Source organism: Streptomyces sp. ITFR-16 (assembly GCF_031844705.1).
In the GTDB taxonomy this organism is placed as follows: Bacteria; Actinomycetota; Actinomycetes; order Streptomycetales; family Streptomycetaceae; genus Streptomyces.
In genome coordinates this window covers 6509009-6733020 of record NZ_CP134609.1, presented here as the reverse complement: position 1 = coordinate 6733020, position 224012 = coordinate 6509009, and the positions used below count along the sequence as shown (strand labels likewise).

The window sequence follows — 224012 nt, the reverse complement described above, 5'->3', positions numbered from 1 at the left end:
CCGGGTTCCATCGCGCGTGGACGGTGCCGAGCGCCGCGTAGCAGTCCCGGACGGTGTCGACGAGGACGCGGATGCCCACCAGGTCGTAGATCTCGGCGAAGTCGCGGCCCCGCACGATCATCTTCTGGTAGACGCTGTAGTAGTGCTTCGGCCGGCCGGTGACGGTGGCCTTGATGCGGGCGGCGCGCAGGTCGGACTGGACCTCGTCGGTCACTATGGCGAGGTATTCGTCGCGCTTGGGGGCCCGCTCGGCGACGAGGCGGACGATCTCGTCGTACATCTTCGGGTAGAGGATCGCGAAGGCGAGGTCCTCCAGCTCCCACTTGATGGTGTTCATGCCCAGGCGGTGGGCGAGCGGGGCGTAGATCTCCAGCGTCTCGCGGGCCTTCTTCTCCTGCTTCTCCCGCTTGAGGTAGCGCATGGTGCGCATGTTGTGCAGCCGGTCGGCGAGCTTGATGACCAGGACGCGCGGGTCCTTGGCCATGGCGACGACCATCTTGCGCACGGTCTCGGCCTGGGCGGCCTCGCCGAACTTGACCTTGTCCAGCTTGGTGACGCCGTCGACGAGCAGCGCGACCTGGTCGCCGAAGTCGCGGCGCAGGGTGTCCAGGCCGTACTCGGTGTCCTCGACGGTGTCGTGCAGCAGACCCGCCATCAGAGTGGCCGGATCCATGCCCAGCTCGGCGAGGATCGTCGTCACGGCGAGCGGGTGCGTGATGTACGGGTCGCCGCTCTTGCGCTTCTGCCCCCGGTGCCAGCGCTCGGCGACCTGGTAGGCGCGCTCGATCTGGCGGAGCGTGGAGGTCTCGATCTTGGTGTCGTTGCTGCGGACGATCCGCAGCAGCGGTTCGAGCACGGGGTTGTACGGGCTGGAGCGCTGCACCCCGAGCCGGGCCAGCCTGGCCCGGACTCGGTTGGAAGAGCCGCCGCCCGTGCGGGCCGCCGGGCCTGCGGGCGCCGTCGCGCCCGTGGCGGGCTTCGCAGGCGGCTTCGGCGTGGTCGGGGCCGGGGCGGCGGGGGTGGCCGGCTGCGCGGGGGCGGCGGGCGCGGGGCCGTTCGCCTCGGCGGGCGCCGGGCCCGCGCCGGGCTCGGGGGCCGGGGGCTTCGGCTTCTCCGCGGGCTGCTGCTTCGCGGGCGTGGCGGGGGCCGCCGCGGGCTTGTCGGGCTGCGGGGCGGCGACTGGCTGGGCCTCGTCTGGCAAGAGCGCTCCTCGTGCGGATCCGGACACCCGGAAAGGCCATCGTATCGACCCGGCGGCCCGTCCTCCCCCGGGGACCGTGAGAGCCCTGACAACGCCGACGGGCACCCGGTTGTTCCCGGGTGCCCGCGACGGTGGTGCGACTGCTTCTCGGACCGTGGTCTCAGACCGTGATCAGGGCCTCCAGCGGAGCGCCCCGGAGGCTCTGCTCCAGCGCGGCCCGCCCGGCCAGGAAGCCGAGCTCCATCAGCACGGCGACCCCGGCGACCTCGGCGCCGGCCCGCCGGATGAGCTCCAGCGAGGCGCCGGCGGTGCCGCCGGTGGCCAGGACGTCGTCGATGACCATGATCCGGTCGTCGGCCGACAGGTCCTCCGCGTGGATCTCGATCTCCGCGGTGCCGTACTCCAGCTCGTACGCCTGGCTGAGCGTGGCTCCCGGCAGCTTCCCGGCCTTGCGGACGGGGACGAAGCCGAGGCCTGCCCGGACGGCGACCGGCGCGGCCAGGATGAAGCCGCGGGCCTCCAGTCCGACGATCTTCGTGGCGCCGTGCCGTACGCACAGCTCCGCGAGGGCGTCGGTCAGGGCCGTGAACGCCACCGGGTCCGCCAGCAGCGGGGTGATGTCCTTGAACATCACGCCCGGCTTCGGGTAGTCCGCGACATCGCGGATCCGGCTGAGCAGGAGGTCCCTGGTGTTCTCGGTGGTGCTGGTCATCGACGCTTCCCGGGGGTCCGTCCGTGGCCCCTGGGGGGCTGCTGGCGCTGGCCGACGACCGCACCGGCGGGTGCAGCGTCCCGGTCGCGCGGGCCGCGCTGCTCGGCCTCCTCGGCCTGCTCCGCCTCGTTGGCCTCGCCCCTGGCGGCGGCGGCCGCGCGCTTGGCGAGGACCCGCTTCTTCAGGGCCTTCATCTGCGGGTCGCGCTCCTTGAGGTCGGCGACCAGCGGGGTGGCGATGAAGATCGAGGAGTACGCACCGGCCGCGAGGCCGACGAACAGGGCCAGCGAGATGTCGTTCAGCATGCCGGCGCCGAGGACGCCGCCACCGATGAACAGCAGACCCGCGACCGGCAGCAGGGCGACGACCGTGGTGTTGATCGACCGGACCAGCGTGCCGTTGATGGAGCGGTTGGCGATCTCGCTGTACGTCCACCGGGTCTGCTTGGTGATCCCCTTCGTGCCCTCCTTGAGGCTGTCGAAGACGACGACCGTGTCGTAGAGGGAGTAACCGAGGATCGTCAGCAGACCGATCACGGTGCCCGGGGTGACCTCGAAGCCGACCAGGGCGTAGATGCCGACCGTGATGGTGATGTCGTGGATCAGCGCGACCAGGGCCGCGATCGCCATCCGCCACTCGAAGGCGATGGCCAGGTAGATGACCACCAGGACCATGAAGACGCCGAGGCCGGTCCAGGCCTTGTTGGCGATCTGCTCACCCCAGCTGGGGCCGACCAGGTCGGCGGCGATCTTCTCGGACGGGACGCTCAGGTCCTTGGAGAGCTGGGTCTTGATCTCGTCCGACTTCGCGGTGTCGACCTCGGTGATCTGGATGCGCAGACCGCCGTTGCCGAGCTTCTGGACGATGGCCTGGTGCCCGGAGGCCTCCGTGGCCACGTCCTCCGCGTCGGAGACGGACACGCTCGTCTTCGGGGTGGTGAAGACGGCGCCGCCCTTGAACTCGATGCCCATGTTCAGGCCGCTGACCGCCAGGCCGACGATGGCCGTGATGGTGATCAGGATCGAGATGCCGTACCAGATCTTGCGCTTGCCGATGAAGTCGTAGCCGACCTCGCCGCGGTAGAGACGGGCGCCGAGATTGCCGAGTCGCGACATCTCACGCCTCCTTCGGGTCGGTGGGGGCGTTGACACGGCGGGAGCGGCGCAGCGGCGGCTTGGCGCCGAGCCGCTTCGGGTCCAGTCCGGACCACGGGTGACCGCTCGCGAAGAACTTCGTACGGGCCATGATCGTCATGAGCGGCTTGGTGAACAGGAACACCACGACCACGTCGAGCAGGGTGGTGAGACCCAGCGTGAACGCGAAGCCCTGGACCTTGCCGACGGTGACCACGAAGAGCACGGCCGCGGCGAGGAAGGACACGAAGTCCGAGACCAGGATGGTGCGCCGGGCACGGGGCCAGGCCCGCTCGACGGCCGGACGGAGCGTGCGGCCCTCGCGGATCTCGTCCCGGATGCGTTCGAAGTACACGATGAACGAGTCCGCGGTGATACCGATCGCCACGATGGCGCCGCACACAGCGGGCAGGTTCAGCGCGAATCCGATGGCCGGGCCGAGCAGCGACATGATCGTGTAGGTCAGGATGCCGGAGACCAGGAGGCTGAGGAGCGCGATGAACGCCAGCCCGCGGTAGTAGGCGACCAGGTAGATGACGACCAGGGCGAGGCCGATGGCGCCGGCGATGAGGCCCGCGCGCAGCTGCTCGCCACCGAGTGCGGCGGTGACGGTGGTGACGCTCTGCTCCTTGAAGGAGAGCGGGAGCGCACCGTAGGAGAGCACGTTGGCCAGGTCCTCGGCGGACTGCTGGGTGAAGCTGCCGGAGATCTCCGCGCTGCCGCTGAGGGTCTCGTTGACGCGGGGGGCGGAGACGACCTCGCCGTCCAGCGCGATGGCGAACTGGTTCTGCGGCTCCTGCTGGGCGGAGAGCTTCTTGGTGATCGCCTGGAACTGCTTGGAGCCCTTGCCGGTGAACTCCATCTGGACGATCCACATGCCGCGCTGCTGGTCGAAGTTGGCCTTGGCCGAGTCGACCTCGGTGCCGGAGACCTCCGACGGGCCGAGCACGTACTTGGCGTCGCCCTCCTGGCTGCACGCGACCACGGTGTCACTGGGCTTGGCGCCCAGCGCGGCCTTGGAGCGGCCGGCCTTGGTGGAGCAGTCGAGCGCCTCGAACTGCTTCTGCAGCTTGGCGGCGGCCGCCTCGTCCTCCTTGGAGGCCGTGGGGCTGGTGCTCGCCTTGGGGGTGGGCGAGGAGTCCGCCTTCAGGGCGCCGGTGACCGCGCGGCCCTGGGTGGTGGCGCTCGCGCTGGGCGTCGACGACGGGCTGGAGGCCTTGTCGGACGACTTGGCGGAGGACGAGGCGGAGGCCTTCGGGGACGCCGACGGGCTGGCCTTGTCGGAGGACGAGGCGCTGGGCGTCGGCGTGGGCGCGCCCTGGGCGACGGTCAGCACCGGCCGGAAGTAGAGCTTGGCGGTCGTACCGACCTGCTCACGGGCCTGGGCCGAGTTCGTGCCCTTGGGGATGTTGACGATGATGTTGCTGTTGCCCTGGGTCTGGACCTCGGCCTCGGAGACGCCGAGACCGTTGACGCGGCGCTCCATGATCTGGACCGCCGTGTCCATGTTGGTCTTGTTGACCGCCTGCTCCTCGCCCGGCTCGGCCTTGGCCTCGAGCGTGATGGACGTACCGCCCGCCAGGTCGATGCCGAGTCGCGGCGTCGGCTGGTCGGCCAGGAACATCCCGCCGGTGAGGGCGACCATGGCGATGAGGATCAGAGCCAGGGCACGCCCCGGCCTGCCCTGACCGCCGGCCGGTCCTCGGCCCTTCTTCGGTGCTGCCACCTTCTCGTTTCTCCCTGTCCAACCGCCCCGCGCCGGGTACGCGCCCAAGCGGCCACGAAGTTTAGTGGGGGCCTGCCCCCGCAGAAGACCGCACGGACCGGGGACCGCCGGACGCCCTCGGGCTCACGGCATCCCCGGATCGTGTGCTACTTGGCGTCGGTCTCGCCGTCGGCCTTGCCCTCGGACTTCTTGTCGTCCTGGGCCGGCTCGTCGTCCGACTCGGTCTTCTTGACCAGGTCGGTCTTCGCGTCGTCGGCCTCGTCGGCGGCGTCGGTGTCGTCGAGCTCGGTCAGCGAGGAGGCGTCGTCCGGCACGACCGCGCCGTCGACGTCGAGCTCCTCGTCGTCACCGTGGACGATGCGGTTGTACTCCGCGTCGTCGAGGACGGCGCCGATGGCGTTCTTGGCGTAGATGGCGTGGACGCCGGGAGCGACCTCGAGGAGGACCGTGTCGTCGTGAAGCTCCTTGACGGTGGCGTACATGCCCCCGATCGTCCGGACGCCGGTGCCGGGCTGCATTTCATTGCGCATGTTCGCAGCCGCCGCCTGCTTCTTCTTGGCGGACCGCGTCATCAGGAACATGGCCCCGATGAGCACGATGAAGGGGAGGAGAGTCACGGGATTCACGGGACGAGTTTCCTTCGCACGACCGCGCTGGAAGGCGGCCTGGTCTACGGGGGTGGGTACACCGACCTTTAAGGGCGGCATCGGCGGAGTCTAAGCGAGTCCGCATCGATGGAACAACGCCCAGCATGGCACCGTGGTTCCTCTGCGGGTCAACCTGTGACGCATCACGCCCCGAACAGACCCTGTTGTCCCTTTCCGCCGTGCTGCGGCGGGACCAGCCCGAGGTGGGCCCAGGCCGCCGGGGTGGCGACCCGGCCGCGCGGCGTCCTGGCCAGCAGCCCTTCCCGTACGAGGAAGGGCTCGGCGACCTCCTCGACCGTCTCGCGCTCCTCCCCCACGGCGACCGCGAGCGTGGACAGCCCGACCGGGCCGCCGCCGAAGAGCTTCAGCAGGGCGCCGAGCACCGCCCGGTCCAGCCGGTCGAGTCCCCGGCCGTCGACCTCGTACACCCGCAGGGCCGCCGCCGCGATCTCCCGGTCGATCCTGCCCTCGGCCTTGACCTGGGCATAGTCCCGCACCCGGCGCAGCAGCCGGTTGGCGATACGGGGCGTGCCCCGGGAGCGTCCCGCGATCTCCGCGGCGCCGTCCACGTCGATCTCGACGTCGAGGAGGCGGGCCGAGCGGTGAATCACCCGTTCCAGTTCGGCCGGGGCGTAGAACTCCATGTGGCCGGTGAAGCCGAAGCGGTCGCGCAGCGGGGGCGGCAGCAGGCCCGCCCGGGTGGTGGCGCCGACCAGGGTGAAGGGCGGCAGCTCCAGCGGGATGGCGGTGGCCCCGGGCCCCTTGCCGACGATCACGTCGACCCGGAAGTCCTCCATGGCCATGTAGAGCATCTCCTCGGCGGGCCGGGACATGCGATGGATCTCGTCGAGGAAGAGGACCTCGCCCTCCTGGAGGGAGGACAGGATCGCCGCCAGGTCGCCCGCGTGCTGGATGGCGGGGCCCGAGGTGATGCGGATCGGCGCGTTCATCTCCGCGGCGATGATCATGGAGAGAGTCGTCTTGCCCAGTCCCGGGGCACCGGAGAGCAGCACGTGGTCGGCGGTGGCGCCGCGGGCGCGGGCCGCCTTGAGGACCAGGTCGAGCTGTTCGCGGACCTTCTCCTGGCCGACGAACTCGTCGAGGTCCTTGGGCCGCAGCGCCGCCTCGACCGCCGTGTCCTCGCCGTCCGCACCGGCGTCGACAAGCCGCTCGTCGAACGGATCGCCGAGGCGCTCGTCGGTGTCGGGTCCGGTCTCGTCCCAGTTCATCGTGTCAGTCCCGCCTCGGGTGTTTCGGTGCCCGCTCAGCGTGCGCGGTTCAGGGTCTGCAGGGCGGCGCGCAGGAGCTGCGGCACGGGCGCCTGGCCGCCCTGGGCAAGGGCCTCCTCCGCCTGCGGTGCCACGGCGGAGACCGCCTCGTCCGCCTCGCGGGTCGCGTAGCCGAGGCCGATCAGGGCGGCCTGGAGCTGGTCGCGCCAGGACGCGGAGACGGCGGCACCGATGCCCTGCTTGCCGATGTGGGCGCCGACGGGCTCGCCGAGCCGGTCCTTCAGTTCGAGCAGGAGCTTCTGCGCGCCCTTCTTGCCGATGCCCGAGACGGCGGTGAGTGCCTTCTCGTCCCCGGTGGCGACGGCGACGCGCAGGGCGTCGGGGCTGTGCGTGGCAAGCATCGCCTGGGCGAGCCGGGGGCCGACCCCGCTGGCCGTCTGCAGCAGCTCGAAGACCTGGCGCTCGTCGTCGTCGGCGAAGCCGTAGAGCGTCAGCGAGTCCTCCCGTACGACGAGGGAGGTGGCGAGCCTGGCCTCCTTGCCGATGCGCAGGCCGGCCAGGGTGGCGGGCGCGCACTGGACGGCCATGCCGATGCCGCCGACCTCGATCACGGCCGTGGTCGGGGCGAGTGCGGCGACGGGGCCGCTGACGAAGGCGATCATCGGGGGACCTTCCGGACGGGGGCTGCTGCGGTGCGCGGGACGCGCGGGGTGCGGGCCGCGGCTGCGGCGTGCGCCTGCTGGAGGCGGTTGACCGCGGGGGCGCGCCAGATGTGGCAGATGGCGAGGGCGAGGGCGTCGGCCGCGTCGGCGGGTTTCGGCGGGGCGTCCAGCCGCAGGAGCCGGGTGACCATGGCCCCGACCTGGGCCTTGTCGGCGCGCCCGCTGCCGGTGACGGCGGCCTTGACCTCGCTGGGCGTGTGCAGGGCGACGGGGATGCCGCGCCGGGACGCGCAGAGCATGGCGACGGCGCTGGCCTGGGCGGTGCCCATCACCGTACGGACGTTGTGCTGGGCGAACACCCGCTCCACGGCGACGTATTCGGGCCGGTGCTCGTCGAGCCACTCCTCGATGCCGCGCTCGATGGCCACCAGCCGGTGGCCGAGCTCCGCGTCGGCCGGGGTGCGCACGACTCCGACGCCGAGCATCGTCAGCGGCCGGCCCGCGACCCCCTCGACGACGCCGACGCCGCACCGGGTCAGCCCCGGGTCCACGCCCAGTACCCGCACGAGCCGCCCCCTCCCTGCCGATCGGTCAACTGTTCCCGCAGGCTATCGGCTCGCACCGACAATGCGACGGGCCGACGGGGTGTGTCCCCGTCGGCCCGTCCGCAGAAGCTGCGCCAAGGCGCGGCTCAGGCGTCGACCTTCTCCATGACCTCGTCGGAGACGTCGAAGTTGGCGAAGACGTTCTGCACGTCGTCGCTGTCCTCCAGCGCGTCGATCAGCTTGAAGATCTTGCGCGCGCCCTCCTCGTCGAGGTCGACCTGCATGGTGGGCAGGAAGTTGGCCTCGGCCGAGTCGTAGTCGATGCCCGCCTCCTGGAGCGCGGTGCGGACCGCGACCATGTCGGTGGCCTCGCTGACGACCTCGTAGCTCTCACCGAGGTCGTTGACCTCCTCGGCACCGGCGTCGAGCACCGCGCCCAGCACGTCGTCCTCGGACAGCTCGCCCTTGGGGACGATGACGACGCCCTTGCGGTTGAACAGGTACGAGACCGAGCCCGGGTCCGCCATCGAGCCGCCGTTGCGGGTCATGGCGACCCGTACGTCGGACGCGGCGCGGTTGCGGTTGTCGGTGAGGCACTCGATGAGCACCGCGACACCGTTCGGGCCGTAGCCCTCGTACATGATCGTCTGGTAGTCGACGCCGCCCGCTTCGAGACCGCCGCCGCGCTTGACCGCGGAGTCGATGTTCTTGTTCGGGACCGAGCTCTTCTTCGCCTTCTGGATCGCGTCCACAAGGGTCGGGTTGCCGTCGGGGTCCACACCGCCGGTGCGGGCCGCGACCTCGATGTTCTTGATCAGCTTCGCGAAGAGCTTGCCGCGCTTGGCGTCAATCACGGCCTTCTTGTGCTTCGTCGTAGCCCATTTAGAGTGGCCGGACATCTGCCTTCTCCTTCGCGTCACCAAATTCCGTACGAACCCGAGAGATCCTACCGGGATCGAGTCAGGTGACTGCGCGCACCATGTCCACGAAGTACGCGTGCAGCCGGTGGTCGCCGGTCAGTTCCGGGTGGAATGACGTGGCCAGGGCGTTTCCCTGCCGTACCGCCACGATATGGCCGCCGTGCTCGGCGATCACCTCGGCCCGCGCGCCCACGGACTCGACCCAGGGGGCCCGGATGAAGACGCCCTCGACGGGGCCGCCCTCGATCCCGGCGACCTCGACGGCCGCCTCGAACGACTCGTTCTGCCGCCCGAAAGCGTTACGGCGCACGATCATGTCGATGCCGCCGAGCGTCTCCTGGCCCGAGCGTGGGTCGAGGATCTTGTCGGCGAGCAGGATCATCCCGGCGCAGGTGCCGTAGACCGGCATGCCCGCCCGGACCCGCTCGCGCAGCGGCTCCAGCATGCCGAACAGCGCGGCCAGCTTGGACATGGTGGTGGACTCGCCGCCCGGGATCACCAGTCCCTCGACCTCGGCAAGCTCCTCGGGACGCCGGACCGGCCTGGCCTGGGCGTCCGCCGAGGCCAGGGCGATCAGGTGTTCCCGCACGTCGCCCTGGAGAGCCAGGACGCCGATCACAGGGGTGTCGCTCATCAGTGACTACCAGCCGCGGTTGGCGTAGCGCTCGGTCTCGGGCAGGGTGTCGCAGTTGATGCCGACCATGGCCTCGCCCAGGTTGCGGGAGGCGTCCGCGATGATCTTCGGGTCGTCGTAGAAGGTGGTGGCCTTCACGATGGCGGCGGCGCGCTTGGCCGGGTCGCCGGACTTGAAGATGCCGGAACCGACGAAGACGCCCTCGGCACCGAGCTGGCGCATCAGCGCGGCGTCGGCCGGGGTGGCGACGCCGCCCGCGGAGAAGAGGACGACGGGCAGCTTGCCCAGCTCGGCGACCTCCTTGACCAGCTCGTACGGGGCCCGCAGGTCCTTGGCGGCGGCGTACAGCTCGTTGTTGTCGTAGCCGCGCAGCCGGGCGATCTCGTTCTTGATCTGGCGCAGGTGGCGGACGGCCTCGACGACGTTGCCGGTGCCGGCCTCGCCCTTGGAGCGGATCATGGCCGCGCCCTCGGCGATGCGGCGCAGCGCCTCGCCCAGGTTGGTCGCGCCGCAGACGAACGGGGTGGTGAAGGCGAACTTGTCGCTGTGGTTGACCTCGTCGGCCGGGGTCAGGACCTCGGACTCGTCGATGTAGTCGACGCCGAGGGACTGCAGGACCTGTGCCTCGACGAAGTGCCCGATGCGGGACTTGGCCATCACCGGGATGGAGACCGACTCGATGATCTCCTCGATCATGGTCGGGTCGGACATCCGGGCCACGCCGCCGTCCTTGCGGATGTCGGCCGGCACCCGCTCCAGCGCCATGACGGCCACGGCGCCCGCGTCCTCGGCGATCTTCGCCTGCTCGGCGTTGACGACGTCCATGATCACGCCGCCCTTGAGCTGCTCGGCCATGCCGCGCTTGACTCGGGCGGTGCCGGTGGCGGGGCCGTCGGCGGACTGCGGGGTGGTGGGAAGCGTGGACACGGATCGACCTCACTGGGGGAAACGGATGCTGAACGCGCTGAGTGACGCACTGCAGAGCAAACGCCCCGGGACCAGTCCACAGCAAGGGCCAATGGAAGGGCGGTGGATCGTTTTGGACGGGGCGGGCCGGCGCGGGCCCGGGCCCGCCGCGTCCGCCCTCAGCTGACGGGGCGGTCCGCCAGGGCCACCGGCGGCTCGTCGTCCATCTCGAACGCCAGCGGGAACGGGGCGTGCCCCGCCAGCCGGAACCAGCGGACCGTACGGTGGCGGCGCAGCGCGCGGGCGGCCCGCACCGCGTCGTTGTGGAACCTGCGCGCCATCGGCACCCGCCGCACGGCCGCCGCCAGCTCGCCCGCGGCCTCCTCGCCGCCCGGGATCTCCTTCACCGCCTCGACCTGCGCGCTCTCGCCGAAGACGGCACGCAGGGCGGTGCTCAGTTCGCTCTCGGCGACCTCGCGGTGCTCCTCCTCGGACTGCCGGGCGGCGTGCGCGGCCTCGTACAGCACGATGGACGCGGCGGGGTCGAGGACGCCCGAGGTGGCGAGTTCCTGGGTGACCGAGGCGCGGCGCAGCAGTTGCGCGTCGAGCGCGGCCCGGGCCGCGTCGATGCGGGTGTGCAGCCGGTCGAGACGGCCCGCGGTCCAGCTGAGGTACAGGCCGATCGCCACGAGCACGACGAGGACGACGGCGGTCCAGATGAGGGTTTCGGTCACGGGCGGAAAGGCTACCGGTGAGCGGGCGCCGCCCGGCCCCGTCCGGCGGGAGCGGGCGCCGCCGGACGGACGGGTCTCAGTCCCGGGCCAGCCCGAACCGGGCCCGCAGCCCCGTGCGTTCGTCCGCCGCCACCGACGCGGCCCCGTCCGCCACCGTCTCGTACACCGCGAGGATGTCCGCCCCGACGGTGGACCAGTCGAAGCGCCGCACGTGTGCGCTGCCGCGCTCCCGCAGTTCCGCGCGCCGCTCCGGGTCGCCCAGCAGCCGCACGGCCGCCTCGGCGAGCGCGTCGGCGTTCTCGTTGGCGAACAGCTCGCCGGCCGCGCCCAGATCGAGGACCTGCGCGAAGGCGTCCAGATCGCTGGCGAGGACCGGTGCGCCCGCCGACATGGCCTCGACCAGGATGATCCCGAAGCTCTCGCCGCCGGTGTTGGGCGCCACGTACACATCGACGCTGCGCAGCAGGCGGGCCTTGTCCTCGTCGCTCACCATGCCGAGGAACTCGACGCGCGCACGCATCTGTTCGGGCAGCGAGGCGACGGCCTCCTCCTCGTCGCCCCGGCCGGCCACCAGCAGCCTGGTGTCCGGGCGCGCCTCAAGGATCGCGGGCAGGGCCCGCATCAGGACGGGCAGGCCCTTGCGGGGCTCGTCGATGCGGCCGATGAAGCCGATCGTGCCGCCCTGCCACTCGGGCCGGGGCTCGGCCTCCGCGAAGAACCCGACGTCCACCCCGTTCGGGATGACCACCGCGTCGCCGCCCAGGTGCTCGACCAGGGTCCGGCGGGCGTACTCGCTCACCGCGATCCGCGCACTGATCTTCTCCAGCGCGGGCTGCAGGATCGGGTACGCGGCGATCATCGCCCGGGAGCGCGGGTTGGACGTGTGGAACGTGGCGACGATCGGCCCCTGGGCCGCCCAGCACGTCAGCAGCCCCAGCGAGGGCGAGGTCGGCTCATGGATGTGGATCACGTCGAACGTGCCGTCGTGCAGCCAGCGCCGCACCCGTGCCGCGGACAGGAAGCCGAAGTTCAGCCGGGCGACGGAGCCGTTGTACGGGACGGGCACGGCCCGGCCCGCCGACACCACGTACGGCGGCAGCGGGGTCTCGTCGTCGGCCGGGGCCAGCACGGAGACCTGGTGGCCGAGACGGATCAGGTGCTCGGCCAGATCACGGATGTGGAACTGCACGCCGCCCGGTACGTCCCAGGAGTACGGGCAGACGATGCCGATCTTCACTGCTGGTCTCCGCGGGGTTCGAGGTCGGCGAGCCAGAGCCGTTGCAGCATGTGCCAGTCCTCCGGGTGCTCGGCGATGCCCACGGCGAACGCGTCGGCCAGGGCCTGTGTCATCACAGACGTCCTTTCCGCGCGGTCACCTGAGCCGGGTACCCCGACGGGCGGATGGATCCGCGCCTTCATCACCGGTGTGTCGTCGTACGACAGGGTGACCGGCAGCAGCAGCGCCCCGGTCTGCTGGGCCAGCAGCGCGGGTCCGGCGGGCATCCGGGCCGCGCCGCCGAAGAACGACACCTCGACGCCCGACGCCGACAGGTCGCGGTCGGCGACCAGGCAGACCAGACCGCCCGCCCGCAGCCGCCGGGCGAGCGTCCCGAACGCGGCCCCGCCGTTGTGCGGCAGGACCTCCATGCCCAGGCCCTCGCGGTACGCCACGAACCGGTCGTACAGCGACTCCGGCTTCAGCCGCTCGGCGACCGTGGTGAAGGGCACCTTCAGATCCGTGGTGACCCAGGCCCCGGCCAGATCCCAGTTGCCCAGGTGCGGCAGCGCGAGGATCACCCCGCGCCCCGCGTCGAGCCCCTCGGTCAGCCGGTGCGCGTCCGTCACGTCGATGGACGCCTTGATCCGCTCCGGGCTCCAGGTCGGCAGCCGGAACGACTCCATCCAGTAGCGCATGTACGAGCGCATCCCGGCCCGGGACAGCTCGGCGAGCCGGGCCGGGTCCGCGTCGGGCACGACCCGCGCCAGATTCGACTCCAGCCGCAGCACACTCTTGCCGCGCCGCTTCCACACCTGGTCGGCGAGGGTACGGAACAGGGCCCGCGCGGCCGGTTCGGGCAGCGTCTTCACCGCCGCCCAGCCCAGCCCGTACAGACCGTCGCTCAGCCGCTCCTTCGGGCCGGGCCTCGCGTCCTGCCTCGCCTCCTGCGGAGCGCCGCTCACTGCCCGGCCCCGCTCCCCCGGTCCGCCGCGGCCGACACCCCGGCGGCGGCGTCCGCCTCGGCGGACTCGCGGCGCACGGTCACGACGCGCTGGACCAGCGTCACCAGGCTGCCGGCGGCGACGATCCACAGCGCGATCGGCAGCAGGATCTGGATGCCCGGCACGCCGAACTTGTGCAGACCCGCCAGACCGGCGGCCACCAGCGAGATCACCAGGCGCTCGGCACGCTCCACGAGCCCGTTGACCGCCACCGGCAGGCCGATCGACTCACCGCGCGCCTTGGTGTACGAGACCACCTGGCCGCTGGCCAGGCAGAAGATGGCGACCGCGCACAGGATGTTGTCGTCGCCGCTGCCCGCGTACCAGAGCGCGAAGCCCGCGAAGATCGCCCCGTCGGCCACCCGGTCCAGGGTCGAGTCCAGGAACGCGCCCCACCGGCTGGAGATGCCGGCCTGGCGCGCCATGTTCCCGTCGACGAGGTCGGAGAACACGAAGATCGTGATGACGATGGTGCCCCAGAAGAACTCCCCCATCGGGAAGAAGACCAGCGCGCCTGCCATCACCCCGGCCGTGCCGATCAGGGTGACCGCGTCCGGGCTGACGCCGAGGCGGAGCAGCAGTGCGGCGAACGGCGTGAGGACACGCGTGAAAAAGGCACGCGCGTACTTGTTCAGCATGGCCTTCCCGAGGGGTCGGTGGGCCGCGTGGCCCCGTCGGCCACCGGCTGGAGGGTGCTGAAGGTCCTGGCCGGATCAGGGAGCGGTGTCCGGTGCGTGCGGCTGCGAGGCGCCGGAGCGTCTCCATGGCGGAACCATGAAGACGTTTCGGCAACGCCGCAGACGTGCGTACCGGGCGCCGCGAGCCCGGCCGGGGCCTTCAGCACCCTCCTGACCCATCGTAGTCACGCCGACCGCGTCCCACGGTCCGGGCACCCCGCCCCGTGCGGTCCTGACCGCCGTGCGCGAGATATGGACGCGGCCGGGAGGGAGTGGAAAGCTCGAAGTACCGCGGGCGTCGCCGTAGCCGCCGCGGCGGCTCCCCCGTGCCCGTGCAGCAGCTCCCCGCCCCGCGCCGGCGGCCTCCCGCCGCCCGCGCCACCACCCGGGAGGCACGAACATGGGCGACAAGGCACACGCACACACCGGGGCCGCCGGAAGGGCACCGACGGCCGGCCACCCCCGCTCCGTACGCAACGTGGTGCTGGTCGGCCACAGCGGCTCGGGCAAGACCACCCTCGTCGAGGCACTCGCACAGACGGCCGGTGCGCTCAACCGGGCCGGCCGGGTCGAGGACGGGGCGACGGTCTCCGACCACGACGCGATCGAACACCGCCAGAACCGGTCCGTACAGCTCTCCCTGGTCCCCGTCGAATGGGCCGGATTCAAGATCAACCTGCTGGACACCCCCGGATACGCCGACTTCGTCGGCGAACTCAGGGCCGGTCTGCGCGCGGCGGACGCGGCCCTCTTCATCGTCTCGGCCGCTCAGGAGGCCGAGGCCGTGGCCGGCACCACCCGGGCCGTCTGGGAGGAGTGCGCGGCCGTCGGCATGCCGCGCGCCATCGTCGTCACCCACCTCGACACCGCACGCACCCCGTTCGACGCGATGACCCGGGTCTGCGCCGAGCTCTTCGGCGCCGACGACCCCGACGCCGTACTGCCCCTGTACCTGCCCGTGCAGGGTCCCGAGGCCGCCGACGGACACGCCCCGCTCACCGGGCTCACCGGACTGCTCTCGCAACGGATCTTCGACTACTCCAGCGGCGAACGGGCGGAGCACCCGCCCGCCGACGCCCAGCAGGCGCCCCTGGCCGAGGCCCGCAACCGGCTCATCGAGGGGATCATCGCCGAGAGCGAGGACGAGACCCTGATGGACCGCTACCTCGGCGGCGAGACCATCGACATCAAGACACTCGTCGACGACCTCGAACGCGCCGTCGCACGCGGCACCTTCCACCCCGTCCTCGCCGCCGCCCCCGCCGCGGACGGCGCCCGCCAGGGCATCGGCACCGTCGAACTCCTCGACCTGATCACCGGCGGCTTCCCCACCCCGCTCGAACACCCGCTGCCCGCCGTCACCACCCTGCACGGTGACCCGCTCCCCGCCCTCACCTGCGACCCCCAGGGCCCCCTGGTCGCCGAGGTCGTCAAGACGGCCTCCGACCCCTACGCCGGCCGCCTCTCCCTCGTCCGCGTCTTCTCCGGCACCCTGCGCCCCGACGACACCGTGCACGTCTTCGGCCACGGGCTCACCGACACCGCCCACGGGGAACGGCCCTTCCACGAGGCCGAGAACCGCGTCGGCGCCCTCACCTCGCCCTTCGGCAAACAGCAGCGCCCCGTCACCGAGTGCGTCGCCGGCGACCTCGCCTGCGTCGCCCGGCTGGAGTCCGCCGAGACCGGCGACACCCTGTCCGCCCCGGACCGGCCCCTGCTGATGGAACCCTGGACGATGCCCGACCCCCTGCTGCCCCTCGCCGTCCGGGCCCACAGCAAGACCGACGAGGACAAGCTCTCCCACGGCCTCGCGCGCCTCGTCGCCGAGGACCCGACCATGCGCCTCGAACAGAACCCGGACACCCCTCAGCTGGTGCTGTGGTGCCTCGGCGAGGCCCATCTGGACGTCGCCCTGGACCGGCTGCGCAACCGCTACGGCGTCCAGGTCGACACGGTCCCCCACCGCGTCGCCCTCCGCGAGACGTTCGCCGGACCCGCCACCGGACGCGGCCGGCACGTCAAACAGTCCGGCGGCCACGGCCAGTACGCCGTCTGCGAGATCGACGTCGAGCCCCTGCCGCCCGGCTCCGGCATCGAGTTCGTCGACAAGGTCGTCGGCGGATCGGTGCCCCGCCAGTTCATCCCCTCCGTGGAGAAGGGCGTCCGCGCCCAGGCCGCCCGGGGCGTCGCCGCAGGCCACCCCCTCGTCGACGTACGCGTCGTCCTGCGCGACGGCAAGGCCCACTCCGTGGACTCCTCCGACGCCGCCTTCCAGACCGCGGGCGCCCTCGCCCTGCGCGAGGCCGCCGGCGAGGCCCGCGTCCAGCTGCTCGAACCCGTCGCCGAGATCCGCGTCCTCGTCCCCGACGAGTACGTCGGCCCCGTCATGAGCGACCTCTCGGGCCGCCGCGGCCGGGTCACCGGCACCGAGCAGTCCGGTTCCGGGCGCACCCTCGTACGGGCCGAGGTGCCGGAACTCGAGATCGGCAGGTACGCGGTCGACCTGCGCTCCCTCTCGCACGGAACCGGCCGCTTCGACCGCTCCTACGCCCGCCACGAGGCCATGCCCCCACAGCTCGCCGACCGCATCCGCCACCAGCAGGAGGACTCCGCACCGGACATCTGAGCCACCACCCGCCCCACGTTGTCCACAGGGCCGGACGGTGTACGGATCAGGACGATACGCTGGGACCCCAGCTCAGAAAGTGTGCCGGGCACGGCAGTTGGGAAACAGCCGCAGGAGCGGTTCCTCGGTGGCGAGTGGGGGCGACAGTGGCCAGCAACGGATTCGATTTCTCTCCCGGAGCGCAGATTCCGCTCCAGGGGTCGGCGGGAGCGGCGGTGGCGACCAACGCCCTCGCCTCCGCGGCGTACCGCGACAGCCCGGTGGAGGAGATCCTCAAAGCCAACAGCGAATGGCACAAGTCCGAGGTGAAGGCGGGCCGCTCCAAGTTCATCAAGTCCGACTACTTCAAGCCCAACCTCGGCGAGGCGTTCTCCCGCGCCGTCCAGGAACGCATGCTGGGCGGCGCCCGCAAGGCCCTCATCCAGTCCTTCGGCAGCGACCCCCAGACCGTCGTCGAGCACTGCCTCGCCGCGACCAGGCTCCGCAAGGCCCGGGACACCAAACTCACCGCCGTGACCGCCCTGTTCGGCTTCCTGTTCCTGCCCGGGATGCTGCTCTGGGTCATCGCCTTCCGGCTGCGCGACGGACTGGGCAACACCAAGGACAAGGGCCTCGCCGTCCTGGGCAACGCCCTGCTGCCCATCGTCGGCATCGCCGCCCTGTTCTTCCTGATCAAGATGCCCGTCACGGGCCTGCTCGCGCTCTATCTGCGGGCCATGATCGTCGCCCCGGTCATCGGCTGGATGATCGCCAAACGGATCGCCGAATCCTCCGCCCGGGACATGCGCGCCCGCTGGGAAGGGCTCCTGTCCGGCGGCGGTGTCGTCGCCCACATCCCCGAAGCCGTGCCGAAGAACCCCAACGAGACCGCCCGCGAGGCGCTCCGGCAGGGCCTGGAGAAGCTCTCGGCCGAGCAGCAGTCCAACTCCGTCTTCTACGCCGGCCCCAAGGGCATCCTCGGCATGGGCACCCGCTGGGGCAGCTGGCAGCTCGCCGAGGACCTCGTGGCCAAGGAGCCCGGCAAGGAGTTCCACCAGTTCCGCAGCTGGGACCTGATACGCGTCATCCACGACCAGCTCAAGATGCTGGAGCGCGGCCCGCTGAACACGGGCGGCTTCCCCACCCCCTCGGTCACCCACTGGATCGTGTCGCCCGTCGGGGAGAACGCCGACTCCGTCTCCCGTCCCGAGGGCGAGGACGTCGCCACCTTCCAGGTCAAGCCCCACGAGATACAGCGGATCTGCAACCACCAGCAGTTCGGCGGCGGCGACCGCCACTACCTCGGCGTCCAGTTCACCCTCTGGGACGGCCAGCTGGTCATCACCATGATGATCACCGTCACCGTGCTCTTCGAGACCCTGCGCATCGAGGTCACCGGACACGCACTCGGCCCGGTCCACTCCCTGTTCACCAGCAAACCCGCCGCCAAGACCAGGACGGTCAACAAGACCGTCAAGTTCTGGGAGACCCGCGACATAACGCTGGCCCTCGTCGAGTCCAAGGAAGTCGTCCGGCTCGCCCTGCGCGCCCCCTTCACCTGGTACCCGCCGCTCCTGGACTACCTCGGCGGAAAGATCACCCTGCCCGAACCCTTCGGGCTGCGGCACGCCTGGGCCGAGAAGCCGTGGCGCCACCGCTTCATGGCCGACGACGCGATGCGCGCCGCCACCCCCGTGCTGCGCGTCGTGCACAGCGCCGCCATGAAGGTCCTCGACGAGAACGGCGTCGACACCGAGCGCTTCGGCAACCGCTCCTCGATACTGAGCGGACTGGTCCAGGACCCGAGCCCCCGCAAGGCCGACCTGTACGACGCCTAGGAATCTTGTACGTATGCCGATGGGCGCCCCGGGACAACCGGAGCGCCCATCGCCGTACGTACGCGGCACACAAGCCGGATCAGGCCGCAGATCAGGCCGCGGGCCAGGCCTCCGCCAGCATCTGCCGCGTGTCCGCCAGCAACTGCGGCAGCACCCGGGTGTGCCCCACCACCGGCATGAAGTTGGCGTCACCGCCCCACCGGGGCACCAGGTGCTGATGCAGATGCGCGGCGATACCCGCACCCGCCACCGCACCCTGGTTCATCCCGATGTTGAACCCGTGCGCCCCCGACGCCGCACGCAGCGCGGCCATCGCGCGCTTGGTGAAATCGGCCAGCTCCAGCGTCTCGGGACCGTCCAGCTCCGTGTAGTCCGCGACATGCCGGTACGGCACCACCATCAGATGACCGCCGTTGTACGGATACAGATTCAGCACGGCGTAGACCTTCTCACCGCGCGCGACGACGAGCCCGTCCTCGTCCGACTTCGACGGAATCTCACAGAACGGACAGCCGTCGCCCGCCTCCGGACCGGTCGGCTTGTTCTCGCCCTGGATGTACGCCATCCGGTGGGGCGTCCACAGGCGCTGGAACGCGTCGGGCGTCCCCACTCCGATCTGCTGCTCCGGCTCACTCGTCATGCCGATCAGCATATTGCTTACCCCGCGCGGAGCGTGTCGCCGGGGCCGATCCCCTTCACGCACCGCGATGCTTGGCCGATGAGCGACCGCACCCCGGCCCGGCCCACCCCCGCTCTCACCCGCTGGGAGCAGCGCACCGAGGTACCGCTCTTCGCCGCCTCACTGGTGTTCCTGGCCGGCTACGCGTTCCGCGTCCTCGCGCCGCACGACGCCCAGCCGTGGCACGACATCTCCCTCGTCCTCGTGAACGCCACGTGGCTGCTCTTCCTCGTCGACTACGTCGTCCGGCTGCGCCTCAGCAAGCTGGGCCACCGCTTCGTCCGGGTCCACTGGCTCGACACGATCGTGCTCCTGCTGCCGCTGCTGCGGCCCCTCCGCATGGTCAAGGTCTACTGGGCCGTCCAGCAGCGGCGCGACCGGCCCCGGCTGGGCCTGTACGCGCGCGTGATCACGTACGCCGGCATGACTGCGGTGCTGCTGGGCTTCTCGGCCTCGCTCGCCGTCTACCACCTGGAGCACGGCGCCCCGGGCGCCTCGATCCGCACCTTCGGCGACGCGGTCTGGTGGGCGTGCGAGACGCTCACGACGGTGGGGTACGGGGACGCCACGCCGGTGACACCGGGCGGCCGGGTGGTGGCGGCGGGCCTGATGGCCTGCGGGCTGGGGCTGCTGGGCGCGGTGACGGGCTCGTTCTCGTCGTGGCTGATCCAGGTGTTCCGGCGGGAGGACGAGAAGGAGCCCCCGAGGAGCGGATAGCTCTCCCCGAGGGCTCTCGTCTGGCCGGACTCAGACCTGGACGCGGTCCTCGACGGCCTTGGCGATCTTGGCGATGGCGTCCTCGACCGGGATGCCGTTCTCCTGCGACCCGTCGCGGTAGCGGAAGGAGACGGCACCGTTGGCCATGTCCTCGTCACCAGCGATGATCATGAAGGGCACCTTGGCCTTCTGCTGGTTGCGGATCTTCTTCTGCATCCGGTCGGACGACGCGTCCACGTCCACCCGCAGCCCCTGCTTGCGCGCCTTGGCGGCGAACTCCTGGAGGTACGGGATGTGCGCGTCGCCGATCGGGATGCCGACCGCCTGGACCGGGGCCAGCCACACCGGGAACGCACCCGCGTAGTGCTCAAGGAGCACCGCGAAGAAGCGCTCGATGGAACCGAAGAGGGCACGGTGGATCATCACCGGGCGCTGCTTGGTGCCGTCGGGGCCGGTGTACTCCAGGTCGAACCGCTCCGGCAGGTTGAAGTCGAGCTGCACGGTCGACATCTGCCAGGTCCGGCCGATGGCGTCCTTGCACTGCACGGAGATCTTCGGACCGTAGAACGCGGCGCCGCCCGGATCCGGGACCAGGGGAAGCCCCTGCTTCTCGGCGACCAGACGCAGGGTCTCGGTGGCCTCTTCCCACACCTCGTCCGAGCCGACGAATTTCTCCGGGTCCTTGGTGGACAGCTCCAGGTAGAAGTCGGTCAGACCGTAGTCGCGGAGCAGGTTCAGGACGAAGGTGAGCGTCCGGTCCAGCTCCTCGGCCATCTGCTCCTTGGTGCAGTAGATGTGCGCGTCGTCCTGCGTGAAGCCGCGCGAGCGGGTCAGCCCGTGCACGACGCCCGACTTCTCGTACCGGTACACCGTGCCGAACTCGAAGAGGCGCAGCGGCAGTTCACGGTACGAGCGGCCGCGCGCGTCGAAGATCAGGTTGTGCATCGGGCAGTTCATCGGCTTGAGGTAGTAGTCCACCCCGTCGTCGAGCTGCATGGGCGGGTACATGCCGTCGGCGTACCAGTCCAGGTGGCCGGACTTCTCGAAGAGCTTGCCCTTGGTGGCGTGCGGCGAGTAGACGAACTCGTAGCCCTCCTCCTCGTGGCGGCGGCGCGAGTAGTCCTCCATGGCCCGGCGGATGACGCCGCCCTTGGGGTGGAAGACGGCGAGGCCGGGGCCGATCTCGTCGGGGAAGGAGAAAAGGTCCAATTCGGTACCCAGGCGACGGTGGTCGCGTTTGGCGGCCTCCTCCAGGAACTCCAGGTGCGCCTTCAGCTCGTCCTTGGTCGGCCAGGCGGTCCCGTAGATGCGCTGGAGCATCGGGTTCTTCTCGCTGCCGCGCCAGTACGCGGCGGCGTTGCGCATCAGCTTGAACGCCGGGATGAACCGGGTCGTCGGCAGGTGCGGGCCCCGGCAGAGATCCCGCCAGCACAGCTCGCCGGTCTTCGGGTCGAGGTTGTCGTAGATGGTCAGCTCGCCGCCGCCCACCTCGACGTCCGCGCCGTCGTCCGAGGAGGCGGAGCCCTTGATGCCGATGAGCTCCAGCTTGTACGGCTCGTCGGCCAGCTCCTCGCGGGCGGCCTCGTCGGAGACCACGCGGCGGGAGAACTTCTGGCCCCGCTTCTGGATCTCCTGCATCTTCTTCTCGATGGCCTTGAGGTCCTCGGGCGTGAACGGCTTCTCGACGTCGAAGTCGTAGTAGAAGCCGTCCTTGACCGGCGGGCCGATGCCGAGCTTGGCCTCGGGGTGCAGCTCCTGCACGGCCTGCGCCATCACATGCGCGGTGGAGTGCCGCAGGATGTCGAGACCGTCCTCGGAGGAGATCAGGACGGGCTCGACGGTCTCGCCGTCCTTGATCTCGTACGCGAGGTCCTTCAGCTCACCCGCGACACGGGCGGCGACGACGGTGCGCTCGCCGGGGAAGAGCTCGGCTGCCGTAGTGCCCGTCGTCACCACGCGCTCTTCCCGCTCGGAATCGCGTTGAATGATCACACGGACGTCTGACACCGGTCTCTCCTGACTCAGGGGGTGCGGCGCGTTCCACTGGCGCACGCAGGGTGAATCGTACCGAGCCGACGGCCCCCTTAGCGAAAGGGCCGCCTCCCAGCCTCTCCCGTACCGCTACTCCCCCGCGCACGCCTCCTCGAAATAGTCGACATTCTCCTGGAGCGACTTCATCAGCCGGTCCCGTTCCGCGTCGTCCACCTGCACCGGAACCACCTGCGAGGCCCCGGTGAGCCGGCGGAAGCCGCCCCGGCTCTCCAGCCGTCCCTCCACCCGCACGGGCAGCCCCACCAGATGGGCCTGGCCCGCGATCCGGTAGGCCTCCTCGTCCAGCTCCAGCCGTACGTGCGGCACCTCCGCGCCCGCCAGCACCCGCAGCCGTACGATTCCGGCCCCGCGCGGTCCGGAGCGGCGCAGCCGTACGACGGCGCCGGTGATCCGTACCGTCACCGCCGGTTCGTCCCGGAGGTAACGGGCACCGGCCCGGCGCAGGGCGGGCAGGTCGCCCGGGGAGAACTCCACGGGCTCCGGGTGCAGCGGGCAGCCGTCGGGGGTTCCGGCGGCGGGTGCCCACCGCACGGCGATACCGGCGCCCTCCGAGCCCCGGACGAGGGCGATGAGGGCCTCGGTCAGTTCGCGGCTGACCCCGGCCTCGACGGCGGTGTCGAAGGCCTCCATTCCGCCGGTGGCCCGCTGGTAGTCGACGGCTTCCCGGGCGGCGTGCAGGGCGTGGTAGAGCCGTACGGCGACGGATCGGCCCGTCTCGACGGGGACGAGGGCGGTGAGGGAACGGCCACCGGGTGCGGGCCCTATGAGGACGGGGCCGAGCGCGGCGAGGGCGCGGCGGCGGTGGCGGGCGCCGTGGTAGCCGGCCCGGCCCCGGACGGCGAGCGCGCCGGCCAGCAGTATCTGGCGGGCCGCTCCGTGCATCCGTTCCGCGCCGGTCCAGCTGGCGGCTCCGGCGGCGGGTTCGGGGACCTCGCGCCACCAGTGGATCTCGTCGCCGGGGACGGTGAGGGAGACCAGGACGTCGCGGGCGGAGGGCGCGGCGCTGCGGGCGAGGGCGGTCAGGGCCTCGGCCAGCAGGTCCTCGCTGTCGGGGAAGGCGGTGGTGTCGGGCACGAGCAGGCTGGTGGAGCCGCCCGGCGGGGCGGGCGGTCCGGGCGGGGTCCAGCGGCTGTAGCGTCCGGCGGCCCCGCCGCGCCGCTGCCAGCCGTGCCGCGCGAGCAGGGCGCCGAGCACCGCGGGATCGACGCGGGCCGGGTCGGGCAGGGCGCCGGCCTGCGCGGGTCCGGCGGGCCAGGTCCCGGGCAGTTCGGCCGGGTGGGGCCGGCTGGCCGTCGGGAACGTTTCGTTGACGGACTCGTCCATCGGCCGGTGCATCAGGGTCTCCCTCCCGCCCCGACACGGGTCATGATCTCGCAGAGTGCTCGGTCGTCGAAGATGCGCGAGGTCGGGATCCGTACGGTGGTCCGGTGCCGGCCGGTCACGGCGTGGCCGGCCAGGTTGGTCCAGTAACAGCAGTGCCGCAGGTCGAGGCTGTCGTGCCCGGCCCGCAGCCAGTCGTCCTGGCTGCGGGGCACGAGCATCACGACCAGGATCTTGTGCACCGACACGGGGGTCCTGGCGAGCTTCACGAGGTGCGCGTTGTCGAGCGTGAAGGCGAAGCTCGCGCCGGGCGGCCGGGCCGGTATCTGGTAGGTGCACTTCAGCTGGACCTTGATGGTCACCTCGTCGTCGACGACATGGCCGGGGGCTCCGTGGCTGACGTGCCAGTCGATGCCGTTGTCGGGGAAGGGCTGCGACAGGGAACAGCCCGCCGCGGCCGCGACCGCGTGCAAGTAGCCCACCTGGAGGGTCTCCATGCAGGCGGTGGTGGCGAGTGCGCCGCGCAGCGGTGCGGTCCGCTGGGGCAGCAGCCCACTCGGTTCGGGCTGCGCGAGCGCCATGGCTCCGTATGCCTTCCGGGCTGTGCCGATGGGGTTCGGGATGCCGGGTCGGTTCAACTTCCGGCTCCTTCACCTGTGTTGTCACCGCACAGCGCGGCCCGCAAACGGCGTATCAGGCAAAGGGTGCGGGTATCACCGAACCGGGCAGGGGAATCACGCCATCTGCCGCGCGGGCGCGAGGAGTTCGGGGATGAGTCATTGGTACGAAGGGCCGCTGGCCGCTTTTGACACCGAGACGACGGGAGTGGACGTCGAGGAGGACCGGATCGTTTCGGCCGCCCTCGTGGTCCAGGACAGTGCGGGCGGGCGGATGCGCGTCACCCGCTGGCTGGTGAATCCGGGGGTGCCGGTGCCCGCGGGGGCGACGGAGATCCACGGGCTGACGGACGACCACCTCCAGCGCAACGGGCGGTGGCCCGCGCCGGTGGTGGAGGAGGTGGCGCGGGCGCTGGCCGAGCAGTGCGCGGCCCGCCGGCCGCTGGTCGTGATGAACGCGCCGTTCGATCTGACGCTGCTGGACCGGGAGTTGAAGCGGCACCGGACGTCGTCGCTGGCGGCGTATCTGGAGCCGGCGTCGCTGCGCGTGCTGGATCCCCGGGTGCTCGACAAGCATCTGGACCGCTACCGCAAGGGGCGGCGCACGCTGACGGATCTGTGCGAGCTGTACGGCGTGGTGCTGGACGGGGCGCACGACGCGGCGGCCGACGCGGCGGCGTCGCTGGAGCTGGTCCGGGCGGTGGGGCGCAGGTTCGCCACCCGGCTCGAACGGCTCACACCGGCGGAGCTGCACACGCTCCAGGCGGTGTGGCACGCGGCTCAGGCGCGCGGCCTCCAGGCGTGGTTCGCCAGGAGCGGGACACCGGAGACAGTGGATCCGGCCTGGCCGCTGCGTCCGGAGCTGCGCGCCGCGGCGTGAGCGGGTGCCGGACACGCGAAGGCCGGTCCGTCGGTGGTGCTGACGGACCGGCCTTTCCCGGGGTGGGCGATACTGGGTTCGAACCAGTGACCTCTTCGGTGTGAACGAAGCGCTCTCCCACTGAGCTAATCGCCCGGGAACGGGTTGAACGATACAGGGCTCGGCGGGTGTGGTTCAAACCGCTTCCGGGCGCGCCGGGGGCGCGGTGTCCGGCGGGGTGTGCGCGGGTACTCAGCCCGCGATCTGAGTACCCGCACGCATGTCCCCCCGGCGTGGCGGGCGCCACACTCACGTCCATGGAACATCTGCCGCCACCCGCCGAGGAATTGGCGATCCTCGACCGTGAGCTCGCCCGGCTCGATCTGCGCCGGTCCCAGCTGCTGACCCGTCGCGCCTGGCTGGTGAGCGTGCTGCAGGCACCGGCTCCGCGGCCGGCCGCCCCGCCCGGGGTGCCGTTCTCCCCGCCGGGCCGGGTCTCGACGCCGCCCGCTCCCCCGTTCGCGCCGCAGGCTCCTGCGGCGCGCTCCCGCAGTGCGCAGAACGTGCTGCTCACCCTGGGCGGGCTGCTGCTGACGATCGCGGCGCTCGCGTTCACCCTGGTCAGCTGGGGTGAGATGGGGATCGGCGGGCGCAGCGCGGTGCTGGGGGCCGTGACGGCTGCGGTGCTGGCCGCGCCCGCGCTGCTGCTGCGCCGCGGGCTGTCCTCGACGGCCGAGGCGCTGGCGGGGCTGGCGTCGGTGCTGATGGTGCTCGATGCGTACGCGCTGCACCGGGTGGCGGTGCCGGATGCGGGCGGGCTCGGTTATGCCGCGGCCGCTTCGGCGGTGCTCGCCGTGCTGTGGGCGGCCTACGGGCTGCTTCTGAACCGGCTGCGGCTGCCGTTGCCGCTGGCGGTGCTCAGCGCGCAACTGCCTCTGGTGCTGTGGGCGTGGGCGGAGCGGGCGGACGCCCTGGTGTTCGCGGGTGCGCTGCTGGCGACGGCGGCGGTCGACTGTGCGATCGCGGTCCGGTGCAAGGATGCGGTGGTGCGGGCCGTGGCGTGTGCCGGTCTGGGGTGGACGGGTGCGGCCGGGCTGCTGGTGGCGCTGGTGGAGTCGGTGACGGCCGGGGAGCCGTCGGGTGCGGTGGCGCCGGGGGCGCTGCTGCTGGCCGGTGCGGCGATCGCCCTGGTGGGTGCCCGGTCGGCGGCCCCGGGGCCTGCGGGGGTCGGGGGCACGGTGGCCGGTCTGGCGGCCGTGGCCGCGGTGGGCGGAGTGCCGGCCGCGGGGGTGCCCGCCGGCTGGGTGGTGCCGGTATACCTGCTGTGCGGCGGGGCGCTGCTGCTGGGGGTACGGGCTCCGCTGGGGGGCCCGGTCCGGCAGGGGCTGATGTGGGCTTCGGGGCTGGTGACGGTGGCTTCGGTGCTGTTCTCGCTCGCCCCGGTCGCGGTGGTGTCGATGGGTGCGGTGACGCAGCTGGGCCAGGTGTGGTCGGGTGTGCCGCGTGACGGCGCGCGGGGTGCGGTGGGCGCGACGGGGCTGCCGTGGGCCGAGATGGTGGCGGCGCCGGTGGTGCTGTTGCTGGTGGCCGTGGTGCTCGGGGCGGCATACCGGTCGTGGGAGGGCGTGCTGCGGTGGGCCGAGCCTGTGACCGGTGCCGGTTCCGGCGGGCGGGGCACGGTGGGTGCGTCGGCCGTGGTGCTCGGATGGGCCGGCCTGACGGTGCTGCCGGCCGCGCTGGATCTGTCCTACGCGGCGGCGTTGGCGATGCAACTGGTCTTGGTGGCCGGGGCGTTCACCCTGGCGGTGGACGGTCTGCGCCGGGGTCCCTCGGGGGTCGCGTCGGCCGCCGCGGTGATCGGGTCGGCCGGTGCGGTGGAGGCGGCGCTGCTGTCGCTGGGCACGGAGCCCACCACGTACACGTCGTTCGGGGTGCTGCTGGTGGTGTTCACGACCGCATCGGTGGTGCTGGAGGCCCCCTCGGTCGCGTCGCCGTCGCGGGTGCTGGTGACGGTGCAGGCGTCCGCGGCGTCTGCGGCGGTGGTCTGTGCCGCGGTGATGGCCGCGGCGCTCGGTGCGTCCCTGGAGCTGTCGGTGCATCGGGCGGCTCCGCTGGTGCTGGCCGTGCCGGCCGTGACGGTGCTGCTGGGTGCGCGGCTGAAGGGGCGCGCGGTGGCCGTACCGGTCGAGGTGACGGGTGCCGTCACGGGTCTGGTGGCCGTGGTGATGGCGCTGGGCGATCTGCGGTTCCTGGCCCTGGTGCTGGCGCTGTGCGGGGTACTGGCGGCCGCGACGGCGCTGCGCCCGGAGCGGCGTCCGGTGGCCGGGTATCTGGCGACGGTGCTGTTCGTGCTGGCGGCGTGGGTCAGGCTGTCGGCGTCGGGGGTGTCCTCCCCGGAGGCGTACACCGTGCCGGTGACCGTGCCCGCGCTGGTGATCGGCGTGCTGCGCAGGCGCCGCGACCCGTCGGCGTCGTCGTGGACGGCGTACGGGGCGGGGCTGGCGGCGACGCTGGTGCCGTCGCTCTTCGCCGCGTGGACCGACGCGCACTGGCCGCGTCCGCTGCTGCTGGGTGCGGCGGCGCTGGTGATCACGCTGGTGGGGGCGCGGCTGCGGCTCCAGGCGCTGTTGGTGCTGGGCGGCACGGTGCTGGCGCTGGACGCGCTGCACGAGCTGGCGCCCTACGTGGTGCAGGTGGTGGGGGCGATGCCGCGCTGGGTGGCGCCGGCGCTGGCCGGGGCGCTGCTGCTGGCGGTGGGGGCGACGTACGAGAAGCGGCTGCGCGACGCCCGGCGGCTGCGGGACGCCCTGGGCCGGATGCGGTAGGTGGCGAGGGGCCGGCCCGGGGTGCCCGGGCCGGCCGCGCACCACAACGCCGAGGGCCCGGAAGCTTGGAGAAGCTTCCGGGCCGTCGGTCCGGGGTGGGCGATACTGGGTTCGAACCAGTGACCTCTTCGGTGTGAACGAAGCGCTCTCCCACTGAGCTAATCGCCCGGGCGCACGCCAAACATTACCCCATGTCAGCGGCGCGCCCCGACCATCCCCGGGTCACTCGCGGATCTTCCACGGCATGACGATTCCGAACTTCCACACGTAGATCCCCACCAGCACCGCGATGATCACGAGCCCGATGACCGTGAGCGCGATGTTGCGCCGCCGGACCTTGGGGTCGAGCGCCCGCTGGGCGGCCTCGGTGACCTTCCGCCGGGTCCAGCGCAGGACCAGCTGCGCCCAGACGAACTCGGTCGCCCAGATCGCCATGCCGCCGAAGATCACCAGCCACCCGGGGCCGGGCAGCGGCAGCATGATGATGCCGGCCACGACCACGGCGAGGCCGACCACGAAGACGCCGACCTGCCAGCTCAGGTGCAGTGCTCTGGACGCCTTGATGAACCCGGGCGCTCTGGAGCCGAGCTCCCGGTCCTCCTTCGTCACACCCTGTGTGACCTCTCCCGCCCCGCTGGGGGCGGTGTCCCCCGTCGCGGGCGCCGGCTCCGCCGGTGCGGCGACTCCGTCCCGCTCGTCACTCTCCGCATTCATGGGGGTCAACCTACCCGAACGCCTCTCGTCACTGGAATGGCCGCATGACTCAAAGTTACACACCGCTGTACGAGCTACCTGAAGGATCACAAAACGGTCAGAGGGGTTTACAACGCCACCGTAGGTGGCATGTCGATTTCGCCGACGTGCGAATCCCCGAGCGCACACTGAGCGAAAGGCCCTGGCGCTTATGAACACCACGGTCAGCTGCGAGCTGCACCTGCGCCTCGTTGTGTCGAGCGAGTCCTCACTGCCTGTACCCGCGGGCCTGCGGTATGACACGGCCGATCCGTATGCCGTGCACGCCACCTTCCACACCGGAGCGGAGGAGACGGTCGAGTGGGTTTTCGCCCGTGACCTCCTTGCCGAGGGGCTGCACCGGCCCACCGGCACCGGAGACGTCCGCGTCTGGCCATCCCGTAGTCACGGCCAGGGCGTCGTCTGTATCGCACTGAGCTCCCCAGAGGGCGAAGCCCTGCTCGAAGCCCCGGCACGGGCCCTGGAGTCGTTCCTGAAGAGGACCGACGCCGCGGTTCCGCCGGGCACCGAGCATCGTCACTTCGATCTCGACACGGAGTTGTCGCACATCCTGGCCGAGAGCTGAGCCAGGCCGAGACTGCACGGCGCCGTCCGACTCGGGGAGACGGTGCCGCGCGGACAACCTCATACGGCACACACCGGCGCCGTCATCACGGAATCCACCGTGGTGACGGCGCCGGTCGCGTGCACCGCTCCCCCGGCCGCCGCCAGGCGGCCGCACACGGGCCCTGGCGACGAAGGAGGCCCCACCGGCGCGTGTCCGGGGCCTCAGTAGCCCCAGGAGCCCCTTAGGCCCCCGGGACGCCGGGGGCGAGCAGTAGAGTCAGCCGGCATCGGCGGGCGCCCGCCCGCCGGAGGCCAGGGAGCGAAAGCGTGCTGATCCCCCACGACACCCGGATCGCCCTCGACACGGTGGTCGATCTGGTGAATACCGCGCCGGAGAGCGAGCCGCACGAGGACGGGCCCCCTGCCGACGGGCCCGACGGGCTCGCCGACCTCGCGGCGCTGTACGCGTTCGCCGCGCGCCACCGCGTGAGCGGCGTCAACGAGCTGGGCGAGAAGGACCTGCGCGCCGTGCACGACGTACGGGCCAGGTTCGCCGAGGTCTTCGCCGCGGACGACGCACAGATCGCAGCGTCGCTCGTGAACGCACTGGTGGCCGCCGCGGGCACCACCCCGCAGCTCAGCAACCACGACGGCTACGACTGGCACGTGCACTACTTCTCGCCGGACGCCTCGCTCGCCGACCACCTGGCGGCGGACTGCGGCATGGCCCTCGCCTTCATCATCGTGGCGGGCGAGACGGAGCGGCTGCGGCGCTGCGAGGCGCCGGACTGCCGGCGCGCGTTCGTCGACCTCTCGCGCAACCGCTCCCGCCGCTACTGCTCGAGCCGCACCTGCGGTAACCGCCTGCACGTCGCCGCGTACCGGGCGCGCCGCAGAGAAGCGGCCGGCTGACCGCTCACAGCACGAAGAGATCGTGCAACGCGGCCATCAGCAGCAGGCTGCCGACGACCGTGAGGAAGATCATCAGGGGCGGCTGGGACAGCGCGAAGAGGCAGCCGCGCGGCTCTTCGGCAGGGGGTGCGGGGGCATCGCCCCGGGAGGTGTCCACCATCTCGGGACGATCATGACGCAGCCGGACCCGTGCTCGCGACCAACACGCCTTTTCATGAGGGGAGTTCACCCCTCACGGGGTGGCCGGAAATCGCTCCGGCGTCCGATGGCCCGGCACATTTTCGGACCGCGTCCGCCCCCGCGCCGCCCGGCGGTTCAGCCCAGCTCGCGCAGCATGCGCAGCTGCACCGCGCGGTGGGCCGAGGCCCCGCCCTCGTGGCCGTTCCAGGGGTAGACCTCGATCTCCTTGGGCCCCGCCCAGTGGTTGTAGGCGGCGAAGACCGTGGAGGGCGGGCAGACGAGGTCCATGAGGGCCACCGAGTAGAGCGCCGGCACGGTCGCCCGCGCGGCGAAGCTGACGCCGTCGAAGTACGACAGGGTGCGGAACGCCCGGTCGGCGACGCCGTGCTGGGTGGCCAGGAAGTGGACGATCTCCTGGTAGGGGTCCTTGTCGGTGATCTCGACCGCCCGCCGGAAGTGCGTCAGGAACGGTACGTCGACGAGCGCGGCGGTCACATGCGGGCTGAGCCCGGCCACCGCCTGGGCGATGCCGCCGCCCTGGCTGGCACCGTGGACGACGATGCGCGCGGGGTCGACGGAAGGGTGGGCACGGGCGACCTCGACGGCACGCACCGCGTCGGTGAACACCCGGCGGTAGTAGTACGTGTCGGGGTCGAGGATGCCCTGCGTCATGAAGCCGGGCGACTGCGGGTTGCCCCCGCCGCAGGGGTCGGGGGTGGCGCCCGCCGAGTGGTGGTTGACGGCGCCCTGGCCCCGGGTGTCCACGAGCAGGGTGGCCCAGCCGGCGGCGGGCCACACCAGATGGTCGTGCGGCAGTCCGCGTCCGCCGCCGTAGCCGAGGTAGTGGACGACGGTGGGCAGGGGGCCCTCGGCGCCGGCGGGCACGTTCAGCCAGGCGCGTATGCGGTGTCCGCCCCAGCCGGCGAACGACACGTCGTAGGAGTCGACCGCGCTCAACGCGGCGTCGTACGGCAGGAATTCGGCATCGAGCGGGTGGGCGGAGGCCTCGTCGAGGGTGCGCCGCCAGAAGGCGTCGAAGTCCTCCGGCTCGGCGGGCTCGGGGCGGTAGGCGCGGAGTTGATCCAGGGGCAGGTCGAACAGGGACACGGCATCTCCGTTTCGGGCATGCGGAAGGCGACGGTACGGGGAGGAGAGGGACGGGGCAGGAAGCGAGGGGCGGGGCCTCAGCGGGGCGTGGAGCTGGAGGCGCGCACGACGAGTTCCGGCTGGAGCACCACACTGCGGTGCTCGTGGTGGCCGTCCTCGTCGTCGGCCTCCTCCAGCAGGAGTTCGGCGGCCATCCGGCCCATCACCACGGCGGGCTGGCGGACCGAGGTGAGCGGGACGGCGGCGGCAGCGGCGAACTCGATGTCGTCGTACCCGACGATGGCGATGTCGTGCGGCACGCGCACGCCTGCCGCGTACAGCGCCTGGAGGACCCCCAGGGCGAGCAGGTCGTTGGCGCAGAACACGGCCGTGGGGCGGGGGACGAGGCCGAGCAGCCGGGCCCCGGCGTCCCGGCCGGCCGCCACGTCCAGGCGGTCGGAGGGGATCTCCACGAGGGCGTCCGGGGCCAGTCCTGCCTCGGCGAGGGCCGACAGCGCACCCTCCCGGCGGTCCCTGATCTGGTGCAGGTCACCGGGTCCGCTGACGTAGGCCACCGAGCGGTGGCCGGCCGAGATCAGATGGCCGACGGCCAGGGCGCCGCCGCGCACGTCGTCGACGGAGACCGCGCAGGTGCCGGTGCCGGAGGCCACCCGGTCGACCAGGACGTAGGGGATGCGGTGGCGGCTGAAGGAGTCGAGGTTGCGGCCGGTGGCATCGGCGGGGGTGACCAGGACGCCGCACACGCGCTGCTCCGCGAAGAGGCCGAGGTATTCGGCCTCCTCCGCGGGGCTCTGGCCGCTGTTGCAGACCATGACGCCGAGGCCGGCCTGCCGGGCGGCGCGCTCGGCGCCCCGGGCCACGTCCACGAAGAAGGGGTTGCCCATGTCCAGGACGAGCAGGGCCATGATGCGGCTGCGGCCGGCCCTGAGCTGCCGGGCGGACTCGCTGCGGACGTAGCCGAGCTCCTCGATGGCCGCCAGCACCCGGGCGCGCGTCTCGGGCAGCACGGCCTCGGGCCGGTTGATCACATTGGAGACCGTGCCCACGGAGACGCCGGCCTGCCGCGCCACATCCTTGATGCCTGCCACACGCGCCACTTGTCCTGCCCCACTGGTGCCCTTGGCCGCACTCGTCAAGCGGCGTCACCCCACATCGTACGGACGGCGTGATCGCACGGGCGGGGGTGAATGAATTGTTTCAATGCGGTCGGGACGCTAGCCCCGGCCACCGAACACCGTCAAGGACCGTGGCTGAATCGATTCACAGCACCGGGAGTCCCCTGCCCGCCGTGGGCGGCGGGCAGGGTCTGCGGCCGTCAGATGCCGTGCTTCTTCAAGATGGCCTCGATGTCGCTGAAGTCGTCGCCGGACGACGCCGGCGCGCCCTGCTTCTTCGGCTTCCGGCGGGGCTGCGCGGCGGGAACGCCGGCTCCCAGCGACGGGGCGGACGCGGCGGGAGCCACGGCCTCGCCCTGCGCGGCGCGGGCGGCCGCCTTGCGCTCCTTGCGGGTCCCCCCGCCCCTGCGTTCGATCGCGCGGGTGGTCATGAACAGCAGCCAGGCCACCCCCAGCAGCCCGAAGCCCAGCCAGACGCTCGGCTTGAAGGCGATGTCCGACACCCACTTCACGACACCGGTCAGCACCAGGCCGACCGGGACCAATGAGTAGGCGGCGATCCGGGTCGCGGTGAGGAACCGCTTGCGGTACGCGGTGACGGCGGCGATGCCCAGGCCCGCCGCGGACACCGCGGAACAAATGGTCTCGGCCAGCATCGGTGCCTCCAGGCGCAGGGGAAACGTCCCTTCCATCCTGCACCGGTGACGGGGCGGGCGGCCATGCCCCGGGCCCGGATCAGGGACATTTCAGGGCCGGGGTCCTCCCCAGGTGCCGGGTGGGGCGTCGGACCGGTGCCGGTCGATGCCCTCCCGCGCGCCCTGCGAGACTGGTCCCATGAGCGATTCCACCTCCGCAGCGCCGGTCGTCCTCGACCTCTGGTGCGAGCTCCAGTGCCCCGACTGCCACCGGGCCCTCGACGACGTGCACGCCCTGCGGGCCCGGTACGGCGACCGGCTCGACATCCGGCTGCGGCACTTCCCGCTGGAGAAGCACAAGCACGCGTACGCGGCGGCGCAGGCGGCCGAGGAGGCGGCGGCGCAGGGCGGCGACTGGCCGTACATCGAAGCGGTCCTCGCCCGTACCGAGGAGCTGGCCCGCACCGGTGAGCCGCTGCTGATCGAGGCGGCCCGGGAACTGGGGCTGGACGCCGAGGAGTTCGACACCGCCCTGATCGACGGCCGGCACCTGCTGATCGTCGACGCCGACCAGGCCGAGGGCAAGGCGATCGGGGTCACGGGCACGCCGACGTATGTGATCGGCGGTGAGCTTCTCGACGGCGGGAAGAGCCAGGAGGGGCTGCGGGAGCGGATCGAGGAGATCGCCGACCGGCTGCTCGCGGCACAGGCCTGAGCCCCGGGCGGGGCGGGCCCGCTACAGCGGTTTGGCCAGGTTGTACCGGGTCGGCACATAGCCCAGCGACTCGTACAGCCGCAGCGCCGGAGTGTTGGCCGTGACGACGTGCAGGCCGATCCTCTCCTCGCCCGCGTCCAGGGCGATCCGCTCGGCCCGGAGCATCAGCGCCCGCCCGTACCCCCGGCCCCGGAACCGCTCGTGCACCTCGACGTCGAACACGTAGCCGACCGTCAGGCCGGGGTGCATCTCGAAGCGCGCCACCCAGACGTATCCGACCGTCTCGCCCTCGTGGAGCAGGTACTCCAGCCTCGCTCCCTCGGTGGCGAGACCGTCCGGGAGATGGCGGGAGTGGGAGGCGCGGGCGGCCCGCAGCGCCGACGCAGCCGGGGCGCCCCGGCTGACCAGGCTCTCCGCGTACGCGGAGATCGCCCCCTCCTCCCAGCGCGCGAACTCCTCGGGCGTCATCGGCCGCGCGGTGAGCCCGTCGGCCGGGGGCGGGGGCCCGCCGGGCAGGGTCTTGACCATGTTCCTGCTGCGCTCGGTGTAGCCGAGTGCGGCGGTCAGCCGCTGTCCCGCGACGTCGTCCGCGCCGACCTCCGCGCACACCTGGGTACAGCCCCAGCCGCGCAGGACCTCCTCGGCGGCCAGGGCGGCGATGGTGCCCCTGCCGCGCCTGCGGACGGGTTCGTCGATCCGCAGGGAGTGCAGCAGGCCCGTCGCGCCGCCCGCGCCCGGCTCGACGGCGAGCTCGATGGAGCCGACGGGCCGGCCGTTGTCGCACACGTCGTACGCGCGCCGCTGTGCGCCGTCGGCGCCTGACTGGATCGGCCCGGACGGCCGGAGTGTCGTGGTCATCAGAGGATTTCTATCCCCCGACCGGGAAGCCGTCATCCGTTTTTGCCGCGCCGGACCGGCCGGCGGGCGTCCCGGTCACGGGTCGAGGTCGTTCCCGGCCCGCTCGTCGAAGATCCGCATCGCCTTGGCGGTCACGGGTCCGGGGGCGCCGGGCAGCTCGCGGTCGTCGACCCGGTGGACGGCCTGGACGTCCCGGAGGGTGGAGGTCAGGAAGATCTCCTCGGCCAGGTCCAGCACGTCGAACGGCAGGTCCGCCTCCTGAGCCCCGGTCCACTCCACGGCCAGCGCCCGGGTGATCCCGGCCAGACAGCCGGAGGCGACCGGCGGGGTGAGGAGCTGTCCGTCGAGGACGACGAAGACATTGGAGCCGGTGCCCTCGCAGAGCCGGCCGACGGTGTTGGCGAAGAGCGCCTCGGAGGCGCCCTGCTCGTGGGCGCGGGCGAGCGCGACGACGTTCTCGGCGTACGAGGTGGTCTTGAGCCCGGTGAGCGCGCCGCGTTCGTTGCGCGTCCAGGGGACGGTGACGACCGCCGTGGTGTCCGGCCTGCGCGCCACCTCGCCGAGGGCGACGACCAGGCCGGGGCCTGCGTCGCCCCGGTCGGAGCCGAGCGGGGAGATGCCGCCGGTGTAGGTGATGCGGAGCCTGCCCAGGGCGGCCGGGTTGGCCTCGATGACGGCGGCGCAGGCGCGGCGGACCTCGTCGAGGTCGGGCGCGGGCAGGCCGAGGCCCCGGGCGGAGCGGGTCAGCCGGTCGAGGTGGCGGGTGAGCGCGAAGGGCCTGCCGTCGATGGTCCTGACCGTCTCGAAGATGCCGTCGCCGACGGTGAGCCCGTGGTCGAGCACGGACACCCGGGCGTCATCGGCACCGCGCAGTGCGCCGTTGACCCAGATCCTCATGGTGCGGTCCTTCCGGTTGCTTCGTATGCGCCCGACGCTACAGCGAGCAGCCTGGCCGCCTTCAGCTCGGTCTCGTCCCATTCGCGTTCCGGGTCGGAGCCCCAGGTGATGCCGGCCCCGGTGCCGAAGCGCAGGACCGGTGCGTCGCCGGTGCGGTCGGTCCAGAAGGTGCGGATGCCGACGGCGAGGGAGGCGGTGGCGCGGTCGGCGTCCACCCAGCCGATGCCTCCGCAGTACGGGCCGCGCGGGGCGGTCTCCAGCTCCTCGATGATCCGCAGCGCACTGGACTTGGGGGCGCCGGTGACCGAGCCGGGCGGGAAGGCGGCGGCAAGGAGTTCCGGCCAGCCGGCCACGTCGGCGAGCCGGCCCCGCACGGTGGAGACGAGGTGGACGAGGCCGGGGTGCTTCTCGACGGCGCAGAGGTCGGGCACGGTGACCGATCCGGTGGCGCAGACCCGGCCCAGGTCGTTGCGGACCAGGTCGACGATCATCACGTTCTCGGCGTGGTCCTTCTCCAGCAGATCGGCCTCGGTGCGGCCGGTCCCCTTGATCGGCCCGGACTCGACCGTACGGCCGTCCCTGCGCAGGAACAGCTCCGGCGACGCGGTCGCGATCTCCACGCCGTGCGCGGGGAGGCGGATCGTTCCTGCGTACGGGGCCGGGTTGCCCCGCGCCAGCAGCGCGGTGAGCGCGTCGACGTCGGCGGCGGCCGGGTCGGGCAGCGGAGCCGTCATCACCCGGCAGAGGTTGGCCTGATAGACCTCGCCGGTCGCGATGTACTCCCGGATGCGCCGGACGCCCGCCGTGTACGCGGCGCGGTCGAGCGAGGAGCTCCAGTCGCCCGCCGCGGGACCGCGCCAGGCACCCCGCACCGGGGCGGGCACGGCGGCGGTCCGTACGGTGGCGAAGCGGGCGCAGACGAGCCGGCCCTCGAAATCGGCTGATACCGCCCAGAAACCGGACGAGTCGAGAGCTGCGGGATCACTGGTCACATCCTGCAGATCGAAGGCGACGAGGCCGCCGAAGCGGGCCATTGGAGCGAGGTCGTGCACGTCCGTGAGTCTAGAGCGGTGCGCGGTGACCTGCGCCGGGGCGGGCGCACCGCAGCACGCTGCGCAAACGCGTTTTTGTACTGGCCCGGGAATCCGCTAGAGTTCAACCCGTCGCCGGGACGCGCAAGTGAACCGGAACCGACAAGCGGACGTAGCTCAGTTGGTAGAGCGCAACCTTGCCAAGGTTGAGGTCGCCAGTTCGAACCTGGTCGTCCGCTCGCAGAAGGTGGGGGATCTTCCCGAACTCCCACCCCTGGTGGAGTGGCCGAGAGGCGAGGCAACGGCCTGCAAAGCCGTCTACACGGGTTCAAATCCCGTCTCCACCTCCAAGGACGATTAGCTCAGCGGGAGAGCGCTTCCCTGACACGGAAGAGGTCACTGGTTCAATCCCAGTATCGTCCACCGGTCCGCAAGGACCCCCGCGCGATTAGCTCAGCGGGAGAGCGCTTCCCTGACACGGAAGAGGTCACTGGTTCAATCCCAGTATCGCGCACGCAGTACACGCAGGGTCACCCTGCGCGATTAGCTCAGCGGGAGAGCGCTTCCCTGACACGGAAGAGGTCACTGGTTCAATCCCAGTATCGCGCACCACCCGAAGCCCCGGTCGTTCCGACGACCGGGGCTTCGTCGTTGCCGTGGCTCAGGAGGAGAAGAGCATGCGGCCGAAGCTCTTCTGCCGGTAGTGGCCGTGGTGTCCGCCGTGGTGCTGCGGGGCGCCCCAGGCGGGCGCGGGGGCGGACGGGTAGGCCTGCGGGGCGGGCGGCGGGGGCGGGGCCTGCTGCGTCCACTGCGCCTCGATGCGGGTCAGGGACTCCAGCTCTCCGTAGTCCAGGAATATCCCCCGGCAGCCGCTGCACTGCTCGATCTGAATGCCGTTGCGGTTGTACGTGTGCATCTGTGCGTGGCACTTGGGACACTGCATGTTCGGGCTCACTCCTCACCGTCGGTTGGCCGTCGCCGGAATGCGCCCGGCGAGGGTCGGTTCACCTTACGACGAGTCCGCGCCGGTCAACTCGGGCGGGAGAGAGGCAATTCGGGCGCAGGTGTCGATCATCACCTGTTCCACCTCATCCGGAGCGCGGCCCTCCGTCGCGGCCTTCGCCAGCGCCAGGGCCGCCGTCTGTACGGTCATCGCGCGGGCGGGCACGTCCAGTTCGGGCCACGGGTCGCCCTCGGCCCGTACGGCGGGGCCCCGTTCGGCGCGGTAGGCGGCCAGGAAGCGGAGCCAGACGTCGGGGGGCAGCAGTCCGGCGGCGTACCAGGCGGCGGGGCGGGCGAGGTCCCAGGCGGGGTCGCCCAGCCCGGCGTCGTCGACGTCGATGAGCAGCCAGGGCCCCTGCGGCGCGGGGTGCCGGACGAGCTGGCCCAGGTGCAGGTCGCCGTGGCAGAGGTGGTGCGCCCGGTGCGCGGGAGCGCGGTCCTCGTCGCGAGCCCAGGGCGGCAGCCCGCGCCAGGCAGCGAGTACGGGTCCGGTGGCCGGGTCGCCGGGGAGGGCGGCCCGCATCCGGGCCACGGCGAGGGCGGCCTTCGCGGGGCCGCGCATGGCCGGCAGTCCGGGCAGCCGCCCCGCGTCGCGGCGGTGGAGACGCGCCAGCAGTACGGCCGCCTCCTCCCAGGGCGCGGCGTCCGGGTCCTCCGGGGCCACGGGCTCCCCGTGGGGCCACAGGCTGACCGGGCGGCCGTGCAGCTCGGTGAGGTACGGGGAGGCGGCGCCGGGCCCGGTGGCGGACCCGGGCTGCGGCAGGGGCGCGAGCAGGACTCCGGCCAGGGCCGGATCGGCGGCCAGCGCGATCCGTGAGGACAGGGCGTCGGTGTCCGTGCCGGGAGCGTGGGCCTTGGCGACGACGGAGCCGCAGCGGACGACGGTCCCGTCCGCCCGGTCGGCGAGGACGCCGGGGGACGGCGAGGGCCGGAGGCCGGTCCCGGCTGCCTGCCGGGCGAGGGCGCCCAGGGCGCGTACGACTGGGCTGGTCACGGACTCCCCCGGTGGTGCGGCTCTGCGGGCCGGCGGCGCCGTGCCCGGCGCCGAGCGTACGTGGAGGCGCCGGGCCGTGTCGTGGGCGGACGGCGGTCGCCGGAATCGGGCCCGGACAGCGCGATGTCCGGTCAGCTCCCCAGCTGACCGGACAAACGCTGCCGTCCGCCGCACCCCCGTCCCCACGGGGTTGTTGGCCGGATGTCCCGGTCCGGACCGCTCTTCCGGACCCGGGGCGCCGCTCAGCGCCCCAGCATCACGCCCACGGACGACGCCTGTGTGACCACCGCGTCCCAGCCGCCGAAGACGACTGCGAGCAGGGCCGCCAGAGGAAGAACCATGACCGTCGCCACCAGGGGGTGGCGCTTGCCGGACGACGGGCGGCTGCCGAACGAGGCGGATGCCCTGCGTCCCTGCGTGCGGATCATGGTCCGCGCTGCCGTGTCCGCCATGGTTCCTCTCCTGACCTGTTGTGGAGCGGCGGGCGTCTGACCTCGGGGGACGAGTGCAACGCCCGCCGCTTGACCTCAACATTAGGGATCCGGGAACGCGGCGGCGTCATGCCCGCGTACCGAATGCCGGGCCTCCCGGAGGATGAGCCGTGGGTACCCGGCGTACTCCCCTGGGTGGAGACAGGACTACCCGGCCTTGGGGTCATCCCCGAGGGGACGCTCGGAGCCGTCCTCCCTGGGCACCGGTTGTTCGACCAGGGCGAGGACCCTGGTCGCCATGAAGCGGGCGGTGCGCACCACTGATCCGTTCCGGGTGACTTCACTCACTTCGACCACACCGCGACGGACCGCTGTCTCCACCCTGCGGCCCGCCCTGGAGGCCACCACTTCGTAGGTCCGGGTCGTGTCCCCGGCGTCCACGACTATCTCGACTCGATCGCCCTTCACTGATCCAATCCCCCTTCTGCGACGGACCGTTGAGATCTCGCACGGGCCGGGGCGCCTGGATCCGCAGCGCCCTGACCACTCCTCAAGTTTCCCACCCGGCACTGACAATCGATTCCCCGGCGAGGGCGCGGCCTCTGAGCGCCCCGGGCGGCGGGTACGTAAGCTGTGCCTCGTCAGGCGTACCAGGCAGCGGGGATGGGCAGACATGGCGATGATGCGGCTCCGGCGCGAGGACCCGCGTGTCGTCGGCTCGTTCAGGCTGCACCGGCGGCTCGGGGCGGGCGGCATGGGTGTCGTCTACCTGGGTTCGGACCGGCGGGGCCAGCGGGTGGCGCTCAAGGTGATCCGCCCGGACCTGGCGGAGGATCAGGAGTTCCGTTCGCGGTTCGCGCGCGAGGTGTCCGCCGCCCGGCGGATCCGCGGCGGCTGTACGGCCCGGCTGGTGGCCGCGGACCTGGAGGCGGACCGCCCCTGGTTCGCCACGCAGTACGTGCCGGGGCCCTCGCTGCACGACAAGGTGGCCGAGGAGGGCCCGCTGTCGGCCGCCGAGGTGGCCTCGATCGGGGCGGCGCTCTCCGAGGGTCTGGTGGCGGTGCACGAGGCCGGAGTCGTCCACCGCGACCTGAAGCCGTCGAACATCCTGCTCTCCCCCAAGGGCCCGCGCATCATCGACTTCGGCATCGCCTGGGCGACCGGTGCCTCCACGCTCACGCACGTCGGTACGGCGGTGGGCTCGCCCGGCTTCCTCGCGCCGGAGCAGGTGCGGGGCGCGGCGGTGACGCCCGCGACGGACGTCTTCTCCCTCGGCGCCACGCTGGCGTACGCGGCGATGGCCGATTCACCCTTCGGGCACGGCAGTTCCGAGGTCATGCTCTACCGCGTGGTGCACGAGGAGCCCCAGCTGTTCGATGTGCACGACGCGCTCGCACCCCTGGTGAGCGCCTGTCTGGCCAAGGATCCGGAGGAGCGCCCGAGCACGCTCCAGCTCTCCATGCGGCTCAAGGAGATCGCGGCGCGGGAGGCGCAGGGGCTGCACGAGAGCCGGCCGCCCGCCCAGCGTTCGGCGCAGGAGGCGGACCGGCCGACCGGGCGGCTGGACGGCCCGTACACCGAGCAGCAGACCCGCAGGGCCGCCGGGCCCGCCCCGGTCGCGCGTCCGCAGGGCCGGCCGGCGGCGCCCCGTCCCTCCTCGCCGCGCACCGGGGGTTCGCGTCCGGCTCAGCAGCAGCCGGGGCGGTCGACGCGTCCGGGACGGCGGCCGCAGGGCACCAACGGGACGAACGGCAGGCCGGGGACGCGGCCGGGCACCCGGACGACCTCCACCGGCCGCCGCCCGGCCAACCCGAGGCTGCTCCGGCAGCGGCTCGTCGTCTTCGTGGTGGTGACGCTGCTGGTGGCCCTCGGTATCGCGGCGGCCCAGGGCTGCCAGGGTCCGCCGCGCGGCCTGGGCGCGGATCCGGGGCAGGTCGTCCGGGTCCAGGCCCCGGCGCCAGGCGAGCGGTAGCCTGCGGGCTCAGCTCTCCGGGCGGCCCGTGGCCACCGCGTAGAAGGCGACCGCCGCGGCGGCGCCGACGTTCAGCGAGTCGACGCCGTGGGCCATCGGGATGCGTACCCATTCGTCGGCGGCGACCAGCGCCTGCGTGGACAGCCCGTCGCCCTCGGCGCCGAGCATCAGGGCCACCTGGTCCATCCGGTGCGGGGCCGCCTCCTCGATGCTGCTGGCCTTCTCGTCGGGTGTCAGCGCGAGCAGCTTGAAGCCGGCCTCCCGTACCGTCTCCAGGGCCTTGGGCCAGGTGTCGAGGCGGGCGTACGGGACGGAGAAGACGGCGCCCATCGAGACCTTGACCGAGCGCCGGTACAGCGGGTCGGCGCAGTCCGGGGAGAGCAGGACCGCGTCCATGCCGAGCGCGGCGGCGCTGCGGAAGATCGCCCCGATGTTCGTGTGGTCGTTGACGGCTTCCATGACGACCACACGGCGGGTGGTGCGCAGCAGTTCCTCGGCGGCCGGCAGCGGCTTGCGCTGCATCGAGGCGAGGGCCCCCCGGTGCACGTGGTAGCCGGTGACCCGCTCGGCGAGCTCCGGGCTGACGGCGTACACGGGGGCCGGGACCTCGTCGATGACGTCGCGCATGAGGTCGACCCACTTCGCCGAGAGCAGCATGGAGCGCATCTCGTACCCGGCGTGCCTGGCGCGTCTGATCACCTTCTCGCCCTCGGCGATGAAGAGGCCCTCGGCGGGCTCTCGCCTGCGCCGCAGCTCGACGTCGGTCAGGCCGGTGTAGTCGCTCAGGCGGGGGTCGTCGGGGTCGTCGACGGTGATGAGATCAGCCACAGGTTGATACTGCCTTGTCCGGTGTGTGGTGCCAACGGTCGGGAGAAAGATCCGTTACCGCTGGTTACTTTTCGGTCGCTGCCGCGGCCTCGGGTCCGACGCCGACGACGTCACCGATGACGATGACGGCGGGCGGGCGGACGTCCTCGGCCACGGCCCGCTCGCCGACGGTCGCGAGCGTCGCGTCGACGCGGCGCTGGGCGGCGGTGGTCCCTTCCTGGACGAGGGCCACCGGGGTGTCGGGGGACTTCCCGTGGGCGATGAGCGTGCCAGCGATGGCACCGATCTTGTCGACGGCCATCAGGAGGACCAGGGTGCCGCGCAGCCGGGCGAGGGCCGCCCAGTCGACGAGCGAGCGCTCGTCGTCGGGGGCGACATGGCCGCTGACCACGGTGAACTCATGGGCGACGCCGCGGTGGGTGACGGGGATGCCGGCCGCGCCGGGCACCGAGATCGAGCTGGAGATGCCGGGGACGACGGTGCAGGCGATGCCCTCGGCGGCGAGCGCCCGGGCCTCCTCCATGCCGCGTCCGAAGACGAACGGGTCGCCGCCCTTGAGCCGCACGACGGCCTTGCCCGCCTTGGCGTGCTCGATCAGGGCGTTGTTGATGGCCTCCTGGGCCATGTACCGGCCGTACGGGATCTTCGCGGCGTCGATCACCTCGACGTGCGGCGGGAGTTCGTCCAGCAGGTCGCGCGGGCCGAGCCGGTCCGCGATGACGACGTCGGCCTCGGCGAGGAGGCGGCGGCCACGGACGGTGATCAGGTCCGGGTCGCCGGGGCCGCCGCCGACCAGGGCGACGCCGGGGGTCCGGGTGCGGTGGTGGGGGGCGGCGAGGGTGCCGTCGCGCAGGCCCTCGACGATCGCGTCGCGGACGGCGGCGGAGTGGCGGGGGTCGCGGCCGTGCGCGTCGGTGGTGAGCACGGCGACGGTCACGCCCTCGCTGCGGCCGGTGGCGGGCGTCCAGGCGGTGGCGGCGTCCGCGTTGTCACTGCGGACGCACCAGGTGCGGGTGCGCTCGGCCTCGGCGGATGCCGCGTCGTTGGCCTCGGTGTCGTCGGAGGCGATCAGGGCGTACCAGGTGTCGGCGAGGTCCCCGTCGGCATAGGGGCGGCGCTCCCAGCGGATCTCGCCGGCGTCGGCCATCGCCTCGACGGACGGGGTGGCGGCCGGCGACACGAGGACGATGTCGGCGCCGGCCGCGATGAGGGCGGGCAGACGGCGCTGGGCGACCTGGCCGCCGCCGACGACGACTACGCGGCGCCCGCTCAGGCGCAGTCCGACGGGGTAGGCGGGGCGATCGGCGTGCTCGGCCATGGCGGTGCGGGCTCCTCGTGCGATGCGGGGTGCGCGGCCGCTGCGGCGCTGGAGCGGCTGTGACGTGCGGGATTCACGATACGGGGTGGGGTGCGGGGGTGGTCGGGGGCGGCCGGTGGGGGCGCCCGCAGCGGGCCTGTTCCCCGCCCCGCCCCTTCCCGTGACCGGGGCTCCGCCCGGACCCCGCGCCTCGAACGCCGGCGAGGCTGAGTGGTTCCAAGCCTCTGCGGCGACTGAGGAGCGGGGTCCGGGCGCGCTACTTCTCCGTGACGCCTGCCGAGTCGAACGTCGCCACCTCGTGCATCGCCCGCGCGGCGCTCTGCACGATGGGCAGGGCCAGCAGCGCCCCGGTCCCCTCGCCCAGGCGGAGGTCGAGGTCGACCAGCGGGCGCAGGCCCAGCTTGTTGAGCGCCGCGACATGGCCGGGCTCCGCGCTGCGGTGGCCGGCGATGCAGGCCGCCAGCGCCTCCGGCGCGATGGCCCGGGCGACCAGGGCCGCCGCGCCCGCGCTCACCCCGTCGAGGACGACCGGCGTACGCAGCGAGGCGCCGCCGAGGAGGAACCCGGCCATCGCCGCGTGCTCCAGGCCGCCCACGGCCGCCAGGACGCCGATCGGGTCGGCCGGGTCCGGCTGGTGCAGGTCGAGCGCACGGCGTACGACATCGACCTTGCGGGCGTGCATCTCGTCGTTGATGCCGGTCCCCCGGCCGGTGACCTCGGCCGGGTCCATCCCCGTGTAGACGCAGATCAGGGCGGCCGACGCCGTGGTGTTGGCGATGCCCATCTCGCCGGTGAGCAGGCCCTTGTTGCCCGCCGCGACCAGATCGCGGGCGGTCTCGATGCCGACCTCGATCGCCGCGAGGACCTCCTCGCGGGTGAGCGCGGGACCGGTCGTGAAGTCCGCCGTGCCGGCGCGCACCTTGCGGGGCAGCAGGCCCGGCGTCGCGGGCAGCTCCGTGGCCACGCCGACGTCGACCACGCAGACCTCGGCGCCCACCTGGGCGGCGAAGGCGTTGCAGACCGCGCCGCCGCCGAGGAAGTTGGCCACCATCTGGGCCGTGACCTCCTGGGGCCAGGCGGTGACGCCCTGGGCGTGCACCCCGTGGTCGCCGGCGAAGATCGCGACGGCCGCGGGCTCGGGGATCGGCGGCGGGCACATCCGGGAGAGCCCGGACAGCTGGGCCGAGATGATCTCCAGCATGCCGAGCGCACCGGCCGGCTTGGTCATCCGCTTCTGGCGCTCCCAGGCCTCACCGAGCGCCTTGGCGTCCAGCGGCCGGATGTTGGAGATGGTCTCCTGGAGGAGGTCGTGCGGCTCCGCGCCGGGCAGGGCACGGCGGCCGTACGTCTCCTCGTGCACGACCCAGGACAGCGGACGGCGCTTGGACCAGCCCGCCTGCACCAGCTCGGGGTCCTCGGGGAACTCGTCGACGTAGCCCACACAGAGGTACGCGACCACTTCGAGGTGTTCGGGCAGGCCGAGCGCCCGGACCATCTCGCGCTCGTCGAAGAAGCTGACCCAGCCGACGCCGAGCCCTTCGGCGCGGGCTGCGAGCCACAGGTTCTCCACGGCGAGCGCCGAGGAGTACGGGGCCATCTGCGGCTGGGTGTGCCGGCCGAGGGTGTGCCGGCCGCCCCGCGTCGGGTCGGCGGTGACGACGATGTTGACCGGGGTGTCGAGGATGGCCTCGATCTTCAGTTCCTTGAACTGCTTGGCCCGGGCCTTCGGCAGCGACTGGGCGTACGCCTCGCGCTGCTGCTGGGCCAGCTCGTGCATGGACCGGCGGGTCTCCGCCGAGCGGATCACCACGAAGTCCCAGGGCTGGGAGTGGCCGACGCTGGGCGCGGTGTGGGCCGCCTCCAGCACGCGCAGCAGGACCTCGTGCGGGATGGGGTCGCTGCGGAAGCCGTTGCGGATGTCGCGGCGCTCGCGCATCACGCGCAGGACGGCGTCGCGCTCGGCGTCGTCGTAGCCGGGGGCCGGCGGCGCGGTGACGAGCGGCTGCTCCGGCTGCTCGGGCGCCTCGGTGGTCTCCGGCGTCCCGGCGGCCGGGGCGGGGGCTTCGGGCGCCTCCGCGACGGGCTCCGTGAGGTCCGGGGTCTCGATGACCTCGGGGCCCGACTCGGGCTCCGGCCGGGCCGGGAGTTCCTCGGCGGCGGGCTCGGCGCCCGCCTGCGCCTCCACGGCCTCGGGCCGGGGCCCGGGCACCGCCGCCACCGCGATGGGCCGCACCGGCTGTTCGGCCGCAGGGGCCGGGAGCGGGGCGACGGGAAGCGAGTCCGTCACCGGTGCGAACCCGGCCAGGGACGCGTGGTCCGGAACCGGTTCCGCCGGAGGCTCCGCCGCCACGGGCGCCTCGACGGGCGCGGCCTCGGGCGCGGCCACGTCGGCCACTGTCTCGGGTGCCTCGACGGCCACCGCTTCGGGCACGGGCACCTCGGCGGGCGCCGGCTCGACCGGCGCGGCATCGGCCTGCACCGCTTCGGCCGGGACGGGCGCCGCGTGGGCCGGTGCGGCCTGCACCGGGTCCGCCTCCGCAGGCACGGCTTCCGCGAGCACGGGCTCGGCGGCGACGGGCTCTGCCGGCACGTGCTCCGCAGGCGCGGCTTCGGCGGGTGCCTCCGCCGCCGGCGGCTCGGCCGTGGCCTCCATCGCGGGGGCCTCTGCCTGAGCCTCCGCCACCACGGGCTCGACCGGTTGCGCCACCGGCACGGGCTCGGCGGCCGGGGCCTCCGCCGCGGGCTCGGCCGCGGGCTCGGCCGCGGGCTCTGCGGCGGCCGGCTCCGCGATCGGTTCGGCGGCCGGGGCCTCGGCGACCGGCTCTGCCACGGCCGGTTCCGGAACAACTGATTCCGGAACGACCGTTTCTGCTGCGGGGGACTGCGCCGCCACCGGCTCGGGCTCGACGGCCGCCGGGGCCGGGGCCTCCTGCGGCTGGGCCACCCACTGGCTGACGCCCTGCGGCGGGATCTCGCCGAGCTGGGGGCCGGGGAGCGCGGCCGCCTCGTCGGGCGGCAGCTCGAAGTACTCGGGTTCGGCGGTGGCGGGTCCCGCGTGGCGCGGCGGGGCCGGTGCGGTCGCCTGGGCCTGGGGTGCGCCGGCCGGTCCCCGGTCGGCGAGCGAGCGGACCACGCCGCCGCCCGACGTACCGCCGTAGGACGGTCCGGAATCGGCCGAGGGGCCGCGGTGCAGCGGGCGGCGCACGGGAGCCTGCGTCTGGGCCACCGGCGGCTGGGCCTGTGCCGGGGCGGAGACGGGGGCCGCGAGGCGTACGGCACCGAGGTCGACGGAGCCGGAGTCGCGGCCGCCGGACTCATGGGTGTTGCGCCCGGTCTCCGGCAGCGGCTCGGCGGCGGCCTGCATGGCGTACGCCGGGGCCTGGACCTGCTCCTGGAGCTGCACGGGGCCCTGCGCCTGCGCCGGGTCGAAGCCCTGCGCCTGCGGGTAGCCGCCCTGCTCGGGCAGCGGGGCCGGTGCGGCGGCGCCGTCCGGGAAGTGGCCGGGTGCGGCGGCCGGCTGGGGCTCGCTCCAGGCGCCCTGGGGGCTCGGCATCAGCAGGAGGTCGTCGTCCTCGGACGCATGCTCGGAGGGATCGAGGAAGGTGTAGGCATCCGGGGCGGGGACGCCCGGCTGCTCCACCATGCCTGCGTTCTCCGGCAGTCCCTCGCCCGGGATCTGGCCGGTGTCACTCATGCGTACCCCTCGCCCATCGTCAGTGCTCCTTCGGCCCTTCGCCCGGGACGCCCGAACACGGCACGCCGGTGCTCGTCCAGTGGAACGAGCGGGCGCGCCGCGCGGCACGAATCGGTCGCGGACATCCTGCATTCTCGCGGTCGTTCGCCGCCGCGGCAGGTCATTTCGCCACGGCTCGCTGTGGACTGCGCCACGTTGCGCGTCCCAGGGTTCTGCCGTACCACAAGGAGGGCCAAAACGGTCCTCTTTTCCGGACATTGACGAACGAAGCGACGAACGTCCGGGAGCGGTGCGACGATCGGCCAGCCTACCCCGCACCGCATGGCGGCCGGGTCAGGGGGCAAGGTCCGAACGAAGTGCGGAAAGCAGGAAGACGACCGTGCGTTCGCGCTCCGACCACGCGGCCGTGTCGAGTTCGACGGACTGCAGCAGCGAGCAGGAGACCGTGTAGCCGTTCTCGGTGAGGGCCGCGCCCAGGCTCTCGGCCTCGTCGCGGGTGGAGGCGTGGGTGACGATCCGCTCGGGCCTGCGGTCGGCGACGGCGGTGACGACGGGGGCGCCGCCGCCCCCGATCCGTACGACATCGGGTTCGGGCAGCCGTTCCAGTACGTGCGGGGCGCGGCCCTCGACGACCTGGAGCTGGACCCCGAAGGCCCGGGCGGCGGCGGTGGTGCGGGCGCAGGCGTCCGGGTCCTCGTCCACGGCCAAGACCGCGGCGCCGAACCGGGCGGCCTCCACGGCGAGCGCCCCGCTGCCGGAACCGATGTCCCACACCAGGTCGCCGGTGCGGGGTCCCAGGTGGGCGAGCTGGGCGGCGCGCAGGCCTGGGGTCTCGCCCTCGCCGCTCTCCCGGGCGGGGCCGGTCCCTCGGTAGGCGTCGGCGGGCAGGGCCCAGCCGCGTACGCCCTGGGGGTAGGCGGGGTGGCGGCCGGCGATCCAGGCACCCTCGGCGCGCTGTTCGGGGCCGCCGCCGATGACGATGACGACGTTGGGGTCGCGCCAGACGTGGTCGGCGGCCGTGTCGGAGGTGACGACGGTGACCTGTTCGCAGTCGGTGCCGAGTTCCTCGCAGATGACGAAGGTGCGGTGGACGCCTTCGAGGAGCAGGGCGAGTTCGGCGGGGCCCGCGCCGGGCGAGGTGAGGACGGCGACCTTGTGGTGGGCGCGGCAGACGTTGACCGCGCGGCGCAGGGTGCGGGGGTGGGCGACGACCGTCTGGGCGTCCTCCCAGGGCATGCCGGCGCGGGCGAAGGCGGTGGCGACGGAGGAGACGGCGGGGACCACCTCGACCTCCAGGCCGTGTTCGGGGGCCCGCAGGGTGCGTACGACTCCGAAGAAGCCGGGGTCGCCGTCGGCGAGGACGACGGCGCTGCCCCGGTGGGCGGCGATGCGGCGGGCGGCGAGATCGACCGAGCCGAGGCGGATGCGTTCCGCTCCCCCGGGCACTTCGGGCAGGGCGAGGTGGTGGGCGGCGCCGGCGACCAGGGTGGCGGCGGAGAGTGCGGCGGTGGCCGCTCTGGTCAGCGGTGAGCCGTCCCAGCCGATCACTGTGACCCGGTCGGCCATCTGTTGTCCGTCTCCTGTGTCGCCCGATGTCGTCTGATGTCGTCGCAGGTGGGAGTTGTCGTCCCGGGCAGGGTGAGGTTACCCGGTCCGTCGCGGCGCGGTGCCGGGGGCTCCGGGGCGTCAGTTCCAGTCGTTGTAGGTGCCGTATCCACCGGCGTCGGCGAGCTGTTCTGCGACTCCTTCGAGGTCCTCGGGCAGCAGCCCCCAGACGATCAGGTCGGTCCGGATGTCGGTCCAGCCGCCGTCCTCGGTCTGTGAGCGCGCTATGCGGGCGTTGCGCAGGACTCCCTCGCTGATGCAGCCGAGCTTCTGGGCGACCTGCTGGGAGGCGGTGTTGTCGGCGGCGGTGCGCAGTTCGATGCGCTCGAATCCCTGGTCGCGGAAGAGCCACTGGGCCAGGGCGAGTACGGACTCGGTGGCGTAGCCCTCGCCGCGCGCCCAGGGGGCGGTGATGTAGGCGGCCTCGGTGGCGAGGGTGCGCCAGTCGGTGTTGCGCAGCCGTACCGAGCCGACGAGGCGCTGGGTGAGGAACTCGGTGACGGCCAGGACGATGCCGTCCCCCTTGGTGCGCTGTGCCGGAGCGATTCTGCGCACCCAGCGTTCGGCGTCGACCTGGGTGTAGGGGTGCGGGGCGTCGGTCCAGGCGGTGACGAGTTCGTCGTTCATCATCTCGATGTACGCGGGGACGTCGGCCATGTCGAACGGGCGCAGCACCAACCGGTCCGTGCTGATGGAGATGTCCGGAAAGGTGGAAGTCATGCGCAGCTCCATGCCGAAGACCGTGTAAAGGCACAGCATGCAGCATCGCGGGGACCTTGTGCATGGGCGGGTCCGTACGACGGAGCCCCGCACACCCGGGCGGGGTGTGCGGGGCTCGTCGGACAAGTGCCGTACGGGGGTCAGGACTTGGCGGCGTCACCGAAGGCCGGGACGACCGAGCCCTGGTAGGTGTCCTCGATGAACTTCTTGACCTCGTCGGAGTGGAGGAGCTTCACGAGCTTCTGGACGCGGGGGTCCTTCTCGTTGCCCTTCTTCACGGCGACGATGTTCGCGTACGGGTTGCCGTCGGCCTTCTCCAGCACGAGGGCGTCCTTGGCGGGCTTGAGCTTGGCCTGGATCGCGTAGTTGCCGTTGATGACGGCGGCGTCCACGTCGTTCAGGGCGCGGGGGACGGTCGCCGCCTCCAGCTCCTTGAACTCCAGGCCCTTCTTGTCGGTGATGTCGCTCAGCTTGGCGCTGGTGCCGACACCGGACTTGAGGGTGATCAGGCCGTTCTCGGCGAGCAGCTGGAGCGCGCGGCCCTCGTTGGTGGTGTCGTTGGGCACGGCGATGGTCTGGCCGGACTTGATGTCGCCGAGGCCCTTGATCTTCTTGGAGTAGAGGCCGAGGGGCTCCAGGTGGACGGTGCCGACGGAGACCAGGTGGGTGTTGTTCTTCTGGTTGAAGTCGTCCAGGTAGGGCTGGTGCTGGAAGAAGTTGGCGTCGACCTGGCCGGTCTCGGTGGCGGTGTTCGGCAGGACGTAGTCCGTGAACTCCTTGACCTCCAGCTTGAGGCCGGCCTTGTCCGCGAGGCTCTTCTTGACGAAGCCCAGGATGTCGGCGTGCGGCGTCGGGGACGCGGCGACGACGAGCGCCTTGGAGGTGTCGGCCTTGGCGCCGGTCTCGCTCTTGGACGCCGGGTCGGAGTCCGTGCCGCAGGCGGTGAGGCCGAAGGCGAGGGCGGCGGTGGCGGCGGCTGCGGCGGTGAGCTTGATGTTCTTACGCACGAAGAGTGCCTCTTTCCATGGTGATGGTGGTGCGGCCCGGACAAGGAGTGCGGGCTTGTGCGGGGGGAAGTTCAGGAGGTGGTGCGGCCTCGGCGGGCCAGCAGGCGGACGGCTCCGTCGCCGATCAGCTGGATCACGGTCACGATGACGATCAGCAGCGCGACGGTGATGAGCATGAACTGGTTGTCGAAACGCTGGAATCCGTAGGTGACGGCCTTGGAGCCGAGCCCTTCGCCGCCGACCGCTCCGGCCATCGCGGAGTAGCCGATGAGCACGATGACGGTGGTGGTGACGCCGGAGACCAGGGAGGGCAGCGCCTGCGGCAGCAGGACCTTGCGGACGATCGTCGGGATGGAACCGCCCATGGACTGGACGGCCTCGACGAGCCCGTGGTCGACCTCGCGGACGGCTGTCTCGACGAGCCGTGCGAAGAAGGGGATGGCTCCGACGGCGAGCGGCACGATCATCGCGGTGGGGCCGATGAAGGTGCCGACGACCCAGGTGGTGAAGGGGATCAGGGCGATCAGCAGGATGATGAACGGCAGCGAGCGGCCGATGTTCACGATCACGCCGATGACCTTGTTCACCGGGGTGTTCTGCAGGAGCCCGCCCTTGTCGGTGAGGACCAGCAGGACGCCGAGCGGCAGTCCGGCCAGAACGGTGACGAGGGTGGACCACAGCACCATGTAGAGGGTGTCGACGGTGCCCTGCGTCAGCAGCGGCTGCATTTCGGACCAGGTCACTTCGCCACCTCCTTGGTGAGCGGTGCGGGGATGACGACGGGTTCGGCCCCGACGATCTCGGCCTGGAGGCCCTGCTCGCGCAGGAAGCCGATGGGCACGACGTTCTCCTCGAACCGGCCGGGCAGCTCGATGCGCATCCGGCCGATCTGCCGGCCGCCGACGGTGTCCATCGCGGCGCCCAGGATCGAGATGTCGATGTTGTACGTACGGGAGAGCTGCGAGATCACCGGGCGGGCGGCGGCCTCGCCGTGGAAGGTGACGTCGACGACCGTGGCGTCGGGGCCGGAGGCAGTGCCGCCGACCGGGAACAGCTCGTGGGCCAGCTCGGAGCCGGGGGTGGCGAGCAGTTCGCCGACGGTGCCGGACTCGACGACACGGCCCTTCTGCATCAGCGCGGCGGAGTCGCAGATGGTCTTGACGACGTCCATCTCGTGCGTGATGAGCAGGACGGTGAGGCCGAGCTGCCGGTTGAGGTCGCGCAGCAGCTGGAGGATGGAGCGGGTGGTCTCGGGGTCCAGGGCCGAGGTCGCCTCGTCGGAGAGGAGCACCTTGGGGTCGCCGGCGAGGGCGCGGGCGATGCCGACGCGCTGCTTCTGGCCGCCGGAGAGCTGCCCGGGGTAGGACTTGGCCTTGTCGGCGAGGCCGACCAGGTCGAGGAGTTCGAGGGCCTTGCGGGACCGTTCGCGCCCGGCGACGCCGAGGATCTCCAGCGGGAGCTCGATGTTGCCCTGGACGGTGCGGGAGGCCAGCAGGTTGAAGTGCTGGAAGACCATGCCGATACGGCTGCGCGCCTCGCGCAGCTCCTTGCCGGCCCGGCGGCCCCGGCCGGCAAGGGCCGTCAGGTCCTGGCCGGCGACGGTCACGGTGCCGGAGGTGGGGCGTTCCAGCAGGTTGACGCAGCGGATCAGGGAGGATTTGCCGGCGCCGCTCTGGCCGATGACGCCGTACACCTCGCCCTCGCGGACATGCAGGTCGACGCCGTCCAGAGCGGTGACCTCGCGGTCGCGCGACTGGTAGACCTTCGTGAGGCCCGTAGTGGTGATCACAGGGGTTTCCGTCACTGTCGAGTGCGCGGCGCGGTGTCCGCCGGGCACGGGGCATTCGTCCGGTGAGACTGTCCGGACGTTTCGATCGGACGTGTTCGAGCGGGGATCCGCTACGGCCGGGCGCGGCGGTGGCCGCGGGGCGACGGGTCCCGGCAGGCTCGTTCCGCTGGGTGCGGACGGCGCGGGCTCGGTCTCGCTTCGGGGCGCGAGGCTCGGTCGTGGGCCCTCAGAAGGCGCGCATTCGACACATACAACGAGCACCGGGCGCGGTGATCGCCTCGGTCGCAGGGGTGCGGCTGCTCGTCGTGGTCATGGACCCAAGTAAAACAGACGTAACGTTCCTGCCGAACCGGCTGTCCGGATAGCGGACAGCCGTGGATGGTTCGGCGGGAACGGGCGGCCGGCTCCGGGATTTCTCTGCGGCAAGGCTGTGACCTGCGCAGACATGCTCAGGCACCCTGCGGTGACGCGCTCGGTCACCGGCCCGGGACAGTGGGGTGCTGTGGCCAAGGCCACGGTCCGCCCCGGGGGCGCACGCAGGGGGCACTCCGTCCCGTAATACCCTCGGCTCATGCTTGACGCCCTGACGATCGCGGTCGGCGTGGCCGCCCTCGGCCTCGCCGCCTGGTGCGGATTCGCCGCCTACCGGGACCAGCCCACCAAGGACTGGCACTTCATCGGGATGGCCGTGGTCTCGCTGCTGGCGCTGGCCCAGCTGGTGGTGGGGATCGTGCAGACGGCCCGCGGCGAGCGGCCCGAGCAGGGCATGACCATCTTCTTCGCGTATCTGATCGGGGCCTTCCTCGCCGTCCCGGCGGCGGGGTTCCTGTCGCTGAGCGAGCGCACCCGCTGGGGTTCGGTGACGGTGGCGGCGGGCGCGGTCGTGCTGGCCGTCCTCGAAGTACGGCTCTACGACATCTGGGGAAACTGACCGTGACCGACACCGACCGCACCCCGGCAGCCGCCACGGGCGAGAAGCAGCCCTTCGACCTCGGCACCGGCCCGGGCCGCGTACTGGTCTGGTTCTACGGCGTGTTCACCGTCGCCGCGGCCTCCCGCGCGATCGTCCAGATGATCCTGGACTTCGACCGCGCGCCCCTGGCCTATCTGCTGTCGGCCGTCGCCGCCGCCGTGTACGGCTTCATCACCTACTCGCTGGTGCGCGGCGGCGAGCGGGCGCGCCGGACGGCGCTGGTGTGCTGCGCCGCCGAGCTCGCCGGCGTGCTGATCGTCGGTACGTGGACCCTGGTCGAGCCGTCCGCGTTCGCGGACACCACGGTCTGGTCGTACTGCGGCAGGGACTACCTGTTCATCCCGGTGATCCTGCCGGTCACCGGGATGATGTGGCTGCGCCGCGCGCGGACCGCGTGACGCCTCAGGCGCTCGCCACATAGGCGGCGGCCGCGGCCTCCTTCTCCAGCAGGATCATCTGGACCCCGTCGCTGCCGGTGGCGTTGCCCACGGCCGCGTAGCCCGCGCGCTGGTAGAGCCGCAGATTGCTCTCGCTGCGATGGCCGGTGTGCAGCCGGAAGCGGGTGGCCGCGCACCGGTCGGTGAGCCCCGCCTCCGCCGCGTTCAGCAGCCGGGCGCCGAGGCCGTGGCCCTGGAGCCGGGGGTGGACGCAGAGCCGGCCGATCTGGCCGGTGCCCTCCGGTCCCGCCGCGCCCCGTACCGAACCGACGACCTCCTCGCCGAGCCGTGCGACGAACACCAGGTTCGTCGCTATCTCGGCGCGCAGCGAGTCCAGGGTCTGGACGAGGGGTTCGATGCGGTAATTCCCGTACAGCTCCGCCTCGCTCTGAAAACAGAGGTACTGGAGCTTCAAGATCTGTTCGGCGTCCTGTGCGCTCGCCGTCGAGATGATCACGCTCATGCCCATCCGCGCATGCCTCCCGCTCACCTGATCCGCCGGTTGTCTACCGCTCCTTTCCCCGCAGTTCAGGAGCTACAACCTCCGCCGGCAGCATTCTGCGCAGACATCCAAGGCAACGGGAACGGATCGGGCCCAAACTCCCCTGTGACATACCCAACTCCCCTGCGATTTCGCGGTAGGTGGGATCGCCCGGCGCGAACATCGCGCTCAGTAAGCGGGCACAGGGCGCGGGAAGCCGCTCCACGGCGGCGCGCAGCAGGCGGCGTTGGTCGGCACCGAGGGCGGCGCGCTCCGGACAGCCGGCCGGGTCCGGGGTGCACTCGTCGCGGTACGGGCGCTCGCGCCGGGCGGTGCGGCGGGCCCGGCGGGCCTCCGCGCGGACGGTGTCGCGCACCCAGCGGGCGGGATCCGGGGGCGGGCCCTGGTGGGCGAGGCGTTCCAGCAGCCGCAGCCAGACGGTCTGTTCGAGGTCGGCGGGATCGACCGCCGCACCGGTGGCGGCCGCTTCGGTCTCGGCCCTCGCCTCCGCGCTGACCAGCGGATACAGGGTGCGGACCGCGGCGGAGAAGCCCGGGGCCGGAAGGAGGGCGGGCGGGGCCGGTTGAAGATCGACAAGCGTCATGCCCCCACCCGACGCCCTGCGGTGGCCGCCGGGTTGCCGAACGGGCCGGGCACCACCCGACCGGGGCATCCCCGGCCGGGTGCTGACGCCGGCTACTTGCCGGTGAAGTCCGCCGCCGCGAGCAGCGCCGTGTCCGGGTTGTCGGAGAAGATCCCGTCGATCCCGGTGGCGAAGTACGCGGCGAAGGCGCCGAACGCGTCGCCGTAGGCGTTGGGGTCCGTGCCGCGCCGGAAGTCGGCGGGCAGGAAGGTGTTCTCGTTGCGCATGGTGTACGGGTGCAGGACCAGGCCCTTGGCGTGCGCGTCCCGCACCAGGGTGGTGGGCTCGGCCAGCCGGCCGGCGGCGTCCTTGGGGATGATCAGGTCCAGGGTGGGCCCGATGCCCTGGGCGAAGGACGCGATCCACTTCAGTCCGGCGGGCTTCACCAGGTCGTCGGTGGTGCGGGGGTCGCCGGACACCACGAAGTCCCAGGGCTTGGACCCGGCGCCCGAGAGCAGGACGACGCGCGGGGTGTCGACGAGCTTCGCCAGCCGCTGGATGCTGCCGGGCTCGAAGGACTGGAGGATGAGCGGGGACTGCGCGCGGTGGCGGCCGTAGCGGCGCAGCAGCTTGGCGAGCCGCTCCTCGAGCCCGAGGCCGATGCCGCGGAAGTAGGTGGGGTGCTTGGTCTCGACGTACAGCCAGACCGGCCTGCCGCGGCGGCGGCCCTCGCGGTCGGCCCAGCGCAGGACCTCCTCGAAGGTGGGGATCTCCCAGCGGCCGTCGTAGAGGGTGTTCTTCTGGCGGTTGCCGGGGATGCGCTCCTTGGCGCGGAGTGTCTTCAGTTCGGCGAGCGTGAAGTCCTCGGTGAACCAGCCCGTCAGGGCGATGCCGTCGACAGTCTTCGTCGTTCTGCGACTCGCGAACTCGGGGTGGTCGGCGACATCGGTGGTGGCCGTGATGTCGTTCTCGTGGCGGCAGACGAGGTGGCCGTCCCGGGTGGGCACGAGGTCCTGCTCGACGATGTGCGCGCCCATGTCGAGGGCCAGCTGGTAGGAGCCGAGCGTGTGCTCGGGCCGGTAGCCGCTGGTGCCGCGGTGTCCGATGACGGTGGGCACCGGCAGGTCGAGGCGGTGGCCGCCGTGCCCGCCGGACTTGCCGGCGGTGGCCGTACCGGCGGCATGGGCCGTTCCGTTCAGGCCGAGGGCGGCGGTACCGAGTACCGCGGCCCCCACGCCCATGACGGTCCGTCGTCCGGGGGCGGCCTGCGCACGCTCTGTCATGAATGCTCCTCGCATGTGATGTACGGCACCTGTCGAGCGAAGATCGAGCGTAGGCACCGGCACCGTCCTGAGCGCGGCACCTGGACGAACATGACGCAAACACACGTCAACACTGCGTATCCGGTGCGTGAACCCGATGTGCGATCAGCGAGTACCCGCGAGTATCGTCCTCACCTGCATGGACCCTCTCAATCCGTCGCCTCGGCCGGCCCGGCCACTACACCGGAGGAACCGTTGTCCCGACTCGCACTCATCAAGGCAGTGCTCGGACCGATCCTGCGTCTGATGTTCCGTCCGCGGATGGAGGGCATCGAGAACATCCCGGGGTCCGGGCCGGTGATTCTGGCGGGAAACCATCTGACGTTCATCGACTCGATGATCATGCCGATCTGCTGCGACCGGCCGGTGTTCTTCATCGGCAAGGACGAGTACGTGACGGGCAAGGGCCTCAAGGGCCGGCTGATGGCCTGGTTCTTCACGGGCGTCGGCATGATCCCGGTGGACCGGGACGGCGGCCGCGGCGGTGTCGCGGCGCTGATGACGGGCCGCCGGGTGCTGGAAGAGGGCAAGGCGTTCGCGATCTACCCGGAGGGCACCCGCTCCCCCGACGGCCGGCTCTACCGGGGCCGTACGGGCATCGCCCGGCTGACGCTGATGACGGGCGCCCCGGTGGTCCCGTTCGCGATGATCGGCACGGACAAGCTCCAGCCGGGCGGCTCCGGTCTGCCCCGGCCGGGCAAGGTCACGGTCCGCTTCGGTGAGCCGATGGAGTTCTCGCGCTACGAGGGCATGGACCGCGACCGCTATGTGCTGCGGGCGGTGACGGACTCGGTGATGGCCGAGGTGATGCGGCTGTCCGGCCAGGAGTACGTCGACATGTACGCGACGAAGGCCAAGGCCGCCTGACCGGCGGCCCCAGGACGGCCATACGGAAGGGCCCGTACCCCGGTCGGGGGTACGGGCCCTTCCGTGTGCCCGCCGCACCCGTACGGCCGACGGCCGTACGGGGCTTCTTTCGCGGCCCGCCCCATGACGCGACACGCCCTAGTCGTGCACGATGCCTTCCTCCAGCTCCTGGCCGCGCAGCAGGAACCAGGCGGCGACCGCCGTCGCCACCAGGACCACCGCGCCGACGCCCGCGGCGAGCCCCAGCCCGTCGACGAAGGCGGCCTGGGCGGCGGAGACCAGCTCGGTCGCCTGCTGCTGCGGGAGCACCTTGGCGGCCTCGACCGCGCCGCCCAGCGACTCATGGGCGGCCGAGGAGACGGCGGGCGGTGTGCCCGGCGGGGCGTTGAAGCCCTGGTAGGCGCCGGTGACGATGGAGCCGAGCAGGGCGATGCCGAGGGCGGCGCCGAGCTCGTACGCCGTCTCGGAGACGGCGGACGCCGAGCCCGCGTGCTCCTTGGGGACGCTGGAGAGGATCACGTCGGACGTCACCGTGAACGCGAAGCCAGCGCCCACGCCGACGACCAGGAGGAGCGCGCCGATCAGCGGGTAGGCGGTGTCCTTGTGGACCGCGGCGACCGCCGCCAGTGACAGGCCGATCGCGCCGAGGCCGCCGGCCACCACGGACCGTACCGAGAAGCGGCGGGCGACGGTGCCGGCCAGCAGACCGGCCGTGACCGCGCCGACGGCCGCGGGCAGTTCGGCCAGGCCGGCCTCCAGCGGTCCGCGGCCCTGGACCAGTTGCAGGAACTGGGAGAGGAAGAAGACCAGGCCGGACAGGCCCAGGATGGTCAGCAGATCGGCGAGCACGGCACCGGAGAACCCGCGGTGGTGGAAGAGCCGCATGTCGAGCAGCGGCGCGGGCAGGTGGAACTGCCGGCGTACGAACCAGATGAGCGCCACGACGCCGCCGACGCCCGCGAGCGCGACCTGCCAGCTCCCGCCGTGCGCGGCCAGCTCCTTGATGGCGTAGACGACCCCGATCATGCCGACCAGGGAGAGCGCCACGCTCGCCAGGTCCCACGGCCCGGGTGCCGGGTTCTTCGACTCGGGGATCATCTTGATGCCGACCACCACGAGCACGGCCATGACCGGCAGGTTGATCAGGAAGACCGAGCCCCACCAGAAGTGCTCCAGGAGGAACCCGCCGACGACGGGCCCGACGGCCGCGCCGGCCGAGGCCATCGCGCCCCAGATGCCGATCGCCAGGCTCCGCTCCCGCGCGTCGTGGAAGAGGTTGCGGATCAGGGCGAGGGTGGAGGGCATCAGGGTGGCGCCGGCCACGCCGAGCAGGGCTCGCGCCAGGATCATCATCTCGGGCGTGCCCGCGTATGCGTTGAGCACCGAGACCGCGCCGAAGGCGGTGGCGCCGCACAGCAGCAGCTTCTTGCGGCCGATGCGGTCGCCGAGGCTGCCCATGGAGACCAGGAGCCCCGCGATGACGAAGGAGTAGACGTCACCGATCCAGAGCAGCTGGGTGCCGGTCGGTTCGAGGTCCTCGCTGAGGAACGGGGTCGCCAGGCCGAGCACGGTGGCGTCGACGGCCACCAGCAGGACGGCCAGGACGAGCACGGACAGCGCGATCCACCGCCCGGGGCGGTAGGGCTCGACGGGCGGCTCCGGACGCTGTTCCACGGTGCTCATTGCTCCACGCTCCGGCGTGCGCCGCCGAGCAGCAACTCGACGATCATGAACTGGAAGTCCTGGGCGGCGACCCGGCCCACCTGGACGGCCCACGCGGCGGTGCCGATGAGCCCGTAGAGGGCCTCGGTCAGCCAGGCGGGGGTCAGGTCGATACGGATCTCGCCGCGCTCCTGGCCGCGCCGGAAGAAGGCGGCGACCCGGGCGTCCAGCCGGTCCCAGCCGTCGTTCTGCTCGTCGCCCTCGAAGAGCTGATTCTCGGTCACGAGGAAGGACAGCAGCCCGGCGCTGGGCTCGACGGCCGCGACGAACCGGCGCAGCGCCTCCTCGGCGGTGCCCTCGTCCAGCGCGGCGGCGTCGAGCGCCGCTTCGAACTCCTGGATGCCCAGCTCCTCCAACGCCCTGACCAGGGCGTCCCGTCCGGCGAAGTGCCGGTGCAGGGTGGCGCGGCCGATGCCCGCCGCCTTGGCGACCTCGTCCATGGTGGCGGTGGATCTGCGGGTCAGCAGGGCGGCGGCACTGCGCAGCACCTGCTCACGATCAAGAGTCATGAGACGACAATAACCCATTTGAGACACGAACGTCTCATCCAAGGTGCACCGCCGCGCCGGGAAAATGCCTCGCCCCGCCTCCCGGACGCGGGGACGATGACGTCATGAAGCCGCTGCTGCTGATCGACATCGACGGTCCGCTCAATCCGTACGCAGCGCTGTCTCGCCGCCGTACGCCCGAGGGATACACCCGGCACCGCATGCGGCCGACCGGGTGGACCTCGGGCCCCGCGCTGCCCGTCCTGCTCAACCACGGTCACGGCCGCGAGCTGCTCGCGCTCGCCGGGCGCTACGAACTGGTCTGGGCGACGACCTGGAAGGACGAGGCGAACGAGTGGGTCGGTCCGCATCTCGGTCTGCCCGCCCTGCCGTTCATCGACTGGCCCGAGATGCACGGCGACGCCCCGGAGGGGACGTACTGGAAGACGCGGTACGTCGTCGAGTACGCGGCCGGGCGGCCGTTCGCGTGGATCGACGACGAGATCACCGAGCGGGACCGGGCGTGGGTCGCCGGCCGGGGCGTCGGCGAGAACAGTCTGCTGCGGCAGATAGACCCCCGGGTCGGTCTGGAGCGGGCCGACTTCGACGCGCTGGCCGCATGGGCGGACGGCCGGGCGGGCGGCGGCTGACCGCGCGTCCCGGCCGCCGCCCCCGCTCAGCCGTCCCCGCTCAGTCGTCCCCGCTCAGTCGTCCCCGTTGTCGAGGAGCGTCAGGTCCAGGCCGGGCAGCAGCGCCGGATCCCTGATCACGAACAGTTCGCTCACCTTCCCGTCCTCGATCGTGAACCGCATGACCGAGAAGCGCCGGCCCTCCAGTGCGGAGATGACGGCCGGGGCGCCGTCGGCCAGCGCGAACCGTGCCGACCGGGCGAAGGGCGCGAACATGATGGCCTGGCGCGCCACGTTCGCCGCGCCGCGCACCGCCGAGGAGACTCCGGCCGCGTCCTCGGTGCGGACCACCACGTCCGGGTCCAGGACGGCGACCAGCGCGTCGAAGTCACCGTTGCGGGCCGCGGCCAGAAAGGCGTCGACGACCTCGCGCCGGCGGGCCGCGCCGGGGTCGGGTGCCGGGTCGGCGCCCCGCACCCGGCGGCGGGCCCGGCTGGCGAGCTGCCGGGCGGCGGCCGGGGTGCGGTCCACGATCCGGGCGATCTCGTCGAAGGGCACGGCGAACATGTCGTGCAGCACGAGGGCCAGGCGCTCGGCCGGGTCGAGGGTTTCGAGCACGACGAGGAGGGCCAGGCCCACCGAGTCGGCCATCAGCGCCTGCTGCTCGGGGTCGCCGCCGGGGCCGGGGGCCGGCGCCCGTTCGACGCCCGGGCCGTCGGGCGCCCCGGCCTCCAGGGGTTCCTCGCGGCGGGAGCGGCGGGAGCGCAGCATGTCCAGGCAGACCCGTCCGACGACGGTCGTCAGCCAGCCGGGCAGGTTCTCGATGGCGGAGCCGTCGGAGCGGCCGAGCCGGATCCAGGCCTCCTGGACCGCGTCCTCCGCCTCGGTGGCGGAACCGAGCATCCGGTACGCCACCGCGTTCAGCCGCGCCCGGTTCTCCTCGAAGCGCGCCGCCAGATATGCGTTCTCGTCCACAGCCGTCCTCCCGCGTCCCGTGCCGTCACCGCATTGACGCGCCGGACCCCCGCGATGTGACGGGAGAGCCTGCGGGGATCAGCTCCACGGGAGGGACGCGCGGTGGCGCCAGTACGCCTCCGGCTCCTCCACCAGCGCGTCCAGCCGGGCCCGCCGCTCCTCGTCGAGGTCCAGGACGGCCGCGTGGAGGTTGCCGGAGAGCTGGCCCACGGTCGCCGCGCCGGAGAGGACGACGCCGGCCCACGGCTGGTGCAGTACCAGCGCCAGTGCGACCGCGTCGCTGCCGAGCCCCTCCTCGCCCGCGATCTCCCGGACCACGGCGGGGGCCTCGGTGCCGGCGAGCCGGCCGTTGGCCATGGCCTCCTTGACGATGACGGTGAGGCCCGCGTCATGGGCCTCGGCGAGCGCCGGGCCGGCGGAGGTCTCCAGGGCGTTGTAGGTGGCCTGGACCGTGCGGAAGAGGGGTTCGCCGTCGACCGTGACGGTGAGGGCGGCCCGGATCGCGTCGGCCTGGGCGGGCCCGCTGGTGGAGAGGCCGACGCTTACCCCTTCAGCGGCGAGCGCGGCGAGCCGGGCCTGCAGTTCCTTGTCGGTGAGGGCCGGGCTGTCCGGGGTCACCGAGTGGATCTGGTAGAGGTCGAGCCGGTCGCCGAGGAGTTCACCGGTCTCGGCGCGCTGGCGCTCGTAGGCGGCGAGGGAGTGGTCTTTGACCTCGTGCGGCGTCTCGGCGTCGGCCTTCCAGCCGGCGGTGTAGGTGTAGCCCCATTTGCTGCCGACGACGACGTCGCGGACCTCGGGCCGGGCGGCCAGCCAGCCGGCGAGGAACTCCTCGGAGCGGCCGTAGGAGCGGGCCGCGTCGAAGTAGCGGACGCCCTGCGCGTAGGCGGCGTCGAGGAGTTCGTGCGTACGGGCGCGCAGTTCCTCCACCGAGCGGTCGCCGGGCAGGTCGCGGTCGCGGTGGAGGTTGATGTAGCCGGGCCTGCCGACCGCTGCCAGGCCGAGCCCGATGTGGGCGGTCGGAGTGGTCGCTGTGGCAAGTCGGGCGAACGGCATCGCGGGCTCCTCGTGGTCGGCAGGAAAGTCGACTACCCCCAACGTAGCCCGCGATGCCTCCCCGGCTACTTGCGTGCGTCCGCCCAGGCGCGCTGCACGGCCAGGTCGGCCTTGAGCTCGGCCAGCTGGACGGCGACGGCGGAGGGCGCCGTGCCGCCGCGGCCGCTGCGGGAGGCGAGCGCGCCGGCGACGTCGAGGACCGTGCGGACCTCGGGGGTGAGGTGTTCGGAGATCTTCGCGAACTGCTCGTCCGTCAGCTCGCCGAGCTCGATGCCGTGGTGCTCGCACTCCTTGACGCACTCGCCGGCGACCTCGTGGGCGACACGGAACGGCACGCCCTTCTTGACCAGCCACTCGGCGATGTCGGTGGCGAGCGAGAACCCGGCCGGGGCCAGCTCCTCCATGCGTGCGCGGTTGACGGTGAGGGTCGCCATCATGCCGGTGAAGGCGGGCAGCAGTACCTCCAGCTGGTCGCAGGAGTCGAAGACCGGCTCCTTGTCCTCCTGGAGGTCGCGGTTGTACGCGAGCGGGAGGGCCTTCAGCGTGGCCATCAGCCCGGTCAGGTTGCCGATGAGCCGCCCGGACTTGCCCCGCGCCAGCTCGGCGATGTCGGGGTTCTTCTTCTGCGGCATGATCGAGGAGCCGGTGGAGAAGGCGTCGTGCAGGGTGACGAAGGAGAACTCCTTCGTGTTCCAGATGATGATCTCCTCGGCGATCCGGGAGAGGTTGACGCCGATCATCGCGGTGACGAAGGCGAACTCGGCGACGAAGTCCCGCGAGGCCGTGCCGTCGATGGAGTTGCCGACCGAACCGTGCTCGAAGCCCAGATCGGCGGCGACCGCCTCCGGGTCGAGCCCGAGCGAGGACCCGGCGAGCGCGCCGGAGCCGTACGGGGAGACCGCTGTCCGCTCGTCCCACTGCCGCAGCCGCTCCGCGTCCCGGGACAGGGACTGCACATGGGCCAGGACGTGGTGGGCGAAGAGCACCGGCTGCGCGTGCTGGAGGTGCGTACGCCCGGGCATGGCCACGTCCGGGTGCGCCTCGGCGAGGCCGACCAGGGCGTCCTGGAGGTCGGCGATCAGTCCGCCGATGATGCGGGCGTGGTCCCGCAGATACATCCGGAAGAGCGTGGCGATCTGGTCGTTCCGGGACCGCCCGGCCCGCAGCTTGCCACCGAGGTCGGGCCCGAGCCGCTCCAGCAGCCCGCGCTCCAGAGCGGTGTGCACGTCCTCGTCGGCGATGGTGCCGGTGAAGGACCCGTCGGCGACATCGGCCTCGAGCCGGTCGAGCCCGGCGGTCATCCGCGCCAGCTCGTCCTCGGTGAGCAGCCCGGCCTTGTTGAGCACACGGGCGTGGGCACGGGAGCCGGCGATGTCGTACGGCGCGAGCCGCCAGTCGAAGTGGACGGACGCGGAAAGCCGCGCCAGCGCCTCGGCCGGACCGTCGGCGAAGCGGGCGCCCCAGAGACGTACATCGCCGTTGCCGTTGCCGTTGCTCACTGCGTGCTCCTCGGAAGAACCAGGGTGTGGGGTGGGCGACCACCCAGTAGGCATAACTATGCAATCCTCTGCATGGTTTGTCAAAGCAGAATGTGGGCCGTCCGGAGCAGAACGCGGGGTGGCGCGGGCATGGCCGGGCTACCGTCCGGACATGCGAAGACTTCTGGCGACCTGTTCCGTTCTGCTCGCTCTCGGCGGCCTGGTCGGTGCCGCGCGACCGCCGTTGGCCACCGCCCCGCTGCCGGTGCGGCTGGCCGACACCGGGGGCGGTACGCAGTTGATCACCGCGGTGGCGGCCGGGACCGGGTCCACCACGGGGACAGTGACCTGGTGGGATCTGCGCGCCGGGCGGTGGGTGGAGGCCGGGTCGGCGCCGGCCAGGTTCGGGGCGAACGGGCTGACCGAGGGGGCGACACGCGAGCAGGGGACGAACACGACGCCCACCGGGCTGTACGACCTGCCGTACGCCTTCGGGACCCAGGCGGCCCCCTCGGGCACCCGCTATCCCTACCGCCGGGCGACCAGCGCCTCGTGGTGGTGCGAGGACAACGAGGCCCGCGACTACAACCGCTGGGTGGAGCCGCTGCCTTCGGACTGCCGGGCCTCCGAGTCCGAGCGGCTGACCGCGTATCCGACGCAGTACGCCCGGGCGCTCGTCGTCGGGTTCAACTACGCCAAGCCCGTACGGGGCCGGGGCGCCGGGATCTTTCTGCATGTCAACGGCAACGGCGCGACCGCCGGCTGCGTCTCCGTACCGGCGGCCTCGATGGACCGCGTCCTGGCCTGGGCCGACCCGGCGCGCAGGCCGCACATCGCGATCGGGACCCGGTCGGGCCCGACCGCGATCACGCGCTACTGAGCGCCGGCGGCCGTCAGCGCTCGTTCTGCGCGAGCCGCAGCAGATGGTCGGCGAGCGCCTGGCCGCCGGCCGGGTCGCGGCTGATCAGCATCAGCGTGTCGTCGCCTGCGATGGTGCCGAGGATGTCGTGCAGTTCGGCCTGGTCGATCGCCGAGGCGAGGAACTGGGCGGCGCCCGGAGGCGTGCGCAGCACCACGAGGTTGGCCGAGGCCTCGGCCGAGATGAGCAGTTCGGCGGAGAGCCGCCGCATCCGCTCCTCCTTGGCCGAACCGCCCAGCGGTGCCTGCGGGGTGCGGAATCCGCCCTCGCTCGGCACCGCGTAGATCAGCTCGCCGCCGGTGTTGCGGATCTTCACCGCGCCCAGCTCGTCCAGATCCCGGGAGAGCGTCGCCTGTGTGACGCTCAGCCCGTCGTCCGCGAGGAGCTTGGCCAGCTGGCTCTGCGAGCGCACCGGCTGCCGGTTGAGGATGTCCACGATCCGGCGGTGGCGTGCCGTGCGGGTCTGCGGCACGGACGGCCCCCCGTGTTCGGAATCCTGCGCCTCGGTCATCGTCGTCGCCTCATTCTCCGGACCGCCCGTCCTCGTACGCCGCGTCGAGAGCGCCCGGCAGCGCCCGGAGGAACGCGTCCACCTCCGCGTCACCGATGATCAGCGGCGGCATCAGCCGCACGACATCGGGGGCGGGCGCGTTCACCAGAAGTCCGGCTCCCTGGGCCGCCTGCTGCACCTGGGGTGCGAGGGGCCCGGTGAGCACGATACCCAGCAGCAGGCCCGAGCCGCGGACATGCGAGACCAGGGGGTGTCCCAGGCCCTCCACGCCCTCGCGGATCCGCTCGCCGAGCCGCTTCACCTCGTCCAGGGCGCCGTCGGCGGCCAGGGTGTCCAGGACCGCGAGGCCGGCGGCGCAGGCGACCGGGTTGCCGCCGAAGGTCGTACCGTGCTGGCCGGGGCCGAGCAGGTCGGCCGCGGCGCCGAACGCCACGGTGGCGCCGATCGGCAGCCCGCCGCCGAGGCCCTTGGCGAGGGTGACCAGATCGGGTTCCACACCCTGGTGGGCCTGGTGCTCGAACCAGGTGCCGCACCGGCCGATGCCGGTCTGCACCTCGTCGAGGACGAGCAGCGTGCCGGTGGCCCGGGTGATCTCCCGTGCCGCCTCCAGATAGCCCTTGGGCGGAACGACCACCCCGTTCTCGCCCTGCACCGGCTCGATGATCAGCAGCGCGGTGTCCGCGGTCACCGCGGCCCGCAGCGCCTCGGCGTCCCCGTACGGGACATGCGTGACGTCACCGGGCAGCGGGACGAACGGCTCGCGCTTCTTGGGCTGGCCGGTGAGCGCGAGAGCGCCCATGGTCCGGCCGTGGAAGCCGCCGTCGGTGGCGACCATGTGGGTGCGCCCGGTCAGCCGGCCGATCTTGAACGCGGCCTCGTTGGCCTCGGCGCCGGAGTTGGAGAAGTAGACCTTGCCGGTGCGGCCGAAGAGCTGCAGGAGCCGTTCGGCGAGGGCGACGGGCGGTTCGGCGATGAAGAGGTTGGAGACATGGCCGAGCGAGGCGACCTGCGCGGAGACCGCCTCGACGACGGCCGGGTGGGCGTGGCCCAGGGCGTTGACCGCGATGCCGCCGACGAAGTCGAGGTACTCGGTGCCGTCGGCGTCCCACACCCGGGCGCCCTCACCGCGGACGAGAGACAGCTTCGGGGTGCCGTAGTTGTCCATCAGCGCGGCCTTCCAGCGCTGCGAGAGCTCGGCGTTGGTCATGCTTCCCCCTGTGCGTCGGGCACGACCATCGTGCCGATTCCCTCGTCGGTGAAGATCTCCAGCAGGATCGAGTGCTGGACCCGGCCGTCGATGACCCGGGCGGTCTCCACGCCGTTGCGCACGGCGTGCAGGCAGCCCTGCATCTTCGGCACCATGCCGCTGGAGAGTTCCGGCAGGAGCTTCTCCAGTTCGGTGGCGGTGAGACGGCTGATGACGTCGTCGCTGTTCGGCCAGTCCTCGTAGAGGCCCTCGACGTCGGTGAGGACCATCAGCGTCTCGGCGTTCAGCGCGGCGGCGAGCGCGGCGGCCGCGGTGTCGGCGTTGACGTTGTAGACGTGGTGGTCGTCGGCGGAGCGGGCGATCGAGGAGACGACGGGGATCCGGCCGTCGTCCAGCAGTGCCTGGATGGCCCCGGTGTCGATCGCGGTGATCTCGCCGACCCGGCCGATGTCGACGAGCTCGCCGTCGATGGTGGGCCGGTGCTGGGTCGCGGTGATCGTGTGCGCGTCCTCGCCGGTCATGCCGACGGCGAGCGGGCCGTGCTCGTTGAGCAGGCCGACGAGCTCGCGCTGCACCTGGCCCGCGAGCACCATCCGTACGACGTCCATCGCCTCGGGCGTGGTGACGCGCAGCCCGGCCTTGAACTCGCTGACCAGGCCCTGCTTGTCGAGCTGGGCGCTGATCTGCGGGCCGCCGCCGTGCACGACGACGGGCTTGAGGCCGGCGTGCCGCAGGAAGACGACGTCCTGGGCGAAGGCCGCCTTCAGCTCCTCGTCGACCATGGCGTTGCCGCCGAACTTGATGACGACGGTCTTGCCGTTGTGCCGGGTCAGCCAGGGCAGCGCCTCGATGAGGATCTGCGCCTTCGGGAGTGCGGTGTGCTTCCGCGCGGCGCTCATGAGCTGTACGCGCTGTTCTCGTGGACGTAGTCCGCGGTGAGGTCGTTGGCCCAGATGACGGCCGACTCGGTGCCCGCGGCGAGGTCGGCGGTGATCCTGACCTCCCGGTAGCGCATGTCGACCAGGTCGCGGTCCTCGCCGACTCCGCCGTTCTTGCAGACCCAGACGCCGTTGATGGCGACGTTCAGCTGGTCCGGCTCGAAGGCCGCCTTCGTCGTGCCGATCGCGGACAGCACCCGGCCCCAGTTGGGGTCCTCGCCGTGGATGGCGCACTTGAGGAGGTTGTTACGGGCGATGGAGCGGCCCACCTCGACGGCGTCGTCCTCGGTCGCGGCGTTGACGACCTCGATCCGGATGTCCTTGGACGCGCCCTCGGCGTCACCGATCAGCTGGCGGGCGAGGTCGTCGCAGACGGTGCGGACGGCCTCGGCGAACTCCCCCTGCTCCGGGGTGATCCCGCCGGCTCCGGAGGCCAGCAGGAGCACGGTGTCGTTGGTGGACATGCAGCCGTCGGAGTCGACCCGGTCGAAGGTGGTGCGGGTGGCGTCGCGCAGCGCGGCGTCCAGTCCGGCCGCGTCCACGTCGGCGTCGGTGGTGAGCACGACGAGCATGGTGGCGAGGCCGGGGGCCAGCATGCCGGCGCCCTTGGCCATGCCGCCGACGGTCCAGCCCTCGCCGCCGGCGACGGCGGTCTTGTGCACGGTGTCGGTGGTCTTGATGGCGATGGCGGCCTTCTCGCCGCCGTGCGGGGAGAGCTGGGCGACCGCCTTGTCGATGCCCGGGAGGAGCTTGTCCATGGGCAGCGGCAGGCCGATCAGCCCGGTGGAGGCGACGGCGACCGTGCCGGCGCCGTGCCCGCCCGTCTCGTCGTACCCGGCGCTGTTCAGGGAGGCGGCGGCCTTCTCGGCGGTGGCGTGGGTGTCCTGGAAGCCCTGCGGTCCCGTACAGGCGTTGGCGCCGCCGGAGTTGAGGACGACGGCGGTGACCTCGCCGCCCTTGAGCACCTGCTCCGACCAGAGGACGGGGGCGGCCTTGACGCGGTTGGAGGTGAAGACACCCGCGGCGGCGCATCGCGGCCCCTGGTTGACCACGACGGCCAGGTCCGGGTTACCGCTCTCCTTGATTCCGGCGGCGATGCCCGCCGCCGAGAATCCCTGTGCTGCCGTGACGCTCACGGTGCGACTCCGATCGTGGAAAGACCTGTGCCCTCGGGAAGTCCGAGGGCGATGTTCATGCTCTGCAGGGCCCCGCCCGCGGTGCCCTTGGCGAGGTTGTCGATGGCGCTGATCACGATGACGCGGCCCGCCGCCCCGTCGTACGCGACCTGGATCTGGACGGCGTTGGAGCCGTACACGGCGGCGGTCGCCGGCCACTGCCCCTCGGGCAGCAGATCGACGAACGGCTCGTCCGCGAAGGCCTTCTCGTACGCGGTACGGACCAACTCGGCGCTCACGCCCGGCTTCGCCTTCGCGCTGCACGTAGCGAGGATGCCGCGCGGCATCGGTGCGAGCGTCGGCGTGAAGGACACGGTGACGGGCTCGCCGGCGGCGGCGCTGAGGTTCTGGACCATCTCGGGCGTGTGCCGGTGGACCCCGCCGACGCCGTACGGGGACATGTTGCCCATGACCTCGGAGCCGAGCAGGTGCGGCTTGGCCGCCTTGCCGGCGCCGGAGGTCCCGGACGCGGCGACGATCACGGCCTCGGGCTCGACGAGCTGGGCCGCGTACGCCGGGAAGAGCGCGAGCGAGACGGCGGTCGGGTAACAGCCCGGCACCGCGATCCGCTTGCTGCCCGCGAGCGCGGCGCGCCCGCCGGGCAGTTCGGGCAGCCCGTAGGGCCACGTACCGGCGTGCGGGGAGGCGTAGAATTTCTCCCAGTCGGCGGCGTCCTTGAGCCGGAAGTCGGCGCCCATGTCCACCACGAGCACGTCGTCACCGAGCTGCTCCGCCACCGCGGCGGACTGCCCGTGCGGCAGCGCGAGGAACACCACGTCGTGCCCGGCGAGCACCTCGGCGGTGGTCGCCTGGAGGACGCGGCCGGCCAGCGGGCGCAGATGCGGTTGCAGCGCGCCGAGCGGTTGGCCCGCGTTGGAGTTGGCGGTGAGGGCCCCGATCTCGACCTCGGGGTGAACGAGCAGAAGGCGGAGCAGCTCCCCGCCTGCGTATCCGCTCGCCCCGGCCACTGCTGCACGTACCACCATCGAAATCCTCCTCGTCGATGGCATGACTATACGCAGCGTCGCAGTTTTATGCAAAGGCGATATCGAGCCGGTTCAAGCACCGCCGGACCGGTCGAGCCAGGCCGAGGCACAGCACCAGGCGCATCCGGTCCGGTTCGCGGTACGCGGCCAGCGCCTCACGCACACGCTCCTCGGCCTCGTCGTGGCGCCCTTGCCCATTGATGGCGAACACCAGCCCGTTACCGGCGGCCGAGCCGCTGGGCCCGGTCGGAGCGCAGGTTCAGGGTCTGCCTCCGCCTCGGCGTACCGCCCGGCCACGAACAGTTCCGTGGCCCGGGATAGGGGGTCGCCTTCGTACGTCTGACGCGCGACCGGAAGAGTTTCGTGCCGGGAGCACAGGGAGGCAACGGCACGCCGTTCCACGCGAGCCTCCCCGGTCGCCCGGGCGTGGCACGACGGGGAGCCCCTGGACGGGATCCGCCGGGTGGCGCCCGTCGGCTCACCCCTCCGGCGGGAGGTCGTTCATGGGTCCGGTCCGGTTCGGCGACCGGTTCGGTAGCGGCCCGGGGTCGTGCCGATGATGTTCGTGAACGCGGCGATGAAGCTGCTGGGGTTGGCCCATCCGCAGGCGGAGGCCGTACGGAGGGTGTCATGGCCCTCTGCGAGGAGCACGAGCGCGTGGTGGACGCGCAGATGGGTGCGCCACTCGTAGAAGGTCATGCCGAGTTCGTCGTGGAGGAGCCGGCTGAGAGTGCGGCTGCCGGCGCCGACTGCCCTTCCGAGCTCGGCCAGCGTGGCGTTGTCCGCGGGGTTTTCGCGCAGGGTCCGGGCGACGGCCCGCAGCCGGTCGTCCCGTGGTTCGGGCAGGTGCAGGGCCGGTTCGGGCGCTTCGCGGAGTTCGTCGACCAGGACGCGCAGGAGGCGGTCGCGTGCCGCGCCGGTGTAGCGGGGCGCGGCGTCCTCGTAGGTGTGGGGGCCCGTCAGGGCGAGCAGGGCCTCGCGGGCGAGTCCTGAGACCAGGAAGACGGTGGGACGGTCCGGGACGAGCCGGGCGAGGGACGGGGCGAGAAAGACGATCCGCATATCGGTGTCGCCGTGGGCGCGGTGGTCGTGCGTGAACCCGGCGGGCGTCCAGGCGGCCCGGTCGGCGGGAACGATCGACGTACCGCGCTCGGTGTGCACCGTCAGGACGCCGCCGGCCGCGTACACCAGGTGTCCCTGGGCGTGCGACCGAGCCCCGCTCGTCCCGCCGGACGGCCACAGGTGGCGGCCACCGGATGGCCACACATGTGAGGTCACACCGGCGCGCGGGCGAGGTTGGCGGCGAACGGGCATCAGTTGGCATGTTAGCGGTGGCAGGCCACGCCGGGATCCGAGGACGCTGGCTCCATGGGGGGCGGTTCTCAGTCGCGCGCGGAGCGCCGGGCCGCGCTCCGGGAGAGAGGGAGAGACACATGGCGACGTTCGTCCTTGTACCCGGTGCCTGGAAGGGCTCCTGGGCGTTCGAAGCGGTGGTTCCGCTGCTGGAACGTGCCGGTCACACCGTTCACGCCCTGACGCTCACCGGTCTGCGGCCGGACGACGGCCCTGCGGCGGTCGCGGCCGCCAACCTCGACACGCACGCCGACGACGTGCTGCGGCTCCTCGACCGCCACCGCGTCACCGGTGCGACGCTGGTCGGCCACAGCTACGCCGGGATGGTGATCGCGGCCGCCGCCGACCGCGCCGACGGCCGGATCGCACGGCTGGTCCATCTCGACGCCTACGTACCGCGCGACGGCGAGTCGTGCTGGTCCTCGACGAACGACCACTTCCGCGACGTGTTCGCCACCGGCGCCTCGGCCACCGGTTACGCGGTCGCACCCCCGGGCAGCGGCGGCGATCCGCGCCGCCGCCCCCATCCCCTCGCCTCGTTCCTGCAGTCGGTCCGGCTCACCGGCGCGTTCGACCGGGTCCCCCGCCGGGAGTTCGTCCACTGCTCGGGCTGGGAGGACCGCACGCCCTTCAAGGGACTCCGCGCCCGGCTCCTGGCCGACCCCGGGTGGCGGGTCCACGACCTCCCGACCGGGCACGACGCCATGCACGAGGCGCCGGAGGCGGTCGCCGCGCTGCTGCTCGGCGACTGAGGCGCGGGCGGGTGCCTCAGGCCGCGCCGCGGGGAAGGGCGAACGACCGGATCTCCTCCACGATCCGGTAGCCGGCGCTCGTGTAGAGGTTCATCGCCACCTCGTTGCCGCCCCACACGGTGAACATGAGCACCCCGTCGTCGGCCGCGAGCGTCGCCCGTTCACCGGCGGCCATCGCGGCCCGTCCGTACCCCTTGCCCCGGTGGCGCTCCTCTATGTGCAGCGAGAAGCCGTACGTGGTCCCCGGGAGGTGACGGTGCTTCAGCCAGCCGGTGCCGATCCGCTCCCCCTCCGCCTCCAGGACCAGGAACGTGTGGTCGGGCGTCGACAGGCCCTCGGGGATCAGCTTGGCGAAGTCGTCGTCGGACTTGCGCGCGGCCTCCTCGGGGCCGAGGGCCCCCGCCCGGACGATGTCCCCGATGTAGCCGGCCTTCTCGGCGGCCAGCCACTGCGGGTATTCGGTCCCGGTCATCGGGCGCGCGGTGACACCGTCCACCGGCTCCGGCGGGGCATCGATGCGCCGGGCCCTGAGCTGGCCGTGCACACCGTACGCGTCGAAGAGGTCCCCGGCGGGCTCGGTGAGCCGTATGTCCACCCGGCGCGCGCCCCGCCGCGCGCACCACTGTTCGGCCCAGTCCCGGGCGGCCTGTTCGTACCCCCGGCCGGCGTGGTCCGGGTCGATGCGGAGGTCGCCGATCCGTCCCGCCGGCGCCTCGTCGTCGGCTGTGACGGCGACGGCGACGTATCCCACGCGGGTCCCGGCGTCCGTGATCGCGGCCACGGTCCAGTCGGCCGGACAGCCTCGTATGTCCCCCATCATGCGCGCGGCCGCAGGACCTGTCAGCCCCGCCGCCAGGTGCGAGGCGGTCAGCCGCCGCTCGAAGTCCCGCTGCCAACCCGCTGTGTCGTCAAGGACGTTGAAGTCTGTCACCGGGGCACACTAGCCGCCCCGCCGTCCGGCCGTCTCAGACGATCGGCTCGCCGATGGCCAGCAGGTTGCCCTCGCTGTCGCGGAACCAGGCCCCTCGTTCGCCCCGAGCGCCCTTGCCCGGGTAGTTGCCCTCGACCTCCGCGATCCCGCCCCTCGTACGGAGACCGGGCACGTCGACGTCCTCGAACACCACGCCGCGGCCTCTCAGGTCCCGCACCGCCGCCTCGATGTCGTCGACCTCCCATGCCATCTGGGTGAAGGCTCCGGACGAGGCGCCCGTCGAGCGGAACACCACGAAGTCCACGCCCCCGCACCGGTACAGAAGGCCGCCCGGCCGTTCGTCCACGGGGTCCAGCCCGAGCGCCTCCGCGTAGAAGCGCCGCGCCCGGTCCAGGTCCTGGGCTGGCAGCCGGGTCGCCACGCGCGAGCGGACCAGCATGGTGCCGGCGCCCTCGCTGCCGCCCGCGCCTCTCCCGCCCGCGTTCCTGCCGTCTGTGTTCATGTCTCCACACTGCCTCCGGTGGTGTCCGACCGCGAGGAGGCGGCGCTCCCGTCGCTCTCCCGGTTGGCGCGGTCGATCTCGGCCATGTGCTCCTCGGCCCAGGCCCGCACCATGGCGAGCGGTTCCTCCAGGGAGAGGCCGAGCGGGGTGAGGCGGTAGTACACGCGCGGCGGGACCGTCGGTTCCACCCGGCGGCCGGCCAGACCGTCGCGGGTCAGGCCCTGGAGAGTGGCGGACAGCATCTTCTGCGAGATGCCGGGCATCCTGCGCCGCAGCTCCGCGAAGCGCACCTCCTCCGGGGACGCCTCCGCCAGCACTTTGACGGCCATCGACATCCACTTCGTGCCGATCCGGTCGAGCAGGCCCCGGGTCGGGCACTTCGGGTCGAACAGATCTCCGCGATTTCCCTGCGGGGACCGTGGCACCGGGGAGGTCACCTGGAGCTCACCACCTGAGGCGGAAGTGCCGTCTTGGCACCTCCGGAGTAGTTACCTATCGTTTTGTAGTAACTAATCGTAACCACTTCGCAGCCCCGGTCGCACCTGGAGTCCCCGTGTCCGCAGCCCCGTCCAGTCCCGCCGGCACCACCCGTCCGGCCCGCCCCGAGCTCCGGCGGGTCGAGGCCAACGGCATCGAGCTCAACGTGGCCATCGCCGGGGAAGGCCCCGCCGTCCTGCTGCTGCACGGCTTCCCGCACACCTGGCGGCTGTGGACCCCCGTCATGGACAGGCTCTCGGACCGCTTCCGGGTCATCGCACCGGACCTGCGGGGCTTCGGGGCGAGCACCAGGGCCGAGGACGGCTACGACGCGGGCACGCTGGCCGAGGACGCCGAGGCCCTGCTCCACGCCCTCGGCGAGACGTCCGCGGCCGTCGTCGGCATCGACGCGGGTGCGCCGCCTGCCTTTCTGCTGGCCATGCGCCGCCCCGGCCTCGTCCGGCGGCTGGTGGTCATGGAATCGCTGCTGGGCCGGCTGCCGGGCGCCGAGGAGTTCCTCGCCGCGGGAGCGCCCTGGTGGTTCGGCTTCCACTCCGAGCCCGGCCTCGCCGAGTCCGTACTCCCCGGGAACGAGCACCGGTACATCGACTGGTTCCTCGACGCCGGCACCCTCGGGCAGGGCATGGACCCCGCCGTCCGGGCGGCCTTCCTCGACGCGTACACCGGGAGCGAGGCCCTGCGGTGCGCGTTCTCGTACTACCGCGCGCTGCCGTCGAGCGCCGGACAGATCCGGGACGCCGTCGGTACGGGCCGGCTGACCGTGCCCGCCCTGGCCATCGGCGCCCGCCCCGTCGGCAGGGCGCTCGAACAGCAGCTGCGGCCGGTGGCGGACGACCTCACCGGCCATGTCATCGAGGACTGCGGGCACATCATCCCGCTGCACCGGCCCGCCGAACTGCTCCGGCTGCTGGAGCCGTTCCTCGCCCCGGAGGCGGCCACCGCACCGGTCGCGGAGGGCTGACCGGCGCCCGGCCGGACACACCCGCCTCCGTTCGCCGGGAGCCCCGGACGGCCGCGTACCCTCACGTCCCATGCCACCCTCGCGCCTGCACCACGTCGCGGTCCTCGTGCTCGAAGGCGCGAAGCCTCTCGATGTCGGCATCCCCGCGCAGGTGTTCACGACCCGCGCGAGCATGCCGTACGAGGTACGGGTGTGCGGCGCGGCGCCCGGCCTCGTGACCGGCGGCGACGGGCTCGCGTACTACGTCACCCACGGGCTCGACGCGCTCGCCTGGGCCGACATCGTCTTCGTACCCGGCTACCGGCTGCCGGACCGCGACGACCCGCCGCAGGCCGTCATCGACGCCCTGGTCGGTGCCCATGCGCGGGGCGCGCGGCTCGCCGCGATCTCCACCGGGGCGTTCGCCCTCGCCGCGACCGGGCTGCTCGACGGCCGGCGGGCCACGACCCACTGGCACTACACCCGGGCGCTCGCCGCGAAGTATCCGCTCGTCCGGGTCGACGAGAACGTGCTGTTCGTCGACGAGGGGAGCGTGCTGACCTCGGCGGGCGCCGCCTCGGGCATCGACCTGTGTCTGCACATCCTGCGCGGCGATCTCGGGGTCGCCGCGTCGAACTACGCGGCCCGGCGCCTGGTCGCGGCCCCCTACCGCAGCGGCGGGCAGGCCCAGTACGTGCCGCGCAGCGTGCCCGAACCGCTGGGTGAGCGCTTCGCCGCCACCCGTGAATGGGCCCTGCACCGGCTCGGGGAGCCCCTCACCCTGGAGGTGCTCGCGCGGCACGCGGCGGTCTCGCCCCGCACGTTCTCCCGGCGCTTCGTCGAGGACACCGGGTACACCCCGATGCAGTGGGTGATGCGGGCCCGTATCGACGTGGCCCGTGAGCTGCTCGAACGCTCCGAACGGGGCGTCGAGCAGATCGCCGCCGACGTCGGGCTCGGCACCGGCGCGAACCTTCGGCTGCACTTCCAGCGCATTCTCGGGACCACGCCGAGCGAGTACCGGCGCACCTTCGCCCAGGGCGAGTAGGCCGCCGCCCGCTGTGGCGAGATCCTTACGGACCATGGCGATCCCGCCGCTGTCAGGGGGTGCGGGCCGGGAGTGATGCTGGGTGCGAAGAGAGAAGGGACATCTCACATGACTCGCATCGCCATCAACGGATTCGGCCGCATCGGACGCAATGTGCTGCGCGCGCTGCTCGAACGCGACACCGACCTCGAAGTCGTCGCCGTCAACGACCTCACCGAGCCCACCGCACTCGCGCGGCTGCTCGCGTTCGACACCACGTCCGGCCGGCTGGGCCGCCCGGTCTCGGTGGACGGGGACACACTCGTCGTCGACGGCCGCCGCATCAAGGTGCTCGCCGAGCGGGAGCCGGCGCGGCTGCCGTGGGCCGAACTCGGCGTCGACATCGCCCTGGAGGCGACCGGCCGCTTCACCTCGGCCAAGGCCGCCCGCGCCCACCTCGACGCCGGGGCGAAGCGCGTGCTGGTCGCCGCGCCGTCGGACGGCGCCGACGTCACCCTCGCGTACGGGGTCAACAACGACGCATACGACCCCGAGCTGCACACGATCGTCTCGAACGCCTCCTGCACGACCAACGCGCTCGCCCCGCTGGCCGCGGTGCTCGACGACCTCGCGGGCATCGAGCACGGCTTCATGACCACCGTGCACGCCTACACGCAGGAGCAGAACCTCCAGGACGGTCCGCACCGCGACCCCCGCCGCGCCCGTGCCGCGGGCGTCAACATCGTGCCGACCACGACGGGCGCCGCCAAGGCGATCGGCCTCGTGCTGCCCGGCCTCGACGGCAAGCTGTCGGGCGACTCCATCCGGGTCCCCGTGCCGGTGGGTTCCCTCGTCGAGCTGAACACGACGGTGTCGCGCGACGTCACGCGCGACGAGGTGCTGACGGCGTACCGCAACGCGGCGCAGGGGCCGCTGGCGGGCGTGCTGGAGTACTCGCAGGACGCGCTCGTCTCGTCCGACATCACGGGCAACCCGGCCTCCTCGATCTTCGACTCGGAGCTCACCCGGGTCGACGGCCGCCACATCAAGGTGTCCGCCTGGTACGACAACGAGTGGGGCTTCTCCAACCGGGTGATCGACACGCTCACCCTCCTCGCCGGCCGCTGACCGGCGCGCGGGGGCGGTCCGCGCCGCCCCCGCCGGCCCGTTCCGTGAGCGGTGCACGGTCCTCGACTCCCTTGCCCGCCGGTCGAGTTCACCTTCCGTTCACGGGGCAACCTTCTTCCTGTCGCGTGTGTCTCACCTGTGAGCCCTCACACCTCGTACGCCATTGGCTCCGCGTACGCGACCAAGGAGAATTTTGTGGGCATTCGCACCATGCTGGCCGCAGCCGTGTGTGCTGCCACGGCGCTGTCCGGCGGCACGGCCGTCGCAGCGACCGAAGGCACGTCCGCGGGTACGGCCGGGGGAACAGCAGCGACCACCGTGCGCGAGGACTTCAACGGGGACGGCTATCAGGATCTCGCCGTCGCCGCCCCCGCCGCCACGGTGGCAGGTCACTCCTGGGCCGGATACATCACCGTCAGCTATGGCTCCGCCCAGGGCCTGACGACGGCACGCACCACGATCATCGATCAGAACACCGCCGGGGTACCGGGGGAACCCGGCGACGATCACGGCTTCGGCTACCGGCTGTTCGCCGAGGACCTCGACCACGACGGTCTGACCGACCTGGCCCTGGTCACCCATGAATGGTTCCCGTCCGAAGGCTCCGCCATCAACGGCTCCGTCATCGTGCTGTGGGGCCGCACCGGCGGCATCACCGGACAGGGCGCGGTCCGTATACCGGCCCTGCCCGACACCCAGGTGGGAGACAACCTCACCGCCGGTGACTTCGACGGCGACGGGACGACGGACCTGATGATGCTGCACGGGGACGACGGGGACCAGCGCAGCGTGCTCTACGGGCCGTTCAGCCGGGCCGGACAGCCCAGCCGCGAGCAGCGGATCTTCATGTTCAGCACCGACAACTACATGTCGAACACCGCGGCCGGCGACTTCAACGGCGACGGCATCGACGACCTGTGCACCTTCTACGTGTACGAGAACCACGCCGAGGGCGGCAAGCTGTGGCTGGGGACCCCCAAGGGCCTGTCCACGACCTCAACCGCGCTCCCCAGCGCTGCGGCCACCGCGGTCGGTGACTTCGACAAGGACGGCAAGGCCGACCTCGCCACCCGGGTGATCCCGAACGGCATCACGGAGGACCTGCCCACGGACCCCGGGACCATCAAGATCTACTACGGCTCCGCGTCCGGACCGAGCACCACCCGGACCAGGACGATCACCCAGGACACCGCGGGCGTGCCCGGAGTGAGCGAGAAGGGCGACCAGTTCGGCGCCCGGCTCAGCACGGGTGACGTCAACGGCGACGGTTACGCCGACCTCGCCGCCGGGGTGCCCTTCGAGGCCATCGAGAAGACCAAGGGGGCCGGCGCGGTCGTCCTGCTGAAGGGGGGACCGGGCGGGCTGAGCGGTACGGGCTCGCAGTCCTTCCACCAGGACAGCGCGGGGGTGCCGGGGGTGGCGGAGGCCGGTGACCACTTCGGCGGTTCGGTCCGTCTGCTCGACATCAACAAGGACGGCAAGGCGGACCTGGCGTCCGGCGCCCCGGAAGAGGACCTGGACGCGGTCGCGGACGGCGGCGCGGTGTGGTCCCTGCGGGGCGTCTCGTCCGGCCTGACGGCTACGGGCGCCTTCGCCTTCAACCCGGTCGACCTGGGCGCACCCGTGGCCAAGGCGCACTTCGGCCTGGACCTGTCCAACGACAACGGCGCGAACATCGGCTGACGTACCCGCGAAACAAGGTGGGGTGGTGCCGTTCCGTCTGCACGGAACGGCACCACCCCACCTCGCGTATCGCGTGTCAGGCGCCGGGCTCCTGCGGCCTGGCGGCCCGCTCGGCGTTGCGCTCCTTGATGCGGACGGTCTCCTTGCGGACCTCCGCCTGCGTGGCGCGCTCCTTCTGCAGCCACTCGGGGTTGTCCTGCTTCAGCGCGTCGATCTGCTCCGTGGTGAGGGCGTCCGTGACACCGCCGCGGGCGAGGCCGGAGATGGAGACCCCCAGCTTGGCCGCGACCACCGGGCGGGGGTGCGGGCCGTTGCGTCGCAGGTCCTGCAGCCACTGGGGCGGATCGGCCTGGAGGGCCGCCAGCTCGGCGCGCGAGACGACACCCTCCTGGAACTCGGTGGGGGTGGCCTCGAGGTACACACCCAGTTTCTTCGCCGCGGTCGCGGGCTTCATGGTCTGGGTGGTCTGGTGCGACGTCATGGGTCCAGGGTATCGAGCGTGTGCGGCGCCTCCGACCACGACCGGTAACCTGGCGGGGTGACAGGCTCGGAAGCATCCCCTTCGTTCCGGCTGGCGTACGTCCCCGGAGTGACGCCCACCAAGTGGGTGCGGATCTGGAACGAGCGCCTGCCCGGCATCCCGCTGACCCTGGTGCAGGTGGCCTCCGCCGACGCCCAGTCGCTGCTGCGCGAGCGCGGCGCCGACGCGGGCTTCGTCCGGCTGCCGGTCGACGGTACGGATCTCAGCGCGATCCCCCTCTACACCGAGCAGACCGTCGTCGTGATCCCGAAGGACCATGTGGTGGCGGCGGTCGAGGAGCTCTCCCTCGACGAGCTGGCCGACGAGATCGTGCTGCACCCGCTGGACGACACCCTGGTCTGGGAGCAGTTGCCCGGCCGGCCCGCGATCGAGCGTCCGGCGACCACGGCGGACGCGATCGAACTGGTGGCGGCGGGGGTGGGTGTGCTCGCGGTCCCGCAGTCGCTCGCCCGGCTGCACCACCGCAAGGACCTGACCTACCGGCCGCTGTCGGACGCCCCCGAGTCGCGCATCGCGCTGTCGTGGCCCGAGGAGGCGACCACGGACCTGGTGGAGGACTTCATCGGGATCGTCCGGGGGCGGACGGTGAACAGCACGCGCGGGCGCGGTACCACCTCGGCCACCCGCCCGGAGGCGAAGGCGAAGCGCGCCGACGGCGGAGCCCGGAAGTCCGCCGGGGGCGCGGCGGGCAGGGGCGCCCGGGCAGGGTCCGGCGGCGCCAAGGGGGCCAAGGGAGCGCGCGGCGCCAAGGGCGCGGGCTCCAAGAGCGCGGGGGCCAAGCGCGGCAAACCCCGTCGGCGTCCGTAGGCCGGGGCGGGCGGTCCGCGCGCCCGTCCGGCACGCCTGTCGTGTCACCCCTGAGCGTGTTTCGCCGCGCCCGCTCGACACACCCGTACGGGCAGATGTCAGGATGGTTCCATGACGAGCAAGGTTTACTTCGACATCACCATCAACGACGAGCCCGCCGGGCGGATCGTCTTCAATCTGTTCGACGACGTCGTTCCCAAGACCGCGGAGAACTTCCGCCAGCTGGCGACCGGCGAGCACGGCTTCGGCTACAAGGGTTCGTCCTTCCACCGCGTCATCCCCGAGTTCATGCTCCAGGGCGGTGACTTCACCCGCGGCGACGGCACGGGCGGCAAGAGCATCTACGGCGCGAAGTTCGACGACGAGAACTTCAAGCTGGCGCACACCAAGCCCGGCCTGCTCTCCATGGCGAACAGCGGCCCGAACTCGAACGGCTCGCAGTTCTTCATCACCACGATCGTGACGTCCTGGCTGGACGGCAAGCACGTCGTGTTCGGCGAGGTCGCCGACGAGCAGAGCATGGAGCTGGTCAAGAAGATCGAGGGGCTCGGCTCGCAGAGCGGCCGCACCAAGGCGAAGGTCACCATCGCCGACTCCGGGGTCCTCTGACCCCGGCTCCCTCGCGAAGCAGCTGACCGGACGCGCCGGCCGACGAACCCCGTCGGCCGGCGCGTTCCGTCGTATCCGGGCTGTTTTCCGCAGCGGCGTACCGGTCGATGCACTGTCAACCGACAGTTGACACCCCGGGTGTGTCAACCTAAGGTTGACACATGACGCATCCCACAGGCCCTACGGTGCCGGTCCGTCTCGACGACCTCATCGCGGCCATCAAGAAGGTCCATCCCGACGCCCTCGACCAGCTCCAGGACGCCGTCATCGCCGCCGATCACCTGGGCGATGTCGCCGACCACCTGATCGGCCACTTCGTGGACCAGGCACGGCGCTCCGGCGCCTCCTGGACCGAGATCGGCAAGAGCATGGGGGTGACCCGGCAGGCGGCCCAGAAGCGGTTCGTCGCCAAGGACCCCGGCGAGGGCTCCGACCTCGACCCCAGCCAGGGCTTCGGCCGCTTCACCCCCCGCGCCAAGAACGTCGTGATGGCCGCGCAGAACGAGGCGCGCGCCGCCGGCAACACCGAGATCGGCACCCCGCACCTGGTGCTGGGCCTGCTCAGCGAGCCGGAAGCACTCGCGGCGGCGTTCATCAGGGCACAGGGCGTGGTCCTGGACACCGTCCGCCAGGCCGCCACCGAAGTCCTCCCGGCGGCCTCCGAGGGCGAGATCCCGGAGCTGATCCCCTACAACGCGGACGCGCGCAAGGCGCTGGAGCTCACGTTCCGCGAGGCGTTGCGCCTGGGGCACAACTACATCGGTACGGAGCACATCCTGCTCGCCCTGCTGGAGCACGAGAACGGCAGCGGACCGCTGAGCGGCCTCGGCGTCGACAAGGAGACCGCCGAGCGGGGCATCACCGAGGCCCTGTCGCTCCTCGTCAACGCCCAGCAGCCGGCCTCCGGGGAGACAGCGGCCGAGGAGGGCTGACCCGGCTCACAGCGAGGCGTACACCGCGTCGATCAGCGCCGTCTTGCGCGGGTCGTCGGCGAGATGGGGCCCCATCCGGTTCATCACATAGCCCAGGGCGACCCCGTTCTCCGGGTCGGCGAGGCCGCAGGAGCCGCCCGCGCCGTCGTGGCCCACGGCGCGGGGGTTGGGGCCGTAGCTGGCGTCCGGGCCGCTCAGCCAGACGCCGAGCGCGATCTCCGTCTCATGGGCGAACCCGGCGCCCAGCACCAGGTCGCGGCAGCTGCCCTGGCCCTCGCGGACCCGTTCGGCGGCCTGTGCCGACAGGATCCGCCGGCCGTCGTGGCTGCCGCGCCCCGCGAGGACCGCGTACAGCGCTGCCACCGCGCGGGCCGTGCCGTGGCCGTTGGCTGCGGGGATCTCCGCCGCCCGCCAGGCCGGGGTGTTGGCGGCTGCCGCCCCCGTCGGCGGATTGAGCAGCGAGGCGACGGCCAGCGGCTCCAGCCGCGCGAACAGCGCCGCCTGCTGGGCCCGGTCCGCCTTGGGGACGACGAGTTCGGCGACGCGGTCCGCCTCCTTCTCCGGCAGTCCGACCGTGAAGTCGATCCCGAGCGGGCCGGTCACCTCCCGCCGGAGGAACTCCCCCGGCAGCAGCCCGCTGACCCGGCGGACCACCTCGCCGACCAGGAATCCGTAGGTGAGCGCGTGATAGCCGGAGCGGGTGCCGGGCTCCCACCACGGGGCGGTCGCGGCGAGCCGGGCGGTGGTCAGCTCCCAGTCGTAGAGCTCGGCCAGGGTGTGCGGCTCGCGCAGACCCGCGAGGCCGGCACGGTGCGAGAGCAGATGCCGTACGAGGACGGACTCCTTGCCCGCCGCGGCGAATTCCGGCCAGTACGCGGCGACCGGGGCGTCGAGGTCGAGCAGCCCCCGGTCGGCGAGGATGTGGGCGCACAGCGCGGTGGGCCCCTTGGTGGTCGACCACACGTTGACCAGGGTGTCCCGCTCCCAGGGGCGGGTCCCCGCACCGTCCGCCCAGCCTCCCCAGAGGTCGGCCACGGGCGCTCCGTCGACCAGGACCGTGACGGCCGCGCCGAGTTCGCCGCGCTCACGGAAATTCGCCTCGAACGCGCCGCGCACCGCGGCGAACCGCTCGTCGCAGTGGCCGTGGATCTGCGGCACGGTGGCCTCCCTCGCCTGGGGCACGCCGGGGCGGGCCCGGTTCCGGGACAACGTACCGACTGGTCGGACCGGCGGGAAGGGGCGCGCGTCGGGCATCGCGGCGGACCGGCGCCGGACCGGGAGGGGGTGAGGGGCGTCGCGCCGGGCCGGGCGGGTGCCCGATCAGTGCACGACGGTGCCCAGGCGCAGGCTCCAGCGGCGGGGCAGCCCGGTCAGGGTGACCGTGGAGAGCGGCGGCACGTCGACGTTCCAGTACGAGGACGGCGGGGCGTTCAGGGCGTAGACGAGGGCGGCCCGCACGACGGCCGGCTCGGCGACGGCGACGATGGCCCCGTCGCAGGCGGGGCGGGTGTCCAGCCAGCCGCCGATCCGCGAGATGAACGCGAGCAGTGGTTCACCGCCGTGCGGGGCGGAGCGCGGGTCCGCCAGCCAGGCGTCCACGGCGGCCGGTTCGCGGGCGGTGACGTCGGCGAGGGTGAAGCCCCGCCACCGCCCCATGTCGCAGTCGCGCAGGGCGGGCTGGACCAGGGGCGCGAAGCCGAGGGCGTCGCCCGTGGCGCGGCTGCGCGGGGTGGGCGAGCAGTAGCGGAGTTCGGCCGCCCCGAGGGCGATCAGGGCGGGGGCGGCGAACCGCACCTCGTGCCAGCCGGCCTCGTCGAGCGGCCGGTCGTCCTCGAAGCGCTCACCGAGCAGGGAGGAGCTGCGCGCCGCCGCGACGAGCGAGACTCGAACACTCATGGGCGCGATCGTGGAGCCGTTGGCCCCCCAGGTCAAGAGCGCCTCCGGAAGCGCTTGCGGTCAGGCGAACCGCAGGCACATCCACTGGTCCGGATGATCCAGTGGCCGGAATCCGGCCCTCTCGTAGACCCCGTGCGCGTCCGCCGTGGCGAGCAGGAACCTGCGGACGCCCGTCGGGGCGAGGTGATCGCGCGCCGCGGCGACGAGCCGCCCGCCCAGACCGTGCCCGCGCGCCGCCGGGTCGACATAGACGTCGCAGAGCCAGGCGAAGGTGGCGTGGTCGGTCACCACGCGGGCGTAGCCGGCCTGTTCACCCGACCCGAGGGCGTAGGCACCGAAGTTGAGCGAGCCGGCGATGGCCCGGTCCTGGTGCTCGCGGGTGCGGCCCTTGGCCCAGTAGGCGTCCGTGGAGAGCCAGTTGTGGACACGGCCGGCGTCGAGCCGGGCGGGGTCGGACGAGATCTCGTAACGGTGCCGAGGCGTTTCGGTCATGGCCGGAGGCTATCGGCCGGGGGCGGACCGTTCCCCGGGGTTTTCGGTGGCCCGGGTTTCCTCCCAGGCGGTACGGAGCCGGCGCACGCCCTCGGCGATCTCGGCGGGGCCGGCGACCGAGGCGAAACTCAACCGGATGTGCGGTGACGGGGGTTCGGCGCTGAAGTAGGGCCGCCCGGGCGCGACAGCGACCCCGGCGCGCAGCGCGGACGCCACCATGGCGGACTCGTCCGTGCCGGCTTCGGCTCCGGGCAGCCGCAGCCACAGGAAGCCCCCGCCGGCCGGGACGCGGGACAGCGCGAGGCCGGGCAGCGCCTCGCTCAGCGCCGTGGTCATCGCGCTCCGGCGGGCCCTCAGCTCCGCCGGGAGGGCGCGCAGATGGCGGCTCCAGGCGGGTGAGCCGACCAGTTCGACGGCGGCCTCCTGGAGCGGCCGGGGGACGAAGAAGCTCTCGACGACCTGGATGGCCCGCAGCCGTTCGAGGGCCGGGCCGCGCGCGGCGAGGGCGCCCACCCGCAGGCTCGGCGAGGCGGCCTTGGTGAGCGAGCGGACGTGGACGACGACGCCGTCGGGGTCGTCGGCGGCCAGCGGGCCCGGCAGCGGTCCGGCGTCGTCGTGGACGAGGAGGCGGGCGAAGTCGTCCTCGACGACGAAGGCCCCGGCCTCTCGGGCGATCCGGACGACCTCGGGCCGCCGGGCCTCGGACAGGACCGTGCCGGTCGGGTTCTGGAACAGCGGCTGGCAGACGAGGACACGGGCGCCGGTGGCCCGGAAGGCGGCGGCCAGCAGCTCGGGCCGGATGCCGTCGGCGTCGACCGGGACGGGCACCGGCCGCAGCCCGGCGGCCCGCGCGGCGGCGAGCATGCCTGGGTAGGTGGGCGACTCGACGAGGACGGGTGCGCCGGGCGGGGCGAGCGCCCGCAATGCGGTGGCCAGGGCGCTCTGGCCGCCGGCCGTGATCAGCACATCGGCGGCGGTGAGCGCGGGCCCGATCTCCCGGGCGAACCAGGCACGCAGTTCGGTGAGCCCGTCGGTGGGCGGGCGGCTCCAGGCCCCGGGGCGGCGCCCTGCCCGGGCCAGCGCGGCGGCCAGGGCGCGTTCGGGCTGGAGCGAGCCGTGCAGATAGCCGCCGTTGAACTCGATGACGCCCGTGGGCGGGGCGGCCAGGGTGGCCAGGACGCCGGACGCGTCGACGGTGCGCGGCAGCGCCTCGGGGCCGCCGTCGCCGCTGAGCGAGACCTCCTGCCAGGAGGTGTCGCCGGCCGGGGAGGCACCGGCCGGCGGGTGCGCGCGGAAGGCACCGGCGCCGGGGCGGGTGACGACGAGCCCTTCGGCGGCGAGCTGGGCGACGGCCCGGGACACGGTCACGGGGCTGGCCCGGAAGCGCTCGACCAGGACCCGGCTGGACGGCAGCTTCTCGCCGTGCGAGTAGCGATACAGCTCGCTCCGCAGGGAATCGGCCAGCTCCGCCACACTGCTACGCTCATGCATGAGAGCACAGGATAGCGCTACTGCCCAGACCCCGATAGCGGTGCGGCCCATGACGAGGGGCCCCGCACTCCCCGATCCCCCGGTGGACCTCCCGGCCGGTCGCGGCGGCACTCTGCTGGCCCTGCTCGGCGTGGTCACCTTCTCGCTGACCTTCCCCTCCACCGCATGGGGCCTGGAGAGCTTCGGCCCCTGGTCACTGGTGGCGCTGCGCAGCCTGCTCGCCGCCGTGATCGCGGGCACGGTGCTGCTCGCGGCCCGGGTGCGGGTGCCCGCGCGGGAGCACTGGGCGGCACTCGCCGTGGTGGCGGGCGGGGTGGTGGTCGGCTTCCCCCTGCTGACGACGCTGGCGCTGCGGACCTCGACGACCTCGCACGCGGCGGTCGTGGTGGGGCTGCTGCCGCTGACCACGGCGGTGTTCGCCTCGCTGCGCACCGGGGCCCGCCCGCCCCGCGCGTTCTGGTGCGCGGCGCTGGCCGGCGCGGCCGTGGTCATCTCGTTCACGGTGGTGCAGAGCGGCGGGGCGCTCGGCGCCGGGGACCTGTATCTGTTCGGCGCCCTGCTGGTGTGCGCCGCCGGGTACACCGAGGGCGGCAGGCTGGCGAAGGTGATGCCGGGCTGGCAGGTGACCGGCTGGGCGCTGATCCTGGCCCTGCCGCTCGCGGTGGCGGGCGCCGCCGTCGCGCTGCCCCTCGAACCGGTTCGGCCGACCGCGCACGGCGTGATCGGCCTGGTCTGGGTGGCGGCGGTCTCCACCTTCTTCGGGCTCTACGTCTGGTACCGGGGCATGGCCGGGATCGGGGTGGCACGCGCCAGCCAGCTCCAGCTCGCCCAGCCCCTGCTGACCCTGTTCTGGTCGTTCTTCCTGCTCGGCGAGGAGGTGGCCCCCGCCGCGCCGGTGGCCGCCGTCGCGGTCCTCGTCTGCATCGCGGTCACCCAGCACACGGGAGCCCGCCGGTCATAGACTTGTCGACAAGGGAACGCCACCGTGAGGAGGTCACCCCGATGGAGGCACACACGGGCGACCGGCTGCTGACGCACGGCAGGACCGTGGGCGAGCACGACCGGGTCGCGGAGATCGTCGAAGTGCTCGGTGCCGGGGGCACTCCCCCGTACCGCGTCCGCTTCGGCGACGGACACGAACATCTCGTCGCACCCGGCCCGGACAGCGTCGTCCAGCACGACGCCGTCCGGGACCCGGGGTCCTAGGGCGTGTCGTCAGCGGGGTGGCCGGGCCCGCGTCCGGTAGTGGTCGGCCACCACCCGCTCCATCGCGCCCACCCGGTCCGCGACCACCGCCTTCCCGGAGAAGAAGGCATGGCCGCGGACCTGGTCGTATCCGGCGGCGAGGTCGATGTGCCGGGAGAGTTCCGCCGGGTCCTGCCAGGCGGCGGGCTGGGCCGGGTCGCCGGCCTTGTAGAGGGCCTCGCCGACGAAGAGGTCGACGCCCGTGCCCCGTACCACCTCGTCCCACCAGGGCAGCAGCACGGCGTAGTCGGCGGCGGTGAAGCCGATGTTCCAGTAGATCTGCGGGCAGATGTAGTCGATCCACCCCTTCTTGATCCAGCCGCGGGTGTCCGCGTGGAGGTCGTCGTACGTCTGCACCCCCGCCGCGGTCCGTGAGCCGAGCGGGTCCGCGGAGGCGTTGCGCCACACGCCGAAGGGGCTGATGCCGAAGCGGACCCCGGGCTTGACCGCCTTGATGCGCTCGGCGGTCTCGCGGACCAGCCTGTCGGTGTTGGCGCGGCGCCAGGCGGCCTTGTCGGGGAAGCCCGCCCCGTGCTTCGCGTAGGTGGCGTCGTCCGCGAAGGTCTGTCCCGCGACGGGATACGGGTAGAAGTAGTCGTCCCAGTGGACGGCGTCGATGTCGTAGCGGCGCACCGCGTCGAGCATCGCGTCCTGGACGAAGGCGCGGACCTCGGGCAGCCCCGGGTCGTAGTAGAGCTTCCCGCCGTAGGGCAGCACCCAGCCGGGGTGGAGCCGCGCGGGATGGGAGGCGGCCAGCCGGGAGGGGTCGGTGTGGTTGGCGACCCGGTACGGGTTGAACCAGGCGTGCAGCTCCAGCCCCCGGTCGTGCGCCTCCCGCACGGCCGTGCCCAGCGGGTCCCAGCCGGGGTCCTTGCCCTGGACGCCGGTGAGGCACTGGGCCCACGGCTCGTACGGCGAGGGCCACAGCGCGTCGGCGGACGGGCGGACCTGGAGGATCACGGTGTTCAGCCGCCGCTCCACCGCCTCGTCGAGGTACGCGATCAGCCCGGCCCGCTGGGCGGCGGCGGACAGGCCCGGCTCCGACGGCCAGTCGAGATTGCCGACGGTCGCCACCCACATGCCGCGCAGCTCGCGCCGCACCACATCGCGCGAGGCGCCCCCGGGGGCCGGGCGGGCCGCCGCGCTCCGGGGTCCGGCGACCGCGTCACCGGCCACGGTGGCCGACGCGGTCACCCCCGCGACCGTCCCGGCCGCTCCCGTCACAAAGCCCCTTCGGGTCATTCGCCGCATATCGTCGCACCTGCCGTCTCTCTGTACTCGTCCGCACTCGCACAGTCCCGCATTCCGGGCACAGAGCCGAGCATGCCTGCCCCGGCCCGCGATCCCCGGTAAGGCGCGGAGTAACGTCGTGGGGTCGTGGTGGAGCCCGGAATCAGACGGAAGCCGCCGAACGGAGAACAGCGAAAGGCACGAGGTGACGGACTCTATGGCCGACATTGCACGCGTCGGGGTGGTCGGCTGTGGCCAGATGGGCGCAGGCATCGCGGAGGTGTGCGCCCGCAGCGGCCTCGACGTCAAGGTGGCCGAGACCACCGGCGAGGCGCTGGAGATCGGCCGCACCCGGCTCCACAACTCCCTCTCGAAGGCAGCCGAACGCGGCAAGATCACCGCTGAGGAGCGCGACGAGACCCTCGCCCGTCTCAGCTTCACCACCGACCTCGGCGAGTTCGCCGACCGCGACCTCGTCATCGAGGCCGTCGTGGAGAACGAGCAGGTCAAGACCGAGATCTTCCAGGTGCTCGACCAGGTGGTGACCCGGCGGGACGCGATCCTCGCCTCCAACACCTCCTCCATCCCGCTGGTGAAGCTGGCCGTCGCGACCTCCCGCCCGGACCAGGTCATCGGCATCCACTTCTTCAACCCGGCCCCGGTGCAGCGGCTCGTCGAGCTGATCCCCGCGCTGACGACGTCGGACGAGACGGTCAAGCGGGCCGAGACCGTGGTGCAGGACATACTCGGCAAGCACCCGATCCGCGCCCAGGACCGCTCCGGCTTCGTGGTCAACGCGCTGCTGATCCCGTACCTGCTCTCCGCGATCCGGATGTTCGAGTCGGGCATCGCCAGCCGCGAGGACATCGACAACGGCATGGAGATGGGCTGCGCCCACCCGATGGGCCCGCTCAAGCTCGCCGACCTGATCGGTCTGGACACCGTGGCGTCGGTCGCGGACTCGATGTACGCCGAGTACAAGGAGCCGCTGTACGCCGCTCCCCCGCTGCTCCAGCGCATGGTCGACGCGGGCCGGCTCGGCCGCAAGACGGGCTCGGGCTTCTACCCGTACGCCTGACACCACCGGCGTGTGCGAGGGACCGGCCCGGCCCCTCGCACACGTGCGGAACGCTCAGCCCAGCCGTAAGTGGTGCAGCATCATCAGGCTGGCCGCCATGCCCGCCGCCGGGACCTCGCCGCGCGCGATCATGTCGGGCACCAGCTTGAGCGGTATCCACTCGCGGCGCGAGGACTCGAAGGCGTCGCAGGGATCGCCCGTCCAGGCGGCCTGCTCGCCCCAGTAGAAGTGGTGCCGGGCGTCGGTGAGGCCGTTCGACGGCTCCACGGTCAGCAGCGGGTGCAGCGGGCCGGGGCGCCAGCCGGTCTCCTCCTCCATCTCCCGGGCGGCCGCCGCGGCGGGCTCCTCGCCGTCCTCGACCACCCCGGCGGCGATCTCCCAGCCCCAGCTGTCGGTGATGAACCGGTGCCGCCACAGCAGCAGGACCTCATTCGCCTCGTTGACGACGGTGGCCGCCGCGACCGCGCGGAGCCGGATCACGAAGTGGTCGAGGTGATGTCCGTCGGGGAGGACGACATCGGCCAGATTGACCCGGAACCATCGGTTCTCATACACAGTTTGTTCGTTCAGGTTCGTCCACTGCACAGTTCTGCCACCTTCTGACTCGTAGGTGGCCATATCGCAGCAGACCTCGGCTCACAGCGGTACGCGCAGCGCCCCCTCGACCAGTTCGGCCGCCCGCTCCGCGTCGGCGCTCCTGCTCGCGACCAGGTCCGCGCGCACCGTCCGCAGCCGGTCGCGCAGCCGCTGCGACTCCATCCCCCGGGCCCGGAACGCCATCTCCGCTGCCGTGACCGCCGCCCGGTCCGCCTCGCCCTGGCGCAGCTCGATCGTGGTCAGCATCGCCAGCCGGTGGACCCGGCCCCGGTCGTGCGCGGGCGTGCGCACGGCGGCCACGGCGTGCTCCCTGGCCGCCGGGAGGTCCCCCAGCCCCAGCAGGGCCTCCGCCACCTGCACATCGACCAGACCCGGCTGGACGTACCCCGTCTCGTCCGGCTCCCGGTCCGCCCGGATGCCTTCCGCCTCGGACTCGGCGCGCCGGATGCACCTCAGCGCGCTCGCCCGGTCCCCGAGCCTGGCGTACGCCTTGGCCTGCATCGCGTGGAGGTCCGCGGCCAGGGCGGGGGTGATGTCGCGTCCGGCGGCCCGCAGCGCCGCCTCGGCGAAGGCGACGGACTGCCGGAACTCGGCCAGGAACAGCGACTGGTTGACCAGCAGCGCGATCACATAGCCGCCGAGCCCCCGGTCCCCGCTCGCCTTGGCCAGCCGCAGCGCCTGGTGGAAGTAGCGCTGGGCGAGCCCGTGCGCGTCGGAGTCGTAGGCGCAGATACCGGCGACGGCGACCAGCGCGCCGGTGGCGCGGTGCAGCTGACGCCCCGTCGCGTCGCTGTAGCCGCCGCGCAGCAGGGGGGCCGTCTCGGCGTTGAGGAAGCCGACGATGCGCGCACGCGTCGCGATTCCGCCGGCCCTGCGGTACATCAGTTCGTAGTGGGCACGGGCCGCCCTCAGTGTCGCTATGTCGGCCGGGCCGACCCGGTTCGGACCCGTCCGGGAGACGTCGGCGTCCTCCGGCGGGTTCTCCCACTCCCAGACGGGCATCACCGCGGTGGTCCCCGTGACGGCCGGGGCGGCGACGGCATGGGGGCGCTGCTGCTCGTCGGAGCGCCACAGGGCGGTGGCCCGCTCGACGAAGCCGGTGAGCGAGGAGCCCTGCGCGGACGGGTGGCCGCCGTGGGCCGCCATGCCGATGTCATCGAGCGAAACGGCCCTGTTCAGGCGGTTGCCCAGCACCTCGCAGATCAGATCGGGCACCTGGCCGCGCGGGCGCTGGCCCTTCAGCCAGCGGGCGACGGCGGTGTGCTCGTAGCGCAGCGAGAGGCCCCGGGTGCGGCCGGCCCGGTTCACATGGGCGGCGAGTCCGGCCCGGGAGACACCCGCCTCGTCGATCAGAGCCTCTAGCAGAGTGTTGGGCTCCATTGCCCCCATTGCCCCCTCCGGTGGTCCGGCACGCCAGGACGTGTCGCCCCAGTGGAGCACGAATCACACGGGGTGTGAACGGAATGCCCGAACCGTCCCGCTGCGCACCCTGTCGCACCGGTCCGGGGCTCGCTTGAATAAGTCCCCTCGCAAGAGGCGGCCGGGTCGTCTGCTCCCCCTCGTACAGCACGACGACCCGCACCCGCGCCGTCCGCTCTGCCGACCTGCCCGACACTCCGCGGCAGCGCGGACGGCGCCGGATCGCACGACCCACTGCCCACGGATCGGAGGGTGGCTGCGGGGTCGGCCGGGAACCGGGTTCCCCCGGGCCGGGCCGGAGCCCGCGTGCGGTCCCCCGTCTCCGGGCGAGCACACAGGAGGGGCGTATCCGGTGGCCGGATACGCCCCTCCTCACTGTGCGCGGAACCGCGTGGAGCCCTAAGCGCCGCGCAGCACGGCGCCCGTGCTCTCGGCGGCCAGCGCCACCGCCGCGTCGCGGGCGGCGCTCGCCTCGTCGACGGTCAGCGTGCGGTCCGGGGCACGGAACCGCAGGGCGTACGCCAGGGACTTGCGGCCCCCGCCGATCTGCTCACCCGTGAACACGTCGAACAGCCGCAGCGACTCCAGGAGTTCACCGGCCCCCTCGCGGAGCGCCCGCTCCACGTCGGCGGCGGGAACACCCTCGTCGACGACGAGCGCGACGTCCTGGGTCGCCACCGGGAAGGTGGAGATCCGGGGCGCCTGGAGGACGCCGTCGGCGGCCTGCTCCAGGACGTCGAGCTCGACCTCCATGGCGCAGGTGCGCTCGGGCAGGTGCAGCTCCTTGATGACGCGCGGGTGCAGCTCACCTGCGTGCCCGAACAGCGTCTCCTCGCCGTCGACCGTCACATACAGCGCGGCGCAGCGGCCCGGGTGCCACGGCGCGTGCCGGTCGGCGCGGACCGTGACCTCGACACCGGCTTCACGGGCGACGGTACGGGCGGCCTCGACCGAGTCCGCCCAGTCGGCCGGGCGGCCCTTGCCCCACCAGCCGGCCTGCTCGCGGGCGCCCGCGAGGACGACGGCGGCGCGGCGCGGCTGACGCGGCAGCGCGGCGTCGAGCGACGCGATCTCCTCGTCGGAGGGGCGCCGGTCGACGGGCAGCCGGACCGGCTTCGTCTCCTGGCCGGTCAGTGGGGCCTCCCCTGCTCGAACGGAGCTGAGAGCTTGGGGAAGGAAGACCAGACCGGTCTCGAAGAGCGCGAGGTCGTGGCTGCCCCGGCCGTCGTTGCGCCGCAGGGCGCCGAGGAGGCCCGGCAGCAGCGTGGTGCGCAGCGACGGCTCCTCGTCGGAGAGCGGGTTGACGAGCCGGACCGTGCGGCGGCGGTCGTCGTCCGCCTCCAGGCCCAGCTGGTCGAGGACCGCCTCGCCGGTGAACGGGTAGTTCAGCGCCTCGACGTAACCGGCGCCGGCCAGCGCCCGGCCGACGCGGCGGTGCAGCCGCTGGCGGTCGGTGAGCCCGCGGCCGGAGGGCGGGGTCGGGAGCGTGGACGGGAGGTTCTCGTAGCCCTCCAGCCGGATGACCTCTTCGGCGAGGTCGTTCGGCTCGCCCAGGTCGGGCCGCCAGGACGGGGCGGTGACGAGCAGTTCGTCCTGCCCGTAGACGTCGCAGCCGACCTCCTGGAGGCGGCGCACGACGGTCTCGCGGCCGTACGCCACACCGGCCACCTTGTCCGGGTGGTCGGCCGGCATCGTGATGGTGCGCGGCCCGGACGGGGCGGACACCTCGGTGACGCCGGACTCGGCGGTGCCGCCGGCGAGCAGCACCAGCAGGTCGACCGTGCGCTGCGCGGCGGCGGCCGCGGCCTGCGGGTCGACACCGCGCTCGAAGCGCTTGGAGGCCTCGGAGGCCAGCTTGTGGCGGCGCGCGGTCCGGGCGATCGAGATCGCGTCGAAGTGCGCGGCCTCGATGACGACCTCGGTGGTGTGCGCCTCCTCGGAGGAGTCGGCGATCTCGGTGTTGGCACCGCCCATGACGCCCGCGAGGCCGATCGGCCCGCGGTTGTCGGTGATGACGAGGTCCGCGGCGTCGAGCACCCGTACGGTGCCGTCGAGCGTGGTGAGCTTCTCGCCCTGCTCGGCGCGGCGCACCCCGATGGGGCCGTCGATCCGGGTCCGGTCGTAGGCGTGCAGCGGCTGGCCGAGTTCGAGCATCACGTAGTTGGTGACGTCGACGGCGAGCGAGATCGGGCGCATCCCGGCCTTCTGCAGGCGGCGCTGCATCCAGATCGGGGAGCGGGCCTCGGGCCGCAGACCCACGACGGTGCGCGCGGTGAAGCGGTCGCAGCCGATCGGGTCGGAGACCTTGACCGGGTAGCCGTACGCGTTGGGCGCGGGCACGTCCAGCAGGGCCGGGTCGCGCAGCGGCAGCCCGTAGGCGATGGCGGTCTCGCGGGCGACACCGCGCATCGACAGGCAGTAGCCGCGGTCGGGCGTGACCGCGATGTCGAGGACCTCGTCGACGAGCTGGAGCAGCTCGATCGCGTCGGTGCCCGCCTCGTGCTCCGGCGGCAGCACGATGATGCCGTGCGCGCCGTCGTCGCCCATGCCGAGCTCGTCGGTGGAGCAGATCATGCCGTGCGAGGTCTTGCCGTACGTCTTGCGGGCGGCGATCGCGAAGTCGCCGGGCAGCACGGCGCCGGGCAGCACCACGACGACCTTGTCGCCGACGGAGAAGTTGCGGGCGCCGCAGACGATCTCCTGCGGCTCGCCGGTGCCGTTGGCCGTGCCGACGTCGACCGTGCAGAAGCGGATGGGCTTCTTGAAGCCCTCCAGCTCCTCGATGGTCAGCACCTGTCCGACGACCAGCGGGCCCTTGAGGCCGGCGCCGGTCTGCTCGACGGTCTCGACCTCGAGGCCGACGGCGACGAGCTTGGCCTGTACGTCACGGCCGGTCTCGGTGGCCGGCAGGTCCACGTACTCCCGCAGCCAGGAAAGCGGGACGCGCATCAGATCTCCATCCCGAAGGGCCGGGTGAACCGGACGTCACCCTCGACCATGTCTCGCATGTCTTCTACGTTGTGGCGGAACATCAGCATCCGCTCGATGCCGAACCCGAAGGCGAATCCGCTGTACTTCTGGGGGTCGACGCCGCAGGCGATGAGCACCTTGGGGTTGACCATGCCGCAGCCGCCGAGCTCGATCCAGCCCTCGCTGCCGCAGGTGCGGCAGGGGCGGTCGGGGTTGCCGACGGACTCGCCGCGGCAGACGTAGCAGACCATGTCCATCTCGGCGGACGGCTCGGTGAACGGGAAGAAGTTCGGCCGCAGCCGGGTCTTCATGTCCGGGCCGAAGAGCGCCTGGACCATGTGGTCGAGGGTGCCCTTCAGATCGGCCATGGTGAGGCCCTCGTCGACGGCGAGCAGCTCGATCTGGTGGAAGACCGGGGTGTGCGTCGCGTCCAGCTCGTCGGTCCGGTAGACCCGGCCGGGGCAGACGACGTAGACGGGGGGCTCGCGGTCGAGCAGCGTGCGGGCCTGCACCGGCGAGGTGTGCGTGCGCAGGACGACACCCGACTCGTCGTTCCTGGCGCCGTCGGCGCCCTCGACGAAGAAGGTGTCCTGCATCTGCCGGGCCGGGTGGTCGGGCACGAAGTTCAGGGCGTCGAAGTTGAACCACTCGGCCTCGGCCTCGGGGCCCTCGGCGACCTCGTAGCCCATGGCCACGAAGACGTCGGCGACGCGCTCCATGATCGTCGTCAGCGGGTGCCGGGCGCCCGCCGGGGTGCGGTCGTAGGGCAGTGTGACGTCCACCGCCTCCTCGACCAGGACCCGGGCGTCCCGCTCGGCCTCCAGCTCCGCCTGGCGGGCCGCGAGGGCCTTGCCGACGGCGCCGCGGGCCTGGCCGACGCGCTTGCCCGCCTCGGCCTTGGCCTGGGGCGGCAGGGCGCCGATCTCGCGGTTGGCGAGCGACAGGGGCGAGGTTCCACCGGTGTGCGCGGTCTTCGCCTGGGCGAGCGCGTCGAGGTCGCCCGCGGCGGCGAAGGCGGCGAACGCCTCGTCCCGCATGCGCTCGATCTCTTCCGGTTTCAGTGCCTCGACCTCGACTGGGTCGTACGACTTGTTCGGTGCCGACATCTCTTCCCGTACTTCCGATTGGCTGATGGCGCGACCCCGCTCGACGACTGGAGGACGCAAAGGTGCCAATGGTCGAGTCTAAGGGTCACAGGATGTATGGGGCGCCCGTGGGCCGCCCGGCCCGCTACTTCATGTAGGCCGGCGTGCTCACGGGCAGAATAAATCGGAATTCGGCGCCGCCGCCGGGGCCGCGGCCGACCGTGATCGTGCCGCCGTGCGCCTCGACGATGCCCTTCACGATGTACAGGCCCAGGCCCGTGCCGCCGCGCTTGCTGCCCCGCCAGAAGCGGGTGAAGACGCGGCTCATCGACTCCTCGGGGATGCCGGGACCTTCGTCGCTCACAGTGACGGCCGCTCCCCTCTCGTCGCTCTTCGCCGGTGCGGGTGCCACCTCGATGGTGACGGTTCCCTCGCCGTGGCGCACCGCGTTTTCCAGCAGGTTGCCCAGGACCTGGTCGACCTTGTCCGGGTCGGCCCACACGGCGGGCAGCGGCTGGCAGGTGCGCACGAGGAAGCGGCCGGGGTCCTGGCCGGAGGCGGTGAGGGCCTGGACGTGGCGCTCGACGGCAGCGGAGAGGTCCACGGGCTGGCGCCGCAGCTCCAGGCGCCCGGAGTCGATCCGGGAGATGTCCAGCAGCTCGGTGATGAGCCGCGTGACGCGGTTGGCGTCGGCGTCGACGGTCTCCAGCATCAGCCGCTTCTGGTCGTCCGTGAACCGCTCCCACTTGGCCAGCAGGGTCGCGGTGAAGCCTTTGACCGAGGTCAGCGGGGAGCGCAGCTCATGGGCGACGGTCGCGATCAGCTCGGCGTGGCTGCGCTCGGTGCGCCGGCGGGCCTCCGTGCCGCGCAGGCTGATCACCAGCCGGGACACGGGGCCGGTGGGGTGCTCGCGCACATAGCGGGCGGAGACGAGGACCTCACGGCCGCCGGGCAGCAGGAGATTGCGCTCGGGCTGGCCGACCCGGGTGGCGAGGCCGCCGTAGGGGTCGGTCAGCTCCCACCAGCGGCGGCCCTTGAGGTCCTCCAGCGGCAGGGCGTGCTCCAGCGGGCGGCCCAGGGCCGAGGCCCGGGGCACGGCGGTGATCCGTACGGCCGCGGCGTTGAAGCAGATGACCCGGCCGCTCTCGTCCGCGACGACGAGCCCGTCGGGAAGGTCGTCGGGGTCCAGTGCTCCGCCGCCCGGTCCGGCGCCCGGGACGCTCACCGCGTCCGGCTCCCCGGCGGCGCGCACGACGGCCGCGTGTGTCGCCCGCGGTCCGCTCATGCCGACAGCCATATTCCCGTACCCCACCTCTCGAACCGGTGCAGTGGGCCCCCGAGTTCGTCACCCTACTAGTCGTCGGTGACGGAGCGACACCCTGCGGGGACCGCGCGCCGCACGGTGGTGGGACGGGGCGGGTCAGCGGGCTTCGCGGCGCGGGCGCTGGGCGCGCGCGGAGGCGTACAGGCAGACCGCGGCGGCGGTGGCGAGGTTGAGGCTCTCCGCCCTGCCGTGGATCGGCACGCGTACGACGGCGTCGGCCAGGGCCCGGGTCTCCTCGGGCAGCCCCCAGGCCTCGTTGCCGAAGACCCAGGCGGTGGGGACGCCCATGGTGCCGGCGTCGAGTTCGTCGTCGAGGTCGTCCTCGCCCGCGCCGTCGGCGGCGAGGATCCGTACGCCGGCCTCCCGCAGCCCGTGCACGGCCTGCTCCACGGGCACGCCGACGGCGACCGGCAGATGGAAGAGCGAACCGACGGAGGCACGCACGGACTTGGGGTTGTACAGGTCCACGGAGGCGTCGGTGAGGACCACCGCGTTGGCGCCCGCGGCGTCCGCGCAGCGCAGCACGGTGCCGGCGTTCCCGGGGTCGCGGACGTTCGCCAGGACCGCGACCAGCTTCGGGCGGGCGGCGAGAACGGCGTCGAACGGCGAGTCGAGGAAGCGGCAGACGCCGATGAGCCCCTGCGGGGTGACGGTCTGCGACACGTCGGCCAGGACTTCGCTGTCGGCGAGGTGCACCCGGGCGCCCGCCGCGTGGGCCGCCCCGATGATGGCTTCGTAGCGCTCGGCGGCCTCGACGGTGGCGAACAGCTCGATGAGGGTGGGTTCGCCGTCGCTGCCGCGGTGGTCCGCGGCCTCGCGCACGGCCTGCGGCCCCTCGGCGATGAACCTGCGCTCCTTGCCGCGGAAGTTGCGCCTGGCCAGCCGCCGGGCTGCGGCGACCCGTGGCGACCGCGGGGAGATCAGTTCGGGGGTGCCCATGTCGGCGGCGAGCCTCTCTGCGTTACGAAAAGGTCCTGGTGGTACAACGCACCGGACCCGCAGACGGCGAGCGCCTGCGGGTCCGGCTCAAGAGCCAAGAAGTGCGGCCTGGATCAGGCGGCCTTCGGGGCGTTGACGTCGCTCGGGAGGGCCTTCTGGGCAACCTCGACGAGGGCGGCGAACGCGTTGGCGTCGTTGACCGCGAGCTCGGCCAGGATCTTGCGGTCCACCTCGATGTTGGCGGCCTTCAGACCCTGGATGAGGCGGTTGTACGTCATGCCGTTCTGGCGGGCAGCGGCGTTGATGCGCTGGATCCACAGCTGACGGAAGTCGCCCTTGCGCTTCTTGCGGTCGTTGTAGTTGTAGACCAGGGAGTGGGTGACCTGCTCCTTGGCCTTGCGGTACAGACGCGAGCGCTGACCGCGGTAACCGCTGGCGGCCTCGAGAATTGCCCGGCGCTTCTTGTGGGCGTTGACTGCCCGCTTGACGCGTGCCACTTGTTAACTCCTTGTAGCGGGGCCGCGGTGGTCCTCACACGGCCCGGAAACGAATTGGTCCCGGTCGGATCGAGGGCGCGTCCCCGGGTTCACCGGGGACGACGGCCTCACTTGCCGAGAAGCTTCTTGATCTTCTTGGCGTCGGCCGGAGCCACGACGACCGTGCCGGTCAGCGAGCGGGTCTTCTTGGACGACTTGTGCTCGAGCAGGTGGCGCTTGCCGGCCTTCTCGCGGAGCACCTTGCCGGAGCCGGTGATCTTGAAGCGCTTGCTGGCACCGCTGTGCGTCTTGTTCTTCGGCATCGCGCCGTTCTCTCCTCGTCAGTGGCGCCCCTCACGGTGCGGGCACCGGACAGCAGGGGCGTCAGATCTTGGTGGGATTCCGGGTGGACCCGGGGGCGCCTGGATGGCGGCCCCCGGAGGTCACGCCTCGGAAGGTGTCTCGGCCGGAGCCTCGGAGGTCGCCTCGGCCGGAGCCTCGGCAGCCTCGTCCGCAGCCTCGGCGTCGGGGGTGTATCCCTGACGCTCCGCCTTGCGGGCGGCCTGGGCCTCACGGGCCTCGGCCATGGCTTCGGTCTTCTTCTTGTGCGGGCCCAGAACCATGATCATGTTCCGGCCGTCCTGCTTCGGGTTGGACTCGATGAAGCCGAGTTCCTCCACGTCCGAAGCGAGACGCTGGAGCAGTCGGAAGCCCAGCTCCGGGCGGGACTGCTCACGACCACGGAACATGATCGTGATCTTGACCTTGTCGCCCTGCTTGAGGAACCGGACGACGTGACCCTTCTTGGTGTCATAGTCGTGCGGGTCGATCTTCGGCCGGAGCTTCATCTCCTTGATGACCGTGTGCGCCTGGTTCTTGCGCGCCTCACGGGCCTTCATGGCCGACTCGTACTTGAACTTCCCGTAGTCCATGAGCTTGCACACGGGCGGACGGGCGGTAGCCGCCACCTCGACCAGGTCGAGGTCGTACTCCTGTGCGAGTTCCAGGGCCTTGGCAAGCGGAACAATCCCGACCTGCTCGCCGCTGGGACCGACAAGTCGCACCTCGGGTACACGAATCCGGTCGTTGATGCGGGGCTCGGCGCTGATGGATCCTCCTCGGTAGCACCACGCGGCCGCCTGGCGGACAGCCACGTAACGTCTGTTTCGACGGACCAACCGCATCAGGACAAGAAAAATGCCCCGGACGGGACACAGGCGGGGCTCCTGAACAACCGGAACACCGCCGCGGTCAACCGCGGGGCGCATCGGGCGGCTCCATCGTCCGTACGGAACGATGGGCGCCACCTGACCGGTGACCCGCCGTCCTGAGGACGGCCAGGTGGGAGATCGGAGCCTCCACTTGTGGGCCGGGCACATAGGTGCCCAGCCGGTCGTTACAGCAGGTTAGCAGCTCGGCCGGGAGGGCGCTAACCGGCGGCGGCAGCGCCTCCCGCGCGCGGGAGGCCCCGGACGTGCGCCTATCGTATGGCGCATGAGCGACGCGACCCCCGGCACCAGCCCCACCAGTGATTCCCCCGGCTTCGACGACATGACCCGCGACATCGCGGAGGTTCCCGCGGTCGAGGTGATCGTGACGGTCGCCGTCAATCTGATGAGCGCGGCCGCCGTGAAGCTCGGGCTGACCGAGGACGGCGACGACCACAAGGACCTCGACGAGGCCCGCAAGCTGATCCACGCGCTGGCCGGCCTGCTGGACGCGAGCACCACCGAGATCAGCTCCTTCCACGCCGCGCCGCTGCGCGACGGCCTGAAGTCCCTCCAGCTGGCCTTCCGCGAGGCGTCGCTCGTACCGGACGAGCCGGGCCACGGCCCGGGCGAGAAGTACACCGGACCGGTCTTCGGCTGAGCCGGCCGCCCACCCGCACCGCGCCGAGAGCCCCCTGCCCTGCCGGCGGGGGGCTCTCGGCGTCCCGGGAAAGGACGGTCAGACCTCCGCGACCTGCTCGTCGCGTCCGGGGACGGGGTGGGTCAGCCGGTGGGCCAGCGCCGCGATGACCCCGCCGACGAGGGGAGCCACCAGGAACAGCCAGAGCTGGGAGAGCGCCGCACCACCCGCGAAGATCGCCGGGCCCAGGCTCCGCGCCGGGTTGACCGAGGTGCCGGTGAGCGGGATGCCGACCAGGTGGATCACCGTCAGCGACAGGCCGATGGGGAGCCCGTCGAACCCGATGACCGCGACCTTGTGCGTCACCGCCAGCACGACGAAGACCAGCAGGAAGGTGAGCACCACCTCGGCGAGGAACGCGCCGCCCAGGTTGATGTGCACGTCGGAGCGGTCCCCGTAGCCGTTGCTGCCGAACTTGCCGCTCGTCTTCAGCCCCGGCACCTGCTTCGCCAGCAGGAACAGCAGGGCGGCACCGGCGATGCCGCCGATGAACTGCGCGATCCAGTACGTCACCGCGGTGCGTATGTCGATCCGGTGGGCCGTCAGCATCCCCAGGGTGACCGCGGGGTTGAGATGGCAGCCGGATATCGGGCCGAGGGCGTAGGCGAGGGCGAGCAGGACGAAACCGAAGGCGAGCGCGATGCCCACGGTCCCGATGTACTGCACGCCCAGTACCGCCGATCCGACGGCGAAGAAAACCAGCAGCAGGGTGCCGAGGAACTCCGACACGGCTGTCCGCGTCTGCATACAACCACCTCGCGAAGATCGTTCCCTTTTCTTCGCAATTCTCCGGCTGCGGGCGCTTGTTCGCGCGTTGAGCCGGTCGGGTGATCAGCGCGTGAACAGGGCGTCACCCGGCGTGTGCGCGTCGGCCGGGAGCAGCGCGAGGTCAAGGCCGCGCACCAGCCGGGCCCGCAGCACCTCGTCCGCCGCCAGCGACCGGGCGACCCGGCCCGCCGCCCCGGCCGGGTCGGCGTCGCCCGCCAGGACCAGGGCGAGGGTGCCGCCGGACGGGCCGGGGACGAGATGGGCGCGGAGCACGGCGGGTTCGGCGGCGACGGCGGCCCGTACCGCCGAGGTGACGGCGGGGTCGTCCAGCGGGTCCGCGCTGGTACGGCCCTCGGCGAGGGCGAGCAGGGCGGAGCCCGTCAGTTCGAAGGCCACCGGCCCGGCGAGGTCGAGCACCACCGTGTCGGCCTTCTCGTGGGCGGCTGCCTGGAGCGCCTGGTGCAGGGGTACGGCGACGGGGCGGGCCTGCGGGTCCCAGCGGGCCAGTGCGGCGGTGGAGGTGAAGGCGGGCAGGGCGCGGCGGCCGCCGGCCCGGAGCGTGGGCACGGCCATGTCGCTGGTCTTCTCCCGGCGCAGCCCGTTCTCGTCCTCCTCGGCCTCTCCGAGCACGGCGACGACGGGGACCAGCAGGCGGGCCCCGCGGAGTGCCGCGAGGACCGGGCCGACGGCCGTGCGGTCCTCGGACCAGGCGGCGAGCGCCTCGGTCAGGGCGGGGTCGGCCGAGCCGTTGTCGTCGGAGTATCCGGGGTCCGGAATGTTCTTCTGCGCCACAGGGCGAGCGTAGTGCCTGGCCACCGGGGCCCTGCCGACAGGTGGGCCCGCCGGGTCAGCGGCCGCCGGGGCGGGGCAGGAAGCGGGAACCCCGGCCGCGCCACAGCACGACGGCCAGCGCCAGCAGGACGGCGCCGAGGCCACCCGCCGCCGGGGCAAGCCAGCCCGCCGGGCCGGTGTCCTCGCGCGGCGGGGTGGGCCCGGGGCCGAAGTACTTCTCGCGGTAGCCGGCCGGGGCGGAGTCGGTGCGCAGCTCCGCAGGGCGCAGCGCGCCGCCGGCCTTGATGGCCGCGGCCGGGTCGACGATGCCGTAGCCGCGCGCGTCGTCGCGCCCGGCGGGCGGGGAGTTGCGCGCGGTGTCGGTGAGGAGCTTCTTGATCTGGGCGGGCGAGAGCCCGGGGTGCGCGGCCCTGACGAGCGCCACGGCTCCGGAGACGAAGGCGGCGGCGGCCGAGGTGCCCCACTCCACGTAGTACTTGCGGTCGGGGGCGGGGACGACGATGTCGTCGCCGGGGGCGCTCACGGTGGCGTACCAGCGGCGGGTGGAGAACGAGGCGTGGGTGCCGTACCGGTCGACGGCGGCGGCCGCGATGACGCCCGGGTAGGCGGCGGGGTAGGAGATGTGGTCGCCCTTCTCGCCCCCGTTGCCCGCCGAGGCGACGACGACGGCGCCCTTCTTCAGCGCGTACTGGACGGCGGCGTCCTCGGCGGGCTCCGGGTGGGCGGACTCGCTGTCGTCGCCCAGGGAGAGGTTGATGACGTCGGCGCCGTGGTCGGCGGCCCAGCGGATGCCGTCGGCGAGGGCGGTGCCCCGGGTCTTGCGGGCCTTGGCACGGGACGGGTCGCTCGCTTCGAGGATGACCCGCACGGGGAGGATCTTCGCCTCGGGCGCGATGCCGAGGACCCCGTCGCCGCGTCCGTCGCCGTGGCCCCGGCCCGCGATGATCCCGGCCATCGCCGTGCCGTGCCGGGCCCAGGACCGGTCGCCCCGGCGGGCGCCGAAGCCGATCATGTCCTTGCCGGTAAGAACCTGGCCCGCCAGGTCGGGCAGGCTTCCGTCGACCCCGGTGTCGACGACCGCGACGGTGATGCCCTTGCCCCGGGTGGTCTGCCAGGCGCGGTCCGTGTGCAGGGCGTCCAGGCCCCACTGCTGGGCGCGGATGGCGTCCGCCGACGCCGGGGACGCGGGCAGCAGGGTGAACGCGGTGGCGGCGCAGAGCGCGCCGATGACGCGGTGGCGGGCGCGACGGGTCATTCCGGCTTCTCCGTGAGGTCGGCGATGTTCCTGCGCAGGGCGCGCTCGACGCGGTCGGCCACGCCCTTGGCCTCGTGGCCCAGTCCGGCCTGGGCTGCGGCGGTCGTGGCGCCCGCGGCCATGGCCCTGCCGGCGGGCTGCGGGTCGGCGGTCCGGCGTCCGTCGGCGAATCCGGAGACGGAGAACACGACGACGGGCACCTCGGTCAGGACGTGCACGGTCCAGCTGGCGCGCTGGCGGTCGCCGAACGCGGCGGCCGGGCCTCCCCCGACCGCGTAGGCGCGCGGCATCAGGTCGGTGCGCGCGTCGAGGTGCTGGTCGGCGAACCGGGTGCTGAGGGCGCGCATCGCCTCGGTGTCGGCCTCGGTGAAGACCAGTCCGACGGTGGTGACGCTGCTGGTCGTCGCGTCCGTGTAGGTGGCGCGCAGCAGGCGGGCGCAGCCGACCGGGCGCAGGGTCTTGGCCAGCAGCGGGTCGAGGGCGCCGGCGCAGCCGCTGTCCGGGGCGACGGCGAGCCGCGTCCACACCCGGTCGGCCCCGCCCGGCCCGGCGCCGTCACCCTTCAGGGTGCGGGGGAACAGGGTGTCCACGGGGATGCTGTGCCAGGCGCCGCGGCCCACGGTGTACGCGCTGCTGGCGGCGGGATCGGCCGTGGAGTCGCTGGTGAGCCAGCTGCCGGTGGCCGCGCCGCCGATCAGCCCGAGCCCGAGCACGGCGCAGACGGCGGCGGTCGCCGCCTTGAGGGTGGGGCCGGTGCGGACGGGGACCAGCCTGGGGGTGGTCTCGACGGGCGTCTCGGCCAGCGGCTGTACGTAGGTGGGGCGGGACGGGTACGCGGTGGCCTCTCCCGGGGCCGGCGGCGCGGCGGGCGGCGTCACGGGGCGCGGCGGGACCGCGGGGGCCGGAGGTACTGCCGGGGGCGGGGGTAGGACAGGGACAGCGGGGCGGGGCGGGACCGCCGTGTCCGGGGCCGGAGCCGGGGGCTCGGCGGGGGCCGGGGTGTCCGGCGGGGTGCCGGGGCGTGGCGGGACGGGAGCGCGCTGCGCCTCGGTACTCATCCGCCCCCCTGGTCCGTTCCGTACCGCACGCGGATCGCCCGCGCAGGCGGGCAAGGTCGTTCGCCGCGTGCGGTCACTCTACGGGCTGGGGCGGGCCCGGTGGGAGCGGGCGAGCGAGGGCCCGGACGATCTGCGCAGATCGTCCCCCTACCCAGCGGTACAACGGTCTGGCAAGCTGCGGCCATGACTGCCCGTGCCGCTGACCGGACCCGCTACAACCGGGCCACCGCCCATCTCGACGCCCCGATCGCCGTGGTCGATCTGGACGCCTTCGACGCCAACGCCGACGACCTCGTCCGCCGTGCGGCGGGCAAACCCGTGCGGGTGGCGAGCAAGTCGGTGCGCTGCCGGGCCCTGCTGGAACGGGTGCTGGCCCGGCCCGGGTTCGCCGGGATCATGTCGTTCACCCTGGCGGAGTCGCTGTGGCTGGCCCGGGCGGGGTTCGACGACGTGCTGCTGGCCTACCCCTCGGCCGACCGGTCCGCGTTCGCGGAGCTGGCCGCCGACCCCAAGCTGGCCGCCGCCGTGACGGTGATGGTGGACGACCACGCGCAGCTGGAGCTGATCGACGCGGCGCGGGCCGGGGGCGCGGAGGAGATCCGGGTCTGTCTGGAGCTGGACACCTCGCTGCGGATGCTCGGCGGCCGGGTCAGGATCGGTGCCCTGCGCTCGCCGCTGCGCTCCCCCGCCCAGCTGGCCGAGCTCGCCAGGTCCGTGGCCCGGCGGCCGGGGTTCCGGCTGGTGGGGCTGATGGCGTACGAGGGGCACATCGCGGGGGTCGGCGACTCGGTCGCGGGGCGTCCGCTGCGGTCCCGGGCGATCCGCCTCATGCAGGCCGCGGCCCGCAAGGAGCTGGCGGCCCGGCGGGCCGAGGTGGTGCGGGCGGTCCGGGCCGTGGCGCCGGACCTGGAGTTCGTGAACGGCGGCGGCACCGGCAGTGTGCAGCAGACCGCGGCCGAGGACGCGGTCACGGAGATCGCCGCCGGATCGGGGCTGTACGTGCCCCGGCTGTTCGACAACTACACCTCGTTCACGGCCCGTCCGGCGGCCCTGTTCGCGCAGCCGGTGGTGCGCCGGCCCGGGGTGGGCGTGGTGACGGTGCTCGGCGGCGGCTACCCGGCGTCCGGGGCGGCCGGTCCGGACCGGCTGCCGGTCCCGTACCTGCCGGAGGGACTGCGCTACGACCCGCAGGAGGGGCCCGGCGAGGTGCAGACGCCGCTGCTGGGCGCCCCGGCCGACGATCTGCTGATCGGCGACAAGGTGTGGTTCCGGCACGCCAAGGCCGGTGAGCTGTGCGAGCGGTTCGACGAGCTCCGGCTGATCGAGGGCGACCGGGTCACGGCGACCGTCCCGACGTACCGGGGCGAGGGCCGCACCTTCCTCTGAGCCGGGTGTCAGGGGGCGACGGAGCTGCCGACGCCGCCGCTGGCGGCGCTGTCGCCGATCGGCCGGATGCCCTTGGTGAGGGTGTCCATCAGGCTGAGCGGCGGCCCGTCGGGACCGGCGTCGAAGGCGTAGCGGACGACGACGGGCGACTCGCTGCCGACGGCCGAGGGGAAGACGAGCGACTGCACATAGCCGCCCGGGCCCTTGGCGGTAACGACCCGCCAGCGGATGAAGTACCCGGTGCGGCCCGCCACGCTCACCTCGCCGGCGGCGGTCTGCCGGTGGGAGGTGATGCCGCCGTGCGTGCGCCGCCCGACGAGGTCCTCCTCGTAGGCCCGTTCCGCGGCGGCGCCGATGTCCTCCTTGGCGAGCGCCTCGGGCGTGGTGGCGTCGGTGCCGCCCGGGGTGCGGGTGGTCACCGTGCCGCGGTAGCAGAACGAGGACGAGGCGCCGGGGCAGTCGTACGAGCCCTTGGTGCGCATCGTGAGGAGCTGGTCGACGGATCTGTCGGCCCTCTCCCATCCGTCGGGGATCGGCAGCGTGATGCCGTTGAGCTGGTCGACGAGGAGCGCGGGGTCGTCGGTGGCCGGTGAGGGGGCCGGCGCCGGGCTGTCCCCGGAGGCCGCGTCCGTACCGGTGCCGGCCGGCGTCGACGAGGCCGCGGCCGACGGCCCGGCCCCGGCGGGCGCGGTGCCGTCGTCCCGGCCGAGCAGGACGGCCCCGGTCACGAACGCGCCGACGACCACCGCGCCCGCCAGCACCAGCGCGACGGCCCGGGCGCTGCCGCTCCCGCCCCCGCTGCCGCCGGCCGGCGGGCCGGGCACGCCGACGGGCTGCTGGGGCACGGTGGCATACCCACGGGTGTGGGCGGTCCAGGCCGTTCCGTCCCACCAGCGCTCGCTGCCGGGTACCGCCGTGTCCGGGTACCAGCCGGGCGGTGTCGCGTTGCTCATCGCTCCACTCTAGGTTCCGGCCGGGGCCCGGCGCCCGCCTCCCTACAGGGGGGTGACGTAGGCGCCGGAGATCCCGCCGTCGACGAGGAAGTCGGTGGCGTTGACGAACGAGGAGTCGTCGCTCGCCAGGAAGGCGACGGCGGCCGCGATCTCGGTCGCCTCGGCGAACCGGCCGAGCGGGATGTGCACGAGCCGGCGGGCCGCGCGCTCGGGGTCCTTGGCGAACAGCTCCTGGAGCAGCGGGGTGTTGACCGGCCCGGGGCACAGGGCGTTGACCCGGATGCCCTCGCGGGCGAACTGGACGCCCAGTTCGCGGGTCATGGCGAGCACGCCGCCCTTGGAGGCGGTGTACGAGATCTGGGAGGTGGCCGCGCCCATCCTGGCGACGAACGAGGCGGTGTTGATGATGGAGCCCCGGCCCTGGCGGCGCATGTAGGGCAGGGCGGCCTTGCAGCAGAGGTAGACGGAGGTGAGGTTGACGTCCTGGACGCGCTTCCAGGCCTCCAGCTCCGTGGTGAGGATCGAGTCGTCGTCGGGCGGCGAGATGCCGGCGTTGTTGAAGGCGATGTCGACGGAGCCGTAGGTGTCGTCGGCGGCCCGGAACAGGGCCTCGACCTGGGCGGGTTCGGTGACGTCGACCCGTACGAAGGTGCCGCCGACGGCCTCGGCGGCCGCCTTGCCCGCGGTCTCGTCGATGTCGCCGCAGACCACGTGCGCCCCTTCGGAGGCGAGCCGGTGGGCGGTGGCCAGGCCGATGCCGCTGCCCGCGCCGGTGATGACGGCGGTGCGGCCGACGAGCCGGCGGCAGATGTTCTCGTTGTCCGTGGTCATGCCGGTTCAGGCCTCCGTACTGAGAAAGACGTTCTTGGTTTCGGTGAAGGCGGTGAGGGCGTCGGGGCCGAGCTCCCGGCCGAGGCCGGACTGCTTGAAGCCGCCGAACGGGGTCCAGTAGCGGACCGCCGAGTGGGAGTTGACCGAGAGGTTGCCGGCGCGGACGGCCTGCGCGACGCGCAGCGCGCGTCCCACGTCCCGGGTCCACAGGGAGCCGGCCAGGCCGTAGTCGGTGGCGTTGGCGAGCCGCACGGCGTCCTCCTCGTCCTCGAAGGGCAGCACGACCGCGACCGGCCCGAAGACCTCCTCGGTGGCGACGGGCGCGTCCGGCCTGGCGTCGGTGAGGACGGTCGGCGGGAACCAGAAGCCCGGCCCGCCGGGCGCACTGCCCCGGACGGCGGCCGCGTCCTCGGGGACGTAGCCCCGTACCCGCTCCAGCTGGGTGCGGGAGATGAGCGGGCCCATCTGGGTCTTCTCGTCCGCCGGGTCGCCGACGACGACGGAGGCGACGGCCGGGGCGAGCAGGTCGAGGAAGCGGTCGTAGGCGGAGCGCTGGACGAGGATGCGGGTACGGGCGCAGCAGTCCTGGCCCGCGTTGTCCAGGAAGGACAGCGGGGCGGCGGCTGCGGCGGCCTCGATGTCGGCGTCGGCGAAGACGATGTTGGGGCTCTTGCCGCCGAGTTCGAGGGTGATCCGCTTCACGCGCTCGGCGCACGCGGCCATGATCCGCTTGCCGACCCGGGTGGAGCCGGTGAAGACGATCTTGGCGACGCCCGGGTGCTCGACCAGGGCGTTGCCCGCCACGTCGCCCGCGCCCGGGAGCACCTGGAAGAGGTGTTCGGGCAGGCCCGCCTCGCGGGCGAGCGCGGCGAGCCGCAGGGCGGTCAGCGGGGTGGTCTCGGCGGGCTTGAGGAGGACCGCGTTGCCCGCCGCGAGGGCGGGGGCCAGTCCCCAGGCGGCGATGGGCATGGGGAAGTTCCAGGGCGCGATCACGCCGACGACGCCGAGGGGTTCGAGCAGGGTGAGGTCGATGCCGCCGGGGACGGGGATCTGGCGGCCGCTCAGCCGCTCCACTCCCCCGGCGCAGAAGTCGAGCAGATCGCGGACGTTGCCCGCTTCCCAGCGGGCGTTGCCGATGGTGTGCCCGGCCTCCCGGACCTCCAGGGCCGCCAGTTCCTCGACGGCGCCGTCCACGGCGGCGGCGAACCGGCGCAGCAGCCGGGCCCGGTCGGCGGGCGCGAGCGCCGCCCAGGTCCGCTGGGCCCCGGCGGCCCGGGTGACGGCGGTGTCCACCTCGGCGGCCGTGGTGGCGGGGACGGTGGCGAGGAGTTCCTCCGTCGCCGGGTTCAGTACGTGGTGCTCATGGATCACGGAGTCGGTCACGGAGTCCCTCACAGCCGTTCGAAGGAGCGTCGCAGCTCCCAGTCGGTCACCGCCGCGTCGAACGCCTCCACTTCGACGCGCGCCATGTTGCCGTAGTGCGCCACGACGTCCTCGCCGAACGCCTCGCGGGCGATCTCGCTGTTCTCCCAGAGCGTGGCGGCCTCACGCAGGGTCGTGGGGACGTGGTCGTACGCGGCGGTGTAGGCGTTGCCCTCGCACGGCTCGGGGAGTTCGAGGGCGTGCTCGATGCCGTAGAGGCCGGCGGCGACGAGTCCGGCGACGGCGAGGTACGGGTTGACGTCGCCGCCGGGGAGCCGGTTCTCGAAGCGCAGGGAGGGGCCGTGGCCGACGACGCGCAGCGCGCAGGTCCGGTTGTCGTGGCCCCAGGCGACGGCGGTCGGGGCGAAGGAGCCGGGCTGGAAGCGCTTGTAGGAGTTGATGTTCGGCGCGTAGAGGAGGGAGAAGTCGCGCAGGGCGGCGAGCTGGCCGGCGAGGAAGTGCCGCATCACCGGGGACATCGTGCCGTCCTCGGCCGCCATGACCGCGCGGGCGTCGGCGGTGGTGGAGCGGAGCGAGAGGTGGATGTGGCAGGAGTTGCCCTCGCGCTCGTTGAACTTGGCCATGAAGGTGAGGGCGACGCCCTCCTGGGCGGCGATCTCCTTGGCGCCCGTCTTGTAGACGGCGTGCTGGTCGCAGGTGACCAGGGCCTCGTCGTAGCGGAACACGATCTCGTGCTGGCCCGGGTTGCACTCGCCCTTGGCGGACTCGACGGTGAGGCCTGCGCCGGCCATCTCGTTGCGGATGCGGCGCAGCAGGGGCTCGATGCGGCCGGTGCCGAGGACGGAGTAGTCCACGTTGTACTGGTTGACCGGGGTGAGGCCGCGGTAGCCCCGGTCCCAGGCCTGTTCGTAGGTGTCCTTGAAGACGATGAACTCGAGCTCGGTGCCGGCGTGGGCCGTGTAGCCGTGTCCGGCCAGGCGCTCCAGCTGGCGGCGCAGGATCTGGCGGGGCGCGGCGGTGACGGGCGCGCCGTCGGCCCAGGCGAGGTCGGCGAGGACCATCGCGGTGGCCTCGTTCCACGGCACCCGGCGCAGGGTGGCGAGGTCGGGGTGCATGGCGAAGTCGCCGTAGCCGCTGTCCCAGGAGGACATGGCGTAGCCGTCGACGGTGTTCATCTCGGTGTCGACGGCCAGCAGGTAGTTGCAGCCCTCGGTGCCGTGCCGCACCACCTCGTCGAGGAAGAAGGCTGCGGAGAAGCGTTTGCCCTGGAGCCGTCCCTGCATGTCGGGGAAGGCCAGGACCACGGTGTCGATCTCACCGCTGTCGACGAGGAGCCGTAGCTCTTCGACGGCGAGCGGGGCTGTTCGGTCGGACACGGATGGATCCTCTCCTCGCGGGCCGCCGGATGATCCAAATCTATGGGCAGGTCAGGGAATTTGGATACGGTGCTTGTCAATTCCGCGTGCCGTTCGCAAGACGTGCCCGTACGAGGGAGGGGTCCGATGACGCGTCCGCTGATCGGGATCAGCACGTATCTGGAGGCGTCGGTGCGCTGGGGGGTCTGGGACATGCCGGCCACGCTGCTGCCCGCCGGATACAGCCGGCTGGTGCGGGAGTCGGGCGGTCTGGCCGTGCTCCTGCCGCCGGACGCGCCGGATGCCGCGCCGGAGGTGGTCTCCCGGCTGGACGCGGTCGTGGTGGCGGGCGGCCCGGACGTGGACCCCGCGCGGTACGGAGCCGGCCGCGACCCGCGCACGGGCCCGCCGGCGCCGGAGCGGGACGCCTGGGAGGCGGCGCTCATCGGGGCGGCGCTGGACTCGGACACGCCGCTGCTCGGGATCTGCCGGGGCATGCAGCTGCTGAACGTGGCGTTCGGCGGCACGCTGACCCAGCATCTGGACGGGCACACGGGCCCTGACGGGGCGACAGGCGTGTTCGGCTCGCACCCGGTCACACCGGTGGCGGGCACCCTGTACGCCTCGCTGGTCCCCGGTGAGTGTGCCGTCCCCACCTACCACCACCAGGCGGTGGACCGGATCGGCCCCGGCCTGGTGGCCTCGGCGCACGCGGCGGACGGCACGGTCGAGGCGGTCGAACGGCCGGGGCCGGGCTGGGTGCTGGGCGTGCAGTGGCACCCCGAGGCCGGCGACGACCTGCGGGTGATGCGGGCGCTGGTGGACGCGGCGGCGGCCGTACCGGCGGGCTGAGACGGCCGGGCGCCGGTGGCCTCGCGGGAACGGCCCCGGTCCCGGGCGGCCACCGGCATCCCGGCGGCGACGCCCGCCGGATGCTCGGCGAGGCCGGGTTCTTCGGCCGGATCGACACCCGGCGGGTCGAGGGCGACATCCTGAACGTCTCCTGCGTGGCACGGCGCTGAGACGTCACAGGGGGCGGGCGGCGGGCCCGGCGCCCGGGGTCACGGGAGCCTGGCCCGCAGCCAGTCCAGCGCGGCCGCGCCCTGGGCCGCCTGGAAGGCCCGGACGGTCGGCAGGCCCGGCGGGTCGGGGAGCAGGGAGTGGGACACGAAGTAGCCGGCCAGGGCGGCAAGGACGGCGGTGACCGCCTCGGGTGCGGCGTCCCGGCCGAGCGGGTGCGCGGTGAAGAGCGCGTCCGGGTCGGGCCCGCCCTGGGCCGCCACGCACGGCAGCATCACCAGCAGGTCGAACCAGGGTGCCGCGCGTACCGCGTGCGGCCAGTCGACGAAGACGACCCGGTCCCCGGTGAGCAGGATGTTGTCGGCGCGCAGATCGCCGTGGGCGAGGGTGTCCCCGGCGGCGGCCCGCCCCCAGCCGGACTCCAGCTCGGCGAGGTCGCCGAGCCGCTGCGCCGCCCAGGGGTCCAGACGGGCGGTCTCCCCCGCCGCGTGCAGGGTCCGCCAGCCGGTGAACATCGTCTTCTTGCGCGCGGCGACGGACGGGGCGTCGACCGGGGCCGGGGTGAGGGTGCGGGCCAGCTCGCCGACGGCCGCCAGGACGTGGTCCAGTTCGGCCGGGTTCCAGGGGACGCGGGGCCGGCGGCCGTCGATGTCCTCCAGCACGAGGGCGACGCAGGTGCCGTCGTCGTAGGAGCCGAGCAGGCGGGGCACGGGGGCGTGCGGCGGGAGGGCCGCGGTGCGGCGGATCTCGGCGCGGTGCAGGCGCGGGCTGTCGGGGTTCGGGTCGGCGCCGACGGCCTTGACGAAGGCCCGGCCGCCGTCGGCGAGGCGGACCCGGGCGGCTGCTCCGGGCGAGAAGCCGCCGCTCTGGGTGCGGGCCTCGACGACGGGCGAGCCGAGGATGTCCTCGACGGCGCCGCGTACACGGGCGGGCAGGTCGGCCCAGGGCCTGCGGACGCCCTCGGCGGGCGGTGCGGTGGCGGTCATCGGCCCATCCTTCCCGCCCGCCCGGGGCGCGGGCGAGCGGTTTTGCGCGTCGGTCAGTCGCCGGAGGGGCCGGAGCGGGTCAGGGAGAGCAGGTCGCGGGCCGGGCCCGTGGGGCGGTGGCCGGCCGGCCAGACCGCCCGCAGCTGGCGGCGCAGCCGGACGCCGGCGACCGGGACCTTGATCAGACGGCGGGCGGAGAGCTCCTCGCCGAGGGCCAGTTCGCTCAGGACGCAGGGGCCGGCTCCGCTCTCCGCCGCTCCCTTGACGGCGGTGGTCGATGAGAGTTCCAGCAGCGGCTGGGCCAGTCCGCCGTGGACGGCGAGCGCGGCGTCCAGGACCTGGCGGGTGCCGGAGCCGTGCTCGCGCAGGATCAGCGGGGTGGCGGCCAGTTCTCCTGGGGTCAGGGGGGTGCGGCGCCGGGCCCAGGCGTGGGCCGGGGCGACCACCACGACCAGCCGGTCGTGGGCGATGACCGTGCCGTCCAGCCCTTCCGGGACGGACAGGCCCTCGACGAAGCCGAGGTCCGCCTCGCCGGTCAGCAGCCGCCGGGCCACGGCGGCCGAGTTGCCGGCGAGCAGGGAGACGGCGGTGTCCGGGCGCTCGGCGCGCAGGGCGATCAGCCAGCCGGGCAGCAGGTATTCGGCGATGGTCATGGAGGCGGCGACCCGCAGCCGGGAGTCGCGGCGGTCGCGCAGCGCCTGGGCGCCCGCGTCGAACGCCTCGGCCGCCTCGACGACGCGGCGGGCCCAGTCGGTGACGAGCGCTCCGGCGTCGGTGAGCCGGGAGCCCCGGGGCGAGCGGTCGAGGAGGGCGACACCGAGCTGGCGCTCCATGGAGCGGATGCGGCTGCTGGCGGCGGGCTGGGTGATGCCCACGTCGCGGGCGGCCCGCCCGAGGCTGCCGTGCCGGGCTACGGCGAGAAGCAGCTCCAGCGCGCCGAGATCGGGCACCCGGTGGGAGAGGAGGACGGGCGATTCGCTGGCCATAAGTCCACCTTATGACCTCATAGGGCGGGACTCCCTGGTGGGGTGCTGCCCGGCCGCCGAGACTCGTGGCATGGCCATCTTTCCGCAGACCCGCCCCGCTCCTCCTCCCTACGCCGGCACCGTCCGGCGGCCGGGCCTGCGGCACTTCGGCCCCAACTGGTACGCGACCGTCATGGGCACCGCGATCGTCGCGAGTGCGGGGGCCGCCCTGCCCGTGCGTCTGCCTGGTCTGCGGGCGGTCTGTGCGGCGGTGTGGGTGCTCTCGGCCCTCCTGCTCGCCGCGGTGCTCGCCGCCCGTGCCGGACACTGGACCGCCCATCGCGACCAGGCGCGGGCCCATCTGCTGGACCCGGCCGTCGCGCCGTTCTACGGCTGTCTGTCGATGGCGCTGCTGGCCGTCGGGGGTTCCGGCATGGCCGTGGGCCGGGACGTGATCGGGCACGGGCCCGCGCTGGTCCTGGATGTGGTGCTGTACAGCGCCGGCACGCTGACCGGGCTGGTCGCGGCCGTGGCGATCCCGTATCTGATGGTCGTGCGCCACCGTCCGGAGCCCGGCACCGCGTCCCCCGTCTGGCTGCTGCCCGTGGTGGCGCCCATGGTGTCGGCGGCGCTCGGTCCGCTGCTGGTGCCGGAGCTGCCGCCGGGCCAGTGGCGGGAGGCGCTGCTGCTCGGCTGCTACGCGATGTTCGGGCTGAGCCTGCTGGCGACGCTGGTGATGCTGCCGCTGATCCTCGGCCGGCTGATCCACCGGGGCCCGCTGCCGCTCGCCCTGACCCCGACCCTGTTCCTGGTGCTGGGCCCGCTGGGGCAGTCCACGACCGCGGTCAACGCACTGGCCGATGTGGCGCCGGGTGCGGTCCGGGCGCCGTACGCCTCCGCCTTCGGCGCGTTCGCGGTGCTGTACGGGGTGCCGGTGATGGGGTTCGCGCTGCTGTGGCTGACGCTGTCCGCGGCGCTGGTGGTGCGCGCGGTGCGGGGCGGGATGACCTTCGCGATGACGTGGTGGGGCTTCACCTTCCCCGCGGGCACCTGTGTGACGGGCGCCGCCGGACTGGCCCGGCACACCGGTCTGGCGGCGTACACCTGGCTGGCCGTCGCGCTGTACGTGCTCCTCGTGGCGGCCTGGGCGGTGGCCGGGGCCCGCACCCTGCGCGGACTGCTCAGCGGAGCGCTGCTCGCAGCGCCTCCGGGGCCCGTACCAGCGACGGCCCGTACCAGGTGAGGTACCGCCCGTCGACGAGGGCTGCGGGCAGGGCGGGGAAGGCCTCCGGCCCGTCGGACGCGGTGAAGCGGTAGGGCTCGTCGGGCAGCACCACCAGATCAGCGCCCGCGCCGTTCAGCTCGGCGAGCGGGACGCGCGGGTAGCGCTCGGCGTGGTCCGCGTAGACATTGGCCACCCCGAGCCGGGCCAGCAGGTCGCCGGCGAACGTGTCGCGGCCCAGCACCATCCAGGGCCTGCGCCAGACGGGGACGATCGCCCGGCGCGAGGTCCCGGGCGCCGGGAGGGCCGCCCAGGCGGCCTCGGCCTCGTCCAGCCAGCGCGGCCGGGGCAGCCCGCAGGCGCCGGTCAGCAGCCGGTCCAGCTCGCCGAAGGCGTCGTCCAGGGTGCGGACGGTGGTGACGAGGACCTCCGTGCCGGCCTCCCGGAGGGCGGCGAGGTCGGGTGCGCGGTTCTCCTCCTCGTTGGCGACCACCAGGTCGGGGCGCAGCGCCAGGATCGCGGGGACGTCGGGGTTCTTGGTGCCGCCCACGCGGGCGGCGGCGAGTCCGGCGGGGTGGGTGCACCAGTCGGTGACGCCGACGAGCAGCCCGGGGGCGGTCGCGGCGACGGCCTCGGTGAGGGAGGGGACCAGGGAGACGACACGCACGGCGGTGCTCAGCGCCGGGGGTCGGAGGTGGCGTCGATGTGTTCGGCGACGGCCACGCAGAGCAGCCGGGTGCCGGGGAGCGTGGCCCGCCAGCGGTGGCGCACCCCGCCGGAGAGGAACAGGGTGTCGCCCTGGACCAGCCGGTAGGCCTGGCCCTCGGCCTCCACCTCGGCGGCGCCCTCCGCGACGTACAGCACCTCGTCGTTGCGGTGCTGGAACTCGCGGCCGAGGTCCAGCTCACCGGTGAATTCGAGGGCGCTGAGCTGATGGCGTCCGCGTACCACCCGGTGCACCCCGTCCGTCTGGGCGGCGCGCACGACATCGACCGCGCGGGCGGAGTCCGCGGCGGCGCGCAGCCGTGCGGTGGTGGTCTCCAGGGCCTCGGCGACCAGGTCCAGGGAACGGGCGCTGGGTCTGGCGCGTTCGTTCTCGATCTGGCTGAGGAACGGTACGGACAGGCCGCTGCGCGTGGCGACGGCGGCCAGCGTGAGCCCCAGGGATCTGCGTTGTCGGCGGACCGCGGCGCCCACCCGGAGTGTTTCCTTGTCGTCCATGTCCGGCTCCCTCCCGACTCGCCATCCTTCCGTCTACGGGCACGTTCCGCACACCGTTACGCAAGGACAGCCCGGAAACGGGCGTACGGAACACCCCGAAGGGGTGGGTAGCGCCGTCGGCGGTACCCACCCCTTCATGGGCCGGAACCCCAGGTGGGGCCCGGTCCCCCGCTACTGCTGGGGGGCCATCTTGTCCGCGATGCCGGGATTCTTGTCCATCCAGGCCTTCACGGCTTCCTCTTCGTGTCCTGTACCGAGCTTCTGGATCTGGTTCTCCAGACCGGCGAGCTGGTCCTCGCTCAGCTTGAAGTCCTTGAACCACTTCGTGAGCTGCGGGTAGTTCTTCGGGAAGTCCTTCGAGGCGATGGTGTGCAGCCGGTCGCCGTCACCGAAGGTCTTCTTGGGGTCCTGGAGCTTGGTCATCCCGTACTCGCTGTAGGCCCAGTGCGGGGTCCACAGCAGGACGGCGATGGGCTCCTTCTTGGCGTAGGCGCGCTTCAGCTCGGCGAGCATGCCGGGCGTGGAGGCGTCGACGACCTTGTACTCCTTGTCGAGGCCGTAGCCGGGGAGCACGTTCTTCTTGAGGTTCTCCATCGTGGCCGTGCCCGGCTCGATGCCGACGATGCGGCCCTTGAACTTCGAGCCCTTGCCCTTGAGGTCGGCCAGGGACTTCACGTCCTTGACGTAGTCGGGCACCGCGACCTCGATCGAGGTGGGGCCGTACCACGAGCCGATGTCCGTGAGCTTGGAGCCGTACTTGTCCCAGTAATTCTTCTGGGTGTACGGCAGCCAGCCGTCGAACTGCACGTCGAGCTGGCCCCGCGACATCGCGGTGTACATCGGGCCGACCTCGAACTGCTTGAGGTTGATCTTGTAGCCGCGGTCCTCCAGGACGGCCTTCCACAGGTACGTGGCGGCGATGTCCTCCTCCCAGGGGAACCAGGCCATCTCGACCGTGCGGTCGCGCTCGTCCTTGCCGCCGGCGCCCTTGGATGTGGCGCCCTTCGCGACCGGGGTCCACTTGTCACCGACGCCCGGGTTGGCCTTCAGCCAGGTGCGGACGGCCTCCTGCTCCTTGCCCGAGCCGCTCTTCTGGATCTGCGCCTCGAGGCTGGTGAGCTGGTCCTCGGTCATCTTGAAGTTCTTGAGCCACTTGCCGACCTCGGGGTTGTCGGCGGAGAAGCCCTTGCGGGTCAGCGTGTGGATGCCGTCGCCCTTGCCCCAGAGGTTCTTGGGGTCCTTGAGCTTGGTCAGCTCGTACTGGTTGTAGGCCCAGTGCGGCGACCAGAGCGGAACGACGATCGGTTCCTTCTTGGCGTACGCCCGCTTCAGCTCGGCCAGCATGGACGGCGTCGAGCCGTCGACGACCTTGTACTCCTTGTCCAGGCCGTAGCCCGGCAGGATCTTGTCCTTGAGCAGGGCGGTCTCACCGGCGCTCGGCTCGATGCCGACGACCCGGCCCTTGAAGTCGGACCCCTTGCCCTTGAGGTCGTCGAGCGAGTCGACGCCCTTCACGTACGAGGGCACGGCCAGCTCCAGCGAGGTGGGGCCGTACCAGGAGCCCATGTCGTCCAGGCGGTCCTTGTACTTCTTCCAGTACGCGGCGTGGGTGACCGGCAGCCAGGAGTCGGTCTCGAAGTCGATCTGGCCGCCCGCCATGCCGGTGTACAGCGCGCCGGCCTCGTACTGCTTGACGTCGACCTCGAAGCCGCGCTGCTCCAGCAGCTCCTTCCACAGGAAGGTGGAGGCGATGCCCTCGTCCCACGGGATGTAGCCCATGCTGATCTTCTTGCCGGCCCCGATGTTCTTGGGGTCGGAGCCCGCGGTGGCGTCCGAGTCCGAGGAGCCGAACAGGCTCATGCTGCCGGCCACGAGGGCGAGGACGACGATGCCGGCCACGGCGACGACGGGCTGCGGGCGGTAGTTCCACACCTTGAGTCCGCCGGACACCGACTGCGCCTTGGCGAGCGCACGGCGGGCGAGCGGGGAGACCTCGCGGCCCAGGGCGCTGGTCATCCGGTCCAGGTACATGGCCAGGATGACGATGGAGACACCGGCCTCGAAGCCGAGGCCGACGTCGACGTTGCCGATGGCGCGGTAGACGGAGCCGCCGAGGCCGCCGCCGCCGACCATGCCGGCGATGACCACCATGGACAGGCCCAGCATGATGACCTGGTTGATGCCCGCCATGATCGTGGGCAGTGCGAGCGGCAGCTGCACCCGCAGCAGGGTGTTGCGGGAGGTGGTGCCGAAGGCCTCGGCCGCCTCGACGAGCTCGCCGTCGACCTGGCGGATGCCGAGTTCGGTCATCCGGACGCCCGGGGGCAGCGCGAAGATGATGGTGGCGATGATGCCGGGGACGACACCGACGCCGAAGAAGATGACGCCGGGGATCAGGTAGACCATGGCGGGCATGGTCTGCATGAAGTCCAGGACCGGCCGGGTCACCGCGCTGACGGTCTTGGAGCGGGACGCCCAGATGCCGAGCGGGACGGCCAGCACCAGCGTCACGATGGTCGCGACGAGCACCAGGGTGAGGGTGTCCATCGCCTCGTCCCACAGCTCGACGGAGTCGATGAGGGCGAAGCCGACGAACGCGAGGATGCCGGCGAGCAGGCCGCGCAGCCACCAGGCGATGACGGCGACGATGCCCGCGAAGAGCAGGGGCGCGGGGGCGGAGAGCACGGCGGCGATGCCGTCGAACATCCCGCTGACCACGGAGCTGATGGCGTCGAAGAGCCAGGCCAGATGGGTCTGGAGCCAGTCGACAGCGGAGTCGACCCAGTCGCCGAGATGGAGCCTAAACACTGGCCACCTTCTTCAGCGAGGCCGCGGCGTCCTGGGGAGCCTCGGTGGGGGTCATCGGCTCGCCGAGCACGGCGAGCAGCCGGGCCCGGGGCACGACGCCGACGAGCTTGCCCTTGTCGTCGGTCACCGCGACCGCGACGCCGCTCTGCGAGCAGGGTGTGAACAGCTCGATGATCGGGGTGGACTCCGTGACGGTGGCCGGGGCCTCCCGCAGGATGTCGGCTGCGGTACGCAGTTCCTTGCCGCCGTCCGTGCCGGTGCCCAGGACGGTCTCGGGCTCGGCCATGATGGCGCCCGCGGTCAGCACCCGGGAGCGGTCCACGTCCTGGGTGAAGGAGGCGACGTAGTCGTTGGCGGGGGTGACGAGGATGTCCTCGGCGGTGCCGAGCTGGACTATCTCGCCGTCGCGCATCACCGCGATGCGGTCGCCCAGGCGCATGGCCTCGTTGAGGTCGTGGGTGATGAAGACGATGGTCTTCTTCAGCCGCTTCTGCAGCTCCAGCAGCTGGTCCTGCATGTCGCGGCGGATCAGCGGGTCGAGCGCGCTGAAGGACTCGTCCATCAGCAGCAGGTCGGCATCGGTGGCGAGCGCGCGGGCCAGCCCGACACGCTGCTGCATGCCGCCGGAGAGCTCGTCGGGCCAGGACTTCTCCCAGCCGGCGAGACCGGTCAGCTCCAGTGCCTCGGTGGCGCGGCGGTTGCGCTCGGCGCGCGGTACGCCCTGCACCTCCAGGCCGTAGCCGGCGTTCTCCAGGACGCTCCGGTGGGGGAAGAGCGCGAAGTGCTGGAACACCATGCTGATCTTGGTGGAGCGGACGTGGCGGAGCTCGGCGGGGCTCAGGGCGGTCAGGTCCTGGCCGTCGAAGAGCACCTTGCCCGCGGTCGGCTCCAGCAGTCCGTTGAGCATGCGCAGCAACGTGGACTTGCCGGACCCGGACAGGCCCATGACGACGAAGATCTGCCCCGGTTCCACGGTGAACGATGCGTCGATCACCGCTGCGGTCGTTCCGTCGGCGCGCAGCTCGTCGCGGTCCGTGCCGCTCTCGAGCTTCTGCACGGCTTGATCGGGTCGTCTGCCGAAGACCTTGTACAAGTGTTCGGCTTGCAGCCTAGACACATACACCTCACGCGTTGAACCGAAAACGGTCTGCCACCCCCTCCGGCAGACCGTGGAGCGGTGCGGATTCGGTCCGCATGGCACGTGCACTAGTTGAAAATGCGACGTGGTCCGCTCCAGTGCCGCGCCTGCCCCCGCTTACACGGAGCAAACGCAACAGTGACCCAGGTCACACAAGAACGCCGGGAGTTCGGGAACCGCGTCCACGACGGCCGCTGTCGGCGGGGTGCGGCATCATCGGGGTTGTGACGCGACGCCTGATGCTCCTCGACACCGCCTCCCTCTACTTCCGCGCCTACTTCGGGGTGCCCGACTCGGTGCGCGCGCCGGACGGGACGCCGGTCAACGCCGTGCGCGGGCTGCTGGACTTCATCGGCAGGCTGGTGCACGACCACCGGCCGGACGATCTGGTCGCCTGCTGGGACGCGGACTGGCGCCCGCAGTGGCGGGTCGACCTGATCCCCTCGTACAAGGCGCACCGGGTGGCGGCGGAGACCGGCGCGGGGCTGCCCGACGAGGAGGAGACCCCCGACACCCTGGCCCCGCAGGTCCCGGTCATCGCGGAGGTCCTCGACGCCCTCGGTATCGCCCGGGTCGGCGTCGCGGGGTACGAGGCGGACGACGTCATCGGCACCCTGACGGGGCGGGCCGAGGGCCCGGTGGACATCGTCACGGGCGACCGGGACCTCTACCAGCTGGTGGACGACGCCCGGCAGGTGCGGGTGCTCTACCCGCTGAAGGGGGTCGGCACCCTGCAGATGACGGACGAGGCCTGGCTGCGCGAGAAGTACGGGGTGGACGGCTCCGGCTATGTCGATCTGGCGCTGCTGCGCGGCGACCCGAGCGACGGACTGCCCGGCGTGCCCGGCATCGGCGAGAAGACGGCCGCCAAGCTGCTGGACGCCTTCGGCGATCTGGCCGGGATCATGGCCGCGGTCGACGACCCGGCCGCGAAGCTGACGCCGTCGCAGCGCAAGCGGCTCGACGAGGCGCGCGCCTATGTGGCCGTCGCGCCGACGGTCGTGCGGGTCGCGGGTGACGTACCGCTGCCGGAATTCGACCCCGCGCTGCCGGCCGCGCCGCGCGACCCGGCCGCTCTCGACGCGCTCGCGGCCCGGTGGGGGCTGGGTGGAGCGCTGCAGCGTCTGCTCACCGTCCTGCACCCCTGAGATGCTAAGTTAGGTAACCCTAAGATCGATGTGCGCATCGGTCGACGGTCCCCATTTCCGGAACAGGGAGTAAACCTCGTGGCAGAACGACCGGAACGGCGGGCACCCTCGGCTCAGGGGGCGCAGGTCCTGCGCACCGAGCAGATCACCCCGCACATGATCCGGGTGGTGCTCGGCGGCGACGGTCTCGCCGGTTTCGCCCTCTCGGGCTTCACCGACCACTACGTCAAGCTGTGCTTCGCCCCCGAGGGCGCGGACTACGCACACCCCTTCGACATGGCCCGCATCCGCGAGGACTATCCGCGCGAGCTGTGGCCCACCACCCGTACGTACACGGTGCGTTCCTGGGACCCGGCCGCCCGGGAGCTGGCGATCGACTTCGTCGTGCACGGCGACGAGGGCCTGGCCGGCCCGTGGGCCGCGCACGCGAAGCCCGGCGACCAGGTGACGTTCCTGGGCCCCGGCGGGGGTTACGGCCCCGACGCCTCGGCCGACTGGCACCTGCTGGTGGGCGACGAGAGCGCGCTCCCGGCCGTGGCCGCCGCGCTGGAGCAGATGCCGGCGGGTGCGGTGGTGCGCGCGTTCGTCGAGGTGGCGGACGCCTCGGAGGAGCAGAAGATCACGACGCCGGACGGCGTCGAGGTCAGCTGGCTGCACCGCGGCGACCGCCCGGTCGGCGAGCTGCTCACCGCCGCGGTCAAGGAGCTGGAGTTCCCGGCGGGCGACGTCCAGGCGTTCGTCCACGGCGAGGCGGGCTTCGTCAAGGAGATCCGCCGCCATCTGCGGCTGGACCGCAAGATCCCGCTGTCGCAGCTGTCGATCTCCGGCTACTGGCGGCTCGGCCAGAACGACGACGCCTGGCGCTCCGTCAAGCGCGAGTGGAACGAGCAGGTGGAACGCGAGCAGGAGGGCGCCGCGTAGCGTCCCCGGGTCTGCGCACGGTGCCCCGGTCCGCCCCCGAGGGGAGGGCCGGGGCACCGTCGTGTCGTGTCACCTCAGACGGACTTCTGGTACGAGCGGAACGTGCGGGTCGACAGCCAGACCGCGGCCACGGCGAGCGCGAGCAGCGCTCCCCCTCGGCCGAGGACCAGCCCCCAGTCCGGGTCGGGGCCGAGGGCGGAGCGTCCGGCCACCATGGCCCAGTTGACCGGGTTGAAGGCGGCGATGTCACGCATCCAGGAGGGCATCTGGCTCGGCGCCATGAAGGAGGTGGACAGGAAGGTCAGCGGCAGCAGCAGGAAGGTGTTGATGCCGATGATCGACTCCCGCCGGCGGACCAGCATGCCCAGCGCGTTGGAGAGCGCGCCGAACACCGTACCGAGCAGGATCGAGGCGGCGACCAGGATCAGCAGTCCGGCGGCCCCGCCCGGGTAGGTGGCACCGGCCGCCCGGCCGAGCAGCAGGATGATCACGGACTGCACGGCCGTACTGATGCCGTTCTGCACGACGTTGGCGTTCATCAGCGCGTTGCGGCTGACCGGGGTGGTCAGGAAGCGGTTGAGCGTGCCGCGCTCGATCTCCTCCAGGGTGCCCATGCCGGCCCACATGCTCGACCCCAGGGCGCTCATGACGACGATGCCGGGGATCAGGTAGTCCAGATAGGACGTGGTGCCGAAGCCGCCGAGTTCGACGACCTTCTTGAAGAGGTTGCCGAACAGGAACAGCCAGATCACCGGCTGGACCAGTGAGATGGCCAGGAAGACCGGCTGCCGGAGGATCGCCATCAGCTGGCGCTGGGTCATGTACCAGGTCTGGGCCAGTGTCCGGCCGCTCATCGGGGGCCTCCTGCGGGGACCGGTGCGGGTGCGTCGTGCGGGCCTGCGGCCTCCGCCTCGGCGAAGTGGCGTCCCGCGTAGCGCAGATAGACGTCGTCGAGGGAGGGGCGGGCGACGGTGGCGGCGGCCACCCTCGCCCCGGCCCGCTCCAGGGCGGCGAGCAGCACCGGGACCGCTTGCGCGCCGTCCTCGGCGCGGACGCTGACCCGGCTGCCCTCGGTGAGGACCTCGTGCACCCCGGGCAGTCCGGCCAGCGCGGCGGTCGCGGTGTCGCGGTCGGCATCCGCGCGCAGCTCCATGTGGACGGCGTCGCCCCGCAGTTCGCCCTTGAGCGCGTCGGGTGTTCCCTCGACGACGACCCGGCCGCGGTCGACGATGGCGATGCGTTCGGCCAGCCGGTCGGCCTCCTCCAGGTAGTGCGTGGTGAGGACGATGGTCAGCCCCTCCTCGCCGGCCAGCCGGGAGATCTCCTCCCACATCGCCGTGCGCGCCTCCGGGTCGAGGCCGGTCGTCGGCTCGTCGAGGAAGAGCACCTCGGGGCGGTGGACCAGGCCCAGCGCCACGTCCAGGCGGCGCTGCATTCCGCCGGAGTACCCCTTGACCTGGCGGTTGCCCGCGTCGGCGAGGTCGAAGCGGACCAGCAGCTCATCGGCGCGCTGCTGGACGGCGGTGCCGCGCATCCCGTACAGCCGGCCCTGGAGCACCAGGTTCTCCCGTCCGGTGGCGACCGGGTCGGCACCGGACTTCTGGGCGACCACGCCGATCGACCGGCGGACCCGGTCGGGGTGGCGCAGGACGTCGTGCCCGGCGACGGACGCGGTGCCGGAGTCCGGGCGGGCGAGGGTGGTGAGGATCTTGACGGTGGTCGACTTCCCGGCACCGTTGGGCCCGAGGAGGCCGAAGACGGTGCCGGGTGCGACGGTGAGGCCCATGCCGTTGAGGGCGGTGACCTCACCGGGATAGGTCTTGATCAGCTGCCGCGCCTCTACGGCGGGCGCACGGGTGCTCATGACGGAGCTCTCCTGTGGTCGGCGGGGGCACTCGGCGCTGCGAGTGCCGGCGGCCGGACCGGTGTACGTGAGGAGCGCCGGGCTATCCTGGGTGTGCCGCACCTCGATCGCCCGGCATGCCTGCACGGCCTGTCCGGTCCGGGGTTCGAGACCCCGGCGGGCGCTGCTCCAACAGCTTCCGCCGGGGTCTTCTCTACGTGGTCGTCCCTCGGGCCCCTCCCCTCACACCGTGCGGTCGGGGTCGAGGACGATCTCCTGTTCGTCCAGGTCCTGCCAGTCCTGGGGCACCTCACCGGTCTCGTGGAACGACTTCCATTCCCCGATGCCGCTGATGGTGGAGTCGGTGATCTCCTTGCGGAAACTCCTGATCCACTCCAACTGCGCCTCCAGCATGTGGAGCTGGTACTCGGTCTCCACGACGAAGACCCGGGGCAGCGTGTCACCCAGCTGGGAGAGCACCCCCCGGAGCGCCGCGGCCTTCACCGACTGCGCCTGTTCACGGTCGACCAGGAGCTCCGCCACCTCGTCCGGCGGCAGCACCGGAAGCAGCGACAGGGCCGTGTCGAAGGCGGGGAACTCGTCGGCGGGCACCGCGATCAGGTCGGACAGCCAGTCCAGCATCTCGGCGCGCCCGGCCTCGGTGATGCCGTACAGCGTGCGCTCCGGGCGGTTGCCCTGGCGCTGCACGCCCGCGACCTCCACGTACCCGTGCTTCTCCAGGTTCTGGACCACGGTGTAGAGCGAGCCGAAGTTGATCTTCACGCTGTGCTGCTTGCCCCGGCGGCGGAGGGTCTGGGCGATCTCGTACGGATGCATGGAGCGCTCGGCGAGCAGCACCATCACCGTCAGCGCCAGCGGGTTGCTCAGCTTGCGCCGCTTGGCCATGGCCTCGTCACCCCTTCCCCTCGTCACCGAATACTCGTAGCCGAACATATCGCGAGTCCGCGCGACACGTCAACGACGATGTATCGCGACTTTCGGAAAGCGTGGAAGGATTCCGGTTTCTGACCAATCCGTGTCGCCCAGCGCTCCGAATCACTCGTGGAGACCGTTGAGCACCCTGGGAGGAAGCCCGCGTGAAAGAAGCCGTGCACATCAGCGGACGGGCCTCGGCGGGGCCCGATCTCCAGGAGCTCCTGGGGATGGTCGCCCGCGGCGACCAGGACGCCTTCGCCCAGGTCTACGAGGCGGTCTGCGGACCGGTGCTCGGGCTCGTCCGCAGTGTTCTGCGCGACCCGGCCCAGTCCGAGGAGGTCGCCCAGGAGGTGCTGGTCGAGGTGTGGCGCACGGCGCCGCGCTTCAAGGCCGCCCGGGGCAGCGCCATGAACTGGGTGCTGACCCTGGCCCACCACCGGGCCGTGGACCGGGTCCGCTCGGTCGAGGCGACGACGGCCCGTGAGCACAAGGCCGCGCTGCTCGACCGCACGCCCGCCTTCGACGACGTGACCGAACAGGTCGAGAGCCGGCTGGAGCGCGAACAGGTGCGCCGCTGTATGCGGACCCTGTCCGAGCTGCAACGGGAGTCCGTCACTCTGGCCTACTACCGCGGCCTGACCTATCGCGAGGTGGCGGAGCTGATCGCGGTACCGCTCGGCACGATCAAGACTCGACTGCGCGACGGACTGATCCGGATGCGCGACTGCCTCGGGGTGAGTTCATGAGCAGCGACGCGGGACTGCACACACTGACCGGGGCCTATGCCCTGCACGCACTGCCGGAGTCCGAACGACGGGACTTCGAACGCCATCTGGGCGACTGCGAGGCCTGCTCCGTCGAGGTGCGGGAGCTCTCCGAGACCGCGACCCGGCTCGGGCTCGCCGTCTCCGCCACCCCGCCGCGCGAACTGCGCGAGCGGGTGCTGACCGAGATCGCGACCGTGCGCCAGGAGCCGCCGTCCGGCGGCCGGGGTGTCCGCAGCGGGTCGACCGGTCGCGGTGTCCGGGGCGGGCCGGCCCGCTGGCCCCGGTTCGCGCTCGCCGCGAGCCTGGTGGCGGCGGCCGGCTTCGGCGGGGTCGCGGTCTGGCAGCACCAGGAGGCACAGGACGCCCAGGAGACGGCGCGGGCCACCCAGCGGCAGAGCGAGCAGCTCGCCCAGGTCCTCGCCGCTCCCGACGCGCAGTCCAGTTCCGGGACGCTGAAGGACGGGGCGAAGGGCACCGTGGTGGTCTCCAAGAGCCAGGACCGGGCCGTGTTCCTGGCCTCGGGGCTGGCAGAGGCGCCCAGCGGCAAGGTCTACCAGCTGTGGTTCGACGACGACGGCACGATGCGCCCGGCGGGCCTGATGAAGGCGGCGGGCCCCTCGTCGACGACGTACACCACCCTGCTGGACGGGCCGGTGGACGGCGCCACGGGCATGGGCATCACCGTCGAACCGGCGGGCGGCTCGGCGCAGCCGACGTCCGAGCCGCTGGCGCTGATGCATCTGCCCGCCTGACCCTCGGGGAGCGGGACCGGGGCGGGACCGCACCTCGCGGTCCCGCCCCGGAGTGCCGTACGGCTCAGCCGCGCGGCGGGCGCGGGAAGAAGCCGCTGGTGCGCGCGGCGTACGCGGCGAAGCCGGGCCGCTCGGCCATGTGCCGTTCCAGCAGGGCCTTTCCGCTGCCGCCGATGAGCAGGTAGCTCATCAGGACGGGCGCCACCAGCGTGGCGGCGGCCGCTCCCGGCGCCTGGCAGACGATCAGGAACAGGCCCCACCAGACGCAGAAGTCGCCGAAGTAGTTCGGATGCCGGGTCCAGGACCACAGCCCCCGGTCCATGATCTTCCCCCGGTTGGCCGGATCGGCCTTGAACCGGGCCAGCTGATGGTCGCCGACGCCCTCGAAGATCAGGCCGGCCGCCCACAGCCCGGCGCCCGCCCAGGCCAAGACCCCCACCGGTCCGGTCAGATACCCGGCGGCCTGCACCGGGAGCGAGATCAGCCAGACCAGAGCGCCCTGGAGCAGATAGACCTTGCGCAGGGCGTAGAGATCCGGGTTGCCCGGCGCCTTGGCGAGCATCTTCTCGTACCGGGGGTCCTCGCCGTGGCCCCGGCCCCGGCGGGCGATGTGCCACGCCAGGCGCAGCCCCCAGACCGCCGTGAGCACGGTGACCAGCAGCCGGCGGGTGTCGTCTCCCTCGCCCGCCGACAGGACGTACGAGACGAGGGCGACGGCGGTGAAGCCCAGGCCCCACGCGGCGTCCACGACCCGGTGCACGCCCTTGTACAGGCCGACGGCGAAGGTGGCGAGCATGACGGCGAGGGCGGCCCCCGCACAGGGCACGAGGCCCTGGGCGAAGGCCGCCCATGCGAAGCCGCTCATCGCGCGCGCCCGGTGCTGGCCCCGTCACGGGCGGCCGGCACCTCGGCCGGGGCCGCGTACCAGCCGGCCCGGGTCTCCGGCATCCCGGCGGCGCCGGTCGGCTCCGGGCGTACGGACAGGATCTGGTCCACGCCCATCCGCCGCTCGTCGAAGGCGAGGGCGCCCCCGGCCAGATAGAGCCGCCACACCCGCACGGTCTCCTCGCCGACGAGGCCGGTGAACTCCTCGTGGCGCTCCTCAAGGGTGCGGCGCCACGCGTCGACGGTCCGCACGTAGTGCTCGCGCAGCCCCTCGACGTCCCGGACCTCCAGGCCCGCGCCCTCCAGCAGCGCGACGGTCTCGCCGAGCGGGCGCATGTGCATGTCGGGCGCGATGTACGACTCGATGAACGCACCGCCGCCCGGCGCGTTGCGCCCCCGGGACATCTGCTGGACGAGCACCCGGCCGCGCGGCCGGACCATCGTGTGCAGGGTGGCGGCGAAGCCCGGGTACTGCGCGTCCCCGACGTGCTCGCCCATCTCGACGGTGGACACCGCGTCGTATCCGCCCTCGTGCCCGGGGGCGCTCTCGATGTCGCGGTAGTCGCAGCAGCGGACCTCGACCAGGTCCGCCAGGCCGCGTGCGGCCACCTGCTCGCGGACGTAGGCGGCCTGTTCCCGGGCCAGGGTGACGGCGGTGACCCGGACGCCGTGCCGCTGGGCGGCGTACAGCGTGAGCGAGCCCCAGCCGCAGCCGATGTCCAGCAGCCGCGCCCCCGGGCGCAGTCCGAGCTTGCGGCAGATCAGTTCCAGCTTGTCGCGCTGGGCGTCGGTGGGGCCGTAGCCGGGGTCGTCGCTCGTCCAGTAGCCGCAGGAGTAGGCCATCGTCTCGTCGAGGAGCAGGGCGTAGAAGGCGTTGGAGAGGTCGTAGTGGTGGCTGATGGCGGCCCGGTCGCGGGCCTTGCTGTGCAGCACGCCGTGCAGTCCGGCGCGGGCGGCGGGCGCGGGCGGCCGGGGGCCTGCCGCACCCAGCCGCAGCGCGGTGCGCGCGGCCTTCAGCCGGGCGGCGACGCCGGGGCGCGGCGGGCGCAGTCCGCGCTCGCGGACGGCGTGGCGCATGGCTCTCAGCCCGTCCGCGAGGTCTCCGTCGATGTCGATGTCGCCGGTGATGTACGCCTCCGCGAGGCCGAGTTCGCCCGGGGCCCACAGGAGTCTGCGCAGGGCGCGCCGGGAGCGTACGTGGACCAGGGGGCCGTCGGCGGCGCCGGTCTCGCTGCCGTCCCACATCCGTACCCGGACCGGGAGCGGGCCGCCGAGGAACTGCTCGACGAGGGGTTCGAGGCGCTGTGCGGCCCCGGGGGCGGTGGGCCTGTCGGTGAGGGTCATGCGGTGTCTCCACGGGTCAGCAGCATGTGCCGCACATCGAGGTAGCCGGAGCGGAACCCGGCTTCGGAGTAGGCGAGGTAGAAGGTCCACATACGGCGGAACGTGGCGTCGAAGCCGAGCGCGTCGACCTGCGCGGCCTGTTCGGTGAACCGTTCGCGCCACAGCCGCAGCGTCTCGGCGTAGTGGCTGCCGAAGGAGTCGCAGCGCTCCACGCGCAGCGCGGTGTGGGCGGCGGTGACCTCGTCGACGGCCTCGACGGACGGCAGGAGCCCGCCGGGGAAGATGTACTTCTGGATCCAGGTGAAGGTGTCGCGGCCTGCGCGCATACGGTCGTCCGGCATGGTGATGGCCTGGAGGGCGACCCGGCCGCCGGGGGCGAGCCGCTGGTCCAGGGTGCGGAAGTAGACCGGCCAGAACTCCGCGCCGACCGCCTCGATCATCTCGACGCTGACGATCGCGTCGTAACTGCCGCCGATGTCCCGGTAGTCGCAGAGCCGGACGTCGACCCGGTCCTCGTGGCCCGCCTCCCTGATCCGGTGGCGGGCGAGGTCGCGCTGTTCGCGGGAGAGGGTGACGGAGACGACGCGGGCGCCCCGGCCGGCGGCGCGGATGGCGAGTTCGCCCCAGCCGGTGCCGATCTCCAGGAGCTCGGTGCCGGGTCCGACGCCGGCGAGGTCGAGCAGCCGGTCGATCTTGCGGTGCTGGGCGGCGGGCAGCAGGGCGGGTTCGGCGGGGAAGCCGCGGAAGAGGGCGGCGGAGTAGCTGAGGGTCTCGTCGAGGAAGAGCGCGAAGAGGTCGTTGGACAGGTCGTAGTGGTGGCTGATGTTGTCGCGGGCGCCTTCCTGGGTGCCGAGCTGTCCGGCGGGGCGGCGGTGGGCCCAGAGGGGCCGCAGCCGCTGGAGGGACTGCGGGATCAGGGTGGCGACCTGGTCGGCGAGGACGGTGAGGACGCCGACGGGGTCGGGCGAGTCCCACTCCCCCGCCATGTACGACTCGCCGAAGCCGATCAGTCCGTCGGCCCCGATCCTGCGGAAGAAGGCGGCGGGGTCGCGGATGTCCATCAGCGGGCCGCCGAGGCCGATGTCCTCGCGGCCCGCGAGCCGGGCCCGCAGCGGCAGCCGGGCCAGCGCGCGTCGCACCACGCGTTCGGCGACCGCCGTCCGCAGCCGGGAGGACGGCGGCGGGGTCACCACGTCGGGCCAGCGTTCGGGGTCGATGCCGGGGGCGGGCACGCAGGGTGCGGGGGACGGCGAGTGGGACGTGGTCACGCTCATCGCATTCCTTCCTGAAGGGGGTGGTCGGGGCGGGGCCGCACGCGCAGGCCGCGCGCCAGGAGGCGGATGCCGTGCAGCCGGATGGCGGCCGAGACGACGGCCGTGGACCAGGGGTGGCGTACGGCGAGGCGGAGCAGGGTGCCGGGGGTCGCCGGCCGGCGCCGGCCGGTGACCGTGGCGGTGAAGGGCCGGGTGCCGGCGCGCTCCAGATGGATGGTCAGGGCGAGCCGGGGCCCGGGTTCGGGCAAACGCATCCGGTAGTCGGCGTCGGTGCCGAAGAACGGCGAGACATAGAACTGCTTGCGGGTGTCGGCCCGGCCCGAGTCGTCGGGGCGCAGCAGATAGCAGTGGCGCTCGCCGTAGGTGTTGTGCACTTCGGCGACCGTGCACAGCGGGGTGCCGTCGGCGCGGCGGCACCAGTAGACGGTGAGCGGGTTGAAGACATGGCCCAGGACCCGGGCCTGGGTGAGCATGCGTACGGAGCCGTCGGCGAGGTCGACGCCGTGCGCGGCCAGGAAGCGTGCGAGGCCGGCCCGGATGGTCGGGGCGGTGCCGCCGAAGTGGTCGCGGGCGTCGAAGCCGGCCAGCGGGCGCAGGGCGCGGGGCAGCGGCGGGGGTGCGTCCGGGTCGATCAGCCACAGATAGGTGCGGTGCCGGAAGGCGTATCGGCGGGGCGCGCTGCGTACGTGGGTGATCGCGCAGGGGTAGAGGGCGTTCACCAGTCCACCCCCAGCGCGGCGGCCGCCTCCGCCCCCGAGCGGCAGCCGTCCTCGTGGAAGCCCCAGCCGTGGTACGCCCCCGCGTAGGCGGTGACCGGGCCGGACAGCGCGGGCAGCCGGGCCTGGGCGGCGACCGACTCGGGGGTGTAGACGGGGTGTTCGTAGACCATGCGGGCGCGGACGAGGCCGGGGGCGACGCGGTCGGCGCCGTTGAGGGTGACGACGAACGTCTCGGGGGCGTCGAGCCGCTGGAGCCGGTTCATGTCGTAGCTGACGGTGACCTGGGCGGCGTCGGCGGCGCAGGAGGGCATCAGATAGTTCCAGGAGGCGCGGGCGCCGCGGGCGGCGGGCAGCAGCCGGGTGTCGGTGTGCAGCAGGGTGGGGTTGCGGGAGTAGCGGAACGCCCCCAGGGTGCGGGTCTCCTGGTCCGTGGGGTCGGCGAGGAGGCGCAGCGCCTGGTCGGGGTGGGTGGCGATGACGACGGAGTCGAAGTCCTCCGCCGTGTCGTCGGCGGTGACGATCTCGACGCCGTCCGCGTGGCGGCGCACGGCCCGGACCGGGGTGGCGGTGCGGACGGCGGCGAGCTGTTTGGTGACCCGTTCGACGTAGGCGCCCGATCCGCCGGTGACGGTGCGCCACACCGGGGAGCCGCCGACGGCGAGCATCCCGTGGTGGTCGAGGAAGCGGACGAGGTAGCGGGCCGGGTAGCGCATCGCGGTGACCGGGTCGCAGGACCAGACCGCGGAGACCACCGGGGTGAGGAAGTGGGCGGTGAAGTACGGGGAGAAGCGGCCCCGGGCGGCGAACTCACCGAGGGTCACGGTGTCCGCGTCCGGGCCGCCGTCCGCCAGCAGCCGCCGGGCGGCGCGGTGGAACCGGGGCACGGCGGCGAGCATCCGCAGATAGGCGGGGTCGCGCAGCTGCGCCGGCCGGGCCAGCAGACCGGCGGGGCCGCGCGCGCCCGCGTACTCAAGCCCGCACCCCTCGCACCGTACGGACATGCTCATCTCCGACTCCTGCGTCGGGACGGCGAGTTCCGCGAAGAGGCGCAGCAGATGGGGATAGGTGCGCCGGTTGTGCACGATGAAGCCGGAGTCCACGCGGTGGACGCGGCCGTCCGAAGCGGGGAGGTCATGGGTGTGCGCGTGGCCGCCCACCCGGTCGTCCGCCTCGAACAGCGTCACGTCGTGGGCCGTCCGCAGGATGTGGGCGGCGGTCAGCCCCGCCACCCCGCTCCCCACCACGGCCGTGCGTCGCCGCCTGGTTGTCATACCGCTCCCTCCGAGTACCGCCGTCCGGGTGCTCCCGCGCGTCCGTTCGCGCGGGAGCGGCGATGCCTCTCAGCTGTGATTCGTTGCCGGTCGCGCGGCGGATTGGTCGCCGGTCGCACTGCGGACGGGCCGGGGATCTCTCTCACTCGTTCGAGTGAGAGACCAATCCGCCGGGCGTCCGGCGACGAATCCCGGTTGTGAGTGAAGATCAGAACGATCCGCAGACGACCGGGGCCGCAGCGCCCCGGCGGTCCCGCTGGGCACGCGCGGCCTTCGCCGCGCTCAGCGGTGTGATCGCCGGTTTCTGCGCCCTGGCCGTCGCCGAGCTGGCGGCAGCGGTCGTGCGCCCCGAGGCGGGTCCGGTCGCGGCGGTGGGCGGTGCGGTCATCGACCGCACTCCCCCGGCGCTGAAGGACTTCGCCGTACGGAATTTCGGGACGAACGACAAGCTGGTGCTGGAGCTCGGCATCCTGGCGCTGCTGGCGGTCTTCGCCGTGGTGGTCGGGGTGCTGGCGCTGCGGCACCGGCTGCTGGGTTCGGCGGCCGTGCTGGTCTTCGGGGTGGTCGGGGCGGTCGCGGCGGTGGGACGGCCGGAGGGCCGTCCCACCGATGCCCTGCCCTCGGTGGTGGGCGGTGTGCTGGCCGCAGGAGTGCTGTATCTCCTGGTCGGACGGCTGGCCACGGCTTCCGGTCCCTCCCCCGCGGCTGGCGGGAGGGGCGGGGAGCCCGGGGGCGCCTTCGACCGGCGGGGGTTCGTCGTCGCGGCGAGCGCCGCGGCGGCCGCCTCGGCCGGCGCCGGACTGCTGGGGAGGCGGCTGACCGCCTCGGTCCAGGCGGGGGCGGCCGCCTCACGGCGTGATCTGGTGCTCCCCCTGCCCGCGTCGGCGGCGCCTGCCGTACCTGCGGGCGCCGATCTGCGCCTGCGCGGCCTGAGCTCGTTCGTCACCCCGAACAAGAGCTTCTACCGCGTGGACACGGCTCTGGTGGTGCCACACATCGACGCCGGCGGCTGGCGGCTGGCGGCTGGCGGCTGGCGGCTGGCGGCTGGCGGCTGGCGGCTGGCGGCTGAGGATCCACGGAAAGGGCGTGCGCAAGCCGGTCACGCTCACCTTCCAGGACCTGCTGCGCCGGGAGATCGTCGAGCGCGACATCACCCTGACCTGTGTGTCCAACGAGGTGGGCGGGCCGTATGTCGGCAACGCCCGGTGGACCGGCGTGCGGCTGGCCGATCTGCTGCGCGAGGCCGGGGTGCGGCCGCCGTCCCGGGGCGGGTCCGCCGACCAGATCGTGGCGCGCTCGGTGGACGGCATGACGATCGGCACGCCGGTCGAGGACGTCATGGACGGCCGCGACGCCCTGCTCGCAATCGGCATGAACGGTGAGCCACTGCCCTTCGAGCACGGCTTCCCGGTCCGGATGGTCGTCCCCGGCCTGTACGGATATGTCTCGGCCTGCAAATGGATCAAGGAGATCGAACTCACCACGTTCGACGACTACGACGCCTACTGGGTCAAGCGGTCCTGGTCGCGGCAGGCCCCCGTCAAGACCGAGTCCCGCATCGACACTCCCCGTCCCTTCGCCTCCCCGAAGCCCGGTACCGTCCCGGTCGCCGGGGTCGCCTGGGCCCAGCACCGCGGCATCGCGCGGGTCGAGGTCCGGGTGGACGACGGCCCGTGGCACACCGCGCGGCTGGCGGCCGAGGACAGCAGGGACACCTGGCGCCAGTGGGTCTGGGAGTGGCCGGCGACGTCCGGCAACCACACCCTCCAGGTCCGCGCGACGGACCGTACCGGCGCCACCCAGACCGAGCGGCGGGTCGGCACCGTGCCCAACGGTGCGACCGGCTGGCACTCGGTGGTGGTCGACGTGTCCTGACGGCACGAGAGGTCCCCCACCGCAGTGGCTCACTCCCCCAACCGACTACTCCACGTAATCAATCAGTCACACACATCCACCAGGAGAACATCATGAAGGTCATCCACGCCCGCCGCGCCGCCGTCGCCCTCTCCGCGGCAGTGGTCCTGCCGCTGGCCCTGACGGCCTGCTCCAGCGACTCCAAGGACAGCGCGTCCGGCTCCACGGCGAGTTCCGCGAAGGCGTCGGCCTCGACCCCGGCCGACGACTCCATGAACATGGACGAGCCCTTCGGGCCGGCCTGTTCGTCGGTGCCGAAGAACGGCGCGGGCTCCTTCGACGGCATGGCGAAGGACCCGGTCGCCACGGCCGCGTCGAACAACCCGGCGCTCTCCACGCTCGTCACGGCGGTCAAGAAGGCCGGTCTGGTCGACACCCTGAACAACGCGAAGAACATCACGGTGTTCGCCCCGACCAATGACGCCTTCGCCAAGATCCCGAAGGCCGACCTGGACAAGCTGCTCGCCGACAAGGCCGAGCTCACCAAGGTCCTCACCTACCACGTGGTGGGTGAGAAGCTGACGCCGAAGCAGCTGGAGAAGGGCTCCTTCGACACGCTGGAGAAGAGCGAGCTGACCACGTCCGGCTCGGACATGACGTACACCGTGAACGACTCCTCCAAGGTCGTCTGCGGCAACGTCCCGACCGCCAACGCGACGGTCTACATCGTCGACACCGTGCTGATGCCCGCCAAGTAGCGGCCCGGTACGGAGCTTCGCTCACGTCCCCCGGCAGCCCGCCGGGGGACGTGAGCACTTCGGCCCCGCGCGGACACGGCGGTGTCACGCCCCCGAAACAGCGCGTCCCTAATTTCTGTCGCCCGACAGGAAATCGGCGACAGGGGCTGAGATGACCGCCACCGCACCAACGGATGTACGACCGGATCCCGCCGGGACCGGCCAGGGCGACCACGCCTCCCTGGCCGGTTTCGGCTATCGGCAGGAGCTGCACCGCTCGATGGGGCGCTACGCCTCGTTCGCCGCCGGGTTCTCCTTCATCTCCGTCCTCACCACCGTCTTCCAGTTCTTCGCGTTCGGCTTCTCCTTCGGCGGCGCCGCCTTCTTCTGGACCTGGCCCGTCGTGCTCGTGGGCCAGCTGCTGGTCGCCGCGTGCTTCGCCGAACTCGCCGCCCGCTACCCGCTGTCCGGGGCGATCTACCAGTGGTCGACCCGGCTGAGCACGCCCGCGTTCGGCTGGTTCGCGGGCTGGATCATGGTGACCGGCCAGATCGTGGTGGTCGCCGCCGCCGCGCTGGCGCTCCAGGTGGTGCTGCCGGCGATCTGGTCCGGTTTCCAGCTGGTGGGCGGCGACCCGGCGCCCACCGCGGCGACGGGCGCGGCCAACGCGGCGCTGCTGGCCGTGGTGCTGCTGGCCCTCACCACGACGGTGAACCTCCTCGACAACAAGGTCATGTCGGCGGTCAACCGGATCGGGGTGACGGCCGAGATCATCGGCGCGGTCCTCATCCTGGTCCTCCTCCTCACACACACCGAGCGCACCCCAGGCGTCACGCTGCACACCGGCGGCGCGGGCGGCGCGCTCGGGGCGCTGCTGGTCGGCTCGTTCACCGCGGCCTATGTGCTGATCGGGTTCGACAGCGCGGGCGAGATGAGCGAGGAGACCCGCTCCCCGCGCCGCACGGCGCCGCGCACGATCCTGCTGGCCCTGGCGTCGGCCGGGGTGCTCGGCGGACTGCTGGTGCTGGCGGGCATCCTGGCCGCACCCGACCTCACGGACGGCCGGCTCGCCACGGAGGGCCTGTCGTACGTGCTGACCAGCAGCCTCGGGGACGGGGTGGGCCGGCTGCTGCTGGCCGATGTGGCGCTGGCCGTCGCGGTGGCGACCCTGGCCATCCAGACGGCCGGCTCACGGATGCTGTTCTCGATGGCGCGCGACGGCGTCCTGCCCTTCTCCGCCCGCCTGGCCAAGGTCTCCCCGCGCACCGGCATGCCCGCCGCCCCCGCCCTGTTCGTCGGCGCGGCGGCCGCGGCGCTCGGCCTGCTCAACCTGGCTTCGCCCGAGGCGTTCTGGGCGATCGGCACCACCTGCATCGCCATGCTCTACCTGGCGTACGCGATGGTCACGGGCCCCATGCTGCTCCGCCGCCTCCGCCGCCTCCCCCTCTCCCCCGGCACCGGCCCGGCCCACGACGAGACGGGGCGCCCGCTCTTCTCCCTGGGCCGCTGGGGCCTCCCGGTCAACGCCCTGGCCTTCGTCTACGGAACGGCCATGACGGTCAACCTGGCCTGGCCCCGGGCCGCGGTCTACGACCCGGCGGGCGGCCACTGGTACTTCCAGTGGTTCACGGTGCTCTTCGTGACGGCGACGGTGGCACTCGGCGCCCTGTGCCGCACACGCCGCCGACCGGGCCCCTCCGTAGGCTGACCCGAGGACGTGCTGACGAGCGGTGGCCCCTGGGACATGGCGGCGGCGCTGCACTTCCAGGTCAACGGCCGGGCCGCGGGCAACGGTTCGCCGATGCGCGCCGCCACGTCGGCGGATCGCCGCCCTCACCCATGGCGACCGGGCCGCCTGGGAGGGCACCGCCGTGCTGCACGAGCCGATCCGGGTGGCCCTGGCCGGCTCCGATCCGCCGACCGCCGTACCCAAGGCGCTGGCGGCCGTGCACCCGGAGCACCGGGCACGCTGGGCCACCGTCCTCGCGGACGACTGGCATCCGGACGGGACACGGTGACCGGGTGCTGCGGACCCCGGATCCGGTGGCGCCGGCCGGGCGACTGGAGTCGGGGCAAGGCGATGTGGTTCCGGCGGATATTCAGCTGCCTTGAACCTACACATAAGCGACATATAAGAGCAGAATGGAACCGCGAGCCTCTTGTCGCACACAGCGGGGACCGAGCCCGCAGGATCGAAGGGGACGAAACTCATGTCAAACGTCTCGCACACCACCGGCCAGGACATGGCCGGACACCCCGATGTCTCGGAAATGCGCGACCGCTACGACCGGATGATGGGCGGGCGCGACGTGGCGCTCGTGGACGCGCCGGTCTTCCTGGTCGGTCTGTACTGCGCCGTCTCGCCGTGGGTGCTGCACTTCACGACCTCCCAGTCCGCACTGGTGACGCACAACCTCGTCATGGGTATCGCGATCGCGGTGCTCGGACTCGGGTTCACCGTGATGCCGCAGCGGATGTACGGCCTGAGCTGGGCCATCTGCGCCATGGGCGCCTGGATGATCATCTCGCCCTGGGTGGTGGGGAGCAGCCCGGACACCGGCGTCGTACTCAACAACGTCATCATCGGCGGTCTGACCGTGCTGCTGGGACTGGTATGCGCGGGCGCGTCGATGCGGAGCACCCGCAGCACTCCCGCCTAGCGGCCGGACCGCCGCCCCGCAGGAAACAGGAAGGAAGCGGACACCCCGTAGACCCCCGCCGACCGGCAGCGCCCTGCGCACCGGCCGGCGGTCGCGTGTCCGGGCGGCCCCTTCAGCCGGCCGTGCCCACGATCCGCATCGCCGCGTCCGCCGTGGCCCGCGCGAAGGCGCCCGTCTCCCGCTCGGCCCCGGACAGATGGATCAGGATCACGCCCTCGATCAGCCCGAAGACCAGGTCCGTACGGAGCTCCGCCTCCCGCGCCCCGAGCGCCGCACCCGCCCCGGTCGCGGCCAGCAGCCGCCCGTACGCGGACCGCAGCTCCGCCCGGACCCGCCGGAAGTCCGCGAAGCGCTCGGACCGCACCTCCGGCAGGACGTACAGCGCGCCCAGGTTGTGCGGGCCGCCGCACAGCAGCTCCACGTCCGCCCGGCACAGCTCCCACAGCCGCTCCTCGGCGGGCCTGCCGGTGTCCGCGAGCAGCGTCTCGGCCAGCGCGAGCGAAGGGGCCACGGTCGACTCCAGCAGCGCCGCGAGCAGATCCTCCTTGCCCGCCACGTAGTGGTACATGGTCGCCTGGCGCATGCCCGCGCGTTCGGCGACGGCGCGCGTGGTGGTCGCCGCGTAGCCGTGCGTGGTGAACAACTCGGCCGCCGCGGACAGCAGTTCCTCGCGCGCGGACAGCCCGGTGTCCGGCCGCTGGGTGGCGCGCGGCCGGCCGACCCGCCGCCCGGCGCCGGCCTCTCGGTTGCTGGACATGGGCCGATCGTCGCACATCCCCGCCGGCCCCGATCTTGGTGAGCATCCGGTAACTCCCGCGCAACAGGCGGGCAATGGCCCCGACTCGGCACCGCCCTAATTTCTGTCGCACGACAGAAACAGCGTCGGCACCCCGTCGAACCGGAGGTTCAGCATGGCGACAGCAACGACCCACGGGGCCCGGGACCACGCCCGCGCCCAGGACGGCACCCGTACCCCGGCCATGCCCGTGGTGCCCGCGAGCGACTGGCCGGCCGCCACCCCCGGCACCCCGGTCTGGGCCGAGACCGTCGCCGGCGGCAACTACACCCACCGTGTCCTGGCGCGCGGCACCGAACTGCGGCTCACGGACCTCGCGGGCGACGCCTGCGCCCATCTGCTGCTGTACGCCGACGGGCGTCCGTGGGAACGGCTGAACACCGCGGACACGGTGAAGGTGCAGTGGAACGCGTATCTCGGGACCGGCCGGCTGCTCCTCTCCGACCAGGGCCGGGTGCTCGCCTCGGTGACCGCCGACTCCTCGGGCCGGCACGACGCGCTGTGCGGCACCTCGACGCTGCGCCGGAACACCGAGCGGTACGGCGACGGCACCCCGCAGTCGCCCTCCCCGGCCGGCCGCGAGCTGCTGAAGCTGGCCGCCGCGAAGAACGGCCTCGGCCCCCGCGACCTGGCGCCCTCGCTCTCCTTCTTCCAGGGCGTGGCGATACGGGAGGACGGCACTGCGGAGTTCACCGGTTCGGCGGGCCCCGGCGCGGCACTGACCCTGCGGGCCGAGCAGGACGTCACCGTACTGATCGCGAACGTCCCGCACCCCCTGGACCCGCGCCCCGCCTACACCAGCACCCCGCTGGAGGTGGTGGCCTGGCGCGCCCGGCCGACCGCCCCGGGCGATCCGCTCTGGGACGCCACCCCGGAAGGCCGCCGCGCCTTCCTGAACACACTCGGCTTCCTCACCGCCCGGGGGCTCGCATGACCACGACCGTCATCCCCGCCCGCGCGGCCTGGTCGGCGACGGTCCGGGCCGGAGAGCACCTGACCCTCACCGATCTGCACGGCAACCAGGCGGTGGACTTCCTGGTGTACGACGCCCATGACACGGCCGTCCGCTACAGCGCGCCCGACACCGTCCAGGCCGGCGGCGGCATCTTCCTCACCACCGGCAGTGTGCTGATGTCGAACGAGCACACCCCGCTGATGACCGTCACCGAGGACACCTGCGGCCGCCACGACACGGTCGGCGGCGCCTGCTCCAAGGAGTCCAACACCCTGCGCTACGGCCAGCACACCTGGTCGCAGCACGCCTGCGTGGACAACTTCCTGGCGGAGGGCGCCCGGCACGGACTGGGCAAACGCGATCTGGTGTCCAACATCAACTGGTACATGAACGTGCCCGTCGAGCCGGACGGCACCCTCGGCATCGTCGACGGCATCTCCGCGCCCGGACTGAGCGTCACCCTGCGGGCCGAGACCGATGTGCTGGTCCTGGTCTCCAACTGCCCCCAGATCAACAACCCCTGCAACGGGTTCGACCCGACCGAGGTCGAGGCGGCCGTCACCGGAGCGGGCCGATGACCTTCGACACGCTGCTGATCGCCAACCGGGGCGAGATCGCCGTACGCGTCATCCGTACCGCCCGCCGCCTCGGCCTGCGCACGGTCGCCGTCTTCTCCGACCCCGACCGCTCGGCCCCGCACGTCCGGCTCGCCGACGAGGCGGTCCGGCTGGGCCCGGCGCCCGCCAAGGAGTCCTATCTCGACGCCGATCTGGTGCTGAAGGCCGCGAAGGACACCGGCGCCGGAGCGATCCACCCGGGCTACGGATTCCTCTCCGAGGACGCGGAGTTCGCCCGCCGCTGCGAGGACGCCGGAATCGTCTTCGTCGGCCCGACCGCGGGGCAGCTGGAACTCTTCGGCGCCAAGCACACCGCACGGGCCGCCGCCGAGGCGGCCGGGGTGCCCCTCGCCCCCGGCACCGGGCTGCTCCCGGATCTGCCGGCGGCGCTGGACGCGGCACAGCGCATCGGCTACCCGGTGATGCTCAAGGCCACCGGGGGCGGCGGCGGGATCGGCATGTCGGCGTGCCGCTCGGACGAGGAACTGGCCGACGCCTGGGAGCGGGTGCAGCGGGTCGCCGCCGCCTCGTTCTCCTCGGCGGGCGTCTTCCTCGAACGCCTGGTGGAGAACGCCCGCCATGTCGAGGTACAGGTCTTCGGCGACGGACACGGGCAGGTCGTCACCTTCGGCGACCGCGACTGCTCGCTGCAACGCCGCAACCAGAAGGTCCTGGAGGAGGCCCCGGCCCCGGGGCTCCCCGACCGCGTCCGCACCCGGCTGACCACCGCCGCACGCGAACTGTGCGCCTCGGTGGACTACCGCTCGGCCGGGACCGTGGAGTTCGTGTACGACGCCGCCCGCGCGGACGCGTACTTCCTGGAGGTCAACACCCGTCTCCAGGTGGAGCATCCGGTCACCGAGGAGACCCACGGCGTCGACCTCGTCGAGTGGATGATCCGCCTGGCCCAGGGCGACACGACCGTCGTACGGGAACCGGAGGCCCCGCGCGGCCACGCCGTGGAGGCGCGCGTCTACGCGGAGGACCCCAGCCGCGACCACCGCCCCGGAGCCGGCCTGCTGACCCGGGTCGCGTTCCCCCGGGGCGAGGGCCTGCGCGTGGACAGCTGGATCGAGACGGGCACCGAGGTGACGACGGCCTACGATCCGATGCTGGCCAAGGTCATCGCGTACGGGAGCGACCGCGCCGAGGCGCTGGCCCGGCTGGACGCGGCGCTCGCCGCCACCCGGATCGACGGCATCGAGACCAATCTGGGGCTGGTACGGGCCGCGCTGGCCGACGCCCGGGTGCTGGGCGCCACCCACTCCACCGCCACCCTGGCCGCGGTCACCGACCCGACCCCGCGCATCGAGGTGGTCACGGGCGGCACGCTCACCACGGTCCAGGACCATCCCGGCCGCACCGGCTACTGGCAGGTCGGCGTCCCGCCGTCGGGCCCGATGGACGACCTCTCGTTCCGGCTCGGCAACACCGCGCTCGGCAACGCCCCCGGCGCCCCGGGCCTGGAGTGCACCCTCCAGGGGCCCGAACTCCGCTTCACGCACCCCACGACCGTGTGTGTGACGGGCGCCCCGGCCCCGGTCACCGTCGACGGCGCACCGGTCCCCCAGTGGGAGCCGGTGACGGTCCCGGCGGGCGCCGCGCTGGCCGTGGGCGCACCGCGGGAGCACGGGCTGCGGACGTACGTCCTGTTCGCGGGCGGCGGCCTGGACGTCCCGGAGTTCCTGGGCAGCGCGGCCACCTTCACCCTCGGCGGCTTCGGCGGGCACGGCGGCCGCGCCCTGCGCACCGGCGACGTGCTGCACGGCGGGGCGTGCGTGCCGGACCGCGTCCCCGTACCGGTGGCCGAGCGCCCCGCGTTCACCGGCGGCTGGCACATCGTCGCGGCCGAGGGGCCGCACGCGGCACCGGAGTTCTTCACCGAGGAGGACATCCACGACTTCTACGCCGCCGACTGGAAGGTCCACTTCAACTCGGCCCGCACCGGGGTCCGCCTGGTCGGCCCGAAGCCGCGCTGGGCCCGCACGGACGGCGGCGAGGCGGGGCTGCATCCGTCCAACATCCACGACACGCCGTACTCCGTGGGCGCGGTCGACTACACCGGCGACATGCCGGTGCTGCTGGGCCCGGACGGCCCGTCGCTGGGCGGCTTCGTCTGCCCGGCCACGGTGGTGAGGGGCGAGCGCTGGAAACTGGGCCAGCTGCGCCCGGGCGACACGGTCCGCTTCCGGCCCGTGACAGTGACCGGCGCGCCCCGGCCCGACATCACCGACGGCGGCATCCTCCACCGAGACGACACGGTCACCTACCGGCGCAGCGGCGACGACAACGTGCTGGTCGAGTACGGGCCGATGCAGCTGGACCTGGCGCTGCGGATGCGCGTCCACGCCCTGATGGAGGCCCTGACGGCGGCGGCCGTCCCCGGCATCACCGGCCTGACCCCCGGCATCCGCTCGCTCCAGATCCAGACCGACCCCGATGTCCTTCCGCAGGACGAACTGCTCCCCCTGCTCCATCGCGCCGAGGCCGCCCTGCCGCCGACGGACGCGCTGACCGTCCCCTCGCGCACCGTGCACCTGCCCCTGTCCTGGGACGATCCCGCGACCCGCGAGGCCATCGCCCGCTACATGGCGGGGGTGCGCGACGACGCGCCCTGGTGCCCGTGGAACATCGAGTTCATCCGCCGCGTCAACGGCCTCGACTCGGTCGACGACGTGTACCGCACGGTCTTCGACGCCGAGTACCTGGTGCTGGGCCTCGGCGACGTCTACCTGGGCGCCCCGGTGGCCACCCCGCTGGACCCGCGCCACCGGCTCGTCACCACTAAGTACAACCCGGCCCGGACCTGGACCGCCGAGAACTCCGTCGGCATCGGCGGCGCCTACCTCTGCGTCTACGGAATGGAGGGGCCGGGCGGCTACCAGTTCGTCGGCCGCACCACCCAGGTCTGGTCGGGCTGGCAGCAGCGCGGCGCCTTCGAGCCCGGCTCGCCGTGGCTGCTGCGGTTCTTCGACCGCATCAAGTGGTATCCGGTGGAGGCGGACGAACTCCTCGAACTCCGCGCGGACATCACCTCCGGCCGCTTCGTGCCGAGGATCGAGGAGGGCGAGTTCTCCCTCGCCCGGTACGAGGAGTTCCTCACCGCGAACGCGGAGTCGATCGCTGCGTTCCGCGACCGCCAGGGCGCGGCCTTCGGCGCCGAACGGGACGCCTGGGAGGCGGCCGGCGAGTTCGCCCGGGCGGACGCCGCGTCCGGGCCGCCGCCCCCGGCCGCCGAGGTGACCGTGCCGCCGGGCGGCCGGCTGGTGGAGGCCGAGTTCGCCGCGTCGGTGTGGCAGCTGAACGTGGCCGAGGGCGACACGGTGACGGCGGGTCAGCCGCTGCTGGCGCTGGAGGCGATGAAGATGGAGTCGCGGGTGACCGCTCCGGCGGACGGTGTGGTGGACAGCGTCCTGACCCGCCCGGGCGCCCAGGTGGAGGCGGGCACGGCCCTGCTCGTCCTGGCCCCGCCGGCCGCCACGGACCGAGAGGACACCCGCTCATGACCGCATCGCCCGTGCTCGCCCGGATCCGCGCCGCCTACGCCCGGATCGACGCGGTGGACCGCCCGGAGATCTGGATCGGCCTGCGTCCCCGCAGCGAGGTGGAGGAGGAGGCCCGCGCCCTGGAAGCCCGTCTCGCGGCGGGCGCGTTCCTGCCGCTGGCGGGCCGGCTGCTGGCGGTCAAGGGCAACATCGACGTGGCCGGCCTGCCCACCACCGCGGGCTGCCCGTCCTACGCGTACGAACCCGCCGAGGACGCCCCCGCCGTGGCCCGGCTCCGCGCGGCCGGCGCCCTGGTGATCGGCACGGCCAATCTGGACCAGTTCGCCACGGGTCTGGTCGGCACCCGCTCCCCGTACGGCGCGGTCCGCGGCGCACATGATCCCGAGCGCGTCAGCGGGGGTTCCAGCTCGGGTTCGGCGGTCGCCGTCGCGCTCGGCATCGCGGACCTGGCGCTCGGTACGGACACGGCGGGCTCCGGCCGGGTCCCCGCCGCGTTCAACGGCATCGTGGGCCTGAAGCCCACGCGCGGCCTCGTCCCGACGGACGGCGTGGTCCCGGCCTGCGCGAGCCTGGACTGCATGACGGTGTTCGCCCGTACGCTCCCGGAGGCGGAAGCGGCCCTCGCCCTGATGGCGGACCCGGCCCCGCACCCCGCACCCGCCCGCGCCCCGGGCCCCTGGCGGATCGCGGTCCCACCCGTCGAACAGCTGGGCGAGCTGGACCCCGGCTGGGCCGAGGCCTACGCGTCGGCGGCGGAGAGCCTGCGCGCGGCGGGCGCGGATCTGCGCCCCGTCGATCTGACCCCCTTCACACAGGCGGCGGCCATGCTCTACCACGGGGCGTTCGTCGCGGAGCGTTACACGGCCGTCGGCGCGTTCGTCGACAGCGGCCCGGCCGGACTCGACCCGACGGTGGCGGGCATCATCACGGCGGCCCGGGACATCCCGGCCCACCGGCTGTTCGCGGACCGCGAGCGGCTGGCCGCCCTGCGCGCGGCGGCCGAATCAGCGCTCGGCGACGCGGACGCGCTGCTGCTCCCCACGACACCCGGCCACCCCACGCTCGCCGAGGTCGCGGCCGACCCCGTGGGCGCGAACGCGCGCCTGGGCCGGTTCACCAACTCGACCAACCTGTTCGGCCAGTGCGCGGTGGCGGTCCCGGCGGGCGAGGTGGCGGGCCTGCCGTTCGGCGTGATGCTGATCGGCCCGGCCGGCACGGACGACCGCCTGCCCCGCATCGCCGCCCTGCTGTCCCCACCGGCCCGCATCGCGGTGGTCGGCGCCCACCTCACCGGCGAACCCCTGAACCCCCAACTCCTGTCCCTGGGCGCCCGCCTGATCTGCACGACGACCACGGCCCCGGCCTACCGCCTGTACGCGCTGCCCACGGACCCCCCGAAGCCGGGCCTGGTCCGCACGGCGGAGGGCGGCGCCCCCATGGAGACAGAAATCTGGGAACTCCCGCCGGAGGGGCTGGGCGCCCTCGCGGCAAGCCTCCCGCACCCCATGACCCTGGGCCGGGTCGACCTGGCGGACGGCACCACGGCCCCGGGCTTCCTCTGCGAGCCGTACGCGGTTGAGGACGCACAGGACATCACGGAACACGGCGGCTGGCGCGCCTACGCATCAAGCCGCTCCGGCGATTGAGGAGCGGGGGGCCCGGGCGCAGAGCCCCCGGTTACGGGAAGGGAAGGGGAGGGGAAGGAAGGGGCGGGGCGGGGACTGCCCGCCGCAGGCGCCCCTCAGGCCCCGTCACCCCACCGAGCTGTAGGCCACAACCCCCCGCAACACCTCGTCAACCGCCTTGCGCGCACTCCGCCCCACCGAACTGCCCTCCCGCGGCGCGGCAGCCGCGACCTGCCCCAGCACGTCGATCACCTGCTTGCACCACCGCACGAAGTCCCCGGCCGGCATCTCCGCCTCCCGCAGCACCTCGTCCAGCGACCGGCCGGACGCCCACATGTACACCGCCCAGGCGAAGCCGAGATCGGGTTCGCGCTGCCCGACCCCCTCCGCCTGATTGATCTTGAAGTCCTCCTCCAGGGCATCGAGCCGCCCCCAGATCCGGACCATCTCCGCCATCGCGGTCTTCGCCGGCCCGGACGGCAGCTTCGGCGCCACCGCGTCGTCGGCCTGCCGCGCCTCGTACACCAGCGCCGAGACGCACGCCGCGAGTTCGGCGGGGTTGAGCCCCTCCCAGACCCCGGCCCGCAGGCACTCGCTGGCCAGCAGGTCCAGCTCGCCGTACAGCCGGGCGAGCCGCTTGCCGTGCTCGGTGACCTCGCTGCCCCGCAGATAGTCGAGCTCGGTGAGCAGCGCGACGATCCGGTCGAAGGTGCGGGCGATCGTGTTCGTCCGCCCCTCGATGCGCCGCTCCAGCTGCCGTGTGTCCCGCTGGAGCCGGTGGTAGCGCTCGGCCCACCGCGCGTGGTCCTCGCGCTCGTCGCAGCCGTGGCAGGGGTGCGCGCGCAGCTCGGCCCGGTAGCGCGCGATCTCCTGGTCGTCGGCGGCGGCGGACCGCCCCCTGCGGTGCCGGTCCGGGACGATGTGCCCGGCCTTGGTCCGCAGCGCGGACGCCAGGTCCCGGCGCGACTGCGGCGAGCGCGCGTTGAACGACTTCGGCACCCGCATCCGCTCCAGCGCCTCGACCGGCACCGGGAAGTCGATCGACGCGAGCCGCTTGACCTGCCGCTCGGCCGTCAGCACCAGGGGGCGGGGCCCGTCGTGGTACTCCATCCCCCGGTGGCCGTGCCCGTTGGCCCGGCCGGCCGGCAGACCGGGGTCGAGGACGAGCGCGAGACCGGCGAACTTGCCGGTCGGCACGTGGATGACATCGCCGGGCTTGAGCTTCTCCAGAGACGCCGCCGCGGCGGCCCGGCGCTGGGACGCGCCCTGCTTGGCGAGCTCCGTCTCCCGGTCCTTGAGCTCGCGGCGCAGCCGCGCGTACTCCTCGAAGTCCCCGAGGTGGCAGGTCATGCCCTCGCGGTAGCCCTCCAGGCCCTCCTCGTTCTTCTGGACCTGACGCGAGATCCCGACGACCGACCGGTCGGCCTGGAACTGGGCGAAGGAGGTCTCCAGCAGCTCGCGCGACCGGTGCCGCCCGAACTGCTGGACCAGATTGACGGCCATGTTGTAGGAGGGGCGGAAGCTGGAGCGCAGCGGATACGTACGCGTGCCGGCGAGTCCGGCCAGGGCGCCCGGGTCCATGCCGCGCTGCCAGAGCACCACGGCGTGGCCCTCGACGTCGATGCCGCGCCGGCCGGCGCGCCCGGTCAGCTGGGTGTACTCGCCGGGGGTGATGTCGGCGTGCTGCTCGCCGTTCCACTTGACGAGCTTCTCCAGGACCACGGAGCGCGCGGGCATGTTGATGCCGAGGGCGAGGGTCTCCGTCGCGAAGACGGCCTTGACCAGGCCGCGCACGAAGAGCTCCTCGACGACCTCCTTGAAGGTCGGCAGCATTCCGGCGTGGTGCGCGGCGATGCCCCGCTCCAGGCCTTCGAGCCATTCGTAGTAACCGAGGACGTGCAGGTCCTCGCCGGGGATGGAAGCGGTCCGCTCCTCGACGATCTCCCGCACCAGCCGGCGCTTGTCCTCGTCGTTGAGCCGCAGCCCGGCGTGCAGGCACTGCTGGACGGCGGCCTCGCAGGCGGCGCGGCTGAAGATGAAGGTGATGGCCGGCAGCAGCCCCTCGGCGTCCAGCCGGTCGATGACCTCGGGCCGCGAGGGGGTCCAGATCCGGCTGCGCTGGCGCCGCTCGCGCTCGCGGTCCGCCTCGCGCACCATCTTGCCCCGGCGGCGCTCGCGCGGGTTGTATCCGCGCTGGTTCTCCATGCGGGCGAGCCGGACGAGGTCGGGGTTGACCTCGCGCCGTCCGGCACCCCGGCCGCCGTGGTCGCTCTCCTCCTCGAAGAGGTCATACATCCGGCGCCCGGCCAGCACATGCTGCCAGAGCGGCACCGGGCGGTGCTCGGAGACGATGACCTCGGTGTCGCCGCGCACGGTGTCCAGCCAGTCGCCGAACTCCTCGGCGTTGGACACGGTCGCCGACAGGGACACCAGGGTGACGGACTCGGGGAGGTGGATGATCACTTCCTCCCAGACCGCGCCCCGGAAGCGGTCGGAGAGGTAGTGGACCTCGTCCATCACCACGTATCCGAGGCCGTTCAGCGCCTGGGAGCCCGCGTACAGCATGTTGCGCAGGACCTCGGTGGTCATCACGACCACCGGGGCGTCGGCGTTGACGCTGTTGTCCCCGGTCAGCAGGCCGACCTTGTCGGCGCCGTAGCGCTTGACCAGGTCGGCGAACTTCTGGTTGGAGAGGGCCTTGATCGGCGTGGTGTAGAAGCACTTGCGGCCCTGGGCCAGAGCCAGGTGCACGGCGAACTCGCCGACGATCGTCTTGCCCGAGCCGGTCGGGGCGGCGACGAGCACACCCTTGCCGGCTTCCAGAGCCGTGCACGCCTCGATCTGATAGGGGTCCAGATCGAACTCGTACATCTCGCGGAACGGCCCGAGCGCGGTCGCCTGCTCGGCGGCGCGGATCCGGGAAGCCTGGTATCGCTCAGCTGGTGAGAGGTCCTCTGTCATCTTGTCCACGAGCCTACCCGCCGCCTCTGACAACGACGCGATCTTTAATTCCCCGTGGGAGAACCTGCGGAACCCGCCCCGAGGACCCGCACGGCGCCCCGTACGCAGGTGGCGGTCAGCGGCAGCGCGCCGAGCGGCTCACCGTCCGCGTACGAGGTGACACCGGCCGCTTCGAGGGTGATGGAGGAGACCCGGTGCACGGTGACGACGGGGTGGCCGAGGTGGGTGCCCTTGTAGACGCGGGGGAACACCTTGAGCAGGGTGGCGCGGCTGCAGTCGCCGACGACGGTGACGTCGAAGAGGCCGTCGTCCATGACGGCGTCCGCGCAGATCCGCATCCCGCCGCCGTAGGTCGATCCGTTGCCGACGGCGATGAGCGTCGCGTCGATCTCCCGGACCGGCCCGCCGTCCAGGCTCATGCGGTACGTGATGGGCTTGAAGGCGGCGAGTTCGGCGAGGATCGCCAGGTCGTACTTGAACCGGCCGCCCCAGCCCATCCGGTTGCCCCGGTCGTTGACCCGGGAGTCGAAGCCGGAGGCGAGCACGGAGCCGAACCACCGCTCGCCCACCCGGCCGAGGTCGATCTCGCGGACGGCGCCGCCCTTGAGCGCCTGGGCGGCCAGCCGTCCGGCCGCCGCCGGGTCCCGTATCGGCATGCCGAGGGCGCGGGCGAAGTCGTTGCCGGTGCCGACGGCGACGATCCCGAGCGGGGTGAGGGTGCCGGCGACCGCCTGGAGGGCGAGGGACATCATGCCGTCCCCGCCCACGGCTATGAGGGCGCCCGTCCCCCCGGCCACGGCCTCGCGCGCCCGCCGCAGCGCGTCGTCGGCGTCCTCGCCGAGGACCGTACGGACGGAGAAGCCGGCGTCCCGCAACGCGGAAGCGGCCGGCTGCGCGGCACTCGCGCCCCGGCCGCGTCCCGCGGTGGGATTGACGAAAAGGGTGATCTCGCTGGTCACCCGGGGGACCTTACAAGGCCGGGTGATGCCGTCGTAACCGTTGAGCCCGGACGATCATCAGCCGACAGCGGCCCGCCCTCGGGGCGGACCGCTTCCTGCCGTGCGAGACGAGGATCAGGCAATGTCCTCAGCCGTCATTGCTGATCCACGGGCTCGTCGAGCACTCGTCATCGCCGATGCTCGCGACACAGGCTGTGAGCTTGATGCGGCTCCCCTTGCCGCCAAGGGCGTTCGTGCTGCTGGCCTCATAGAAGTCCTTGTCGCACTTTGCCCAGTCGCCAGACCCGCGGTCGCTGGTGCACTTACCGTTTCGGTACGAATGCCACGTACCACTGGAGTTACGAATTTCGTTCTGCCACTTGACGTAGACCGAGTAACCGTCGAGAGAATTGTCCCTGATGTAGATCACATCACCGTAAGGCTGGAAGCATCCAGTGGCACCCGTAATTTCGGTGATACAGGTTCCACCACTCGGGGCCCCGCTGGGGACTCCCTTGTCCGTCTCCTCGGCCGCAACTGCAGGATTACTCATCGCCACGAAGAGCGCACCACCTGCGGTAAGCGTCACGAACGCCGACCTCAATCCACCACGAAGCATTCCGAAGACCCCTCCCCTGGAATCAAAAATCGACGGGACCTCTACACATCTCGCGTCGCAGAGGTCCCGCAAACACCAGGTGAACGGCATCCAGCCCGCCCTTCACTCACAAGGGGATTTTCGGCAACCCTCGGCAGGACCGTCCCCTCCTTCACGGCATGCCGTGAAGGAGCGCCCTACGTCACATCGTCATAGCCATTCGTGGGCAAGCGTTCACCGGTTGCCTGCTCGGGCAGGTCCCGACTCGCACCGACCGACTCGACCTCGCCCACGTCCTCCGGCGTGAGGTCCAGGTCGGAGGCCTCATCGTCAGCAGGCCCCTCGGCGAGCCGACGAGCGCGACGGCGATCGTTCGCCAAGGCAATGCCCGCAGCCCCGAAGTACAGCACCCAGATGGGACCCGCAAGCGCCAGCATGGAAATCGGGTCGGTGCTCGGAGTGGCAATTGCAGCGAAGAGGGTGATGCCCATGATCATGGCGCGCCACCAGCCGATCAGCTTCTTCCCTGAAAGGACACCACCGAAATTCAGCATGACCAGAAGGAGCGGAAGTTCGAAGGCGAGACCGAAGACAAGGATCATCCGCATGATCAGCTGAAGGAGCCCGTCAAGGGGAAGCTGGTTGTCGCTTCCGATGAGCGAGAATTCCAGCATCACAGATGCCATCTTCGGCAACGACCAGTAGGCAAAATACGCACCCATGACAAACAAGGGGAAGCCCGCGCCCACGAAGGCGAGTGCATATTTCTTCTCGTGACGATGAAGCCCCGGGGCGAGAAAACCCCAGAGCTGGTAGAGCCAAACCGGAGACGCCAGTACCGCGCCCGTCGAGAACGAGACCGTGAGGGCCAACGTGAAGGGGCTCAGCAAGCCGTTCTGCACGATACGCGCACAGTGCGCTTCACTGGACTCCTTGGCCAGATCGCTGAAACTGTGTTCGCATCCCACCGCGCCGAGAATGGGGTTCGTGAAGAACTCCATCACGTCCTTGTAGAAGAAGGCGGCGATGGCGGTGGCAACGACCATCGCCAACAGGCTCTTGACGAGCCGGTTGCGCAGTTCACGCAGGTGATCCGCGAGCGGCATCCGCCCCTCGGGGTCGTTCTCCTGTTTGCGGGCAGACTTGAGCAACCCACGTCCTCATCTCGTGCGCAGGCCGACGCCCAGGGCCGGCCTTCGATCAGCTCTTGATCAGTTCCCGGGGTCAGCCCTGCGACTGGTTGGACTTCTCCGCCGACACGGGACGCGAGCTGGTTACGTCGCCGGGCGACGCCTGGATGGTGCGCGGCGCCGACGGCTCGTGGTCGTTGACCGGCGGGTCCGACGGAGCCGCCGCGGTGTTGCCGCCCTCGCTCTTCATCGCCTTCGCCTCGCTCTTGAGGATGCGGGCGGACTTACCCAGCGAACGCGCCATGTCGGGGAGCTTCTTCGCGCCGAACAGCAGAACGATCACTACGAGGATCAGGATGATCTCGGGGGCACCGAGCTTTCCGAACATATCCGTTTACCTTCTTCGCTGAGGCAGCAGGGGCGGGGCTGCAGGTCGACCCGGACCGGTGTCGGGGCGTCACGCCGACAGGGATGGTATCCCGCGGGGGTAAACACCGGGCAATGCCTGTGCGTACTCCCACTTGCGGCCCGCGCCTCTCTCCGGGCCATGCGCACGAGCCTACCCGCCGCACCTGTCAGGCCGACAGGCCGCGACGGTAAAGCGCTTTCCCTCACACCCGCCGGAGAGGTCAGAACGCGTCCCCGCCGGCCTTTGCGACTCCCACCGCCGCACGCTCGAGATCTTCCGCCGCACGGTTGATGCGCCCCGTCGTCTCGGCGACCTGGCGCCCCAGGCGCTGGGCCTCGATGAACACCTTGACGGCCAGCACGCCGAGTACGGCGATCCCGAGGAAACCCAGGGCGATGGCGAGCATGGGCCAGAACATGCGCAGAACCTCTCAGGAGTCGGTGTGCAGGCGCAGCGTCCGCACGCCGCCGTCGGTGAGGAGTTCCACTATCCGCTCTCCCGCCGGCTTGCGGACGGACGTGGCGCACGCGGGGCAGGTGAAGGAGTAGAAGGTGGTCCGGCTGGTGGCGCCGACCACGAGCCGGACCTCACCTGCGGTCAGCTCGAACCCCGCCCGGCAGTCCGGGCAGGCGGCCTTGAAGCGCACCGAGTCGGGGACGACCACGGTCGGCACCGGGGCGACACCCGACACTGCGGACATATTGCCCATATCTCCTCAGGTGTCCCTTCAGGCCGGGTCGTCGTAGGCGGCGAGCGCCGCACGGGCCGCGTGCCGCGCGCTCTGCGCCAGCTCCGGCGGCGAGACGATGCGCCCCTCCGGGCCGAGCCGGAGCGCGAGCCTGCGCAGCGACGCCGGGTCCGGCGTGCGCAGCGTGATCCGCAGGCCGCCGTCGGGCAGCTCCTCGGCACTGTCGTGCGGGTAGTACTCGGCGACCCAGCGCCCGCCGGGGCCGACCTCGACCACGACCTCCGGGTCCTCGGCCGCGGGCTGCACGAGTCCTTCGGACAGGTCCCGCAGCTCCAGCTCCGGCGGCGCGGCCGGCTCGTCGAGCAGCCGGATCTCCGCGACCCGGTCGAGGCGGAAGGTACGCCGGTCCTCGGAGGACCGGCACCAGGCCTCCATATAGGTGTGGCCGACGGCGAAGAGGCGGATCGGGTCCACCTCGCGCTCGGTGAGCTCGTCGCGCGCGGGCGAGTAGTAGCGCAGCCAGAGCCGGCGCCGCTCGGAGATCGCCCGGTCCACGTCGGCGAAGACACCGCCCTCGGACTCGAAGGTGACCGAGAGCCGGGAGCTGGCGGCCCCCACCTCACCGGCCGCGGTCTCCAGCTTCGCGGTGGCCCGCAGCAGCGCCTGGCGGTCGCTCTCGCGCAGTCCCGGCAGGGTCGCCACGGCCCGGGCGGCGACCAGCAGGGCCGTCGCCTCGTCGGCCGCGAGCCGCAGCGGTTCGGCGACGTCGTCCGGGTTGTGCCACCAGATGCGGTCGCCGTCGGTGTCGATGTCCAGCAGATCACCGCCGCGGAAACTGGTCCCGCACATGGGCAGGACGTCGAGGTCCGAGATCAGCTCGTCCTCGGTGATCCCGAAGGCCCGTGCGACGTCCTGGACATGGGCGCCGGGGCGCTCCCGCAGATACGTCACCAGGGAGAGCATCCGGCGCGTCTGGTCGATGGCGTTCGTGGCCATGAATACGGTCCCCTCAGTCCTTGGCCACGGCGCGCAGCCGGTCCACCACGTCGGCCCGCAGATCCGCAGGTTCCCGCACGATGACGTCCGGGCCGAACTCGACGAGCCAGGCGTCCAGACCGTGTCCGTACGGAATCTCCAACTCCTCCCACCCGTCGCCGAGTTCCCGGACCGATATCGCCCGGGCCCGCAGCGGGTACCCGGAGTCGGCCCGCAGCCTGATCAGCGCGGTGCGGGTGGCCGTCTCCCCGGCCCAGCTCTCGACGGTCTCGCGCACGGTGACCACGTCGGGCACCTCGGCCGTGAAGGCACCGGCCCGCGAACGGACCTTGCCGGTGATCCGGGAGAGGCGGAAGACGCGCTCGGCGCCCCGCTCCCGGTCCCAGCCGGCCAGATACCAGTGACCGCGCCAGCACTCCAGCGTCCACGGCTCGACCTGGCGCTGCTCGGGGCGGGCGGCATTGGCCTTGCGGTAGTCGAAGGTCACCGGCCGGCGGTCGCGGCAGGCCAGCATCAGCGGCTCGAACGCGGCCTCGTGGACGGGGATGCGGGGTTCGAGGGCGCTGTGCACCTCGTAGGCGTCCTCGGCCTCGGGCATACCGGCCGCCCGCAGCTTCTGGAGCGCGCCGCTGGCCGCGCCGGCCAGCCGGGCCTGCTGCCAGACCTTGGCGGCGAGGCCGAGTGCGGCGGCCTCCTCCGCGTCGAGCGTGATCGGGGGCAGCCGGTTGCTGTCGCGGCGGGCGAGGTAGCCGGTGTCGCCGTCCAGGTTCTCCACGGTCTCGATGACGAGACCCAGCTCGCGCAGATCGTCCTTGTCGCGCTCGAACATCCGGTTGAAGGCGTCGTCGGAACCCGCTTCGAGGTAGGCCTCGATGGAACCGCGCAGTTCGCGCTTGCTGAGCGGGCGCCGCGTCCCCAGCAGGCACAACGCCAGGTTCATCAGCCGCTCGGCCTTGGCAATCGCCATCGACGCCCTTTCTGTTTTGCTCTACGACCCTCGACCGTACCGCCCCGGGGTGTCCGGACAAAAGCGAGGGCCCGCGCCTTGCGGCACGGGCCCTCGGAGCGCTGGGCGCGGGATCAGACGGCGACCAGGTCGCAGACGAAGATCAGCGTCTCGCCCGGGGCGATCGCGCCGCCGCCGGCGCCGCGGTCACCGTACGCGAGGTGCGCGGGGATGGTCAGCTGGCGACGGCCGCCGACCTTCATGCCCTGCACGCCCTGGTCCCAGCCCTTGATGACCTGACCGGCACCGAGCTGGAACTGGAGCGGGGTGCCGCGGTTCCAGGAGGCGTCGAACTCCTCGCCGGTGGAGAAGGCCACACCCACGTAGTGGACGGAGACCGTCTGACCGGCCTGGGCGACGGCGCCGTCGCCCTCCCAGATGTCCTTGATCTCCAGGTCGGCCGGCGGCTCGCCACCCGGGAAGTCGATCTCGGGCTTCTCGATGCTCACTGACTTGCTCCTCTAAATGATGAACTGGGCAACCGGGACAGTCTTACATCTTCGCCAGGATGTCCACGGCGAAGACGAGCGTCGAGTTCGCGGGGATGGACTGCTGGGCCTTGTCACCGAGGCCCTGGTCCGGCGGGACGACGAGCAGCACGCGGCTGCCGATCTTCTTGCCGATCAGACCGTTCTTGAGCCCCTTGAGGGTGACCTGGGCCAGCGGGAAGGTCGCCGTGTTGCCCGTCTTGTAGGTGCTGTCGAACTCCTTGCCGTCCTTCCACAGGACGCCCACGTAGTTCACGACGACCGTGTCGGTCTCCTTGACGACCTCGCCCTTGGACTCCAGGACGTAGTTGGAGACGAGCTTCTTCGGCGGGTCGGTCTTGGACGGGACCTCGACGCTCGGCGCCTTGCCGTCGGTCTTGGTGCCCACCTTCGGCAGGTCGATGTTGTCCTGGGCGACCGCGGTGCCCTTGGCCGTCGTCGGGATCTGCTTGGCCTTCAGGACGTCGACGACGAAGACGAGCGTGGCGTTCGGCTTGATGTCGCCCTGGCCGTTCGCGCCGTAACCGAGGTCCGGCGGGATGACGAGCTGGACCCTGCTGCCGACCTTCTGGCCGACCAGGCCCTTGTCCCAGCCCTGGATGACCATGCCGGCCCCGAGCGTGAGATCGAACGGCTGCTTGCGGTCGAAGCTGTTGTCGAACGGCTTGTCGGAGTCCCAGGCCTGCCCCAGGTAGTTGACCTGGATCGCGTCGCCCTTCTTGAGCGTCGCGCCGTCGCCCTCGCTGACGACGTTGGTCTTCAGCTCCGTGGGCGGCTTTCCGCTGCCCTTGGCCAGGGTGGGCTTCTCGCCGAACTTCGCGCCCGCGGTGATGGCGGGGAAACCACCCTTGGAGGGGGCGGACGCGGAGGCGGAAGCGGAGTCGGAGCCCTTGTCGTCGCTGCCGCAGGCCGCTGACAGCAGCAGCAGGGGGACGACTAGAAGGCCGGCAAGTCGGCGCACTGGTTCCTCAGATCTCAGACGACACATGTGTAGGGGGTCTCGGACACTCTAGGGCGTGCGCAGGGCCCCGTACGAGGAACGTACGGGGCCCGAGTCGCACAAGAGCCGAGGCGCGTCCTGCGCCGGCTCACATACCCGCGATCAGCTTCTCCACTCGGTCGTCCACGGAACGGAACGGGTCCTTGCACAACACCGTGCGCTGCGCCTGGTCGTTGAGCTTGAGGTGGACCCAGTCGACGGTGAAGTCCCGCCGCTGCTGCTGGGCCCGCTTGATGAAGTCGCCGCGCAGCCGCGCCCTGGTGGTCTGCGGGGGCACCGACTTGCCCTCGAAGATCTTCAGGTCGTTGCAGATCCGGGCGGCCTGCCCCTTGCGCTCCAGCAGGTAGTACAGGCCGCGGCGGCGGTGGATGTCGTGGTAGGCGAGGTCTATCTGGGCGACCCGCGGATTCGACATGGTCATGTTGTGCTTGCCCCGGTACCGCTCGATGAGCTTGTACTTCATGACCCAGTCGATCTCGGTACCGATCCGGTCGAGGTCCTCGGCCTCGATCGCGTCGAGCGTGCGGCCCCACAGTTCGAGGACCTTCTCGACGTTGCCCGTGCGGATGCCGCGGCGGTCGACGAAGTCCACGGCCTTCTCGTAGTACTCGCGCTGCACCTCGATGGCGGACGCCTCGCGGCCACTGGCGAGGCGGACCTTGCGCTGCCCGGTGATGTCGTGGCTGACCTCGCGGATCGCCCTGATCGGGTTCTCCAGGGTCAGGTCGCGCATCACCGTGCCCGCCTCGATCATGCGGAGCACCAGGTCGGTCGCGCCGACCTTGAGCAGCATGGTCGTCTCGGACATGTTGGAGTCGCCGACGATGACGTGGAGGCGGCGGTACCGCTCCGCGTCCGCGTGCGGCTCGTCCCGGGTGTTGATGATCGGCCGGGATCGTGTCGTCGCGGAACTGACGCCCTCCCAGATGTGCTCGGCACGCTGGCTGACGCAGTAGACGGCGCCCCGGGGGGTCTGCAGCACCTTGCCGGCGCCGCAGATCAGCTGCCTCGTGACGAGGAAGGGAATGAGGATGTCCGCGAGCCGCGAGAATTCTCCGTGCCGGGCCACGAGGTAGTTCTCATGGCATCCGTAGGAGTTTCCCGCCGAGTCGGTGTTGTTCTTGAAGAGATAGACGTCGCCCGCGATTCCCTCCTCGTGCAGGCGGCGTTCGGCGTCGACAAGCAGGCCTTCGAGAATGCGCTCGCCGGCCTTGTCGTGGGTGACCAGCTCGGTCAGGTTGTCGCATTCGGGGGTTGCATATTCCGGATGCGATCCCACGTCGAGGTAGAGGCGGGCGCCGTTCCGCAGAAAGACATTGCTGCTGCGGCCCCATGACACAACACGGCGGAAGAGGTAGCGCGCCACTTCATCAGGAGACAGTCGGCGCTGTCCCCTGAACGTGCACGTGACGCCGTACTCGTTCTCCAGCCCGAAAATGCGGCGGTCCATGACTGAACATTACGCCTGATGGCCCGAGCTGAAACCGGGTTCGACGGCACCGTTTCGATCATTTTCCGATCCTCGCACCGCGACAGCGCTACGGCCGGGAGCTGCGAGGACCCTTCCGGTCGCCAGCAGAACGACGAGCGCGGCCACTCCACCGGCCCCCGCGACGGCGAAGCTCCACGCCGTCCCGCCCAGCTCCACGGCCGGGCCGGCCACCGCGGTCCCGGCGGCGGCGCCCACCCCGAACGTGGTCACGAGCCAGGAGAAGGCCTCCGTCACGGTGCCCCTCGGGGCGTGCCGGTCGACCACGATGAACGAGCAGGCGATCGCGGGCGCGAGGAACACTCCGGCGACGGCCGCCAGCACGGTCATCGCCACCACTCCGGGCGTCAGCACCAACGGGAGGTAGCCGAGCGCGAGCAGCGCCACGATCACCCGCAGCCGGCGCTCCGGCGGCCCGGCCCACTGCCGCGCCCCGTACAGCGCGCCGCCGATCAGCGCGCCGAGCCCCAGGGCGGCCATCAGCCAGCCGTAGACCGACTCCCGGCCCTGGTCGTCGGCGTAGGCCACACCGGCCACCGTGATGGACCCCAGGGCCAGTCCGACGAAGAAGAACGACCCCAGCAGCGCCAGCAGCCCGGGCGAGCGCAGGGCGCCCAGCCAGTGCGCCTCGCGCGGCGCGGAGCGCCAGTTCCGCGAGGGCTCGGACAGCACGACGGTGAGCGCCCCCAGCACACCGATGACGTTGATGACGAGCAGGGCAGCAGCCGGCGACCAGAGGGAGACCAGCAGGGTCACCAGGAGCGGGCCCACGGTGAACATGACCTCCTGGGCGACCGCGTCCATGGCGTAGGCACGGTGCACCCGCTCCTCGCCGCCGAGGACGCTCGGCCACAGGGCCCGCAGCCCGCCCTCCAGGGGCGGGGTGAACAGCCCGGCCACGGTGACCGCCGCATAGGCGAGCGGCAGCGACCCGAAGCCCGTCAGGGCGAGCACGGCCATGCCGAGCGCGGACAGGACGGCGCAGGGCAGCTGGACGCGCGGCTGGCCGTACAGGTCGACGGCGCGGCCCAGCAGGGGCTGCCCGACTGCGGTGGCCAGTCCGTACACCGCGGCGAGCGCCCCCGCGAGGGCGTAGCTGCCGCTCTCCGCGCGGGTGAACAGCACGATCGCGATGGGCGCCGTGGCGTTCGGCAGCCGCCCCACCAGCGTGCCCGTCAGCAGCCGGGCGGCATGCCGCGCCCGGAGGATGTCCAGATATCCCGCGGCCATGTCCCGCCCCTCTCCCCCGGGCGCCCTGTCCGGACGGTCGAGGTTTTACGTATAACTTCCAGGTTCATACGTACCATGTGGCAGTCCGCAGGTCCACCTCACGGCGCCTGCCCCGACCGGCCCGGAGGCCCCGCGTGTCCAGCCCAGCACCGCCCGGTACGCCCCGGCCCACCAGCCGGGACGTCGCACGGGCCGCAGGCGTCTCCCAGGCCACCGTCTCCCTGGTCCTCGGCGACAAGTGGCGGGGCAGAGTCTCCGAGACCACCGCCGGACGGGTGCGCGAGGCCGCCCGGGGGCTCGGCTACCGCCCCAACCTGGCCGCCCGCAATCTCCGCCTCGGCCACACCAGGACCGCCCTGCTCGTCGTCCCGGCCCTCACCAACGAGTTCTTCGCCCGGGTGTACACCGGGGCCGCCGCGGTCGCCGCCGAGCACGGCTTCGGCGTGGTCCTCTACCCCTCGCCGGACGGCACGGGCCCGGCGCGGGACCCCTTCGCCTCCGCGCGCGCCGCGCTGGACGGGGTCATCGCCTCGTCGATGGCCGCCGACGCGCTCGACGCCCTGCACGGCGCCGACGTCCCCCTGGTCATGCTGGACAGCGACCCCTCGGCGCCGGGGCCCGCCGCCCGGGTCAACCTCGACATCGCCGACGGGATGCGCCAGGTGACGGAGCATCTGCTCGCCCTGGGCCACCGCCGCTTCGTCCATCTCGCATCGGCCGTCGACACCTGGACGTTCGCCGTCCGCGCCCGCGCCCTGCACGAGGCCCTGCGCGGCGTCCCCGGCGCCGAGGTGCGTACCGTGCCGTCCGCTCTGGACGTGCGGGCCGGGCGCGAGGCCGCCGAGCGCACGCTGAGCGCCTCCGGCCCCCGGGCCACCGCCGTCGTGTGCGACGACGACATCCTGGCCGCGGGAGCGTGCAAGGCCGCCCGTCGGCTCGGGCTGCGGGTGCCCGACGACCTCTCCGTCACCGGCTTCGACGACCTGGCCCTCGCCACGGCGGTCGAGCCGGAGCTGACCACCGTGCAGCTGCCCGCCGAGCGGGTCGGAGAGCGCGGCATGAACGCCCTGCTGGCCGTCCTGGACGGCCGCGCGGCCGAGTCCGGCAGCCTGCCGGTGCGGCTGGTCGTCCGGGGCTCCTCGGCACCGCCGCCCGGCCACCGGGGCGCATGACAGTGCCCCGGCCCGCCGGGAGGGCGGACCGGGGCGGCGAGACCTGTCGAGCGGTTACTCCACGTCCCCGCCGGAATCGGTGGAGTCCTTGGAGCCGCCGGCGTCCTTGGAGCCCTTGGAATCCTTGGCGCCACCGGTGTCCGGAGCGGCCGTCCTGGGGGCGTCCGTGCCGTCGCCGTCCTCCGTGTCCGAGGGGGCGTCGGTCGGCGTCGAACCGGCGCCGTCCGCCTCCAGCAGCCGGGCCAGCTGCCGCCCGACGATCCGCTTGAACTTGCGCTGCTGCGGCCTCGTACGGTCCAGGACCGCGACCTCCAGCCGCTCCGCGGGGATCTCCCGCTCGCTTCCGTTGGGATCGCGGGACAGCGCCTGCACCGCCAGCTTCAGCGCTTCGGCGAGGGACATCCCGTCACGGTGGCGCTGGTCGAGGAAGGTACTGATCTGCTCGGCGTTGCCGCCGACCGCGACCGAGCCGTGCTCGTCCACGATCGAGCCGTCGTGCGGCAGCCGGTAGATCTGGTCGCCGTCCGGCTCCGCGCCCACCTCGGCGACGACCAGCTCCACCTCGTACGGCTTCTCGGCCGCGCTGGAGAAGATGGTGCCGAGCGTCTGCGCGTAGACATTCGCCAGTCCACGCGCCGTCACATCGTCGCGGTCATAGGTGTATCCGCGCAGATCCGCATAGCGCACCCCGCCGATGCGGAGATTCTCGTACTCGTTGTACTTGCCGGCCGCGGCGAAACCGATCCGGTCATAGATCTCGCTGAACTTGTGCAGCGCACGGGACGGGTTCTCGCCGACGAACACAATGCCGTCGGCGTACTGCAGCACAACCAGGCTGCGACCACGGGCGATGCCCTTCCGGGCGTATTCCGCCCGGTCGGCCATGGCCTGCTGAGGTGAGACATAGAACGGCGTCGACACCGGCTATCCGTCCCTTTCTGTCAGTGACAAGAGCATCGAAGAAGCCTCGGAAGGAACGGTCAGAGCAGCGCGGCGCGCGGGCCGTCGGGCTGTTCCAGCCGGCGTTCCAGAATCGAGCGGGCGATCTCGGAGGATTCCGTCTCGGTCAGCTTCCGGAAGCCCTCGTCGGTGATGACGGTGACGATCGGATAGATACGGCGGGCCACGTCCGGTCCACCGGTCGCCGAGTCGTCGTCCGCCGCGTCGTACAGCGCCTGCACGACCAGCGTGAGCGTCTGCTCCTCCGTCAGGTCCTCGCGGTAGAGCTTCTTCATCGAGCCGCGGGCGAAGATCGACCCGGAGCCGGTGGACGCGTACCCGTGCTCCTCGGAACGGCCGCCGGTGACGTCGTAGCTGAAGATCCGGCCCCGCTCGCGGTCGACGTCGTAGCCGGCGAAGAGCGGCACCACGGCGAGGCCCTGCATGGCCATCGCCAGATTGCTGCGGATCATCGTGGAGAGCCGGTTCGCCTTGCCCTCCAGGGAGAGCTGGGCCCCCTCCACCTTCTCGAAGTGCTCCAGCTCCAGCTGGAAGAGCTTGACCATCTCCACGGCCAACCCCGCCGTACCGGCGATACCCACCGCCGAGTACTCGTCGGCGGGGAAGACCTTCTCGATGTCGCGCTGCGCGATCATGTTGCCCATGGTCGCCCGCCGGTCACCGGCCAGGACGACTCCGCCGGGGAAGGTCGCCGCGACGATGGTGGTGCCGTGCGGCGCCTCGATGGCCCCCTTCATGGGCGGCAGCTGCCGGTTGCCCGGAAGCATCCCGGGCGACTGGTCGGACAGGAAGTCCATGAAGGAAGAGGACCCGGGCGTCAGGAAGGCAGCTGGTAGACGCCCGGTGCTACGAGTGTTGGCTTCCACGCGTTTCCCTCCAGGTAAGCGATGGCCCTGCGCAAGGTGTCAGGATCATCTCCCAACTTGCCTACGGCCGAATTGCAGTTGAAGCACCGTATGCCACGGACCCTACCCGTCCGAGGGCAGTGATCCACATGTGCGGCGGAGGCATTCGGAATGCGGACCGACCGCACGGTCCGCGCCTGCGGCCGTGCGGTGCGGGCACCCGCCCGCACCGCACGCCGGTCGCCGGCCCCCGAGGGCGCCGTGCCGGTTACTCGCCGCCCTTTTGAACGAAGGAGCGGACGAAGTCCTCGGCATTGGCCTCGAGGACGTCATCGATCTCGTCGAGGACGTCGTCGACGTCGTCGCTCAGCTTCTCCTGCCGTTCCTTGAGGTCCTCGGATGCCTGCGCGTCCTGCGCCTGCTCCTCGACCTCCTCGGTGGAGCGCGTCGCCTTCTGCTGTCCGCCGCCGGTGTCCTTGGTCGCCATGTAGCTCACCCCGCTCGGTTCGAAGCACTTGATCAGACCCTACCTACGGGGTCCGACATTGGCCCGGTACTTGTCTCAACGTCCGGAGGTCATCGGAATGATTCCCAGCCGGGGACCCTTTCAGCCGCCCGACAGCACGCGGACCAGCTCTTCCGCCGTACGGCAGCGGTCCAGCAGGGCCTTCACATGGTCGCGGGTGCCCCGCAGGGGCTCCATCGTGGGGACCCGCTGGAGCGAGTCGTGGCCCGGCAGATCGAAGATCACCGAGTCCCAGGAGGCCGCCGCGACGTCGTCCGCGTACTGTTCCAGACAGCGACCGCGAAAATACGCCCTGGTGTCCTCAGGAGGCGCCGTACGGGCCTGCTCGACCTCGCTCTCGTCCAGCAGGCGTTTCATCCGGCCGCGGGCCGCCAGACGGTTGTACAGGCCCTTGTCGGGCCGTACGTCCGCGTACTGCAGGTCCACCAGGTGCAGCCGGGCGGCGTCCCAGTCCAGCCCGTCGCGGCGCCGGTAGCCCTCCATGAGCTCCCGCTTGGCGATCCAGTCCAGCTCGCCGGACAGGCTCATCGGGTCGTTCTCCAGCCGGTTCAGCGTGTCCTCCCAGCGGACCAGGATGTCCTTGGTCTGCTCGTCGGCGTCCGCCCCGTACCGCTCCTCGACGTATTTGCGGCCCAGCTCGAAGTACTCCATCTGGAGCTGCACAGCGGTGAGTGTCCGGCCGCTGCGCAGCGTGATCAGCTGCCGGAGGTCCGGGTCGTGGGAGACCTCGTGCAGCGTGCGCACGGGCTGGTCCACGGCCAGGTCGACGTTGATGAAGCCGTCCTCGATCATGGACAGGACGAGCGAGGTGGTGCCCAGCTTGAGGTAGGTGGAGATCTCCGAGAGGTTCGCGTCGCCGATGATCACATGGAGCCGGCGGTACTTCTCGGCGTCGGAGTGGGGCTCGTCGCGGGTGTTGATGATCGGGCGCTTGAGGGTGGTCTCCAGCCCGACCTCGACCTCGAAGTAGTCGGCGCGCTGGCTGATCTGGAAGCCGTGCTCGTGGCCGTCCTGGCCGATTCCGACCCGTCCGGCACCGGTGACGACCTGGCGCGAGACGAAGAACGGGGTCAGATGGCGCACGATGTCGGAGAACGGCGTCTCGCGCTTCATCAGATAGTTCTCGTGCGTGCCGTACGAGGCGCCCTTGTTGTCGGTGTTGTTCTTGTAGAGGTGGATCGGCTGGGCGCCGGGGAGCTGGGCCGCGCGCTCGGCGGCCTCGGCCATGATGCGCTCGCCGGCCTTGTCCCACAGGACCGCGTCCCGGGGATTGGTGATCTCCGGCGAGCTGTACTCGGGGTGCGCGTGGTCGACGTAGAGCCGGGCCCCGTTGGTGAGGATGACATTGGCCAGGCCGATGTCCTCGTCCGTGAGCTGGCTGGAGTCGGCGGTCTCGCGGGCGAGGTCGAAGCCTCGCGCGTCTCGCAGCGGGTTCTCCTCCTCGAAGTCCCAGCGGGCGCGGCGCGCCCGGTGCATCGCCGCCGCGTACGCGTTGACGATCTGGGACGAGGTGAGCATGGCATTGGCGTTGGGGTGTCCGGGCACGGAGATCCCGTACTCGGTCTCGATGCCCATTACTCGCCGTACGGTCATGCGGCCCTCCTTGCCCGGCGGCGCTCCCTTCCGGGGCGGCGCTCAAGTACCGCTGCTTCTCCGGTGCGTGCGCGGTCCGTCCGTCCCCGCACTGCGCGACCGGGCGGTACGCCAGAGCCTAGAACGCCTCTGTGCTGGTGGGGAGATCAATTACGTCATTACTGCGGTGTCGTGGCGGCTGTCCGGAAAGCAACCGGCTGCGGATGCCCGGCCGGGCATCCGCAGCCGGTCTGCGTTCTACAGGTACTGCCCGGTGTTTGCCACCGTGTCGATGGAGCGACCGGTGTCGGCACCCTGTTTTCCGGTGACGAGTGTGCGGATGAAGACGATCCGCTCACCCTTCTTGCCGGAGATCCGGGCCCAGTCGTCCGGGTTGGTGGTGTTCGGCAGGTCCTCGTTCTCCTTGAACTCGTCCACGCATGCCTGGAGGAGGTGGGAGACGCGAAGACCCTTCTGGCCCTGCTCGAGGAAGGCCTTGATGGCCATCTTCTTGGCCCGGTCGACGATGTTCTGGATCATCGCGCCGGAGTTGAAGTCCTTGAAGTACAGGACCTCCTTGTCGCCGTTGGCGTACGTGACCTCGAGGAAGCGGTTCTCCTCGGACTCGGTGTACATCCGCTCGACGACCGACTGGATCATGGCGTGCGCCGCGGCCTCCTTGGAGCCGGTGTGCTCCGCGAGGTCGTCCGCGTGCAGGGGCAGCGAGGGCGTGAGGTACTTCGCGAAGATGTCCTTCGCGGCCTCTGCGTCGGGGCGCTCGATCTTGATCTTCACATCGAGGCGGCCGGGTCGCAGGATGGCGGGGTCGATCATGTCCTCGCGGTTGGAGGCCCCGATGACGATGACGTTCTCCAGGCCCTCGACGCCGTCGATCTCGGCGAGCAGCTGGGGGACGATGGTGTTCTCCACGTCCGAGCTGACGCCGGATCCGCGGGTGCGGAAGAGCGACTCCATCTCGTCGAAGAAGACGATGACGGGGGTACCCTCACTCGCCTTCTCACGGGCACGCTGGAAGACCAGGCGGATGTGACGCTCGGTCTCGCCGACGTACTTGTTGAGGAGCTCGGGGCCCTTGATGTTCAGGAAGTAGCTCTTCCCGGCGGGCTGGCCGGTGACTTCGGCGACCTTCTTCGCAAGGGAGTTGGCCACCGCCTTGGCGATGAGCGTCTTGCCGCATCCGGGCGGCCCGTAGAGCAGGATGCCCTTCGGCGGCCGCAGCTCGTGTTCCTTGAAGAGGTCGGGGTGGAGATAAGGGAGCTCGACCGCGTCGCGGATGAGCTCGATCTGATCGCCCAGGCCGCCGATCTTGTCGTAGTCGATGTCGGGGACTTCTTCGAGGACGAGTTCTTCGACCTCGCTCTTGGGAACAACTTCGTAGACGTAGCCGGACCTGGGTTCGAGCAGCAGGGCGTCGCCGGGACGGATGGTGATGTCCAGCAAGGGCTCGGCGAGCCTCACCACCCGTTCCTCGTCGGTGTGCCCGATGACCAGGGCTCGTTCGCCGTCCTCAAGGATCTCCTTGAGGGTGACGATGTCCCCGGCCCGCTCGAATTCCATGGCGTCGACCACGTTGAGCGCTTCGTTGAGCATGACTTCCTGGCCCCGCCGGAGGCCGTCGAGCTCAACACTGGGACTGACGTTCACCCGGAGCTTGCGGCCCCCGGTGAAGATGTCGCAGGTACCGTCCTCGTTCGCCTGCAGGAACACACCGAAGCCGGCCGGCGGCTGTGCGAGCCGGTCGACCTCTTCCTTGAGGGCCACGATCTGGTCGCGGGCCTCACGGAGTGTGCTTGCGAGCCGCTCGTTCTGCGCGGACACGCCTGCGAGGTTGGTCTGCAACTCGACGATCCGCTCTTCGAGAATCCTCGTATGACGCGGAGAGTCGGCGAGCTTACGTCGCAGGACGGCGATTTCCTGCTCGAGATAGGCGACCTGGCCGGCTGGGTCATCGGACCCCCGCCCGGGCCGGATGCCGCGGTTGATGTCGTCGTCGTGGGCTGCCACGGTCCTCACCTCCTCCAAGGGGAGCTGGACGCTTCCTGACCCTACCTGGGTGGGTGATGATTGAAACCCCTAGATCACAAAGACTGCGGGGTGTGTCCGATCTTCACCCTTGCGCTCTCCCTCGTGTCAGGGGAATACCCACCCTTCAACATCGGAAAGCGGCCGGTTGTATCGTCGAACTGTTCAACACCCGTCAGGGCTGGCTTTTTTTGGTTCGGATACGCAGGAAACGGCAGGAGAAATGACCGTGCAGCAGGACGCTCCCACCGGCAGTGAGACGCAGGACCTGGAGGTCTGGATCGACCAGGACCTCTGCACGGGGGACGGCATCTGCGTGCAGTACGCGCCCGAGGTGTTCGAGCTGGACATCGACGGCCTGGCCTATGTGAAGAGCGACCAGGACGAGCTGCTCCAGGACAAGGGCGCGACCACCCCGGTGCCGCTGCCGCTGCTCCAGGACGTGGTGGACTCGGCCAAGGAGTGCCCGGGCGACTGCATCCACGTACGTCGGGTTTCGGACAGGGTCGAGGTCTTCGGCCCCGAGGCCGCCTGACCGGTCAGACGCCGGCGGCCGCGGGCTCGGCGGACTGGCTCGTCCGGACGAAGGCACCGTTCTGCCACTGCCAGGTGACCTTCTCCTGCTCGTCCGGGCAGCAGCTGGGCACCGAGGACGAGGAGTAGCCGAGCAGGGTGGCCGAGATGACGCGGTCACGCACGGTGAAGTCACCGATGCTCATCTGCTGGGCGGGGTCCACCAGGGTCGCGACGATCCTGGGTGCGGCCCCGCTTCCCTGTGTGAGGACATAGACGCCGCTGGGCGGGGTGCCGGATCCGGCCGCGCAGTGGACCACCGCGACGGTCTCGGGCCGGTCGTCGCCGTCGAGGTCACCGGGGGCCTGTTTGGCCACGGTGGTGCCGACGCCGCCGCACTCCAGGGGGTACGCGGCCTTCGCCGGGTCGGGCGCGGCGGCCGTCACGGTGCCGTGACGGGCGGCGGCGGTGTTGTGCGGGGTGGAGGCCGAAGCGCTCGCATCGGGCTGGAGCAGACCGGCGGCCGCGACGACGGCGGCCATGGCCGCCGCGGTGGCGAGCCAGTGCATCGGCGTGGTGTTGGTGTGCGCGAGGTCCGGGAGCGCGGAGGTCTGCACGCGGGATGTCTCCTGTGGTTCCTGTGGTGCGGAGCGCCGGATGAGGCGGTGCCACCGGCGGGACGTCGGCGGCGGGTGGGGTGTCCAGCATCGTGCCACACCTCACACGGCAGCGGAACGGTGGGGTCGCGGCGGATCGTGCCCCGGGCACGCCGATTCCCGGGCGGCCCGCCCCGGGCCCTGCCTTTCCCGGAACGCGAGGACGCCGCCGCCGAGTTCCCGGGTCGGTCCGGGAACTCGGCGGCGGCGCCGGTCTGTTGCGCGACGGTCAGTCGCGGTCGGAGCCGCTGCGGCTGCCGGGTCCGTCGTAGTCCTCGCCGTAGGCGCCCTTGGAGGGGCGGCGGCGGCGCGGCGGGGCCTGGACCCCGTCGGCGAGCCTGCGGGCGGTGACCAGGAAGCCGGTGTGGCCGATCATGCGGTGGTCCGGGCGCACGGCGAGACCCTCGACGTGCCAGTTGCGGATCATCGACTCCCAGGGCTGGGGCTCCGCGAAGCAGCCGATCTCACGGATGGACTCGACCGTCCGGGAGAGCTGCGTGGTCGTCGCGACGTACGCGCACAGGATGCCGCCGGGCACCAGGGCCTTGGAGACGACGTCCAGGCACTCCCAGGGGGCGAGCATGTCCAGCACGACCCGGTCCACGTCGGTGTCCGTGAGGTTGTCCTGGAGGTCGCCGACGGTGAGCTGCCAGGCGGGGTGCGGGCTGCCGAAGTAGCGCTCGACGTTCTGCTGGGCGATCTCGGCGAAGTCCTCGCGGCGCTCGTAGGAGTGCAGCATGCCGTGCTCGCCGATGGCGCGGAGCAGGAACGTGGAGAGCGCGCCGGAGCCGACGCCGGCTTCCACGACGCGGGCGCCGGGGAAGATGTCGCCGAAGGCCAGGATCTGCCCCGCGTCCTTGGGGTAGACCACGGCGGCGCCGCGGGGCATGGACAGGACGTAGTCGGGGAGCAGGGGGCGCAGCGCGAGGTAGGCGACGTTTCCCGTGGTACGGACAACACTGCCCTCGGGAGCACCGATCAGCTCGTCGTGCGGGAAAGAACCCTTGTGGGTGTGGAAGTTCTTTCCGGCTTCGAGCGTGAAGGTGTAGTGGCGTCCCTTGGGATCGGTGAGCTGGACCTGGTCCCCGACCTTGAAGGGCCCGCGTCGGCGGGCGGCACCGGTCGGTTCAGACATGTGACCAGCGTACCGGTGTTTCCGGGGCCGCCGACCGCTCGCCCGTACGGGCGTACGGGCGTGCGGGCCTCAGGCGGCGGGGCGGGCCATGGCGGCGACGAACGCCCGCTCGACGTCGGCGGTGGACAGCACCCCGTAGATCTCGCCGGTGTCCTCGACGACGAGGTACTCGGTGGCGGGGCTGGCCTTGAGGCGGTCCAGGAGCGCTTCGCCGGCGAGTTCGGCGGAGACCCTCATGCCGTCGGTGAGGTCCTGGGCGAGGCCGCTGACGGCGACCCAGGGGCGGCGGTGCTCGGGGACGGCGACGATCGCGGCCTCCCGGACGACGGCCTTGGGCTCACCGTTGCCGTCGACGACGACCAGGGCGCGGGCGCCGGCCTCGTTGGCCCGGCGCAGTGCCTCGGAGAGCGGGGTGGCGGCCTCGACCGGGACGGCGCGCCGGGTGAGGCTGCGGGCGCGCAGGTCGGGGAGGTGTTCGCGGAGCCGGGCCATGCGCAGGCTGTTGCCTGCGCCGGTCCAGATGATGGCGGCGAGGATCGCGGCGAGCAGGGCGTCGGTGACGGTGTCCATGCCGCTGATGTCGCTGGTGTCGTTCCCGAGGAACCCGGTCTGGGTGACGAGCGGGAGGCCGACGAGGGTGCCCACGGCGAGGGCGCGGCCGACCCAGGCGGCGGCGACGGTGCCGCTCATGGGGCGGCCGGTGATCTTCCAGACGACCGCGCGGAGCATGCGGCCGCCGTCGAGCGGGAGCCCCGGCAGCAGGTTGAAGGCGGCGACGATCAGGTTGGAGATCATCAGGCCGCCGAGCAGGACGGCCGGGACGGTGCCGCGTTCGACGAACTTCAGGGGGACGTAGAAGACGCCGGCGAGGACCAGGGAGAGCAGCGGGCCGACGAAGGCGAGGACGAATTCGCGGCCCGGGGTCTCGGACTCCTTCTCGATCTCGGAGACGCCGCCGAAGAACTGGAGCTGGATGCGGCGGACCGGGAGCTTGTAGCGCAGTGCGGCGACCGTGTGCGCGAGCTCGTGGACGAGTACGGAGGCGTAGAAGGCGATCGCGAAGAAGAGGGCGACCAGGTAGCGGGCCGCGCCGAGGTCGGGCAGCACGCGGTCGAGCTGGCCCCCGAAGACCCAGGTGATCAGGGCCGCCACGAGGAACCAGCTGGGGGCGACGTAGACGGGCACACCGAAGGGGCGGCCCATGAGGATGCCGCCGCCGGGTTCGTCCCGGCGCCGGGGCGCGTCCTTGCCGGGGCCGCCGCCGGGGTCCGTTCCCCCTGGGCCGGGCTGCGGCCGCCCGCTGTCGCCGCTCTCGTCCACGAGGTCCCTTCGGTCGGTGCCGTCCGGCACGATGATGCAGTGTGCGAGGGTCTGTGGTCGATGGTATGCCGGTTGTTGTCGGTGGCGGGTCGTAGGGTCGTGCCATGACCTCAGTGCCGCGGCCCGCTCAGCCCCCGTCGTCCCTGTCGCCCTCGCGGGCGAGCGACTTCATGCAGTGCCCCCTGCTGTACCGCTTCCGGGTCATCGACAAGCTGCCGCAGAAGCCCAGTGAGGCGGCTACCCGGGGCACGCTGGTCCATGCGGTGCTGGAGCGGCTCTTCGACAACCCGGCGGTGGAGCGCACCCCCGGCCGGGCGACGGCACTGATCCCCGGGCAGTGGGACCGGCTGCTGGAGTCGAAGCCGGAGCTGGCGGAGCTGTTCGCCGAGGATCCGGAGGGCGAGCGGCTCTCGGCGTGGCTGGCGCAGGCGGAGCGGCTGGTGGAGCGCTGGTTCTCGCTGGAGGATCCGACGCGGCTGGAGCCGGCCGAGCGCGAGCTGTTCGTCGAGACGGAGCTGGAGTCGGGGCTGCGGCTGCGCGGGGTGATCGACCGGATCGACGTGGCACCGACGGGCGAGGTCCGGATCGTCGACTACAAGACGGGGAAGGCGCCGCGTCCGGAGTACGCGGAGGGCGCGCTGTTCCAGATGAAGTTCTACGCGCTGGTCGTCTGGCGGCTGAAGGGCGTGGTGCCGCGCCGGCTCCAGCTGGTCTATCTCGGCAGCGGTGACGTGATGACGTACGACCCGGTGGTGGCGGACCTGGAGCGGGTGGAGCGCAAGCTGCTCGCGCTGTGGGAGGCGATCTCGCTGGCGACGGAGACCGGGGAGTGGCGGCCGCGGCCGACGAAGCTGTGCGGCTGGTGCGACCATCAGGCGCTCTGTCCGGAATTCGGCGGGACTCCCCCGGTCTATCCGCTGTCGGTGCGCCCGGCGGAACCGGCGCAGGATGACCAGGGCAGAATGGACCGCGTCCGGGCCGAGGCCGGCCGGTCGGTGGCCGTTGAAGGACATTGAGGAGTTCCTGTGGCAATCCGCGTCCTGCTGGTCGATGACCAACCGCTGCTGCGCACCGGCTTCCGGATGATTCTGGAGGCGGAGGGCGATCTCGCGGTGGTGGGTGAGGCCGGTGACGGCCTCCAGGCGCTCGACCAGGTGCGGGCGCTGCAGCCCGATGTGGTGCTGATGGACATCCGGATGCCGCGGATGGACGGGGTCGAGGCGACGCGCCAGATCACCGGCCCCGGCCGGGACGGTCCGGCGAAGGTGCTGGTGCTGACCACCTTCGACCTCGACGAGTACGTGGTGGAGGCGCTGCGCGCGGGGGCGAGCGGCTTCCTGCTGAAGGACGCCCCGGCCGATGAGCTGGTGCAGGCGATCCGGGTGGTCGCGGGCGGCGAGGCCATGCTCGCCCCGAGCATCACGCGCCGGCTGCTGGACAAGTACGCGGACCATCTGCCGTCCGGCGAGGAGCCGGTGCCGGACACCCTGCACACGCTGACGGACCGCGAGGTGGAGGTGCTGAAGCTCGTCGCGCGCGGCCTGTCGAACGCGGAGATCGCCGCCGATCTCTTCGTCAGCGAGACCACGGTGAAGACGCATGTGGGCCATGTGCTGACGAAGCTGGGGCTGCGCGACCGGGTGCAGGCCGCGGTGTACGCGTACGAGAGCGGACTGGTGCGCCCCGGCGCCCAGTGAGTGACGGGGGCCGGGGCGGGGTGTCCCGGCCGGTCAGCCGGTGCCCCGGCCGAGCTCCCACAGGTGGATGTCGGCGGAGGAGTTGACCGCCCATTCGACGCCGGTGAGGCCGTCCAGCGAGGCGACGTACTGCTTGCCCTGCCAGACGGGGAGGACGGGTACGTCCTCGGCGACGATGTCCTGGAGGTGCTTGAAGGTCGTGGCGACGGCGCTGCGGTCGGGCTCGCGGCGGGACCTCGGGATGAGGGTCTTCTGCGCCTCGGTGGACCGGTAGGGCGAGTTGAGGAAGTTGTCCTCGTCGAGGAACGGCGCCGTGTAGTTGTCCGGGTCCGGGAAGTCGGGGAACCAGCCCATGCCGTAGACGCCGTAGTCGCCGCGCACCTCGGCGGGGCGGTACTTCGCCCAGGGGGTGCCCTTGATGTCCACGTCGAAGAGTCCGGTGGCGTTGAGCTGCTTCTTCAGCATCCCGAACTCGGTGGCGGTGGCCTGGCCGTAGTAGTCGCTCGTGTAGTGCAGGGTGAAGCGCACGGGGGTGTGGATCCCGGCGTCCTTCAGGATCGCGGCGGCCTTGGCGGCGCTGGGCTCGCCGTACTTGTTGAAGAACGAGTTGGTGTGCGCCGTGATGCCGGACGGGATCAGTGAGTACAGCGGCTCGGCCGTGGTGCCGTAGACCTCGCTCGCGATCTGGCCGCGGTCGATGACCTGGGCCATGGCCTGGCGGACCGCCTTGTTCTTGACGGCGGGGTCCTCGGTGTCGAATCCGAGATAGCGGATGGCGAGTCCCGGCATCTCGGTGAGTTTGACGCCGTCCTCGGGTTTCGCCAGCATCTGCTGGGCCTGCTCCGGCGACATGGTGCGGGTCATCATGTCGATCTTCTTCTCGCCGAGCGCCTTGCCCATGGCGGTGGCATCCGGGAAATGGTCGAGTTCGACCCGGTCGTTCAGCACCTTGAGGCTGCCCTTGTAATGCGGGTTCCTCGTGAAGACGACCCTGACGATCTGATCGTCCTTCACTTCGGGCTTCATGGTGTACGGGCCGGAGCCGTCCACCTGGAATCCGTCACGGGCCGAGTCCGCCGGGTATTTGTCGCGCGGGACTATTCCGGCGGGCGGGGTGGCGAGCTTGTACGGGAAGGTGGCGTCGGGGGCCTTGAGGTGGAATACGACCTCGCGGTCGCCCCTGGTCTCGACGGTGTCGATGTTGTTGAGGAGGGCGACCGGCCCATTGGCGGACTTGATCCGGATGACGCGGTCGATGGAGTACTTGACGTCATCGGCGGTGACCGCGCTGCCGTCGGCGAACGTGAGGCCGGCCCGCAGCCGGCAGCGGTAGCTCTCGTTGGCCGTGTCGGTGAAGGTGCAGCTCTCCGCGGCCTCGGGGACCGGCTGGCCGCCGCCGCGCGGGATGTTCATCAGGGTCTGCACGGTCTGCCGCAGGACGTTCCAGACGCCTGCCTCGTAGCCGATGGCGGGGTCGAGCGGCGCCGGGGCTTCCTTCGAGGCGACGAACTGGTCCGTGGTGCCGACGACGATGGCGCCGTTGCCACCGCCCCCCGCCTCCGTCGCGCCGCACGCGGCGAGTACGGGCGCGAGCAGGCCCAGGACGGCCGGCAGCACCAGAGTCTTGCGGTTCATCTTGGCCGTTCTCCCTCATGCGTTCATGGAGAAAACGACATTAGTAGCCGCCGCCGACCGCGCCGGACCGGCTCCGTCCGCTTCGTAATCGCCGGGCATCGGGGCGTCGTCGGGACGCTCTTTCGACTTCCGGAAGGTTTCGTACACCGATTCATCAACCGGGACACTTCGGTCCGCCGTTGCGAACATTTGGGCGGACCTTGACGCCCTTCATGCGGCCATTCGAGTGAGAAAGGTCACGGGGTGACGCATTCACGCTTTTGTCATGCACGCGACTTTCCCACACGGCGGCCCGACATAAAGCGCACGGTTCGCCGCGAGAGCTTTTCCATTCATTCACAGAAATACTCTCGGTGTACGGCTCAATTCATTCCGGTGATCAGGCCCCGGAGAAATGCGAGATCGACTTCCTCGAGGGAACTCACGACCACGCGGCCGGTGGCCGGTGCGATCGGGGACACCGACGGCACGGCGACCACCCGGCATCCCGCGGCCTCCGCTGCGGCCACACCGGTCGCGGTGTCCTCGACGACGGCGCAGAGCCGGGGATCCGCCCCGAAGCCCTTTGCGGCGGTGAGATACGGCTCGGGGTGCGGCTTCGTCCGGGTGACCTCGTCGCCCGCGACCGTGAGCGCGAAGTGGTGGCTGCCCACCGACTCCAGCACCCGGTCGATGATCCGCCGGTGCGAGGCCGAGACGAGGGCGGTGGGGATCCGGTGCCTGCCCAGCTCCTCCAGCAGCCGCGCGGCGCCCGGCATCAGCGACACTCCCTGGCCGATGCACTTCTCGAAGCGGTCGTTGAGCAGCACGGTGAGCTCGTCGAGCGTGATGTCGGCCCCGGTGGCCTCCATGAGGTATCCGGCGCTGCGGGTCATCGGCCCGCCGACGACCACGTCCTTCCACGCCTCGTCCAGCCGGTGTCCCAGCTCGGCGAAGACCTCCACCTCGGCCTGCCACCAGAAACCCTCGGTGTCGACCAGGGTGCCGTCCATGTCGAGGAGGACCGCCTGCAGGGCGGCGCCCTCGGCCGTACGCGTCAGGGACGCGGGGATCGTACTGGTCATCCGGCACACCTTCCATGAGGGACGCGAAGGCCGGCCGCCATTCCCGGAGGGAGGGCGACCGGCCTGCACTGGACCGACAAGTGTACGACGCGTCCCGCTACCGCGCGTCGAACGCGGTCCTACCGCGCGTTGAAGTACTTCGCCTCCGGGTGGTGGATGACGATCGCGTCGGTGGACTGCTCGGGATGGAGCTGGAACTCCTCGGAGAGGTGGACACCGATCCGCTCCGGCTGGAGCAGGTCGGCGATCTTCGCCCGGTCCTCCAGGTCGGGGCAGGCGCCGTAGCCGAGGGAGAAGCGCGCGCCCCGGTACTTCAGGGCGAACATGTCCTCGACGTCCGAGGGATCCTCACCCGCGAAGCCCAGCTCCGAGCGGACCCGGGCGTGCCAGTACTCGGCGAGGGCCTCCGCCAGCTGGACGGACAGGCCGTGCAGCTCCAGGTAGTCCCGGTAGGCGTTGGCCTCGAAGAGCTTGGCGGTCTCGCCGCCGATCCTGGAGCCGACCGTGACGACCTGGAGGCCGATCACATCGGTCTCGCCGGACTCCTCCGGGCGGAAGAAGTCCGCGAGGCAGAGCCGGCGGCCGCGGCGCTGGCGGGGGAAGGTGAAGCGGGTGCGCTCGGAGCCGTCCTCGTGGAGCAGGATCAGGTCGTCGCCCTTGGAGACGCACGGGAAGTAGCCGTAGACGACGGCGGCTTCCAGCAGGTTCTCGGTGTGCAGCTTGTCGAGCCAGCCGCGCAGATGCGGGCGGCCCTCGGTCTCGACCAGCTCCTCGTACGTCGGTCCGTCACCGGCGCGGGCCTGCTTGAGGCCCCACTGCCCCTTGAAGAGGGCGCCCTCGTCGAGCCAGGAGGCGTACTCCTTGAGCTGGATGCCCTTGATGACCCGGGTGCCCCAGAACGGCGGGGTGGGGACCGGGTTGTCGACGGCGACGTCCGAGCGGACGCCCTCCTCCGGCTCCTCGACCTCCAGGACGGCGGTCTCCCGCTTGGGGACGCGCCGCTGCTTGAGCTCGGGGAGCGTGGCGCCGGGGACGCCGCGCTTGACGGCGATGAGCGCGTCCATCAGCCGCAGCCCCTCGAACGCGTCGCGGGCGTAGCGGACCTCGCCCTCGTAGATCTCGTGCAGGTCCTGCTCGACGTAGGCCCTGGTCAGGGCGGCGCCGCCCAGGATGACCGGGTACTCGGCGGCCAGCTTGCGCTGGTTCAGCTCCTGGAGGTTCTCCTTCATGATCACGGTGGACTTGACCAGGAGGCCGGACATCCCGATGACGTCCGCCTTGTGCTCCTCGGCGGCGTCCAGGATGGCGGAGACGGGCTGCTTGATGCCGATGTTGACGACGTTGAAGCCGTTGTTGGACAGGATGATGTCGACGAGGTTCTTGCCGATGTCGTGGACGTCACCGCGGACGGTGGCCAGGACGATGGTGCCCTTGCCCTCGGCGTCCGACTTCTCCATGTGCGGTTCCAGATAGGCCACCGCGCTCTTCATGACCTCGGCGGACTGGAGCACGAAGGGCAGCTGCATCTGGCCGGAGCCGAAGAGCTCGCCGACGACCTTCATGCCCTCGAGCAGGGTGTCGTTGACGATGTCGAGGGCCGGGCGGGTCTGGAGCGCCTCGGCGAGATCGGTCTCCAGGCCGTTCTTCTCGCCGTCGATGATGCGGCGCTGGAGGCGCTCGTCGAGCGGCAGGGCGAGCAGTTCCTCGGCCTTGCCCGCCTTCATCGACTTCATGTTGACGCCCTCGAAGAGCTCCATGAGCTTCTGCAGGGGGTCGTAGCCCTCGGCGCGGCGGTCGTAGATGAGGTCGAGGGCGACCTTGACCTGCTCCTCCTCCAGCCGGGCGATCGGCAGGATCTTCGAGGCGTGCACGATGGCGGAGTCGAGGCCCGCCTTGACGCACTCGTCGAGGAAGACGGAGTTGAGCACGACCCGGGCGGCCGGGTTGAGGCCGAAGGAGATGTTGGACAGACCGAGGGTGGTCTGCACGTCGGGGTGGCGCTGCTTGAGCTCGCGGATGGCGCCGATGGTGGCGATGCCGTCCTTGCGCGACTCCTCCTGACCGGTACAGATGGTGAAGGTCAGGGTGTCGATCAGGATGTCCGACTCCTGGATGCCCCAGGTGCCGGTCAGGTCAGCGATGAGCCGCTCGGCGATGGCGACCTTGTGCTCGACGGTGCGGGCCTGGCCCTCCTCGTCGATGGTCAGGGCGATCAGCGCGGCGCCGTGCTCGGCGGCCAGCTCCGTGACCTTGGCGAAGCGCGAATCGGGTCCGTCGCCGTCCTCGTAGTTCACCGAGTTCAGGACCGCGCGGCCGCCGAGCTTCTCCAAGCCGGCGCGCAGCACGGGCAGCTCGGTGGAGTCCAGGACGATCGGCAGGGTCGAGGCGGTGGCGAAGCGGCCGGCCAGCTCCTGCATGTCGGCGACGCCGTCGCGGCCCACGTAGTCGACGCAGAGGTCGAGCATGTGCGCGCCCTCGCGGATCTGGTCGCGGGCCATCTCCACGCAGTCGTCCCAGCGGGCCTCCAGCATGGCCTCGCGGAACTTCTTCGAGCCGTTGGCGTTCGTCCGCTCGCCGATCGCGAGGTACGAGGTGTCCTGGCGGAACGGGACGGTCTGGTAGAGCGAGGCGGCGCCGGGCTCGGGGCGCGGGTCGCGCGGGGTGAGGGCGGCGCCCCGGACGCGGTCGACGACCTGGCGCATGTGCTCCGGAGTCGTACCGCAGCAGCCGCCGACCAGCGAGAGGCCGTACTCCTGGACGAAGGTCTCCTGGGCGTCGGCCAGTCCCTCGGCGTCCAGCGGGAAGTGCGCCCCGTCCTTGGTGAGGACCGGGAGGCCGGCGTTCGGCATGCAGAGCAGCGGGATACGGGAGTGGCGGGTGAGGTAGCGCATGTGCTCGCTCATCTCCGCCGGACCGGTCGAGCAGTTCAGACCGATCATGTCGATGCCGAGCGGCTCCAGGGCGGTCAGCGCGGCGCCGATCTCCGAGCCCAGCAGCATGGTGCCGGTCGTCTCGAAGGCCAGCGAGCACAGCAGCGGCAGGTCGCTGCCCAGCGCCTCCAGCGCGCGCCGCGCGCCCAGGACGGCGGCCTTGGTCTGCAGGAGGTCCTGGGTCGTCTCCACGATCAGCGCGTCCGCGCCGCCGGCGATGAGGCCCTCGGCGTTCGCCTGGAAGCCGTCACGGATGGTGACGTACGGGACATGGCCGAGGGTCGGCAGCTTGGTGCCGGGGCCCATGGAGCCGAGCACCCAGCGCTGCTGTCCGGTGGACGCGGTGAACTCGTCGGCGACCTCGCGGGCGATGCGCGCGCCTGACTCGGAAAGTTCGTGGACCCGCTCGGGAATGTCGTACTCGCCGAGGGCCGCCGTGTTGGCTCCGAAGGTGTTCGTCTCGACACAGTCCACGCCGACGGAGAAGTACTCCTCGTGCACGGAGCGCACGATGTCGGGCCGGGTGAGATTCAGGATCTCGTTGCAGCCCTCGAGGTTCTCGAAGTCCTCGAGCGTGGGGTCCTGTGCCTGGAGCATGGTGCCCATGGCACCATCGGCCACCACGACTCGGGTGGCGAGCGCCTCACGGAGGGCTGCGGCTCGGTTCCGGCTGTCGGCGGAAGGGGTCGGCAACGAGGCCATGGATGTGCTCCCTGGGATGCGACGGCTGTCGGCTTTGCGTCTTCGGCGGAAGGCGCACCCGGCCAGGGTAGCCGGGCGGCGTCCCCGGCCGTCACTCTGTCCCACGAGCCGGACTGCATGCTGTTCGCGGGAGTGTCCGGGCCGACGGGGTACCGCAGACTTCCGTTGCGATGGAGCACGGGTCGGCATCGGCCGATAGTGTTCAGCATTGTCGAACGAGTGGAGGAGTACGGCGCGATGGCCAAGAACATCCAGTCGCTGGAGCGGGCGGCCGCGATGCTGCGTCTGCTGGCAGGCGGTGAGCGGCGGCTGGGACTGTCCGACATCGCCTCCTCACTGGGCCTGGCCAAGGGCACCGCACACGGCATCCTGCGCACGCTCCAGCACGAGGGCTTCGTCGAGCAGGACGCGGCGTCCGGCCGCTACCAGCTGGGCGCGGAGCTGCTGCGGCTCGGCAACAGCTACCTCGACGTCCACGAGCTGCGGGCCCGCGCCCTGGTCTGGACGGACGACCTGGCCCGCTCCAGCGGCGAGAGCGCCCATCTGGGCGTCCTGCACCAGCAGGGCGTCCTGATCGTGCACCACGTCTTCCGGCCCGACGACAGCCGGCAGGTCCTGGAGGTCGGGGCCATGCAGCCCCTGCACTCCACGGCGCTGGGCAAGGTGCTGTGCGCCTACGACCCGGTCGCCCACACGGAGGTCCTGGAGGCCGAGCGGCAGTCGTTCACGCCCCGCACCGTCACCGATCCGGATGAGTTCGAGTCGCTGCTCGACCTGATCCGGGCCCGGGGCTGGGCCGCCGACGTGGAGGAGACCTGGGAGGGGGTGGCCGCGGTGGCCGCCCCGGTCCACGACCGGCGCCGGATGCCGGTGGGAGCCGTCGCCGTCACCGGTGCGGTGGAACGGGTCTGCAAGGACGGCGAGCTGCGCCCCGAGCTGGTGGCGGCGGTGCGGGACTGCGCCCGGGCGGTCTCGCGGGATCTGGGCGCCAGGCGCTTCTGAGCGACCTGCGGAATCATCGGGTAACGATCGAGTCATAGGCCACACACCTCTTGACGCTGCATTCACCCGGGAGAAACACTGCCGTTCATCGGTCGGCATTGTCGAACAACTAACGGAAACAAGCGTTAGGGTGTGACAGGGCCAAGGGCCGGCAACGCCCTCCCACGAGGGCGCGGACCACCGGAGGGACCCGGGGTTCGGCTTCCCTGGACGAAGGACAAAGGAGTCGCGGGTGTCCAGCTCCGACATCTTCATCGGCGAGACCATCGGTACCGCCGTACTCATCCTGCTCGGCGGCGGTGTCTGTGCCGCCGTCACTCTCAAGCACTCGAAGGCACAGAACGCCGGCTGGCTCGCCATCACCTTCGGGTGGGGTTTCGCGGTGCTGACCGGCGCGTATCTGGCAGGTGGCGTATCCGGCGCGCATCTCAACCCGGCCGTCACTCTCGGCCTCGCGATCGAGGGCGGCACCAAGTGGAGCGACGTACCGCTCTACCTCGGCTCGCAGCTCCTCGGCGCGATGATCGGCGCGGTGCTGGTCTGGCTGACCTACTACGGGCAGTTCCGGGCGCACCTCACCGATCAGGAGATCCTGACCGCCCATTCGGGTGAAGAGGGCATGGTCGACAAGGCCGCGGCCCCCAAGGCCGGCCCCGTGCTCGGCATCTTCTCGACGGGTCCCGAGATCCGCAACGCCGTACAGAACGTCGTCACCGAGGTCATCGCCACCGTCGTACTGGTGCTGGCGATCCTCACCCAGGGCCTCAACAACGAGGGCAACGGACTCGGCACGCTCGGCGCGCTGATCACCGCCCTCGTCGTCGTGGGCATCGGCCTCTCGCTCGGCGGGCCGACGGGTTACGCGATCAACCCGGTTCGCGACCTCGGTCCGCGTATCGTGCACGCGCTGCTTCCGCTGCCGAACAAGGGCGGTTCCGACTGGGGTTACGCCTGGATCCCCGTCGTCGGCCCCCTCATCGGCGGCGCGATCGCGGGCGGGCTCTACAACCTCGCCTTCGCCTGAGCCGCAGTGCGGAGCCCAGCCGTCATCCCCACGACCACACAGACTTCCGGGAGCACACCGTGACCGACGCACACACCACCGGCACCCACGGCACCGGGCCGTTCATCGCGGCCATCGACCAGGGCACCACCTCCAGCCGCTGCATCGTCTTCGACAAGGACGGCCGGATCGTCTCCGTCGACCAGAAGGAGCACGAGCAGATCTTCCCGAAGCCGGGATGGGTCGAGCACGACGCGGCCGAGATCTGGGAGAACGTCCAGGAGGTCGTCGCCGGAGCCATCGTCAAGGCCGGCATCACCGCCGCCGACGTCAAGGCGATCGGCATCACCAACCAGCGCGAGACCACGCTCCTGTGGGACAAGCACACCGGTGAGCCCGTCCACAACGCCCTCGTCTGGCAGGACACCCGCACGGACGCGCTCTGCAAGGAGCTCGGCCGCAACGTGGGCCAGGACCGCTTCCGCCGCGAGACCGGGCTGCCGCTCGCCTCGTACTTCGCCGGGCCCAAGGTCCGCTGGCTGCTCGACAACGTCGAGGGGCTGCGCGAGCGCGCCGAGCGCGGCGACATCCTCTTCGGCACCATGGACTCCTGGGTCATCTGGAACCTGACCGGCGGCACCGACGGCGGCGTCCACGTCACCGACGTCACCAACGCCTCGCGCACCCTCCTGATGAACCTGCACACCATGGCGTGGGACGACAAGATCCTCGCCTCCATCGGCATCCCGGCGGCCGTGCTGCCCGAGATCCGCTCCTCGGCCGAGGTCTACGGCAACGCCAAGGGCGGCGTGCTCGACGGCGTGCCGGTGGCCTCCGCGCTGGGCGACCAGCAGGCGGCGCTGTTCGGCCAGACGTGTTTCGCCGAGGGCGAGGCCAAGTCCACGTACGGCACCGGCACCTTCATGCTGATGAACACCGGCGAGACGCCCGTCAACTCCTACAACGGGCTGCTGACCACGGTCGGCTACCGCATCGGCGACCAGAAGCCGGTGTACGCCCTGGAGGGGTCGATCGCCGTCACCGGTTCGCTGGTGCAGTGGATGCGCGACCAGATGGGCCTGATCCAGTCCGCGGCCGAGATCGAGACCCTGGCCTCCTCGGTCGAGGACAACGGCGGCGCGTACTTCGTGCCGGCCTTCTCCGGCCTGTTCGCCCCGTACTGGCGCCCCGACGCCCGCGGTGTCATCGCCGGTCTCACCCGCTACGTCACCAAGGCGCACATCGCCCGTGCCGTGCTGGAGGCGACCGCCTGGCAGACCCGCGAGATCAGCGACGCCATGACCAAGGACTCCGGCGTCGAGCTGACCGCGCTCAAGGTCGACGGCGGAATGACCTCCAACAACCTGCTGATGCAGACGCTCGCCGACTTCCTGGACGCGCCCGTGGTGCGCCCCATGGTCGCCGAGACCACTTGCCTCGGCGCCGCCTACGCCGCCGGCCTGGCCGTCGGCTTCTGGCCCGACACCGACGCGCTGCGCGCCAACTGGCGCCGGGCCGCCGAGTGGACCCCCCGCATGGACGCGGACACCCGCGCCCGTGAGTACAAGAGCTGGCTCAAGGCCGTGGAACGGACCATGGGCTGGCTCGAAGACGAGGAGTAGACAACAATGACCACCCTGCAGAGCGTCCCCGCCCTCGGGACGCACCCGGCCGCCGGCTCCCTTCCGAGCCGCGCCGAGACTCGGGAGCAGCTCTCCAAGGCGACGTACGACCTCCTGGTGATCGGTGGCGGCATTCTGGGCATCTCCACCGCCTGGCACGCCGCGCAGTCCGGGCTGCGGGTGGCCCTGGTGGACGCCGGCGACTTCGCCGGCGCCACCTCCTCCGCCTCCTCCAAGCTGCTCCACGGCGGTCTGCGCTATCTGCAGACCGGCGCGGTGAAGCTGGTCGCGGAGAACCACTTCGAGCGGCGTGCGGTGTCGCGCCAGGTGGCCCCGCACCTGGCCAATCCGCTGACCTTCTACCTGCCCGTCTACAAGGGCGGGCCGCACGGCGCGGCGAAGCTCGGCGCCGGTGTGTTCGCGTACTCGGCGCTCTCCGCCTTCGGTGACGGCGTCGGCCATGTCATCAGCCCGGCGCGGGCGCAGCGCGATGTGCCGGAGCTGCGTACGGAGAATCTCAAGGCCGTCGCGGTCTACGGCGACGACCAGATGAACGACGCGCGGATGGCGCTGATGACCGTCCGCGCGGCGGTCGACGCGGGGGCGGTCGTGCTCAACCACGCGGCGGTGACCGGGCTGCGGTTCACCAGGGGCCGGGTGACGGGCGCGGACCTCCAGGACCGCACGGACGGCACCGAGTTCGGCGTCACCGCCCGGCTGGTGCTCAACGCCACCGGTCCGTGGGTGGATCACCTGCGCAAGATGGAGGACCCGAACGCGGCGCCCTCCATACGCCTGTCCAAGGGCGCGCACCTGGTGCTCAAGCGCACCCGCCCGTGGAAGGCGGCGCTGGCCACGCCGATCGACAAGTACCGCATCACGTTCGCCCTGCCGTGGGAGGACATGCTGCTCCTCGGCACGACGGACGAGGAGTACGAGGGCGATCCGGCGGATGTCGCGGTGACCGAGAAGGACACCGCGCAGATCCTGGACGAGGCGGCGTTCTCGGTCCGCGACCAGCAGCTGTCGCGGGATCTGATCACGTACTCCTTCGCGGGGCTGCGGGTGCTGCCGGGCGGGCCCGGTGACACCTCCAAGGCCAAGCGCGAGACGGTGGTGACCGAGGGCCGGGGCGGGATGCTGTCGGTCGCGGGCGGCAAGTGGACGACGTTCCGCCACATCGGCCGTACGGTGATGAACAAGCTGGCCGCGCTCCCCGGGCACCCACTCGCACAGGACATGGAGCCGATGGCCCGGCTGCCGAAGAAGCTGCCGCTGCCGGGGATCGCCAACCCGAACGCGGTCGCGCACCGGCTGCTGGTCGACGGGGGCACCCCCGGTCCGCGGATGGCCGCCGACACGGCACGGCACCTGGCCACGCACTACGGTTCGCTGTCCTTCGACATCGCCCGGCTGGCCAACGAGAACCCCGCGCTCGCCGAGCGCATCCACCCGGACGCGCCGGAGATCTGGGCCCAGGTCGCCTATGCGCGGGACCACGAGTGGGCCGAGACCGCGGACGACGTGCTGCGGCGCCGGACGACGCTGACGATCCGGGGCCTGGCGACGGACGAGATCCGGGCCGGGGTGGAGTCGGTGCTCGGCGACCGCAGGAGCTGAGCCGGTCCACGGGTGGGGGCGGCGTCCGGGGGGACGCCGCCCCCACCTGCGTGTGCCGTGTGTGCGGATTCACCGTCCGGGTTGGTCCGAAGGGCGTACCGGCCGCCTCCGGGGACGCATAATGGGCCGATACATCGGATGTCTGGAGGTCGCCCATGGCTGTCACCGACGAGGCCATCGAGAAGATCAAGGGAATGATCGTCTCGGGTGCGCTACGGCCCGGCGATCGTCTCCCCAAGGAGAGCGAACTCGCCGCGGAGCTGGGCCTGTCCCGCAACTCGCTGCGGGAGGCGGTGCGCGCGCTGTCGCTGATCCGCATTCTCGATGTGCGCCAGGGCGACGGCACGTATGTCACGAGCCTCGATCCGCAGCTGCTGCTGGAGGCGCTGAGCTTCGTGGTGGACTTCCACCGCGACGACACGGTGCTGGAGTTCCTGGCGGTCCGCCGCATTCTCGAACCGGCCGCGACCGCGATGGCGGCGAGCCGGATCAGCGAGGAGCAGCTCGACGCGCTCAGCGCCCAGCTGGACGCCCTGGGCGAACACCCGTCGGTGGAGGAGCTGGTGGCCTGCGACCTCGAATTCCACCGCGGGATCGTGCAGTCGTCCGGGAATTCGGTGCTCTGCTCGCTGCTCGACGGTCTCTCGGGGCCGACGACGCGGGCGCGGGTCTGGCGCGGTCTGACCCAGGAGGACGCGGTGAGCCGCACGCTGCACGAGCACCGGGCGATCGTCTCGGCGCTGCGGGACCGGGACGCGGAGGCGGCGCGGTCGTGGGCGACGGTGCATGTGGCCAGCGTGGAGCAGTGGCTGCGCTCCACGCTGTAGCGGCGCGGTGGGAAGGGGCCGGCGGCCCCTTCCCACCCGCCCTCAGTCCTGCTTCTCGCCGCTGGCGAAGCGGGAGATGACCAGGGCGACGATGATGATCGCGCCGTTGAGGAACTGGTTCCACAGGGCGGGGACCCCGCCGAGCGTCATCACGTTGACCACCAGTTGCAGCGTCAGTACGCCGGTCAGCGCGCCGAACAGGGTGCCGCGCCCGCCCTTGAGGCTGATCCCGCCGATCACGGCGGCGGCGAACACCTGGAAGATCCAGCCGTTGCCCTGGGTCGCGGCGACCGCCCCGTAGTGGCCGGTGTAGAGGATGCCGGCGAAGGCCGCCAGCAGTCCGCCGACGGCGAGCACGATCCACGTGACCCGGTCGACGCGGATGCCGGCGGCGCGGGCCGCTTCCGGGTTGCCGCCGATCGCGTACAGCGAGCGTCCGTGGCGCAGCCAGGCCAGCGCCGCGCCGCCGGCCGCGAAGAGGACCAGACAGATCCAGACGGCGGCCGGGGCGCCGAACCACGAGGTCTTGCCGAGGTAGCGGAAGGACTCCGGGACGTCGGTGATGGACTTGCCCTCGGTGATGCCGATGTGGAGTCCGCGCAGCATGGTCAGCATGCCGAGCGTGGCGATGAAGCCGTTGACCCGCAGCTTCAGCATCAGGAAGCCGTTGACGGCGCCGATGGCGAGCCCGACCAGCAGACAGAGCGGGATCGCCGACCAGGTGGGGAGCAGCCCGAGGCCGGCGAAGCGGCCGCCCTCGGTGGGCAGCACCAGCCACATGGCGACGACGGGCGCGATGCCGATCGTCGATTCGAGCGAGAGGTCCATCCGGCCGCAGATGAGGATCAGCGCCTGGCCGAGGACCAGCAGGCTGAGCTCGGAGGACTGCTGGACGACGCTGATGAGGTTGTCGGAGGTGAGGAAGACCGGCGAGACGATGAAGCCGATCAGCATCAGCACCAGGATCACCGGCACCAGCGAGAAGTCGCTCCACCGGATCAGCTTCAGCCGGCTCAGCGGACCGCTGTCACCACCCGCGCCCTTCAGTGTCCCGTTGAAGTCGTCGGCCGTGGACGGCCGTAGCGTGCCGGTCATTCCCTCTCCCCCACACCTTCCATGGCGGCGACGAGTTCCCCGTCGGTCCACCCGCTTGCGAATGTCGCCACGACCCGCCCGTGGAACAGGGCGAGCACCCGGTCGCAGACCCGCAGGTCGTCCAGTTCGTCCGAGACGACGACTGCGGCGTTGCCCTCGTCGGCGACCCGCCGCACGACGCCGAGGAGCGCGTCCTTGGACTTGACGTCCACGCCGGCGGTGGGCCGGACCGCCACCAGCACACTGGGCTCACGGGCCAGCGCGCGGGCGACCACCACCTTCTGCTGGTTGCCGCCGGAGAGCCCGGAGACGGGCTGCTCGGGCCCCGTGGTCTTGATGTCCAGCGAATCGATCATGCTCCGGGCGAACTCCCGGGTACGGGAGGGCAGTACGGTCCCCCACGGGCCGAGCTGGTCCGCGACCGTGAGCGTGGCGTTCTCGGCGACGCTGCGGCCGAGGACGAGGCCCTGGTCGTGCCGGTCCTCGGGGATGTAGCCGATCCCGGCGGCCAGGGCGTGCGGCACGCTGCCGGAGCGCACGGCCCTGCCGCGTACCCGTACCGTGCCGCCGCCGGCCTTGCGCATGCCCGCCAGGACCTCGCCCAGCGCGGTGTTTCCGCTGGCCGCGGAGCCGGCGAGACCGAGCACCTCTCCGGGGCGCACCTGGAGGTCCAGCGGCTCGAACCGGCCCTCCAGAGTGAGCCCTTCGGTGCGCAGGACGGGCTCGGCCTGGCTGTCGCCGGGGGCGGCGGTCCCGGCCGCGTGCCAGGCGACGGCCCCGGCCGCCTTCTCGCCGGTCATGGCCGCGACCAGGTCCGTCTTGGTGACCTCGGCGACCGGGGCGGTCAGGACGTGGCGGGCGTCGCGGTAGACGGTGACCGCCGAGCAGAGCTCGTACACCTCCTGCAGGTGGTGGGAGATGAACAGGAACGCCACTCCCTGGCTCTGCAGTTCCCGGAGCTTGTCGAAGAGCCGTCCGATGCCCCGGGCGTCGAGCTGCGCGGTGGGCTCGTCGAGGATGATCAGCCGGGCGCCGAAGGACAGCGCGCGGGCGATCTCGACGAACTGCCGCTGCTCGACCGCGAGATCGCGGGCCCGGGTGTCGGGGTCGACCTGCACGCCGTACTCCGCGAGGAGCGCCTGTGCGCGTCTGCGCAGCCGGCCCCAGCTGATCCAGCGGGCCCCGTCGTCGAACCGGTTGAGGAAGAGATTCTCCGCGACCGTCAGATCGGGGACGACCATCGACTTCTGGTAGACGCAGGCGACCTTCGACTGCCAGGCCGCGGTGTCCCCGAAGGCGGGCGCCGGCTCGCCGCCGAAGGCGACCGTGCCCGCGTCCGCCCTGTGGAGTCCGGTCAGTACGCTGACCAGCGTCGACTTGCCCGCGCCGTTGCGGCCGACGAGGGCGTGCGACTCGCCCGGCCGCACGGTGAGCTTCACCCCGTCGAGCGCGACGGTCGGCCCGAAGCGTTTGACGACGCCTTCCGCCTGTACGGCGGGCGGTGGTGCCTGGTCCATGGCTAGCTCTTCTTCTCCAGCTGGTTGGCCCACAGCTTCGGGTCGTCGACGTTGTCCTTGGTCACGAGCGGCGCGGGGAGCTGGTCCTCGAAGCCGTTCGGGATCTTGATGATGGTGGAGTCGTGGTCGGTCGGACCCTCCTTGAAAGTCTTCCCGTCCAGCGCCGCCTTGGCGTAGTACAGGGCGTACTTCGCGTACAGGTCGGCGGGCTGGGAGATGGTGGCGTCGATCTTCCCGGCCTTGATGGCGTCGAACTCCTCCGGGATGCCGTCGTTGGAGATGATGGTGATGTGGCCCGCCGTACGGGCCGGCTTCAGCAGCTTCTTCTGTTCCAGGAGCGCGAGGGTGGGCTGCAGGAAGACCCCGCCGGCCTGCATGTAGATGCCGTTGATGTCGGGGTGGGCGGCCAGGGTGGACTGGAGCTTGGCGGAGGCGACGTCGCCCTTCCAGTCGGTGGCCAGCTCGAACACCTCGATGTCCGGGAAGTCCTTGTCCATGCACGCCTTGAAGGCCTCGGAGCGGTCGCGGCCGTTGATGGAGGACAGGTCGCCCTGGAACTCGACGACCTTGCCCTTGCCCTTGAGCTGCTCGCCGAGGTACTTGCAGGCGTTGGTCCCGTACGCCTTGTTGTCGGCGCGCACCACCATGTAGACGTCGCCCTTGTCCGGGCGGGTGTCGACGCTGATGACCGGGATCTTCTTCTCGTTCAGCGTGTTGAGCGACTCGGCTATCGCGCCGGTGTCCTGCGGGGCCATCACCACGGCCTTGGCGCCCTGGTCGCTGAAGGTCTGGACGTTGGCGACCAGCTTGCCGATGTCGTTCTGCGAGTTGGTCAGCGGCAGCGCCTCGACCTCGCCGTCCTTGACGCCCTTCTGGACGTAGTTCTGGTAGGAGTTCCAGAAGTCGCTGTCGCTGCGCGGCAGGTCGATGCCGACCTTTCCGCCGCCCGCGCCGCTGTCCGACGATTCGCGGTTGCAGCCCGCGAGGGCAGTGACGGCCAGCAGTACGGCGCAGGCGGCCGCACTCGTCGTACGCACTCTCATTGGTGTCCCGTTCCTTTGTGGAGTACCGGCTCGAAGCTCTGATCGCGTTGCGGCGGTGCGTGGTGCGGGTGGTGCGGCTCGGGCCCGGGGCCCCGGTCAGCTGCCGGCGGGGCGCAGGCGCAGTCCCTGCATCCCGCCGTCGACCGCCAGCGCCGTGCCCGTCACGGAGGCCGCGGCGGGGCCGGCGAGGTAGACGATCGCGGCGGCCACCTCGTCGGCGGAGACCAGCCGGCCCAGCGGCTGGCGGGCGTCGAGGGCGGCGCGCTCGGCGTCCGGGTCCTCGGCCCGGCCCAGCAGCCGGCCGATCCACGGGGTGTCGGCCGTACCCGGGTTGACACAGTTGACCCGGATGCCCTCGCGGACGTGGTCGGCGGCCATGGCGAGGGTCAGCGAGAGGACCGCGCCCTTGCTCGCGCTGTACAGAGCACGCTGGGGCAGCCCGGCGGTCGCGGCGATGGAACAGGTCTGGGTGATCGAGACGGCCCCGGGGCGTTCGGCGACTGCGGCGCGCAGATGGGGCAGCGCGTGCCGGGCGGTGCGGACCATGCCGAGGACGTTGACGTCCAGCACCCGGGCCCATTCGGTGTCGTCGTTGTCCTCGACGGTGCCGATGGAGCCGATGCCGGCGTTCGACACGAGCGTGTGCAGGGAGCCGAGCTCGGCGGCGGCCCGGTCCACCGCCGCGCGCACGGCGGCGTCGTCGGTGACGTCCGCCTCGACGGCGAGGGTGCCCTCCGGCGCGCCCTTGGTGTCCCGGTCGAGGACCGCGACGCGCGCACCGCGCTCCAGCAGCAGGGTGGCGACGGCCGCCCCGATACCGGAGGCACCTCCCGTCACCAGGGCGTTCATCCCCTCGAAGTCGCGTGTGCCGGTCATCGGGCGTCCTCCTCGGTGGTGCGGCGGGCCTGCCAGACGGGGCCCTCCGGATAGCGGTGTGCGGCGATCGACTCGGGGCGCATCCGGGCGGAGAAGCCCGGGGACACCGGGGCGGTGTAGCGGCCCGCCTCGATCACGGTGGGGTCGACGAAGTGTTCGTGGAGATGGTCGACGTACTCGATCACCCGGTCGTCCCAGGTGCCGGAGACCGCCACGTAGTCGAACATCGACAGGTGCTGGACCAGCTCGCACAGCCCGACCCCGCCGGCGTGCGGGCAGACCGGCACGCCGTACTTGGCGGCGAGCAGCAGGATCGCCAGGTTCTCGTTGACGCCCGCGACCCGGGCCGCGTCGATCTGGACGAAGTCGACCGCGCCCGCCTGGAGGAGCTGTTTGAACACGACGCGGTTGGCGACGTGTTCGCCGGTGGCGACCTTGACCGGCTGGCCGGCCCGGACGGCGGCGTGGCCCAGGATGTCGTCGGGACTGGTCGGCTCCTCGATCCAGTGCGGCTCGTAGGGCGCGAGCCGGTTCATCCACTCCACCGCGTCGGCGACGTCCCAGCGCTGGTTGGCGTCGACGGCGATCCGCACGTCGGTGCCGACGGCCTCCCGGGCGAGGGCCATCCTGCGGACGTCGTCGCCGATGTCGCCGCCGACCTTCAGCTTGATCTGGGTGAAGCCGTCGGCGACGGCCTCCTTCGCCAGCCGGACCAGCTTGTCGTCGGAGTAGCCGAGCCAGCCGGGCGAGGTGGTGTAGGCGGGGTACCCCTCGGCCCGCAGCCGCTCGGCGCGGGCGGCCCGGCCCGGCTCGGCGCCGCGCAGGATGGCCAGCGCCTCGTCGGGGGTGAGCGCGTCGGTGAGGTAGCGGAAGTCGACGAGGGAGACCAGGTCCTCCGGTGTCATCTCCGCCAGGAACTGCCAGACGGGTCTGTCCGCCAGCTTCGCCGCCAGGTCCCAGGCCGCGTTGACGACCGCGCCGGCCGCCATGTGCATCACGCCCTTCTCGGGCCCCAGCCAGCGCAGTTGGGAATCGTGGGTGAGCTCGCGGTACAGGGCGCCGAGCGCGGCGGCGGTACGGGGCACGGGGCGCCCGGTGAGATGGGGCCGCAGGGCCTCGATGGCGGCGGCCATCACCTCGTTGCCGCGTCCGATGGTGAAGCAGAAGCCATGTCCCTCGGCACCGGCGCCGGCGCCGTCCCGGGCGTCGGTGCGCAGGACGACATAGGCCGCGGAGTAGTCGGGGTCGGGGTTCATGGCGTCCGAACCGTCCAGTTGTTCCGAGGTCGGAAACCGGATGTCGTGGACCTCGAAATCCGTGACGGTCTGACTCATGTGCGCCCCCAGGGGAAATAACATCGGACCTCTGCTCTGGTCATCCGATGTATAGCTCCCTGAAGCGCCCAACGTCCAGAGCCGGGCCGAAAAATACCCCCACAGCTCGGATGTCTTGCGAGACTGATGCCCCTATTCGGCCGGTGATGCACCCCGGTGGCCCGGGTTCACCCGGCCGTGCCCGAGGACGGCGGCGCGGGTGGCCGGAAGCCGTAAGGTTGTTCCGTACGCAAGGGAACTTCGGAAGGAGGCCTGGGTGATCGAGCTCGAGGGGGTTCCCGAGCTGATCGACCCGGTCATGGTGGCCGCGTTCGAGGGGTGGAACGACGCAGGTGATGCCGCCTCCACGGCGGTCGCGCACCTGGACCGGGAGTGGAAGGGCGAGGTGTTCGCGGCGCTGGACGCCGAGGACTACTACGACTTCCAGGTCAACCGCCCGACCGTCTTTCTGGACGGCGGGGTGCGCAAGATCACCTGGCCGACCACCCGGCTCTCCGTGGTCCGCATCGGCGGCGACAAGCCCCGCGACCTCGTCCTGGTCCGGGGCATCGAACCGTCCATGCGCTGGCGCTCGTTCTGCAACGAGATCCTGGGCTTCGCCCATGAGCTGGGCGTCGAGATGGTCGTGGTGCTCGGTGCGCTGCTCGGCGACACCCCGCACACCCGTCCGGTGCCGGTCAGCGGGGTCACGTCCGATCCGGACCTGGCGCGGACCATGGACCTGGAGGAGACCAGGTACGAGGGGCCGACCGGCATCGTCGGCATCCTCCAGGAGGCGTGCACGCACGCCGGCGTGCCCGCGGTGAGCCTGTGGGCGGCGGTGCCGCACTATGTGTCGCAGCCGCCCAACCCGAAGGCCACGCTGGCGCTGCTGAACCGTCTGGAGGACCTCATCGGGCTGCGCATCCCGCTGGGCGAACTCCCCGAGGACGCCCGCGCCTGGCAGCTGGGGGTGGATCAACTGGCCGCCGAGGACAGCGAGGTGGCGGAGTACGTGCAGACGCTGGAGGAGGCCCGGGACACCGCGGAGCTTCCGGAGGCGAGCGGCGAGGCCATCGCCCGCGAGTTCGAACGCTATCTGCGGCGCCGGGACCCCGGCCCCGGCGGACCGCCCGGCGGTCATGCGACGGAGGGCGGCGACGGCACGTATCTGCGGGACACGTCGAGCGGCCGCACCAGGCCGCCGAAGCCGATCCGCCCGGAGACCGGGCCGGGGCCGGTGAGCGGTCCCGGGGGCGGGGCCGGGACCGGTCCGGACACCGGCGGCAGCGGCCCGGCGGAAGCATCCGACGGCCCGCAGGACGGCGGCGCGCAGGATGCCGGCCCACAGGACGGCGGCGCGCAGGAGGACGGCCCCGGCAACGGCCCGGACGCCGGCCCCGACCGGCCGTCCGAGGACTGACCCGGGCAGCGCGGAGCCGGGCGGGTACGCACCCGCCCGGCTCCCCTGTCGCCGTACCGCCGTCACTCAGGAACAGACGAAGCGCGCCGCGCCCCAGTCCCCGTGGTCACCGGTCTTGGACCCGTTGGTGTCCGTGACCTTGAGGCGCACATGCCGCGCCCCGGTGACGTCCACATCGACCGGTACGGTCTCCGATGCCCCGGTCACCTTCGGCGAGGTCCACAGCACCTTGCCGTCAGCCTCGACGGAGAACGCCACCTCGCCGTAGCCGTCGATCTCGTCGTCGATCCCGGCGTCCGCGGTGAACTTCGCGCACTGTCCGCCGAGATAGACCTCGATGTCGGAGTCGGCGTGGGTGCCGATCCCCTTCTCGTACACCTTCCCGGCCAGGGTGAGCGGATGGCCGTCGGCCGCGCCCGACTCGCCGTTGCTGCGGTCGCGTTCCGCCGGTCCGTAGCCGTTGGCCGAGGTCAGCCACTCAAGATCGCTCGCCCACACCTCGCCCGAGGGCGGTGCCGGCATGACGGATGCGGCGAACCGCTGGGCGGCCGTGCGGGACTCGCCCGCCGACCGGTAGCGCGCGAGGGCGGTGACCCTCGCCTCGCCCGCCTTGGCGTCCTCGGCCGGGGTGACCCGGACCTCGACCCGCCGGGTGGTGCCCGCCGGGATCCGGTCGACGGTCTTCGCCGGGGTGACCTGCCAGCCCTCGGGGACGTCGAGGGTGAGCGCGGCGCCCGTCACATCGGCCTTGCCGGCGGTCACGTCGACGGCCACCGTGCTCGCGGTGCCCGCGCCGGTCTCCTGGCCCTGCGGCACCGACAGCGAGGCCGTCGCGGACGCGTTCCGCCCGCCGACCGCGCTGGTGTCCTCCAGCTTCAGGGAGAACTTCTTGCCCGTGGACAGCGGGGCGGTCTTGATCTTCACCACGCCGCCCCGGTCGTCGCGGTCGTACCACCAGCCCTGCTTCGCCTTCGCGTAGGCGGCGGCCGAGCCGAGCCGGGGCAGCTTGCCGGCCAGCTTCACCGCGCCGGGCTCGGAGCCGGTGTGCACGGTGAACTCGTACGGCCGGGTGCTCTGCTTGCCCGTGAACTTCCCCTTGCTCTCACCGATGTTCACGGTGATGTCGCCCGCGCCCTCCGCCGGAGCACGCACGTCGGCGGTCTGGGTGGCGTATGCGCCGTCGCGGTGCTCGCGGGTCACGCCGTCGTCCTCGTACAGCGTGAACGACGACGTGCCCTGCGGGTAGATGTCCCAGGCCAGCGGGGAGCCGGCCGTGCGGTCCTTGTACGAGCGGATGCCCGGCCACATCGGCACACTGGCGCCGCCCTTGACGAACAGCGGCAGGGTGTCGAGCGGGGCGCTGTAGCCGTCGACGGTCGTCGGCCCCTGGTAGGTGCGCCCGGTCCAGTAGTCGGTCCAGGTGCCCTTGGGCAGGTAGATGCCGTCGCGCTCGGTGCTGTCCTGGTAGACCGGGGCGACGAGGAAGTCCTCGCCCGACATGAACTCGTACTTCGCCGCGTCCGTAGCCGCCTTCGGGTCGTCCGGGTACTCCAGGGCCAGCGGACGGACCATGCCGACCCCGGTCTCGGTCGCCTCGTGCGCGTAGGAGTACTGGTAGGGCAGCAGCGACTCCTTGAGCTTGAGGTAGTCGCGGTTGATCGAGGTGTACGGCTCGCCGTAGCGGAAGGGCTGCTTGTCGCTGGCCGCCCAGCCGTCCATGGTCATCGTGGTCCCGAGGAACATCTTCCACTGCAGGTCACGGGTGTACGTCTTGGCGCTGCCGCCGAAGATGCCGTCGACGTCACCCGTGGTGTAGGCGAGGCCGGACATCGTGGCGCCCGCGTAGGTCGGGATCTGCCAGCGGATGTACTCCCAGCTTCCGGACTGGTCGCCGGACCACTGGACACCGCAGCGCTGCGCGCCCGACCAGCTCTCGGGGGCGTAGGTGAAGCCGCGCGCGTCGCTGTTGTCCTCGATGCCCTTGTACGCGTCCTTGCAGCCGTCCAGGGCGAACTTGTAGCCGTCGCCGACCCAGGCCACGTCCAGCTTGGCGACGCGCTGGCCCGCCCTGACCTGGTCACCGATCTTGTCGATGCCGTCCTCGGTCCACAGGCCCAGCTCCATGTCGCGGTCCTGGAGGCCCTTCGCGGTCTCCGCGAGGTCCTCGTAGCCGCAGCCGTAACCGTCGTTGACGAGCATCCAGCCGTTCGGCATGTCGTTCTCGACGTAGCCGTTGGCGACCTTCAGCGCGTCCAGGGTGCGGCGCTCACCCCGGTTGGCGTTGTGCAGGTAGCAGTCGGAGTCGCCCATCTCCAGGCCGTACACCGGCGGCAGAAACGGCTTCCCGGTGAGCTTCGTGTACTGGCCTATGACGTCCTTGGCGCTGTCGCCCGCGAAGTAGTAGGCGTCGAAGCGCTGTTCCTGCTCGGTGGTGGTCACCGGGTCGGTGAAGGCGTAGGTCCCGGGGGCGAAGGTGTTGCGGAAGACGCCGTAGCCGGCCGAGGAGAGGTAGAACGGCACCGAGTTGGGGTGGCCGCCGTCGTTCCAGTTGTAGTCGACGCCGACCTCGACGGTCTTGTCGCGGTGCGAGGTGTTGCCCCGCCCGTTCTGCATCCCGGCGCCGTAGAACTGCTCGTCGGCGCCGCGCGCCAGGGTCTGGGTGGTCTTGTCCGCGTCCCAGCTCAGCCCCTTCGCCTCGGACCACACCCGGCTGCCGTCGGCCCGGTACAGGGCGAACCGCAGGGGCGACTTGTACACACGCAGCGTGACGCTTCCGGTGGACAGGTCGTAGCGGTCGGCGCGCTCCTTCCAGCGGGTGCGGGGCGGCTTGCCCTGCGGCAGGACGATGGCGTCGCCCGCCGGGTCCTGGAAGGTGCCGTCCGGGGCGAGTTCGATACGGAACGTCTCCTCGGACACAAAGCTGACGCGGGCCTTCGCGGCCCCGGCCGTCAGCCGGTAGACGGGCCCGTCGGCCGAGAAGCCGGTGAGGTCGCCGACGGTCGTGCCGGCGGGGGCCGGGTCGGCCGCGCGGGCGCTGCCCGGTCCCGTGAGGACGGCGAGCAGTCCCAGCAGCGCTGCAACTACTGCCGATCTGATGCGCGTTGATGATTGCATAGAGCGCTTTTAGCGCAGCATCGAGCATTTGACCATGGACAAAACGGAACCGGCCCCGAACTTCATCAAGAAGTTCGGGGCCGGTGAACGGGCGTAATACGGCGGGCGGTTACAGCGCGACACCCAGCAGGGCATCGACGGTGCGCGAGACGAGTCCCGGCGCCCCCTCGTCCGTGCCGCCCTCGGCGGTCTGCCGCTCGGCCCAGCGGTCGACGGCGGCCAGCGCGGCCGGGGCGTCCAGATCGTCGGCGAGGGCCGCGCGGACCTCCTCGACCAGCGCGTCGGCGGACAGCCCGTCGGGGCGCGAGACGGCGGCGCGCCAGCGGGCGAGCCGGGCCACGGCATCGGCGAGGATCTGGTCGGTCCACTCCCAGTCGGAGCGGTAGTGGTGCGAGAGCAGGGCGAGCCGGATCGCCGCCGGGTCCACGCCGTCGCGGCGCAGCGTCGAGACGAAGACCAGGTTGCCCCTCGACTTGGACATCTTCTCGCCGTCCAGGCCGACCATCCCGGCGTGCACGTACGCCTGGGCGAACGGGTGCTCGCCGGTCAGTACCTGGGCGTGCGAGGCGCCCATCTCGTGGTGCGGGAAGGCGAGGTCGGAGCCGCCGCCCTGGATGTCGAAGCCCATGCCGAGGTGGTCCAGGGCGATGGCGACGCACTCGATGTGCCAGCCGGGCCGGCCGGCCCCGAGCGAGCCCCCGTCCCAGCTCGGCTCGCCCTCGCGGGCGGCCATCCAGAGCATCGGGTCCAGGGGGTTCTTCTTGCCGGGGCGCTCCGGGTCGCCGCCGCGCTCGGCGGACAGCAGGCGCATCGCCTCGGCGTCGAGGTTGGAGACCTCGCCGAAGTGCGGGTCGGTGTCGACGGAGAAGTACACATCGCCGTCGAGGTCGTAGGCGGCGCCCGCGTCCCGGAGCCGTTCGACGAGCGGCACAATGCCGGGTATCGCCTCGACGGCTCCGATGTAGTGCTGCGGCGGGAGCATGCGCAGGGCGGTCATGTCCTCGCGGAACAGGGCCGTCTCGCGCTCGGCGAGCTCGGTCCAGTCCTGTCCGTCGCGCACGGCCCGCTCCAGGAGCGGGTCGTCCACGTCCGTCACGTTCTGGACGTAGTGAACCTGCCGCTTGGTGTCGAGCCACACGCGCTGAACGAGGTCGAACGCGTTGTAGGTCGCCGCATGACCCATATGGGTCGCGTCGTACGGCGTGATGCCGCAGACATAGATGCGGGCGACGGGACCGGGGTCAAGGGTGATCCGTCCGCCGGTCGCGGTGTCGTGGATCCGAAGGTCGCGGCCCTTGCCAGGCAGGGCGGGGACCTCAGAAGCGGGCCAGGCATGCATGTCACGAGCGTAACCGGACGCGGCTTCCGGATACGAACCGGAGGGGGCATCCTGACCGAAGAGGCACTCTTGCGCCGGAACCGGGAACATGCATCCCCCGAAACCCCGCCGGTGGGGCGGGGCTCACGGGGCGCCCGCCGGGGCCGGATCAGACCGGTGGCCACGGGATGGCCGGCCATTCTCCGCTCGGCTCCCGGTGCCGCCCGGTGGTGCGCAGAGCGGCCACCCGGGCCCGCAGGGCCTCGATCTCGGCCGCCGTGACGAGTTCCCCCAGCCGGGTGACGAGCCCGGCGCCGGGCTCCAGCTCCCCGGCCAGCCGGTCCAGTACGGCGACGGCCTCGGCCGTCAGGGGCTCGCCCGCCCAGCCCCACAGCAGGGTGCGCAGCTTGTCGTCCGCGTTGAAGGTCACACCGTGGTCGATGCCGTAGAGCCGGCCGCCCGGCGCGGGCAGCAGGTGCCCGCCCTTGCGGTCGCCGTTGTTGATCACCGCGTCGAGGACGGCGAGCCGCCGCAGCCGGGGATCGTCCGCGTGCACCAGCAGCGCGGTCCTGCCCTCCCCCACCTCGGCGAAGGCCACGGCCTTCCAGCCCTCGCCGGGCTCCTCGTCCTCGACGAGCGCGAGCAGCCCCGGATCGTCCTCGCCCTGCGGCTCCGCCTCGATCCACAGCTGGCACATGCCCTGGCCGTAGGGACCGTCCCGCAGCACGGTCGGCGGGACCAGGCCCCAGCCCGTCGCCTCGGAGACCTCGTAGGCCGCCACCTCGCGCTGGGCGAGCGTGCCGTCGGGGAAGTCCCACAGCGGCTGTTCGCCGGCCACCGGCTTGTAGACGCAGTGCGTCTCCTCGCCCTCGTACGCGACCGAGCAGTAGAGCACCGCGTTGGACGCGCCCCGGACCTGGCCGAGGACGGTGAGCCGCCCCTTGGCCAGCAGGGTGACCAGCTCGGCGTCGGTCAGGCGCCCCGGCGGTATCCGTTCTGGCGCGGGCATACGTGTCCTTCCGGGTCGAGCGGCAGGCTGCACAGGGGGCACGGCGGGCGGCCCGCGTTCACGACGTCCAGGGCGCGCTTGGCGAAGGCGCGGGCCTGTGCGCCGCTGAGCCGGACCCGGAGCATCGGCGGGCCGTTCTCCTCGTCCTGGAGCAGCCGCTCCTCGGCCTCGGCGAGGTCCTCGACGGAGTCCGCGTCCAGTTCGACCAGGGCCTGCGCCTCGACGATCATGCGCTGTTCCTCGCCGTCCCAGGCGAGCGCCATCGTGCCGACCCGGAACTCCTCCTCGACGGGGATGTCGAGCGGAGCGGTGTCGGTGACGTCCATCGGGGCGACCGCGGGCACCGGGGAGTTCCCGCCGGTACGCCGCACCACCTCGTCCAGCAGTTCGTCGACCCGCTCGGCGAGCGCGGCGACTTGGGTCTTCTCCAGGGCCACGCTGGTGACACGTCCGCCTGAGGAAGCCTGCAGGAAGAACGTACGACGTCCAGGCAGCCCGACCGTACCGGCCACGAAACGGTCCGGGGGGTCGTAGAGGAACACCTGACGGGACACGTCCTGTCTCCCTTGAGAATTGACGGCAGATGAGGGTCGGCCGGGGCCCCGCGGAAGAGTTCTCCCGCGCGGGTGCCTACGGCGCGTCCACCCTACTGCGCGCGGAGATCACGGCGAGCCCGCGCCGCCCCCGACCGCCGCGTCCGGCGCCGCGTCCGCGTCCGGTCCCGGCTCGCGGGGCGCGAGGCCCGCGAGGTCCCCCGTGTCGCCGAGACGGAGCAGATAGGGGCGCAGCCGGGTGTAGCGGATCGCGGTGACCGAGCAGGGGTCGGCCTGGACGCGCTGGAAGAGGTCCAGATGCAGGCCGAGGGCGTCGGCGACCAGGGACTTGATGATGTCGCCGTGCGAACACATCACGTACACGGCGTGCTCGCCGTGCTCGGCCTCGATCCGGGCGTTCCAGTCCCGTACCGCGTCGACGGCGCGTGCCTGCATCGCGCGCATGGACTCGCCGCCGGGGAACGCCGCGGCGGAGGGGTGCTGCTGCACGACCGTCATCAGCGGCTCGTCGGTGAGTTCGGCGAGCTTGCGCCCCGACCAGTCGCCGTAGTCGCACTCGCTGATCCGCTCCTCGGTGTGCAGCGGGAGCTCCGGGCGGGCTTCCAGCAGCGGCCCGAGGGTCTCGCGGCAGCGTTGCAGGGGGCTGCTGACGGCGGCGGCGAGCGGCAGTGCGGCCAGCCGGCCGGGGAGGGCGGCGGCCTGCTCGGCGCCGCGCTCGTCGAGTGCGACACCGGGGGTGCGGCCCGCGAGCACCCCGGACGTGTTGGCGGTGGAGCGTCCATGGCGTACGAGGATCAGGGTGGGCATGGGGCCCAGGGTAGGCCGACGTCGCGGCAAAGGTGCGCCGGGGACCGGAGCAGGGAAGAATGCGCGCCGTGATTGTGGACTGCGCCATCTACCGCGACGGACGCCGCACCGACGGCCCCGCCGATTTCTCCGATGCCCTGGACGAGGCGCGGGCCGCCGGTGACGCCTTCCTCTGGATCGGCCTGCACGAGCCGACCGAGAAGGAGTTCGACATGGTCAGCAGCGAGTTCGGGCTGCATCCGCTGGCCGTGGAGGACGCGCTGGCCGCGCACCAGCGGCCGAAGCTGGAGGTCTACGACGACTCCCTGTTCGCGGTGATCAAACCGATCGTGTACGACCACGAGAAGGACACGGTCACCGCGGACGAGCTGATGGTGTTCATCGGCGACTCGTTCGTGGTGACGGTCCGGCACGGCGAGGGGGCGCCGCTGGCGGCGGTGCGCCGCAGGCTGGAGGCCGAGACCGATGTGCTCAAGCACGGGCCCACCGCCGTCCTGTACGCGATCAGCGACGCGATCGTGGACCACTACATAGATGTCGCGGGCGAGCTCCAGGTCGACCTGGAGGAGCTGGAGACGCAGGTGTTCGCGCCGAGCGGCAGCGGCGACTCCAAGAACACCAAGAACACCGCCGCCCGCATCTACACCTTCAAGCGGCAGGTGCTGGAGTTCCGCCGGGCGACGGTCCCGCTGACCGTGCCGATGGCCCGGCTGGCGAGCGCGGGCGTGCCGTTCGTCCATGAGCACGCGCAGCCGTTCTTCCGGGACGTACAGGACCATCTGACCCGTGCCAACGAGCAGGTGGAGGGGCTGGACCGGCTGCTCTCGGACATCCTGTCCGCGCATCTCGCGCAGATGGGGGTGCGGCAGAACGACGACATGCGCAAGATCTCCGCGTGGGCGGCGATGGCGGCGGTGCCGACCATGGTCGCGGGGATCTACGGGATGAACTTCGACCACATGCCGGAGCTGCGCTGGGTCTGGGCCTATCCGGCGGTCGTGCTGCTGATGGCGGGCGCGGTCGTCGGCCTGTACCGCCAGTTCAAGCGGCGCGGCTGGCTCTGACCGGCCCGGGCCCCGGGCCGGCCTCCCTGGGGCTCAGGCGAACTCGGGTGCCGGTACGGCCGGTCCGCCCAGCGCGTCGCGCCGCTCGGGCGGTGCGAGGCTGACCATCCGCCGCCAGCCGCCCAGCCGCTCGTACGCGTAGACGGCGTGGATCCCCGCCGCCAGCACGGCGGCCTTCGCCCGGGGCCAGCCGAGGACACGGCCCATGTGGTCCATCACGGCGAGGCTGACATCGCGGTAGACCCGGATCTCGGCGAGCGCACACTCGCGCAGGATGCGCTGGATCGTCCGGCCGTGTCCCGCCCGGGCGAACCGCAGCAGCTCCTCGTGGCAGTAGGCGAGGTGGTTGTCCTCGTCGTTCGAGATCATCTTCACCGCGCGGCCCAGGTCGGGGTGGTCGGCGAAGTACTTGCGCAGCAGCTGCATCTGCTCGGACGCGCGCTGCTCGGTGACCCGGCTGTGTGCCAGGTACGTGATGATGTCGCGCTCGGTGAGCGGTTCCTCGCGCCCCAGCTGTTCATGGGCGAGGCCGATGCCGTGGCGCTCCAGCAGCATCGTGTAGTCGGTCTCGTGCGGGACCTCGACCGGGGACAGTCCGCGCTTCTTGAGCAGGGCGTTGAAGATCCGCCCGTGCTTGTCCTCGTCGGCGCCGTGCCGGGCGATCTTGGGGGCCAGCGCCTGCTGGCTCGCGGGCACGAGCGCCGCGATCCGCCCGTTCTCCCAGCCGCCCTGGGACTCCCCGCTGGCCGCGATGGAGCAGAACAGCCGGAACGACTCGTCGTCGTCGAGAATCTCCTGGAACAGGTTCTTTGCCGAGAGCATCACTGCCACCTCCGTGCCGGCATCCGCCGAGGGCCAGTCAAATGCGCCCTGCCCCGGGCGGCAACACGAGCGGCCCCCGTGCTGGTCCGAACGGGGGCCGCCGCAGGGCCCGGACCAGCACGGGGAACCGTTTTTGCACGGCCCCCGTAACCCCGTCGCCGCACCCGCGTTGTTCCGCGTGACGGCCGTGGCGGGGAGGACCCCCCGAGCCCCCACCACGGCCGTGGTGACCTCCGGAGCGGCTAGCCGAGCCCGGCCAGCTCCAGCGCGTCCGTACCGGCCCGCAGGGCGGCGATCCGCTCGTCGAGCGTGAAGCCTGCCGGGGCCAGGGTCAGGGTGGTGACGCCGACGGCCGCGTAGGCCTGCATCCGCTCGGCGATCCGCTCCACCGAACCCAGCAGCGTGGTCTGGTCGATCAGCTGGTGCGGTACGGCGGCGGCCGCGCCGCTCTTGTCGCCGGAGAGGTACTTCTCCTGGATCTCGGCGGCTTCCTTCTCGTAGCCCATCCGCTGCGCGAGCTGGTTGTAGAAGTTCTGCTTGGGGCTGCCCATGCCGCCGACGTACAGGGCGGTGTAGGGCCGGAACATGTCGGCGAGGCCCTTGACGTCGTCGCCGACGGCCAGCGGCACGGTCGGGCAGACGTCGAAGCCCTCCATGGTCTTGCCGGCCTTCTCACGGCCCGCCCGCAGGTGCTTGACCGCGGTGTCCTCCAGGTGCTCGGCCGAGGGGAAGATCAGCAGGGCGCCGTCGGCGATCTCGCCGGTCTGCTCCAGGTTCTTCGGCCCGATCGCGGCGATGTAGAGCGGGATGTGCTCACGCTCCGGGTGGACGGTCAGCTTGAGCGCCTTGCCCGGTCCGTCCGGCAGCGGCAGCGTCCAGTGCTGCCCCTCGTACGACAGGCGCTCGCGGGTCATCGCCTTGCGGACGATGTCGACGTACTCCCGGGTGCGGGCGAGCGGCTTGTCGAACTTGACGCCGTACCAGCCCTCGGAGACCTGCGGACCCGACACCCCGAGGCCGAGCCGGAACCGGCCGCCGGACAGGGAGTCGAGCGTGGCCGCGGTCATCGCCGTCATCGCGGGCTGGCGCGCCGGGATCTGCAGGATCGCGGAGCCGACGTCGATGGACTCGGTCTGCGCGGCCACCCAGGCCAGCACGGTCGGCGCGTCGGAGCCGTACGCCTCGGCCGCCCAGCAGACGTCGTAGCCGAGCCGGTCGGCCTCCTGCGCGACGGCGAGGTTGTCGCCGTCCATTCCCGCGCCCCAGTAACCGAGATTGATGCCGAGCCGCATAGCCGCTCCCCTTACTGATCAGTAACGTCCCTGTGTCCCGGACTCTAGCGCGCGGGAATCGACGGCGACAGGGGCCACCCGGGGGCCGGTTGTCCCCGGGCCTGCGCCCGGTGGGGCCCTGGCCAGTAATCTCAGCGCCCATGGAGCAGAGGCATCTCGGCCGCACCGGCCTTCGAGTGTCCCGGATCGGGCTCGGCACCCTCACCTGGGGCCGGGACACCGACGAGCACGACGCTGCCGAGCAGCTGAAGGCCTTCTGGGAGGTGGGCGGCACCCTCGTCGACACCGCCGATGTGTACGGCGGCGGGGAGGCCGAGTGCCTGCTCGGGCGGCTGATCGAGGGGCTGGTGCCCCGGCGCGACCTGGTCGTCGCGACCAAGGCGGGCAGCGTGGCCGATCCCTTCCGCCGGTTCAACGGCTCGCGCGGCCATCTGCTGGCCGCCCTGGACGCCTCGCTGGCCCGGCTCGGCACGGACTACGTCGACCTGTGGCAGGTGCACGCCTTCGACCCCGCGACCCCGCTGGACGAGACGCTCCAGGCACTGGACCTGGCGGTGTCCTCGGGCCGCGCGCGGTACGCGGGGGTGGCCGGATTCTGCGGCTGGCAGCTGGCCAAGGCCGCCACCTGGCAGCTCGCGTCACCGGGGGTGCGGACCCGGCTGGCCAGTACGCAGATGGAGTACTCGCTGCTGCAGCGGGGCGTGGAGCGCGAGGTGCTGCCGGCCGCGCTGGACCTCGGTGTGGGGCTGCTGCCCTCGTCGCCGCTGGGCCGGGGCGTGCTGACCGGCAAGTACCGCACGGGCACCCCGGCCGACTCGCGCGGCGCGTCCGAGCTGCTGGCCCCCTTCGTCGAGCCGTATCTCGACGACGCGGCGAGCCGCATCGTGGACGCCGTGGCGACAGCGGCCGACGGACTGGCCACCACCGCGCTCCAGGTGGCCCTCGCCTGGGTGCGGGACCGGCCGGGTGTGGTGGCCCCGATCGTCGGCGCGCGCAACGCGCGGCAGCTGGAGGAGGCATTGTCAGTGGAGGCGCTTAGTCTTCCTGACGAGATCTGCCAGGCGCTCGACGATGTGTCGGCGCCCGTGCACCGCTATCCCGACCAGGACTGGAGCACGCTGTGACTGCGCTTCCCCGGGAGGAATCCCCCGGCCCCTCGGCCACCGACGACGGCGTCGTCGCGGACGAGCCCGCCACCGCGCCCGCACCCGCCGACGAGGCCGGGAACGGCGAAGCGGAGACGGCCGACGCGGAGACGGGCGACGCGCCCGAGGGGGGCTCCGAGGGGACGGACGCGCCCGCCGCCGAGGCCGCCGCCCCGGAGCTCTCCGAGGCCGAGGCCGAGCTGGCCGCCCAGCGCGAGCTGCGTGAGCGGATCGAGAAGCGCAAGGCCGAGAAGGAGGGCCCCATCCCGGCCGGTACGAAGCTGAGCGGCCCCGCAGCCGATCTGCTGGCCGCCGTACGGGCCGTGGAGAGCGGCGAGAAGCCCGCCGCGGCCTTCTTCGACTCCCCCGCACCCTCCCCGGCCCGCCGCACCGTCCCGGCCCCCGCACCGGCCCGTGAGCGGGCCCCGGAGCCCCGGCGCACCGAGCCGGGCGCATCGCCCGAGGCCGTCGCCGCCGTGACGGCCCTGCTCACCGAGGGCGGGGCCCCCGAGGCCCTCGCGCCACCCGCCGCCGTCACACTCGGCGCCCAGGCCGCCGAGGTGCTGCGCGAGGACCCCTGGCAGCTGCTGGCGCTCCCCGGCGTCGGCCCCGAACAGGCCGACGGCTTCGCCCGCGCGCTGCTGGGCGCCGGCTGCGGCCCGGACGACGAGCGGCGCACCGCCGCCCTGGTCGGCTGGCTGCTGGAGCGCGCCGCCCTCCGGGGCCACACCGCGCTGGACGCGGACCAGGTGCGCGCATCGCTCGCCGGGCGCGCGGTGAGCGATCCCGACGCCGCCGTGCAGCACGCCGTCGCCGAAGGCGTCGTCCTGGTCTTCCAGGACGGCCCGGAGCACCAGGAGAGCGGCGACACGGACGAGGACCCGGCCGAGGCGGACGCGGACGCGGAGCCTCAGGAGGCCGCGGAGCCCGTACAGGTGCTGCTGGGCCTCGACCGGTACGCCCTGGCCGAGGAGAGCCTCGCCGACGGGCTGGCCCGGCTGGTCAACGCCTGCGAGAAGGACGCGGACTGGTCGGACGCGGCGTCCGCCGCGCCCTCCCCGTCGGCCGCCGAGCTGATCCGTGCCGTCGCGGCCCACGGCCTGGTCGCGCACACGGGCGGCGAGGCTGCGCGGGCCGAACCCGCCGCGCTGATCGCCGCGGCGAGCGGCCTCGGCCTGCGCGCCCTGGGCGCCGCGCACAGCGCGGACGGCCGAGAGCGGCTGGCGGCGCAGACGGGCGACCCGGCCTCGGTCGTCACGCTCGCCGGGCTGCTGTCCGGCGCCGAGGGCCCCGGACGCGACGGGGAGGGGGCGCTCGCGCTCGATCTGCTCGTCGTGCTGGACGCCCCGCAGCTGGACGTCGAGACCGGCGCGATGCTGGTGGAGTCCCTGGCCGACGGCACGCGCCTGGTGCTCAGCGGGGACCCGGGCGTGCTGGGCTCGGCGGGCGCCGGGCGGGTGTTCGGCGATGTGCTGGCCGCCCGCGCCTGCCCGCAGACCGTCTCCCGCACCCCGGACCCCGGCCCCATCGGCGAGTTGGTCTCGGGGATCGGCATCGGGGAGCTGAACCAGGTGGCGGCGCCCGGCAAGGAGGTCGTCATCGTCCCCGTGCGCGACGCGGGCGAGGCGGTGCACCGCACGGTGCAGCTCGTCGCCGACTCGGTGCCGCGCGCCCTCGGGGTGCCCTCGTCCGACACCCAGGTCATCACCGTCGGCCACGGCGGTTCGGCGGGCACCCGGGCGCTGAACGAGGCGCTCAAGCAGCGGCTCAACCCCGGTCCCGGGCGCTTCGGCGGCTTCGATCCCGGGGACCGGGTCGCCCATGTGCCCGCGCCGGGCAGGACCGTGCCCGGGGTGGTCGTCTCGGCCGACGCGGAGGGCCTGCACCTGGACTGCGCGGGAACCCCGGTCGTCGTACCGCAGGACCGGGTGGCGGCCTCCGTGCGGCACGCCTGGGCGCTCAGTGCCCACCAGGCGGCCGGGATGCGGTGGCCGGCGGCGGTCGTCGTGCTGCCCGGGGACGCGGCGCAGGGGCTGAGCCGTGCATGGGTCTACACCGCCTTCGGCCGGGGCGAGCGGCATCTGTCCGTGGTGCACGGCGTCGACCAGGCCCTGCCGCGCGCGGTGGCCGAGGTGCCCGCCCAGGAGCGCACCACCCGGCTGCGCACCCTGCTGGAGGCGTCCCAGGCCTCCCAGGCCTCCCAGGTGTGACGGGAGCGACAGAGACCGACGAAAAACCGGCGCAGGGGCCCGGCGGACGCGTGACGCGTCCGCCGGGCCCCTCCGCCGTGGGCGCTGCGCTCAGATGGTGCCCCGGACCGGGCCGTCCAGCTCCTCGTCGAGATCGTCCTCGTCGAAGACGGCGCTGACGTCGAAGCGGCAGACCACCAGCTGCGGATCGGCGTCGTCGAACGGGGCGGCGAGCCACTCCCCGGGCTCCGGCAGCTCCTCCGCCGCCGCGACCCAGAGCGTGGAGTCGCCCTCCTCCAGACCGAATTCCGTGTGCCGGGAGGCGATCTCGTCCGCCTCGTACTCCCCGAAGAGCACCCCCAGCGCCGCGTGGACGCTGTTGCCGACCACCGCCGCGCTCCGGTCGCCGCGCTCGTCCGGGTCCACGTCGACGAGCCGCTGCGCCTGGGCGAGCAGCCGCTGGGGCTCCACCACCGCGTAGTCGCGGCGGATCAGCACGCTGAGGGCGTTCGGCTCCTCCGGGCCGTTGTAGGGCGGCAGGGAGTCCGCCGATCCCGGGATCTCGAAGGGGGTGACCTCGTCATGGCGGTCGTAGAGGAGTTCGTCGTAGACCTCCGCCGCAGCGGCCAGTGCGTTGAACGCGTCGTAGACAGCGGGGTCGTCGTCCCCCGACCGGCGTTCGACCGCCGCGAGGTGGTGGTCGATCGCGGCTTTGACCGCATCGGCGGCGGCGCGTACCTCGGCAGCGGTGGGCTGCGCAGCATCAGACATAGGGCAGACGCTATCCGTACCGGGGCTCTGCCCGCACAATAGATGCGATGCCGGAATACGAATTTGTCGACGTGTACGTGCCGCGCGGGGTGTCCCGGAAGGAGACAGCCCGCCTGTTGACCGACCATGCCGAGTACGGGCACTGGGAGTTGGACCGACTGACGCTGCGCCTGGACGGCAGCCGCCGGGTGCGGCTGCGGCGGCGGATCATCCGCCAGCTCCGGGCCACCTGGTGAGACGGAGCGGGCCCCGCTCCCGCGGGGCCCGCTCCCTTCGCCGTGCTTGCCGTGCGCCGTTAGGCGGCGGCCCTGGCGCGGCGGTACAGCACCGTGCCCGCGCCTGCCAGCAGCAGGCCGGCGCTCGCCGGGATGAGCAGGTCGAGCCCGCCCGCTCCGGTGTGCGCGAGCTGCGGGGCGTGGGGCACCGTCTGCGGCTCGGGCGTGTTCGGGACGTGGTGCGGCGGGGCCGGCGGGGTCACGTGGCGGACCGGGGGTTCCGGAACGGCCGGCGGCGGCGTGCTGTCGTTCTCGCACGTGTTGCCGAACGTGGGGTTCAGCAGCCCGACGATGTCGATGCTGTTGCCGCAGGCGTTCACCGGGATGTCGATGGGCGCCTGGACCTGGTTGCCCGAGAGCAGACCGGGCGAGCCGTGGGTGGTGCCCTGCGCGGTCGCCCCGCCCCCGTTGCCGCTGTCGGCGCGGTGCCTGCCCGTGCCCGGCTGTGCGCCCTGGCCGCGGTCGTCCGCCGCGCGGCTGCCGATGGAGCGGCTGCCGGAGGCGTGGCCGCCCTGCGACCCCGCCGTCGAACCGTGCTGACCGGCGGTCGCGCCGCCGCCCGAGACGTTGGCGCACCCGTTGCCGAACGTGGGGTTCAGCAGTCCGACGACGCTCACGGAGTTGCCGCAGGCGTTGACCGGCACGTCGATCGGGATCTGTACCGAATTCCCTGAAAGCACCCCCGGGGAATTCGATGCGCCGCCGGACGCTCCCGCGTCGGCGTGCGCGTAACCGCCACTGAGCGCGAGCACGCCGCCCGCAGCCGCCATGGTGATCAGGCCTTTACGCGTGACCTGTCGCATAGGTGTTTCCTGCCTTCTAACCTTCCGGAATACCCCCGGACTTGACCGTGCGGAGGCAAAGGACCCGTCGGCCCCGGGGCGCATGGAGCGCGCTCCGGGGCCGACCGGGCTCAAACCCTTACGGGTTGACGCACACGTCAGGCGTTGACGCAGGTGTTGCCGAAGGCCGGGTTCAGCAGCCCGATCACGGAGATCGTGTTGCCGCACACGTTCACGGGAACGTGGACGGGAACCTGGACGACGTTGCCCGAGAGCACGCCGGGGCTGCCGATGGCGGCACCCTGGGCGCCCGAGTCGGCGACGGCCATGCCGGCGCCCGCGAGCACCAGACCACCGGTGACAGCCGCAGCGGCGACGATCTTCTTGATCATTATTCCTCCTAGTTGGCAAGTGCGGTCCCAGCCGCGGACCGCACCACCTGTAACGAGGAGGAAGTAATCGGGCTACGAGCAGAACACCCCTTTCACTCGTTCCGGTTATATGCGTACACCCTGGCGAATATTTCGCGGACTGGTCAGCTGTGGTCGATGAAACGGTCGAGGACCCGGGCGCCGAACTTCAGCCCCTCCACCGGCACCCGCTCGTCCACGCCGTGGAACATGCCGGCGAAGTCCAGCTCCGGCGGGAGCTTCAGCGGGGCGAAGCCGAAGCAGCGGATGCCCAGGTCGTCGAAGGACTTGGCGTCCGTACCGCCGGAGAGCATGTACGGGACCGCGCGGGCGATCGGGTCCTCCGCCTTGAGCGCGATCTGCATCGCGTCCACCAGCGAGCCGTCGAAGTCGGTCTCCAGCGCCTTGTCCCCGTGCACGTCCTCGCGCTTGACGCGCGGGCCGAGGATCCGGTCGAGGTCGGCCAGGAACTCCTGCTCGTACCCCGGCAGGAACCGTCCGTCCACATGGGCGGTGGCCTGCCCGGGGATCACGTTCACCTTGTAGCCCGCGCCCAGCATGGTGGGGGCGGCGGAGTTGCGGAGGGTGGCGCCGACCATCTTGGCGATGCCGCCGAGCTTGGCCAGCGTGGCGTCCATGTCCTCCGGGTCCAACGGGGTGCCGAGCGCGTCGGACAGTTCGTCCAGGAAGGAGCGCACCGTCTTGGTCACCCGCACCGGCCAGGTGTGCCGGCCGAGCCGCCCGACCGCCTCGCACAGCTCGGTGATCGCGTTGTCGTCGTTGGTCATGGAGCCGTGGCCAGCCGTGCCGTCCACGGTGAGCCGCATCCAGTGCATGCCCTTCTGGGCCGTCTCGACGAGGTAGAGCCGCAGGTTCTCGTTGACCGTGAAGGAGAAGCCGCCGACCTCGCCGATCGCCTCGGTGACGCCCTCGAAGAGGTCCGGGTGCTTGTCGACGAGATACCGGGCGCCGTACGTGCCGCCGGCCTCCTCGTCCGCGAGGAAGGCGAGCACGATGTCGCGCGGGGGCTTGCGGCCGCTGCGCATGCGGTCGCGCACGACCGCCAGGGTCATCGCGTCCATGTCCTTCATGTCGACCGCGCCCCGGCCCCACACGCAGCCGTCCGCGATCTCCCCGGAGAACGGGTGGTGCGTCCAGTCGTGGGCGTTCGCCGGGACGACGTCGGTGTGGCCGTGGATCAGCAGGGCCGGCTTGGAGGGGTCCTCGCCCTCGATCCGCGCCACCGTGGAGGCCCGGCCCTTGTGGGACTCGAAGATCTGCGGCTCCAGCCCGACCTCCGCGAGCTTCTCGGCGACGTACTCGGCGGCCGCGCGCTCACCCGGTCCCGAGTGGTCCCCGTAGTTGCTGGTGTCGATCCGGATCAGGTCACGACAGAGGTCCACCACCTCATTCTCGGCGGTCTCACCCGAGCCGGTCCGGGCCGCATTGGTCTCGCTCACGCTGGTTCCTTCCACTGTCGCTGTGGTGCTCCCCCTCATCCTCCCGCGCCCCGGCCGCACACCCAAGGGCGCCCGCCCTCCGTCATGTGCCCTTCACACGGAACCGGGCGTGATCGAGCACCCTCCAATGTTTGCTATGGTTTTCCACGTCGGAACGGGCCGGGCCCGCGAGACAGACACCTTGTCCGGGTGGCGGAATGGCAGACGCGCTAGCTTGAGGTGCTAGTGCCCTTTATCGGGCGTGGGGGTTCAAGTCCCCCCTCGGACACCAACCAGCCCCACGGTCCTTCGCGGACCGTGGGGCTGTGTCGTTTGCGCGTTTCCACCCCCTGCCCGCTCCTGGGCGGCCGCACCGTAGCATCGGCGTTTTGCGGTGATCTTCGCGTTCGGCAAGGGGGATGTCATGGGCAGGGGTGGCAGGCGAGGGACCAAGGTCCTCGCGGGGGTGGTCGCCGGGGCGGTGCTCGCCTCCGGCATCGGGCTCTGGGCGACGGACAGTTGGCCCTTCCGCGACAGCTACTGCTGGGGCGCGTGGGAGCAGAACAGCGGCGCGGCGTTCCTCGGCGACGGGGCGCTCGGCAAGTCGGGCTCGGAGCGGAAGGCCACCGCCTCCGCGCCGCCCTTGTCCGGCCGGCCGCACGCCACCTGCACACTGGCCGTGACCTCGACGGTCGAGGACGACGACTCGGACCAGCCGCTCACCTTCCATGAGCAGGTCACCCTGGAGTACGGCCCCGTCCCCGCCGGGGCGAAGGAGCGCCGGGCCTGGATAGCGCACTACTTCCACGGCTCCGCCTCTCCCCTGCCGGACGGGCTCGACGGGCTGGTCGCCCGCGACCGGGCCATGCTGGTCCTGCCCGGGGCGTGCGACGCGGACGGCAGGCCCGCCGCCGTGACGCTGCGCAGCGAGAGCACGGGCGACGGTCATCTCGGCAAGGTCGCCATGCCCTTCTCGATCGGCACCCTCGACGATGTCGCCCAGATGCTGCTGGACGCCGCCAACACCACGATGGAGAAGGCCGGTTGCGCGCCCGGCGGGAAGCCGCTGCACACGTTCTCGCCGATGGTGACGGTGGCGGAGGACCATGAGTCGGCCGGGTCGCCGCTGTGCCGGATACCGGGGATGGACTTCGACTTCGGCAAGGGCTCGCGGTACGAGGAGCAGGTGGGCGCGGTCACCGACCGGCTCCAGACCTGTTCGGTGGTGTGGCGGACGCTGCGGATGCCCGACGAGCCGTCGGCCCAGTATGTGATGGCGCGTCAATCGCGCCTGGTGGCACTGTTCGAGGGACTTCCGGAGGGATCGGCCCAGGGGCTGCTGCGCAGGAGCTGCGATGGCCGGCCGACGGTGTTCTACGGGCACACCGAGACGGGGATGAAGGACCGGGGCCGCCCCGACGACCAGCGGGTGTTCGAGCGGTTCGCCGAGTCCGTGGGCAAGCGCATCGGCTGCGGCAGCGGAAAGGGTGGGGACGCGTGAGCGAGGAGAACCCCGTGCCGGACGCCGGGAACGAGAGCCCGAACGACGCGGAGGCCGCGGTCCCGGCGAACGAGGCCGCCGTCCCCGCAAGCCCCGCCCCCGAGGAGGACCGGCCGTCGTTCCTGCGCCGGCTGCTGCGCAGCCGTACCACCCGGGCCGTCGCCGCGGCGGCCGTGGCCGGGGCGCTCCTCGGGGCCGGCACCGTGGCCTGGCGCACGGACACGCTTCCCCTGCTCGGGCCCTCGCCCTGCTGGGACTCGCTCGGTTCCGGCACCATGGACGAGCTCTTCGGCGACCGCAGGACCGAGGTCGAGGAGCAGTCCCTGCGCACCGACCCGCAGGGCGACGGGCTGTCGTACGGCCAGTGCCGCATCACCAGTTACAAGGACGACCGGGCCATGCGCCAGGTGACGGTGAACGTGCACCGGCTGGACGGTCTGCGGGGCACCGACGCACGGAAGTGGCCGCAGGAGTTCCTGGCCGCCGGGATGGTGTCGCTCGGCGACGGGCTGCCCGGGATGGCCTCCGGTTCGCGTGCCTGGATAGCGCTGCCGCAGAGCTGCACGGGCCGCGACGAGTTCACCGGGCCCACCGTGGTGGACATCGGCATGGGTCTCGCGGGCCTCGACATCTCGTCGGAGTACGAGCGGGAGGACCGGTCCGCGCTGACCGGCGCGGTCGTGGAGACGGCCAACGGTGTCATCCGGGAGCTCGGCTGCTCGGGCACCTACACCGCCCCGCGCACGCTGCCCGCCCCCGTGGACTGGAAGGACGCCGAGGCGGACGCCTTCTGCGGCATCGAGGGGTTCACCCTGCCCGGCGCGCACCGCAAGGACCTCTCGCACGTCCGTATCGGCGGCGAGGGCGGACCGGCCCGGGTCTGCGAGGCCGGCGGCAGCTACCGGGAAGCGGTCGTGCGGCTGACGACGGTGACCGATCCGGCGCTGTCCGAGATCTACTCCTCGGACGCCCTGCGCACGGGCGAGCCGGTCAAGAGCGCGCCGGGCCCGGGGTACGGGTACGGGAAGCTGGCGGGGAACCGGGCCGTGTTCCGGGCCGTCTGCCAGACCGGTCCGGTGGTCTTCGTGGTGGAGCAGCTGCGCGGGACGGAGAAGGGCTCCTTCTCGCTCAGCCGCGACCTTCTGCCGGGTTACGCGTCGGCGGAGGCCGAACGGATCGGCTGCGGACCGCTGAAGCTGAAGCTGCCCGGGGCCTGAGGAGCGCGCCGGGCGGTGCCCGCTGTGGAAGGATGCCCGGATCATGAGCACCAGCATTCCGGGTCCGGCCGGCGGGCCCCGATGAGGGGCCGGGCGAAGCCGCCGCCGTCGCCCCTTCCGCAGCGCGACGGGGTCGATCCCGTGCGGGTGCGGCTGCCGGAGGACCCGCAGGGGCGGTGGCCGACGGTCCGCGACCATCTGCTGGAGCGGTTCGCCGGGGCGATCGGCGCGGACCGGGTCGACGCTCTGCTCGACGGGGGCCGGTTCGTCTCGGTGCGGGGCCCGGTCTGCGGCGACGAGCCGTACACACCCGGCCGCCACCTCTGGTTCCACCGGGACTTCGCGCCGGAGGAGCCGGTGCCCTTCCCGGTCGGTGTGGTCCACCGGGACGAGCATCTGGTCGTCGCGGACAAGCCGCACTTCCTGGCGACGACGCCGCGCGGCCGGCACATCACGCAGACGGCGGTGGCCCGGCTCCGCCGTGAGCTGGGGCTCGTCCACCTCCAGCCGGCGCACCGGCTGGACCGGCTGACGGCGGGGCTCGTGCTGTTCGTGGTGCGGCCCGAGGAGCGGGGCGCGTACCAGACGCTGTTCCGGGACCGGCTGGTGCGCAAGGAGTACGAGGCGGTGGCGCCGTACGACGCCGGTCTCGTCCTGCCGCGTACGGTGCGCAGCCGCATCGTGAAGGAGCGCGGGGTGATCGCCGCGCGTGAGGAGCCGGGCGAGCCGAACAGCGAGAGCCGGATCGAGCTGCTGGCGCACCGGGAGGGGCTCGGCCGCTACCGGCTGCTGCCCGCCACCGGGCGGACGCATCAGCTGCGGGTCCATATGAACAGCCTGGGGCTGCCGCTGGTGCACGACCCGGTCTATCCGGTGGTGGCGCCGGACGCCGCGCCCGACGGCTTCTCCCGTCCGCTGCAGCTCCTGGCCCGGGTGCTGGAGTTCACCGATCCGGTCACGGGAGAGCCGCACCGCTTCGAGAGCGGGCTGCGGCTCTCCGCGTGGCCGCGGGGGTGAGCACGGCCGTCAGTGGCCGCGGCTGATCCACTCGTCCAGGTGCGGGGCCTCCGCGCCGATGGTCGTCGAGTCGCCGTGACCGGTGCGGACGGTGGTGGCGGGGTCCAGCGTGAGCAGCCGGTCCCTGATCGAGCCGACGATCGTCGGGAAGTGCGAGAAGGAACGTCCGGTGGCGCCGGGGCCGCCCTGGAAGAGCGTGTCACCGGTGAAGACGGTCGACAGCTCGGGGGCGTACAGGCAGACGGCTCCCGGGGCGTGGCCTGGGGTGTGCAGGACGGTGAGCGTCACGCCCGCGACCTGGATCTCCTGGCCGTCGGCCAGTTCGCCGTCGGGGGCGCGGTCGGGGTGGGTCTGCTTCCACAGCGGCAGGTCGTCGGGGTGGAGCAGGACCGGTGCGCCGGTCGCGGCGGCGAGCGCCGGAGCGGCGTCGATGTGGTCGTTGTGGGCGTGGGTGCAGATGATGGCGCGGAGCGTGCGGCCGCCGAGCGCGGTCTCGATGGCGGCGGCGTCGTGGGCGGCGTCGATGACGACCGCCTCGGTGTCGTCGCCGACGATCCAGACGTTGTTGTCGACGTCCCACTCGCCGCCGTCGAGGGCGAAGGTGCCGGAGGTGACGAGGTGGTCGATGCGGGCGGCCATCACAGGACCACCACCGAGCGCAGGACGTCGCCGTCGTGCATCCGGGCGAAGGCCTGCTCGACGTCGCCGAGTCCGATGGTCTCGGTGACGAAAGCGCCGAGGTCGATGCGGCCCTGCTGGTGCAGGTCGATCAGCATCGGGAAGTCGCGCGAGGGCAGACAGTCGCCGTACCAGGACGACTTGAGCGAGCCGCCGCGGCCGAAGACGTCCAGCAGCGGGAGTTCGAGCTGCATCTCGGGGGTGGGGACGCCGACGAGGACGACGGTGCCGGCGAGGTCGCGGGCGTAGAAGGCCTGCTTGTACGTCTCCGGGTGGCCGACCGCCTCGATGACGACGTCGGCGCCGTTGCCGCCGGTGAGCGAGCGGATGGCCTCGACGGGGTCGGTGGAGCGGGAGTTGACGGTGTGGGTGGCGCCCATCGTCTTCGCCGTCTGAAGCTTTCGGTCGTCGATGTCGACGGCGATGATCTTCGCCGCGCCGGCCAGCCGGGCGCCGGCGATCGCGGCGTCGCCGACGCCGCCGCAGCCGATGACCGCGACACAGTCACCGCGGCCGACCTGGCCGGTGTTGATGGCGGCGCCGATGCCCGCCATGACGCCGCAGCCGAGGAGTCCGGCGACGGCCGGGGAGACCTCGGGGTCGACCTTGGTGCACTGTCCGGCGGCGACGAGGGTCTTCTCGGCGAAGGCGCCGATGCCGAGGGCCGGGGAGAGCTCGGTGCCGTCCAGCAGGGTCATCTTCTGCTTCGCGTTGTGGGTGTCGAAGCAGTACCAGGGGCGGCCGCGCAGACAGGCGCGGCACTGGCCGCACACCGCACGCCAGTTGAGGACGACGAAGTCGCCCGGCGCCACGTCGGTGACGCCGTCGCCGACGGACTCCACGACGCCCGCGGCCTCGTGGCCGAGGAGGAAGGGGAAGTCGTCGTTGATTCCGCCCTGCTTGTAGTGCAGGTCGGTGTGGCAGACGCCGCAGGCCTGGATCCTGACCACGGCCTCACCGGGGCCGGGGTCCGGAATCACGATGGTCTCGACGCGTACCGGCTCGTTCTTGCCCGGTGCGATGACCCCTTGCACGTGCTGCGCCATTCCCGTGGACTCCCTTTCCCGACGTTCCCGGAGATCGATCACCGACAACCGTACGCCGTGCGGGGTGGAGCGGCGCCGTGCGCGGCCGCGTTCAGGGCGCGAGGACGTCCAGCTCGTGCAGGGCGCCGACGGCGATCTCCTTCGTCAGCCGCTCCGCCGCGGCGGCGTCGCCCTCGCGGACCGCTTCCGCGAGCCGGACATGGAGGGTGACGGCCGCCGGGTCGGGGTCCTCGAACATCACCTGGTGGTGCGTACGCCCCGCGAGCACCTCGGCGACCACGTCACCGAGACGGGCGAACATCTCGTTGCCGGAGGCGTTGAGGACGATCCGGTGGAAGGCGATGTCGTGTTCGAGGTACCCCTCCAGCTGCTGGCCGCGCGAGGTGGCGACCATGCCGAGGGCCTGTTCGGTGAGCTCGGCGCACTGGGCGGGGGTGGCGTGGCGGGCGGCGAGCGAGGCGGCGACCGGCTCGATCGCGGACCGCAGCACGGTCAGGGAGCGCAGCTGGCGCGGGCGGTCGGCGCCGGCCAGCCGCCAGCGGATGACCTGCGGGTCGTAGACGTTCCACGCCTCGGTGGGCCGGACGGTGACGCCGACCCGGCGGCGGGACTCGACCAGGTGCATGGACTCCAGGACCCGGACCACTTCCCGTACGACCGTGCGCGAGACGTCGAAGCGCTGGGCCAGCTCGTCCGTCCGCAGGACCTGGCCGGGCCGGTGCTCGCCCGCGGCGATCTCCAGGCCCAGGGTGTCCAGCACATGCGTATGGAGCCCCTGGGCAGGTGTGGTCATGGGCCAAGGGTACGGGGCCCCTCCCGGGAACAAAAAGTACGACGTTTATGTCACAGCATCTTGAATAAGTCGTACGTATGGGTTTCAGTAGCGCGACGGACCGATGTCGAGGAAGACATCGAAGAGACAGCGAGGCACCGCAATGAGCACCCCCCACGTCGTCGTGGTGATGGGCGTCGCAGGGACCGGCAAGACCACGATCGGCCCCCTGCTCGCCGCCGCACTGGGCGTTCCGTACGCCGAGGGCGACGACTTCCATCCCCCGGCGAACATCGCCAAGATGTCGGCCGGCACCCCGCTGGACGACGCGGACCGGTGGCCCTGGCTCGATGCGATCGGGCAGTGGGCACACGGCCGGGCGGGGCTCGGCGGAGTCGTCAGCAGCTCGGCCCTCAAGCGCGCCTACCGCGACCGCCTGCGTGGCGAGGCACCCGGCGCCGTCTTCCTGCATCTGACCGGCGACCGGTCCCTGATCGAGGAGCGGATGGCGGGCCGCAAGGGCCACTTCATGCCGACCGCGCTCCTCGACTCGCAGTTCGCCACCCTCCAGCCCCTGGAGGACGACGAGGCCGGCGTCGCCGTGGATGTGTCCGGCACCCCCGAGGAAATCACCCAGCGAGCCGTCGCCGCGTTGCGCCGGCTCGACACCTAAGGATCACCACCGTGACCAGTCTCAGCGTCGAGATGCTGGCAGCGGACGCCGTCGAACCCATCACTTCGGCCGGCAACGCGCAGTTGGGCATCGCCGTCCTGGCGGGCATCGCCGTCATCGTCCTGCTCATCACCAAGTTCAAGATGCACGCGTTCCTCGCGCTGACCATCGGCTCGCTGGCGCTCGGCTCCTTCGCCGGCGCCGCGCCGGCGAAGACGATAGCGAGCTTCACCGCGGGCCTCGGCTCCACCGTCGCGGGCGTCGGCGTCCTCATCGCGCTCGGCGCGATCCTGGGCAAGCTGCTCGCCGACTCCGGCGGCGCCGACCAGATCGTCGACACGATCCTCGCGAAGGCGAGCAAGCGGGCCATGCCGTGGGCGATGGTCCTCATCGCCTCGATCATCGGTCTGCCGCTGTTCTTCGAGGTCGGGATCGTCCTGATGATCCCGGTGGTCCTGCTCGTCGCCAAGCGCGGCAACTACTCCCTGATGCGGATCGGCATTCCGGCGCTGGCCGGACTCTCCGTGATGCACGGGCTGATCCCCCCGCACCCCGGCCCGCTCGTCGCGATCGACGCGCTCGGCGCCAACCTGGGGGTCACGCTGGCCCTCGGTGTGCTGGTCGCGGTCCCGACCGTGATCCTCGCCGGCCCGGTCTTCTCCCGCTACGCCGCCCGCTGGGTGGACATCAAGGCGCCCGAGACGATGGTCCCGCAGCGCCCGGCCGAGGACCTGGACCGCCGGCCGAGCTTCGGCGCCACCCTGGCGACGATCCTGCTGCCCGTCGTCCTGATGCTGGTCAAGGCCCTCGTCGAGATCGTGGTGGACGACCCCGAGCAGGGGCTCCAGCGGGTCACCGACGTGATCGGCTCCCCGCTCGTCGCGCTGCTCGCCGCGGTCATCGTGGGCATGTTCACGCTGGGCCGGGCCGCCGGGTTCACCAAGGCGCGGCTCTCCACCACCGTGGAGAAGTCCCTCGCCCCGATCGCCGGTGTGCTGCTCATCGTGGGCGCGGGCGGCGGCTTCAAGCAGACCCTGATCGACGCCGGTGTGGGCCAGATGATCCTGGACTTCTCCGAGAACTGGTCGATTCCCGCGCTGCTGCTCGGCTGGCTGATCGCCGTCGCGATCCGGCTCGCGACCGGTTCGGCGACGGTGGCCACGATCTCGGCGGCCGGCCTGGTCGCCCCGCTGGCGGCCGACATGTCGACCTCGCACGTCGCCCTGCTGGTCCTCGCCGTCGGCGCGGGCTCGCTCTTCTTCAGCCATGTCAACGACGCCGGGTTCTGGCTGGTGAAGGAGTACTTCGGGATGGACGTCGGCCAGACGGTGAAGACCTGGTCGGTGATGGAGACCATCATCTCCGTGGTCTCGCTGGTCTTCATCCTGCTGCTGTCACTGATCCTCTAGGCGCTCGTCCGGCGCCCGCCACAGCGGGTGCTCGCGACGGGCCCAGTCCCGCCCGACCGACCCGGAGCGCATGCCGCGGCGTGCCTCCGGGTCGGCGTACGCCTTCCCGATGTGGCCGGCCAGCACGAGTCCGACGGCCAGGGCCAGCCAGTCGTGGACGAAGGTCGCGCCCGTCCGCCAGCGCAGCGGGGCGAACCCGGTGAACCACATCAGCAGCCCGGTGCCCGCCATGACGAGCACCGCCCCCGCGATCCAGGCCGCGTACAGCTTCTGTCCGGCGTTGAACTTCCCGGCCGGCCGGGACCCCGGCCGGTGGTCACGGCGGCGCACCGCCCGCAGCCACTCCCGGTCGTGCGGCCCGAAGCGGTTGAGCCGCCGCAGATCGGCCCGCAGCGACCGCGCGGCCAGTCCCGCCAGCAGCGGTACGGGGATGAGCAGCCCGGACCACTCGTGCACGGTGACCACCAGATGGCGGCGGCCGACGAGTTCGGCGAGCTGCGGCACGTACAGACAGGCCGCCGTCGCCACGCACACCAGCGTCAGCGCCGCGGTGGTCCGGTGCACCCGGCGCACCGGCCGGGCGAACCGGCGTACCCGGTCCGCCCGCTCAGGTAGTGGGGGCATCGTCGCGGCCGTTGGACCGCCCGACCCAGGCGTCGACGTCATATCCGAGCTTCTCCCAGTAGCCGGGGCGCACGGAGTCCGTGACGGTGATCCCGGAGAGCCATTTCGCGGACTTGTAGAAGTACATCGGGGCCACGTAGAGGCGGACGGGACCGCCGTGTGCGTGGGACACCGGCCGGTCCTGCATCCGCAGTGCGACCAGCACGTCGGCGCGGCGGGCCTGCGCGAGGGTGAGGCTCTCGCTGTAGGTCCCGTCGAAGCAGGTGAAGCGGACCGCCTTCGCCCCGGACCGCACCCCCGCCGCGTCCAGCAGCGCGGAGAGCCGTACCCCCTCGAACGGGGTCCCGGGCACCCGCCAGCCGGTGACGCACTGGACGTCCCGGACCATCCGGGTCTGCGGCAGCCGCTTCAGGGCGTCCAAGGTGTACGTGGCCGGGCGCTCGACCAGCCCGTCCACGGTCAGCCGGTAGTCGGCGGCGCCCTTCCTCGGTACGGACGAGGCGACGGAGTAGTAGCGGAAGCCGCCGCCGTTGGGCAGCAGGCCGGTCAGCCCGGTGGGGTCCTTGTCCGCGACCGCGCCGAGGCCGGATTCGAACGCGCGCTGCAGGACGGGGGCGGCGACGAGCCCGGCCGCGCCCAGACCGAGCATCGTCAGGACCAGCCGCCGGCCGACCGGGGCGCCGGTCCCGTCGGGGCCGGGCCCTTCGTCGTCGGGCGCGTCGCCGGAGGAGTCGGCGGGGGAACTGTTCACCCCCCGATTCGAGCACTGCGGGCCGTCCGGCGCCAGGGGCGGCGGCCCCACGTCACCGACCCGTCAGATTCTCTCTCCCCCCGCGATACTCCCCGGCGCCGGCGGCCCGCCGGTGCCAGACTTGCGCCATGCCGAACCGTGAAGCGCTCAAGCCGTTCCTCCTCGCCTTCCCCGGGCCGCTGCGCGACCAGCTGGTCGCGGCGGTGCTCGACGGGCGCAAGGTGTCGACGACCGGACTGCTCGTGGAGTACGAGGCGGAGAAGGAGGAGCCGCCGCCGGTCGGTGAGCGGTCCGCCCTCATCGACTCCGACGGGCGGGAGGTCGCGGTGCTCGAAGTGACCGAGGTACGGATCCTGCGGCTCGGGGACGTCGATCTGCGGCACGCGCTCGACGAGGGCGAGGGCGACACCTCCGTCGCCGAGTGGCGGGCGGGCCACGAGCGGTTCTGGCACAGCGACGAGATGCGGGAGGCGCTCGGCGACCCGGAGTTCACGGTCGACGACGACACCCTGGTCGTCGCCGAACGCTTCCGGGTCGTCGAACTGACCGACGGCCGGGGCTGACCTGCCGGGCCGCCCGCGGCCGCTCAGACCGCCTCGTCGTCCTCCCGGTCCGCACCCTTGATCAGGCCCAGGCGCCGCCGGAACATCATCAGGCGGGGGTGGCGTTCGTGCAGTTCGCCGGAGCGGCGGTCGAGTTCCTTGCCGAGGCGCTCCGTGCGCTTCTCGATGTCCAGCTCGTCCAGGATGCGGTCCACCTCCGCGAGCAGCGCCCCGTGCAGCTGCCACTTCCTGGGGTGTTCCTGGACCGCCGCGAGGAGCATGTCCGCGACCCGGTCGCGGGTCTCCCGGCTGGTGGCGAGCGCCTCGGCGAGCCGGGTCTCGGCGCCTTCCGCGCTGGCGGCGACCGGGGTGGTGATCAGCAGCGAGAAGCTTTCGACGGCGCCCGCCATCCGGCCGAACAGCTCGGTGAGCCCGGCGGCCACGTCGGCCGGGAAGAGCGGTTCGTCGACGCGGTCCTTGGCCAGGTCGGTCAGCGTCCTGGCGAGCACCCGCAGCACGACGGCGCAGATCTCCAGGGTGTCCAGGCCGGTGCGCAGCACGACGCGGTAGAGCAGCCCCTGCCGTACGCGCGGGTTGAGCATCAGGCTCTCCTCGGCCTGGCGCAGCGAGGCGTCGACCGCCACGATGTCGTGGTCGATGCGGCGGGCCCGGTGCAGCCGCTCGCCGGCCGTCTCGACGCTGACCCGGCCGCCCAGGTCGCCCCCGAGGTCGCGGAACATGTCGCCCATCTCGCGGGCCAGTCCGTCGATCGAGGCCCCTGCGGTCTGCACCCACACGGGCGGGGCGAACAGCAGGTTGAACAGCAGCCCCACCCCCGCGCCGATCAGGGTCTCGAAGACGCGCTCCCAGGCGGTGTCGGCGACCTGGGCGACGCCGAGCACCAGCATGGCGCTGATCGCCACCTCGGGGACGAACTCGTTGACCCGGACCAGCCGGCCGATGATCAGCGAGGTGAAGATGGTCAGCCCGAGGCTCCACCAGGAAAGCCCCACCAGGGAGCTGAACCCGCTGGCGATGAGCACCCCGACGATCACGGAGTTCACCCGGCGGATGCCGGTGGTGAGGGTGGCGTACAGGGTGACCTGGACGACGAGCAGCGCGGTGAGCGGTGCGGTCAGGGGCGCGGGCTGGGACAGCGTCGCGGTCGCCACGGCGTAGGCGATCACCGCCGCGCCCGTGGAGCGCAGGGTCTGCGCCGCGACGGGTTCGGTGGTGCGCCGGACGAGCTTGATCACGGGGTCGGCTACTCCTGGCATGTCCTTCCCATGCCCGCATCCGGCGCCCCGCCACGGCTCCGCGCCCCGAACCCCACCGGACGGACGCGCGAAGCGTGGGCCTGATGCCCCGGGAGAGGGGTGGCTAGCCGACCGCCTGCCCGGCCGCGCGGCCCGCCGCCCGGCCGGAGAAGATGCAGCCGCCGAGGAAGGTCCCCTCCAGGGAGCGGTAGCCGTGCACCCCGCCGCCGCCGAACCCGGCCGCCTCGCCGGCCGCGTACACCCCGGCCAGCGGGGTGCCGTCGGCGGTCAGGACGCGGGAGGACAGGTCCGTCTCCAGTCCGCCGAGCGACTTGCGGGTCAGGATGTTGAGCCGGACGGCGATCAGCGGCCCGGCCTTGGGGTCGAGGATGCGGTGGGGCGCCGCCGTACGGATCAGCTTGTCGCCGAGGTAGGTGCGGGCGCCCCGGATCGCGGTGATCTGGAGGTCCTTGGTGAAGGGGTTGGCGATCTCCCGGTCGCGGGCGGTGATCTCGCGCCGCAGGTCGTCCTCGTCGATGAGCGCCTCGCCGGTGAGCGCGTTCATGCCCCGGACCAGGGCGCCGAGGTCCTTCTCGACGACGAAGTCCACGCCGTTGTCCATGAACGCCTTCACCGGCCCCGGCACGTCCGCGCGCGCCCGGCCGATCACGTCACGGACGGACTTGCCGGTCAGATCGGGGTTCTGCTCGGAGCCGGAGAGGGCGAACTCCTTGCCGATGATCTTCTGGTCCAGGACGAACCAGGTGTAGCCGTGTCCGCTGCGCATGATGTGTTCGAGGGTGCCGAGCGTGTCGAAGCCGGGGAAGAGCGGGACGGGCAGCCGCTTGCCCCGGGCGTCCAGCCAGAGGGAGGACGGGCCGGGCAGGATGCGGATGCCGTGTTTGGCCCAGATCGGGTTCCAGTTCTCGATGCCCTCGGTGTAGTGCCACATCCGGTCGCGGTTGATGTGGTGGGCGCCCGCGTCCTCGGTGATGCCGAGCATCAGCCCGTCGACGTGGGCGGGGACGCCGGAGAGCATCTTGTCGGGCGGGGTGCCGAGCCGCTCGGGCCACTGCTTGCGTACGAGGTCGTGGTTGCCGCCGATGCCGCCGGAGGTGACGATCACCGCCTGGGCCCTGAGCTCGAAGGTGCCGGCGGTCTCCCGGCCGCTGGCCGTGCCGCGCGGGGCGGCGCTCGGCTCCAGGATCTCGCCGGTGACCGTGTCGACCGTGCCGCCGGTGCGGCCGAGGCCGGTGACCCGGTGGCGGAAGCGGAAGGTGACGAGCCCCTTGGCGACGCCCTCGCGCACCCGGCGCTCGAAGGGGGCGACGACGCCGGGCCCGGTGCCCCAGGTGATGTGGAAGCGGGGGACGGAGTTGCCGTGGCCGTTGGCGTCGTAGCCGCCGCGCTCCGCCCAGCCGACGACGGGGAACAGCCGCAGACCCTGGGCATGCAGCCAGGAGCGCTTCTCCCCGGCGGCGAAGTCGACGTACGCCTCGGCCCACTTGCGCGGCCAGTGGTCCTCCTCGCGGTCGAAGCCGGCCGTGCCCAGCCAGTCCTGGAGGGCCAGCTCATGGCTGTCCTTGATCCGCATCCGGCGCTGCTCGGGCGAGTCGACGAGGAAGAGGCCGCCGAAGGACCAGTGCGCCTGGCCGCCGAGCGACTGCTCGGGCTCCTGGTCGAGCAGGATGACCGAGCGGCCCGCGTCGACCAGCTCCGCGGTGGCGACGAGCCCCGCGAGTCCCGCCCCGATCACGATCACATCAGCGTCGTAAGCCATGGGTTCCATCCTTGTCGGGGCTCGCGAAGTTACTGGTGCGTCAGATCTTCGGTACGGGCCCGCCCCGGCGTCAACCGCCCGGTCGGCCGCGCTGTCCCCGAACCGCGCGGGCGAGGCGCTATCGTCGGAGTTCATCACCCTCTTCCGGCCTGACGTGGGGTGGACAAGCGTGTCGGTGCTGGTCCTCGTGCTCGCCGTGGCTGCCGCGTGCTGCCTGGGCTTCGGCTTCGTGCTCCAGCAGGCCGCCGCCAGCCACGCGCCGAAGAGCGACTATCTCTCGCCCCGGCTGCTGCTGGATCTGATGAAGGTACGCAGCTGGCTGGCCGGGATCGGCCTGATGGTCTGCGGCATGATCCTGGGCGCGCTGGCCCTGGGCAAGGGTGAGGTCTCCCTCGTCGAACCGCTCCTGGCGACCAATCTGCTGTTCGCGATGGCCCTGTCCCGCCACCGCACCGGCCAGCGGCTGGGGCGGCAGGGCTGGGCGGGGCTGTGGCTGCTGGCCGGCGGGGTCTCCGCCTTCCTGGTGGCGGGCGAGCCGCAGGGCGGCCGGGCGGTGTCGAGCCCGCTGCGGCACTGGCTGGTGATCGGGGTGGTGGCGGGCCTGGCCCTGCTGCTGACGGCGTTCGCCAAGCACTCGCGGTCGGGGGTGGCGCCGGCGCTGCTCGGCGTGGCGGCGGGGCTGCTGTACGGACTCCAGGACGCGCTGACCCGGGTCAGCGGGCAGCGGCTGTCGGACGGCGGCTGGGCGACGCTGGTGACGAGCTGGCAGCCGTACGCGGTGATCGTGCTCGGGGTGACGGGTCTGATCCTGGTGCAGAGCGCCTTCGAGGCCGGCCCGCTGCGGATGTCGCTGCCCGCGCTGACGGCGGCCCAGCCGCTGGCCGGGATCGCCTGCGGCATCGGCTTCATGGGCGACCAGGTGCGCACCGACACGGGCGCGCTGGCCTGGCAGGCCGCCGGGCTCGCGGCGATCGTCGGCGGGATCGTCCTGCTGGGGCTGCATCCGGCGATGCCGGAGGGGCCGAGGGGCGGCCGCCCCACGTCGAGCCTCCAGCCGCGCTGAGGGGCGGGCGCCCGCCGGAGCGGTGTCGGCGGTGCGGTGTTGGATGGGGGGATGACACCTTCTGACGAGATCCTGGACATCGTCGACGAGAACGACGTGGTCGTCGGGCAGGCGCCGCGCGGCGAGGCGACCGAGCGGGGCCTGCGCCACCGCTGCGTCTTCATCGAGGCCCGGGACGCCGAGGGGCGGATCTTCGTGCACCGCAGGACCGCGACCAAGCTGGTCTTCCCGTCCCACTACGACATGTTCGTCGGCGGGGTGGTCGGCGCCGGTGAGAGCTATGAGGAGGCGGCGCTGCGGGAGGCCGAGGAGGAGCTGGGCGTGTCGGGGCTGCCGCGCCCGGAGCCGCTGTTCAAGTTCCTCTACGAGGGCGGCGGGCACACCTGGTGGTCGTCCGTTCACCGGGTCCGCTGCGAGCTGCCGGTGCGGCCGCAGGTGGAGGAGGTCGCCTGGCACACCTTTGTGACGGACGCGGAGCTGGAGCGGCGGCTCGACGACTGGCTGTGGGTGCCGGACGGGCTCGACGCCTACCGGCGGCTGCGGGCGTTCCGCGAAACGACGGGCTGAACCGGTCACCCATGGGCAACAAAGCGGCCGATATGGTCCGTGCGTGAACGAATTCGTGCAGAGCCTGCGTCTGTGGTTCGCGCCGCAGCGGATCCGTGAGGAGGGCGACACCCCTGACTACCGCTTCTCGCTCGCCAACGAGCGGACCTTCCTCGCCTGGATCCGGACGGCGCTGGCCCTGATCGGCGGCGGTTTCGCCGTCGACCAGTTCCTGCCGGAGCTGTCCTGGGGCGTGCGCGCGGGCCTGGCGCTCGCCCTGCTGGCGGCCGGTGTGCTGTGCGCGCTGCGGGCCGTGAACCACTGGGTGCGGTGCGAGCGGGCGATGCGGCGCGGCGAGGACCTGCCGGTCTCCCGCTTCCCGACGCTGCTGGGTCTCGCGGTCGCGGTGGTGGCCGTGGCGATGGTGGTGGTGGTCCTCTTCGGCTGGGAGGGCCGGTGAGCGGCGGGGAGCGCGACCCCGGTCTGCAGCCCGAGCGGACCCGGCTCGCCTGGCGGCGTACGACGCTGTCCTGCACGGTGGTGGCGCTGCTGGCGGGCAAGCAGACGCTGCACGACGGCGTCACCCCGGCCGGGGTGGTCGCCCTGTCCCTGAGCGTGCTGGCCTGGCTGGGGTTCCTGGCGGTGGCGAACCGTCGGGTGCAGGGCATGGGCGCCTCGCACCCGCGCCCGCTCGGCGCCCGCGCGGCGCTGGCGGCGGCGGCGTGCACGGTGGCGCTGGCCGCGTTCGCGGCGGCCATGCTGTTCTGAGCGCCCGGCGCGCCCCGGCCGGCTCAGTCCTGCGGCGCGTCCCAGTCCACGGTGACGACGATCTTGCCCCGGGTGCGGCCCTCCGCGTTGAGCCGGTGCGCCTGCGCCGTCTCGGCCAGCGGGAAGACCCGGTCCACATGGACGGTGACGATGCCCCGCTCGGCCAGCTCCGCCAGATGCGCCAGGTCCTTGGCGTCGGGCCGCACGAAGGCGTAGGTGCCGCCGTACGAGAACACCTCGTTGTCCACGATCGACGCCAGGCGCCCGTCCGGTGCGAGCGTCTCGGCGGAGACCCGCAGCGCCTCACCGCCCACGGTGTCGAAGGCGGCGTCGATGCCGTCGGGGGCCAGTTCCCGCAGCCGGTCCGCCAGTCCGTCTCCGTAGGCGACGGGCTCCGCGCCGAGCTGCCGCAGATGGTCGTGGTTGCGTTCGCTCGCGGTGCCGATGACCCGGCAGCCGGCGTGCCGGGCGATCTGCACGGCGAACGAGCCGACGCCGCCCGCCGCCGCGTGGACGAGGACGGTGTCGCCGTCGCGGATGCGCAGCGAGCGGTGGAGCACCTGGTAGGCGGTGAGGCCGGCCAGCGGCAGGCCGGCGGCCTCCTCGAAACTCAGGCTCAGCGGCTTGCGCGCGAGGGTGCGCACCGGCGCGGCCACGTACTCGGCGAAGGTGCCGCGGCTCAGGAAGTCCTCGCGCACGTATCCGATGACCTCGTCGCCGACCGCGAACTCGTCGACGGCGATGCCGGGCTGGACGACGACCCCGGACACGTCCCAGCCGGGGATCACCGGGAAGACCGTGTCCAGGACGGCGTCGAGGTTGCCCTCCCTGGCCTGCCGGTCGACCGGGTTCACCGCGGCGGCCCGCACCTTCACCAGGACGGTGTCGGGCCCGACCTTGGGGTCGGGCCGCTCGCCGTACTCCAGGACGTCGGCCCCGCCGTAGCTGCTGTAGCTGATCGCCTTCATGCTCCGACCCTCCCGGCGGGCCGGGGTGCCCGCAACTCAGACGGGCGGCGGCGGACCGGCTCTCACCAGCGCGGGATCGTGGGTGTGGCCCAGTCCGGCTCGGCCTTGCGCATCGCGGCGGCGTCGTCGCGCTCGCGCATCGTGCCGTCGTCGTCGAGCCAGCGGCGGTGCAGCGCGGCCAGCCGGTCGCGGTCGAGGTCGACGCCGAGGCCGGGGGCGTCGGAGACGGTGAGGCGGCCGTCCTCGAAGACATGGCGGGTGGTGATGACGTCCTCGGTCTGCCAGGGGTAGTGGCTGTCGCAGGCGTAGTCGAGGTTGGGGACGGTGGCCGCGACGTGCGTCATGGCGGCGAGGCTGATGCCGAGGTGGGTGTTGGAGTGCATGGAGAGCCCGACGCCGTAGGTACGGCAGATCCCGGCGAGTTCACGGGTGCGGTGCAGCCCGCCCCAGTAGTGGTGGTCGGACAGGACGACCTGCACCGCGTCCCGGGCGAAGGCCTCGGGGACCTCGGCGAGGGTGGTGACGCACATGTTGGTGGCGAGCGGGACGTCGGTGCCGGCCGCGACGGCGGCCATCGCCTCCGTGCCGCTCGCCGGGTCCTCCAGGTATTCGAGGACGTCCTTGAGCTGCTCGGCGACGTACAGCGAGGTCCCGACGGACCAGGCGCCGTTGGGGTCCAGGCGCAGCGGCTGCCCGGGGAACGCCTCGGCCAGTGCGCGGACGGCGGCGATCTCCTCGTCGGGCGGGAAGACGCCGCCCTTCAGCTTGAAGGAGGAGAAGCCGTACGCGCGGGCGAAGCGGCGGGCCTGGGCGACGACGCCGGCCGGGTCGAGGGCCGCGCCCCAGTCGTCCCGCTCGCCGCCCTCCGGGTGTCCGGCCCAGCGGTAGAAGAGGTACGCGCTGTACTCGGCGCTGTCGCGGACCTTGCCGCCGAGCAGCGCGTGCACGGGCAGGCCGACGGACTTGCCCAGCGCGTCCAGGCAGGCCACCTCGAAGCCGGAGACGACCGAGAGCCGCAGCTTGTCGGCGGTCTGGACGCCGCGCAGCCCGCCCGCGTCGACGCGCTCGTCGGCCGCGCGTGAATCTCCGCACACCTCATCGGCGAGGGCGAAGAGGCCGTTCACATCGCTGACCGGCCGTCCGGGCAGTGCCTCGGCGAGCGGGGCGGCGAGTTCGAGGTACTTGCCGTCGCCATAGGTCTCGCCGACGCCGGTCACCCCGCCCCGGGTGACGACCTCGACGATGAGCCGCGGGGTGTACGGCTGGTGGACGCCCTGGGTGTTGAGGAGCGGCGGGTCCGCGATGAGGATCGGGGTCAGCCGGACCTCGTCGACCACCAGCGCCGTGTCCATGCGAGCTGTATTCATACGTGAACTGTATTCAGGGATACGACTGAGCACCAGAGTCCGGCGGCAGTCGGACCGGAGTCCTCGCATCCGGTTCCCGCGTTCACTGGACGACATACCGACTGGTCGGCATCATGAACACCGACTGTTTTCTATCCCGGAGGTGCGCACGATGAGCCCAGTCCACCCGCCAGGTCTCGATCTCGACCGGTTGCGCGGACATCTCGACCGTGAGCGGCCGGGTCTGGTGAGCGGACCGCTCGACGCCCGGGTCATCGAGGGCGGCCGCTCGAACCTGACGTACGTCGTGACGGACACGGGCGGCACCGGCCGCTGGGTCGTGCGCCGGCCGCCGCTCGGGCATGTGCTGGCCACCGCGCACGACATGAAGCGCGAACACCGGGTGATCAGCGCGCTGCACCCGACGGCGGTCCCGGTCCCCGAGCCGGTGCTGCTCTGCGAGGACGAGTCGGTGATCGGCGCGCCGTTCTACATCATGGAGTACGTGGAGGGCACCCCCTACCGCACGGCGGAGCAGCTGGCCCCGCTCGGCCCTGAGCGCACCCGCGCGGCGGTGCTCGCCCTGGTCGACACCCTGGTGGAGCTGCACGCCGTGGACCCCGGGTCCGTCGGGCTGGGCGACTTCGGGCGGCCCGAGGGCTTCCTCGACCGGCAGCTGCGCCGCTGGGGCAAGCAGCTGGACGCCTCCCGCAACCGCGAGCTGGCCGGCGTCGACGAGCTGCACGCGGCGCTCGGCCGGCAGCTGCCCGTCTCCCCCGCGCCCACCGTCGTGCACGGCGACTACCGCCTGGACAACGTCCTGATCGGCGCCGACGACGAGATCAAGGCAGTCCTGGACTGGGAGATGTCCACGCTCGGCGACCCGCTGACCGACCTCGGCCTGCTGGTGATGTACAGCTCCGACCTGAACCTGCCGGAGTCGCCGGTCTCCACCACCAGCGGCGCGGCCGGCCACCCCTCCCCCGCCGAGCTGATCGAGCGCTACGCGGCCCGCTCCGGCCGGGACACCTCCGCCCTCTCCTGGTACACGGCGTTCGCCTGGTTCAAGCTCGCCGTGATCCTGGAGGGCATCCACTACCGCTACACCCTGGGCCAGACCGTCGGCGGCGGCTTCGACCGCATCGGCGACCTCGTCCCCGTCTTCATCGAGCACGGCCTCACCACCCTCCAGGAAGGCTGATCCACCCCATGGACTTCGCATTCGACGCCCGTACCGAGGAGCTGCGCGCCCGGCTGCTCGCCTTCATGGACGAGCACGTCCACCCGGCCGAGAAGACGGCGGACGAGCAGCGCGCGCTGCTGGCATCGCCGTGGGACACCCCGCAGGTGGTGGAGGACCTCAAGGCGGAGGCCCGCCGCCAGGGGCTGTGGAATCTCTTCCTGCCGGACGCCGAGTACGGCGCGGGGCTGACGAACCTTCAGTACGCGCCGCTTGCCGAGATCCTGGGCCGCTCCCCGCATCTGGCGCCGACCGCGCTGAACTGCGCGGCGCCGGACACCGGGAACATGGAGGTGCTGGCCCAGTTCGGCACCGACGAGCAGAAGAAGCAGTGGCTGGAGCCGCTGCTCGCCGGGGAGATCCGGTCCGCGTTCGCGATGACGGAGCCGGAGGTCGCCTCCTCGGACGCGACCAACATCGAGACCCGGATCAGCCGGGACGGCGACGACTACGTCATCAACGGGCGCAAGTGGTACATCTCCGGTGCGATGAACCCAGACTGCGCGATCTTCATCGTGATGGGCAAGACCGACCCGGACGGCGAGGACATCCGCCGCCAGCAGTCGCAGATCCTCGTGCCGCGCGACACCTCGGGCCTGACGGTGAAGCGCGCCATGCAGGTGTACGGCTACGAGGACCACTCCCACGGCGGCCACGCCGAGGTCGTCTTCGACAACGTCCGGGTGCCCGCAGCGAACCTGGTCGGCGAGGAGGGCGGCGGCTTCGCCATCGCCCAGGCGCGGCTCGGCCCGGGCCGCATCCACCACTGCATGCGGCTGATCGGCATGGCGGAACGCGCCATCGAGCTGATGTGCCGGCGCGCGGTGTCCCGTACCGCCTTCGGCAAGCCGCTCGCCCAGCAGGG

Annotated in this window: 210 protein-coding genes, 8 tRNA genes and 3 pseudogenes (2 of these 221 running past the window's edge); 74 read left to right on the top strand and 147 right to left on the bottom strand. The window is 72.1% G+C overall.

Going from position 1 to position 224012, the window contains the following annotated elements:
* The 15 genes from RLT58_RS29970 to pgsA all read right to left on the bottom strand — a co-directional run.
* Window positions 1-1201: the 5' portion of a RelA/SpoT family protein gene (locus RLT58_RS29970; protein ID WP_311313483.1), read on the bottom strand. 1370 nt of this gene lie to the left of the window's left edge; the window shows 1201 of its 2571 coding nt (coding positions 1-1201); the start codon lies at window positions 1199-1201; the stop codon falls past the left edge of the window.
* A gap of 160 nt (window positions 1202-1361) precedes the next feature.
* Window positions 1362-1913, bottom strand: a complete 552-nt coding sequence (locus RLT58_RS29965) for an adenine phosphoribosyltransferase (protein WP_311313482.1) — start codon at window positions 1911-1913, stop codon at window positions 1362-1364.
* Window positions 1910-3028: a protein translocase subunit SecF gene (gene secF / locus RLT58_RS29960; RefSeq protein ID WP_311313481.1), complete on the bottom strand. Its 1119-nt coding sequence runs from the start codon at window positions 3026-3028 to the stop codon at window positions 1910-1912. The genes RLT58_RS29965 and secF overlap by 4 nt, the downstream gene beginning before the upstream one ends.
* A gap of 1 nt (window position 3029) precedes the next feature.
* Window positions 3030-4772: a protein translocase subunit SecD gene (gene secD / locus RLT58_RS29955; RefSeq protein WP_311313480.1), complete on the bottom strand. Its 1743-nt coding sequence runs from the start codon at window positions 4770-4772 to the stop codon at window positions 3030-3032.
* Between the two features lie 146 nt (window positions 4773-4918).
* A complete protein-coding gene (yajC, locus tag RLT58_RS29950; protein ID WP_311313479.1) occupies window positions 4919-5398 on the bottom strand; it encodes a preprotein translocase subunit YajC in 480 nt (159 codons plus the stop codon).
* 164 nt (window positions 5399-5562) lie between these two features.
* Window positions 5563-6648: a Holliday junction branch migration DNA helicase RuvB gene (gene ruvB, locus RLT58_RS29945; RefSeq protein ID WP_311313478.1), complete on the bottom strand. Its 1086-nt coding sequence runs from the start codon at window positions 6646-6648 to the stop codon at window positions 5563-5565.
* A gap of 35 nt (window positions 6649-6683) precedes the next feature.
* On the bottom strand, window positions 6684-7310 hold the full coding sequence (ruvA, locus tag RLT58_RS29940) for a Holliday junction branch migration protein RuvA (RefSeq protein WP_311313477.1): 627 nt from the start codon (window positions 7308-7310) through the stop codon (window positions 6684-6686).
* The gene (ruvC, locus tag RLT58_RS29935) at window positions 7307-7876 is read right to left on the bottom strand and encodes a crossover junction endodeoxyribonuclease RuvC (protein WP_311313476.1); all 570 of its coding nucleotides are present in this window, start codon (window positions 7874-7876) and stop codon (window positions 7307-7309) included. The genes ruvA and ruvC overlap by 4 nt, the downstream gene beginning before the upstream one ends.
* 125 nt (window positions 7877-8001) lie before the next feature.
* Window positions 8002-8754, bottom strand: coding sequence for a YebC/PmpR family DNA-binding transcriptional regulator (locus RLT58_RS29930; protein WP_311313475.1), 753 nt, complete (start codon window positions 8752-8754; stop codon window positions 8002-8004).
* A gap of 61 nt (window positions 8755-8815) precedes the next feature.
* Window positions 8816-9409 carry a pyridoxal 5'-phosphate synthase glutaminase subunit PdxT gene (gene pdxT, locus RLT58_RS29925; protein WP_311313474.1) on the bottom strand — a complete coding sequence of 198 codons (594 nt, stop codon included), beginning with the start codon at window positions 9407-9409 and terminating at the stop codon, window positions 8816-8818.
* A 6-nt stretch (window positions 9410-9415) separates the two neighbouring features.
* A complete protein-coding gene (pdxS, locus tag RLT58_RS29920) occupies window positions 9416-10336 on the bottom strand; it encodes a pyridoxal 5'-phosphate synthase lyase subunit PdxS (RefSeq protein WP_311313473.1) in 921 nt (306 codons plus the stop codon).
* 158 nt (window positions 10337-10494) lie between these two features.
* Window positions 10495-11049, bottom strand: coding sequence for a hypothetical protein (locus RLT58_RS29915; protein ID WP_311313472.1), 555 nt, complete (start codon window positions 11047-11049; stop codon window positions 10495-10497).
* A 76-nt stretch (window positions 11050-11125) separates the two neighbouring features.
* Complete coding sequence (locus tag RLT58_RS29910) at window positions 11126-12286, bottom strand: glycosyltransferase family 4 protein (protein ID WP_311313471.1); 1161 nt, start codon at window positions 12284-12286, stop codon at window positions 11126-11128.
* On the bottom strand, window positions 12283-13230 hold the full coding sequence (locus RLT58_RS29905; protein ID WP_311313470.1) for a phosphatidylinositol mannoside acyltransferase: 948 nt from the start codon (window positions 13228-13230) through the stop codon (window positions 12283-12285). The genes RLT58_RS29910 and RLT58_RS29905 overlap by 4 nt, the downstream gene beginning before the upstream one ends.
* The gene (gene pgsA, locus RLT58_RS29900) at window positions 13227-13907 is read right to left on the bottom strand and encodes a phosphatidylinositol phosphate synthase (RefSeq protein ID WP_311313469.1); all 681 of its coding nucleotides are present in this window, start codon (window positions 13905-13907) and stop codon (window positions 13227-13229) included. Before pgsA ends, RLT58_RS29905 begins: the two co-directional genes overlap by 4 nt.
* 439 nt (window positions 13908-14346) lie before the next feature.
* Here pgsA and RLT58_RS29895 point away from each other — a divergent pair, with 439 nt between their 5' ends.
* A complete protein-coding gene (locus RLT58_RS29895; RefSeq protein WP_311313468.1) occupies window positions 14347-16572 on the top strand; it encodes an elongation factor G-like protein EF-G2 in 2226 nt (741 codons plus the stop codon).
* Window positions 16573-16718: 146 nt separating this feature from the next.
* A complete protein-coding gene (locus RLT58_RS29890; protein ID WP_311313467.1) occupies window positions 16719-18389 on the top strand; it encodes an AbeC-like domain-containing protein in 1671 nt (556 codons plus the stop codon).
* 91 nt (window positions 18390-18480) lie between these two features.
* On the opposite strand, the gene RLT58_RS29885 is transcribed toward RLT58_RS29890, so the two are convergent.
* Entirely contained in the window at window positions 18481-19041 is a 561-nt protein-coding gene (locus tag RLT58_RS29885) for an HIT family protein (protein ID WP_311313466.1), read from the bottom strand.
* A gap of 66 nt (window positions 19042-19107) precedes the next feature.
* On the opposite strand from RLT58_RS29885, the gene RLT58_RS29880 reads away from it, so the two are divergent.
* Complete coding sequence (locus tag RLT58_RS29880; protein WP_311313465.1) at window positions 19108-19785, top strand: potassium channel family protein; 678 nt, start codon at window positions 19108-19110, stop codon at window positions 19783-19785.
* A gap of 30 nt (window positions 19786-19815) precedes the next feature.
* Here the strand turns inward: RLT58_RS29880 and thrS are convergent, their stop codons facing one another.
* From thrS to RLT58_RS29865, 3 genes are all read right to left on the bottom strand, one after another.
* On the bottom strand, window positions 19816-21792 hold the full coding sequence (thrS, locus tag RLT58_RS29875; protein WP_311313464.1) for a threonine--tRNA ligase: 1977 nt from the start codon (window positions 21790-21792) through the stop codon (window positions 19816-19818).
* A gap of 114 nt (window positions 21793-21906) precedes the next feature.
* Complete coding sequence (locus tag RLT58_RS29870) at window positions 21907-23172, bottom strand: hypothetical protein (protein WP_311313463.1); 1266 nt, start codon at window positions 23170-23172, stop codon at window positions 21907-21909.
* Window positions 23172-23738 carry a DUF4365 domain-containing protein gene (locus tag RLT58_RS29865; RefSeq protein ID WP_311314698.1) on the bottom strand — a complete coding sequence of 189 codons (567 nt, stop codon included), beginning with the start codon at window positions 23736-23738 and terminating at the stop codon, window positions 23172-23174. Before RLT58_RS29865 ends, RLT58_RS29870 begins: the two co-directional genes overlap by 1 nt.
* 190 nt (window positions 23739-23928) lie before the next feature.
* On the opposite strand from RLT58_RS29865, the gene RLT58_RS29860 reads away from it, so the two are divergent.
* Window positions 23929-24654, top strand: a complete 726-nt coding sequence (locus RLT58_RS29860; protein WP_311313462.1) for a 3'-5' exonuclease — start codon at window positions 23929-23931, stop codon at window positions 24652-24654.
* Between the two features lie 63 nt (window positions 24655-24717).
* Here RLT58_RS29860 and RLT58_RS29855 read toward each other — a convergent pair.
* Window positions 24718-24789 (bottom strand) — tRNA-Val (locus RLT58_RS29855).
* Window positions 24790-24950: 161 nt separating this feature from the next.
* Here RLT58_RS29855 and RLT58_RS29850 point away from each other — a divergent pair.
* The gene (locus tag RLT58_RS29850; protein WP_311313461.1) at window positions 24951-27458 is read left to right on the top strand and encodes an SCO7613 C-terminal domain-containing membrane protein; all 2508 of its coding nucleotides are present in this window, start codon (window positions 24951-24953) and stop codon (window positions 27456-27458) included.
* A gap of 96 nt (window positions 27459-27554) precedes the next feature.
* On the opposite strand, the gene RLT58_RS29845 is transcribed toward RLT58_RS29850, so the two are convergent.
* A tRNA-Val gene (locus RLT58_RS29845) sits at window positions 27555-27626 on the bottom strand.
* A gap of 54 nt (window positions 27627-27680) precedes the next feature.
* A complete protein-coding gene (locus tag RLT58_RS29840; RefSeq protein WP_311313460.1) occupies window positions 27681-28172 on the bottom strand; it encodes a TIGR02611 family protein in 492 nt (163 codons plus the stop codon).
* 190 nt (window positions 28173-28362) lie between these two features.
* On the opposite strand from RLT58_RS29840, the gene RLT58_RS29835 reads away from it, so the two are divergent.
* Complete coding sequence (locus RLT58_RS29835) at window positions 28363-28776, top strand: SsgA family sporulation/cell division regulator (RefSeq protein ID WP_003959770.1); 414 nt, start codon at window positions 28363-28365, stop codon at window positions 28774-28776.
* Between the two features lie 308 nt (window positions 28777-29084).
* The gene (locus RLT58_RS29830; RefSeq protein WP_311313459.1) at window positions 29085-29669 is read left to right on the top strand and encodes a CGNR zinc finger domain-containing protein; all 585 of its coding nucleotides are present in this window, start codon (window positions 29085-29087) and stop codon (window positions 29667-29669) included.
* A 4-nt stretch (window positions 29670-29673) separates the two neighbouring features.
* On the opposite strand, the gene RLT58_RS29825 is transcribed toward RLT58_RS29830, so the two are convergent.
* The 4 genes from RLT58_RS29825 to RLT58_RS29810 form a co-directional block, all read right to left on the bottom strand.
* Window positions 29674-29829, bottom strand: a complete 156-nt coding sequence (locus tag RLT58_RS29825) for a hypothetical protein (protein ID WP_311313458.1) — start codon at window positions 29827-29829, stop codon at window positions 29674-29676.
* Window positions 29830-29984: 155 nt separating this feature from the next.
* On the bottom strand, window positions 29985-30956 hold the full coding sequence (locus tag RLT58_RS29820) for an acetylxylan esterase (RefSeq protein ID WP_311313457.1): 972 nt from the start codon (window positions 30954-30956) through the stop codon (window positions 29985-29987).
* Window positions 30957-31033: 77 nt separating this feature from the next.
* Complete coding sequence (locus RLT58_RS29815) at window positions 31034-32053, bottom strand: LacI family DNA-binding transcriptional regulator (protein ID WP_311313456.1); 1020 nt, start codon at window positions 32051-32053, stop codon at window positions 31034-31036.
* 218 nt (window positions 32054-32271) lie between these two features.
* Window positions 32272-32727: a hypothetical protein gene (locus tag RLT58_RS29810; RefSeq protein WP_311313455.1), complete on the bottom strand. Its 456-nt coding sequence runs from the start codon at window positions 32725-32727 to the stop codon at window positions 32272-32274.
* Between the two features lie 178 nt (window positions 32728-32905).
* Here RLT58_RS29810 and RLT58_RS29805 point away from each other — a divergent pair, with 178 nt between their 5' ends.
* Window positions 32906-33421 carry a DsbA family protein gene (locus RLT58_RS29805; RefSeq protein WP_311313454.1) on the top strand — a complete coding sequence of 172 codons (516 nt, stop codon included), beginning with the start codon at window positions 32906-32908 and terminating at the stop codon, window positions 33419-33421.
* Between the two features lie 21 nt (window positions 33422-33442).
* Here the strand turns inward: RLT58_RS29805 and RLT58_RS29800 are convergent, their stop codons facing one another.
* From RLT58_RS29800 to RLT58_RS29790, 3 genes are all read right to left on the bottom strand, one after another.
* Window positions 33443-34279, bottom strand: a complete 837-nt coding sequence (locus tag RLT58_RS29800) for a GNAT family N-acetyltransferase (RefSeq protein ID WP_311313453.1) — start codon at window positions 34277-34279, stop codon at window positions 33443-33445.
* A 75-nt stretch (window positions 34280-34354) separates the two neighbouring features.
* Window positions 34355-35176 (bottom strand): aminotransferase class IV, encoded by an 822-nt coding sequence (locus tag RLT58_RS29795; protein WP_311313452.1) that lies wholly within the window; start codon window positions 35174-35176, stop codon window positions 34355-34357.
* Window positions 35173-36210: a chorismate-binding protein gene (locus tag RLT58_RS29790; protein ID WP_311314697.1), complete on the bottom strand. Its 1038-nt coding sequence runs from the start codon at window positions 36208-36210 to the stop codon at window positions 35173-35175. Before RLT58_RS29790 ends, RLT58_RS29795 begins: the two co-directional genes overlap by 4 nt.
* Before the next feature lie 163 nt (window positions 36211-36373).
* Between RLT58_RS29790 and RLT58_RS29785 the strand changes: the two genes are divergently transcribed.
* The 5 genes from RLT58_RS29785 (at window position 36374) to RLT58_RS29765 (ending at window position 36819) form a co-directional block, all read left to right on the top strand.
* A tRNA-Gly gene (locus RLT58_RS29785) sits at window positions 36374-36446 on the top strand.
* Window positions 36447-36483: 37 nt separating this feature from the next.
* Window positions 36484-36557: transfer RNA gene (locus tag RLT58_RS29780), tRNA-Cys, on the top strand.
* Window position 36558: 1 nt separating this feature from the next.
* Window positions 36559-36630 (top strand) — tRNA-Val (locus RLT58_RS29775).
* Window positions 36631-36649: 19 nt separating this feature from the next.
* Window positions 36650-36721, top strand: a tRNA-Val gene (locus RLT58_RS29770).
* A 23-nt stretch (window positions 36722-36744) separates the two neighbouring features.
* Window positions 36745-36819 (top strand) — tRNA-Val (locus tag RLT58_RS29765).
* 49 nt (window positions 36820-36868) lie between these two features.
* On the opposite strand, the gene RLT58_RS29760 is transcribed toward RLT58_RS29765, so the two are convergent.
* The 4 genes from RLT58_RS29760 to RLT58_RS29745 all read right to left on the bottom strand — a co-directional run bounded on the left by RLT58_RS29760 (window position 36869) and on the right by RLT58_RS29745 (window position 39102).
* On the bottom strand, window positions 36869-37150 hold the full coding sequence (locus RLT58_RS29760) for a TFIIB-type zinc ribbon-containing protein (protein ID WP_311313451.1): 282 nt from the start codon (window positions 37148-37150) through the stop codon (window positions 36869-36871).
* A 66-nt stretch (window positions 37151-37216) separates the two neighbouring features.
* Window positions 37217-38203, bottom strand: a complete 987-nt coding sequence (locus RLT58_RS29755; protein ID WP_311313450.1) for a phosphotransferase enzyme family protein — start codon at window positions 38201-38203, stop codon at window positions 37217-37219.
* A 242-nt stretch (window positions 38204-38445) separates the two neighbouring features.
* A complete protein-coding gene (locus RLT58_RS29750; RefSeq protein WP_311313449.1) occupies window positions 38446-38655 on the bottom strand; it encodes a hypothetical protein in 210 nt (69 codons plus the stop codon).
* A gap of 186 nt (window positions 38656-38841) precedes the next feature.
* Entirely contained in the window at window positions 38842-39102 is a 261-nt protein-coding gene (locus tag RLT58_RS29745; protein WP_311313448.1) for a DUF8836 family protein, read from the bottom strand.
* A gap of 205 nt (window positions 39103-39307) precedes the next feature.
* Here RLT58_RS29745 and RLT58_RS29740 point away from each other — a divergent pair, with 205 nt between their 5' ends.
* Complete coding sequence (locus RLT58_RS29740) at window positions 39308-40606, top strand: serine/threonine-protein kinase (protein ID WP_311313447.1); 1299 nt, start codon at window positions 39308-39310, stop codon at window positions 40604-40606.
* Window positions 40607-40615: 9 nt separating this feature from the next.
* Here the strand turns inward: RLT58_RS29740 and RLT58_RS29735 are convergent, their stop codons facing one another.
* The 8 genes from RLT58_RS29735 to RLT58_RS29700 form a co-directional block, all read right to left on the bottom strand.
* On the bottom strand, window positions 40616-41434 hold the full coding sequence (locus RLT58_RS29735) for a TrmH family RNA methyltransferase (RefSeq protein WP_311313446.1): 819 nt from the start codon (window positions 41432-41434) through the stop codon (window positions 40616-40618).
* A 64-nt stretch (window positions 41435-41498) separates the two neighbouring features.
* Window positions 41499-42752 carry a uroporphyrinogen-III C-methyltransferase gene (cobA, locus tag RLT58_RS29730; RefSeq protein WP_311313445.1) on the bottom strand — a complete coding sequence of 418 codons (1254 nt, stop codon included), beginning with the start codon at window positions 42750-42752 and terminating at the stop codon, window positions 41499-41501.
* 256 nt (window positions 42753-43008) lie between these two features.
* Window positions 43009-46446 carry a nicotinate-nucleotide--dimethylbenzimidazole phosphoribosyltransferase gene (cobT, locus tag RLT58_RS29725; protein WP_311313444.1) on the bottom strand — a complete coding sequence of 1146 codons (3438 nt, stop codon included), beginning with the start codon at window positions 46444-46446 and terminating at the stop codon, window positions 43009-43011.
* A 333-nt stretch (window positions 46447-46779) separates the two neighbouring features.
* Window positions 46780-48012: a precorrin-6y C5,15-methyltransferase (decarboxylating) subunit CbiE gene (gene cbiE / locus RLT58_RS29720; RefSeq protein ID WP_311313443.1), complete on the bottom strand. Its 1233-nt coding sequence runs from the start codon at window positions 48010-48012 to the stop codon at window positions 46780-46782.
* 120 nt (window positions 48013-48132) lie between these two features.
* On the bottom strand, window positions 48133-48810 hold the full coding sequence (locus RLT58_RS29715) for a GNAT family N-acetyltransferase (RefSeq protein WP_311313442.1): 678 nt from the start codon (window positions 48808-48810) through the stop codon (window positions 48133-48135).
* Window positions 48811-48911: 101 nt separating this feature from the next.
* Window positions 48912-49778, bottom strand: coding sequence for a MetQ/NlpA family ABC transporter substrate-binding protein (locus RLT58_RS29710; RefSeq protein ID WP_311313441.1), 867 nt, complete (start codon window positions 49776-49778; stop codon window positions 48912-48914).
* A 71-nt stretch (window positions 49779-49849) separates the two neighbouring features.
* On the bottom strand, window positions 49850-50521 hold the full coding sequence (locus tag RLT58_RS29705) for a methionine ABC transporter permease (RefSeq protein WP_311313440.1): 672 nt from the start codon (window positions 50519-50521) through the stop codon (window positions 49850-49852).
* Window positions 50518-51567 (bottom strand): methionine ABC transporter ATP-binding protein, encoded by a 1050-nt coding sequence (locus RLT58_RS29700; protein ID WP_311313439.1) that lies wholly within the window; start codon window positions 51565-51567, stop codon window positions 50518-50520. Before RLT58_RS29700 ends, RLT58_RS29705 begins: the two co-directional genes overlap by 4 nt.
* A 571-nt stretch (window positions 51568-52138) precedes the next feature.
* Here RLT58_RS29700 and RLT58_RS29695 point away from each other — a divergent pair.
* On the top strand, window positions 52139-52498 hold the full coding sequence (locus RLT58_RS29695) for a hypothetical protein (RefSeq protein WP_311313438.1): 360 nt from the start codon (window positions 52139-52141) through the stop codon (window positions 52496-52498).
* 2 nt (window positions 52499-52500) lie between these two features.
* On the top strand, window positions 52501-52938 hold the full coding sequence (locus RLT58_RS29690; RefSeq protein ID WP_311313437.1) for a hypothetical protein: 438 nt from the start codon (window positions 52501-52503) through the stop codon (window positions 52936-52938).
* Between the two features lie 4 nt (window positions 52939-52942).
* Here the strand turns inward: RLT58_RS29690 and RLT58_RS29685 are convergent, their stop codons facing one another.
* The 3 genes from RLT58_RS29685 to RLT58_RS29675 all read right to left on the bottom strand — a co-directional run bounded on the left by RLT58_RS29685 (window position 52943) and on the right by RLT58_RS29675 (window position 55324).
* The gene (locus tag RLT58_RS29685) at window positions 52943-53446 is read right to left on the bottom strand and encodes a GNAT family N-acetyltransferase (RefSeq protein WP_311313436.1); all 504 of its coding nucleotides are present in this window, start codon (window positions 53444-53446) and stop codon (window positions 52943-52945) included.
* Between the two features lie 37 nt (window positions 53447-53483).
* A complete protein-coding gene (locus tag RLT58_RS29680; RefSeq protein WP_311313435.1) occupies window positions 53484-54062 on the bottom strand; it encodes a sigma-70 family RNA polymerase sigma factor in 579 nt (192 codons plus the stop codon).
* 92 nt (window positions 54063-54154) lie between these two features.
* Entirely contained in the window at window positions 54155-55324 is a 1170-nt protein-coding gene (locus RLT58_RS29675; protein ID WP_311313434.1) for a glycerophosphodiester phosphodiesterase, read from the bottom strand.
* Between the two features lie 234 nt (window positions 55325-55558).
* On the opposite strand from RLT58_RS29675, the gene RLT58_RS29670 reads away from it, so the two are divergent.
* Window positions 55559-56230 carry a lysophospholipid acyltransferase family protein gene (locus tag RLT58_RS29670; protein ID WP_143626073.1) on the top strand — a complete coding sequence of 224 codons (672 nt, stop codon included), beginning with the start codon at window positions 55559-55561 and terminating at the stop codon, window positions 56228-56230.
* A gap of 138 nt (window positions 56231-56368) precedes the next feature.
* Here the strand turns inward: RLT58_RS29670 and RLT58_RS29665 are convergent, their stop codons facing one another.
* Window positions 56369-57913: an MFS transporter gene (locus tag RLT58_RS29665; RefSeq protein ID WP_311313433.1), complete on the bottom strand. Its 1545-nt coding sequence runs from the start codon at window positions 57911-57913 to the stop codon at window positions 56369-56371.
* Entirely contained in the window at window positions 57910-58461 is a 552-nt protein-coding gene (locus RLT58_RS29660) for a TetR/AcrR family transcriptional regulator (protein ID WP_311313432.1), read from the bottom strand. The genes RLT58_RS29665 and RLT58_RS29660 overlap by 4 nt, the downstream gene beginning before the upstream one ends.
* A gap of 104 nt (window positions 58462-58565) precedes the next feature.
* On the opposite strand from RLT58_RS29660, the gene RLT58_RS29655 reads away from it, so the two are divergent.
* Window positions 58566-59090: an HAD domain-containing protein gene (locus RLT58_RS29655; RefSeq protein WP_311313431.1), complete on the top strand. Its 525-nt coding sequence runs from the start codon at window positions 58566-58568 to the stop codon at window positions 59088-59090.
* Window positions 59091-59144: 54 nt separating this feature from the next.
* Here RLT58_RS29655 and RLT58_RS29650 read toward each other — a convergent pair whose 3' ends face one another.
* From RLT58_RS29650 to argH, 3 genes are all read right to left on the bottom strand, one after another.
* Window positions 59145-60044: a sigma-70 family RNA polymerase sigma factor gene (locus RLT58_RS29650; RefSeq protein ID WP_311313430.1), complete on the bottom strand. Its 900-nt coding sequence runs from the start codon at window positions 60042-60044 to the stop codon at window positions 59145-59147.
* A gap of 78 nt (window positions 60045-60122) precedes the next feature.
* Window positions 60123-61097 carry an aldo/keto reductase gene (locus RLT58_RS29645; RefSeq protein ID WP_311313429.1) on the bottom strand — a complete coding sequence of 325 codons (975 nt, stop codon included), beginning with the start codon at window positions 61095-61097 and terminating at the stop codon, window positions 60123-60125.
* 65 nt (window positions 61098-61162) lie between these two features.
* Entirely contained in the window at window positions 61163-62596 is a 1434-nt protein-coding gene (argH, locus tag RLT58_RS29640; RefSeq protein WP_311313428.1) for an argininosuccinate lyase, read from the bottom strand.
* A 151-nt stretch (window positions 62597-62747) separates the two neighbouring features.
* Between argH and RLT58_RS29635 the strand changes: the two genes are divergently transcribed.
* A complete protein-coding gene (locus tag RLT58_RS29635; protein WP_311313427.1) occupies window positions 62748-63455 on the top strand; it encodes a L,D-transpeptidase family protein in 708 nt (235 codons plus the stop codon).
* 13 nt (window positions 63456-63468) lie between these two features.
* On the opposite strand, the gene RLT58_RS29630 is transcribed toward RLT58_RS29635, so the two are convergent.
* From RLT58_RS29630 to RLT58_RS29600, 7 genes are all read right to left on the bottom strand, one after another.
* Window positions 63469-64005, bottom strand: coding sequence for an arginine repressor (locus tag RLT58_RS29630; RefSeq protein ID WP_311313426.1), 537 nt, complete (start codon window positions 64003-64005; stop codon window positions 63469-63471).
* Window positions 64006-64015: 10 nt separating this feature from the next.
* Window positions 64016-65212 (bottom strand): acetylornithine transaminase, encoded by a 1197-nt coding sequence (locus tag RLT58_RS29625; RefSeq protein ID WP_311313425.1) that lies wholly within the window; start codon window positions 65210-65212, stop codon window positions 64016-64018.
* Entirely contained in the window at window positions 65209-66111 is a 903-nt protein-coding gene (argB, locus tag RLT58_RS29620; RefSeq protein ID WP_311313424.1) for an acetylglutamate kinase, read from the bottom strand. The genes RLT58_RS29625 and argB overlap by 4 nt, the downstream gene beginning before the upstream one ends.
* Window positions 66108-67286, bottom strand: a complete 1179-nt coding sequence (gene argJ, locus RLT58_RS29615) for a bifunctional glutamate N-acetyltransferase/amino-acid acetyltransferase ArgJ (protein ID WP_311313423.1) — start codon at window positions 67284-67286, stop codon at window positions 66108-66110. Before argJ ends, argB begins: the two co-directional genes overlap by 4 nt.
* A complete protein-coding gene (gene argC / locus RLT58_RS29610; protein ID WP_311313422.1) occupies window positions 67283-68311 on the bottom strand; it encodes an N-acetyl-gamma-glutamyl-phosphate reductase in 1029 nt (342 codons plus the stop codon). Before argC ends, argJ begins: the two co-directional genes overlap by 4 nt.
* Window positions 68312-68357: 46 nt before the next feature.
* A complete protein-coding gene (locus RLT58_RS29605; protein ID WP_311313421.1) occupies window positions 68358-68522 on the bottom strand; it encodes a hypothetical protein in 165 nt (54 codons plus the stop codon).
* A gap of 290 nt (window positions 68523-68812) precedes the next feature.
* A complete protein-coding gene (locus tag RLT58_RS29600; protein ID WP_311313420.1) occupies window positions 68813-69499 on the bottom strand; it encodes a helix-turn-helix transcriptional regulator in 687 nt (228 codons plus the stop codon).
* A 245-nt stretch (window positions 69500-69744) separates the two neighbouring features.
* On the opposite strand from RLT58_RS29600, the gene RLT58_RS29595 reads away from it, so the two are divergent.
* Window positions 69745-70416 carry an alpha/beta fold hydrolase gene (locus RLT58_RS29595; protein ID WP_311313419.1) on the top strand — a complete coding sequence of 224 codons (672 nt, stop codon included), beginning with the start codon at window positions 69745-69747 and terminating at the stop codon, window positions 70414-70416.
* Window positions 70417-70432: 16 nt separating this feature from the next.
* Here the strand turns inward: RLT58_RS29595 and RLT58_RS29590 are convergent, their stop codons facing one another.
* The 3 genes from RLT58_RS29590 to RLT58_RS29580 are packed head-to-tail and all read right to left on the bottom strand — an operon-like array spanning window position 70433 to window position 72286.
* Window positions 70433-71347: a GNAT family N-acetyltransferase gene (locus RLT58_RS29590; RefSeq protein ID WP_311313418.1), complete on the bottom strand. Its 915-nt coding sequence runs from the start codon at window positions 71345-71347 to the stop codon at window positions 70433-70435.
* A gap of 34 nt (window positions 71348-71381) precedes the next feature.
* Entirely contained in the window at window positions 71382-71849 is a 468-nt protein-coding gene (locus RLT58_RS29585; RefSeq protein ID WP_399131696.1) for a VOC family protein, read from the bottom strand.
* On the bottom strand, window positions 71846-72286 hold the full coding sequence (locus tag RLT58_RS29580) for a winged helix-turn-helix transcriptional regulator (protein ID WP_399131695.1): 441 nt from the start codon (window positions 72284-72286) through the stop codon (window positions 71846-71848). Before RLT58_RS29580 ends, RLT58_RS29585 begins: the two co-directional genes overlap by 4 nt.
* Before the next feature lie 116 nt (window positions 72287-72402).
* Between RLT58_RS29580 and RLT58_RS29575 the strand changes: the two genes are divergently transcribed.
* From RLT58_RS29575 to RLT58_RS29560, 4 genes are all read left to right on the top strand, one after another.
* A complete protein-coding gene (locus RLT58_RS29575; protein ID WP_311313416.1) occupies window positions 72403-73308 on the top strand; it encodes an alpha/beta fold hydrolase in 906 nt (301 codons plus the stop codon).
* A gap of 70 nt (window positions 73309-73378) precedes the next feature.
* Window positions 73379-74335: a GlxA family transcriptional regulator gene (locus RLT58_RS29570; RefSeq protein ID WP_311313415.1), complete on the top strand. Its 957-nt coding sequence runs from the start codon at window positions 73379-73381 to the stop codon at window positions 74333-74335.
* Between the two features lie 108 nt (window positions 74336-74443).
* Window positions 74444-75442 (top strand): type I glyceraldehyde-3-phosphate dehydrogenase, encoded by a 999-nt coding sequence (gap, locus tag RLT58_RS29565; RefSeq protein ID WP_311313414.1) that lies wholly within the window; start codon window positions 74444-74446, stop codon window positions 75440-75442.
* A gap of 210 nt (window positions 75443-75652) precedes the next feature.
* Window positions 75653-77125: an FG-GAP and VCBS repeat-containing protein gene (locus RLT58_RS29560; protein ID WP_399131974.1), complete on the top strand. Its 1473-nt coding sequence runs from the start codon at window positions 75653-75655 to the stop codon at window positions 77123-77125.
* Window positions 77126-77201: 76 nt separating this feature from the next.
* Here RLT58_RS29560 and RLT58_RS29555 read toward each other — a convergent pair whose 3' ends face one another.
* A complete protein-coding gene (locus tag RLT58_RS29555) occupies window positions 77202-77606 on the bottom strand; it encodes a DUF5997 family protein (protein ID WP_311313412.1) in 405 nt (134 codons plus the stop codon).
* Between the two features lie 57 nt (window positions 77607-77663).
* On the opposite strand from RLT58_RS29555, the gene RLT58_RS29550 reads away from it, so the two are divergent.
* The 3 genes from RLT58_RS29550 (at window position 77664) to RLT58_RS29540 (ending at window position 80014) form a co-directional block, all read left to right on the top strand.
* Window positions 77664-78473 (top strand): LysR family substrate-binding domain-containing protein, encoded by an 810-nt coding sequence (locus RLT58_RS29550; protein WP_311313411.1) that lies wholly within the window; start codon window positions 77664-77666, stop codon window positions 78471-78473.
* Between the two features lie 111 nt (window positions 78474-78584).
* Entirely contained in the window at window positions 78585-79082 is a 498-nt protein-coding gene (locus tag RLT58_RS29545; protein WP_311313410.1) for a peptidylprolyl isomerase, read from the top strand.
* 161 nt (window positions 79083-79243) lie between these two features.
* Complete coding sequence (locus RLT58_RS29540; protein ID WP_311313409.1) at window positions 79244-80014, top strand: Clp protease N-terminal domain-containing protein; 771 nt, start codon at window positions 79244-79246, stop codon at window positions 80012-80014.
* Window positions 80015-80020: 6 nt separating this feature from the next.
* On the opposite strand, the gene RLT58_RS29535 is transcribed toward RLT58_RS29540, so the two are convergent.
* The 4 genes from RLT58_RS29535 to RLT58_RS29520 form a co-directional block, all read right to left on the bottom strand.
* Window positions 80021-81172 carry a serine hydrolase domain-containing protein gene (locus tag RLT58_RS29535; RefSeq protein WP_311313408.1) on the bottom strand — a complete coding sequence of 384 codons (1152 nt, stop codon included), beginning with the start codon at window positions 81170-81172 and terminating at the stop codon, window positions 80021-80023.
* A 162-nt stretch (window positions 81173-81334) separates the two neighbouring features.
* The gene (locus tag RLT58_RS29530; protein WP_311313407.1) at window positions 81335-81910 is read right to left on the bottom strand and encodes a histidine phosphatase family protein; all 576 of its coding nucleotides are present in this window, start codon (window positions 81908-81910) and stop codon (window positions 81335-81337) included.
* Window positions 81911-81970: 60 nt separating this feature from the next.
* On the bottom strand, window positions 81971-82402 hold the full coding sequence (locus RLT58_RS29525) for a GNAT family N-acetyltransferase (protein ID WP_311313406.1): 432 nt from the start codon (window positions 82400-82402) through the stop codon (window positions 81971-81973).
* A 9-nt stretch (window positions 82403-82411) separates the two neighbouring features.
* Window positions 82412-83893, bottom strand: coding sequence for an aminotransferase-like domain-containing protein (locus tag RLT58_RS29520; RefSeq protein WP_311313405.1), 1482 nt, complete (start codon window positions 83891-83893; stop codon window positions 82412-82414).
* On the opposite strand from RLT58_RS29520, the gene RLT58_RS29515 reads away from it, so the two are divergent.
* Together RLT58_RS29515 and RLT58_RS29510 are read left to right on the top strand one after the other, a co-directional pair.
* Window positions 83892-84854 (top strand): DMT family transporter, encoded by a 963-nt coding sequence (locus RLT58_RS29515; protein WP_311313404.1) that lies wholly within the window; start codon window positions 83892-83894, stop codon window positions 84852-84854. The genes RLT58_RS29520 and RLT58_RS29515 overlap by 2 nt on opposite strands.
* Before the next feature lie 41 nt (window positions 84855-84895).
* Entirely contained in the window at window positions 84896-85099 is a 204-nt protein-coding gene (locus RLT58_RS29510; RefSeq protein ID WP_311313403.1) for a DUF1918 domain-containing protein, read from the top strand.
* 9 nt (window positions 85100-85108) lie between these two features.
* On the opposite strand, the gene RLT58_RS29505 is transcribed toward RLT58_RS29510, so the two are convergent.
* Entirely contained in the window at window positions 85109-86389 is a 1281-nt protein-coding gene (locus RLT58_RS29505; RefSeq protein ID WP_311313402.1) for a glycoside hydrolase family 10-like protein, read from the bottom strand.
* Between the two features lie 196 nt (window positions 86390-86585).
* Here RLT58_RS29505 and RLT58_RS29500 point away from each other — a divergent pair, with 196 nt between their 5' ends.
* Window positions 86586-87446 carry a 3-hydroxybutyryl-CoA dehydrogenase gene (locus tag RLT58_RS29500; protein WP_311313401.1) on the top strand — a complete coding sequence of 287 codons (861 nt, stop codon included), beginning with the start codon at window positions 86586-86588 and terminating at the stop codon, window positions 87444-87446.
* Window positions 87447-87500: 54 nt separating this feature from the next.
* On the opposite strand, the gene RLT58_RS29495 is transcribed toward RLT58_RS29500, so the two are convergent.
* The 9 genes from RLT58_RS29495 to infC all read right to left on the bottom strand — a co-directional run bounded on the left by RLT58_RS29495 (window position 87501) and on the right by infC (window position 97440).
* Window positions 87501-88031 (bottom strand): NUDIX domain-containing protein, encoded by a 531-nt coding sequence (locus tag RLT58_RS29495; RefSeq protein WP_311313400.1) that lies wholly within the window; start codon window positions 88029-88031, stop codon window positions 87501-87503.
* Between the two features lie 51 nt (window positions 88032-88082).
* A complete protein-coding gene (locus tag RLT58_RS29490) occupies window positions 88083-89423 on the bottom strand; it encodes an NsdA family TPR-like regulatory protein (RefSeq protein WP_311313399.1) in 1341 nt (446 codons plus the stop codon).
* Between the two features lie 438 nt (window positions 89424-89861).
* Window positions 89862-92411 carry a phenylalanine--tRNA ligase subunit beta gene (gene pheT / locus RLT58_RS29485; RefSeq protein WP_311313398.1) on the bottom strand — a complete coding sequence of 850 codons (2550 nt, stop codon included), beginning with the start codon at window positions 92409-92411 and terminating at the stop codon, window positions 89862-89864.
* Window positions 92411-93538 (bottom strand): phenylalanine--tRNA ligase subunit alpha, encoded by a 1128-nt coding sequence (gene pheS / locus RLT58_RS29480; RefSeq protein WP_311313397.1) that lies wholly within the window; start codon window positions 93536-93538, stop codon window positions 92411-92413. Before pheS ends, pheT begins: the two co-directional genes overlap by 1 nt.
* A gap of 124 nt (window positions 93539-93662) precedes the next feature.
* Window positions 93663-94814 carry a sensor histidine kinase gene (locus RLT58_RS29475; protein ID WP_311313396.1) on the bottom strand — a complete coding sequence of 384 codons (1152 nt, stop codon included), beginning with the start codon at window positions 94812-94814 and terminating at the stop codon, window positions 93663-93665.
* Between the two features lie 123 nt (window positions 94815-94937).
* On the bottom strand, window positions 94938-95780 hold the full coding sequence (locus RLT58_RS29470) for a TrmH family RNA methyltransferase (protein ID WP_311313395.1): 843 nt from the start codon (window positions 95778-95780) through the stop codon (window positions 94938-94940).
* A gap of 113 nt (window positions 95781-95893) precedes the next feature.
* Complete coding sequence (rplT, locus tag RLT58_RS29465) at window positions 95894-96277, bottom strand: 50S ribosomal protein L20 (RefSeq protein WP_003970214.1); 384 nt, start codon at window positions 96275-96277, stop codon at window positions 95894-95896.
* Window positions 96278-96384: 107 nt separating this feature from the next.
* Complete coding sequence (gene rpmI / locus RLT58_RS29460) at window positions 96385-96579, bottom strand: 50S ribosomal protein L35 (RefSeq protein ID WP_030918579.1); 195 nt, start codon at window positions 96577-96579, stop codon at window positions 96385-96387.
* 120 nt (window positions 96580-96699) lie between these two features.
* Entirely contained in the window at window positions 96700-97440 is a 741-nt protein-coding gene (infC, locus tag RLT58_RS29455) for a translation initiation factor IF-3 (protein WP_311313394.1), read from the bottom strand.
* Between the two features lie 310 nt (window positions 97441-97750).
* On the opposite strand from infC, the gene RLT58_RS29450 reads away from it, so the two are divergent.
* Complete coding sequence (locus tag RLT58_RS29450; protein WP_311313393.1) at window positions 97751-98125, top strand: DUF1844 domain-containing protein; 375 nt, start codon at window positions 97751-97753, stop codon at window positions 98123-98125.
* 78 nt (window positions 98126-98203) lie between these two features.
* On the opposite strand, the gene RLT58_RS29445 is transcribed toward RLT58_RS29450, so the two are convergent.
* The 4 genes from RLT58_RS29445 to RLT58_RS29430 all read right to left on the bottom strand — a co-directional run bounded on the left by RLT58_RS29445 (window position 98204) and on the right by RLT58_RS29430 (window position 101857).
* On the bottom strand, window positions 98204-98911 hold the full coding sequence (locus RLT58_RS29445; RefSeq protein ID WP_311313392.1) for an MIP family channel protein: 708 nt from the start codon (window positions 98909-98911) through the stop codon (window positions 98204-98206).
* Between the two features lie 84 nt (window positions 98912-98995).
* Window positions 98996-99724, bottom strand: a complete 729-nt coding sequence (locus RLT58_RS29440) for an SseB family protein (RefSeq protein ID WP_311313391.1) — start codon at window positions 99722-99724, stop codon at window positions 98996-98998.
* A gap of 55 nt (window positions 99725-99779) precedes the next feature.
* Window positions 99780-100979 (bottom strand): type VII secretion-associated serine protease mycosin, encoded by a 1200-nt coding sequence (mycP, locus tag RLT58_RS29435; protein WP_311313390.1) that lies wholly within the window; start codon window positions 100977-100979, stop codon window positions 99780-99782.
* A complete protein-coding gene (locus RLT58_RS29430; RefSeq protein ID WP_399131694.1) occupies window positions 100976-101857 on the bottom strand; it encodes a hypothetical protein in 882 nt (293 codons plus the stop codon). Before RLT58_RS29430 ends, mycP begins: the two co-directional genes overlap by 4 nt.
* Before the next feature lie 363 nt (window positions 101858-102220).
* Here RLT58_RS29430 and RLT58_RS29425 point away from each other — a divergent pair, with 363 nt between their 5' ends.
* The gene (locus RLT58_RS29425) at window positions 102221-103423 is read left to right on the top strand and encodes an amino acid deaminase/aldolase (protein ID WP_311313389.1); all 1203 of its coding nucleotides are present in this window, start codon (window positions 102221-102223) and stop codon (window positions 103421-103423) included.
* Between the two features lie 8 nt (window positions 103424-103431).
* Here RLT58_RS29425 and RLT58_RS29420 read toward each other — a convergent pair whose 3' ends face one another.
* From RLT58_RS29420 to RLT58_RS29405, 4 genes are read right to left on the bottom strand one after another with little or no spacing between them, the layout of a single operon-like run.
* Window positions 103432-104376, bottom strand: coding sequence for a DUF2510 domain-containing protein (locus tag RLT58_RS29420; protein ID WP_311313388.1), 945 nt, complete (start codon window positions 104374-104376; stop codon window positions 103432-103434).
* 42 nt (window positions 104377-104418) lie between these two features.
* The gene (locus RLT58_RS29415) at window positions 104419-105207 is read right to left on the bottom strand and encodes a 3-oxoacyl-ACP reductase (protein WP_311313387.1); all 789 of its coding nucleotides are present in this window, start codon (window positions 105205-105207) and stop codon (window positions 104419-104421) included.
* A 6-nt stretch (window positions 105208-105213) separates the two neighbouring features.
* Window positions 105214-106578, bottom strand: coding sequence for an aldehyde dehydrogenase family protein (locus RLT58_RS29410; protein WP_311314694.1), 1365 nt, complete (start codon window positions 106576-106578; stop codon window positions 105214-105216).
* A gap of 20 nt (window positions 106579-106598) precedes the next feature.
* Window positions 106599-107966 carry a glutamine synthetase family protein gene (locus RLT58_RS29405; protein WP_311313386.1) on the bottom strand — a complete coding sequence of 456 codons (1368 nt, stop codon included), beginning with the start codon at window positions 107964-107966 and terminating at the stop codon, window positions 106599-106601.
* 126 nt (window positions 107967-108092) lie between these two features.
* Between RLT58_RS29405 and RLT58_RS29400 the strand changes: the two genes are divergently transcribed.
* A complete protein-coding gene (locus RLT58_RS29400; RefSeq protein ID WP_311313385.1) occupies window positions 108093-108797 on the top strand; it encodes a gamma-glutamyl-gamma-aminobutyrate hydrolase family protein in 705 nt (234 codons plus the stop codon).
* A 209-nt stretch (window positions 108798-109006) separates the two neighbouring features.
* On the opposite strand, the gene RLT58_RS29395 is transcribed toward RLT58_RS29400, so the two are convergent.
* Window positions 109007-109951 (bottom strand): aminoglycoside phosphotransferase family protein, encoded by a 945-nt coding sequence (locus RLT58_RS29395; protein ID WP_311313384.1) that lies wholly within the window; start codon window positions 109949-109951, stop codon window positions 109007-109009.
* 53 nt (window positions 109952-110004) lie between these two features.
* Window positions 110005-110937, bottom strand: coding sequence for a LysR family transcriptional regulator (locus RLT58_RS29390; RefSeq protein ID WP_311313383.1), 933 nt, complete (start codon window positions 110935-110937; stop codon window positions 110005-110007).
* A gap of 70 nt (window positions 110938-111007) precedes the next feature.
* Between RLT58_RS29390 and RLT58_RS29385 the strand changes: the two genes are divergently transcribed.
* Entirely contained in the window at window positions 111008-112159 is a 1152-nt protein-coding gene (locus tag RLT58_RS29385) for a TDT family transporter (protein WP_311313382.1), read from the top strand.
* On the opposite strand, the gene RLT58_RS29380 is transcribed toward RLT58_RS29385, so the two are convergent.
* From RLT58_RS29380 to RLT58_RS29365, 4 genes are all read right to left on the bottom strand, one after another.
* Window positions 112098-112805, bottom strand: coding sequence for a helical backbone metal receptor (locus tag RLT58_RS29380; protein WP_311313381.1), 708 nt, complete (start codon window positions 112803-112805; stop codon window positions 112098-112100). The genes RLT58_RS29385 and RLT58_RS29380 overlap by 62 nt on opposite strands.
* An 8-nt stretch (window positions 112806-112813) precedes the next feature.
* On the bottom strand, window positions 112814-113359 hold the full coding sequence (locus RLT58_RS29375; RefSeq protein ID WP_311313380.1) for a helix-turn-helix domain-containing protein: 546 nt from the start codon (window positions 113357-113359) through the stop codon (window positions 112814-112816).
* Between the two features lie 171 nt (window positions 113360-113530).
* On the bottom strand, window positions 113531-116167 hold the full coding sequence (locus tag RLT58_RS29370; protein WP_311313379.1) for an ABC transporter permease/substrate binding protein: 2637 nt from the start codon (window positions 116165-116167) through the stop codon (window positions 113531-113533).
* On the bottom strand, window positions 116160-117284 hold the full coding sequence (locus RLT58_RS29365; protein WP_311313378.1) for a quaternary amine ABC transporter ATP-binding protein: 1125 nt from the start codon (window positions 117282-117284) through the stop codon (window positions 116160-116162). The genes RLT58_RS29370 and RLT58_RS29365 overlap by 8 nt, the downstream gene beginning before the upstream one ends.
* Window positions 117285-117544: 260 nt before the next feature.
* Between RLT58_RS29365 and RLT58_RS29360 the strand changes: the two genes are divergently transcribed.
* Entirely contained in the window at window positions 117545-118453 is a 909-nt protein-coding gene (locus tag RLT58_RS29360) for a 5'-3' exonuclease (protein ID WP_311314693.1), read from the top strand.
* A gap of 78 nt (window positions 118454-118531) precedes the next feature.
* Window positions 118532-119374 (top strand): siderophore-interacting protein, encoded by an 843-nt coding sequence (locus tag RLT58_RS29355; RefSeq protein WP_311313377.1) that lies wholly within the window; start codon window positions 118532-118534, stop codon window positions 119372-119374.
* Between the two features lie 74 nt (window positions 119375-119448).
* Here RLT58_RS29355 and RLT58_RS29350 read toward each other — a convergent pair whose 3' ends face one another.
* The 3 genes from RLT58_RS29350 to RLT58_RS29340 all read right to left on the bottom strand — a co-directional run bounded on the left by RLT58_RS29350 (window position 119449) and on the right by RLT58_RS29340 (window position 122123).
* Entirely contained in the window at window positions 119449-120228 is a 780-nt protein-coding gene (locus tag RLT58_RS29350; RefSeq protein WP_311313376.1) for an ABC transporter permease, read from the bottom strand.
* Window positions 120225-121238: an efflux ABC transporter ATPase subunit, DrrA-related gene (locus RLT58_RS29345; protein ID WP_311313375.1), complete on the bottom strand. Its 1014-nt coding sequence runs from the start codon at window positions 121236-121238 to the stop codon at window positions 120225-120227. The genes RLT58_RS29350 and RLT58_RS29345 overlap by 4 nt, the downstream gene beginning before the upstream one ends.
* Window positions 121239-121460: 222 nt before the next feature.
* Entirely contained in the window at window positions 121461-122123 is a 663-nt protein-coding gene (locus tag RLT58_RS29340; RefSeq protein WP_311314692.1) for a PadR family transcriptional regulator, read from the bottom strand.
* Between the two features lie 191 nt (window positions 122124-122314).
* On the opposite strand from RLT58_RS29340, the gene RLT58_RS29335 reads away from it, so the two are divergent.
* Together RLT58_RS29335 and RLT58_RS29330 are read left to right on the top strand one after the other, a co-directional pair.
* On the top strand, window positions 122315-122899 hold the full coding sequence (locus RLT58_RS29335; protein ID WP_311313374.1) for a sigma-70 family RNA polymerase sigma factor: 585 nt from the start codon (window positions 122315-122317) through the stop codon (window positions 122897-122899).
* Window positions 122896-123672 carry an anti-sigma factor gene (locus RLT58_RS29330; RefSeq protein ID WP_311313373.1) on the top strand — a complete coding sequence of 259 codons (777 nt, stop codon included), beginning with the start codon at window positions 122896-122898 and terminating at the stop codon, window positions 123670-123672. Before RLT58_RS29335 ends, RLT58_RS29330 begins: the two co-directional genes overlap by 4 nt.
* Before the next feature lie 64 nt (window positions 123673-123736).
* Here the strand turns inward: RLT58_RS29330 and RLT58_RS29325 are convergent, their stop codons facing one another.
* The 5 genes from RLT58_RS29325 to RLT58_RS29305 are packed head-to-tail and all read right to left on the bottom strand — an operon-like array spanning window position 123737 to window position 129165.
* Window positions 123737-124537 (bottom strand): DUF1295 domain-containing protein, encoded by an 801-nt coding sequence (locus tag RLT58_RS29325; RefSeq protein ID WP_311313372.1) that lies wholly within the window; start codon window positions 124535-124537, stop codon window positions 123737-123739.
* Window positions 124534-125901 carry a class I SAM-dependent methyltransferase gene (locus RLT58_RS29320; RefSeq protein WP_311313371.1) on the bottom strand — a complete coding sequence of 456 codons (1368 nt, stop codon included), beginning with the start codon at window positions 125899-125901 and terminating at the stop codon, window positions 124534-124536. Before RLT58_RS29320 ends, RLT58_RS29325 begins: the two co-directional genes overlap by 4 nt.
* Window positions 125898-127175: a class I SAM-dependent methyltransferase gene (locus tag RLT58_RS29315; protein ID WP_311313370.1), complete on the bottom strand. Its 1278-nt coding sequence runs from the start codon at window positions 127173-127175 to the stop codon at window positions 125898-125900. The genes RLT58_RS29320 and RLT58_RS29315 overlap by 4 nt, the downstream gene beginning before the upstream one ends.
* Window positions 127172-127897, bottom strand: a complete 726-nt coding sequence (locus tag RLT58_RS29310; protein WP_311314691.1) for a DUF1365 domain-containing protein — start codon at window positions 127895-127897, stop codon at window positions 127172-127174. Before RLT58_RS29310 ends, RLT58_RS29315 begins: the two co-directional genes overlap by 4 nt.
* Complete coding sequence (locus RLT58_RS29305) at window positions 127891-129165, bottom strand: NAD(P)/FAD-dependent oxidoreductase (protein WP_311313369.1); 1275 nt, start codon at window positions 129163-129165, stop codon at window positions 127891-127893. The genes RLT58_RS29310 and RLT58_RS29305 overlap by 7 nt, the downstream gene beginning before the upstream one ends.
* Before the next feature lie 290 nt (window positions 129166-129455).
* On the opposite strand from RLT58_RS29305, the pseudogene RLT58_RS29300 reads away from it, so the two are divergent.
* From RLT58_RS29300 to RLT58_RS29280, 5 genes and pseudogenes are all read left to right on the top strand, one after another.
* Window positions 129456-131040 (top strand): annotated as a pseudogene (locus tag RLT58_RS29300) (molybdopterin-dependent oxidoreductase).
* Between the two features lie 92 nt (window positions 131041-131132).
* The gene (locus tag RLT58_RS29295; RefSeq protein ID WP_311313368.1) at window positions 131133-131777 is read left to right on the top strand and encodes a fasciclin domain-containing protein; all 645 of its coding nucleotides are present in this window, start codon (window positions 131133-131135) and stop codon (window positions 131775-131777) included.
* Between the two features lie 151 nt (window positions 131778-131928).
* Entirely contained in the window at window positions 131929-133464 is a 1536-nt protein-coding gene (locus tag RLT58_RS29290; RefSeq protein WP_311313367.1) for an amino acid permease, read from the top strand.
* A gap of 3 nt (window positions 133465-133467) precedes the next feature.
* Window positions 133468-133762: pseudogene (locus tag RLT58_RS29285) on the top strand (ADP-ribosylglycohydrolase family protein); the annotation flags it as partial.
* A gap of 204 nt (window positions 133763-133966) precedes the next feature.
* A complete protein-coding gene (locus RLT58_RS29280) occupies window positions 133967-134416 on the top strand; it encodes an SPW repeat protein (protein ID WP_311313366.1) in 450 nt (149 codons plus the stop codon).
* A 112-nt stretch (window positions 134417-134528) separates the two neighbouring features.
* Here the strand turns inward: RLT58_RS29280 and RLT58_RS29275 are convergent, their stop codons facing one another.
* Window positions 134529-135173 (bottom strand): TetR/AcrR family transcriptional regulator, encoded by a 645-nt coding sequence (locus RLT58_RS29275; RefSeq protein WP_311313365.1) that lies wholly within the window; start codon window positions 135171-135173, stop codon window positions 134529-134531.
* Between the two features lie 154 nt (window positions 135174-135327).
* Between RLT58_RS29275 and RLT58_RS29270 the strand changes: the two genes are divergently transcribed.
* From RLT58_RS29270 to atzF, 4 genes are read left to right on the top strand one after another with little or no spacing between them, the layout of a single operon-like run.
* Window positions 135328-136146: an urea amidolyase associated protein UAAP1 gene (locus RLT58_RS29270; RefSeq protein WP_311313364.1), complete on the top strand. Its 819-nt coding sequence runs from the start codon at window positions 135328-135330 to the stop codon at window positions 136144-136146.
* The gene (locus tag RLT58_RS29265) at window positions 136143-136745 is read left to right on the top strand and encodes an urea amidolyase associated protein UAAP2 (RefSeq protein ID WP_311313363.1); all 603 of its coding nucleotides are present in this window, start codon (window positions 136143-136145) and stop codon (window positions 136743-136745) included. The genes RLT58_RS29270 and RLT58_RS29265 overlap by 4 nt, the downstream gene beginning before the upstream one ends.
* Window positions 136742-140290, top strand: a complete 3549-nt coding sequence (locus RLT58_RS29260; RefSeq protein WP_311313362.1) for a 5-oxoprolinase/urea amidolyase family protein — start codon at window positions 136742-136744, stop codon at window positions 140288-140290. Before RLT58_RS29265 ends, RLT58_RS29260 begins: the two co-directional genes overlap by 4 nt.
* Window positions 140287-141936: an allophanate hydrolase gene (gene atzF / locus RLT58_RS29255; RefSeq protein ID WP_311313361.1), complete on the top strand. Its 1650-nt coding sequence runs from the start codon at window positions 140287-140289 to the stop codon at window positions 141934-141936. The genes RLT58_RS29260 and atzF overlap by 4 nt, the downstream gene beginning before the upstream one ends.
* Before the next feature lie 105 nt (window positions 141937-142041).
* On the opposite strand, the gene RLT58_RS29250 is transcribed toward atzF, so the two are convergent.
* From RLT58_RS29250 to RLT58_RS29190, 13 genes are all read right to left on the bottom strand, one after another.
* Complete coding sequence (locus RLT58_RS29250) at window positions 142042-144876, bottom strand: DEAD/DEAH box helicase (protein ID WP_311313360.1); 2835 nt, start codon at window positions 144874-144876, stop codon at window positions 142042-142044.
* A 44-nt stretch (window positions 144877-144920) separates the two neighbouring features.
* A complete protein-coding gene (locus tag RLT58_RS29245; RefSeq protein ID WP_311313359.1) occupies window positions 144921-145835 on the bottom strand; it encodes a diacylglycerol kinase family protein in 915 nt (304 codons plus the stop codon).
* Window positions 145836-145962: 127 nt separating this feature from the next.
* Entirely contained in the window at window positions 145963-146403 is a 441-nt protein-coding gene (locus RLT58_RS29240) for a hypothetical protein (protein WP_311313358.1), read from the bottom strand.
* Between the two features lie 206 nt (window positions 146404-146609).
* Entirely contained in the window at window positions 146610-147563 is a 954-nt protein-coding gene (tatC, locus tag RLT58_RS29235) for a twin-arginine translocase subunit TatC (protein ID WP_311313357.1), read from the bottom strand.
* Between the two features lie 73 nt (window positions 147564-147636).
* Window positions 147637-147930 carry a Sec-independent protein translocase subunit TatA gene (gene tatA, locus RLT58_RS29230; protein ID WP_311313356.1) on the bottom strand — a complete coding sequence of 98 codons (294 nt, stop codon included), beginning with the start codon at window positions 147928-147930 and terminating at the stop codon, window positions 147637-147639.
* A gap of 241 nt (window positions 147931-148171) precedes the next feature.
* On the bottom strand, window positions 148172-148369 hold the full coding sequence (locus RLT58_RS29225) for a hypothetical protein (protein ID WP_311313355.1): 198 nt from the start codon (window positions 148367-148369) through the stop codon (window positions 148172-148174).
* 12 nt (window positions 148370-148381) lie between these two features.
* Window positions 148382-148660: a hypothetical protein gene (locus RLT58_RS29220; RefSeq protein ID WP_311313354.1), complete on the bottom strand. Its 279-nt coding sequence runs from the start codon at window positions 148658-148660 to the stop codon at window positions 148382-148384.
* An 18-nt stretch (window positions 148661-148678) separates the two neighbouring features.
* Complete coding sequence (locus tag RLT58_RS29215; RefSeq protein ID WP_311313353.1) at window positions 148679-149635, bottom strand: helix-turn-helix transcriptional regulator; 957 nt, start codon at window positions 149633-149635, stop codon at window positions 148679-148681.
* 13 nt (window positions 149636-149648) lie between these two features.
* Complete coding sequence (locus RLT58_RS29210) at window positions 149649-150602, bottom strand: helix-turn-helix transcriptional regulator (RefSeq protein ID WP_311313352.1); 954 nt, start codon at window positions 150600-150602, stop codon at window positions 149649-149651.
* A 113-nt stretch (window positions 150603-150715) separates the two neighbouring features.
* A complete protein-coding gene (locus RLT58_RS29205) occupies window positions 150716-151090 on the bottom strand; it encodes an FKBP-type peptidyl-prolyl cis-trans isomerase (protein WP_311313351.1) in 375 nt (124 codons plus the stop codon).
* 43 nt (window positions 151091-151133) lie between these two features.
* Complete coding sequence (locus RLT58_RS29200; protein WP_311313350.1) at window positions 151134-152090, bottom strand: FKBP-type peptidyl-prolyl cis-trans isomerase; 957 nt, start codon at window positions 152088-152090, stop codon at window positions 151134-151136.
* A 127-nt stretch (window positions 152091-152217) separates the two neighbouring features.
* Entirely contained in the window at window positions 152218-153579 is a 1362-nt protein-coding gene (gene pafA, locus RLT58_RS29195; protein WP_311313349.1) for a Pup--protein ligase, read from the bottom strand.
* A gap of 9 nt (window positions 153580-153588) precedes the next feature.
* Entirely contained in the window at window positions 153589-154848 is a 1260-nt protein-coding gene (locus tag RLT58_RS29190) for an MFS transporter (protein ID WP_311313348.1), read from the bottom strand.
* Between the two features lie 134 nt (window positions 154849-154982).
* Here RLT58_RS29190 and RLT58_RS29185 point away from each other — a divergent pair, with 134 nt between their 5' ends.
* The gene (locus tag RLT58_RS29185) at window positions 154983-156020 is read left to right on the top strand and encodes a LacI family DNA-binding transcriptional regulator (RefSeq protein ID WP_311313347.1); all 1038 of its coding nucleotides are present in this window, start codon (window positions 154983-154985) and stop codon (window positions 156018-156020) included.
* A 54-nt stretch (window positions 156021-156074) separates the two neighbouring features.
* Here RLT58_RS29185 and prcA read toward each other — a convergent pair whose 3' ends face one another.
* The 6 genes and pseudogenes from prcA to arc form a co-directional block, all read right to left on the bottom strand.
* Entirely contained in the window at window positions 156075-156941 is an 867-nt protein-coding gene (gene prcA, locus RLT58_RS29180; RefSeq protein ID WP_311313346.1) for a proteasome subunit alpha, read from the bottom strand.
* A 59-nt stretch (window positions 156942-157000) separates the two neighbouring features.
* Window positions 157001-157846, bottom strand: a complete 846-nt coding sequence (gene prcB / locus RLT58_RS29175; protein ID WP_311313345.1) for a proteasome subunit beta — start codon at window positions 157844-157846, stop codon at window positions 157001-157003.
* Window positions 157798-157989, bottom strand: a pseudogene (locus tag RLT58_RS29170) (endonuclease domain-containing protein); the annotation flags it as partial. The pseudogene RLT58_RS29170 and the gene prcB, both read right to left, overlap by 49 nt.
* Before the next feature lie 104 nt (window positions 157990-158093).
* Complete coding sequence (locus tag RLT58_RS29165; protein ID WP_311313344.1) at window positions 158094-158312, bottom strand: ubiquitin-like protein Pup; 219 nt, start codon at window positions 158310-158312, stop codon at window positions 158094-158096.
* Between the two features lie 120 nt (window positions 158313-158432).
* On the bottom strand, window positions 158433-159944 hold the full coding sequence (gene dop, locus RLT58_RS29160; protein ID WP_311313343.1) for a depupylase/deamidase Dop: 1512 nt from the start codon (window positions 159942-159944) through the stop codon (window positions 158433-158435).
* A gap of 237 nt (window positions 159945-160181) precedes the next feature.
* Window positions 160182-161948 carry a proteasome ATPase gene (gene arc / locus RLT58_RS29155; RefSeq protein ID WP_311313342.1) on the bottom strand — a complete coding sequence of 589 codons (1767 nt, stop codon included), beginning with the start codon at window positions 161946-161948 and terminating at the stop codon, window positions 160182-160184.
* A 241-nt stretch (window positions 161949-162189) separates the two neighbouring features.
* Between arc and RLT58_RS29150 the strand changes: the two genes are divergently transcribed.
* Complete coding sequence (locus tag RLT58_RS29150) at window positions 162190-162501, top strand: ferredoxin (protein ID WP_311313341.1); 312 nt, start codon at window positions 162190-162192, stop codon at window positions 162499-162501.
* A 4-nt stretch (window positions 162502-162505) separates the two neighbouring features.
* On the opposite strand, the gene RLT58_RS29145 is transcribed toward RLT58_RS29150, so the two are convergent.
* The 3 genes from RLT58_RS29145 to RLT58_RS29135 form a co-directional block, all read right to left on the bottom strand.
* Window positions 162506-163096 carry a hypothetical protein gene (locus RLT58_RS29145; RefSeq protein ID WP_311313340.1) on the bottom strand — a complete coding sequence of 197 codons (591 nt, stop codon included), beginning with the start codon at window positions 163094-163096 and terminating at the stop codon, window positions 162506-162508.
* Window positions 163097-163364: 268 nt separating this feature from the next.
* Window positions 163365-164270, bottom strand: coding sequence for a tRNA (adenine-N1)-methyltransferase (locus RLT58_RS29140; protein WP_311313339.1), 906 nt, complete (start codon window positions 164268-164270; stop codon window positions 163365-163367).
* A gap of 69 nt (window positions 164271-164339) precedes the next feature.
* Window positions 164340-165590: a site-2 protease family protein gene (locus RLT58_RS29135; RefSeq protein WP_311314690.1), complete on the bottom strand. Its 1251-nt coding sequence runs from the start codon at window positions 165588-165590 to the stop codon at window positions 164340-164342.
* 170 nt (window positions 165591-165760) lie between these two features.
* On the opposite strand from RLT58_RS29135, the gene RLT58_RS29130 reads away from it, so the two are divergent.
* Window positions 165761-166606, top strand: coding sequence for a RecB family exonuclease (locus RLT58_RS29130; protein ID WP_311314689.1), 846 nt, complete (start codon window positions 165761-165763; stop codon window positions 166604-166606).
* Between the two features lie 9 nt (window positions 166607-166615).
* Window positions 166616-167287 (top strand): response regulator, encoded by a 672-nt coding sequence (locus RLT58_RS29125; RefSeq protein ID WP_311313338.1) that lies wholly within the window; start codon window positions 166616-166618, stop codon window positions 167285-167287.
* Window positions 167288-167320: 33 nt separating this feature from the next.
* Here the strand turns inward: RLT58_RS29125 and RLT58_RS29120 are convergent, their stop codons facing one another.
* The 3 genes from RLT58_RS29120 to metH all read right to left on the bottom strand — a co-directional run bounded on the left by RLT58_RS29120 (window position 167321) and on the right by metH (window position 173618).
* Window positions 167321-168922 carry an ABC transporter substrate-binding protein gene (locus tag RLT58_RS29120; protein WP_311313337.1) on the bottom strand — a complete coding sequence of 534 codons (1602 nt, stop codon included), beginning with the start codon at window positions 168920-168922 and terminating at the stop codon, window positions 167321-167323.
* Window positions 168923-169284: 362 nt separating this feature from the next.
* The gene (locus RLT58_RS29115) at window positions 169285-169986 is read right to left on the bottom strand and encodes an HAD family hydrolase (protein ID WP_311313336.1); all 702 of its coding nucleotides are present in this window, start codon (window positions 169984-169986) and stop codon (window positions 169285-169287) included.
* Window positions 169987-170105: 119 nt separating this feature from the next.
* Window positions 170106-173618 carry a methionine synthase gene (gene metH, locus RLT58_RS29110; RefSeq protein ID WP_311313335.1) on the bottom strand — a complete coding sequence of 1171 codons (3513 nt, stop codon included), beginning with the start codon at window positions 173616-173618 and terminating at the stop codon, window positions 170106-170108.
* 237 nt (window positions 173619-173855) lie between these two features.
* Between metH and RLT58_RS29105 the strand changes: the two genes are divergently transcribed.
* From RLT58_RS29105 to RLT58_RS29085, 5 genes are all read left to right on the top strand, one after another.
* The gene (locus RLT58_RS29105) at window positions 173856-174620 is read left to right on the top strand and encodes an IclR family transcriptional regulator (protein WP_311313334.1); all 765 of its coding nucleotides are present in this window, start codon (window positions 173856-173858) and stop codon (window positions 174618-174620) included.
* A 232-nt stretch (window positions 174621-174852) separates the two neighbouring features.
* Window positions 174853-175644, top strand: coding sequence for an MIP/aquaporin family protein (locus RLT58_RS29100; protein ID WP_311313333.1), 792 nt, complete (start codon window positions 174853-174855; stop codon window positions 175642-175644).
* A 59-nt stretch (window positions 175645-175703) separates the two neighbouring features.
* Entirely contained in the window at window positions 175704-177245 is a 1542-nt protein-coding gene (gene glpK / locus RLT58_RS29095) for a glycerol kinase GlpK (protein WP_311313332.1), read from the top strand.
* A 6-nt stretch (window positions 177246-177251) separates the two neighbouring features.
* Window positions 177252-178865 carry a glycerol-3-phosphate dehydrogenase/oxidase gene (locus RLT58_RS29090; RefSeq protein WP_311313331.1) on the top strand — a complete coding sequence of 538 codons (1614 nt, stop codon included), beginning with the start codon at window positions 177252-177254 and terminating at the stop codon, window positions 178863-178865.
* 155 nt (window positions 178866-179020) lie between these two features.
* Complete coding sequence (locus RLT58_RS29085; RefSeq protein ID WP_311313330.1) at window positions 179021-179692, top strand: FadR/GntR family transcriptional regulator; 672 nt, start codon at window positions 179021-179023, stop codon at window positions 179690-179692.
* Window positions 179693-179734: 42 nt separating this feature from the next.
* Here RLT58_RS29085 and RLT58_RS29080 read toward each other — a convergent pair whose 3' ends face one another.
* The 5 genes from RLT58_RS29080 to RLT58_RS29060 all read right to left on the bottom strand — a co-directional run bounded on the left by RLT58_RS29080 (window position 179735) and on the right by RLT58_RS29060 (window position 185557).
* Window positions 179735-180787 (bottom strand): ABC transporter permease, encoded by a 1053-nt coding sequence (locus RLT58_RS29080; RefSeq protein ID WP_311313329.1) that lies wholly within the window; start codon window positions 180785-180787, stop codon window positions 179735-179737.
* Window positions 180784-182304, bottom strand: a complete 1521-nt coding sequence (locus RLT58_RS29075) for a sugar ABC transporter ATP-binding protein (RefSeq protein ID WP_311313328.1) — start codon at window positions 182302-182304, stop codon at window positions 180784-180786. The genes RLT58_RS29080 and RLT58_RS29075 overlap by 4 nt, the downstream gene beginning before the upstream one ends.
* A 2-nt stretch (window positions 182305-182306) precedes the next feature.
* Entirely contained in the window at window positions 182307-183347 is a 1041-nt protein-coding gene (locus RLT58_RS29070) for a sugar ABC transporter substrate-binding protein (RefSeq protein ID WP_311313327.1), read from the bottom strand.
* A 96-nt stretch (window positions 183348-183443) separates the two neighbouring features.
* The gene (locus RLT58_RS29065; protein WP_311313326.1) at window positions 183444-184223 is read right to left on the bottom strand and encodes an SDR family NAD(P)-dependent oxidoreductase; all 780 of its coding nucleotides are present in this window, start codon (window positions 184221-184223) and stop codon (window positions 183444-183446) included.
* Window positions 184220-185557, bottom strand: coding sequence for an enolase C-terminal domain-like protein (locus RLT58_RS29060; protein ID WP_311313325.1), 1338 nt, complete (start codon window positions 185555-185557; stop codon window positions 184220-184222). The genes RLT58_RS29065 and RLT58_RS29060 overlap by 4 nt, the downstream gene beginning before the upstream one ends.
* Before the next feature lie 256 nt (window positions 185558-185813).
* Between RLT58_RS29060 and RLT58_RS29055 the strand changes: the two genes are divergently transcribed.
* A complete protein-coding gene (locus tag RLT58_RS29055) occupies window positions 185814-186959 on the top strand; it encodes a PAC2 family protein (RefSeq protein WP_311313324.1) in 1146 nt (381 codons plus the stop codon).
* A gap of 66 nt (window positions 186960-187025) precedes the next feature.
* Here RLT58_RS29055 and RLT58_RS29050 read toward each other — a convergent pair whose 3' ends face one another.
* From RLT58_RS29050 to RLT58_RS29030, 5 genes are all read right to left on the bottom strand, one after another.
* On the bottom strand, window positions 187026-190073 hold the full coding sequence (locus tag RLT58_RS29050; RefSeq protein WP_311313323.1) for an NPCBM/NEW2 domain-containing protein: 3048 nt from the start codon (window positions 190071-190073) through the stop codon (window positions 187026-187028).
* A gap of 109 nt (window positions 190074-190182) precedes the next feature.
* Entirely contained in the window at window positions 190183-191412 is a 1230-nt protein-coding gene (mshC, locus tag RLT58_RS29045; RefSeq protein ID WP_311313322.1) for a cysteine--1-D-myo-inosityl 2-amino-2-deoxy-alpha-D-glucopyranoside ligase, read from the bottom strand.
* Between the two features lie 148 nt (window positions 191413-191560).
* Window positions 191561-192400 (bottom strand): Rv2133c family protein, encoded by an 840-nt coding sequence (locus RLT58_RS29040; RefSeq protein ID WP_311313321.1) that lies wholly within the window; start codon window positions 192398-192400, stop codon window positions 191561-191563.
* On the bottom strand, window positions 192364-192954 hold the full coding sequence (locus RLT58_RS29035; RefSeq protein ID WP_311313320.1) for an Rv2134c family protein: 591 nt from the start codon (window positions 192952-192954) through the stop codon (window positions 192364-192366). The genes RLT58_RS29040 and RLT58_RS29035 overlap by 37 nt, the downstream gene beginning before the upstream one ends.
* Before the next feature lie 108 nt (window positions 192955-193062).
* The gene (locus tag RLT58_RS29030; RefSeq protein ID WP_311313319.1) at window positions 193063-193761 is read right to left on the bottom strand and encodes a histidine phosphatase family protein; all 699 of its coding nucleotides are present in this window, start codon (window positions 193759-193761) and stop codon (window positions 193063-193065) included.
* Window positions 193762-193820: 59 nt separating this feature from the next.
* Here RLT58_RS29030 and corA point away from each other — a divergent pair, with 59 nt between their 5' ends.
* Window positions 193821-194825, top strand: a complete 1005-nt coding sequence (gene corA / locus RLT58_RS29025; RefSeq protein ID WP_311313318.1) for a magnesium/cobalt transporter CorA — start codon at window positions 193821-193823, stop codon at window positions 194823-194825.
* A 33-nt stretch (window positions 194826-194858) separates the two neighbouring features.
* Here corA and RLT58_RS29020 read toward each other — a convergent pair whose 3' ends face one another.
* Both RLT58_RS29020 and RLT58_RS29015 read right to left on the bottom strand, forming a co-directional pair.
* The gene (locus tag RLT58_RS29020) at window positions 194859-195647 is read right to left on the bottom strand and encodes a ferritin-like domain-containing protein (protein ID WP_311313317.1); all 789 of its coding nucleotides are present in this window, start codon (window positions 195645-195647) and stop codon (window positions 194859-194861) included.
* Window positions 195648-195889: 242 nt separating this feature from the next.
* The gene (locus RLT58_RS29015; protein WP_311313316.1) at window positions 195890-196939 is read right to left on the bottom strand and encodes an LLM class F420-dependent oxidoreductase; all 1050 of its coding nucleotides are present in this window, start codon (window positions 196937-196939) and stop codon (window positions 195890-195892) included.
* A 140-nt stretch (window positions 196940-197079) separates the two neighbouring features.
* On the opposite strand from RLT58_RS29015, the gene RLT58_RS29010 reads away from it, so the two are divergent.
* Both RLT58_RS29010 and RLT58_RS29005 read left to right on the top strand, forming a co-directional pair.
* Entirely contained in the window at window positions 197080-198063 is a 984-nt protein-coding gene (locus RLT58_RS29010) for an aldo/keto reductase (RefSeq protein WP_311313315.1), read from the top strand.
* The gene (locus RLT58_RS29005) at window positions 198060-200294 is read left to right on the top strand and encodes a helix-hairpin-helix domain-containing protein (RefSeq protein ID WP_311313314.1); all 2235 of its coding nucleotides are present in this window, start codon (window positions 198060-198062) and stop codon (window positions 200292-200294) included. The genes RLT58_RS29010 and RLT58_RS29005 overlap by 4 nt, the downstream gene beginning before the upstream one ends.
* A gap of 90 nt (window positions 200295-200384) precedes the next feature.
* Here the strand turns inward: RLT58_RS29005 and RLT58_RS29000 are convergent, their stop codons facing one another.
* Window positions 200385-201044 (bottom strand): hypothetical protein, encoded by a 660-nt coding sequence (locus tag RLT58_RS29000; protein WP_311313313.1) that lies wholly within the window; start codon window positions 201042-201044, stop codon window positions 200385-200387.
* Between the two features lie 47 nt (window positions 201045-201091).
* On the opposite strand from RLT58_RS29000, the gene RLT58_RS28995 reads away from it, so the two are divergent.
* The gene (locus tag RLT58_RS28995) at window positions 201092-201280 is read left to right on the top strand and encodes a DUF5703 family protein (RefSeq protein WP_136328229.1); all 189 of its coding nucleotides are present in this window, start codon (window positions 201092-201094) and stop codon (window positions 201278-201280) included.
* A gap of 59 nt (window positions 201281-201339) precedes the next feature.
* Here the strand turns inward: RLT58_RS28995 and RLT58_RS28990 are convergent, their stop codons facing one another.
* The 3 genes from RLT58_RS28990 to RLT58_RS28980 form a co-directional block, all read right to left on the bottom strand.
* Window positions 201340-202122 (bottom strand): chaplin, encoded by a 783-nt coding sequence (locus RLT58_RS28990; RefSeq protein ID WP_311313312.1) that lies wholly within the window; start codon window positions 202120-202122, stop codon window positions 201340-201342.
* A 137-nt stretch (window positions 202123-202259) separates the two neighbouring features.
* Window positions 202260-202493, bottom strand: a complete 234-nt coding sequence (chpH, locus tag RLT58_RS28985) for a chaplin ChpH (RefSeq protein WP_123528131.1) — start codon at window positions 202491-202493, stop codon at window positions 202260-202262.
* A 143-nt stretch (window positions 202494-202636) separates the two neighbouring features.
* Entirely contained in the window at window positions 202637-203971 is a 1335-nt protein-coding gene (locus tag RLT58_RS28980) for a M20/M25/M40 family metallo-hydrolase (RefSeq protein WP_311313311.1), read from the bottom strand.
* Window positions 203972-204154: 183 nt separating this feature from the next.
* Between RLT58_RS28980 and RLT58_RS28975 the strand changes: the two genes are divergently transcribed.
* The 4 genes from RLT58_RS28975 to RLT58_RS28960 all read left to right on the top strand — a co-directional run bounded on the left by RLT58_RS28975 (window position 204155) and on the right by RLT58_RS28960 (window position 207685).
* Window positions 204155-204242 (top strand) — tRNA-Leu (locus tag RLT58_RS28975).
* Between the two features lie 102 nt (window positions 204243-204344).
* A complete protein-coding gene (locus tag RLT58_RS28970) occupies window positions 204345-205451 on the top strand; it encodes a hypothetical protein (RefSeq protein ID WP_311313310.1) in 1107 nt (368 codons plus the stop codon).
* Complete coding sequence (locus RLT58_RS28965) at window positions 205448-206668, top strand: hypothetical protein (protein WP_311313309.1); 1221 nt, start codon at window positions 205448-205450, stop codon at window positions 206666-206668. The genes RLT58_RS28970 and RLT58_RS28965 overlap by 4 nt, the downstream gene beginning before the upstream one ends.
* 81 nt (window positions 206669-206749) lie before the next feature.
* Window positions 206750-207685, top strand: a complete 936-nt coding sequence (locus RLT58_RS28960) for a pseudouridine synthase (RefSeq protein WP_311313308.1) — start codon at window positions 206750-206752, stop codon at window positions 207683-207685.
* A 9-nt stretch (window positions 207686-207694) separates the two neighbouring features.
* On the opposite strand, the gene RLT58_RS28955 is transcribed toward RLT58_RS28960, so the two are convergent.
* The 3 genes from RLT58_RS28955 to RLT58_RS28945 form a co-directional block, all read right to left on the bottom strand.
* Window positions 207695-208324 (bottom strand): MBL fold metallo-hydrolase, encoded by a 630-nt coding sequence (locus RLT58_RS28955; RefSeq protein ID WP_311313307.1) that lies wholly within the window; start codon window positions 208322-208324, stop codon window positions 207695-207697.
* Entirely contained in the window at window positions 208324-209409 is a 1086-nt protein-coding gene (locus tag RLT58_RS28950) for an S-(hydroxymethyl)mycothiol dehydrogenase (RefSeq protein ID WP_311313306.1), read from the bottom strand. Before RLT58_RS28950 ends, RLT58_RS28955 begins: the two co-directional genes overlap by 1 nt.
* Window positions 209410-209500: 91 nt before the next feature.
* The gene (locus tag RLT58_RS28945; RefSeq protein WP_311313305.1) at window positions 209501-210202 is read right to left on the bottom strand and encodes a FadR/GntR family transcriptional regulator; all 702 of its coding nucleotides are present in this window, start codon (window positions 210200-210202) and stop codon (window positions 209501-209503) included.
* A gap of 142 nt (window positions 210203-210344) precedes the next feature.
* Here RLT58_RS28945 and RLT58_RS28940 point away from each other — a divergent pair, with 142 nt between their 5' ends.
* Both RLT58_RS28940 and RLT58_RS28935 read left to right on the top strand, forming a co-directional pair.
* Window positions 210345-210854 (top strand): gluconokinase, encoded by a 510-nt coding sequence (locus RLT58_RS28940; protein WP_311313304.1) that lies wholly within the window; start codon window positions 210345-210347, stop codon window positions 210852-210854.
* Between the two features lie 11 nt (window positions 210855-210865).
* Window positions 210866-212263, top strand: coding sequence for a GntP family permease (locus RLT58_RS28935; RefSeq protein WP_311313303.1), 1398 nt, complete (start codon window positions 210866-210868; stop codon window positions 212261-212263).
* On the opposite strand, the gene RLT58_RS28930 is transcribed toward RLT58_RS28935, so the two are convergent.
* On the bottom strand, window positions 212249-212887 hold the full coding sequence (locus tag RLT58_RS28930) for a cytochrome b/b6 domain-containing protein (protein ID WP_311313302.1): 639 nt from the start codon (window positions 212885-212887) through the stop codon (window positions 212249-212251). The genes RLT58_RS28935 and RLT58_RS28930 overlap by 15 nt on opposite strands.
* A complete protein-coding gene (locus tag RLT58_RS28925) occupies window positions 212871-213638 on the bottom strand; it encodes a molybdopterin-dependent oxidoreductase (RefSeq protein WP_311313301.1) in 768 nt (255 codons plus the stop codon). Before RLT58_RS28925 ends, RLT58_RS28930 begins: the two co-directional genes overlap by 17 nt.
* 128 nt (window positions 213639-213766) lie before the next feature.
* Between RLT58_RS28925 and RLT58_RS28920 the strand changes: the two genes are divergently transcribed.
* Window positions 213767-214201: an ASCH domain-containing protein gene (locus RLT58_RS28920; protein WP_311313300.1), complete on the top strand. Its 435-nt coding sequence runs from the start codon at window positions 213767-213769 to the stop codon at window positions 214199-214201.
* A 23-nt stretch (window positions 214202-214224) separates the two neighbouring features.
* On the opposite strand, the gene RLT58_RS28915 is transcribed toward RLT58_RS28920, so the two are convergent.
* Window positions 214225-215457 (bottom strand): FUSC family protein, encoded by a 1233-nt coding sequence (locus RLT58_RS28915; protein ID WP_311313299.1) that lies wholly within the window; start codon window positions 215455-215457, stop codon window positions 214225-214227.
* 103 nt (window positions 215458-215560) lie between these two features.
* Complete coding sequence (locus tag RLT58_RS28910; RefSeq protein WP_311313298.1) at window positions 215561-217216, bottom strand: FAD-binding dehydrogenase; 1656 nt, start codon at window positions 217214-217216, stop codon at window positions 215561-215563.
* A 169-nt stretch (window positions 217217-217385) separates the two neighbouring features.
* On the opposite strand from RLT58_RS28910, the gene RLT58_RS28905 reads away from it, so the two are divergent.
* From RLT58_RS28905 to RLT58_RS28890, 4 genes are read left to right on the top strand one after another with little or no spacing between them, the layout of a single operon-like run.
* Window positions 217386-218279 carry a DMT family transporter gene (locus tag RLT58_RS28905; RefSeq protein ID WP_311313297.1) on the top strand — a complete coding sequence of 298 codons (894 nt, stop codon included), beginning with the start codon at window positions 217386-217388 and terminating at the stop codon, window positions 218277-218279.
* Between the two features lie 51 nt (window positions 218280-218330).
* On the top strand, window positions 218331-218846 hold the full coding sequence (locus RLT58_RS28900) for an NUDIX domain-containing protein (protein ID WP_311313296.1): 516 nt from the start codon (window positions 218331-218333) through the stop codon (window positions 218844-218846).
* A 43-nt stretch (window positions 218847-218889) separates the two neighbouring features.
* A complete protein-coding gene (locus tag RLT58_RS28895; protein ID WP_311313295.1) occupies window positions 218890-219285 on the top strand; it encodes a YidH family protein in 396 nt (131 codons plus the stop codon).
* Window positions 219282-219593 carry a DUF202 domain-containing protein gene (locus RLT58_RS28890; RefSeq protein ID WP_311313294.1) on the top strand — a complete coding sequence of 104 codons (312 nt, stop codon included), beginning with the start codon at window positions 219282-219284 and terminating at the stop codon, window positions 219591-219593. The genes RLT58_RS28895 and RLT58_RS28890 overlap by 4 nt, the downstream gene beginning before the upstream one ends.
* A gap of 23 nt (window positions 219594-219616) precedes the next feature.
* Here RLT58_RS28890 and RLT58_RS28885 read toward each other — a convergent pair whose 3' ends face one another.
* The gene (locus tag RLT58_RS28885) at window positions 219617-220561 is read right to left on the bottom strand and encodes an NADP-dependent oxidoreductase (protein ID WP_311313293.1); all 945 of its coding nucleotides are present in this window, start codon (window positions 220559-220561) and stop codon (window positions 219617-219619) included.
* Window positions 220562-220623: 62 nt separating this feature from the next.
* The gene (locus RLT58_RS28880; RefSeq protein ID WP_311314688.1) at window positions 220624-221913 is read right to left on the bottom strand and encodes a glucarate dehydratase family protein; all 1290 of its coding nucleotides are present in this window, start codon (window positions 221911-221913) and stop codon (window positions 220624-220626) included.
* 166 nt (window positions 221914-222079) lie between these two features.
* On the opposite strand from RLT58_RS28880, the gene RLT58_RS28875 reads away from it, so the two are divergent.
* Together RLT58_RS28875 and RLT58_RS28870 are read left to right on the top strand one after the other, a co-directional pair.
* Window positions 222080-223108 (top strand): phosphotransferase family protein, encoded by a 1029-nt coding sequence (locus RLT58_RS28875; RefSeq protein ID WP_311313292.1) that lies wholly within the window; start codon window positions 222080-222082, stop codon window positions 223106-223108.
* An 8-nt stretch (window positions 223109-223116) separates the two neighbouring features.
* Window positions 223117-224012, top strand: partial view of an acyl-CoA dehydrogenase family protein gene (locus RLT58_RS28870; RefSeq protein ID WP_311313291.1) — the 5' portion only. The gene runs 319 nt beyond the window's last position; the window shows 896 of its 1215 coding nt (coding positions 1-896); its start codon is at window positions 223117-223119; its stop codon lies off the right edge, out of view.

What these genes read in the sequence shown, in the direction of transcription:
- RLT58_RS29305 (WP_311313369.1), bottom strand. Translation starts at nt 129,165, where the DNA reads ATGACAACCAGGCGGCGACGCACGGCCGTGGTGGGGAGCGGGGTGGCG.
- RLT58_RS29805 (WP_311313454.1), top strand. Translation starts at nt 32,906, where the DNA reads ATGAGCGATTCCACCTCCGCAGCGCCGGTCGTCCTCGACCTCTGGTGC.
- RLT58_RS29655 (WP_311313431.1), top strand. Translation starts at nt 58,566, where the DNA reads ATGAAGCCGCTGCTGCTGATCGACATCGACGGTCCGCTCAATCCGTAC.
- ruvB (WP_311313478.1), bottom strand. Translation starts at nt 6,648, where the DNA reads ATGAACTGGGACGAGACCGGACCCGACACCGACGAGCGCCTCGGCGAT.
- RLT58_RS29865 (WP_311314698.1), bottom strand. Translation starts at nt 23,738, where the DNA reads ATGGCGCTCGCGCAGCCCGAACCGAGTGGGCTGCTGCCCCAGCGGACC.
- RLT58_RS29415 (WP_311313387.1), bottom strand. Translation starts at nt 105,207, where the DNA reads ATGACCACGGACAACGAGAACATCTGCCGCCGGCTCGTCGGCCGCACC.
- secF (WP_311313481.1), bottom strand. Translation starts at nt 3,028, where the DNA reads ATGTCGCGACTCGGCAATCTCGGCGCCCGTCTCTACCGCGGCGAGGTC.
- RLT58_RS29265 (WP_311313363.1), top strand. Translation starts at nt 136,143, where the DNA reads ATGACCACGACCGTCATCCCCGCCCGCGCGGCCTGGTCGGCGACGGTC.
- RLT58_RS29390 (WP_311313383.1), bottom strand. Translation starts at nt 110,937, where the DNA reads ATGGCCAGCGAATCGCCCGTCCTCCTCTCCCACCGGGTGCCCGATCTC.
- RLT58_RS29885 (WP_311313466.1), bottom strand. Translation starts at nt 19,041, where the DNA reads ATGCTGATCGGCATGACGAGTGAGCCGGAGCAGCAGATCGGAGTGGGG.
- RLT58_RS29835 (WP_003959770.1), top strand. Translation starts at nt 28,363, where the DNA reads ATGAACACCACGGTCAGCTGCGAGCTGCACCTGCGCCTCGTTGTGTCG.
- RLT58_RS28945 (WP_311313305.1), bottom strand. Translation starts at nt 210,202, where the DNA reads ATGACCACACCTGCCCAGGGGCTCCATACGCATGTGCTGGACACCCTG.
- RLT58_RS29220 (WP_311313354.1), bottom strand. Translation starts at nt 148,660, where the DNA reads ATGGGCAATATGTCCGCAGTGTCGGGTGTCGCCCCGGTGCCGACCGTG.
- RLT58_RS29870 (WP_311313463.1), bottom strand. Translation starts at nt 23,172, where the DNA reads ATGCACCGGCCGATGGACGAGTCCGTCAACGAAACGTTCCCGACGGCC.
- RLT58_RS28880 (WP_311314688.1), bottom strand. Translation starts at nt 221,913, where the DNA reads ATGGACACGGCGCTGGTGGTCGACGAGGTCCGGCTGACCCCGATCCTC.
- RLT58_RS29570 (WP_311313415.1), top strand. Translation starts at nt 73,379, where the DNA reads ATGCCACCCTCGCGCCTGCACCACGTCGCGGTCCTCGTGCTCGAAGGC.
- RLT58_RS29385 (WP_311313382.1), top strand. Translation starts at nt 111,008, where the DNA reads ATGGCCATCTTTCCGCAGACCCGCCCCGCTCCTCCTCCCTACGCCGGC.
- argB (WP_311313424.1), bottom strand. Translation starts at nt 66,111, where the DNA reads ATGAGCGCCGCGCGGAAGCACACCGCACTCCCGAAGGCGCAGATCCTC.
- pgsA (WP_311313469.1), bottom strand. Translation starts at nt 13,907, where the DNA reads ATGCTGAACAAGTACGCGCGTGCCTTTTTCACGCGTGTCCTCACGCCG.
- RLT58_RS29560 (WP_399131974.1), top strand. Translation starts at nt 75,653, where the DNA reads ATGCTGGCCGCAGCCGTGTGTGCTGCCACGGCGCTGTCCGGCGGCACG.
- pdxT (WP_311313474.1), bottom strand. Translation starts at nt 9,409, where the DNA reads ATGAGCGACACCCCTGTGATCGGCGTCCTGGCTCTCCAGGGCGACGTG.
- RLT58_RS29040 (WP_311313321.1), bottom strand. Translation starts at nt 192,400, where the DNA reads ATGCCCGCGCCAGAACGGATACCGCCGGGGCGCCTGACCGACGCCGAG.
- RLT58_RS28900 (WP_311313296.1), top strand. Translation starts at nt 218,331, where the DNA reads ATGACACCTTCTGACGAGATCCTGGACATCGTCGACGAGAACGACGTG.
- ruvA (WP_311313477.1), bottom strand. Translation starts at nt 7,310, where the DNA reads ATGATCGCCTTCGTCAGCGGCCCCGTCGCCGCACTCGCCCCGACCACG.
- RLT58_RS29290 (WP_311313367.1), top strand. Translation starts at nt 131,929, where the DNA reads ATGACCGCCACCGCACCAACGGATGTACGACCGGATCCCGCCGGGACC.
- RLT58_RS29190 (WP_311313348.1), bottom strand. Translation starts at nt 154,848, where the DNA reads ATGGCCGCGGGATATCTGGACATCCTCCGGGCGCGGCATGCCGCCCGG.
- RLT58_RS29500 (WP_311313401.1), top strand. Translation starts at nt 86,586, where the DNA reads ATGGCCGACATTGCACGCGTCGGGGTGGTCGGCTGTGGCCAGATGGGC.
- RLT58_RS29585 (WP_399131696.1), bottom strand. Translation starts at nt 71,849, where the DNA reads ATGAACACAGACGGCAGGAACGCGGGCGGGAGAGGCGCGGGCGGCAGC.
- RLT58_RS28950 (WP_311313306.1), bottom strand. Translation starts at nt 209,409, where the DNA reads ATGGCGCAGCACGTGCAAGGGGTCATCGCACCGGGCAAGAACGAGCCG.
- RLT58_RS29105 (WP_311313334.1), top strand. Translation starts at nt 173,856, where the DNA reads ATGGCCAAGAACATCCAGTCGCTGGAGCGGGCGGCCGCGATGCTGCGT.
- RLT58_RS29635 (WP_311313427.1), top strand. Translation starts at nt 62,748, where the DNA reads ATGCGAAGACTTCTGGCGACCTGTTCCGTTCTGCTCGCTCTCGGCGGC.
- RLT58_RS29715 (WP_311313442.1), bottom strand. Translation starts at nt 48,810, where the DNA reads ATGCTGTGCCTTTACACGGTCTTCGGCATGGAGCTGCGCATGACTTCC.
- RLT58_RS29425 (WP_311313389.1), top strand. Translation starts at nt 102,221, where the DNA reads ATGACTGCCCGTGCCGCTGACCGGACCCGCTACAACCGGGCCACCGCC.
- RLT58_RS29075 (WP_311313328.1), bottom strand. Translation starts at nt 182,304, where the DNA reads ATGGACCAGGCACCACCGCCCGCCGTACAGGCGGAAGGCGTCGTCAAA.
- RLT58_RS29150 (WP_311313341.1), top strand. Translation starts at nt 162,190, where the DNA reads ATGACCGTGCAGCAGGACGCTCCCACCGGCAGTGAGACGCAGGACCTG.
- RLT58_RS29250 (WP_311313360.1), bottom strand. Translation starts at nt 144,876, where the DNA reads ATGACAGAGGACCTCTCACCAGCTGAGCGATACCAGGCTTCCCGGATC.
- RLT58_RS29115 (WP_311313336.1), bottom strand. Translation starts at nt 169,986, where the DNA reads ATGACCAGTACGATCCCCGCGTCCCTGACGCGTACGGCCGAGGGCGCC.
- RLT58_RS29760 (WP_311313451.1), bottom strand. Translation starts at nt 37,150, where the DNA reads ATGCAGTGTCCCAAGTGCCACGCACAGATGCACACGTACAACCGCAAC.
- RLT58_RS29015 (WP_311313316.1), bottom strand. Translation starts at nt 196,939, where the DNA reads ATGCGGCTCGGCATCAATCTCGGTTACTGGGGCGCGGGAATGGACGGC.
- RLT58_RS29280 (WP_311313366.1), top strand. Translation starts at nt 133,967, where the DNA reads ATGTCAAACGTCTCGCACACCACCGGCCAGGACATGGCCGGACACCCC.
- RLT58_RS29665 (WP_311313433.1), bottom strand. Translation starts at nt 57,913, where the DNA reads ATGAGCACCGTGGAACAGCGTCCGGAGCCGCCCGTCGAGCCCTACCGC.
- RLT58_RS28995 (WP_136328229.1), top strand. Translation starts at nt 201,092, where the DNA reads ATGCCGGAATACGAATTTGTCGACGTGTACGTGCCGCGCGGGGTGTCC.
- RLT58_RS29510 (WP_311313403.1), top strand. Translation starts at nt 84,896, where the DNA reads ATGGAGGCACACACGGGCGACCGGCTGCTGACGCACGGCAGGACCGTG.
- RLT58_RS29795 (WP_311313452.1), bottom strand. Translation starts at nt 35,176, where the DNA reads ATGAGGATCTGGGTCAACGGCGCACTGCGCGGTGCCGATGACGCCCGG.
- RLT58_RS29850 (WP_311313461.1), top strand. Translation starts at nt 24,951, where the DNA reads ATGGAACATCTGCCGCCACCCGCCGAGGAATTGGCGATCCTCGACCGT.
- RLT58_RS29400 (WP_311313385.1), top strand. Translation starts at nt 108,093, where the DNA reads ATGACGCGTCCGCTGATCGGGATCAGCACGTATCTGGAGGCGTCGGTG.
- RLT58_RS29375 (WP_311313380.1), bottom strand. Translation starts at nt 113,359, where the DNA reads ATGGACGACAAGGAAACACTCCGGGTGGGCGCCGCGGTCCGCCGACAA.
- RLT58_RS29450 (WP_311313393.1), top strand. Translation starts at nt 97,751, where the DNA reads ATGAGCGACGCGACCCCCGGCACCAGCCCCACCAGTGATTCCCCCGGC.
- RLT58_RS29345 (WP_311313375.1), bottom strand. Translation starts at nt 121,238, where the DNA reads ATGAGCACCCGTGCGCCCGCCGTAGAGGCGCGGCAGCTGATCAAGACC.
- chpH (WP_123528131.1), bottom strand. Translation starts at nt 202,493, where the DNA reads ATGATCAAGAAGATCGTCGCCGCTGCGGCTGTCACCGGTGGTCTGGTG.
- RLT58_RS29360 (WP_311314693.1), top strand. Translation starts at nt 117,545, where the DNA reads ATGCTCCTCGACACCGCCTCCCTCTACTTCCGCGCCTACTTCGGGGTG.
- RLT58_RS29470 (WP_311313395.1), bottom strand. Translation starts at nt 95,780, where the DNA reads ATGGGCACCCCCGAACTGATCTCCCCGCGGTCGCCACGGGTCGCCGCA.
- RLT58_RS29260 (WP_311313362.1), top strand. Translation starts at nt 136,742, where the DNA reads ATGACCTTCGACACGCTGCTGATCGCCAACCGGGGCGAGATCGCCGTA.
- RLT58_RS29880 (WP_311313465.1), top strand. Translation starts at nt 19,108, where the DNA reads ATGAGCGACCGCACCCCGGCCCGGCCCACCCCCGCTCTCACCCGCTGG.
- RLT58_RS29475 (WP_311313396.1), bottom strand. Translation starts at nt 94,814, where the DNA reads ATGGCTGTCGGCATGAGCGGACCGCGGGCGACACACGCGGCCGTCGTG.
- pafA (WP_311313349.1), bottom strand. Translation starts at nt 153,579, where the DNA reads ATGGACCGCCGCATTTTCGGGCTGGAGAACGAGTACGGCGTCACGTGC.
- RLT58_RS29930 (WP_311313475.1), bottom strand. Translation starts at nt 8,754, where the DNA reads ATGTCCGGCCACTCTAAATGGGCTACGACGAAGCACAAGAAGGCCGTG.
- RLT58_RS29625 (WP_311313425.1), bottom strand. Translation starts at nt 65,212, where the DNA reads ATGACCAACGCCGAGCTCTCGCAGCGCTGGAAGGCCGCGCTGATGGAC.
- pheS (WP_311313397.1), bottom strand. Translation starts at nt 93,538, where the DNA reads ATGTCGGCACCGAACAAGTCGTACGACCCAGTCGAGGTCGAGGCACTG.
- RLT58_RS29420 (WP_311313388.1), bottom strand. Translation starts at nt 104,376, where the DNA reads ATGAGCAACGCGACACCGCCCGGCTGGTACCCGGACACGGCGGTACCC.
- RLT58_RS29165 (WP_311313344.1), bottom strand. Translation starts at nt 158,312, where the DNA reads ATGGCGACCAAGGACACCGGCGGCGGACAGCAGAAGGCGACGCGCTCC.
- dop (WP_311313343.1), bottom strand. Translation starts at nt 159,944, where the DNA reads ATGACCGTACGGCGAGTAATGGGCATCGAGACCGAGTACGGGATCTCC.
- RLT58_RS29685 (WP_311313436.1), bottom strand. Translation starts at nt 53,446, where the DNA reads ATGGGCATGAGCGTGATCATCTCGACGGCGAGCGCACAGGACGCCGAA.
- RLT58_RS29645 (WP_311313429.1), bottom strand. Translation starts at nt 61,097, where the DNA reads ATGCCGTTCGCCCGACTTGCCACAGCGACCACTCCGACCGCCCACATC.
- RLT58_RS29350 (WP_311313376.1), bottom strand. Translation starts at nt 120,228, where the DNA reads ATGAGCGGCCGGACACTGGCCCAGACCTGGTACATGACCCAGCGCCAG.
- RLT58_RS28930 (WP_311313302.1), bottom strand. Translation starts at nt 212,887, where the DNA reads ATGCCCCCACTACCTGAGCGGGCGGACCGGGTACGCCGGTTCGCCCGG.
- RLT58_RS29065 (WP_311313326.1), bottom strand. Translation starts at nt 184,223, where the DNA reads ATGACCGGCACACGCGACTTCGAGGGGATGAACGCCCTGGTGACGGGA.
- RLT58_RS29090 (WP_311313331.1), top strand. Translation starts at nt 177,252, where the DNA reads ATGACCACCCTGCAGAGCGTCCCCGCCCTCGGGACGCACCCGGCCGCC.
- RLT58_RS29840 (WP_311313460.1), bottom strand. Translation starts at nt 28,172, where the DNA reads ATGAATGCGGAGAGTGACGAGCGGGACGGAGTCGCCGCACCGGCGGAG.
- RLT58_RS28960 (WP_311313308.1), top strand. Translation starts at nt 206,750, where the DNA reads ATGAGGGGCCGGGCGAAGCCGCCGCCGTCGCCCCTTCCGCAGCGCGAC.
- RLT58_RS29595 (WP_311313419.1), top strand. Translation starts at nt 69,745, where the DNA reads ATGGCGACGTTCGTCCTTGTACCCGGTGCCTGGAAGGGCTCCTGGGCG.
- RLT58_RS29140 (WP_311313339.1), bottom strand. Translation starts at nt 164,270, where the DNA reads ATGTCTGAACCGACCGGTGCCGCCCGCCGACGCGGGCCCTTCAAGGTC.
- gap (WP_311313414.1), top strand. Translation starts at nt 74,444, where the DNA reads ATGACTCGCATCGCCATCAACGGATTCGGCCGCATCGGACGCAATGTG.
- RLT58_RS29810 (WP_311313455.1), bottom strand. Translation starts at nt 32,727, where the DNA reads ATGCTGGCCGAGACCATTTGTTCCGCGGTGTCCGCGGCGGGCCTGGGC.
- RLT58_RS28990 (WP_311313312.1), bottom strand. Translation starts at nt 202,122, where the DNA reads ATGCGACAGGTCACGCGTAAAGGCCTGATCACCATGGCGGCTGCGGGC.
- RLT58_RS29050 (WP_311313323.1), bottom strand. Translation starts at nt 190,073, where the DNA reads ATGCAATCATCAACGCGCATCAGATCGGCAGTAGTTGCAGCGCTGCTG.
- RLT58_RS29515 (WP_311313404.1), top strand. Translation starts at nt 83,892, where the DNA reads ATGAGAGCACAGGATAGCGCTACTGCCCAGACCCCGATAGCGGTGCGG.
- RLT58_RS29010 (WP_311313315.1), top strand. Translation starts at nt 197,080, where the DNA reads ATGGAGCAGAGGCATCTCGGCCGCACCGGCCTTCGAGTGTCCCGGATC.
- RLT58_RS29000 (WP_311313313.1), bottom strand. Translation starts at nt 201,044, where the DNA reads ATGTCTGATGCTGCGCAGCCCACCGCTGCCGAGGTACGCGCCGCCGCC.
- RLT58_RS29020 (WP_311313317.1), bottom strand. Translation starts at nt 195,647, where the DNA reads ATGCTCTCGGCAAAGAACCTGTTCCAGGAGATTCTCGACGACGACGAG.
- RLT58_RS28875 (WP_311313292.1), top strand. Translation starts at nt 222,080, where the DNA reads ATGAGCCCAGTCCACCCGCCAGGTCTCGATCTCGACCGGTTGCGCGGA.
- RLT58_RS29080 (WP_311313329.1), bottom strand. Translation starts at nt 180,787, where the DNA reads ATGACCGGCACGCTACGGCCGTCCACGGCCGACGACTTCAACGGGACA.
- atzF (WP_311313361.1), top strand. Translation starts at nt 140,287, where the DNA reads ATGACCGCATCGCCCGTGCTCGCCCGGATCCGCGCCGCCTACGCCCGG.
- RLT58_RS28910 (WP_311313298.1), bottom strand. Translation starts at nt 217,216, where the DNA reads ATGGCTTACGACGCTGATGTGATCGTGATCGGGGCGGGACTCGCGGGG.
- cobA (WP_311313445.1), bottom strand. Translation starts at nt 42,752, where the DNA reads ATGGCCGAGCACGCCGATCGCCCCGCCTACCCCGTCGGACTGCGCCTG.
- rpmI (WP_030918579.1), bottom strand. Translation starts at nt 96,579, where the DNA reads ATGCCGAAGAACAAGACGCACAGCGGTGCCAGCAAGCGCTTCAAGATC.
- corA (WP_311313318.1), top strand. Translation starts at nt 193,821, where the DNA reads ATGCGCGCCGTGATTGTGGACTGCGCCATCTACCGCGACGGACGCCGC.
- RLT58_RS29085 (WP_311313330.1), top strand. Translation starts at nt 179,021, where the DNA reads ATGGCTGTCACCGACGAGGCCATCGAGAAGATCAAGGGAATGATCGTC.
- RLT58_RS29315 (WP_311313370.1), bottom strand. Translation starts at nt 127,175, where the DNA reads ATGAGCGTGACCACGTCCCACTCGCCGTCCCCCGCACCCTGCGTGCCC.
- cobT (WP_311313444.1), bottom strand. Translation starts at nt 46,446, where the DNA reads ATGAGTGACACCGGCCAGATCCCGGGCGAGGGACTGCCGGAGAACGCA.
- RLT58_RS29070 (WP_311313327.1), bottom strand. Translation starts at nt 183,347, where the DNA reads ATGAGAGTGCGTACGACGAGTGCGGCCGCCTGCGCCGTACTGCTGGCC.
- RLT58_RS29490 (WP_311313399.1), bottom strand. Translation starts at nt 89,423, where the DNA reads ATGGAGCCCAACACTCTGCTAGAGGCTCTGATCGACGAGGCGGGTGTC.
- RLT58_RS29680 (WP_311313435.1), bottom strand. Translation starts at nt 54,062, where the DNA reads ATGACGCTTGTCGATCTTCAACCGGCCCCGCCCGCCCTCCTTCCGGCC.
- RLT58_RS29630 (WP_311313426.1), bottom strand. Translation starts at nt 64,005, where the DNA reads ATGACCGAGGCGCAGGATTCCGAACACGGGGGGCCGTCCGTGCCGCAG.
- RLT58_RS29320 (WP_311313371.1), bottom strand. Translation starts at nt 125,901, where the DNA reads ATGACCCTCACCGACAGGCCCACCGCCCCCGGGGCCGCACAGCGCCTC.
- argC (WP_311313422.1), bottom strand. Translation starts at nt 68,311, where the DNA reads ATGGTGGTACGTGCAGCAGTGGCCGGGGCGAGCGGATACGCAGGCGGG.
- RLT58_RS29330 (WP_311313373.1), top strand. Translation starts at nt 122,896, where the DNA reads ATGAGCAGCGACGCGGGACTGCACACACTGACCGGGGCCTATGCCCTG.
- tatA (WP_311313356.1), bottom strand. Translation starts at nt 147,930, where the DNA reads ATGTTCGGAAAGCTCGGTGCCCCCGAGATCATCCTGATCCTCGTAGTG.
- RLT58_RS29800 (WP_311313453.1), bottom strand. Translation starts at nt 34,279, where the DNA reads ATGACCACGACACTCCGGCCGTCCGGGCCGATCCAGTCAGGCGCCGAC.
- RLT58_RS29130 (WP_311314689.1), top strand. Translation starts at nt 165,761, where the DNA reads ATGCAGTGCCCCCTGCTGTACCGCTTCCGGGTCATCGACAAGCTGCCG.
- RLT58_RS29545 (WP_311313410.1), top strand. Translation starts at nt 78,585, where the DNA reads ATGACGAGCAAGGTTTACTTCGACATCACCATCAACGACGAGCCCGCC.
- RLT58_RS29210 (WP_311313352.1), bottom strand. Translation starts at nt 150,602, where the DNA reads ATGGCGATTGCCAAGGCCGAGCGGCTGATGAACCTGGCGTTGTGCCTG.
- RLT58_RS29675 (WP_311313434.1), bottom strand. Translation starts at nt 55,324, where the DNA reads ATGACAGAGCGTGCGCAGGCCGCCCCCGGACGACGGACCGTCATGGGC.
- RLT58_RS29695 (WP_311313438.1), top strand. Translation starts at nt 52,139, where the DNA reads ATGCTTGACGCCCTGACGATCGCGGTCGGCGTGGCCGCCCTCGGCCTC.
- RLT58_RS29790 (WP_311314697.1), bottom strand. Translation starts at nt 36,210, where the DNA reads ATGGCCCGCTTCGGCGGCCTCGTCGCCTTCGATCTGCAGGATGTGACC.
- RLT58_RS28885 (WP_311313293.1), bottom strand. Translation starts at nt 220,561, where the DNA reads ATGAAGGCGATCAGCTACAGCAGCTACGGCGGGGCCGACGTCCTGGAG.
- mshC (WP_311313322.1), bottom strand. Translation starts at nt 191,412, where the DNA reads ATGCATGCCTGGCCCGCTTCTGAGGTCCCCGCCCTGCCTGGCAAGGGC.
- RLT58_RS29740 (WP_311313447.1), top strand. Translation starts at nt 39,308, where the DNA reads ATGGCGATGATGCGGCTCCGGCGCGAGGACCCGCGTGTCGTCGGCTCG.
- RLT58_RS29270 (WP_311313364.1), top strand. Translation starts at nt 135,328, where the DNA reads ATGGCGACAGCAACGACCCACGGGGCCCGGGACCACGCCCGCGCCCAG.
- RLT58_RS29895 (WP_311313468.1), top strand. Translation starts at nt 14,347, where the DNA reads ATGGGCGACAAGGCACACGCACACACCGGGGCCGCCGGAAGGGCACCG.
- RLT58_RS29750 (WP_311313449.1), bottom strand. Translation starts at nt 38,655, where the DNA reads ATGGCGGACACGGCAGCGCGGACCATGATCCGCACGCAGGGACGCAGG.
- RLT58_RS29540 (WP_311313409.1), top strand. Translation starts at nt 79,244, where the DNA reads ATGACGCATCCCACAGGCCCTACGGTGCCGGTCCGTCTCGACGACCTC.
- RLT58_RS29530 (WP_311313407.1), bottom strand. Translation starts at nt 81,910, where the DNA reads ATGAGTGTTCGAGTCTCGCTCGTCGCGGCGGCGCGCAGCTCCTCCCTG.
- mycP (WP_311313390.1), bottom strand. Translation starts at nt 100,979, where the DNA reads ATGACCCGTCGCGCCCGCCACCGCGTCATCGGCGCGCTCTGCGCCGCC.
- RLT58_RS29395 (WP_311313384.1), bottom strand. Translation starts at nt 109,951, where the DNA reads ATGACCGCCACCGCACCGCCCGCCGAGGGCGTCCGCAGGCCCTGGGCC.
- RLT58_RS29215 (WP_311313353.1), bottom strand. Translation starts at nt 149,635, where the DNA reads ATGGCCACGAACGCCATCGACCAGACGCGCCGGATGCTCTCCCTGGTG.
- RLT58_RS29340 (WP_311314692.1), bottom strand. Translation starts at nt 122,123, where the DNA reads ATGGCCAAGCGGCGCAAGCTGAGCAACCCGCTGGCGCTGACGGTGATG.
- RLT58_RS28955 (WP_311313307.1), bottom strand. Translation starts at nt 208,324, where the DNA reads ATGGCCGCCCGCATCGACCACCTCGTCACCTCCGGCACCTTCGCCCTC.
- RLT58_RS28920 (WP_311313300.1), top strand. Translation starts at nt 213,767, where the DNA reads ATGCCGAACCGTGAAGCGCTCAAGCCGTTCCTCCTCGCCTTCCCCGGG.
- pheT (WP_311313398.1), bottom strand. Translation starts at nt 92,411, where the DNA reads ATGCGCGTCCCGCTTTCCTGGCTGCGGGAGTACGTGGACCTGCCGGCC.
- RLT58_RS29120 (WP_311313337.1), bottom strand. Translation starts at nt 168,922, where the DNA reads ATGAACCGCAAGACTCTGGTGCTGCCGGCCGTCCTGGGCCTGCTCGCG.
- infC (WP_311313394.1), bottom strand. Translation starts at nt 97,440, where the DNA reads ATGCGGTTGGTCCGTCGAAACAGACGTTACGTGGCTGTCCGCCAGGCG.
- RLT58_RS29555 (WP_311313412.1), bottom strand. Translation starts at nt 77,606, where the DNA reads ATGACGTCGCACCAGACCACCCAGACCATGAAGCCCGCGACCGCGGCG.
- RLT58_RS29825 (WP_311313458.1), bottom strand. Translation starts at nt 29,829, where the DNA reads ATGGTGGACACCTCCCGGGGCGATGCCCCCGCACCCCCTGCCGAAGAG.
- RLT58_RS29295 (WP_311313368.1), top strand. Translation starts at nt 131,133, where the DNA reads ATGAAGGTCATCCACGCCCGCCGCGCCGCCGTCGCCCTCTCCGCGGCA.
- cbiE (WP_311313443.1), bottom strand. Translation starts at nt 48,012, where the DNA reads ATGGCCGACCGGGTCACAGTGATCGGCTGGGACGGCTCACCGCTGACC.
- RLT58_RS29965 (WP_311313482.1), bottom strand. Translation starts at nt 1,913, where the DNA reads ATGACCAGCACCACCGAGAACACCAGGGACCTCCTGCTCAGCCGGATC.
- RLT58_RS29225 (WP_311313355.1), bottom strand. Translation starts at nt 148,369, where the DNA reads ATGTTCTGGCCCATGCTCGCCATCGCCCTGGGTTTCCTCGGGATCGCC.
- RLT58_RS28915 (WP_311313299.1), bottom strand. Translation starts at nt 215,457, where the DNA reads ATGCCAGGAGTAGCCGACCCCGTGATCAAGCTCGTCCGGCGCACCACC.
- RLT58_RS29445 (WP_311313392.1), bottom strand. Translation starts at nt 98,911, where the DNA reads ATGCAGACGCGGACAGCCGTGTCGGAGTTCCTCGGCACCCTGCTGCTG.
- RLT58_RS29030 (WP_311313319.1), bottom strand. Translation starts at nt 193,761, where the DNA reads ATGCCCACCCTGATCCTCGTACGCCATGGACGCTCCACCGCCAACACG.
- RLT58_RS29525 (WP_311313406.1), bottom strand. Translation starts at nt 82,402, where the DNA reads ATGACCGAAACGCCTCGGCACCGTTACGAGATCTCGTCCGACCCCGCC.
- metH (WP_311313335.1), bottom strand. Translation starts at nt 173,618, where the DNA reads ATGGCCTCGTTGCCGACCCCTTCCGCCGACAGCCGGAACCGAGCCGCA.
- RLT58_RS29275 (WP_311313365.1), bottom strand. Translation starts at nt 135,173, where the DNA reads ATGTCCAGCAACCGAGAGGCCGGCGCCGGGCGGCGGGTCGGCCGGCCG.
- RLT58_RS29325 (WP_311313372.1), bottom strand. Translation starts at nt 124,537, where the DNA reads ATGAGCGGCTTCGCATGGGCGGCCTTCGCCCAGGGCCTCGTGCCCTGT.
- RLT58_RS29520 (WP_311313405.1), bottom strand. Translation starts at nt 83,893, where the DNA reads ATGCATGAGCGTAGCAGTGTGGCGGAGCTGGCCGATTCCCTGCGGAGC.
- RLT58_RS29060 (WP_311313325.1), bottom strand. Translation starts at nt 185,557, where the DNA reads ATGAGTCAGACCGTCACGGATTTCGAGGTCCACGACATCCGGTTTCCG.
- RLT58_RS29505 (WP_311313402.1), bottom strand. Translation starts at nt 86,389, where the DNA reads ATGCGGCGAATGACCCGAAGGGGCTTTGTGACGGGAGCGGCCGGGACG.
- RLT58_RS29860 (WP_311313462.1), top strand. Translation starts at nt 23,929, where the DNA reads ATGAGTCATTGGTACGAAGGGCCGCTGGCCGCTTTTGACACCGAGACG.
- RLT58_RS29660 (WP_311313432.1), bottom strand. Translation starts at nt 58,461, where the DNA reads ATGACTCTTGATCGTGAGCAGGTGCTGCGCAGTGCCGCCGCCCTGCTG.
- RLT58_RS28940 (WP_311313304.1), top strand. Translation starts at nt 210,345, where the DNA reads ATGAGCACCCCCCACGTCGTCGTGGTGATGGGCGTCGCAGGGACCGGC.